Below are 226,098 nucleotides of genomic sequence, written 5' to 3'. Positions count from 1 at the left end.
CAAGGACATCGAGGCCCGCGTGAAGCAGATCCGCGCGCAGATCGAGGAAGCCACCTCGGACTACGACAAGGAGAAGCTGCAGGAGCGCGTCGCCAAGCTGGCCGGCGGTGTGGCCGTGATCAAGGTCGGTGCGCAGACCGAGATCGAGATGAAGGAGAAGAAGGCCCGCGTCGAAGACGCCCTGCACGCCACGCGTGCGGCGGTGGAAGAGGGCGTGGTGCCCGGCGGTGGCGTGGCGCTGATCCGCGCTCTGGAGAGCATGACCAAGCTCACCGGCGCCAACCATGACCAGGACGTGGGCATCAACACCCTGCGTCGCGCCATGGAAGAGCCGCTGCGTCAGATCGTGGCCAATGCCGGCGACGAGCCCTCCGTGATCATCAACAAGGTCAAGGAAGGCAAGGGCAACAACGGCTACAACGCCGCCACCGGCGAGTTCGGTGACATGATCGAGATGGGTATCCTGGATCCGACCAAGGTGACCCGCACCGCGCTGCAGAACGCCGCGTCCGTGGCCGGTCTCATGATCACCACCGAGGCGATGGTGGCCGAGCTGCCGCAGGACGACAAGTCCGCGCCGGCGATGCCCGACATGGGCGGCATGGGGGGCATGGGCGGCATGATGTAAGCCGCGCACCCCGGTGCACCGAAAAGCCCCGCCTCGGCGGGGCTTTTCTTTTTCCGCCTGCATGACCCGCCCGTGCTTGGCGCCGCCCGCGCGGCGCCGTAAGCTCTCTCCCATGTCCGATCCGACCCTTCCTGAAGACCTGCCGGCCACGCTGCAGGCCCGCGTGCGCCGGGTACAAGAACAGCTGTCTGAGCGGGGTGCCGCCTGGCCACAGGACCCTGCGCTGGCCGCCGCGCTGGTGCGCGCACTGGCCGTCAGCGACTTTGTCGCCCAAGGCCTCGCGCGCGAGCCGGCACTGGTGGCGCGCTGGGAGGCGCAGGGAGTGCTGCGCGAGGCGGTCACGCCGGAAGCGGTGCAGGCCGCCTTGGCCGAGGCCTTGCAAGGCGTGCCGGACGAGGCGAGGGGCGAGGCCGAGCTGGGCGAGGCGCTGCGCCGGGCGCGGCGGCGGGTGTGGATGCAGCTCGCGTTACGCGATATCGCCGGCGTGGCGCCGCTCGAGGAGGTCGTGGCCGCGCTGTCGGCCTTCGCCGATGCCGCCATCGGCGCGGCGCTGGCGCGTCTGTACCGCTGGCAGTGCGCCGAGCTCGGTACGCCGTGCGACGCCGGCGGTCGGCCGCAGCACATGGTGGTGCTCGGCATGGGAAAGCTGGGCGGCGGCGAGCTGAACTTCTCCTCCGACGTCGACCTTATCTTTGCCTATCCGGAGGAGGGTGAGACGCGGGGCGGGCCGGGGCGCGCGCGCGCCAACGAGGAGTTCTTCACCCGCCTGGGGCGGCGCCTGATCGGCCTGCTGAGTCAGCCGACCCCGGAGGGGTTCGTGTTTCGCGTCGACGTGCGGCTGCGCCCGTTTGGCGACAGCGGCCCGCTCGCCCTCTCGTTCGACGCCCTGGAGCAGTACTACCAGGTCCACGGCCGGGAGTGGGAGCGCTACGCGATGCTGAAGGCGCGCCCGCTCACCGGCGACCCCGAGGACGTGCGCCAGCTCATGGCGTTGCTGCGCCCCTTCGTCTATCGCCGCTACCTCGATTTCGGCTCCTTCGAATCCCTGCGTGAGATGAAGCAGCTCATCAACCAGGAGGTGCGGCGCAAGGGCATGGACGAGAACGTGAAACTCGGGGCGGGCGGCATCCGTGAGGTGGAGTTCATCGCCCAGGCGTTTCAGTTGATCCGCGGCGGCCGCGAGCCGGAGCTGCAGGAGCGCAGCCTACTGGTGATCCTGGAGCGTTTGGCCGCCCTTAACTACCTGCCGCACTATGTGGCCGAGGCTTTGCGCGCGTCTTATCGCTTCTTGCGCCGCACTGAACACCGTGTGCAACAGTTCGCCGATCAGCAGACGCACGCGCTGCCGCAGGACCCCGAGGGGCGGGCGCGGCTCGCCTACGGCATGGGCTACGCGAGCTGGGAGGCCTTCGCGGCCGAGTTGGCCAGTCATCGGGGCCGCGTGCACGAACAGTTCGCCCAGGTGTTCGAAGCGCCGCAGACACGGCACGCCGAAGCCGACGAACTCGATCTGGCCGGCGTGTGGCTCGATACGCTCGAGCCGGCGGCGGCCGAGAGCGCCCTGCAGGCGGCAGGGTTCGCCGATCCCGCTGCGGCGCGCGCGCGGCTCACCGGACTGCGCGAGGGACACACCGGCCGCAGTCTGAGCGGGCGCGGCCGCACGCGCCTGGAGCGCCTCATGCCCTTGCTGATCGGCGCGGTCGGCCAGGCAGAGGAGCCCGACCGGACGCTCGGCCGGGTGGTGCACCTGATCGAGGTAATCGCGCAGCGCACCGCCTACCTCGCCCTGTTGGTCGAGAATCCGATGGCGCTGTCGCAGCTGGTACGCCTGTGCAGCGCGAGTTCCTGGGTCACGTCGTTGCTCGCCCAGCACCCGCTGCTGCTGGACGAGCTGCTCGATCCGCGTGCCCTGTACGCGCCGCCCGACAAGGCGGCCATGGCCGCCGAGCTGCGCGCGCGCCTGGCGCGGCTGGACCCCGAGGACCTGGAGCAGCGCATGGACGCGCTGCGCCACTTCAAGCAGGCGCAGACCCTGCGCGTGGCGGCGGCCGACGTCGCCGCCGCCATGCCTTTGATGGTGGTCAGCGATCACCTCACCTGGCTGGCCGAAGTGGTGCTGGACGAGGTGCTGGAGCTTGCCTGGGGGCACTTGGTGGCCCGCCACGGGCGCCCGGTGTGCAGCGCCGACGGCACGGTCTGCGACAAAGGCTTCGCCATCGTGGCCTACGGCAAGCTCGGCGGCATCGAGCTCGGCTACGGTTCCGACCTCGATGTCGTGTTCGTGCACGGGGGCGACGACGACGCACGCCTGACCGAGGGCGACCGGCCCATCCCCAACGCCCAGTTCTTCGCGCGTCTGGGCCAGCGCATCATCCATCTACTCACCGCCCACACCGCCGCCGGCGTGTTGTACGAAGTCGACCTGCGCTTGCGCCCGAGCGGAGCCTCGGGGCTGCTGGTGACGGGGCTTGACGCCCTAGCGGAGTACCAGCGCAGCGAGGCCTGGACCTGGGAGCATCAGGCGTTGGTGCGGGCGCGGGTGGTTGCGGGCGATCCCTTGATCGCGGACGGCTTCGGGAAGGTGCGCGCCGAGGTGCTGAGCCGCGCGCGTGACGCCGCGGCCTTGCGCGAGGACGTGCGCGCCATGCGTGCCCGCATGCGCGAAGCGTTGGCCGCGCCGGCGGCGGCGGGCTTCGACCTCAAGCAAGGCGCCGGAGGTATCGCGGATATCGAATTTATGGTCCAATACGGCGTTCTGTCATGGGCGCATAAGCATCCCGCCCTGCTGCGCTATACGGACAATATCCGCTTGCTGGCCGGCTTCGCCGAGGCGGGGTTGTTGCCGCCCGAACAGGCCCAGTTGCTCAGCGACGCTTACCGGACCTTCCGCGCGCGCCTGCACCGCCTGACGCTGCAGGGGCTGCCTCCCGTCGTGCCGGCCGATGAGTATGCCGCCGAGCGCGAGGCCGTGAGCCGGGTGTGGCAGACGCTGATGGAGCCCTGAGCGGGGCGCGTCGCCCTGACATGACAGCATCTTACCTCGATATTCCAGTGTCGCCCGGTGATCGCCAATTGATCCCCGGCGGCGATGCTGAAGGAGATTTCGCAGTGATGACGATGGACGACCGCGACGGCGTCATCTGGTATGACGGCCAGCTGGTTCCTTGGCGCGAAGCCAAGACCCACGTGCTGACGCACACCTTGCACTACGGCATGGGCGTGTTCGAGGGCGTGCGCGCCTACAAGACCCCGCGCGGCGCGGCGATCTTTCGGCTCAAGGAGCACACCGACCGGCTATTCCGTTCGGCCAAGATCCTGCGTATGGCGATGCCCTGGGATAAGGACACGCTGAACGCGGCGCAGTGCGAGGTGGTGCGCGAGAACGGCCTGGAGTCGGCCTACATCCGCCCCATGTGCTTCTACGGCTCGGAGGGCATGGGACTGCGCGCCGATAATCTCAAGGTGCACGTGATCGTCGCCGCCTGGTCGTGGGGCTCGTATCTGGGGGCGGAGGGGATCGAGAAGGGCATCCGCATTCGCACCTCCTCATACACGCGCCACCACGTCAATATCACCATGACCAAGGCCAAGGCCAACGGCAATTACATGAACTCCATGCTGGCGCTGCAGGAAGCGCTGGCCTGCGGCGCGGACGAAGCGCTGCTGCTCGATACCGAGGGCTTCGTGGCCGAAGGCAGCGGCGAGAACTTCTTCATGGTGCGCGACGGGGTGATCTACACGCCCGAGCTGACCTCCGCCCTGGACGGCATCACGCGCGATACGGTGATCCAGCTCGCGGCTGAGATCGGCGTGCCGGTGCGCGAGAAGCGCATCACCCGCGACGAGGTCTATATCGCCGACGAGGCCTTCTTCACCGGCACCGCCGCCGAAGTGACGCCGATCCGCGAGCTCGACGGGCGGGTGATCGGCGAGGGCGGGCGCGGCCCCATCACCGAGCGCCTGCAGACCTTGTACTTCGATCAGGTACATGGCCGCCGTCGCGAGCATCCCGAATGGCTCACCCTGGTGAGCGAAGGCTGAGCAGGTATTACCGACTGGAGGAAGCAGCCCGTGCCGAAGCTGTCCGAGAAGCCGCAGACCATCGAACCCAACGCCGCCAACCGCTACGAGGTGACGCGCGCCGACGTCCCGCTGCACTGCCCCATGGACGGCATGAGCCTGTGGAACTCCCACCCGCGCGTCTACCTCCCCATCGAAGAGACCGGTATGGCCAAGTGTCCGTACTGCGGGGCGGAGTATGTGTTGGTGGATCGGTAACATGGCATGGCAGTGGCCTCCCACGGTGTGCGATGCGCATTGCACGGCGGAGGCTCACCATCGGGATTTTGCTGCGCAAGCTATCGACCCATCCCTCACGTCTCGGTGCTAGCAGGACTTGTCGCGGTCAACGATCCGTTCGCCAGCGCGCGCCAGCGTCCAATCAAGCCACGCTCATCCGCATGCTGATACATACTCCAAGATGCCCCCTCGTCACGAGTGCGGTGACTGTCGGCGAACGCCCTTGGAGAGCGCGCGGGCGCCAGGACTCCAAGTTGTGTTAGGCGAACGGAGCGGAGTCGGGAGTGCCGCTGTCGTCCACTGGTTCGCCATCGCCGGACTCATTCTGCTGGCGCTGGGTTTGGGGAGCTCCAAGGCCGCCCAGAGCGCCGGTATGGTTCTGCTTGGAGGAGCATTCTTGTGGCAGCTTCCGCGCGCATGGCCGATCCTGCGTCGCGATCCACTCGCCCAGGTTCTCACACTATGGCTTTCCTACTTCGCGATCCGGGCGGCGGTCGCGGCATGGGAGTTCCCGGATCTTTTGGCCGAGCAGCTCGACGAGGTGCGCCGCATGGCGCGGATCCTGTTGGTGCTGGCGGTGGCGTGGTGGGTCAGCGGGCGCGTGGAGACGATGCTGCGTCTGCTCGCGGTGGCGCTCGTCGGGCTCCTGCTGGCGCTCGTCGCCTATGTGGAATGGAACAGCCTCGTCTCCTTGTTGGCGGGGCGCGCCCGCTTGTTGCTCGGCCAGAACGCCCAGCATATCGGCCTGTTCTTTGCCACTGCCATCGTTGGCTGGGTCGTTCTCGCGCCGCGCCTCTTGAGAGTCTCCGAGGCGCGGCTCGGCCGATGGGCGAGCATCGCATTCTGGCTCGCGACCTTCTTTCTGTTGGTTTCTGCCTTGTTGGCGACGCAGGTCCGGGCGGCGTGGCTCGCGATCCTATTCTGGGTCGCGTTCTACGTGTCCTACCAGATTTGGGTACGCCGACGGGGAATGGAGCGCCTGTCGGGTCTCCACGTGTTGGTGGTGGCCTTGGCGGTCGCCAGCGCGGTCGGGCTAGTGGCCTACCATTACGAGGGGGTTAGCGAGCGTTTCGCGCAGGAGAAGAGCGCGATAACGCAGCTGATCGCTGCCGGCCCTCAGGACGCGCCCCTTACCTCGTTTGGGATCCGTGTGCGGCTGTGGCATGTAGGTCTCGAGAAGTGGTCGGAGCGCAAATGGTTCGGCTGGGGTCCAGGTACGCCTCCCGAGCTGATCGCCGACAGTGGGCAGCCGAGACCGGTGTCGCAAATGGCCCAGTTTCACAACACGCCAATTGAGATGCTGGTGCGCGGCGGTTTAGTGGGACTGTTGTTGACGCTCGCCGTGCTCCTGGTTCTCGTGCGTCAGGTCCACGCGGCGTGGCGCTCAGGGAAACTGCCGGGTGATCTGGCGTTCTTCTTCGCCTCTGTCCTGTTGCTGTTCATCGTCGTCAATTTCGCCGAGGCCTATGTCGATCGACAGATCGGATGGATCTACTTCGCGTTCTTTGCCGGCTTGGCGTACAGCTTCCATCTGGCGCCGGCGACGCAGCCGGCCGACGTGACGGAGACGAACGGCCACTCCTCAATGCAACGGCAAACCCCGGGGCAGGTCTATGGAGACTAGCGCCGCCCGTTCGGCAATGCGAGTGTTGTTTGTGTTCACCCAGATCGATCGGGGTGAGTGCCATACCGTGCTTGGCTTGAAAGCCCGGGGTCTCGACTTCGAGGTCATCTGCGACCCACAAGCCGCGCGCCGGTCCATTTTGCGGGACGCCGGTATCGTGGTGCACGAACTGCCCCTGCAACACCGCTTCGACCGCACGGCAATCAACGCTCTGCGGCGCAGGCTGGAGAGCGGGGCATTCGATATTGTGCACGTGTTCACCAAGATCGCGCTCTCCAACACTTTGCGCGCAAGCAAGGGCATGCCGGTACGCATCGTGGCCTATCGCGGCATCGTCGGTAATCTCAGCTTCCTGGATCCGCTTTCCTGGGCGTCGTTTCTCAATCCTCGAGTGGATCGGATTATCTGCGTATGCGAGGCTATTCGGCGCTATTTCCTGAATATGCGCTTCCTGTGGCTGCGTGTTCCGCCGGAGAAGGTGGTTACGATCTACAAGGGCCACCGTCTGGAGTGGTACCAGCAGGAGGCTCAGCCCGATCTGGCAACGATCGGCATACCCAATGGCGCGCCCGTTATCGGATGCGTTGCCCGTATGCGTCCGCGCAAGGGCATCGATGTGCTGGTGCGTGCGTTCGACCGCCTTCCCGAGCAACTGGGCGCGCACCTCGTGCTGCTCGGCCGCGGACAGGACAAGACGATCGATCGTGCCATCGCCGCCAGTCCGCGCCGCGACCGAATTCATGTTCTTGGGTTTCGGCCCGAGGCGGCCGCGTTGGTGGGCGGGTTTGACGTTTTCGTTCTGCCTTCCCTGCGCCGCGAGGGTTTGCCGCGCGCGGTCATCGAGGCGATGGCGCAGGGGATCGCGCCGATCGTGACCGACTCGGGCGGCAGCCCGGAGCTGGTTCAAGATCGCGTGAGCGGTCGCGTGGTGCCGGCGGGTGACGAAGGGGCGCTGACCGAAGCCTTGGAAGAACTATTGCTCGACCGCGATAAGCGGCTGAAGTATGGCCGGGCGGCGCAGCGGCGCATTCGCGATGACTTCAATGTCGAGCGGACGGTGCACGAGACGATGCGCGTTTACCAAGAACTCATGGCGCAGGGCTGAGCGATGCCGCTCATCGATGCGTACTTTGATTGCATCGCGCTCCGTCATCACGGCAGAACGCCGCATATCCAGGAGTCTGCTGTCCGATGAACGAACGCCGCAGTACGCTGTCCGTGATCGTCATCTCCTTCAATGAGGAGGACCGCATCGACGCGTGCCTATCCTCGGTGGCGCCGGTCGCCGACGAGATCATCGTCGTCGACAGCGGAAGCGACGACCGCACGGTGGAGATCGCACGGCGCTACACCGACAAGGTCTACGTGACCGATTGGCCAGGTTATGGGCCCCAAAAGCAGCGTGCGCTGGACTATGCAACGGGCGACTGGGTGCTGTCCATCGACTGCGACGAGGCGCTTGATGCGAAGATGCAGGCCTCCATTCGCAAACTCCTTACGAATGATGCCGAGGAGGTGGCGTATCGCCTCCCTTGGGGCGTGACGATTTATGGCAAGCGCCTCGACTATGGTCGCAGTGCCCGAGCGCCGCTGCGCTTATTCCGCCGCGCGGCCGGGCGTTTCTCGCCCGACCAAGTCCACGAAAAGCTCATCGTGGCTCCCGGTAAGCTCGGGACCCTCGGCGGGCGCCTGCTTCACTACACGCATCGGGATTTCGGCCATGCATTGGACAAGGCGGCCAAGTACGCGTGGCTCGGCGCGCAGAAGAAGCACGCCGCAGGCAAACGAGGCGGCGGTCTGTTCCTGGCATCGCTGCGCGCGGCGTGGGTCTTCGTGCATATCTATGTGTTTCGGGGTGGGTTTCTGGATGGTCGGGTCGGCTACTTGATGGCGGTCATCTACAGCCAGGTAGAGTTCAATAAGTATGCCGGCTTGTGGGCCATCCGCCGCATGGAGCGCCTGGAACGTGCGAGCAGTAGGCGGAGAGGCGCATGAGCCGACGTTACCTCTTCTTTGTCCACCAGCCGTACTCGCTCGCCATCCTGCGCCCCTTGCAGGCAGCGATCCGCGCGCGCGGTGGCGAGTCGGCATGGTTTTTCCACGGCGCGGGTGCGGACCACCTCTTGCCCGACGAGCGCTACCTTGACAGCATCGAAGCAATCAAAGCCTTTCGGCCGGATGCGGTATTTGTGCCCGGCAACTGGGTTCCGGACTTCATTCCAGGATTGAAGGTGCAAGTGTTCCACGGCTTGGAGACCAAGAACCCGAAAGACCACTTTCGCATCCGCGGCCTGTTCGATCTCTACTGCACCCACGGCCCGTTCACCACCGAGCGCTTCCAAGCGCTGGCAGAGCGCCATAAGCACTTCTTCGTGGCTGAGACCGGTTGGCCCAAGATCGACCCGCTTTTTGCACCTGAAGACGCTGCGCAACCCTCGTACCGCCGCAGCAATCGTCCACGGATTCTGTATGCGTCGACGTTTACGCGTTCTTTGACCTCCGCGCCTTGGCTTGCGGATCAGATAGCGGCGCTTGCAGAAAGCGGGGATCTAGACTGGTTGGTTACGCTCCATCCGAAGATGGATCCGGAAGTAGTCGCGCGATACAAAGCGCTCGAGGGTCCTCATCTTCGGTACGTGGAAACGGATGACGTGCTGCCGCTTTTGAAGGTCGCCGACGTGATGGTTTCCGATACCTCGTCCATCGTGTTCGAGTTCTTGATGCTCGACAAGCCGGTGGTCACGCTCCGCAACATGAAGCCAGGGCCGCACTTGATCGATATACAAACACCCAGCGAATTGCCTACTGCGCTCGCGCGCGCGCTCCAGCCGGAAGAGGCGCGGCTGCGGGCTATCCGTGCCTTTTGCAACTATGTGCATCCTTACCGGGACGGACGCTCAAGCGAACGGATACTTGATGCCGTCGATCGCTCTCTCTCGACGCAGGCGAGCCTGCGGCATAAGCCACCCAATGTATGGCGCCGACTCCAGATGCGGGCGCGCTTCCGTTACTACAGGCTTCGCTAAGCGATACATCGCACCATGCACATCGTACACGTAGTGAACAAGAGGGTTCCGCCTACTGGTGCCGACGGCGGTGCTCCCCAATACGTAGCTTGGCTCGCGGAGGAGCAGGTACGGCAGGGGCACACCGTCTCGATCATAAGTCCAAGCGGCCACTCCGACGCCGGCTATCGTTATATCCCCAGTAGAAACCTGCTCAGCGGAGATAACCTTGTGCGGTTACTTCCTTCCGGATTGGATATCGTGCACCTTCATTTCTCCAATGAATCGCTTGATGCCGCCCTTCAGCGGTCTTGGGCGCCGTATGTCACACATGTCCATGGGAATCATTTAGGAAGCGAACGTCCGCTGCGTAACAGGATCTATGTATCCAAGAGCCATGCAGCTAACCACGGATCCGTCCACTTCGTATACAACGGCGTGCCTCTCGGCCAGTATAGCTACAACTCCACGAAGGATGATTCATTATTGTTTCTGAGCAAGGTACGTAGGCGTAATAAAGGGATAGATGCGGCAGTTCGTGTCGCGCGACATACGAGCTATCCGCTAGTGATCGCGGGGGGGCGACGGCTGGCGACACCCGCGACTTGGTTACCTGGGTATCCTGGCGTCCGTGCCGTGGGGGTTGTCTACGGCGCCCTCAAGATCAGGTTGCTGCAGAGCGCGAAGGCGCTGCTCTTCCCGATTCATTGGGATGAACCCTTCGGTCTCGTACTAATCGAGGCAATGGCGTGCGGGACACCCGTCATTGCGTTCAAGCGCGGCGCTGTAGAGGAGATCGTTGTTCATGGCCGCACCGGCTTTGTCTGCTCCGACGAGTTGGAGATGAGGGAAGCAGTAGAGGCACTTCCGACCATCAACCCGCATTACTGTCGCGAACATGTGGAGGCAAACTTCTCCATTGAGCGTACCTACGAAGGATGCATGGCTTATTATCGACGTGCGCAGGCTGGAGAAGTCTGGTGACATGGGCATGCATGGGGGAAAGCCTGAGATGGCGGAAAAGTTTATGGGTTCGCGGGGCTTCGGCGAACTGCTCAATGATGTAACGATCCAGGCACTGGATATCGGAGCCCGCGATGGATTCACGAGCGACTTGCTTCCTCTTGCGCGCGCCATTGAGGCACACGGGTTTGAGCCGGATGCTGAAGAATGCGCGCGCCTGAACAGAGTAAGGTCCAAGAAAGTTGCCCCTTGGAAAAGCCTCACCTTCCACCCTATTGCCCTAGGAAAGGAAGCGCAGGGCAGGATCCTGCACCTCTATAAGCAGCGCGGATGTTCGTCGCTGCTCGAGGCCGATCGGGACCTCGCGGCACGGTTCAGCCGCAGTGGCTACTATGAGGACGACGGCGAAGCGACACTGGACACGGTTGCATTGGACACGGCGGCGCAACGTCTCGGTTTCCAGGAGGCGTCTTACATCAAGATTGACGTCCAAGGCGCCGAGTTGGAAGTGTTCGAGACCGGTACCGATTTGTTGGATCGGAGCGTCCTCGCCGTGCGGGCGGAGGTGGAGTTTTTCGAGATCTACCACAACCAGCCGCTGTTTCACGACGTCAGCCTGTTCCTTCATTCGTACGGCTTCTATGCCATGGGGTTCATAGAATTGCATGCATGGCGCCGCACCACCAAGCGCAAGTATCCTGCAGTGACTCGCGGGTCGGTTCCTTACTCTAGAGGGCAGCTTTCACACGGTGATGTCCTATTCATGAAGGATCCTCGTGTGCTCGCCGATGCGGGAGAAGCGCGTGTGCCGCTGTTGCTTAAGGCGGCGCTACTGGCCATAGCCTATGGGTATGTCGATCACGCGCTTGCGCTGCTGTCGGAGCCTGATGCCGAACGCTATCTGAGGGAGCGCTATGGCGTAGATTCGAAGTCCGAGTTCGCGAGAATGTCCCGTGCCGTTGCGCGGAACGAACGTGGGCAGCAGTATCGTATAGCGGCGAAGGCAATTGGTCACGCCGTGCAAAACCTCCTTCGCATGTGATGATGCGCGAATCGCGCCACGATTGAATCCGGGGAATGTAGCCAATGACTATACATGTACCAGACTTTTCAACGGTGCGTGCCCTGGTAGTCGGCGATCTGATGCTCGACCGCTACTGGTACGGCGCTACTTCCCGAATTTCGCCAGAAGCGCCGGTTCCGGTCGTCCATATCAGTGAGGCAGAGGAGCGTGCCGGCGGTGCAGGCAATGTCGCGTTGAATATCGCGGCGTTAGGCGCGCAAGTTGCTCTTGCAGGACTGGTTGGCGACGACGACGCGGGACGCGCCCTTTGCAGAGCGTTGGAAGGGACCCAGGTCAAGATGGCCATCGCTGAGGTGCCTGGGTTGGCCACTATCACAAAGCTGCGCGTGCTAAGTCGCCACCAGCAGCTGATCCGACTCGACTTCGAGGACGGATTCCATCGGCGCAGCAGCGAACTCCTCGCCGGGATTGTCGAGGCCCAGCTTTCAGCGGTCGATGTGCTCGTGCTGTCAGACTACGCCAAAGGTACGCTCTGCGACGCGCAGGCATTCATTCGATTGGGCCGTGAGGCCGGCGTGCCCGTGCTGGTGGACCCTAAGGGGCTCGATTTCAGCCGTTACCGCGGGGCGACAATGCTTACCCCGAATCAGCATGAGTTCGAGCTGGTCGCAGGCCGCTGCGAGTACGAGAGCGACCTCGTCGGTCGTGGGATGGGCATGATTGAGGCGCTGGAGCTTGAGGCGTTACTCATTACCCGGGGCGAGCGGGGTATGACTCTGCTGCGCCGGAACGACGACCCGCTTCATTTTCCTGCCGAAGCCCGGGACGTGTATGACGTCACCGGGGCGGGGGACACCGTTATCGCAGTGTTGGCAGCCACGTTGGCTGCTGTAGGGGCACTGCCGGCCGCGAGCGCGCTGGCAAACCGGGCCGCGGGTATCGTCGTCGGCAAGTTGGGGGCGGCAACGGTTAGCCGCGAGGAACTCAAGGGCGATCACGACCCGCAGCTTCCCCAGGGCGTCATCGACGAGGACCGACTGGTGGAGCAAGTTCAAGCAGCGCGTGCTCGAGGGGAGCGGATAGTCATGACCAATGGATGCTTCGATATTCTGCATCCGGGGCACGTTCAGTACCTTGAGCAGGCCCGGCGGCTGGGTGACCGTCTGGTCGTGGCGGTCAACGATGATGCGTCGGTCCGACGCCTCAAGGGCGAGGGCCGCCCGATAAACAGCGGCGATGATCGGATGACGGTGCTTGCCGGCCTGCGCAGCGTGGATTGGGTCGTGCCTTTCTCGGAGGACACCCCCGAAAGGTTGATTTGCCGCATCAAGCCGCAGGTGCTTGTAAAGGGCGGCGACTACCGTCCTGATGAAGTGGCTGGAGGCGAATGCGTCTCCGCTGCCGGTGGCGACGTACGCATTCTCCGTTACCTTGAAGGCTGCTCTACCACCAGTATCATCGGCGCGATTCGCGATTTGCGGGGTGGCGGCGGGCGATAGGTTTCGCCTTTCATGCTCACATCATTGGTGACCGACCCCTTTGCTGGCGGTTCTTACGGAGGCCAGGAAGCCGCGCTCGATTCCATGGACCCCATGAAGATCCACCAAGTGCGGAAGTTGACGAAGCTAGGGCACGCCCCGTCCCATTAGAGAGATGCCACGGCACGGAATGCAGCGACGAGGTTTGAAGAGTAGCGCGCGAAATCCGAGCGTTCTGCAGCATGCTTCGACGCCGCGTCACTCATTTTGGCGAATAGTGTCGGGGAATCGATCAGCTTCATGACATAGTCTGCGAATGCCTCTGGGGCAGGTAGCCGTGGCTGCATCAGCCGGTCCTTTTCCGGATCATAAGTAAGCCTCTCGCCCAGCCAGCGCCCATCGCGGTATTCGGGGAACTCCGATGGACTGAGCGTCGCAGGAACGGTATAACCCGTTCGCCCCTCAAGGAGAGTCTCCGGCAGACCATCGATCCGACTCGTCAGCACTGGACATCCCCAAGCTTGGGCCTCCAGGCTTACCAAGCCGTATGCGTCGCCCAGTGAAGGGTAGAGAAAGATGTCGGACTCGGAGAAGAAACGGCCCATATCCCCTACGAGCCCAAGGAAACGCACCGCGTCGGAAATCCCTAGCTTCTTCGAGAGGTCGCGTAGCTGTTGCTCTTGAGGTCCCGTCCCAGCGATGCGCAGCTCGCACTGGACTCCACGTTTCCGGAGCTCGCTCAGGGTGCGAAGCGCCAAGCTAATACCCTTGAGCGACACGAGTCTTCCCGCAGTTCCGAGGACGAGGGGCCGATTCGGGTCGAGCGTCTTCCATGTCGGCTGGAAAGGCGCACTGGCGGGTAGCAGTGCGTTGAGCTGCACACGGATGGGTTGCCGAACGTTCCAGCGTAGTTCCAATACCCGTCGAGCTGCATGCGATACTGCAACGACCCCGTGCGCGAGGCCAAGTGCGCGCGCGGCCTGCTCTTCTTTGCGCAAACTCCAGGCAGCTCCGTGCTCAAAGTACACAACTCGCGCACCCAAAGAGCGTGCATGCCGCGCCGTATCTACGTCGCGCGCATGATTCCAGAGGACGACAACGTCGGGCCGAGCGCGCGCAAGTAGGCGGTTGAGTTGGAACTGCCGCAGGGACTTGGGGTGGGGAGGTATCTTTAATGGACCGAGTCGTTTGAAGTAGCGCAAGCGATTCACTGCGCCTCCCAACTCAGCGCCAAGCTGCGCGTGGGGATGATCGCCGATCACTCCATAGTGGCCATGCGTGCCCTCCTCGACCACTGCCTGTAAGAAACCCGCAAAGCTCCGCTGCACTCCGCCGAGGGTGTGCAGGTTGAGAACATGGCAAAAACGCGGCTTGCGCTGCATGTCAAGAGATGCTCCGTTCATCGGCTCATGTTAATGGGGGCGTTGCTGCTCGACATTACGCGCATTAGTGTGTCGGTGACGTCGGCGACTCGCACCGAGTTCACCGCCGCGGGGTCGCGCACGCGACGCCCCCATGCGATGTCTTCCACCCGCTTGCCGAACTCCGCCTGCACCGCTTCCGGGTACTTGTTTACCACCCACTCGCGGCTGAGGTAGGGGCCGGTGCGGTCGGGATTCGAGGTCACGTACAGGCCGATGACCGGCGTGCCGACGGCGGTGGCCATGTGCGCGGGGCCGGAGTCGGGCGAGACGAGTGCGGTCGCCCGTTCGAGCACGGCCAGCAGTTCCTTGAGGCTGGTCTGGCCGATCAGGTCGATGGGCGGCTGTTTGGCAAGGCGGCCGATGGCGGCGGCGTAGTCGCGCTCGAGGTCGGTGGGGCCGCCGGTCAGCACCACGCGCATGCCGAGCTTTTCCGCAGCATAGTCGGCCACCGCGGCATAGCCCTCGGCGCTCCAGTTGCGGAAGTTGCGTGCGCGCACACTGGAGCAGGGACTGATGATCAGGGTGGGCTGCGTGCCGGGCAGGTGTTGCTCGGCAAAGGCGCGCGCCGCGGGCGGAATCGGGAGGTCCCAGCGCAGTTCGCGCTCCGGCAGACCGAGTGCCTCCAGAAAGCCGAAGAACCCGTCCACCACGTGCTGGCGGGGCTGCCCAGCGATGCGCGCGTTGGTCACCCACGTGTGGCCGTCCTTGGCGCGTGCGCGATCGAAGCCCAGCCGCATCCGCGCCGGAATCATGAGGCCTGCGAGGTTGGCGCGCAGCGCCACCTGCATGTGCAGCAGCACATCGAAGCGCCGGTCGCGCAGGCGCCGACGCAGGGCGCGATAGGCGCGCCAGCCGGCGCGTTTGTCGAAGGTGATAAACTCCACGCCCGGGATGTCGCCGACCAGGCCCGCCTCCAGCTTGCCGACCACCCAGGTCAGGCGCGTCTCGGGCCAGAACTTTTGCAGCGTACGCACCACGGGCACGGCATTGCATACGTCGCCCAGCGCCGAGAGGCGTAGCAGACACAACGAGGTCGGCGGTGTGGTGAGTGGTAAGGAAGGACGCATGAAGCCCCGCTACCTCCAAGTCGAAAACGCGCACATCCTATACGACGCCGCGCGTCTTGAACACGCGGCGCCGTCGCTGTTCGAGCCCCACGCCTGGCAGGCCCAGGGCGGCGCCACCTCGGAGGCGCGCGGCCGGGGCAGCGTGAGCTTCGTGCGTGACGTCGAGCGCGTGTATGTGTTGCGTCACTACCGCCGCGGCGGGCTGTTCGGGCCGCTGCTCGGCGACCACTACTTGTGGACCGGGCTCGCGCGCACGCGCGCCTGGCGCGAATTCCAACTATTGGCCGAGATGTATCGGGCGGGCCTGCCGGTGCCGCGGCCCGTCGCGGCACAGGTGGTTCGCGCGGGGCTGCGTTACCGGGCGGACCTGTTGACCGAGGCGATCGCCGAGGCGCGCCCGCTGGCCGACCTCTGGCGCCTGGATGCCGTGCCCGACGAGGCCTGGCCCCGCATCGGCGCCTGTCTGCGCCGCTTCCACCGGTCGGGTATCTACCACGCCGATCTCAACGCGCATAACGTCCTGCTCGCCGGCGACCAGGTCTACGTGCTGGACTTCGACCGCGGGCGCCGGCGGCCACCCGGCGCGTGGCAGGCGCGTAATCTGCAACGCCTCCAGCGCTCGCTGCGCAAGCTTGCGCCCTCCGACGTCGAGGGGCGGCTCAGTCGGCCGTGGCAGGCCCTGCTGGCGGGTTATCGGGCGGACAGCGCGCCATGATCGCCTCGGCGTAGTCCTGCGCCACCTGCACCTGGCGGGCGCACCAAGCCGCCCCGCGCGCTCCGCGCGCCTCCCATACGTCCGGCGCGGCGTGGAGCGAGCGCAGGGCGGTCGCCAACGCCGCGTCGTCGGCGACCTCGAGCGCGGCATCGCTGGCGAGTAAGGCCCGTGCCTCGTCGGCGAAGTTGTCCATGTGGGGGCCGAACAACACGGGCCGCCCATACAACGCGGGTTCCAGTACGTTGTGTCCGCCGCGCGGGATCAGCGAACCGCCGACGAACACCGCGTGCGCATGCGCGAGGAACGGCGCGAGTTGGCCCACCACGTCGATCACGTACACCCGCGTATCCGCCTGCACCCGGTCGCCGCGGCTGTGCACTACAGGGCGTACCCCGAGCGCCTCGAGCCGGCGCAGGAGTTCCGGCACGCGCGGCGGGTGGCGCGGCGCGAGCACGAGCAACCAGTCGGCGTGCCAGGGCTGCGCGAGCCAAGCGCGCGTGAGGCGTAGTTCCTCGTCGTCGTGGGTGGACGCCGCGAGCAGGAACGGGCGCGGCAGCGGTGGCGCGGGCGGCGCCTGCGCCTCGGCGGCGAACTTGATGTTGCCGACGACCGTTACGCGCTCGGCGGGCGCGCCGAGCGAGCGGTAGGCCGCCGCGTCCTCCGCCGAGCGGGCCAGTACCGCGCTGACATGACCCAACGCCTCGGCGTACAGGCCGCGCAGCCACGGCCCGGCGCGCAGGGTGCGTGATGAGAGGCGGGCGTTGACGATCACGAGAGGGATCTCGCGGCGCGCGCACGCCCGATAGAGTTGGGGCCACAACTCGGTTTCCATGATGACGGCGCAGCGCGGGCGCGCGCGGCGCAGAAATCGCCGCACCGCGCCCCCTGTGTCAAGCGGAAGGTAGGCATGGGCGACCTGCGGCAGGGTACGCGCCACGGCGGCGCCGGTGGGCGTGGTGGTGGTGAGTGTCAGCCGCGCGTGGGGTGCCGCGCGCCGCAGGCCGCGCAGCAGCGGCGCGGCTGCCTTGACCTCGCCGACCGAGGCGGCATGGATCCAGTAGTCGGTCGGCAGGCGCGCGCCCCAGCCAAAACGCTGCGTGAGGTAGCGCAGCTCGCGCGCCCGCAGCGCGCTCCATGCCGTGTGACCCACCAGCAAGGGGAGCAGCAGCCACGTGAGCAGGCGGTAGCGGCGCACGTCACTTGCCGTACAGCGACGGCTGCCCCTCGGGGCGGGAGCGGAACCGTTTATGCACCCACAGGTACTGCGAGGGCCTGCGCTGGACCTGTCGCTCGATGGCGCGGTTGATCGCAGTGGCGTCGCGCACTGCGTCCATGCTGGGGAAGCCGTCGATGGGCGCCTCGATGCGCAGTCGGTAACGCCCCTGCGCCAACCGCTCCGAATAAAAGGGCAGCACCGGGGCGCCGGCCAGTTTTGCCAGTCGCGCGGGGGCATCGATGGTGGCGGTGGGCACGCCCATGAACGGCGCGAATACGGCCGAGCGCAGGCCGAAGTCCTGGTCGGGGGCCATCCACAGCGTTTTGCCCTGTTTCAGATGCCGCAGCATGCCGCGAAAATCCCGCCGCTCGAACAGGTCGTGGTAGTAGCGACGGCGGTAGTGCGCCATCAGGTGAGCCATGCACGGGTTGCGTGGTGGCTTGTACACCGGCGCGATGTCGGGGGCGTGGCGCATCATCAGGCGCCCGCTGAGCTCCAGCGTGGTGTAGTGCCCGCCGAGCAGTATCACGCCGCGCCCGCCCGCCCGGGCGGCGTCCAGGTGTTCCAGTCCGTCCACTTCATAGAGTTCGGCGAGGTGCGCGTCGCTGGCCCACCAGGCTAGGGCGCCTTCGAAGAGCGCACGCCCCGTGTCGCGAAAGGTCTCTCTAACCAGCGTGCGGCGTTCGGCGCGCGGGAGGGCGGGAAAGGCCGCCGCGATGTTCGCATCGGCGATGCGCCGGCGCGGGGGCAGCAACCAGCGGGTGAGGTCACCGAGGCGAGCGCCCAGGGCCATTTGCCAGCGGATGGGCAAACGGGTGCCGGCGCGCAGCAGGCCGAGCGTGGCCCGCAGCGGCCAGTGGCGGGGCGAGCCGCACGCGGCGGCAAGGTCCGTGGTGGCCTGCCCCATGGGCTTCAGCGTAGCCAGCGATCGAGTTGCTCGAGGTCCTCGGGCGCGAGCTGCCCGGCGGCGAGCTTCAGGCGCAGCCCGTCGAGTACGAACTGGTAGCGGGCTTGGGCGAGGTCGCGGCGCGCGCGAAACAGCTCCTGCTGCGCGTTAAGCACCTCGACCGCGGTGCGGGTGCCGACCTCGAAGCCGGCCTGCGTTGCTTCGAGGGCGGTCTCGTTGGAGACGACCGCCTGCTCGAGCGCATGCACTTGGCTGATGCCGGCCACCACATTGAGGTAGGCAGCGCGCGACTCACGCTCCAGTGCGCGCCGCTCTTGTTCTAGTTGTTCCTGTGCCGTCGCGAGCTGGTGGTGTGCCTGACGCACGGCGGCGGAGATCGCCCCGCCTTGGTAGAGCGGGACGTTCAGTTGAATGCCGACCAGCGTGGAACGCCGGTCGGTCGGGCTGGCGCCCGGTATCGTCAGCGCGCGATCGCTGTAGCTCTGTGTGCCGACCAAGTCCACGCGGGGCCGGTGCCCCGCGCCGCGCCGGTCGATCTCGGCCCGCGCGCTCGCGACTGCCTGTTCGAGCGCCGTGACGCGCGGATTGCGCGTACGTGCGGCGTCCACCCACTGGTCGGCCGCCTCGGCGGGGCGCTGCAGGGGCAGATCGGCCGCCAGCGGGGCGACCGGGTCCGGCTGCTCGCCGATGATCTCGCGCAGGGCCTCACGCGCCAGGGCAAGCTGATTCTCGGCGGCGATGACCTGCGCCTGTGCCAGATCGAATCGCGCGCGTGCTTCATGGACGTCGGTGATCGCCACCAAGCCCACCTCGAACCGCTCCTGCGCCTGCTCTAGCTGACGTTCGATGGCGCGCTGTTCGGCTTGGGCGAACTCGAGGGTGTCGCGCGCGGCCAGGATGCCGAAGTAGGCCTCGCTGACGCGCAGCATCAGGCTCTGATGGACGAGCTCCAGCTCCGCCTCGGAGCGTGCCACGCCCGCTTCGGCTTGATCGATGGCGGGCCGTACCGCCGCGTCGTAGAGCGGCTGCGCCAGGCGCAACTGGTAGCTGTAGCTGGTGAAGTCGGTGCTCTGGCCGCCGATGCTCTGCCAGGTTTGCCCGGCATCGGCGCCGAGATTGGCGTTGGGCAGGCGCCCGGCGCGCGCTTGCGGTAACCCCTCCTGAGCCGCATCGCGCGCAGCCGCGGCGGCGCGCACCTGCGGGTCCGCCTGCAGCGCCTTGTGATAGACGTCGAGCAGTGAGTCGCGGGCGTGCGCGGCGGGCAAAGTCAGTAGGCACAGCAGAGCAACGATCAGACGTGACATAGCAGCTCGCAATGGCGGTCAGTAGCGCGGCATGGCGGGATCGACCTCGCGTGCCCATGCGTCCACGCCGCCGGCCAGGTTGATGATGCGTTCAAAGCCGATATGTTCAAGATAGAACGCCACTTGCTGGCTGCGCACCCCGTGATGGCAGATCACCACGATCTCCTGCTTGGGGTCGAGCTGCTCGACCTGCGCGGGCAGGCGACCCATGGGCAGAAGCTGAGAGCCGGCGATGTGGGCGTGGTGGAACTCCCAGGGTTCGCGCACGTCGAGCAACAACGGGGCCGTCTCCGCCTCCTCGAGATACGCCTGCAGCTCCACCGGTGTCAGGTGGCGCATGGACGTCCTCAGAGGGTGAAACGGGGCGGTTGCGGCGCGTTGATCAGCGGCGTCAACTCCGTCTCGAACAAGGATTCATGCACCCACTCGTCTTCGGCAACCCGCGTGATGAGGCGCGCCTCCATCACCGGGGCGTCGCCGACGACGGCGAACAGCCGGCCGCCCAGCGCGAGATCGGACAGGAAGTCCTCCGGCGGCAGGGGCAGCGAGCCCGTGATGGCGATGACGTCGTACGGGGCATGGCGCGGCCAACCGCGCGCCGCGTCACCGACGTCCAACGACACATTGGTCGCGCCCTGTGCGCTCAACTTCTCCTGCGCCGCGGTCTTGAACTCGGGAATGATGTCGACGCTGTAGACGTGGCGCGCCAAGCGCGAGAGCAAATAGGTGACGAAGCCGCTACCGGTACCGACCTCCAGAACCGTCTCGTGCGGCTGCGGGTTCAGCGCCTGGAGCATGCGGGCTTCGAGCTTGGGCGGCATCATGACCTGATCGCGGCCCAGCGGGATGTTCATGTCGGCGAACGCCAGCTTGCGGTAGCGCTCGGGCACGAACGCCTCGCGCGGCGCTCCGGCGAGCAGGTCGAGCACACGCTGATCCAGCACCTCCCAGGTACGGATCTGCTGCTCGATCATGTTGAAGCGTGCCTGTTCGAGATTGGCTTCGATCATTGCGCGTTCTTCCGGCAAGCGTGGGAGAGCCGTCAAGGGTAAGGCGTTTGACCGGAGGTGGCAAGATGCTGCTGGGACCCCGCCTTGATAACGTGGCGCCTATCCTATAACTTTACCGATCCGCAGCTAGGGGTGCCCCGCGTCATGCGCCGGGCTGAGAGAGACCCTTCGAACCTGACCCGGCTCGTACCGGCGTAGGGAAGCGCATCTCCCCCTCTGTCTGCGCGCCATTGCGAATTCCGCCCCGTCGCCGACTGCGCGGCGCGGCCCCGACAGAGGACCAGGTCGATGAGCGCGATCCCCGAGGACGTCAACAAGAAGGTCAAGCTGGGCCGCGCGGCGGTGCAGCCCTTTCCGGCCTCGCGCAAGATCTACGTGGAGGGTTCCCGGCCGGACATCCGCGTGCCCATGCGCGAGGTGAGCCTGAGCGACACCCCGGCCGGCTTCGGCAGCGAGAAGAATCCTGCCGTCACGCTGTACGACACCTCGGGACCGTACAGCGATCCCGCGGTGGAGATCGACCTGCGCAAGGGCCTGCCGGCGGTGCGCGCGGCGTGGATCGAGGAGCGCGGCGACACCGAACTGCTCGACGCGCCGAGTTCCGAGTACGGCCGTGCGCGTGCCGCCGATCCCAAGCTTGCCGAGTTGCGCTTCGAGCACATCCGTACGCCTCGGCGCGCCAAACCCGGCGCCAACGTCACCCAGATGCACTACGCGCGGCGCGGCATCGTCACGCCCGAGATGGAGTACATCGCCATCCGCGAGAACCTGCGCCTGGAACTCGCGCGTGAGCAGGGGCTGCTGAACCAGCACCCCGGCCAGAATTTCGGCGCCAGCATCCCGGCCGTCATCACGCCCGAGTTCGTGCGCGATGAGGTGGCGCGCGGGCGCGCCATCATTCCCGCCAACATCAATCATCCGGAAATCGAGCCCATGATCATCGGGCGTAACTTCCTGGTGAAGATCAACGGCAACCTCGGTAATTCCGCGGTGAGCTCCTCCATCGAGGAGGAAGTGGACAAGATGACCTGGGGTATCCGCTGGGGCGCGGACACCATCATGGACCTGTCCACCGGCAAGAACATCCACGAGACGCGTGAGTGGATCATCCGCAACAGCCCGGTGCCGATCGGCACCGTGCCGATCTATCAGGCGCTCGAGAAGGTCAACGGCAAGGCCGAGGAGCTGACCTGGGAGATGTTTCGCGACACGCTCATCGAGCAGGCCGAGCAGGGCGTGGACTACTTCACGATTCACGCCGGTGTGCGCTTGGCCTACGTGCCGCTCACCGCCAAGCGCCTCACCGGCATCGTCTCGCGCGGCGGTTCCATCATGGCCAAGTGGTGCCTTGCGCATCACCAGGAGAATTTCCTCTACACGCACTTCGAGGAAATCTGCGAGATCATGAAGGCCTACGACGTGTCCTTCTCGCTGGGCGACGGACTGCGCCCCGGCTGCATCGCCGACGCCAACGACGCGGCACAGTTCGGCGAACTCGAGACCCTCGGCGAGCTGACCAAGATCGCCTGGAAGCATGACGTGCAGACCATGATCGAGGGCCCGGGTCACGTGCCCATGCACCTCATCAAGGAGAACATGGACAAGCAGCTCGCCGAGTGCGACGAGGCGCCGTTCTACACCCTCGGCCCGCTGACCACCGACATCGCGCCCGGCTACGACCACATCACCTCCGCGATCGGTGCGGCCATGATCGGTTGGTTCGGTACGGCAATGCTCTGTTACGTCACGCCCAAGGAACACCTCGGCCTGCCCAACAAGGACGACGTGAAGGAGGGCATCATCGCCTACAAGATCGCCGCCCATGCGGCGGACCTCGCCAAGGGTCACCCCGGCGCGCAGATCCGCGACAACGCGCTGTCCAAGGCGCGTTTCGAGTTCCGCTGGGAGGACCAGTTCAACTTGGGGCTTGATCCCGACCGCGCGCGCGAGTACCACGACGAGACCCTGCCCAAGGACTCGGCCAAGGTGGCGCACTTCTGCTCCATGTGCGGCCCGCATTTCTGTTCCATGAAGATCACGCAGGACGTGCGTGACTACGCCGCCAACAAGGGGCTCGCGGACGTGAAGATCGCGGTCGAGACCGGCATGAAGGAGAAGGCCGCGGAGTTCCGCGCGCAGGGCGCCGAGGTCTATAAGAAGGTCTGAGCGTCGCCGCCGGGGCGCGGGAAGGTCTGATTACGCCCCGCCCGGTTTTCTGTCAGAGCTTCCCTAGAAAGCACTGGCGTCCGCCGGCCCGCTCGCCTAGAATAGCGGGCTTCACCGGGCACGGCTCAACGAGGTTTCGGTGAAGCGCTACAGCGGAGCGGTAGTTCAGTTGGTTAGAATACCGGCCTGTCACGCCGGGGGTCGCGGGTTCGAGTCCCGTCCGCTCCGCCATTTTCCTCTCGTGTTTTCTCACCCATGAGCACCGCCTACTGGTGGCTACTGGCCTGCGCCGGTGCGGTGGCGTGGTGGGTGAGCGCCATGCGCCTGCACGAGCGCGCCGGTTATTTCGGTGCCCGCGCCTGCGACCGCCATCGCGTCCAACTCCTCGATCAAACCGTGCACCTGCGTAAGCTGGGGCTGGCGCGCGACGACGCGGGGCGGATGCGCGTGCGGCGCTACTACGCCTTCGAGTTCACCACCACCGGTGCTGACCGGCGCGGTGGCGTCATCGTGATGCTCGGTCCTCGGCTCGAGTACGTGCATCTCGAGTTGCCGGAGGGCGCGGTGCTGGGCGTGGAGGAGGAGGGGTAGGAGAGTGTCCGCGCCTAAGCAAGCCCCGATCGCCCCGCGGCACAGGGATGTGCCGCCGTGATCGACGGCGCAAGCCGTTGATCACGAAGCGGAGCGAAAACCACGCTTTTCGCTCCGCGTGGTCTGAGCCATCCAGGATGGATGGATTCAGACCTCTAACAGCCGCCGCCGTGAGCAACGGCGCCAGCCGTTGATCACGAATCAGAGCGGAAACTACGTTTTTCGCTTTGCGTGGTCTGAGCCATCCAGGATGGATGGATTCAGACTTCTAATAGCCCTCGCGGCGCCAATGCCCCGACTTGCCGCCCGCCTTCTCGACCAGGCGCACGTCGGTGATGGTCATGCCGCGGTCGACCGCCTTGCACATGTCGTAAATGGTGAGCAGCGTCACCTGCACCGCAGTGAGCGCTTCCATTTCCACGCCGGTCTGGCCCGCCGTCTCCACGCGCACGCGGCAGTCGATCGCCGGTGTATCACCCCGCGGCGTGAGGTCGATCTCCACGTGGGTGAGGGCGAGGGGATGGCACAGCGGAATGAGGTCGGCGGTCTTCTTGCTGGCCATGATCCCCGCCACCCGCGCGATACCGAGCACATCCCCTTTCTTGTGACCGCCCTCGGTGATGAGGCGCAGCGTCTCGGGCTGCATGTGGATGCTGCCCTCGGCGATCGCGATGCGGTGGGTGACGTCCTTGGCCCCGACGTCGACCATATGGGCCTCGCCGGACTGGTTGAAATGCGTCAGCTCGCTCATGGGGGCTCGTTGGTTGCAGGGGCGAACCATGATAGGCTGAAGCGTTACTGCCTGCAAACCAGTCTACCCTACGGAGTGTGCAAAATGGCCATTACGGTCAAGTACTTTGCGAGCATGCGGGAGCGCATCGGGCGCGCGGAAGACGCGCTCGACACGGATGGCTTGCATACCGTCGGCGAGGTGTGGGCGCGGGTGGCGCCGACCGAGGCGCTGCCGGGCAACGTGCTTATGGCGGTCAACCAGGAATACGCGGATCCGAGCCATCCGGTGCGTGACGGTGACGAGGTCGCGTTTTTTCCGCCAGTGACCGGAGGCTGACCAATGCCCGTCGCCATCCACGAAACACCGTTCGATCCCTGGCAGGCCGTGGCCGCGCACCAAGCCGCCGCGATACCCACCGGCAAGTACGGCGCAACGGCGGTGTTCGTCGGCACGATGCGCGACTTCAACGAAGGCGATGCGGTGCAGGCCATGCGGCTCGAGCACTATCCCGGCATGACCGAGAAGCATCTGGAGGCGATGTGCGCCGCCGCGCGCGAGCGCTGGCCTCTACTCGACACCCTCATCCTGCACCGGGTGGGCGAGATTCGTCCGCAGGACCCCATCGTGCTGGTGGCTGTCTGGTCGGCCCATCGCGCCGCGGCGTTCGAGGCCTCGCGCTTTCTCATGGAGGAGCTCAAGTCGCGGGCTCCCTTCTGGAAGAAGGAGTCCACCGGGGGCGGCGAGCGTTGGGTGGAGAAGAACACCCCCGGTTATTAAGGGCGTACGCGGACCCTCGACCCCTGGAGTATCCCCGCTCGGCCGCAGGTTGACCTGCCAGATTCCGCTATCTACTGTTGTGGGCACATCTCGGCGCAGGATGCGCGCCCACACGACGAGGAGCGGGAGACATGGCCAGCATCAAGCCCAGCCAGCTCAATGATTTCAAGGACCGTTTGACGCAGCGGCACGGCGAGCTGGTTGAGGCGATTCATGAGGAGCTGCAGCGCTCGGAAGACAAGGAACGCTTCCTGGAGCTTGCCGGCGGTGTGCACGATCCCGGCGAGGAGTCGGTGGCGGACCTGCTGGTCGACCTCAACCTGACCATTACCGAAGGTCATGTGCGGGACCTGGCCGAAATCGAGGATGCGCTGCGCCGCATCGACCAGGGTAGTTACGGCATCTGCATCGACTGCGGGATCGATATAGGCGTCGACCGCCTCGATGCCTATCCGAGCGCCGCGCGCTGCATCGACTGCCAGGCTAAGCGCGAGCGTTTGTACGCCCATGAGCAGAAGCCGACGCTGTGAGAAGGCCTGAATACATCCCTCCTGGATGTCTCAGGCCACGCAGATCGAAAAGCGTGGTTTTCGATCGGCTGCGTAATCCACGGCTTGGGATCCGCGGTCACGGCGTCGTCTCCCTGTGTCGGGAGAAGCACTGTGATCAGAGGCTCGCCTAGCTCAAGGCCTCCGCCGCGGCGCGTTCGGACTGCGGCACCGCACATACCTCGAAGCGCATCTGCGCAAGATCCCCCATGACGTAGGTCGGTGGTGCGCCGACCCCGCCTACGGTGCCGGGGTTCACCAGCCACGTCTGACCGCCTTTCACGGTCGCGACCCGCTCTACATTGGCGCGGTGGTCGTGACCGCAGCACACCAGATCCCAGTCGCCGGTGGTGGCCAGGGCTTGGGCGTAGTGCGGGTAGTGCACCAGGAATATGCGCCGCCCCGCCAGCGTGATGCCGGCATCTTGGCCGTGGTAATGGATCAGGCTCTCCGGGTCGTGCGCAAGGCGCGCCATGTGATACTGGTCGCCGACGTTGTTGCCGTGAATGACGTGCACCGGCAGGCCTTGGCGACGCAGGTCGCGCAGCGTGGTGGGTGCGACGACGTCACCGCAATGCAGCACCGCCTCCGCGCCGCGCTCGCGCGCGTCGGCGACGGCGGCCTCCAGCAGGTGACGGCGGTCGTGGCTGTCCGAAACGATACAAACGCGCATCAGAAGTGCGGTTTCTCCGGCGCGTCGTTATAGCGCTGGATGCTGTCCAAGATCTCCTGGCGAGCCGCCTCGGCGTCGGTCCAGCCTTCGATCTTGACCCACTTGTTCGGCTCCAGGTCCTTGTAGTGGGCGAAGAAGTGCTCGATCTGCTGCACCAGCACCGCCGACAGATCCTTGGGCGATTGGGCGTGGCTGTACAGCTTGCACAGCTTTTCGTTGGGCACCGCGATCACTTTCGCGTCGAAGCCGGCCTCATCGGTCATCTTGAGCATGCCGATCGGACGCACGCGAATGACGGAGCCGCTGATCAGTGGATGGGGCGTGACCACCAGCACATCGACCGGATCGCCATCGTCGGACAGGGTGTTGGGCACGTAACCGTAGTTGCACGGGTAGTACATGGCGGTGTTCAAGAAGCGGTCCACGAACATGGCGCCGGTTTCCTTGTCTACCTCGTACTTCACCGGGTCGCTGTGGGCCGGGATCTCGATGATCACATTGACTTCATCGGGAACCGCGCTGCCCGGGGTGACTCTGTCCAGATTCATGGATGAGGTGCCTCGTACTTCGGAAGGGTTTGAAAAAGGGTGCATAGTATAGCGGCTCCTCCGGGGTAGCGACAGGCGCCCGATGGGGGTTGCACCTTAGAGTATAGGAGTCGCGCGCAGGCGGGGCCGGGCGGCGGCGGACCGCCGCCCGGTGCCCAAGTGTCCGCAGTGAACCCGCGGCTATGGTCCAGGTCCTGTGCCGGACGCGCGGCCTCGGCGCCGCGCTCGCGGGTCATCTCCGCGTGGATGAGCTTGACGCGTTACGGCTTGTAGCCGCTGCCGAGGGCTGCCTGAACGGTCAGCAGTTCGCCCGCCCCGTCAGGGTCATCGTAGTTTGAACTCACCGGCGAGCTTCTTGGGGACCGCCACGTTCTTGAGCGTCACGTACTGCGGCAGGCCGTCCTTGTAGGGCGGGTAGTCCTCGCCTTTGATCAGAGGGGCGAGGTAGGTGCGGCACTTGTCCGTGATATGGAAGCCGTCGCGGGTTATGTAGTCGCGCGGCATGAACTTCTCCACGTTGGCGACCTTGCTGAGCGGCGCCGTGCCGATGGTCCAGCGGTAAGGCTTGTCGGACTTGCGCACGATGGTCGGCATCACCGAGTTCTGACCCTTCAGCGCCAGCTCCACGGCCGCTTTGCCGACCGCGTAGGCCTGATCCACGTCCGTCTTGGAGGCAATATGGCGCGCGGCGCGCTGCAGGTAGTCGGCCACGGCCCAGTGATATTTGTATCCCAACTGGTCCTTGATGAGCTGCGCCACCACCGGGGCCACGCCGCCGAGCTGGGCGTGACCGAAGGCGTCGCGGGTACCTGCCTCGGCGAGGAACTTGCCCTCTTTGTTGCGCACGCCCTCGGACACCACGATGGCGCAGTAGCCGTGGCGCTTCACGGTCTCATCCACCCGCTTCAGGAACTTGCCCTCGTCGAATTCGATCTCGGGGAACAGGATGAGGTGCGGCGCGTCGCCCTCCGCTTGGGCGGCCAGGCCGCCGGCCGCGGCGATCCAGCCGGCGTGTCGGCCCATGACCTCCATCACGAAGATCTTGGTGGAGGTCTTGGCCATGGAGGCGACGTCGAAACCCGCCTCGCGAATGGACACGGCGACATACTTGGCCACCGAGCCAAAGCCCGGGCAGTTGTCGGTGATGGGCAGGTCATTGTCCACGGTCTTGGGGACGTGCACCGCCTGGATCGGGTAGCCCATGGCATCGCCGATCTGCGAGACCTTGAGGCAGGTGTCGGCCGAGTCGCCGCCGCCGTTGTAGAAGAAATAGCCGATGTTGTGTGCCTTGAAGACCTCGATCAGGCGCTCGTACTCCGCCCGATTCTCCTCCAGGCCCTTGAGCTTGTACCGCGCCGAGCCGAACGCCCCAGACGGTGTGTAGCGCAGCCCGGCGATGGACTTGGCGGTCTCTTTGCTGGTGTCGATCAAGTCCTCGGTAAGGGCGCCGATAATGCCGTTACGGCCCGCGTACACCTTGCCGATGCGGTCCTTGTGCTGCCGCGCCGTCTCGATCACGCCGCAGGCACTCGCATTGATCACCGCGGTTACGCCACCGGATTGGGCGTAGAACGCGTTTTTTTTGCTCATTCGTGGTGCTCCTTGTGGTGGCGTCGCTGTTATCATGCGCCCCTTGTGCGCGGGGCGTTGTAAATCAGAATTGGTGTTCAGTTCCGCTCGGGCGTGGTGGTCAATCCGTCGCTCTCCAAACCCTCACGGCGCCGTCGGCCACGTCATCGAATTTCATCGATGCCGGTGCTGTACGCGCTGTAATAACACGGGACGCGCGCCGATAAGCGGTTGGACAGGTGGTGAGGGTCGAATTGCAGGGGCCCGGCCGCAGTTCGGTGTCGGCGAATTCCGCCGCCACCGGTTGATCGACGCGTTCTTTCGCGGCGTTCTTGATCACCCAAGGTTCGGCATCGTCGAAGTCCGCAAACTCGGTCATCGTGTGCACTCCCGGGCGGCACTGCCCGCAACGTTATAGTTCATTGACTTGGGCCTTCGGCTGAGAGTAGCTTAACGTAACTTTGCGCGGGGGGCCTACCGGAACGCGGGCGTGACCAAGCAAATAATTTTTTGTTGACGATAAAAGTAACGAATAAATCTTAACGACGGAGCACGGGTCACATGAGAATCGTACTGCTGGGGGCACCGGGTTCGGGCAAGGGTACACAGGCGAAGATGCTGGTGCAGCGATTCGGCGTGCCGCAGATCTCGACGGGCGACCTGTTGCGCGAAGCGGTCGCGAAACAGACCCCGCTCGGACAGCAGGCCAAGGCGGCCATGGAGGCCGGCCAATTGGTCTCGGACGACATCGTGCTCGGCATCATCGAGGAACGGCTCGCCCAGTCGGACGCCCGCAACGGATTCATTTTGGACGGGTTTCCGCGCAATATCCCGCAGGCCCAGGCACTGGACACCATGCTGGAGAAGGTCGGCAAGCCGCTGCAGGCGGCGCTGCTCATCGAGGTGGACGTCGATGCGCTGATGCAGCGTCTGACCGGGCGGCGCACCTGCGAATCCTGCGGTCAGGTGTACAACATTTATACGTCGCCGCCGAAGCTGGATGACCGCTGCGACAAGTGCGGCGGCATGCTGCTGCATCGGGCGGACGACAACGAGTCCACCATTCGCAACCGCCTGCGCGTGTACGACGCACAAACGCGCCCACTGGTCGATTACTTCAAGCAGCAATCCAAGCTGCGACGGGTGGAGGGCGAGGGCGACATCGAACAGATCTTCGCGCGGATTCGAGGCGTGCTCGACGCACTGGAATCGGGCGCGCCGCGCGAGGCGGCGGCCGCGCCACCCGCCGCACCGGCCCCGCGCCGTGCACAGCCCAAGGTGACGCCGCGTCCGGCCGCGCCGCCTGCCACGGCTGAAGCTGCTCCGGCCAAGGCAGCGGCCAAGGAGGCCGCGCCAGCCAAGAAGGCCGCCACCAAGCAGGCGGCGCCGAAGAAAGCCGCGCCGGCCAAGAAGGCGGCGGTGAAGCAGGCCGCGCCGGCCAAGAAGGCCGCCACCAAGAAGGCGGCGCCGAAGAAGGCCGCGCCGGCCAAGAAGGCCGCCACCAAGAAAGCGGCGGTGAAGAAGGCCGCGCCGGCCAAGAAGGCGGCCACCAAGAAGGCGGCGGTGAAGAAGGCCGCGCCAGCCAAGAAGGCGGCCACCAAGAAGGCGGCCACCAAGAAGGCGGCCACCAAGAAGGCGGCGGCGAAGAAGGCCGCGCCAGCCAAGAAGGCGGCCACCAAGAAGGCCGCGGTGAAGAAGGCCGCGCCGGCCAAGAAGGCCGCCACCAAGAAGGCCGCGGTGAAGAAGGCCGCCCCGACCAAGAAGGCCGCCACCAAGAAGGCGGCGGTGAAGAAGGCCGCCCCGACCAAGAAGGCGGCCACCAAGAAGGCGGCGGTGAAGAAGGCCGCGCCGGCCAAGAAGGCGGCCACCAAGAAGGCGGCGGCGAAGAAGGCCGCCCCGACCAAGAAGGCCGCCACCAAGAAGGCGGCGGTGAAGAAGGCCGCCCCGACCAAGAAGGCCGCCACCAAGAAGGCCGCGACGAAGAAGGCCGCCCCGACCAAGAAGGCCGCCACCAAGAAGGCGCCGGCCAAGAAGGCCGCTGCGAAGAAGTCGCCGGCTAAGAAGTCGCCGGCAAAGAAGGCCGCACCGACCAAGAAGGCCGCCGCCAAGAAGGCGGCCCCGAAGAAAAAAGTGGGCCCGAAGAAAAAGCGCTAGGCGCACCTATGCGGGGCCGCGAGGCGCGGCCCCGCACCGGTTCACGGTTCCCGTCGGCGGCGTCGGCCACGCAAGAGGCCGCGGGCCTGCGTGGCGCGATCGAGCCACAGGTCCATCCGGCCCCAGAACCACTGGAGCAGGCGCTCGTAGTGCGAGCGCCCGCGCCAGTTCTCGTCGCGGTACTCCACCGAAACCCTGAAACTTTCCGTAAACCAGCTTCGTATCTCGGCAGCGAACGCCGCGCTGCGGACTTCCTGATTCGCCTCCAGATTCCAGCGCGTGTTCCAGCGGTCCATGTTGCTGGAGCCGATGGAACACCAGTCATCGCATAAGGCGATCTTGGCGTGCAGACAAGCGGGCTGATACTCGTAGATGCGCACACCGGCCCGCAGTAAGCCGCTGTAGAAGCGCTGACCGGCATAGCGCACGGGCGGGTGGTCGGTGTTGGGGCCGGGAAGCAGCAGGCGTACGTCCACGCCGTTGCGCGCCGCGCGGCGCCACGCGCGACGCATTTTCCAAGACGGTAGGAAGTACGCTGTGGCGATCCAAATGCGCTCCTTCGCGGTGCGGGTCTGGTTGAGTAGCGCGCGCACCAAGTCGCGGTTGTGCCGCCGGTGGCTGAAGGTCACCCGTCCCCGCGCGCCATCCGCGTGGGGCGCGGCGGCCGATGCCGTCAGGCGCAGCGGCCATTGCGCATAACGCGCCCAGGTGAGGCCGAACAGGTGCCGCCAATCGGCGGCGACGGGGCCTTCCGTGCGCACCATCACCTCGTGCCACGGCGCCGCGCCATCGGTGGGCGCGAAGGCATCGGTGAGTCCAGCGCCGCCGGTATAGGCCACCGCGCCGTCGACCAGCAACAGCTTGCGGTGATTGCGTAGCAGGTTGCGCCGAAAGTGGGCGAACTTGAGTGGGTTGTAATAGGCGAGGCGAATGCCCGCTGCCTCGATGCGCAAGCGGTCCGCGCGGGACATTCCCATGCTGCCAAAGGCGTCCAGCAGCATGAAGACCTGCACGCCGCGTTCCGATGCACTGATCAGGGTGTCGAGGAAGCGCTGCAAGACGGCGCCGGACTCGACAAGGTACATCTCGAGCAAGACGTAACGGCTTGCCTGCGCGATATCGCCCAGCATGCGGGGATAGAACGCACCGCCGCCGTTGAGCAGCTCGAAGTGGTTGCCGCCTCGCCACGCAAAGCGAAGGCGCCGCAGTTCGGTGCGTGCGCGGCGGCGTTGCGCGCCGCGCGGGCGCGGCTCAGGCATCGAGGAGTTGGAGGCGCCCGGCTTGAACGCGCAGGGTCAACTCGCCCTTCAGCACGCCTTGCAGGGCGGTACCGCACACCGCCTGGCGCCAGCCGTGTAGGACGGCGACATCGTCATCGCCCTGCACCAAGCGTTCGAGTTCGCGTCGCGAGGTCAGCGCCGCCGCACTGATGCCCTCGCGCGCGGCCACGGTGCGCACCGTGGCCATCAGGGCATCCACCAGGGCCTCTTCGTGCACCGCCAAGCGCACGCGCGCCGACGCCGCCGGCCAGTCATCGCGCGGCAGGCGGGCGGCCTCGGCGAGCACCGCGAGTACCGCGGGCGCGTCGTTCAGCAGCGCACCCTCGACGCCGCGGATGCGCGCGAGCGCCGCGGCATCGTGCGGCGCGCGGCGCGCGATGTCGATCAGCACGGGATCGGCCGCCACCCAGCGCCGCGGGCGATCGAGCGTCATGGCCTTGCGCTCGCGCCACACGGTGAGCGCGTTCAGCAGTGCCAACTGGCGCCCGCGCAGGGCCTGGGCCCCGGATACCTTCTGCCAAGCCGTTTCCTCGCTCCAGGCGTACAGCGCCGGGTCGCTGAGGGCCGCGAACTCCTCGTCCAGCCAATTCCTACGGCCGCGTCGCACCAGTTCCCTCTCCAGGCGCTCATACAACGGCCCCAGGTAGCGCACGTCGTCCGCCGCGTATTGCAATTGCTCCTCGGCGAGCGGCCGCTGGCTCCAGTCGGTGCGCGTGTGCGCCTTGTCGAGGCGCACGTTCAGCACCGCCTCGACAAGGCCGGCGTAGCCGATCTGATCGCCATAGCCCAGTACGGTGGCCGCCAGCTGTGTATCGAAGATGTTGGGCGGCGGGGCGCTGCGGGTCTGGCTCAGAATCTCCAGGTCCTGGCGCGCGGCGTGCATGACCTTCACGATGTCGGCGCGATACAGCACCTCCAGCAGCGGAGCGATGTCCACCGCCAGCGGGTCCACGCACGCGCCCACATCCCCCGTGCTAACCTGGATCAGACATAGCTGCGCGTAATAAGTCTTCTCGCGCAGAAACTCGGTATCCACCCCGATCCACGGCTGCGCGGCCAAGCGGTCGCACAGCGCCCGTAAAGCATCGGGAGTGTCTACGTAGAGGAAGGTGTCCGTCGGGGCGTCTTGCAGGCTCATGCGCTCAGCATATCAGCATGCACGCGAAGCGCGCAGGCGGGCGCTTGCGGCGCCGGTCCGCGTCATCGGAGGTCGTGGCAGCCCGTGAACGTGCTGGTGAGCGTCTACTGGCAGATCTGCACCCTACGCCTGGGCCCGGATGTGCTGCCGCGCTCGGGCTTGCTGGTGCTGCTGGCGCTGGGCGCGCACTGGGCGGTGGGCACGCTGCTGGAGGCCGCCATGTTGCCGCCGCGACAGGCAGTGCTTGCGGCCGTCGTTGCCACGCTTATCATGGTGGGCCTCACCCATGCGCTGTTGCTCGCGCGCGGCAAGGCGGCGCGCACCGGTCAGACCGTGGCCGCGCTGGGGGGATGCGACGCCCTGATCGGGATCCTCGCTTGGCCGCTGATGTTGTGGATGGCGGAGAGCGATCCCACCCCGCTGCCGGCGGCGCTCGCCTGGCTCGGGTTCATGGTCTGGGGTATCGCGATACACAGCCACATTTTGCGGCATGCCCTGGGGGTTTCTCCGTTGGTCGGGGTGGCCGTGGCGCTGGGCTACCGGGTCGTGGCGCTAACGGTGTTCGGCACCTTTTTCTATGCGGAGACGTAGCATGCACATCCACATCCTCGGCATATGCGGCACCTTCATGGGGGGCGCCGCCCTGCTGGCGCGCGCCCTCGGGCACCGGGTCACTGGGTCCGACGCCAACGTCTATCCGCCCATGAGCACGCTGCTGGCCGAGCAGGGCATCGACGTCTCGTCGGGATACGAGCCGGCGCACCTGGAGCCCGCGCCTGATCTGGTGGTCATCGGCAACGCCCTGTCGCGCGGCAATCCGGCGGTCGAACACGTGCTGGATCGCGGCTTACGCTATACGTCGGGGCCGGCATTCCTGGCCGACCACGTGCTCGCCGAGCGCTGGGTGCTGGCGGTGGCCGGCACGCACGGCAAGACCACCACCAGTAGTATGCTGGCCTGGATACTGGAAGATGCCGGCCTCGCGCCGGGCTTCCTGATCGGCGGCGTGCCGCGCAACTTCGGGGTCTCGGCGCGGCTTGGCGACACGCCGTTCTTCGTGGTGGAGGCCGATGAGTACGACACCGCGTTTTTCGACAAGCGCTCCAAGTTCGTGCACTACCGCCCGCGTACCGCGGTGCTGAACAACCTCGAGTTCGATCACGCCGATATCTTTCCCGACCTCGCCGCCATCCAACGCCAGTTCCACCACTTGGTGCGCACGGTGCCGGGCAGCGGGCTCATTATCGCCCCGCACGACGACCCGGCCCTCGACCAGGTGTTGGCCGAAGGCTGCTGGACGCCGGTCGAGCGCAGCGGCGACCCGGGCGGCTGGCATGCCCGTCTCACCCAGCCCGACGGCAGCGCGTTCGAGGTGTGGCAGGGCGAACAGCCGCACGGCACGGTGCGCTGGGGGCTGCTCGGCGCGCACAACGTGCAGAACGCGCTGCACGCCCTGCTGGCCGCCCGCCACGCGGGCGTCGCGATCGAGCAGGGCTGCGCCGCCCTCGGGCGCTTCGAGAGCGTCAAGCGGCGTCTGGAGTTGCGCGGCGAGATCGGCGGCGTGGCCGTGTACGACGACTTCGCGCATCACCCCACCGCCATCGCAACGACCCTGCAGGGCCTGCGTCGCCGGGCACCCGCGCGTCGCCTGGTGGCCCTGCTGGAGCCGCGCTCCAACACCATGCGCATGGGCGTGCACAAGGACAGCCTGGCGGACTCGCTGCGCGAGGCCGACGCGGTGTTCCTGTACGCCCCGCCTGATCTGGGTTGGTCGTTGGAGGGCGTCGCGCAGGCCCTCGGCGAGGCCGCCCAGGTGCACGACAGCGTCGACGCCCTGGTGGCGGCGGTGGTGGACGGGGCGGGGCCCGACGACCACATCGTCGTCATGAGCAACGGCGCCTTTGGCGGGGTGCACGAGCGCCTGCTCGCGGCGCTGAAGGCGCGGGTGGCCGGGGCGGTGACGTCCGCATGACCGTGCCGTCGGCCAGCGCCGAGGCGCCGGTGGCAGTGGCCGCGACCGGCGCCTCGGGTGCCCCTTACGCCTTGCGTCTGCTCGAATGCCTGGTGCAGGCGGGGCGGCGAGTCTATTTCATGGCCTCGGCGCCGGCCCAGATCGTGTTCGCGACCGAGACCGATCTCACGCTGCCCGGGCGGCCGCAGGCTATGCAGGCCGTGCTCGCCGAGCGTCTGGGGGCGGCCGAGGGCCAACTGGAGGTCTTCGGCCGTGACCAGTGGACCGCGCCGGTGGCCAGCGGCTCCAACCCGCCCGCCGCGCTCGTGGTCTGTCCGTGCTCGACCGGCACCCTGTCGGCCATCGCCTGCGGCGCGAGCAACAACCTCATCGAGCGCGCGGCGGACGTGATGCTCAAGGAGCGCCGGCCGCTGATCCTGGTGCCGCGCGAGACGCCGCTGTCGGCCATCCACCTGGAGAACATGGCGAAGCTGGCGCATATGGGCGCGATCATACTGCCGGCCGCGCCCGGTTTTTATCACCGACCGGAAGCGGTGAGCGACTTGGTGGACTTCGTGGTGGCGCGCATACTGGACCACCTCGGAGTGACGCACGACCTGGTAGGACGCTGGGGGTATGCCGCACATGAGTGAAACGACCATTCCGCTGTTCCCGCTGCACGCGGTCTTGTTCCCGGAAGGGGCACTGCCGCTGCGCATCTTCGAGTCGCGTTATCTCGACATGATCAGCGAGTGCCTGCGCACCGAGTGCGGCTTCGGCGTGTGTCTGATCCGCGAGGGCTCGGAGGTGGGGCCGGCGGCCAAGGCCTATGAGGTGGGTACCCTCAGCCGGATCTCTTATTGGCACAAGCGTAAGGACGGACTGCTCGGCGTCACCGCGGTGGGGGAGCAGCGCTTTCGCATCCTGGATCAGGAAGTGCGCACCAATCAGGTGACCGTGGCGCGCGTGGCGCTGATCGAGAACGAGCCGGCCGCCGCCCTGCCGGAGAAGCATCAGCCGCTGGCCGATTTCCTGCGCGAGATCATGGCCCAACTTGGACCACCCCACACCACCCGTCCACAGCGGCTCGACGATGCCGGCTGGGTGGGCGGCCGCCTCTGCGAACTCCTGCCCCTGCCGCTTTCCCAGAAGCAGTATCTGCTGCAACTCAGCGACCCGCTGGAGCGCCTCGACCGGCTGGCGGAGATGCTGCGTGAACTCGCCATCCGCCGCTGAGGCCGAAGCCGACGAACTGGCGGCCTCGTTCTGGGACTACTCGCTCGACGTTTACGCCCGCCCCGGTGTCGCCGACAGCTGCCTGCGTCTGCAGGACGAGGCGGGCCTGGATGTGAACCTCCTGCTGCTGTGCGGCTGGCTGGCGATGCGCGGACGTGGGTCGCTGGATGCCGCGGCGGCGCGGCACTTGGAGAGTGCTGCCGCGCCCTGGCGACACGCGGTGCTCGCGCCGCTGCGCGCCGCGCGGCGGCGCCTCAAGCCCGCCGCCGCGCACGATGCGCGTGTCGCCGCCCTGCGCCGGCGCCTCGCGGAGCTGGAGCTGCGCGCCGAGCGCGTGGCGCAGGCGTTGCTGGTGCGTGCGCTGCCGGCCGTGCGCTTGGTGCCGCCGCGCGGGCGGCGGGCCGACGCTGCGGCGAGCCTGGCGGCCTATGCGGGCGCCGCGCTTGCCGCGGACGAGCGCGAATCGCTGCTGAACGCGCTGACCGCGGGCGGCGACTAGCCGCCGGGCGGAGGTGCGCCGCGCCTCAGGCGTCGGCGAGCGTGCGCAGCACGCGCCCGGCCGCCTCGATGGTCTCGTCGATCACCGACTCGGTGTGGGCGCTGGACACGAAGCCCGCCTCGAAGGCCGAGGGCGCGAGGTACACCCCTTCCTCCAGCATGCCGTGGAAGAAGGCCTTGAACCGCTCCACGTCGCAGGCGGTGGCTTCCTTGAACGAGCGCACGGCCTCGGCCTCGGTGAAGAACAGCCCGAACATGCCGCCCACCGCCACGCCGCTCATTGGTATGCCCGCCGCGCGGGCCTGCGCGAGCACGCCGTCCACCAGGCGCGCCGCGAGCAGGCTGAGGCGGTCGTAGAAACCGGCCTGCTGAATCGCGCGCAGGGTGGCGAGCCCGGCGGCCATGGCCACCGGGTTCCCCGACAGCGTGCCCGCCTGATAGACCGGCCCGAGTGGGGCGATGTGCTCCATGATCTCGCGGCGTCCGCCAAAGGCCGCCACCGCGAGGCCGCCGCCCAGCACCTTGCCGAGCGTGGTGAGGTCGGGGCGCACGCCGTACCGCGCCTGCGCGCCGCCGAGCGCCACCCGGAAGCCGGTCATTACTTCATCGAAGATGAGTACGGCGCCGTGCTCGTCGCACACCGCGCGCAGGCCTTCCAGGAAACCCTCCGCCGGCGGAATGCAGTTCATATTGCCCGCCACCGGTTCGACGATGATGGCGGCGATCTTGTCGCCCATCTCGGCGAACACGCGGCGCACCTGCTCGAGGTCGTTGTAGTCCAGGGTCAGGGTGTGGCGCGCGAGGTCGGCCGGCACCCCGGGCGAGGTGGGGATGCCGAGCGTGAGCGCGCCCGAGCCCGCCTTGACCAGCAGTGAGTCGGCGTGACCGTGATAGCAGCCCTCGAACTTTACGATGGCGTCGCGCCCGGTGTAGCCGCGCGCCAGTCGAATGGCCGTCATGGTGGCTTCGGTGCCGGAGCTGACCATGCGCACCAGTTCCATGGAGGGAACCAGCGCGGTCACGGTCTCGGCCACCTCGGTCTCGATCGCGGTGGGCGCCCCGAAGCCGAGGCCCTTGGCGGCCGCCTCCTGCACCGCGCGCACCACCTCGGGGTGGGCGTGGCCGAGGATCAGCGGCCCCCAGGAGCCCACGTAATCGGCGTAGCGGCGCCCGTCTTCGTCCCACAGGTAGGGGCCTTCGCCGCGCGCGAAGAACAGCGGGTCGCCGCCCACGCCGCGAAAGGCGCGCACCGGCGAATTCACGCCGCCGGGGATGACGCGCTGGGCGCGCTCGAACAGCTCCTGGGACCGGCTCATGATGGGCTCCTTGCTGGGTTGTGTGGTTAGGGGTCCGCCGCCCGGGCCTCGGGCGGCCGGCTACGGAGGTGGCGGCGCCGGAAACAGCGCGGCGAGGGCGCGCGCGGCGGCTTCCACGTCGGGTCGGCCGAACACCCCGTCGATCACCGCCAGCATGTCGGCCCCGGCCTCCACCAGGCGCCGCCCATTCTCGGCGGTGATGCCCCCGATCGCAACCAGCGGCACCCCCTGCGGTTTCCCCGGCGGTACCCTCAGCACCGCACGCGCCTCGCGCAGCAGCGCCGGGTCCGCCTGCACGGCATCGGGCTTGGTGCGCGACGGGAAGAAGCGGCCGAAGGCCACGTAATCGGCGCCGGCGGCCTGGGCCGCCTGGGCGAGGTCCAGACGGTTGTAGCAGGACACGCCGATGAGGCCGTGGGGCAGGCGGGCACGGGCGCGCGCGATGGCCGCATCCTCGCGCCCGATGTGCACCCCATCGGCGCCCACGGCGGCGGCCAGGTCCGCATCGTCGTTGACGATGAACAGCGCGGCGGCGCGGCGGCAGAGCGCGGCCAGTTGCGCGGCCTGGCGCTGCCGCTGGGCGGGCGGCAGGTGTTTGGCGCGGTACTGGACGGCGCGGGCGCCGCCCGCCAGGGCGGCGGATACCAGCGCGCTCAGCCGCTCGTCGTCCGCCAGTTCGGGCGTGACGACATACAGCCCCTGCAGCGCGATCAAGGTTCGCCGTCCCCCGCTTCCTCGTCGCCGCGTGCCCAGAACAGGCGGTTGGGCAGCAGTTGGCCCTGCCCGGCCGCGTAGGCATGCTCCAGCGTGCGGTAGGTATACTCCTGCGCCTCGTGCACCGCCGCGAGCGGCTCCAGCCCCTGCGCGAGCAGCCCGGCAATGGCCGAGGCGAGGGTGCAGCCCGAGCCGTGATAACTGTGCGGCAGGCGGTCCCACTGGAAGGACTCGAGGCGCCTGTGGTTGCCGTAGAAGGTATTTACCACCGGGTCGCCGCGCTCATGTGTGCCGGTGATGAGCACGAACTCGCAGCCGGTCGCCTGCAGTTCCTGCGCGCAGGCGTCCAGGGTGTCCGCCTCGGGCGCGAGGCGGCGGGCCTCCAGGCTGTTGGGGGTGAGGATGGTGGTGAGCGGCAGCAGCAGGGCGGTGATTGCGTCCATCAGCACGTCGTCGGCCAGCGGGCGGCCGCCGCCGGCCGCGAGCACCGGGTCGAACACCACCGGGATCTCGGGGTGGTCCAGCAGCAGCGTGTGGATGGCGCTGGCGTTTTCGGCGCTGCCGATGAGGCCGATCTTGAAACAGGCGATCGGCACGTCGAGCAGGACCGCGCGGGCCTGCTCGACCACCAGCGCGGCGTCCACAGGCCGTACCTCCACCACGTTGCGGGTGTCTTGGACGGTCAGGGCGGTGATCACCGGGGCCGCGTGGCAGCCCATGCTGATGATGGTCTCGATGTCGGCCTGGATGCCGGCGCCGCCGGTCGGGTCGTTGCCGGCGAAGCTCATTACCGCCGGCACGCGGGCGTGGTGTTGGGTCATGGCTCGCACTCGTTGTCTGCCACAATTTTACACCGCTTTCGGCGCGCGCGCGGGGCTTCACAGGCGGGGCGGGCGCTGCCAGAATTTCGCCCTCAACGGAGGAGGTGACATGAAAACCTGGATGTGCGTGGTGTGCGGTTGGGTGTACGAGGAGGAGGCGGGCGCGCCCGAAGAGGGCCTTGCGCCCGGTACGCGCTGGGAAGACGTGCCCGACACCTGGGTGTGTCCCGACTGCGGCGCCGCCAAGTCCGACTTCGAGATGATCGAGCTCTGAACGGCGCTTGTGATCGTCCGCACTGAACCGGCACCTGACGTTTGTCCCGCCAAATTGGTATAATGCTCGGCTGACCCTTCCTCCGCGGTAGCTCCTCGTGATCCAGAACCTTCGCAATATCGCCATCATCGCCCACGTCGACCACGGCAAGACCACGCTCGTCGACAAGCTCCTCCAGCAGTCCGGCACCTTCGGCGAGCGCTTCACGCCCGTCGAGCGCGTGATGGACTCCAACGACCTGGAGAAGGAGCGCGGCATCACCATCCTGGCCAAGAACACGGGCCTGCGCTGGCGCGAGTGGCGCATCAACATCGTGGACACCCCCGGCCACGCCGATTTCGGCGGCGAGGTCGAGCGTGTGATGAACATGGTCGACTCGGTCCTGCTGCTGGTGGACGCGGTGGACGGGCCCATGCCGCAGACCCGCTTCGTGACCCAGAAGGCGCTGGAACGGGGGCTGCGTCCGATCGTGGTGATCAACAAGATCGACCGCCCCGGCGCACGTCCCGCTTGGGTACTGGATCAGACCTTCGACCTGTTCGACCGCCTCGGCGCGACCGAAGAGCAGCTCGACTTCCCGGTGGTGTACGCCTCCGGTCTGCAAGGTTATGCAGGTCTCGATTCCGAGGTGCGCGAGGGCGACATGACGCCGCTGTTCGAGGCCATCGTGAAGTACGCGCCCGAGCCGCCGGTTGACCTCGATGGGCCGTTCCAGCTGCAGGTTTCCTCGCTGGACTACAACAGCTACGTCGGCGTGATGGGCATCGGGCGCATCCAGCGCGGGCGCATCAAGGCCAACAGCCCGGTGGTGCTGGTCGATCGCGACGGGCGCCGGCGCAACGCGCGCCTTCTGCAGGTGATGGGCTTTCACGGCCTGGAGCGCGTCGAACTGCCGGAGGCGCAGGCGGGGGACATCGTCACCTTCACCGGCATCGACGACCTGCACATCTCCGATACCCTGTGCGATCCCACCCACGTCGAGGCCCTGCCGCCGCTGGCGGTGGACGAGCCCACCGTCACGATGACCTTCCAGGTCAACAACTCGCCCTTCGCCGGGCGCGACGGCAAGTTCGTCACCTCGCGTCAGATCCGTGACCGCCTGGAGCGCGAGCTGCTGCATAACGTCGCGCTGCGCGTGGCCGAAACCGACGACCCGGACAAGTTTCGCGTCTCCGGGCGCGGCGAGCTGCACCTCGGCGTGTTGATCGAGAATATGCGCCGCGAGGGCTACGAGCTCGGCGTGTCGCGTCCAGAGGTCATCACTCGCGAGGTCGACGGCCAGCTCGAGGAGCCCTTCGAGCAGGTGGTGATCGACATCGAGGACGCCCACCAGGGCAACGTGATGGAATTGCTCGGCGCGCGCGGCGGCGAGCTCACCAACATGGTGCCCGATGGTCAGGGCCGCGTGCGCCTCGACTACATCGCTCCCGCCCGCGGCCTGATCGGGTTGCGTACCGAGTTTCTGAGCGCCACGCAGGGCGGCGGCCTGATCTACACCGTGTTCGACCACTATGGCCCCTACAAGCGCGGCGATTACGGCCAGCGCAACAACGGCGTGCTGATCGCCAACGGCGCCGGCAAGGCGCTGGGCTATGCGCTGTTCAACCTGCAGGAGCGCGGGCGCATGTTCATCGCCCCCGGCGACGAAGTCTACGAGGGCATGGTCATCGGCCTGCACGTGCGCGACAACGACCTGGTGGTCAACCCGTTGAAGGCCAAGCAACTCACCAACATTCGCGCGGCCGGCAGCGATGAGAACATCCTGCTCACGCCGCCGATCCGCATGACCCTGGAGCAGGCGCTGGAGTTCATCGACGACGACGAGTTGGTCGAGGTCACCCCCAAGGCGATCCGGCTGCGCAAGAAACTGTTGCTCGAGCACGAGCGCAAACGCGCCTCGCGCGCGGCGGCCGGCTAAGCCGGACCGCGCCGAACTAGGGAGGATTCGTGCGCCAACTGTATCCGGAGATCGTGCCGTACGTGCAGCACACGCTGGCGGTGGAGCCGCCGCACGAGCTGCACGTGGAGGAGAGCGGGAATCCGCATGGCATTCCGGTACTGTTCGTGCACGGCGGGCCCGGCGCGGGCTGCGAACCCTACCACCGGCGCTTTTTCGATCCCGAGCGCTACCGCATCGTGCTGTTCGATCAGCGCGGCTGCGGACGCTCCACGCCGCACGCCGAACTCGCCGGTAACACCAGCCAGGCGTTGGTGGCCGACATGGAACGCATCCGTACGCACCTGGGCATCGATCGCTGGGTGCTGTTCGGCGGTTCCTGGGGCTCCACGCTCAGTCTCCTGTATGCGCAGACGCACCCTGAGCGGGTGCGCGCCCTGGTGCTGCGCGGCATATTTTTGTGTCGCCCGCGCGAAATAGACTGGTTCTATCAGGATGGGGCGAGTCGCATTTTTCCCGACGCCTGGGAGGATTTTATCGCCCCTATCCCCGAAGGCGAGCGCGAGGCCTTGGTGCCGGCCTACCATCGGCGGTTGACCTCAGACAACGAGCTGGCGCGCATGCAGGCCGCCAAGGCCTGGTCGCACTGGGAGGGCGCCACCTCCACGCTGCGCGGCAGCCGCGCGGTGCAGGATCACTTCGACAAGCCTTACACCGCGCTCAGTCTGGCGCGCATCGAGTGCCACTACTTTTTGAACGACAGCTTCCTCGCGCCCGATCAGCTGCTGCGCGATGCCCTGCGCCTGGCGGACATCCCCGGTGTGATCGTGCAGGGGCGCTACGACGTCGTGTGTCCGATGGAGAGCGCCTGGGCGCTGCACAAGGCCTGGCCGCGCGCCGAGCTGGTGGTGGTGCCCGATGCGGGTCACTCGGCCAGCGAACCGGGCATCGTCGACGTCCTCGTGCGCGCCACCGACCGGTTCGCGGCCGAGGCGTGATTGCTCTGTTGCAGCGCGTCCGTGAGGCCGCCGTCGAGGTGGCGGGCGAGCGCGTGGCGGCTATCGAGCGCGGGCTGCTGGCGCTGGTCGGCGTGCAGCGCGGCGACGGCGAGCGTCAAGCCGAGCGCCTGCTCGAGCGGGTGCTCGGTTACCGCGTGTTTCCCGATGACGAGGGTCGCATGAACCTGTCGGTGCGGGATGTCGAGGGCGCCGTGTTATGGGTGCCGCAGTTCACGCTGGCGGCCGACACGGCCAAGGGTACGCGCCCGAGCTTTACCCCCGCGGCAGCGCCCGCCGAGGGCCGGCGCCTGTTCGATTACCTGCTGACGCGTGCCGCGGCGGCGCCGGTGCGCTGCGCGCAGGGGCGTTTCGGGGCGGATATGGCGGTCAGCCTGGTGAACGACGGGCCGGTCACGTTTTGGTTGGAAGTGCCTCCGGAGGCGCAATGAAGAAGGTGCTGGTCGCAGGACTCGGCGTGGTGGCGCTGCTGTTGCTGGTGTTGGTCTGGCGCGTGCCGGTCGACCTGGAGCAGCCCGCGGGCGAGCAGTTGCTGCCCTGGCAGATCGTGGTCCATCCCGACGGCACCAACGAGGTGTTCGGCGTGCGCCTTGGGCACGCCACCGTGGCCGAGGCCGAGGCGATCCTCGGCAAGCGGGCGCGTCTAGCGCTGTTTCAGGACGAGGACACGCTGGCGCTGGAGGTCTATTACGGCGAGGTGACGCTGAGCGGGCTGAGCGGCCAGGTGATGGGACACATCGACCTGCCACAGGATGAACTGCAGGCGCTGCACGAGCGCGCCGGCCAGTGGCGGCCCACCGGCGGCGGCGGGCGGCGTATGCCCTTGTCGGAAGCGGACGACAACGCCCAGCGCGCCCGCGCGGTGCTGGCCAGCCTCGCCTATGTGTCTTATGCCAAGCTGGAGCCGGCGCTGTTGCTGCGGCGCTTCGGCGAGCCCGAGGAGCGGGTCCGACTCGACGCCGAGCGCGAGCACTGGCTGTATCCCGACAAGGGGCTCGATATCCTCACCCAGGCGCGCGGGCGCGAGGTCCTGCAGTACGTGCCGCCGCGCGACTTCGATCGCTTGCGCACGCCCTTGAGTGTCACGCAGGAGTAGTGCCGCCGCGGGTCTCCCGGCGGCGCGGTTTCTCGCCGTGCCGCAGTTAAGGTAAACTGCCCGTCGGCTCCCACTGGCGGGAGCGTGGACAGGATCAATGAGCAAGCGCAGCGCCAGCATCACCCGCGACACCCTGGAGACCAGCGTCGAGATCGCGCTCGACCTGGACGGCACCGGCCGCGCGGACCTCGCCACCGGCGTGCCCTTCCTCGACCACATGTTGGATCAAGTGGCGCGTCACGGGATGATGGACCTGCGGGTGCAGGCCCGCGGCGATCTGCACATCGACGCCCACCACACCGTGGAGGACGTCGGCATCACCTTCGGGCAGGCGATGGCGCAAGCGCTCGACGACAAGAAGGGCATTCGTCGTTACGGGCACGCCTACGTGCCCCTGGACGAGGCCCTGTCGCGCGTGGTGATCGACTTCTCGGGCCGCCCCGGCCTCGAGTTCCATGTCGACTTCCCGCGCGCGCGCATTGGGGACTTCGATGTGGATCTGGTGCACGAGTTCTTCCAGGGCTTTGTCAATCACGCCCTGGTGACCCTGCACGTCGACGCCTTGCGCGGGCGCAACGCACACCACATCGCCGAGACCGTGTTCAAGGCCTTCGGGCGCGCCCTGCGGGCCGCCAGCGAGCGCGATCCGCGCATGGAAGGTCAGATGCCTTCGACCAAGGGAAGCCTGTAAGAGCGGCTATCGTGTTCTTGTCCGAGTCATCCACAAGCGAGGGCTAGCGTGTCCACCGTCGCCGTCATCGACTACGGCATGGGCAATTTGCATTCGGTCGCCAAGGCGCTGGAACACGCCGGGGTCGACGGTGTGCAGGTTGCCGTCACCGACGATCCCCGGATCATTCGTAGCGCCGAGCGCGTGGTGCTGCCCGGCGTCGGCGCGATGCGCGACTGCATGGCGGAGCTGCAGGCACGCGGCCTCACCGATGTGGTGCGCGAGGTGGCCGCCGATCGGCCGTTCCTCGGCGTATGCGTGGGCATGCAGGCCCTGATGCAGCGCAGCGCCGAGAACAACGGCGTCGAGTGTCTCGGCGTCCTCCCGGGCGCCGTGGAGTACTTCGGCGATGCCCTGGTGGACCCGGTCAGCGGCGAGCGCCTCAAGGTGCCGCACATGGGGTGGAACGAGGTTCAGCAGACCATGGCGCACCCGCTGTGGAAGGGCATCCCGCCCGGCGCGCGGTTCTACTTCGTGCACAGTTATTTCGTGCAGCCGGCCGGCCCGGAGTTGGTCGCCGGCTCCGCTCACCATGGTTTTCCCTTTGCCGCCGCGCTCGCGCGCGGCAACCTCTTTGCGGTGCAGTTTCATCCGGAGAAGAGCCAGCATGTCGGCCTGCGTCTGTATGCCAACTTCCTGTCGTGGAATGGGCGTTTGTAGGCGGATCGGCCGCTCAGCCAAGGGGAGACCCTGAGGAGTCGTTATGTTGATCATTCCAGCCATCGACCTGAAGGACGGCAAGTGCGTGCGCCTGCGCCAGGGCCGCATGGACGACGCCACCGTGTTCTCCGACGATCCCGTCGCCGTGGCGGGGCGTTGGGTAGAGGCGGGGGCGCGGCGCATCCACATCGTTGACCTGGACGGGGCCTTCGCCGGCCGGCCGGTCAATGCCGACGTGGTGAACCGCATCGCCGAGGCCTATCCCGACGTGCCGCTCCAGGTGGGCGGGGGGATCCGCGATTCGGAGACCGTACAGACCTATCTCGATGCCGGTGTGAGCTACGTCATCATCGGCACCAAGGCGATCAACGTGCCGCACTTCGTGGCGGACCTGTGCCTGGAGTTCCCGGGCCACATCATCGTCGGCCTGGACGCCAAGGACGGCAAGGTGGCCATCGACGGCTGGTCCAAGCTTTCGCGTCATGACGTGGTGGATATGGCGCAGCACTTCGAGCGCGACGGCGTGGAGGCCATCGTCTACACCGACATCGGCCGCGACGGCATGATGACCGGGGTCAACGTGGAATCTACGGTGGCGCTGGCGCGCGAGATCACCATCCCGGTCATCGCCTCCGGCGGCGTCACCAATCTGGACGACATCCGCGCCCTGTGCGAGGTCGCCGACGAGGGCATCATCGGCGCCATCACCGGCCGTGCCGTCTACGAGGGCACGCTGGACTTCGCCGAGGCGCAGCGCCTGTCGGACGAGTGGGACAACAGCGCCGACACGGGGGCCTACGGCTCGTGAGCCTTGCCAAGCGCATTATCCCGTGCCTGGACGTCGATCACGGGCGGGTGGTCAAGGGCGTCAAGTTCGTCGACATCCGCGATGCGGGCGACCCGGTGGAGATCGCGCGCCGCTATGACGCCGAAGGGGCCGACGAGATCACCTTCCTCGACATCACCGCCAGTTCCGACGACCGCGAGACCATGGTTCACGTGGTGGAGGCGGTGGCGGACGAGGTGTTCATCCCGCTCACGGTGGGCGGCGGTATTCGCGAGTTGGCCGATATCCGCCGCATGCTGAACGCCGGCGCCGACAAGGTCGGCATCAACACCGCCGCGGTGAACCGCCCCGAGTTCGTGCGTGAGGCCGCCGAGCGCTTCGGCTCGCAGTGCATCGTGGTGGCCCTCGATGCCAAGCGCGCCAGCGCACCCGGCGAGCCGGCACGCTGGGAGATCTTCACCCACGGCGGGCGGCGGGGCACCGGCCTGGACGCCGTCGAGTGGGCGCGACGCATGGTCGACTACGGTGCCGGCGAGTTACTGCTCACCAGCATGGACCGCGACGGCACGCGCGAGGGCTTCGACCTCGAGCTCACGCGCGCCGTGTCCGACGCGGTGCGCGTGCCGGTCATCGCCTCCGGCGGCGTGGGCAACCTCGATCACCTGGTCGAGGGTGTGCTGGAGGGGCACGCTGACGCGGTGTTGGCCGCCAGCATCTTCCATTTCGGCGAACACACCATCGGCGAGGCCAAGCGCCGCATGGCCGAGCGCGGCATCCCGGTGCGGCTGTAGGTTTTGCAGCCGAATCCGCCAACCCTTACTCTGTCGCGATGAACACTCTCCCCGAGCAGTGGCTGGACGAGGTGCGCTGGGATGCGGCGGGTCTGGTGCCGGCCGTCGCCCAAGACGCCGCTAGCGGCCGCATCCTCATGCTGGCCTGGATGAACCGCGAGGCGTTGGCATTGACCGCGCGCGAGGGGCGCGCGGTGTATTACTCGCGCTCGCGCCAGCGCCTGTGGCACAAGGGCGAGGAGTCGGGTCACGTGCAGCGGGTGCGCGAGATCCGCCTCGACTGCGACGCCGACGTGATCGTCTTGCAGGTCGAGCAGGTCGGTGGCATCGCCTGTCATACCGGACGCACGAGCTGCTTTTACCGCCGCCTGCACGAGGGACGATGGGAGACCGTCGAGCCCGTGCTGAAGGACCCCGCCCAGATCTACGGAGGGACGTGATGGACGACGTACTGGCGCGTTTGGCCGAGGTGCTGGAGGCGCGTAAACAGGCCGATCCGCAAGCCTCTTACGTCTCGGGGCTGTACGCCAAGGGCCTGGACGCCATACTTAAGAAAGTCGGGGAAGAGGCCACCGAGACGGTGATGGCCGCCAAGGACGGGGACGTCGACAAAATCGTCTGTGAAACCGCGGACTTGTGGTTTCACACCCTGGTCTTGCTGGCCCATCAGGGTGTGGGGCCGCAGGATGTTCTGAACGAGTTGCAGCGTCGGTTCGGCCTCTCCGGCATCGATGAAAAGGCGGCGCGGGGGAGAAAATGACGGATTGCCTTTTTTGTGGCATCGTAGCGGGCAAGATCCCTGCCGATACGGTGTTCGAAGACGAGCAGATCGTCGTGTTTCGCGACATCCAGCCCAAGGCGCAGGTGCATCTGCTGGTGGTTCCGCGTCAGCATATTGTGAGCCTCGCTGAACTGGACCGCAGTCACGATGGTCTTATGTCACATATGCTGCGTATGCTACCGGTGGTCGCGCGTGAACAGGGCCTGACGCAAGGCTTTCGCACCATCATCAATACCGGCAAGGGGGGCGGTCAGATGATCGACCACTTGCATATCCATCTGCTCGGCGGGGATAGCCTGCCGGGCTTCGAGTGAGGTAGTGACATGGGAATCAGTGTTTGGCAGCTTCTGATCATTCTGGCCATCGTGCTGGTGCTGTTCGGCGCCAAGCGCCTGCGCAACCTCGGCGGTGACCTGGGCACGGCGGTCAAGGGGTTCCGCGAGTCGATCCGCGAGGGCGAGGAGAACAAGGCAGAGCGCAACGAACACATCGATGAGCGCCCCGGCCACGTGATCGAGGGCGAAGTCACCTCGAAGGAAAAGAACAAGGCCTGACTTTCGCCCCTCTCCGATCCACGCGGCCTCCGCCCGGAGGCCGCGTGCGCTTGAAGGCTTATGTTCGACGTCAGCTTTGTTGAGCTGCTGGTTATCGGCATCATCGCCCTCCTGGTCGTGGGACCCGAGCGCCTGCCCGGGCTCGCCCGGACCGTGGGCCTGTGGGTGGGCAAGGCGCGCGCCATGGTGATGGACGTGAAGGCCGACATCGACAAGGAGTTGCGCGAGGACGAACTGCGCCGCAAGCTCGGCCTCGACTCGCTGGGTAAGGACGCCAAGGCGCTGGAAGACCTCAAGAAGATCTTGGAAAGCTCCGTGGACAAGGACGAGCGCTCGGATTACCTGGTGAAGGCGATCGACGCCCAGCAGGATGCCGAGGCCCAGCGCGAGGCCGATGCGCGTCGCGAGGCGGAGCGCCGCGGTGTCTCGAGCGCCTCCTCGCGGTCGGGCGAGAGCCAGGAATCCTTCGACGATGGAACGCAGGGGCCGCCGCGCCCCACGGACGCCGACACACCACGCAACGATGCGGACGCCGCGCCGGGGGACGGATCGACCGATGAGCGCTCCAAGTAACTCCGGCCCCAGCCCGGAGGAGGTTCAGGAGGAGCAGGGTTTCGTCTCCCACCTGATGGAACTGCGCGACCGCCTGCTACGCTCCGTGCTGGTGGTGTTGCTGCTGTTCCTGGCGCTGTTCCCCTTCGCCAATCAGCTCTATGTCATGCTGGCCGAGCCGCTGCTGCGGCACTTGCCGCACGGCTCCAGCATGATCGCCACCGAGGTGGCCTCGCCGTTCCTGACCCCCTTCAAGCTGGCACTGGTGGTGGCGCTGTTTATCGCCGTGCCGTACCTCTTGTACCAACTGTGGGCCTTCGTCGCCCCCGGGCTTTACCAGCGCGAGCGGCGTCTCGTGCTGCCGCTCGCCGTGTCGAGTGCCATCCTGTTCTACGCGGGCATGGCGTTCGCCTACTTCGCGGTGTTCCCGCTGGTGTTCGGCTTCCTGACGGCCGCCGCCCCGGAGGGTGTGGCGGTGATGACCGACATCAGCCGTTACCTCGACTTCGTGCTGAAGATGTTCTTTGCCTTCGGCATCGCCTTCGAGGTGCCGATCGCGGTGATCCTGCTGGTGCGCATGGGGGCGACCACCCCCGAGCAACTGCGCGCGAAGCGACCCTACGTCATCGTCGGGGCGTTCGTGGTCGGCATGATGCTCACGCCGCCGGACGTCATCTCGCAGACCTTGTTGGCCCTACCGATGTGGATCCTGTTCGAGCTCGGCGTCATTTTGTCGAGTCGCTTCGCGCCGGTGGTGGAGGACGAGCCCGGCGAGCCGGCTTACCAGCCCCTCTCCGAGGAGGACATGGACGCCGAACTCGACCGCATCGAAGCGGAGGAGCGCGCGCAGCGGCGCCCGCAGCAGACCAAGCCGGAGGAGTAGTCGCTGGAGCGCCCTACGCCATAAGCTCCCGGTACCCGCCTGTTGGCTCCCGGTTCAGTTCCTCCCCATAATCAGAGAGCACGTGCGACCCGCGATGCACCGATGGAGAGAGAGCTTATGCGCTACCGGACATGGATGCTAAGTATCGTCGCGGTGTTGGCGAGTGGCGGTGCGGCGGGCGATGAGCTGCGCAACCAGTTGGCCGACCATCCCTCCGCCTACCTCGAGTTGCACGCGGACGATCCGGTGCAGTGGCAGGAATGGGGCCAGGCGGCGGTGGAGCGGGCCCGCAGCGAGGACAAGCTGCTGTTCGTCTCGAGCGGCTACTTTGCCTGTCACTGGTGCCATGTGATGCAGCGCGAGAGCTTCAAGGACGACGCCATCGCGGCCTTCATCAACCGCCATTACATCCCCGTGAAGATCGACCGCGAGATCGAAGCGGCCCTGGACGGTCTGTTGATCGACTTCGTGCGGCGCACGCGCGGCTATGCCGGCTGGCCGCTCAACGTGTTCATCACGCCCGAGGGGCATCCGCTGGTCGGCTTGGTCTATATGCCGCCCGAGGATTTCGCCAAGCTGCTCGAGGGCCTCGCCGGCGCGTGGCACGAGGATCGGGCATCGCTGCGGGAAGAGGCTCGTGTTGCGGCCGAGTCGCTCGCCGCTCCGCAGCCGCCAGGCGATGCCGAGATTCCCGTCGGGCTCGGGCGCAGCCTGCAGGCCCGCCTCGCCGAGCACGCTCGGCAACTCGGCGACGATATGGAGGGGGGGCTGGGCGATCAGAGCAAGTTCCCAAACTCACCCCAGCTCAAGGGGCTGCTCGACCTGTATGCCGCCTCGGGCGATGCACAACTCGAGGATTTCCTGCGCCTGACGCTGGATCAGATGGCCGAGCAGGGGCTGCGCGACCACCTGGGCGGCGGCTTCTTTCGCTACACCGAGGATCCCAGCTGGCAGGTTCCGCACTTCGAGAAGATGCTCTACGACAACGCCATGCTGGCGAGCGTCTACCTGCGTGCCGCGCGCGAGCTCGAGGAGCCGCGCTACGAGGCGGTGGCGCGCGAGACCCTGGATTTCATGCTGCGCGACCTGCGCGTCGCGAACGGCGGCTTCGCGTCGGCACTCTCTGCGCTGGATGATCAGGACGTGGAGGGCGGCTACTACCTCTGGGATCGTCGTGAGCTCGAGGACCTGCTGCCGCCCGAAGAGTTCGCGGTGGTGGCGCTGGTGTGGGGATTGGACCGCCCCCCGCAGTTCGAGCACGGACACCACCTGACGCGGGCCTTATCGGACGAGGCGGCGGCCGCGCGGCTCGAGCTCGACCAAGACGAGTTGCGGCGCCATCTTGCCAGCGCCCGCGAGCGCATGCTGGAGCGACGCGCCCAGCGCGTACTGCCGCGCGATGACAAGGTCATCACGGCCTGGAATGCGCTGGCGCTATCGGCACTGGCGCGGGCTGCCGAACTACCCGATGGGAAAGTATATCGGGAGGCCGGCGAGCGGGTGCGTGCGGTTTTGGTCGAACGCCTGTGGGACGACGAGCAGGGGCGCTTATGGCGCGCGGCGCGCGGCGAGCGGACGCTCGGCGAAGGTGCGCTGGAGGATTACGCGCTGGCCGCCGCGGCGTTCTACGACTGGGCGCAGGTGAGTGGGCGGGCCGCCGATTACGCTCTGGCCGAGCGGGTGGTGCGGGAAGCTTGGCGGCGCTTCTACGACGGCGGCTGGCATCTCGCCGAACACACCCTGCTGCGCTACGGGGTGGCACAGACGCTGTTGTCGGACGAACACCTGCCGTCGCCTTCCGCCGCCGTGTTGGGCACCACGCTGCGCCTGGCCGAGCGGCTCGACGACACGGCGTTGCGCACGCAGGCGCTGGCCGCGCTGAACGTCGGACACCGGGCATTGGAGGACGAGCCGCTGTGGTTCGTGGGGCATATTCGCCTGCTGGCCGCCCTGGAGCCGCCGGCCTCGGCGCGCGCTGCGGAGCCCGTGTCCGCCGCGACCGACAGCATGCGCTAGGCTTTGCACAGTCGGCTGCGTCCCCTCGACGCAGCCTTGCAAGCCAAGGAGGGCGCAGTGTCAGACGATCACGTGTACAAGCTGGTGGAGCTGACCGGCTCGTCGACCACCGGCAGCGACGATGCGATCCGCACCGCCATTGCGCGCGCGAATGAAACCTTGCACAACCTGGACTGGTTCGAGGTCACGGAGACGCGCGGCCACATCCAGGACGGCAAGATCGCGCACTGGCAGGTGACCTTGAAGGTGGGGTTCAGGGTGGATTCGACCCGCGCGTAAAGCCGCATCGACGCCGGCTCTCCCTCGGCCAGACCGATGCGCCAGCCGTCCCCCCAGGGAGTCGGCGGCGCGAATTCTCCTGCATCGACATCCCCCGAAGCTGCTCGGGCGAGGCGCTGCTTTTGAAGGAGACGCAGCCCGGGCGGTGTCGACGACCTCCGCGTGAGAGCGGCGGGTCACTCGGATCCAGTAACTGAGCCGGTTCCCGCAGCAACATCCCCACGCGGTGCGGATCGCCGTGGGTGGGGTGCAGCAGCACGCTGGCTACTCTTGCGGACCCGGCGGAGAACCGGCGGAGAAGTGGCGATGCGCACCCGCTCGGCCGGGGGCGCGCGAGCGCAGACAAGGTGACACTTCGGCGGGAACCTGCGGAGGCCGCGTCAGGCGCTTTCCGGTCTGGTAGACGGCTCACCCAGCACGCGCCGCAGGTGCAAGAACGTCAAGGCCGTTATAGCCCCCGCCATGTCCGCGGCAAAGTCCCACGCGCTGGCATGGCGAAAATCCAAGGTGGCCTGATGCAATTCATCCACCAGGGCCACCAGCGCCACGGCGGCGAGGATGCGCATCGGCCGGCGCCCGCGCCCGGCCAGCCAAAGCACCGCGGTAAGTGCCCCGTAGGCGATGAAATGCGCGAGATAGCTCCACCCGCCGGGAAACAGGCCGCCGGCGGCCTCATGACGCCCGCCGATCAGCAACAACCCGACGAACAGCCCCGCCGCGGCGACGTAGTAGCGCGGGGGTAATGCAAAAAGCGACAGTAGGAACGGCCGGCGGCCGTTCCTCGATCGAGGCGGGGCCACTAATGGCGGCTCGAACCGGTGCGCGACATCAACCGGTCGAGCCGTTCGCCGAAGGCATCGAAAATGCGCAACACGCCGTTACGCACCTCCAGGTCCGCCCAGCCCTCGGCCTCTTCCAGGCGCAGGTCGCGTACGTGGGTGGCGATGGACTCTCGTTCGGCGCGCAGCTGCTCGAGGTCACGCTGGCAAATGTCCTTCTCGCGGCCCTCCAGGCGGTCGACCGCGGCCTCCAGGCGCTTGATGCGCGCCTCCCACTCGGTAAGCCGCGCCTCCCAACGATGCAGGTCCTGTTCACGTGTCATGCGCTGCTCCATTCATTGGTCTTGTACAAAATATAGACAGCCCGCTCGTAACGCGGTTCCTCCCTACGGAGTGGGCGCACGTGCCGCGCCGCTCTCCGCGGTTGCCATGCATCCTCCATCGCGGGTTGTCGCGCTGCGCCCCAAAAGCGGCCGCGCCTCGCTTGCACCATCATACCGTGCCGACCCTCACAAGGTAGCGCCTAAGCGCCGACACGTGGCGGCGCGTCGCGGTCTCGGGGCCGGCAGGCATCCGGGTTCGCCCCGATCCCCCCGCGCGCGCTGAGAGCAGGTGGGGCGACTATCAACCGCTTGCAAGCGGCGCCGAGCGCTGCGGCTGCCAGACTGTCCATGGTCCGCTTGAAGCGCTGCCGAGGTCGGCCGTATGATGGCACGCCCGCGGTAGCCAGTCGGTGCAGACGCCCGCGGCGGCGGCCGGTGCGGCCCAGGACGACGTTAACAATCAGCCAGGGAAGAAAAGCTGGAATGGACTATCGCGCCATGGACAGGGACGCGCTGCTTAGCTGCCTCGCTGCGGTGCGAGAGGCGCTGGCGGCTTATCCCGATGCCGCCGGGGATGAGCTATCGGACGGCTCGTCCGATGGGTACGGCAGGGACACCGGCGGCGCGCTGCGCGCGCTGGAACAGGCGCATGGCCGCTGCGCGCATCTCTTCGATTTCGCTCCCGTTGCCTACTTCAGCCTGGATGCCGACGGCGTCATCCGCGACCCCAATCGGGCCGCGGTTGAGCTGCTGGGCGGGGCGGCGGGCAAGGTGGTGGGGCGGCGACTCGCCGAGTGGCTCCCGCAGGATCAGGTCGAACAGCTCGAGCCCCACCTGAGCCAGCGTCCGGGCGCCGGGGTCGGCGTGGTCAGCGAACTCACGTTGCGCGGCCCGCAGGGTACGCCGCGCGTGGTACGGCTGGAAACCCGCGCCAGCCGGGTCGACGGCGCCACGCTGGTGCTCTGCACGCTCATCGACATTACCGAGCAGCGGCGCGCGCAGGCCGAAGTCGCCCGGCTCAACGATGACGCCCGGCATCGGGTCGAGGCCTTGGAGGCGCTCTTCGCACTGGTGCCGGTCGGGATCGCGGTGATGGAGGATCCCGAGGGCACCCGGGTACGCGCCAACGCAACCGCGATGCAGTTGCTGGGTGTCGACGCGCACGGTCGCGGTGGCTATGCCGCCACCCAGGACGGCGAGGCGCTGAGCTCGCCGCTCGCGCCGCTGCGCGAAGTGGCCACCAGCGGCCGCATTATGGAGCACGTCGAAATCGACATCGCCGCGCCCGAGGGTCCGCGCACCGTCCTGACCGATGCGCGGCCGCTATTCGATGCGCAGGGAGCGCCCGCCGGGGCGGTGGCGACCTATTCGGACATTACCGAGCGTCATGCCGCGGAGCATGCCTTGCGTGAGAGCGAGCGCTCCCTGCGCGAGCGCTCGGAGCAGTTGCACGAGGCCGATCGGCGCAAGAACGAGTTTCTCGCCGTCCTCGGACATGAACTGCGCAATCCCCTCGCGCCGCTGCGCAACTCGGTGCAGATGTGCCTGTTGCGCAGCCCTGACGACCCGAAGCTGGCCCGCCCGCTGGCGATCATGGATCGCCAGATTACGCACTTGACGCGCCTGGTCGACGACTTGCTCGACGTATCCCGCATCAGCAGTGGCCAGATTACGCTCATCAAGGAGCCGGTGCGCCTCGCCCATGTGATGCAGCGCGCGGAGGAGTTGGCCCTGCCGTTGATGAGCGAGCGTGGACACCAGCTGGAGGTGGTGTCGCCGCCTGAGGATTGCACGATTGATGGCGACGCCACCCGGCTGGTGCAGGCCCTGGGCAACCTGCTCAACAACGCGGCGCGTTATACCCCACAAGGCGGGCACGTGCGCATGGAGGGCGATGTGCACGAGGGGATGGCACGGGTACGCGTCAGCGACGACGGCGCCGGCCTGGACGCGCGCGCCGCCGAGACGATCTTCGATCCCTTCGTGCAGCTCGAAGGGGACCTGGGCAGTACGGGCGGCGGGCTCGGCGTCGGCCTCACGTTGGTACGCAGTATCGTGCAACTGCATGCAGGGCAGGTGGACGTGTATAGCGAGGGCCCCGGCAAGGGTAGCGTGTTCAGTATCCACCTGCCGCTCGCCCCCGCACGTGAGCCCTCTGAGTCACCCGCGCCGGTGACGCCGGGCGCCATTCCACCGCAGCGGGTGTTGGTGGTGGACGATCAAGCGGTGGTTGCCGAATCCTTCGCCGAGTTGCTGCGCTCCTTGGGGCACGAAGTGGAGGTCGCACACGGGGGCGAGGCTGCGCTGCGGGTGGCCGCGGCGTTCCGTCCCAAGGTGGCGTTCGTCGACATCGGCATGCCGGGCATGCACGGCTGCGAACTGGCGCGGCGCCTACGCGCGGCTTACGGTGACGCCATGGCGCTGGTCGCCCTGAGCGGCTACGGCGGGGAGCTGGTGAAGGATCTGCCGGGTCACGAAGCCTTTGATCGTCACCTGCTCAAGCCAGCGCCGCTCGATGAAGTCCTGCGGGTGCTCGAGCAGGTCGCTGCCGAGGCTAAGCGCGCGCCCGACGTGTGAGGCCTCCTCAGCCGTCCTCGGGCGGCTTCCCCGCGCCCGGGGAGCGGCGGTGATGCGGCGGCTTGGTGTGGTGTGCGCGCCGCCCGTAGAGCTTGCTGAACGGGGTGGCCGTCATGCCATGCGCCACGATCGATCCGACCACCACGAAGCTGACGATGTGCCACACCTGTTCGAGCCCGGTGTGGTGCAGCACGACCATGGCGTACATCAGGGCCGAAATGCCGATCGGTCCGAACCAGCCCATGAAGACGACCTCCCGCACGTGCCAGCGGCCGCCGAGCAAGGGGCGCAGCAGCAGGATGGTCGGCAGCCTCCGCAGCAGCAGCACGGCGAGGGTGGCGGCCACCAGCGGCCAACCCAGTGCCGCCCACGCATCCCACGGTAGCATCAGGCCCATGAAGGCGAAGATGGGCAAGGTGAAGAACTGGCTGACCGATTCCTGCACACTCTCCTCGGCGGCGCGCTCCTGCCCACTGGCCAGCGCCGAGAACACCGCGCCGGCCGCGAATACCGCGATGATGCCATCCATTTGCAGCAGCCGCGCCACCCCCAGGGTGAGCAGCGCGAGTGCGAGAGTGTAGGCCAGGAACGAGGTGCGCTCGATCAGTTCGAGGCGTTCGGCCCAGTGCAGCAGGCGCGCCGCCGCCCATCCGAACAGCCCGCCCAGCAGCGCGCCCAGCACCACCTCGAGCAGGAGCGTGCGCCCGAACCAGGTGCCCCATGCGCCATCGCCGTGCAGTACCAGCAGCACCGCCAACATCACGAACAGCTGACCGAGCCCGTCGTTAAAGCCCGACTCGGCCGATAGCGCGTGGCGCATGCGCGCCGGCAGATATTGCTCGGCCACGCGTCCGGTGACGATAGATGTCGCCACGATGGGGTCGGTGGGGGTGATGGCGGCCGCGACCAGGAGCGCGACCAGCCACGGCGTGTCGAGCAGCACGTAAATCAGCAGGGCGCACACCAGCCACATCAGCGGCATGAGCAGGCCGAGCAGCACGCCTTGCGTGCGCCGATGAGCCACCACATAACCCGGCGGGAGGCGCAGGGCCACGCCCATCAGACCGATCGCCAGCGTGAACCGCGCCACCTCTTCAAGTAGCACGGTCGTCTCGCCCCAGGCGCGCGGGTCCAGCACGTCGAGCCACGCCGGTCCAAGCGCGATCCCTGCCGCCAGGGCGAGCATCGGCTCCGAAATCCAGGTGCGGCGTTTGATGTAGCTGGAGAACAGCCCGAGCACCAGAATGATGCCGCCGACCATGGCCGTGGTGAGATAGAGTTGGTTCACCTTGTGTCCTCTCGGCGCGGCGGGGTGGGGGCGGTTGCAACAGGCGTTAGAATCAACTTAGGCGCGCGCGGTGTGCCGGTACAGGCGAGGAGAGCCAGTGACATACGGTCAGGGACCAGGGCGGGGACGTGGACGCTCGATCCGCACCCAGCTGCTGGTGCTCGTGCTGGCGGTGCTGGTGCCGCTGGTCGTGCTGCAGGCGTTCACGCTGTGGATGCAGGCTCGCGACGAGCTGCGCGAGGCGAGCCAGAGCGCGCTCGCTTTGGCGGACGTGACCGCCTCCTACAGCCAACTCGTGGTCGCCCAGACCCATGCCCTGTTGGCGCGCCTGGCCGAGCGTCCCGGCGTGCAACGTGCCGCGCCGGATCAGTGCGATCCGTTACTCAGTGACCTGGCGGAGCTGAATCCGCGCTATGCGAACGTGGTTGTGGCCGATGCCGCGGGTCGCATCGTGTGTTCCGGGATGCCTTCCGACGAGCCCTTGCCCGACGTGGCGGACATGCCGTGGTTCGGCGACGCGCTGGCCGCCACGGGGCCCGTGGTGGGGCCGCCGCATTGGGGGCAGATCACGGGCGTGTGGGTGTCCGTCCAGGCGCTTGCCCTGAGAGACGCGCAGGGTCGTCCCTATGCGGTCGTGGGCGTGCCGTTGAGCCTAGCGGCGCTGCGCCCCGTGCTCGGCGCGGAGCTTCCGCCCGACCACAGCGTTTCCCTGGTGACGGCGCAGGGCGTGGTGATTGCCCGCCAGCCCGATGGCGAGCGCTGGGTCGGGCACGACATGGGCGAGAGCGCGTTGATGCAAACGGTGCGGCGTCAGCAGCGCGGCTATACGCGGCAACTCAGCCGGCACGGGATCGAGAAGGTTTACGGCTTCGCGCCGGTGCCGCAGACCGACTGGCACGCGGTGGCGGCGATCCCATCGCAGGAGGTACTCGGGCCGGTATGGCGTAGCGCGCGCCACCAAGCGCTGATCGCCTTTGGCGTCGTGGCCCTCGCGGTGGGGCTCGCGCTGCTCGGCACGCGCCGTCTGGTGCGCCCGGTGCGGGCGATCGGTCGCGCCGCGCGGCAGGTGGGCGCCGGCAATCTGGACACACATGTCCCAGTTGAAGGGCCGCGCGAGATCGCCGAAGTGGCCGCCCGGTTCAACGACATGATCGCCCGTCGCGCGCAGGCCGAACGCGAACAGGCGCGCCTCACGCGCATGCTCCAGGCGGTACGGGAGGTGCAGCAGAGTTACATCGGCGATGCCCCGCCGCACGCCGTGTATCATCGGCTGTTGAACGCCGTCCTGGAAATGTCGGGCAGTCCGATCGGCTTCGTCGGGGAGGTGCTGCACAGCCCGCAGGGGCGTCCCTACCTGCAGATCCACGCCATCAGCGATCTGCCGGCGCGCGGTGAATGGCGCCCCCGCGGGGGCCGCGACACGCCCCCCTTGCGCTTCGAGGACCTCGACACCTTGCTGGGGCGGGCCATCACCACCGGCGCCCCGGTACTTGTTAACGACGTCGACGCCGACGCCCTGGGTCATGGGCTGCCGCCGGGTCATGCACCGATCCGCACCTTCCTGGGTCTGCCGTTACGGCGCCACGGTCGGCTGCTCGGCATGGTCGGGCTGGCCAACCGACCCGGCGGCTACGAGCAGGCGCAGATTGGGGAACTGACACCTCTGTTGACCACCTGCGCCTACATCGTGGAGGCCTACGCGAGCGAACAGCGCCGCAGGGCCGTCGAGGCGAGGCTCGCCTACCTCTCACAATACGACGGCCTGACCGGTCTGCCCAACCGGCTCCTGCTGCGTGACCGGCTCTCCCTCGCCCTGGCGCGCGCGGCGCGCGAGCAGCGCCTGGCTGCGGTCCTGGTGCTGGACCTCGACCACTTCAAGCGCATCAACGATGCGCTCGGGCGCGCGACGGGGGACGCCTACCTGCGCACGGTCGCCGGTCGGCTGCGCGCCGCAGACCCCGGCGCGGAAACCGTGGCGCGCCTCGAGGGCGACGACTTCGCCGTGGTCCTGGAGAACGTGGAGGACGTGGAGGCGGTGGCCGACGCCGTGCAACGCTATCAGCGCGCGCTCGCCGATCCGGTACATCTGGACGGACGGGACCTCGCCATTACCACCAGCATCGGTGTCAGTGTCTATCCGGAGGATGGGCAGGAGCCCGAGGCGCTGCTCGAGCGCGCCGAGACCGCCATGAAGCAGGCCAAGCGCGACGGACGCAATGCCTATCGTTTCTACACCGCCGCGATGCAGGCCCAGGCGTCCGAGCGCCTGGCCTACGAGGCACGGTTGCACAGCGCGCTGGAGCGCGGCGAGTTCCGCCTCCACTACCAACCGCAGGTCGACATGGCCAGCGGCCAGGTGGTGGGCGTGGAGGCGCTGTTGCGATGGGCCGCCAACGGAAGTCTGCTGCCGCCCGACGCTTTCGTGCCCCTGGCCGAGGACAGCGGGTTGATCGTCCCCATCGGCGCCTGGGTGTTGCGCTCCGCGTGCGCCCAGGTCGCCCTCTGGCGCCGACGCGGGCTGCCGCGGCTGACCCTGTCGGTGAACGTCTCACCGTTCCAGTTTCGGCACGCGGACGTGCCACAGCTCGTGCAGGACGCGCTGCACGACAGCGGGTTGGCGGCCCATGATCTGGAGATCGAGATTACCGAAAGCCTGTTGCTCGAAAAGCCCGAGGCGGCGGTCGCGGCGCTCGAGGCGCTGCGGGCCGACGGCGTGCAGCTCGCGATCGACGACTTCGGCACCGGCTACTCCAGCCTGTCGTATCTAAAGCGCTTGCCGGTCCACAAGGTGAAGATCGACCGGGCCTTCATCCACGACCTCACCAGCGATCCGGATGATGAGGCCATCGTCACCGCCATCATCGCCATGGCGCGCAACCTGAACCTCACGGTTATTGCCGAAGGCGTGGAGACGCCCGAACAGCTGGCGTTGCTCAAGCGGCTTCAGTGCGACCAGTACCAGGGCTACCTGTTCAGTGAGCCGGTGTCTCCCGAGGTATTCGAGGAGCACATGCGGCGGCGGGCGGGGAGGGGCGCCTAGCCGCGAAGGCCTGTGCGCCGGGCCGCCTCCGTTGCGGACCGACCGTGGCGGGGGCTGCGCTGCTCGCGAGAATCCGAAAACGAGAGGGGAGTGCTGCGCCCGGATGGCGCGGCTGGAACCCCGCGCCAGGGACGGCAGCTTGCGAGTAGGATGATGCGAAGGCGTGAGTGGTGGGCCTGCTAGGGCGAGCGGGGAATTCTAAAAGCCACGTAATGTGGCTTTTAGCCCGCGAGCGCCGCGCCCGGATGGCGCGGCTGGAACCCCGCGCCAGGGACGGCAGCTTACGAGCAGGATGATGCGAAGGCGTGAGTGGTGGGCCTGCTAGGGCGAGCGGGGAATTCTAGAAGCCACTTAACGTGGCTTTTAGCCCGCGAGCGCCCGCCACGGATGGCGGGCTGGAACCCCGCGCCAGGGACGGCTTCTCGCGCAAAGGATGATGCGAGGGAGTGAGTGGTGGGCCTGCTAGGATTCGAACCTAGGACCAAGGGATTATGAGTCCCCTGCTCTAACCGCTGAGCTACAGGCCCAAATAGAGTTTGCCGCGAGTAACCATCCTTGGTGCGTGATTCCAGCCGCGCCATCCGTGGCGCGGCGTTCGCCGGCAAAGAGCCACGTTAAGTGGCTCTTTGAAACCCCCGGCTCACCCCAGCTCTAACCGCTGAGCTACAGGCCCAAATAGAGTTTGCCGCGAGTAACCATCCTTGGTGCGTGATTCCAGCCGCGCCATCCGTGGCGCGGCGTTCGCCGGCAAAGAGCCACGTTAAGTGGCTCTTTGAAACCCCCGGCTCACCCCAGCTCTAACCGCTGAGCTACAGGCCCAATTGAAGCTGATGCAAGCAACCGTCCGTGGTGCGTGGTTCCAGCCGCGCCATCCGTGGCGCGGCGTTCGCCGGCAAAGAGCCAAATTAGGTGGCTCTTTGAAACCCCCGGCTCACCCCTGCTCTAACCGCTGAGCTACAGGCCCAATTGAAGCTGATGCAAGCAACCGTCCGTGGTGCGTGGTTCCAGCCGCGCCATCCGTGGCGCGGCGTTCGCCGGCAAAGAGCCACATTAGGTGGCTCTTTGAAACCCCCGGCTCACCCCTGCTCTAACCGCTGAGCTACAGGCCCAATTGAAGCTGATGCAAGCAACCGTCCGTGGTGCGTGGTTCCAGCCGCGCCATCCGTGGCGCGGCGTTCGCCGGCAAAGAGCCAAATTAGGTGGCTCTTTGAAACCCCCGGCTCACCCCTGCTCTAACCGCTGAGCTACAGGCCCAATTGAAGCTGATGCAAGCAACCGTCCGTGGTGCGTGGTTCCAGCCGCGCCATCCGTGGCGCGGCGTTCGCCGGCAAAGAGCCACGTTAGTGGCTCTTTGAAACCCCCGGCTCACCCCAGCTCTAACCGCTGGGCTACAGGCCCAATTGAAGCTGATGCAAGCAACCGTCCGTGGTGCGTGGTTCCAGCCGCGCCATCCGTGGCGCGGCGTTCGCCGGCAAAGAGCCACATTAGGTGGCTCTTTGAAATCCCCGGCTCACCCACTGAGCTACAGGCCCGCAAACGAAACGGGCGGGCCATCGGCCCGCCCGCATCTTACCACTGAACGCCCGAGGCTTACTCCATGTCGAGGAAGCTGCGCAGCTGGTCCGAGCGCGAGGGGTGGCGCAGCTTGCGTAGCGCCTTGGCCTCGATCTGGCGGATGCGCTCGCGGGTGACGTCGAACTGTTTGCCGACCTCTTCCAGCGTGTGGTCGGTGTTCATGTCGATGCCGAAGCGCATGCGCAGGACCTTGGCCTCACGCGCGGTGAGCGTCTCGAGGATGGACTGCGTGGCCTCCTTGAGGCCCGAGGCGGTCGCGAAGTCGGCCGGGGAGAGCACGTTGGTGTCTTCGATGAAGTCGCCCAAGTGCGAATCTTCGTCGTCGCCGATCGGCGTCTCCATGGAGATCGGCTCCTTGGAGATCTTGAGCACCTTGCGCACCTTGTCCTCGGGCATCTCCATGCGCTCGGCCAGTTCCTCGGGGGTGGGCTCCCGACCCATCTCCTGCAGCATCTGGCGCGAGACGCGGTTCAGCTTGTTGATGGTCTCGATCATGTGCACCGGGATGCGGATGGTGCGCGCCTGATCCGCGATGGAGCGGGTGATGGCCTGACGGATCCACCACGTGGCGTAGGTCGAGAACTTGTAGCCGCGGCGGTATTCGAACTTGTCCACCGCCTTCATCAGGCCGATGTTGCCCTCCTGGATCAGGTCCAGGAACTGCAGGCCGCGGTTGGTGTACTTCTTGGCGATCGAGATCACCAGACGCAGGTTGGCCTCGACCATTTCCTTCTTGGCGCGCCGTGCCTTGGCCTCGCCGATCGACATCTGCCGGTTGATGTCCTTGATTTCGTTGATGCTCATGCCGCCCTCGCGCTCCAAGGCGATCAAGCGGTTCTGCGCGCGCCGGATCTCGTCGGCGTAGGCCGAAAGCGACTCGGAGTAGGGCTTGCCGCCGAGGTACTGGTCCAGCCACGCGAGGTTGGTCTCGTTGTCCGGGAAGGAGGTGATGAACTCCTTGCGCGGCATGCCGCCCTTGGCGACGCACAGCTCCATGATCTGGCGTTCCTGCGCGCGAATGCGGTCCACGCGCTCGCGCAGGGCCTGGACCAAGCGGTCCACCAACTTGGGCGTCAGGCTGATCTCCATGAACGCCTCGGTCATCTCCTGCTGCACGCGCTGCGCCTGAGCATGACCCTTGCCGTGCTTGCTGATTGCCTTGACCGCTCGCTGCTGCAGCTCGCGCAGTTGGGTGAAGCGCCGGCGCGCCTCTTCCGGATCAGGCCCGGTGTCGGCCGGCTCCTCGTCGTCGCCGTCGACCTCGTCGTCGCTGTCGTCATCGACCTCGGCGTCGTCGCCCTCGTCGGCGCCGGCGGCGCGCGATTCCACCTCGGGCTCCACGGCGGGCGCCGGCTCCTCGTCGGGGGTGATGAAACCGCTGATGACCTCGGTCAGCCGCGCCTCGCCGGCCTCGACTTTGTCGAACTCGCTGAGCACCTCGGCGACCGTCTCGGTGTGGGTCGCCAGCGCGCGCAGCATCTGGTTCATGCCGTCCTCGATGCGCTTGGCGATCAGGATCTCGCCCTCGCGCGTGAGCAGCTCGACCGCGCCCATCTCGCGCATGTACATGCGCACCGGGTCGGTCGTGCGGCCGAACTCGGCGTCCACGCTGGCCAGCGCCGCAGCGGCTTCCTCGGCGGCTTCGTCGTCGGTCGTCACCACGTCGGACATCAGCAGGGTGTCGGCGTCGGGTGCCGACTCATGGACCATGATGCCCATGTCGTTGATCATGCTGATGATGTCTTCGATCTGTTCGGGATCGACGATGTCATCGGGAAGATGGTCGTTGACCTCAGCGTAGGTCAGGTAGCCTTGCTCCTTGCCCCGCGCGATCAACGCCTTAATCTGAGACTGCTGTTCGTCTTTGCTCATCATGATAAGCTTCCCGTACCTCGCGATCGGTGCGGACGGCCTCCCCGTCCGTAGGCTAAGCTGCCCGGAATACAAACGAGCCAGTATAGTTGACGGCTGCCTCGCCTGCCAGTTCCCCGCGCAGGCCTTCGAATTTCAAGAATCGGCCGTGGGAAGCGGGCGATGCGCCGCGCGCGCCGCCAGCAGGCGGGGCAGCTCGGCCTTCTCCTCGGGGGAGAGCAGCCCGGCGCGCGCCGCGGCAAGCATGCGCTCGGTGCGCTGATCGAGCCACTGCCCTTCCAGCAACTGCAGCACCCCATCGAATTCGGCAGCCACCGCCTCGTCATCGTCCAGCAGCGGACGCCACTGGGCGAGGCGCGCCAGGTGCACCCCTTCGGGCGTCTCCCGCCAGCGTTCGAGCAGGGCGGCAGTGGATATGTGGGGGTGGGCCTGGATCACCTCAAGCAAGCGTAGCAGCAGCGGTGCCCCTCGGGTCTCCAATTCTCCCAGGCGCGTCGGGTCACGCACGCGCATCGCCAAGCTCGGCCGATGCAGCAGCAGGGCGATCGCATGGCGCAGCGGGGTGAGCGCCGTGGCGCCGGCGTCTCGCCTGGGCTTACGCGGGGGCCGCGTGGCGACGCTGCGCTCGCCCATCAGGTCCTGCAGCTGCGCGCGCTCCAGCCCGCTCAGCTCGCCCAGGCGCTTCAGCATGAGCTGGCGCAGCGCGCCCCGCGGCAGTTGTTTCAGCAAGGGCTCCGCCAGCTTCACCAGCCGGGCGCGCCCATCCATGCTGTTCATATCGGTCTGTTGCGCCAGGGCTTGAAAGAAAAAGGTGGAAAATGGGACCGCGTCCGCAATGGCCTGCTCGAAGGCCTCCTGTCCGGTCCGGCGCACGTAGCTGTCCGGGTCTTCGCCGTCGGGTAGGAACAGGAAGCGCACCTGGCGTCCGTCCTCCAGCGCCGGTAGCGCCTGCTCGAGCGCCCGCCACGCCGCCTCGCGTCCCGCGCGATCGCCGTCGAAGCAGAACACCACCTCCGGCGATACGCGGAACAGGCGCTCCAAGTGGCCCGCGGTGGTGGCGGTGCCCAGCGTGGCGACCGCGTTCCGGATGCCGTTCTGCGCCAGCGCGATCACGTCCATGTAACCTTCCACCACCAGCAGACGCGGGATGTGGCGCAAGGCCTTGCGGGCTTCGTACAGGCCGTACAGTTCGCGCCCCTTGTGGAACACCGCCGTCTCCGGCGAGTTCAGGTACTTGGGCTCCTCGTCGCCGAGCACCCGGCCGCCGAAGCCGACCACCCGCCCGCGGCGGTCGCGGATCGGGAACATGATGCGGTCGCGAAAGCGGTCGTAGGCCCGGTCGGCATCCTTCTCGATCATCAGGCCGGCGGCCAGTAACTGGCGCGACGCCATGCCCGCGAGCTCGGTGCTGCGGGCCAGGTTGTCCCAGCCCGGGGGGGCATAGCCGAGACCGAAGGTCTGGGCGATCTCCCCGCTCAGGCCGCGCCGCTTGAGGTAGTCCACCGCGCGCCGGCGCTGCGGGTGCTCGCGCAGCTGGCGCTGGAACGCACTCGCGGCGCGCTCCAGCACGTCGTACAAGGCGGCGCCTTCCCCCTCGGCGTGGGCGGGAGCCCCGCCCGGGCGCGCGCCCTCGCGTGGTACGGTGAGGTTGATGCTGCGTGCCAGCTCCTCCACGGCCTCCGGAAAACTCATGTGCTCGTACTCCATGAGAAAGCCGATGGCGGTGCCGTGCGCGCCGCAGCCGAAGCAGTGGTAGAACTGCTTGCTGGGGCTCACGGTGAAGGAGGGGGTCTTCTCGTTGTGGAACGGACAGCAGGCGGCGAACTCGCGCCCCTGTTTCTTCAGTGCCACCCGCGCGTCGATGACCTCGACGATGTCGATGCGGGTGAGCAGTTCGTCGACGAACTGGGAAGGGATCAGGCCGCTCATGCGGGGAGTGTACGCCTCGACGCCATACGGCCACCACAGGGACGGCCTCCATCGGGGCGGCCTTGCCATCGAGGGCCCTTGCAGGGGCAACCCCAGCGGGGCTTCAAAGGCCGACGCGCCTTGGAGTTGAGGCGCCTTAGCCCGCCAGTTGCCCCTTGATGCGCTCGCTGACGGCCTTCATGTCGGCCCGGCCCTGCACCTTGGGTCGCAGTATCCCCATCACCTTGCCCATGTCCCGCACCGACTCGGCGCCGGATTCGGTGACGGCCTGCGCGATCAGTTGATCGAGCTCGTCGTCGGAGAGGGGGGCGGGGAGGTAGCCGTTGAGTACGTCGAGTTCGGCCGCCTCTTTGGCGGCCAGATCGTCGCGCCCGGCCTGCTCATACTGCGCGATGGACTCCCGGCGTTGCTTGACCATCTTGTCGAGCACCGCGAGGATCTCCGCCTCGTCGAGCGTCTTGCGCTCATCCACCTCACGCTGCTTGATGGCCGAGAGGATGAGGCGGATGGTGCCCAGGCGCTCCTTGTCCTTCGCGCGCATCGCGGCCTTCATGTCTTCCTCGATGCGCTGCTTGAGACCCTGGTCTGCCATGGAACGCCCGGCTTCGATTTAGTACAGGCGGTGGCGACGCGCGTGTTCGCGCGAGAGCTTCTTCTGCTGACGCTTCACAGCGGCCGCCAGCTTACGCTTGCGTACGGCAGTGGGCTTTTCGTAATACTCGCGGCGGCGCACCTCGGACAGCACGCCGGCCTTCTCGCACGCGCGCTTGAAGCGGCGCATGGCGACCTCGAACGGCTCGTTCTCTTTCAGACGCACAGAAGGCAATGCAATCACCTCGCTAGGGTTGTTGGCGGTTGTTGACGCAAGACCGGCCCACCGGCCAGTCGGGAACAGCACATTCTATACGCCTGCGGCGCAGAATGAAACGCCCTGCGTGCAGGTGGCGCTTGCCGCCCCGCGCCCCGCGTCGGACAATACGCCGATGCGTATTCTCGGCCTGGAAACCTCGTGCGACGAGACCGGCGTGGCGGTGTACGACGCCACGCGCGGCTTGCTCGCGCACGCCCTCTACAGCCAAGTGGACCTGCACGCCGAGTACGGCGGGGTGGTGCCGGAACTGGCCTCGCGCGATCACGTGCGCAAGACCCTGCCGCTGGTGCGCCGCGTGCTCGCGGAGGCGGACACCGCGCCCGAAGCGATCGCCGGCGTGGCTTACACCGCGGGCCCGGGCTTGGCGGGCGCACTGCTGGTCGGCGCCGCTATCGGCCGCAGCCTGGCGTGGGCCTGGGGCGTCCCCGCCGTCGGGGTGCACCACATGGAGGGCCATCTGCTGGCGCCCATGCTGGAGGCCGATCCGCCGGCGTTCCCGTTCGTCGCGCTGCTGGTCTCGGGCGGGCACACTCAGCTGGTGGAGGTGCAGCGCGTCGGGGCCTACCGTGTGCTCGGCGAGTCGCTGGACGACGCCGCCGGCGAGGCCTTCGACAAGACCGCCAAGCTGCTGGGTCTCGGCTATCCGGGCGGTCCCGCGTTGGCGGCGCTGGGGGAGCAGGGCGATCCGAACCGCTTCCGGTTCCCGCGCCCGATGACCGACCGGCCGGGACTCGATTTCAGCTTCAGCGGCCTCAAGACCTACGCCCTCAACACCCTGCAGGCGCATCCCGAGCCGGCCGCGCGGGCCGACATCGCGCGCGCCTTCGAGGAGGCGGTGGTCGACACGCTGGTGATCAAGTGCCGGCGTGCGATGCGCGCGACGGGCCTGCCGCGCCTGGTGATGGCCGGCGGGGTGAGTGCCAACCGGCGACTGCGCGAGCGGCTGGAGACGGCGCTCGCCGCCGAGGGCGTGCGGGTCTACTACGCGCGCCACGAGTTCTGCACCGACAACGGCGCCATGATCGCCTATGCGGGCCTGCAGCGTCTGCGCGCGGGCGAGGCGCAGGGCGCCGGCTTCACCGTGCGCCCGCGCTGGCCGATGGCCGAGCTGGCGCCGGTGTAGGTTGCTCAGCGCTCGCGGCGCTTGAGCGGCGATTCGGTCCCCGCGAGCAGATTGCGGATGTTGGACCGGTGGCGCCAGATCAGCAGGGCGGCCATGACGCCGACGCCGAGGGTGTATTCGGTCAGCCCGGTGAGGATCCAGGCATAGGCGGGCGCGAGCGCCGCGGCGACCAGCGCGGCCAACGAAGAGTAGCGAAACACGACCGCGACCAACAGCCAGGTGAGTACCAGCGCCACGCCGAGCGGCCAATACAGGCCGAGCGCGACACCCAGCGCGGTGGCCACGCCCTTGCCGCCGCGGAAGCCGAAGTACACCGGATACAGGTGGCCCAGGAAGGCGGCCAGCGCCACCAGGATCAGCGTCAGCGGTGTCATGCCCAGGGCCTGGGCGACAAGGATCGGAATGAGCCCCTTGATGGCGTCGCCCAGCAGGGTGAACGCCCCGGCACGTTTGCCCGCGGTGCGCAAGATATTGGTCGCGCCGGGGTTGCCGGAGCCCTGAGAGCGGGGGTCGGGCAGGCCCATCAGGCGACACAGGACGATGGCCGTGGACACCGAACCGAGCAGGTAGGCGAACAGGATCAGGGCGATATCGAGCAGGGGCATGGTTTGCAGTACGGTGGTCGCGCCGGGCGCGCCATTATACGGGCTGGCGGGGCCGGCGGAAGCATCTTGTTGAGGAGCGTATGGACATCATTTACCTGCACGGGCTGAAGATCGAGACGGTGATCGGGATTTTCGAATGGGAGCGGCGCGTGAAGCAGACCGTCACACTGGACCTCGACATGGCGACCGACATCGGCCGCGCCGCCGCCTCGGACCACATTGACGACACGCTGGACTACAAGGCGGTGGCGAAGCGCCTCATCGAGTACGTGGGCAACAGCGAGTTTCAGTTGGTGGAGACCCTGACCGAACGGGTGGCCCAATTGTTGCTGGAGGAGTTTCGGATGCCTTGGGTGCGGGTGCGTCTCAACAAACAGGGCGCGGTGCGCGGCGCGCAGGACGTCGGCGTGGTGATCGAGCGCGCCCGCGACGCTGCCCCGTGAACGCGCCTGTCCGCGTCTATGTCAGCGTGGGATCCAACGTGGAGCCGGCGCGTTACGTGCGGGCCGGCATCCGCAGCCTGCGCGAACGCTTCGGCGTCCTGCAGATCTCCTCGGTGTACGAGAGCGAGGCGGTGGGCTTCGCCGGCGACAACTTCTACAACCTGGTGGTCGGCTTCGACACAACCGAATCCGTGACCGCGGTGGCGCGCACGCTGCAGGCCATCGAAGACGCGCATGGGCGCGACCGCACGGGGCCGCGGTTTTCGCCCCGCACGCTGGACCTCGACCTGCTGCTTTACGGCGAGGGCGAGTTGCGCGCGGGCGGCCTTGTGCTGCCGCGCCCGGAGATCACCGAACATGCCTTCGTGTTGCGCCCGCTGGCCGAGCTCGCCGGCGGGTGCCTTCACCCCGGCCTCGGGCGCAGCTACGCGGACCTGTGGGCGGCGTTCGACGCCGACGCGCAGCCGCTGTGGCCGATCGAACTCGGCCTCGACGACTAGCAGGGCTGGCCGCCGTGTTCTATGTGACGTAGCCGCGCCCGGACATGCGCCGGGCGCGGCGCGTCAGACCATGCGCAGGATAGCCTTTCGGCTAGCGATTGACGGTGCGGCCGCCGTCCACGGTGATGACCTGCCCCGTGACATACGGGGCATCCGCCACCAGGAAATGCACCGCGCGGGCGATGTCGTCCACGCTACCCTGCCGCTTGAGCAGGGTGCGCGAGATGATGCGCTGCTTGGTGACCTCGTCTAGGTCGTGCTCGGGCCACAGGATGGCGCCCGGTGCCACGGCGTTCACGCGCACCGGTGGCCCCAGCTCGCTGGCCAGCGCACGGGTGAGCATTACCAGGCCGGCCTTGGCGGTGCTGTATACCGGGTAGTCCTTCAGCGGACGGTCGGCGTGGATGTCCACGATGTTGACGATGCAGCCCTGGCTGCTCGCGAGGTGGGGCGCGGCGGCTTGGCTGAGGAAGAACGGTGCCTTGAGGTTGGTGCCGATCAGCTCGTCCCACTGGCTCTCGTCCACCGATCCCATCGGCGTCGCGTAGAAACTCGAGGCGTTGTTGACCAACACGTCCAAGCGGCCCCAGGCGGCTACGGCCTCCTGCACCACCGCCGCGAGCTTGGCGGCGTTCAGCAGATCGGCCTGCACCAGCACCACCGATGCCGGCCGCGCCGCGCAAAGCTCGCCCTGCAGGGCGAGCGCCGCCGCGCGCGAGCTGTGATAGTGCAGCACGATACGCATGCCGCGCGCATGCAGGTGGCGCGCCACCGCGGCGCCAATGCGGTGCGCCGCGCCGGTAATCAGCGCGACCTTGTCCTGTAGCGGTTTGTCGTCCGTCCCCAAGCCGGGTTACTCCGCGCAGTCGCTGTGTGGCACACTGTACCGCAATTCACCGCCCTACCGAACTTCATGCGTCTTCCCTCGCAGCTCGGCCCGCAGCCGTTGGACCTGCCCGCGCCCGATCCCGCCGCGTCGGCGCACAGCGCGCGCCTGCGCGATGCCCTGCATACCGAGATCGTTGCGGCCGGTGCTCCCGGCATTCCCTTCGCCCGCTTCATGGAGCAGGCGCTATACGCGCCGGGCCTCGGCTATTACAGCGCCGGCACCCGCAAGTTCGGCCGCGAGGGCGACTTCATCACCGCCCCGGAGCTCTCCCCACTGTTCGGACGCTGCCTGGCGCGACAGCTGATACCGCTGCTGGCGCAACTGCCGGGCGGGGAGGTGCTGGAGGTCGGCGCCGGTAGCGGGGTGTTGGCCGCCGACCTGCTGGGCGAGCTTCACACGCTGGGGGCGCTGCCCGCCCGCTACCTGATCCTGGAGCGCAGCGCCGAACTGCGCGCGCGCCAGCAGGCGCGGCTCGCCGAGGCACCGATCGCGCTGCGGGAACGCGTGCAGTGGCTGGACGACCTCCCGCCGCCGGGCTGGCAGGGCGTGGTGGTGGCGAACGAGCTGTTGGACGCCCTCCCGGTGCACCGCTTCGTGCGGGGCACCGACGGTGAGACGGCGGAGTTGTACGTGGACTGGGCCGACGGGCGCTTCGTGTGGCGCGCGGGGCCGTGGAGCGATCCGCGCCTGGCGGAGCAGCTGGCGGCGGTGGAGGCGGAGGCGGGCGCGCTGCCCGCCGGCTACGTGAGCGAACTCGCGCCCGCGGTGGGGGATTGGCTGCGCGCACTCGCCGAACGCCTCGGCCGCGGTGCGGTGCTGCTGTTCGATTACGGTTATTCGCGCCGCGAGTACTATCTGCCCGAACGCAGCGGCGGCACGCTGACCTGCCACTACCGCCACCGCGTCCATGGCGACCCGTTGATCCTGCCCGGCTTGCAGGACATTACCGCCTATGTCGATTTCACGGCCGCCGCGGAGGCCGCCCACGCGGCCGGCCTGGCGGTGGCGGGCTACACCACGCAGGCGCACTTTCTGCTCGGCGCGGGCCTGCTCGAACTGGCGCAGCTGGACGCGCTCGATGCGGTGGAACGCACCCACCGCGCACAGCAGATCAAGACCCTCACCCTGCCGGGGGAGATGGGCGAGCGCTTCAAGGTGCTCGCGCTTGCGCGCGACCTCGATCTCGCTCTGCCGAGCCTGCGTCTGGCCGACATGCGCGCGCGCCTGTAGCGCGACTGCGACATATATCCCGCCTCACCAAACCGCCCCTGGTCAGCCGGTGCCGCCACTCGTTAAGGTAAGCGGGTCGCGTCCGCGACTCAGCACTCTTGTTGGAGAAATCAGACGCCATGGGGCAAATGACGATTTATCTGGAGCGCGATCTGGAGACGCGCGCCAAAGCGGCGGCCAAGGCGCGGGGCCTGTCCGTGAGCCATTGGGTGGCGCAGTTGATCGAGCAGCACAGCAGCGCGCCGCGTCGCGAAGCGTCCGACGTTCCGGCCTCCGAGGCCGAGCCGCAACGCCGCTCCGCCTGAGCAGAGACCCGAGCCGGTGCCTATACTCCCAGGGGCGGCATGATTCTGCGGGTCGAAATTCGTCGGCCCTCATCAGAACAATCAGCACAGTACGCCGGAAGCCCGTGCCGCCGTCCTCACGCGACCGGCGGCCTGCTCAACGGACGTGCACATGGACCTCGATCTCAACAAGAATAAACGGCCCTTGCGTTACATGGCGCTGTGGCTGGCCCTCGGCTGGCTGTTCGTGCTGTTGGTCATCTACCTCTCGCTTACCCCCAGCCCGCCGCCCTCGCCGGGCGTACCGCAAGGTGACAAGCTCGGCCATTTTCTGGTGTATGCCGGGCTGACGGGCTGGTTCCTGCAGATATACGCCGCGCGCGAGGCGCATCTATGGATCGCCGGCGGGTTCATCGCCTTGGGCATCCTGCTGGAAGTGTTGCAGGGCCTCGGCGGCGTGCGCTACTTCGAGTGGTGGGACATGGTCGCCAACACGAGCGGCGTGCTGGTGGCACTGGCCCTGGCCGATACCCGCTTCGGCACGCTGCTGCTGCGCCTGGAGCAGCGCTGGCTGGTCCCCGCGGCTCGCTGATCCTTCGCTAAGCGCGCGGCGTTTGCAGCGCCGCCAAGGCGTTCAGGCGCGCTGTGCGGATGGCCTCGCCCAGCGCCGCCCCCTGCACCTCGGCCGCTCGGACCGCCTCGTTGCCCGCGGCCACGGCGGCGGCGAGCGCCGCGCGCAGGATGCCCGGTTGGGCAAATGCGCGTTCCTCATAGCCGGGGCGCCCGCGCGCGTCGGCCTCGCAGGCCAGCAGAAACTGCTCGAAGCGTTCGGGGCGGCGAAAGGCGTCGAGGGATTCGAACAGCTTGAGCAGGGTCGTGGGCCGCAGTTCGCCGGCGCGGTGGTAGTGCAGGTGATAGCGCGTCACCAATACCGCCAGGTCGCGGTAGTCGTTGGGGACCTTGAGGCGCTGGCAGAGGTCGCGCACCAATGGTACGCCGCGCGCCTCGTGTTCGACGTGGCGCGGCCATTCCTCGCGCGGGGTGGTGCCCTTGCCGAGATCGTGTACCAGCGCCGCGAAGCGCACCCGCGTGTCGTCCGACAGGCGCGCGGCCTGGGTGAGCACCATCATCACGTGCACGCCCGTGTCGATCTCCGGGTGGTGCTCGGGCGGCTGGGGCACGCCGAACAGCCGGTCCACTTCGGGGAACAGGCGGGCGAGGGCGCCGCATTCGCGCAGCACCTCGAAGAAGCGGGCCGGCGTGGCCTCGCCGAGCGCCCCCACGACCTCGGCCCAGACGCGCTCGGGTATCAGCGCGTCGACCTCGCCCGCGTTCACCATTTGGCGCATCAATGCCAGGGTCTCGTCCGCGAGGTGGAAACCGCGGTGGGCATAGCGGGCGGCGAAGCGCGCCACGCGCAGGATACGCACCGGATCTTCGGCGAAGGCGGGCGAGACGTGGCGTAGCACGCGCGCCTCGAGGTCGCGGGCGCCGCCGAAGGGGTCGATCAGCCGGCCCTCGAGATCCTCGGCCATGGCGTTGATGGTGAGGTCGCGCCGGCGCAGGTCGTCCTCCAACGTCACGTCGGGCGCGGCGTGCACCGTGAAGCCGTGATACCCGGGCGCGGTCTTGATCTCGGTGCGCGCGAGGGCGTATTCCTCGCGCGTCTCGGGGTGCAGGAACACGGGGAAATCCTTGCCGACCTGCTGGTAACCCTGCGCGCGCAGTGCCTCCGCGGTGGCACCGACCACCACCCAGTCGCGGTCCTTCACCGGAAGGCCGAGGCGCTTGTCGCGCACGGCGCCGCCGACCAGATAGATCTGCATCAGGCTGTCCTCCTCGCGCCGGGGGGCGCGCGAGACCGGGGCGGGTACTTACTCGCGCGTGCGGCGCATGTGTGTCAGGCGGTCCCGGGTGCGCCGGTGGGCGAGATACAAGGGCACCCGCGCCTCGATGGTGGTCGGGTGCGCGATCCCGAACACGGCCGGGAACGGGCCGTCGCACACGTTATCGCGTTGCATGGAGTGATAATTATCCATGCTGAACGGCTTGCCGGGGAGGCGTTGGGCGATGCGCGCCTGCAGCCGCGAGGCGCCGTCGCCGAGCGCCAGCACGTAGCGGTGCCGACCCGCCAGCTGCGCCGTGTACTCGACCAACTCGCGCAGAGTATAGGCGCGCGGCCCGCACAGCTCGTAGGTCTGCCCCGGCGTCTCCTTGTGATACACCGCCACCCGGTAAGCGTGGGCCACGTCGCCGACGTAGACCGGCGCAAAACGCGCGTTCGGGCAAGCCAGCGGGAACACGAAGGGGGTGAGCTTGAGCAGCCCGGCGAAGCGGTTGAAGAAACTGTCGCCCTCGCCGAAGATCACCGACGGACGGAAGATGGTGGGCTGCAGGTCGGTGGCCGCGCGCACCAGTTCTTCCGCTTCGCCCTTGGTGCGCTGATACTCGCTGGGACCGCGCGGATCGGCCCCCAGGGCCGACATGTGCAGCAGCCGCTTCACGCCGGCGGCCCGGCAGGCCTCGATGACCTTGCGCGTCAGTTCCACATGCGTGTGACGAAACTGACCCGGGCGCCGTTCGTTGAGGATGCCGACCAGGTTGATGACCACGTCCTGTCCGGCGAACGCGCTGCGCAGGGTGTCGGGATCGTGGACGTTGGCGTCGAGCACGTCGACCGTGGGCAGCACCAGCAGCTCGCGATGGCGCTCACGGTTGCGGGTAAGGACCTTGACGCGGTAGCCGTCATCGAACAGCTGCCCGACCAGGTGACGTCCGACGAAACCCGTCCCCCCCAGGATACACACAGTGCGTGGCTTCATAATTGGTATCGTTATCGGCTGCAATTCAGGGCCTTGGCGTGAGCATTCGGCGTGTTGATTGTGGCCACCGTGCCGGGGGCGGTCAAGCCGCGAGGTGGACGGGCCGGTCCGTGTTCTCCACAGTTACCATAGTCTCTGAGCTATCCAGTCACGCTAGGCGCTAAGGAGGCCCCGGTGGGCAACGTCATCAGTTCAATCAATCCGGCGAACGGCGAAATCCTCGCCGAGTTCGCGCTGTGGACGGACGACAGGCTCGAACGCGCCCTCTCGCAGGCGCAGCGGGCGGGCGGTCTATGGGCGGCACGCCCGATTGAGGAGCGCACCGAGGTCGTGCGCGCGGCCGCGGAGGTCTTGCGCGCCCAGCGGGACGAACTCGCGCGGCTTATCAGCCTGGAGATGGGCAAGCCGATACGGGAGGCGCGGGGTGAAATCGACAAGTGCGCGATGGCCTGCGAGTACTTCGCCGAAGACGGTCCCGCATTCGTGCGCGATGAGCCGATGGTGAGCGATGCACGGCGCAGCGTGGTGGCCTACCAGCCGCTCGGTTGCGTGTTGGCGGTCATGCCGTGGAATTTTCCCTTCTGGCAGGTGTTCCGCTTCGCTGCGCCCGCGCTCGTGGCGGGCAACACGGGCCTGCTCAAGCACGCCTCCAACGTGCCCCAATGCGCGCAGGCCATCGAGCGCGTGTGGCAGGAGGCGGGCGCGCCGGAGGGTGTGTTCACGACGCTGTGGATCGAGGCGGGTCGGGTGGGTCGAGTGATCAGCGACGGGCGCGTGCAGGCAGTGACGCTGACCGGCAGCGAGGCGGCCGGGCGCCGCGTCGCCGCGCAGGCGGGCGAGGCGCTCAAAAAGACCGTGCTGGAGTTGGGCGGTTCGGACGCGTTCGTGGTGTTGGAGGACAGCGACCTGGAGGCGACCGTCGCCGCCGCCGTGGCCTCGCGGTATCAGAACGCCGGGCAGAGCTGTATTGCGGCGAAGCGCTTCATCGTGGTCGAGCCGATCGGGGAGGCGTTCGTGGCGGCTTTTCGCGACGCGGTGGCGGCGCTGCGCGTGGGCGATCCGCTGGACGATGACACGGCGCTGGGTCCGTTGGCCCGTTGGGACCTGCGCGATGATCTGCACGCTCAGGTCGAGGCCAGCGTGGGCGCCGGCGCGCGCTGCATGTTGGGCGGTCAACGGCTCGAGGGCCCCGGCGCGTACTACGCGCCGACGGTGCTCGACGGGGTCGGGCCCAGCATGCCGGCCTACGAGGAAGAGTTGTTCGGGCCGGTAGCGTCGGTCATCCGCGTGGCGGACGAGGAGGAGGCGCTGCGCGTGGCCAACGATACGCGCTTCGGCTTGGGCGCCAGCGTGTGGACGGGCGACCCGGCGCGCGGCGAGCGGCTGGCGCGACGGCTTCAATGCGGCGGAGCCTTCGTCAACGGCATCGTGAAGAGCGACCCGCGTCTGCCATTCGGCGGCGTCAAGGCCTCGGGCTACGGCCGCGAACTCTCGGCGCACGGTATGCGCGAGTTTGTGAACATCAAGACGTTGTGGATCAAGTGAACGCGTCGGGGTGCCTCGTGCGGCCGACGTCACGCCTCCATGGCGTTGACGAAATCCTCGCGATCGAGGCTGTGCGCACGCGCAAAGCCGCCGATGTAGCGTGCCCGTTCGGGTACCAGGCGCAGCAACTCGAAGTCGCCGAACTCGAACAGGCGCTGCGCGGTGGGTAGACGCTCCAGGTAGCGCCCACGGCTCTGTTCGTAGTCGGCGCTCCCTTTCTCGAGCAGCGCGCAGTGGCCGTGCAGGCTCAGGCGGGGGAGGGCTTGCGGGTCGCTGCGCCCGTCATCCGGAGCGCTCACGACGAGCGAAGCATGCGGGTTGCGCAGGAGATTGCGGGTGTGGTCGGCGAGGCGGCTGAGGTGCAGCAGCAGGCCATGATTCGCCTCATCGTAGGCGTAGGCCACCATGGAGGCCTGCGGGGCGCCCTGCGCCACGGTGGCGAGCGCCCCCCAGCGCTGCTCGCGCAGCAACTGGGCCATTTGGCGCTGCTCTTGGACGCTGAGCATGGAAACAGTCCGACGCCGTCTAGCCGCCGGTCACGCTCATGTGGCGCATGATCACGGGCTGCGCCTGCAGGTTGAAGTCGTGGCCCTTGGGTTTGATGGCCATGGCGTCCACGATCGCCTGTTTGAGGCGCTCGCGGTCGCCGGGATGGGCGCGCAGGACCGCGCGCAGATCGACCGAGTGCTCTTGGCCCAGGCATAGCAGGAGCCGCCCCTCGGTTGTGACGCGCACGCGGTTGCAGGTATCGCAGAAGTTGTGGCTGTGGGGCGAGATGAAGCCGACGCGGCTGCGCGTTCCCTCGACCTCGAAATAACGCGCCGGGCCGCCTGTGTTCGCGTCGCTCTCGCGCAGGGCGAAGCGCGTCTCGATGGTCGCGCGCACCTCGTCGCTCGACATGTAGACCTCGGCGCGGTCGTGGTCGCCGATCACGCCGAGCGGCATTTCCTCAATGAAGCTGATGTCGATGCCGCGGTCGACCGCGAACTGCACCAGGTCGACGATCTCGTCATGGTTGCGGTTGCGCATCGCCACGGTGTTGAGCTTGATGCGCTCGAAGCCCGCCGTGCGCGCCGCGTCGATGCCGCGCAGCACCTTGTCGAGCTCGCCGACTCGGGTGATGCGCTTGAAGCGCGCGCGGTCCAGGCTGTCCAGGCTGATGTTGATGCGCCGAACGCCGGCGGCGCGCAGCGGACCGGCCAGGCGCTCGAGCTGTGAGCCGTTGGTGGTGACCGTCAGTTCCTCGAGACCGGGCAGGGCGCCCATTTCCTCGAACAGCCACAGCACGTTCTTGCGCACCAGTGGCTCGCCGCCGGTCAGGCGGATCTTGGTCACGCCAAGCTCGGTGAAGGCGCGCCCGATTTCGGCCAGCTCCTCCAGCGTGAGCACCTGAGCGCGCGGCAGGAAGGTCATGTCCTCCGCCATACAGTAGACACAGCGAAAGTCGCAGCGGTCGGTCACGGAGATGCGCACGTAGGTTACGTGGCGCCCGAAGCGGTCGATGAGCTTAGTCGCGTCGTTCTGCATGCCCTGCACCCCGCGAGAGAAAGAGAACGGTGCGGCGCCGGACGCCGCACCGTTGCCGCGCCTAGCGCGGCGTGTTCGGCCCGTAAGCCTCGGCAAGGTACTGCGTGATGAGCTCCTGCTGCTCCTCCGTGATCCAGGAGGCGCCATAGTCGTTGACCATGTCGCGGACCACCCAGCGCCAGTCGTTCAGGTTCAAACGCTGCGTGCGTGGGATGTCCAGTCCGTGGCAGACGCTGCAATGCATCTCGAACAGTTGCTTGCCCTGCGGTTCGTCGGCCACGGCAGAGCCGACGCTCAAGGTGCCGGCGAGGAGAGTGGCGCTCGCCGCCATAACTCGAAGTTTCATAATTTTATCGTACTCTTTCGGTTTAGCCACGCGCCATAAGAAAAGGGGTGGCGGCGGAGCCCGCCGCCACCCCCTTCAGGCCCTTAGGCGGGTTGCACTTCCACCGGCACGCGGTGCACCAGGTTGCCCTCGTAGCCGCGCGGGTTCCAGGGCTGCACGATCGGCTGCATGTTGCCACGGTGGTCGTGGGCACGAGCCCAGATCTCGTAGTAACCACGGTTCGGCAGGCGCACGTCCTGCTCGAACTGCACCCAGGCGTACTTGTTGGCCGGGCGGCTGACCTTGGCCGCGCGCCAGGTCAAGCCGAAGTCGGTGGAGATCTCGACCTTCGTGACCCGGTCCTCACCGGCCCAGGCATGGCCGCGCACCTTCACGCTCTGGCCGGCGCGCACCGTATTATCCGGCGCGGGGCTGGTGATCATGGACTTGATGGGCCAGGGGCCGCCGACCACCATGTCTTCCTCGGGCGGACGCTCGCCCGGACGCACGGGATACTTGGGCATGCGGTAGGAGAAGCCGGTCATGCCGCGGCCGTCGTGTTCGCGGTCACGGATCCAGATGCGGTTGAGCCACTTGTGGGAGGCCGAGCCGTACCAGCCCGGGACCACGAGGCGCACCGGCCAACCGTGGACGGCGGGGATGTCCTCACCGTTCATCTGGAAGGCGACGATGGTGTGCTCTTCCATGGCCTTGTCCATGGGGATCCCGCGCGAGAAGCGCGGACGATCACCCAGGATGGGCTCGTAGCCGTAGTGGCCGGTGTACACGGCACTGTTCTTCAGTCCGGCCTGACGCAGGATGTCGCGCAGAGGCACGCCCGTCCATTCGGAGGCGCCGATGGCGCCGTGTTTCCACTGATTACCGCGCACCGGAGGATCGAAGAAGGCGCGGCCGTTGCCGCCGCACTCGATCGGCGCCACGACCTTCTTGGTCTTCATGCGCTTGAGGTCGTCCAGGGACAGCTTGAGTTCGTTGTGGACCTCGCCGTCGATGGTCAGCGACCAGCCCTGAAGGTTCTTGGCAAAGGCCTCTTCGGGCACCAGGTCGTTGTTCCGGACGAAGTGCTTGGCGTACGGGGTGACGGCATCGCCCATTTCGTGGGCGTCGAACTCCGCATTGATCGGCCGCTGGGCGTAAAGATTGATGCCCGGCTTGTCGGCCACTACGCGCTTGGCTTGCTCGTCGGTGACTTCTTCGCCCCCGCTCGCCATGGCGACGGGCAGCATGCCGCGCCCAAACAGACCCTGCATGGCCGCCTCGGTGCCGGCGCCGAAGCCGCCCAGCACGGCCAGGGCGGCACCGCCCTTGCCCAACTGGCTAAAGAACTTGCGGCGGGACGTCACTTCGTCGAATCGCTCCAGATCCTGCGGGCTTGCGCCGCGGTCCTCGAGCAGACCGCGCAGGCGGTCCGGGGTCAAGGTCTTGTCTTTCTTCATTTTGAAGGCTCCTCAAGGGACTTTTTTTGCGGTCCTGGGGCCTGGGAAGAGAAAAAGAAGCGGACGGAACGCAGCTATCCGGGTTCCGTTTTTACCCCTCACGTCTTCGCTCGAACGCTGCCCTAGGCCAATCAATTGGACCGCGTCCAACCTTATGTACGCGTTAGCACGGTGTCAACAAAATTCCCTGCCCGGCAGTCGATGGTCGACAGACTGGCGCGGCGGCGCAAAAACATCACTCCATTGCCGTCGAAGAGTCGTCGCCAAGCGGGGGTGGTTTAACGCGGAGCGCTGTGATGGACATCACATTTCTGCGCGTGGCGGAAAAGCGTCGCTTTTTGCACCCTTTCTGGGAGAAGCGCCGCGAAAGGGGGGGAAGAAAAGGCGCCCCGCATGCGGGGCGCCGGGCTTTCAGATGGTCTGATAATAGAGATTCTGCGGGTGGTTGGCTTGCGCGAAGAAGAACCAACGCTCGCATACCAGGCCCAGATACTGCACGGCGAACGCCAGCGCGAGCACCCCAAAGGCCTCGGCCGTCATGCCGATCCAAACGAGCAGCATCGGCACCGGGAAGGTCAGCAGCAGGAAGGTCCACAGCACGGTCTTCACGACGGCGTCGCTCTTGCCGTGGAAGAATTCCCGGGTGTTGAACGAGCCGCCCATGGCACCCTGCGCCTTCTGCTGGATGTGCGTGTGACGCACGCCGATGGCGGTCTGCAGCGAGGACTTGTGCTTCAGCCGCTTGTTGCGGATCAGGGCGGCCACGCGGGTCACCAGGCCCAGCGCCGTGAACGCGATGGCCGAGATCCCGAACGGATGCACCAGTTCGGGCGACACCGCGGCGGCGAAGGCCGTGGCGAGCGTGAAGCCCGAAGCGATGCCGAGCACCGTGAAGTTGACCACCGTGAGCGGGCTGGCCCACTCCTGCAGGAACTTGATGCAGGCGTAGATCATGCCGGTGGAAATGAACAGCGCCAGCGCGGTGAGGGCCCCCAGGGCGCCGACCAGCAGGCTGAGCGTGAAGGACACGCCGCCCGCAGTCGTCCACAGCACCGCGTCCCAACCCAGCAGGTGCATTGCCCCATGTATAAAGGAAAAGCCCATCAGCGCGGGGAGTACGATCACCTCGCGCGACAGCCAGGAGGTGCGCCAGCGGGTGGCCGAGCGCCAGGCGCGCTCAGGGCGCCCGAGGTGGAAGAACGAGGCGAACAGGCCGAGGCCCAGCAGCACGAGGACCACCACGTTGCCCATGGCGTAGAACTGGACGCTGTCCTGCGGCGCGATCAGGCCCACGGTGGCAAACCACTGCGTGACGAACAGGGCCAGGAACAGACCCTGGGCGGCGCCGATCAGGGTGGTGAGGAAAATGACGGAAAATGCCGGATGCATGATGACTCCAATGGCTCAAGGTAACGCCCCGGCGGCACGCCGCCGGGACACCCATTTGTTGTTTACCAGCTCGTGACGTCGTCCAGCGAGGGCGAGTCTTTGTCGGGCATGGGCTTCTTGCGCTCCTTCTTGAGCGGGTTGTCGGCCCGCACCAGCTCGTCTTCATGGATGCGCACGTGGGCCTTCTGCCGCGGCAGGTAGTGGTTGGCCGGCTTGGTGCCCCACTCGGGCATCAAGGCGTAGCCGCCACGCTCGCGGATGGCTACCGAGACCTCCGAGTCGGGGTCATGCACGTCGCCGTACAGGCGCGCGCTGGTCGGGCAGGCCATCACACAGGCCGGCTTGCGTTCACGTTCGGGCAGGGCCTCGTCATAGATGCGGTCCACGCACAGGGTGCACTTCTTCATCACCTTCTGGTGCTCGTCCAGCTCGCGGGCGCCATAGGGGCAGGCCCAGGAGCAGTACTTACAGCCGATGCACTTGTCGTAGTCGACCAGCACGATGCCGTCGAGCTCGCGCTTGTGGCTGGCGCCGGTGGGGCACACCGGCACGCAGGGCGCGTCCTCGCAGTGCAGGCAGGACTTGGGGAAGTGCACGGTCTCGGTGTTCGGGAACTGGCCGATCTCGAAGGTCTGCACGCGGTTGAAGAAGGTGCCGGTCGGGTCCTTCCCATAGGGGCGGTCGTCCGACATGGGACCGGCGGCGCCGGAGGTGTTCCACTCCTTGCAGCTGGTCACGCAGGCGTGGCAACCCACGCAGACGTTCAGGTCGATGACGAGTGCAAGCTGAGTCATTATTTGGCTCCCTTGTTACGGCCGGCCATAAAGCTCTGCCAGCGGGCGCGCAGCCCCGTGCCGGGCAGCGGCTTCATGGGTTCGAACTGCGGCCACGAGACCTTCTCCTCCTCGGCGCCGGCGGGATAGACGCGCACCCGCACGTCGTACCAGCCCGCCTGACCCGTCACCGGATCGGAGTTGGAGATGTGCTCGCCCGCCTCGTTGGCCGGCAGCTCCTCGGAGATCACGTGGTTGAGCAGAAAGCCCTTCTCCGCCTCGTTCGCGTTGGGCTCCAGGTTCCAAGCGCCAGAGGCCTTGCCGATGGCGTTCCAGGTCCACACGGTGCCGGGCTCCACCGCCTCGGTGAAGCGGCACATGCAGCGCACCTTGCCGTGCATGGACTCCACCCATACCCAGTCGCCGTCCTGGAAGCCCTGCTGCTCGCCGAGCTTGGGATTGATGTACAGGTAGTTGTGCGCGTGGATCTGGCGCAGCCAGGCGTTCTGCGAGTCCCACGAGTGGTACATGGCCATCGGGCGCTGGGTCACCGCGTTCAGCGGGTACTTGTGCTTGTCCGACAGCTGCGCCTCCAGCGGCTCGAAGTAGAACGGCAGCGGATCGAAGTAGTCCAGGATGCGCTGACGCAGGTGCGCCGGCGGCTGCTTGCCGGGGCGCTTGCCCTGCGCGGCCAGGCGGAACTTCTGCAGCACCTCGGAGTAGATGTGAATGTTGATCGGCTCGGCGTAGCGCGTGAGGCGATGGCGCTGAGCCCACTCCAGGTAGCCCTTGTTCCAGTTACGCATGTACTGGAAGCTCTTGGGCAGGTGGTACTGGAACACGCAGTTGTTCTGCTCGTACATCTTCCACTGGTCGGGGTTGGGCTCGCCCTTCATGAACTTCTCGCCGCCCTTGCCGCGCCAGCCGGCCAGGAAGCCGATGCCGGAGCCCGGCTCGGTCTCGTAGTTGACGATGAAGTCGGGATAGTCGCGGAACTTGCGCGAGCCGTCCTCCTTGGTGAAGGCGGGCAGCTTGAGGCGCGAGCCGAGCTCAACGATCACCTCCTGGAAGGGCTTGCACTGGCCCGTCGGCGGCACCACCGGGATACGCACCGAGTCCACCGGCCCGTCGAACTCGGAGATCGGGCGGTCGAGCATCGACATCGTGTCGTGGCGCTCGAGGTAGGTGGTATCGGGCAGCACCAGGTCCGCGTAGGCGACCATCTCGGACTGGAAGGCGTCCGCGACGATCAGGAACGGAATCTTGTACTCGCCGTTCTCGTCCTTGTCGTTCAACATCTTGCGAACTTCGGCCGTGTTCATGGTCGAGTTCCATGCCATGTTGGCCATGAAGATCAACAAGGTGTCGATCGAGTAGGGGTCGCCGCGCCAGGCGTTGGTGATGGCGTTGTGCATCATGCCGTGCACCGACAGCGGGTACTCCCAGGAGAAGGCCTTGTCGATGCGGATCGGCTCGCCCTTGTCGTCCACGAACAGATCGTCCGGGTCGGCCGGCCAGCCGAGCGGCATGCCGCCCAGCGGGGTGTTGGGCTTGACGCCCTCAGGGCCGCGCGGGGTCTTGGCGCAGGGCGGGATCGGGCGCGGGAAGGGCGCCTTGTGGCGGAAGCCGCCCGGGCGGTCGATGGTGCCCAGTACCGACATCAGGATCGACAGTGCGCGGATCGAGTGGAAGCCGTTGGAGTGCGCCGCCAGGCCGCGCATGGCGTGGAACGCCACCGGGTTGCCGGTCACACTCTCGTGCTCGTTGCCCCACACGTCGGTCCAGGCGATCGGCAGTTCGATCTTCTCATCGCGCGCCACGATGCCCATCTCGTGCGCCAGGCGGCGGATGGTCTCGGCCGGGATGCCGGTGATGTTCGCCGCCCACTCCGGGGTGTACTCGGCGACGCGGTCGGCCAGCAGCTGGAAGGCGGGCTTGACCGGCTTGCCGTCCACGGTGAACTCACCGAGCAGGTAGGGGTCCGCGCCCTTGGTGCCGCGCAGCACCGGCTGGTTGGTGTTGCGGTCCCACCACAGCTTGTTCTGCGGATCGAAGCAGCCGTCCTCGACCTGCGCGTCCTCGCGGCGCACCAGCATGCCGTAGTCGTCGCTGTCCTCGTCCAGGTTCACCAGCTCCGCGGCGTTGGAGTACTGCACCAGGAAGTCGCGGTCGTACAGGCCCTGCTTGATCAGCTCGTGCGTGATGGCGAGCAGCAGCGCGCCGTCGGTGCCGGGCTTGATTGGTACCCATTCGTCGGCGATGGCGGAATAGCCGGTGCGCACGGGGTTGATGGAGATGAACCGCCCGCCCTGGCGCTTGAACTTGGAGATGGCGATTTTGAGCGGGTTGGAGTGGTGATCCTCGGCGGTGCCGATCATCACGAACAGCTTGGCGCGGTCGAGGTCCGGCCCGCCGAACTCCCAGAAGGAGCCGCCGATGGTGTAGATCATGCCCGCCGCCATGTTCACGGAACAGAAGCCACCGTGCGCGGCGTAGTTCGGGGTGCCGTACTGCTTGGCGAACAGGCCGGTGAGGGCTTGCATCTGATCACGGCCCGTGAACAGGGCGAACTTCTTCGGGTCGGTGGCGCGCAGCTTGCGCAGCCGCTCCTCCATCATCTGGAACGCCTCGTCCCAGCTGATCTCCACGAAGTCGGCATCGCCGCGGTCGGCGCCCGGACGGCGCAGCAGCGGCTTGGTGAGCCGCGCGGGCGAATACTGCTTCATGATACCCGAGGCGCCCTTGGCGCAGATCACGCCCTGGTTCAGCGGGTGTTCCGGGTTACCCTGGATGTAGCGCACCTCGCCATCGCGCAGGGTCACGCGGATGCCGCAGCGGCAGGCGCACATGTAGCAGGTGGTGTTCTTTTGCTCGATGCGCCCGGACTCGGACGGGGCTTTCGCGACGCTTTTCTCAAACATGGATAGTCCTGATTTGAACGCGATTCAGATGGGGCACTCTAGTGAGGCTGGCACGGTCCCTGCAAATCGAACATTCTGCGGTGGCCATAAAACATCATAATATTCTAATTTTTTAAGATGCGCCAGCCACTTACACGACAAGCATATGAACCGACTGGGAAAAACTCCGAATAAACCGGGCTTATAGAAGCGCAAGATAAAACTGTTTGGCTTCAAAAACCGATGGGTCTATACATAGACGAATCAACCGCGACCGACGGATAAGGCGCGGAACCACAATAAAAAATCCTTTCACTCAACCGGGCAAGAAGCCCGGCTACCGCGAGGAGTATCATGTCCAAGCCCACATCCAAGCTGGTCAAGCCGCACGGCGGTGGGGGCCTCAACCCGCTGCTGCTCGAAGGCGACGCGCTGCGCGAGGAGCAGGCGCGGGCCGCCGGCCTGCCCAAGGTCACCATCAGCTCCCGCGAGGCGGGCGATCTTTCCATGATGGGCATCGGCGGTTTCACGCCGCTCGATGGCTTCATGACCCACGCCGACTGGCAGGGCGTCTGTGACGGCTACAAGATGGCAAGCGGGTTATTTTGGCCGATCCCGATCACGCTTTCAACCGACCAGGCCACCGCCGATGGGCTGAAGGAAGGCCAGGACGTTGCCCTGGTGGACGGCGAGAGCGGCACCGTGATGGCCACCATGACCATCACCGAGAAGTACACGATCGACAAGGCGCACGAGTGCATGATGGTCTACAAGACCACCGACCTCGAGCACCCCGGCGTGAAGATGGTCATGGAGCAGGGCGAGGTCAACCTCGCCGGCCCCGTGAAGGTGCTGTCGGTCGGCAATTTCAAAGAAGAGTACGGCGCGCTGTTCATGACGCCCGCCGAGACGCGCGCGCTGTTCGAGTCCAAGGGCTGGAGCCAGGTGGCGGCGTTCCAGACGCGCAACCCGATGCACCGCTCGCACGAGTACCTCGCCAAGGTCGCGATCGAGATCTGCGACGGCGTGCTGATCCACTCGCTGCTCGGCAAGCTCAAGCCCGGCGACATCCCGGCCCCGGTGCGCGCCAAGGCGATCAACACCCTGATCGACAACTACTTCGTCAAGAACACGGTGGCGCAGGCAGGCTACCCCCTCGACATGCGTTACGCCGGTCCGCGTGAGGCGCTGCTGCATGCCCTGTTCCGCCAGAATTACGGGTGTTCGCACCTCATCGTGGGACGCGACCACGCCGGCGTGGGCGACTACTACGGCCCGTTCGACGCGCACCACATCTTCGACGAGATCCCTGCGGGGTCGCTGGAGACCAAACCGCTCAAGATCGACTGGACCTTCTGGTGCTACAAGTGCGGCGGCATGGCCTCCATGAAGACCTGTCCGCACGAGGCGAACGACCGCCTGCTGCTTTCCGGCACCAAGCTGCGCAAGCTGCTCTCCGAAGGCGGCAACGTACCCGCCGAGTTCAGTCGTCCCGAGGTGCTGGCCGTCTTGCGCGAGTACTACGCGGGTCTGCGCGACGACGAGAAGGTCGAGGTCAAGCTGGCGGGGCACTCGGCAAAGTAGCGCCCCGCATCCGCTCCAGCCGGCGACCGGTGGCCTGCAGGGTACCGGTCGCCGGAGTCGTCCGCACCTCGCAGCGGGCCGCCAATCCCCGGCCCTCGTCTGCATACTGGGCGCGGCCGCGATTCACCCCGAGCGCGTCGAGCCAAGGCTTGCTCGGACTTTGGTGGTCGCCGACGGCCAGTGGGTAGTTGAGCGCGGCTGCCCGACGGCAGGGTGATCGATACGCGGGTCTCGCCCCGCCAGGCAACGATTTCCTTAATGCCGCCGATGCGCCCGCCCAGGTCGCCATCGGTGTACACTGGTGCTCCGCACGGCCATCCGCAACCTATCCTGCCCCCATGCTGGACACCGTCGAACGTCTGTTCGCAAGCCTGCGCTTTGATGCCGAGTTCTGCGCCCTGCGCGTGGTGCGCGAGCACCAGGAGCGCATCGTGGTGCGCCGCGGTGTGGTTCAGCCGCTGCGCCGCATCGACGACTTTGGCGCGATGCTCACGGTGATCCACGCCGGCGGCGTCGGCTACGCCGCGACCACCGATCTGACACGTGCCGGACTGGAGGCGGCCTTTGCCCGCGCGCGCGCCTGGGCCGAGGTCAACGCGCGCTGGCGCCTGGTCGATCCGCAGCGCATCGCGCGGGCGGCGCACCGCGGCGAGTACGCCTCCGCCGTCGTTCGGCCGTGGGAGGCTGAGCCCCTCGCTGCCAAGATCGAGCGCGTGCGCGCGGCCGATGCCGCTCTGGGCGCAGACTCGCGCGTGGTCGACCGGGAGGCCTCCGTGGGGCGCCTGCGCGTCGAGAGCCTGCAGTTGAACACCGCGGGCGGACGCATTGCGCAGCGCTTCGAAGCCGTGCAGCCGCATTTGCGCGCCACGGCCCACCGCAAGGGGGAGACGCAGACGCGCACCCTCGGCACCGGCAGTTACTTCCGCCAGGGCGGCCTGGAACTGCTGGATGCGCTGGAGCCGGACGAAGATTTCGAGGCCGCGTCGCTGCGGGTGCGCGAGGAGGCGCTGGAGTTGCTTGGCGCGCCGGACTGCCCCGCGGGCATCATGGACCTGGTGCTCGCGCCCGATCAGATGGTGCTGCAGATCCACGAGTCCATCGGCCACCCCCTCGAGCTCGATCGCATACTGGGTGACGAGCGCAACTACGCGGGCACCAGTTTCGTCACACCCGAGATGTTCGGCTCGTATCAGTACGGCTCGCCCCTGTTGAACGTGACCTTCGACCCCGGCGTGGCGGGGGAGCTCGCCAGCTACGCCTACGACGACGAAGGGGCTCCGGCCGAGCGCACTTACCTGATTCGGGAGGGGGTCCTGCTGCGCCCGCTCGGCGGTTCCTTGTCGCAGGCGCGCGCGGGGATGGCCGGTGTGGCCGCGGCGCGGGCCAGCGGCTGGAACCGGCCGCCCATCGACCGCATGGCAAACCTCAACCTGGAGCCCGGGGATGCCAGCCTGGGGTCTTTGATCGCGCAGGTGGAGCAGGGGGTCTACATGCAGACCAACTGCTCGTGGTCCATCGACGATTCGCGCAACAAGTTCCAGTTCGGCTGCGAGCGCGCACGACGCATCGTCAATGGCGAGTTGCGCGAGGTGGTCAAGAACCCGAATTACCGCGGCATCTCCAGCGCCTTCTGGCGCAATCTCGCCGGGGTAGGCAACGCCGACAGCTTCCGCGTGCTCGGGGTCGGCAATTGCGGCAAGGGCGAACCGAACCAGATGGTCCGCGTGGGCCACGCCACGCCGCCCTGCCTGTTCCGCGCCGTAGACGTGTTCGGCGGAGGCTGAATGCAAGACCATTTCTTCGCACTTGCGGACTTCCTCACCGGCCTGTTGCAAGGCGACGAGCGCTACACCCTGTCCTACGGTGGCGAGTCGTCGGACTTCGTGCGCTTTAATCGCGGGCGGGTCCGCCAGTGCGGCCACGTCGAGCAGGGGCAGCTGCAGCTGGACCTCATCTCCGGGCAGCGGCACGCAGGTGCTCAGCTGACGCTGGCGGCGGACGGCGCAGTCGACCGCGAGCGCTTGGCGGAGTTGGTGCGCGAGCTGCGCGAGGTCCGTGCCGTGCTGCCCGAGGACCCGCACCTGTTCGTGAGCGAGCAGGCCGCGACGCGTCTCACCCCGGCCCAGGCCGACTTGCCGCCGGCCGAGTCAATGGTTGACGCCGTCCTCGAACGCGCGCGGGGGGATGATCTGGTCGGTGTGCTCGCGGCCGGCCCGGTGCGCGCCGGGTTCGCCAACTCCTTCGGGCAGCGGGCTTGGCATACCCGCACCAGCTTCAACCTGGACTGGACGCTCTACGCCGGTGGCGACAAGGCAGCGAAGGAGCGTTATGCGGGCGCGCACTGGGCGCCGGATGAACTCACCGAGCGGATGGACGAGGCGCGCCGCGCGCTGAGCGTGGTCCGCCAGGCGCCGCTGACGCTCGCCCCCGGTCGCTACCGCGCCTACCTCGCACCGCAGGCCTTGGAGGAGATCGTCGGCATGCTCGGTTGGGGCGGTTTCGGTCTGCGGGCGCAGCGCACCAAGACCACCCCGCTGCTGCGCCTCACGGAAGGTGAAACCGAATTGCATCCGGCCGTCACGCTGGTGGAGAACACCGAAGCGGGTCTCGCGCCGCCGTTTCAGGCGCAAGGCTTTGCGCGCCCGCCGCGCGTGGTGTTGATCGAGCACGGCAAGCCGCAGGACGCGCTCGTCTCGCCGCGCTCGGCGCGCGAGTTCGACGTCGCGCCGAACGGCGCCGACGAGAGCGAAATGCCTTTGTCGCTCGAGATGGCAGGCGGCAGCCTGCCGCGCGCCGACGTGCTGCGCGCGCTCGACACCGGGCTCTATATCTCCAACCTCTGGTACCTCAATTGGTCCGACCGCAACGCCGCCCGGCTGACGGGAATGACGCGCTTCGCAACCTATTGGGTCGAGCGGGGGCGCATTCAGGCGCCGGTCAACGTCATGCGGTTCGACGACAGCGTTTACCGTCTGCTTGGCGAAGGCCTGATGGCGCTCACGCAAGAGCGTGAATGGCTGCTCGACCCGCAGACCTACGGCAGCCGTTCGCTACGCAGCATGCGCCTGCCGGGTGCGCTGGTGGACGGCATGCAGTTGACTTTGTAACGGGGCGGATCGGATGGACGAGCAGTTTTGGCTTGAACGTTGGGAGAGCGGTCAGATCGGCTTTCATCTCGACCGCCCCAATCCCCACCTGCAGCGCTTTGCCGAGCACCTGGAACTGCCGCGCGGCAGCGCCGTATTCGTCCCCTTGTGCGGCAAGACGCTCGACATGGTGTGGTTGGCGCAGCAGGGCCTGGCGGTCATTGGGGTGGAGTGGAGCGAAGCGGCGCTGCATGCGTTTTTCGCGACCCAGAAACTCGAGCCGCGGCGCGTGCGCGAGGCCGATCTGGAGGCCTGGCGCGCCGGTCCCTATACGCTGTATCGCGGTGACTACTTCCGGCTCGAACCCGATCAGCTGGCCGCCTGTCACGCCTTTTATGATCGCGCCGCGCTGATCGCGCTGCCACAGGGGCGGCGTGTTGCCTATGTGGCACACCTGCACAGCCTCATGCCGCCGCGCCACCGCGGCCTGCTGATCAGCGTGGAGTATGCGCAGACGCAGATGCAGGGTCCGCCGTTTTCGGTTCCCGAGGCCGAGGCGCGGGCCCTGTACACGCCGCACTGGGACGTCGAGTGCCTGCATGCCGAGGATGCGCTGGCAGGCAACCCGCGCTTTGCCGAACGCGGGCTGGACAGTTTCTGGGAGAAGGTGTTTCTGCTCCGCGCGCGGGAGGGGAAAGGAAACCGGTGACGGCCGCGCCCGGCGGGCCGCCCAATTGATGGACGCCTTCCGCGCCCTGGTAGAGCGGCAGCTGTACCAGGACGTGGAGCGGCAGATTCGCCTCGGCGTATGGGCGCCGCCCGGAATCAGATGGACGCAGTGCCAGCAGGGGGTGTCGCGCGCCCTCGACGCCCAGCGTTCAGCGTCCTGCGCCGCACCGGCGACGCGGTGCTGGTTTCACGCGGATGCCGGTTCGGCAGCGAGCGGAAAATCCAGCGGCGGGGCCAGGTCGACGCACATGCCTGGGTCGGGTGTGAGGGTGGGCGCCCCGCGGGTGCGCAGGGCGGCGGCCAGCGCGTCCATGGCGCCGGGCTCGCCGTGCACCAACGCCACGGGCGGGCGGCCCTGGAACTGCTCGTACCAGCGCAGCAGGCCGGCACGATCGGCATGCGCCGACAGGCCGCCGACGGTATGCACGGTCGCACCCACGCGGATGGTCTCGCCCCAGAGGCGCACGTGACTGGCCCCGTCGACCAGTGCGCGCCCCAGGGTGCCGGCCGCCTGGAAGCCGACGATGACCAGGTGGGTGTCGCGGCGCCACAGGTTGTGCTTGAAGTGCTGCAGGATGCGCCCGCCCGTGCACATGCCGCTGCCGGCGATGATGAGCGCCCCGGAGCGAATGCGGTTGATGGTCATGGAGTCTTCCGCGCGCGGCGTGAGGCGCAGGTTCGGCAGGCTGAAGGGGTTGTCGCCGCGGGCGAGCCGCGCGGCGGTGGCGGCGTCGAACAGGTCGCTGTGCTGCTGGTAGATCTCGGTTGCCTGGATCGCCATGGGGCTGTCGAGGAACACCTGCCAGTTCTCCAGTCCCCAGGCGCGATAATGCTGCGAGAGCACGTACAAGAGTTCCTGCGTGCGCCCCACCGCGAAGGCGGGGATGAGGATGTTGCCCGCCCGCTCACGGGCGATGGCCATGATCTCGCCGAGTTCCTGCCAGGTCGCGTCCCAGGAGCGGTGCGCGCGGTCGCCGTACGTGCTTTCCATGATCACCAGGTCGGCGTCGGGAATCGGCGTGGGATTGCGCAGCAGCGGCGAACCGGCGTGACCCAGATCGCCGCTGAACACCAGTTTGCGCTGCACGCCCTCGGCGTCGATCCACAGTTCGGCGATCGCCGAGCCGAGGATGTGCCCCGCGTCGCGCAGGCGCAGGGTGAAACCCTCGGCGATGGGCGTGCGGGTGTCGTAGTCGAGCGCGCGGAAGGCCTTCAGCGCCGCTTCGGCTTCCTGGATGCCATACAGCGCTTCGACAGGCGGCAGGCCCTTGCGCTCGCGCTTGCGGTTGGTCCAGTCCGCGTCCTTCTCCTGCAGGTAGGCGGCGTCGCGAAGCATCACGCGGCACAGGTCGCGTGTGGCGCGCTGGGTGTAGATGCGCCCGCGAAACCCCGATTTGACCAGCAGGGGCAGGCGCCCGGAGTGGTCGATGTGCGCGTGCGTGAGCACCACTGCGTCCAACCGCGCAGGGTCGAAAGGGAAGGGCTCGGCATTGCGCTGCTCCTCGCGCCGCGAGGCCTGGATCAGACCGCAGTCGACCAGCACGCGCCGGCCTCCGGCCTCGACCAGGAAGGCCGAGCCCGTCACCTCACGGGCCGCGCCAAGGAACCGGATGACGGGCATGTTGTCTCCTATGGTCGAGCGCCCGGCGGTCGTCCTTGGCACGGGGGCGCGCTTGATATCGGGTTTTTGAAGCCCAACAATACTCGTTTGGGTGCATGCCCAGCCACAACGGATGACGCTATGAGTGACATCGCGGTACCGCTACCCGCCCGTTACGAGGACACCTATGCGCGCGCCCTGGAGCGGGCCCGGGCCGGGGCCGAGTTGGACGAGGGCGAGCGTGAGCTGTTGCGCGAGCGCATCAAGCGCCTGTTGCGCGAGAAGGATGCCGTACTGGTCGCACACTACTACACCGACCCCGAGCTGCAGCGCCTGGCCGACGAGACCGGCGGCCACGTCTCGGATTCGCTCGACATGGCGCAGTTCGGCCACGATCACCCGGCCGGCACGCTGGTGGTGGCGGGGGTACGCTTCATGGGCGAGACAGCCAAGATCCTCAATCCCGAGAAGCGGGTGCTGATGCCGGAGCTGGAGGCGACCTGCTCGCTCGACCTGGGCTGCCCGGCCGAGGCGTTCAACGCCTTCTGCGATGCCCACCCCGACCGCACGGTGGTGGTTTACGCCAACACCAGCGCCGAGGTGAAGGCCCGGGCGGACTGGGTGGTGACCTCCAGCATCGCACTCAAGGTGGTGAAATACCTGCACGAGCGCGGGGAGAAAATCCTCTGGGCACCGGACAAGCACCTCGGGGCCTACGTGCAGCGGGAGACCGGCGCCGACATGCTCCTGTGGCAGGGCGCCTGCGTGGTGCACGAAGAGTTTCGCGCCGGCGAATTGCAGCGCCTGAAGGAAGAGCATCCCGAGGCCAAGGTCCTGGTCCATCCCGAGTCGCCCGAGGCGGTGGTGGCGATGGCCGACGTGGTCGGTTCGACCACGCAGCTCATCAAGGCCGTGCGGGAACTTGACGCGCCCACCTTCATCGTCGCCACCGACAACGGCATCTTCTACAAGATGCACCAGGTCGCCCCGGAGAAGACCCTCCTCGAAGCCCCCACCGGCGGCCACTCGGCCACGTGCCGCAGTTGCGCGCACTGCCCCTGGATGGCCTTGAACAATCTGTACAACCTGCTGCAGGTGCTCGAGCGGGGCGATAACGAGATCTTCGTCGACGAGGATGTGCGCCGGCGTGCGGTGCGCTCGGTGCAGCGCATGCTCGATTTTGCGCAGGGTCGTCACCTGCCGAGCGCGGGCGACGCCTGATGCGTTGCTGTAGAAACTTATAAGCGTTATAATTGCTCCCGAAAGGTTCGTTTCGGGAGGTGCGACAATGCCACGCTACCAACTCGTCCATGCCGATCCGGAACGGGCGGCGGTGTTGAGCAAGGCGGTGCTCGGCGCGGCGCGCGCCCTCGGACTCGCGCAGGCGCAGCTTGCGCGCGTTCTGGGCCTCAGTCCGGCATCGATCTCCCGCATGCAGTCCGGCGCCTACCGCTTGAATCCCGACGCCAAGGAGTGGGAACTGGCCGCGTTGCTGGTGCGCCTGTACCGCGGGCTGGACGCCATCGTGGCCGGCGACGAAGTCGCGCTGCGGGCCTGGATGAAAAATCCCAACCGTGACCTGGACGCGGTGCCCGCCGAGCTGGTGACCGCCATTCCCGGGCTGGTACGAGCGGTGGACTATGTGGACGCCCACCGCGCTCGCGTCTGAGACCCGGCCGCTGGGCGGCGACGCTTGGCGGGCGGTCGAGCACCAGTACAGCGCCTCCACGCGCAAGATCGTGGATACCCAGGCCGAGCAGGACGTGCTCGAGTCGATCCTGGAAGAGAGCAAGCCGCGCTACCCGGCCGCCGCCGCGCCGCTGCATTACCTGCTGAAAAGTCCGTTTCGCTACTATCCCCCGAGGCCGCATGGCTCGCGGTTTCGCCGTGCCGGCGACGCCGGCGGCGTGTTCTACGGGGCCGAACGGCTGCGCACCGCCCTGGCGGAACTCGCCTACTACCGGCTGCGCTTCTTCGCCGCTTCGCCGGCCACCCCGCTGCCGCGCAACGAGGAACGGCTGACCGCCTTCCGCGCGGCGTTTCGCACCGCGCGTGCCCTGGACCTGACCCAGCCGCCGCTGGAGCGCGACCGTGCGCTATGGACCGACCCACAGGACTACGGCGCGACGCAGGCGCTGGCCGAGGCGGCGCGCGCCGCCGAGGTGGAGGTGATCCGCTATGAATCGGTACGTGATGCCGAGCGGGGCGCCAACCTGGCCCTGTTGCAGCCCGGGGTGTTCACCAGCGGCCGGCCGCTGGAACAGCAGACCTGGTATCTCTACCTCTCGCCGCTCGAGGTCAACTGCACGCGTGCCAATGGCGCCGGCGAGGAGCGCTGGACCTTCCCTCGCGCCCAGTTCGGCCTCTGAGTCGGGCGAGGCCGGCACTGTTCGCCGGCGACGCGTCACGTGGCAATCCTCAGGCTTCGTCCAAGCGCCAGTGGGTCTCGATCCAGGGGGCGGCACGCCAGAAGCGCAGCGGCTTGCCGCTCTGACCCCGGGCGGCCTCCGGCGGGTTGGGACGGCCGTGGAATACGATAATCTTGGCCTCCGCGGGCGGTCGCGGCGCGCGTACCCAGGCGAGCGGTCCCTGCGGTACGCAGTGGCGTTTGAAGCTGCGGCACCACTCGTCCGGCCAGTAGCGGAGTCGGCCGCGCTCGTGCAGGGCCTGGGAGAGAAAGGCTTGCTCATTGCGAAAGCGCCGCCGCACGCCGGCCGCGTCGTGCTCGAACGCGGCCAATACGTCGGCGTGCGCCCCCACCTCGAAGCGGAACACCGAGGAGTTGCCGGTGATGCGTCCGCGATGCTGCCAGTCGCGAATGATGTGGAACTCCCCGGGGGCCAACTCGAACAGCGCGTCCATGCTGTCGAGCAGCACGACGTCGAGATCGAGAAACAGGGCCGTACCCTCGAGGTCGGCCAGACGCTTGGCGAACACGCCGAGCTTACGCCAGCCGCGTTCGGGGCCGCCGGGCAGGCGCACCGGGGGCAGCGGCCGGTGCTCGATGCCGGGGTCGAGTCCCTCGGCATCGTCGGTGAAGCACACGAAGCGGTGCGGCAGCCGCAGGTGGCGGCGCACCATGGCGTGTAAGATGTTGACGTAGCGGGCGGGGTACTTGTCCCCCCACTTCATGCAGATGACGTTGTACACGGGGGCGCGCCTGTCTCGGGACGGACGGGTCTTATACCAAAAAAAAACCCGCACCGGGCGGTGCGGGTTGAAGGTAGTCCTTCAGGATTTCTCGAGAAGTACCATATTAGAGGGGCGTGACGCCCCTCGGTTCCTCAGGCCGCCCGGTGCTTCGCTTCGCGCGCCTGCTTGGCGGTCTCCGGGTCGTAGGCCGCGCCCGACCACAGCATCTCGTAGGCGATCTCCTCGTTGCCGTTCTCGCACAGCTCCAGCACCTGACGGAACAACGGCTGGAAACTGTCACTGCGGTGCGAGGCCTCGTGCTCCTCGAAGCTGCGCCAGAAGGTGACGATGAGCGCCTCCTTGCCCTTCAGCGGACTCTCGACCGCCTGACCCACCGTGGAGCCCTCATTCGAGACCGCGCCGCTGTTCAGCGCCACGAAGCCGCCCACGAAGCCGGTGTCGGAGTGGTAGGTCTTCACGTTCTCGCACAGCACCGCGACGCGTTCCTGCAGGTCGTCCACGGTGTACTCGGGCTTCAGGATCACACGGTTGACGGTAACCACGCCGTCCATCGGGAAGTTCGGAATCAGTCCACTCATGTCGCACCTCCATGCATCGGTGGATTTAGCGAATTAGTGGTTACTAATATACATTCCTGAGCGATTTAGTCAAGTATTGCTGATGCGGGCATAAGGACGGCGCGGGGCGGCGGCGCCCCGCGAAGCCTCAGCGGATCAACAAGAACAGGGCGCCGCCCCCGCGGCGGATATTGAGTAGCAGCTGGGGCGCGTCGGCCGCCAAATCCCGCAGCGCCTGCACGTCGCGCACCGGCTGGCGGTTTACCGAGACGATGATGTCGCCCTCGCGCAGGCCGTTGCGGTGCGCGGGGCTGCCGGCCTCGAGGGCCGCCACCCGCACGCCGCCGTTCACCGCCGCGCCGCGGTGTTCCTCGGCGCTGAGATTGGCGAAGGTCGCGCCCCGCAACCGGGCGTGCAGGCGCGCCCCGTCGGCCTGCGCGGTCTGGCGCTCCGCGATCACGGTCTTGAGCGTGCGCGGCTGGCCGTTGCGCAGAATGCGCAGCTCGATCTCCTGGCCGACGCGCAACAGGCCCACCACGTTGCGCAAGTGGGTGGCGTCGCGGATTGCCTGACCGTTGACCTGTAGCACCACGTCGCCCGGCTGCAAGCCCGCCTGCGCGGCGGGGGAGTCGGGCATGACGTTCGCGATCACCGCGCCCTGACGCTGTTGCAGGTCGAAGGCCTGCGCCAACTCGGGGGTCAGATCCTGCGCCTGCACCCCGAGGCGCCCGCGCCGCACCTCGCCGTGCTCGACCAGCTGCTCCATGATGTCGCGCGCCATGTTGATGGGGATCGCAAAGCCGATGCCGATGTTGCCGCCGGCGGGCGCGAGAATGGCGGTGTTGATGCCGATCACCTCCCCGCGCAGGTTGACCAGCGCGCCGCCCGAGTTGCCGGGGTTGATGGACGCGTCGGTCTGGATGAAGTCCTCGAACTGGTCCGCCCCCAGTCCGCTGCGGCTGAGGGCGCTGACGATGCCGGAGGTGACGGTCTGGCCGAGCCCGAACGGGTTACCGATCGCGATCACGAAGTCACCCACGCGCAGCGCGTCCGAGTCGCCCATCGGCAGCTGCGTGAGTTCGCGCGGTTCGACCTTGAGCACCGCGACATCGGACTCGGGGTCGGTGCCGACGATCTGCGCCGAGAGGTTGCGCCCGTCGCGCAGGTTGATGTTGATCTCGTCGGCGCGCTGTACCACGTGCGCGTTGGTCAGCACGTAGCCGTTCTCCGCGTCCACGATCACGCCCGAGCCCAGGCTGGTGACGGTACGCTCGCGCGGTTGGCGCGGCGGATCGCCGAAGAAGTGGCGAAAGAAGGGGTCGTTGAACAACGGGCTCTGTTGCACCTGCACCCGCCCCCGGGTGGAGATGTTCACCACCGCGGGGGTGATCTCCTCCAGCAGCGGGGCCAGCGTCGGCAGCGGCTGCCCCTGGCTGTCGGCCGCGGGCAGGGCGGCGTGGACTGCCGAGCTCGCCGCGAATACCGCGGCGACGAACCAGACGCGCAAGATTGTTGTCATTTGCCGTTTCCTGTGGTGATGGTGATGTTTCGCCGTCGCGCCAACGGGTTCTTGGCGAGCGTGACCTCGAGCACGCCGCGCTGATAGCGCGCGCGGGCCCCTTCCTCGAGTACCGCGGCGGGTAGGGGCACGACGCGCTCGAAGCTGCCGTACGCGCACTCCATCAGATAGTAGCGTCCACTCTGTTGTTCCCGTCGCGCCCGTTTCTCGCCCCGCACGACGAGCCGGTCGCCCTGCACCGAGATGTCGAAGTCATCCTTATCCATGCCGGGGATTTCCATGCGCACCCGCACCCGGTCGTCCTCGTCGCGCACCTCGGCGGTCAGCAGTCCCCAGCGCGCCGCGTCCGCGACGGCCTGCTCGGCGCGGGTCTGCACCTCGCCGCGTTGCGCGCGCGGCTGAAACCGCGTGAGGGCGGTGCCGGCGCGTTCCCGCAAATGGTTCCAGCCATCGGCCACGCTCTGCCAGGCGTGGCCGAGTTCACGTCGCAATGTGTTGAGCCTCTCCATGGGTCACCTCCTACCGTGTTCTGAGGTTCGAGCGGCATCCGTCGGCGCAGCGCCCGCCTCAGGACGCCATGTGGCGGCGTGGATCGAACGGCATGGTGCGCGCCATCTCTTCATAGAAGCGGCGCTGTTCGGCGGTGTCGGCTTGGGGGATGGCGATCTGCAGGGTCACGTACTGGTCCCCGGGTGGTTTGCCCGGCAGGCCGCGTCCGCGCAGGCGCAGCTTCTGTCCCGACTGCGCGCCGGCCGGGACGTTCATGTCCACGGTTCCGCCCAGTGTCGGTACCGGCACCTTCGCGCCGAGCGCCGCTTCCCACGGCGTCACCGGCAGGGTGAGGTGGATGTCCCGACCCTCCGCCCGGAACAAAGGGTGGGGCTCGAACGCGATCTCCAGGTAGAGGTCGCCCGCCGGGGCGTCGCCCACCCCGGGATGCCCCTGGCCGGCGAGACGGATGCGCCCGCCCTCGCTCACCCCCGCGGGAATCTTCACGCGCAGTTGGCGGGTGTTGGTCTTGACGCGCCCCAGGCCGTCGACCGCCGGGGCCTGCAGGCTGACGGTGCGCTCCGCGCCGCGGTAGGCGTCCGCCAGGCTCACGCGGATCTTGGCGTGGTGATCCTCGCCGCGCATGGCGAAGCCGCCGCGCCGCGCCCCGCCCGGGCGCGCCCCGAACGGACTGCCCGCGCCGAACAGGGTGTCGAAGAAATCGCTGAACTCGCCGCCGGGGCCGCCGCCGAAACCGCCGCGGAACTCGAAGCCGGCGTCCCAATCGGGCGGCGGGCGAAAATCTTCGCCCGCCCGCCAGTTCGCGCCGAGGCGATCGTAGGCGGCGCGCTTCTCGGGATCGCGCAGCACCTCGTAGGCCTCGCCGAGTTCCTTGAAGCGCGCCTCGGCATTCGCTTCCTTGCTCACGTCGGGGTGGTATTTGCGCGCGAGCTTGCGGTAGGCGCGCTTGATATCCTCCTGCGTCGCCTCGCGCGGCACGCCGAGCACTTGGTAGTAGTCCTTAAATTCCATACGCTGCGCTCCGCATCGTCTTGCTCCGCCGGTGGAGTGAACGCCTGGCGTTTTCCCGACCCCACCGCGAGGGCGGGGTCGGGAAAACGGGCGCGGCTCGTCGCCGCGCCCCGCCCCTTAGGACTGTACCTGGATCTTGCGCGGCTGAACCTTCTCCTGCTTGGGGATGGTGATCTCCAGCACGCCCTGATCGCACTTGGCAGTGATCTTCTCCGCGTCGGCGCTATCCGGCAGGCTGAAGCGGCGGTAGAAGTTGCCGCGTACCCGCTCGACGCGCTTGTAGCCGGCACGTTCCTCCTCTGTCTCGTGGCGGCGCTCGCCGCGCAGGGTCAGCACGCCGTTCTCCATGCTGATGTCGATGTCCTTGGGGTCGACGCCCGGTACATCGGCGTGTAGCACGAAGGCGTCACCCGTGTCGCGGATGTCCACCGCCGGGGTCCAGTCGGCCGTGCTGAGGTGGGTACTCTCGCCGTTGCTCACCCGCTGATCGAACAGGCTGTCGATCTCGCGGTGCAGGCGGTTCAACAGCGTCCAGGGTTCATAGCGCACCATGTCCATAACGTCCTCCTCTCGTGTTGCGTCGCAGCGCGATGGGCTGCGGTTCCAACGCTGATATGGAGGCGCCCGGGGCGCTTATCAAGAGGTCGGCGGCTAGGGGGCGGGGGCGGCTGATGGCACTATATATAGTGGCTCGGGGCGCGCTTTCGATGTGCATCTTCTAGGTCACTGATTGCGCGTGTAAAATACATAACGCGTTGTTTTTCAACTAAAAGAAAGGTATTGACGGGCGGGTATCGCGGCCATAAGCTAGTCCAGTCTTCACCCCAAGATCTAGTGTCTCCATCGCCGGCAGGTCGATGTCGTCTTCGACGCTGCCGCGGCGTCCGCCAGGGGGCATGGAGGCCGAATACTAAAATAAACAGGGAGTCTGCCACCGATGAAGAACACCCGCTTGCGCGCCATTGCCACCACCACGCCGGAAATCCCGTACCAGCCCGCGTCTATCGATATCTGGGACAAGAAATATCGGCTCAAGGCAAAGGACGGGACCGTGCTCGACCAGGACATGGACGGCACCTGGCAGCGCGTGGCGCGCGCGCTCGCCGACGTGGAGGAGACCCCCGCGCTGCGCGCCGAGTGGTATGACAAGTTCCTGTGGGCGCTGCGTCGCGGTGCCATTCCGGCCGGGCGCATCACCTCCAACGCCGGTGCCTGGGAGCACAAGCCGGCCACCTCCACCATCAACTGCACCGTGTCGGGGACCGTTCTCGACTCCATGGACGATATCTTGGAGAAGGTGCACGAGGCGGGACTGACGCTGAAGGCCGGCTGCGGTATCGGCTACGAGTTCTCCACGCTGCGCCCGCGCGGCGCCTACGTCTCGGGGGCGGGCGCCTACACCTCGGGGCCGCTGTCCTTCATGGATATCTACGACCGCATGTGCTTCACGGTGTCCTCCGCCGGCGGGCGCCGCGGCGCGCAGATGGCCACCTTCGACGTCGGTCATCCGGACGCGGCCGACTTCATCCGCGCCAAGCGCGAAGCGGGACGGCTGCGTCAGTTCAATCTCTCGCTGTTGGTGACGCGCGAATTCATGGAGGCGGTGAAGAACGACGACGTCTGGGTGCAGGCCTTCCCGGTGACCGCCAAGGAGGCCGAGCAGGATCAGATCGATCTCGCCGACCCGGAGACGATCGTCTGGCGTGAGTGGCCCACCACGCGGGGCTACATCGTCAACGACGCCGGACTGGTGGCCTGCAAGATCTACAAGACCATCCGCGCGCGCCGGCTGTGGGACGTCATCATGTCCTCCACCTACGACTATGCCGAACCGGGTTTCATCCTCATCGACAAGGTCAATGAGATGAACAACAACTGGTTTTGCGAGAACATCCGCGCCACCAACCCCTGCGGCGAGCAGCCGTTGCCGCCCTACGGCTCCTGCCTGCTCGGCTCGGTAAACCTCACCAAGTTCGTGCGCGACCCGTTCACCGACAAGGCGCGCTTTGATTGGGAGGAGTACCGCCAAACCGTCGCGATCTTTGCGCGCATGCTGGATAACGTGGTGGAGATCAATGGCCTGCCGCTCGACGGGCAGCGCAACGAGATCTTCCGCAAGCGCCGCCACGGCATGGGCTATCTCGGGCTCGGCTCGACCCTGACCATGCTGCGCATGCGCTATGGCGACACCGATTCGGTCGCGTTCACGGAGGAGGTGACGCGCGAGATGGCCGTGACGGGTTGGCGCACGGCGCTCGACCTCGCCAAGGAGAAGGGACCCGCGCCGATCATGAACGAGGCCTTCGAGGTCACCCCCGCCATGCTGCGCAAGCGCCCGGAGATGGCGCGCGACGGCTATAAGGTGGGCGACATCGTGCTCGGCAAGGTGCTGCATGCGCGTTACAGCCGCTACATGCAGCGTGTGGCGGAGGTGGATCCGGAGCTGGTGGAGGCGCTGGCCGAGCACGGCGCGCGCTACAGCCACCACAGCTCCATCGCGCCCACGGGAACTATTTCCCTGTCGCTCGCCAACAACGCCAGCAACGGTATCGAGCCGAGCTTCGCACACCATTACGCGCGCAACGTGATCCGCGAGGGCAAGAAGTCCAAGGAGAAGGTGGACGTGTTCTCCTTCGAACTGCTCGCCTACCGCGAGTTGGTGAACCCCAAGGCGATGCCGCATGCCGAGGAGGACGAGGCGCGGCTGCCCGAGTACTTCATTACCGCGGACGACATCTCGCCCAAGCAGCACGTGGATATCCAGGCCGCGGCGCAGAAGTGGGTGGACTCGTCCATCTCCAAGACCGCCAACGTGCCGACCGATTATCCGTACGAGGACTTCAAGGATATCTACCTCTATGCCTACGAACAGGGGCTGAAGGGTTGCACTACGTTCCGCTTCAATCCCGAGGCCTTCCAGGGCGTGCTGGTCAAGGAGCAGGACCTGGCCGCCACCACCTACCGCTTCGAACTGGAGAACGGCGAGGTGATCGAGGTGAAGGGCAACGAGGAGATCGAATACGACGGCGAGGTGCATACCGCCGCGAATCTCTATGACGCCCTGAAAGAAGGCTACTACGGCAAATTCTGAGCGCGTCACCGCACGAGGACCCCGAACAATGACAACCAAGATCGAGAAGAAGATCGTCGGCTACGGCGTGGTGAAGGAAGAGGCGGAGAGCTCGCCCGCTGCTCAGGCGGCTGCCCAGTCGGCGGCGGACGGCAAGGCCGAGGTCGCTACACCCGCCCAGGTCATACAGATGCACGAGAAGGTCGAGCGCCCCGAGATGTTGCTCGGCTCGACCTACAAGATCAAGACGCCGCTCACCGAGCACGCGCTGTACCTGACCATCAACGACATCGTGCTCAACGAGGGTACGCCCTACGAGATGCGTCGCCCCTTCGAGATCTTCATCAACTCGAAGAACATGGACCACTTCCAGTGGATCGTGGCCCTCACGCGCATCATCTCGGCGGTGTTCCGCAAGGGCGGGGATGTGACCTTTCTGGTGGAGGAGTTGCGCTCGGTGTTCGACCCGAAGGGCGGCTACTTCAAGAAGGGCGGCAAGTACATGCCGTCGCTGGTGGCCGAGATCGGCGATGCCATCGAGAGCCACATGCGCATGATCGGCTTGATCAAGGACGAGGGCCTGGACGAGCACCAGCAGAAGCTCATCGCCGAGAAGCGCGCCCAGTACGAAAACGCCCTGAAGACCGGCCCCGGTTGCGACGACGGCAACGACTTTCCGCCCGGTGCGCAGCTCTGTGCCAAGTGTCAGACCAAGGCCATGATCACCATGGACAACTGCCTCACCTGCCTCAACTGCGGCGAGTCGAAGTGCGGCTGAGCGCCCGTATCCGTTAGCTGCCGCGTACTGCCATACCGCGGTCCGGTCCCCCGCGACGGGGGACCGGACCCTTCGCCCCCTTATTCCACACCTGGTTCGCCGCCCTCGGGCGCGCCTTCGCCCGGCGCCTGCTGCTCAAGGTACTGCTCGGCCTCGGGGTCCTGCTGCGTCTCCGCCAGGAAAGCGGCGAACTCGGCCTGAGAGATACGCCCGTCGCCGTCCTTGTCGATGTCGTTGAACTGCTCGGACAGCATAGGCTCGCCCTCGGCATCCTCGCGCTCGATGTAGCCGTCGCCGGTGCGGTCGAACGCTTCGAATTGCTCCATCGTCAGCCCGACCCCTTCCCCTTGTTCGCCCTCGCCCTCGGCGATGCCGGTCTGCGCCAAGGCGCTGAGCGAAAAACCGCCGGCAATCAGTAACACCATCAGTGGCTGTTTCATGGGTTCCCCTCCTTGGTAGGCACTGCGCCTCGCACTCAAGACTTTAGGTCAGCCGGCGCCGCGTGGCCACGCGCCTCTAGCCCCGGGCGCGTTCCTACATCCTTGAAGATTGGGAGGTTCTTCATCCGCCGTGAGCGGCGGCTTTGGTCTAATGGCGCCGCCGTCGAAGGTGCCGGAAGGAGACGCCATGGCCAACCGTAACAGCCGTACCCAGCACACGCTTGCGATCTACGCCCGGGCCCTGCGCGAGGCGCGGCCCTATTGGCCGCTGCTCGCGCTGGTGCTGCTGGTGGGTCTGATCGGCATTCCCTTGGCGCTGCTCGCGCCGTTACCGTTGAAGCTGATGGTGGACAACGTCCTCGGCGCCGAACCCTTGCCCGCCTGGTTGGACTGGCTGCCGGCGGCCTGGCATAGCTCGCCCGATGCGATGTTCTTCGTCGTGGTCGGCATTGCCTTGGCGGTGGGCCTCGGCGCCGTCGCGCACCAGATCGGCGACTGGCTGCTGCGCGAGTACGTCGGTGAGCGCATGACGCTGGACTTTCGCGCCAAGCTGCTCGGCCGCGGCCTACGCGCCTCGCTGTTGAAGCAGGAGGCGGGGGGCGCGCACGACACGGCCTATCGCATCAACATGGACGCGCCGGGCATTCAGTGGACCGCGTTGTACGGGCCGCTGCCGGTGGTCGTGTCCCTGGCAACGCTGGCCGGCTTTCTCTACGTCACCTTTCTCATCGCCCCGGCCCTGGCGGTGATCGCGCTGGCGACCTCGGTTCCGCTGCTGATCCTCATTCATCTCAGTCAGACGCGAATCCGCGACCGTTGGCGGGACGTGAAGGAGCACGAGACCGCGGCGCAGAGCATTGTGCAGGAGACCATGTCGGCGCTGCGCGTGGTGACCTTGTTCAACCGCGACCGGCACGAGCGCAGCCGCTACATGCGCCGCGCCGGACAGGGCGTGCGCGCCCGGCTCGGGGTGATCCGTCACGAGAGCCTGTACGGGCTGGCGATGGGCGTGACCACGGCGGTGGGTACCGTGGCGGTGCTCTACCTCGGTGTGCGCTACGTGGAGGGCGGCAGCATGTCGCTCGGCGACCTGGTGCTCATCATGGGTTACATCGCCCAGTTGTACGCCCCGATCCGCACCCTCGGCAGCCACGTCACGGCCCAGCAGCGGGCCCTTGCGAGCGCCGAGCGGGCCTTTGCGGTGCTCGACGAACCCGCCGGGGTACCCGAGTCGCCGGGCGCCCCGGCGCGCGGCCGGGCGCAGGGCCGCGTGACCTTCGAGGAGGTGAGCTTCGCCTACGAGGCGGACGCGCCGGTGCTGACCGGCGTCAGCTTGGACGTTGCGCCGGGGCGTTTCGTCGGGGTCGTGGGGCGCTCCGGCGCGGGCAAGACCACGCTCATCAACCTGCTGCTGCGTCTGATGGACCCGCACCACGGCCGCATCCTGCTCGACGGGGTGGACCTGCGCGACTGGCGCCTGGACGACCTGCGCCGTCAGTTCGCGGTGGTGGCCCAGGATTGCACGCTGCTGGCCGCCTCGATCGCGGACAACATCGCCTATGCGCGGCGTGGCGCCACCCGCGCGGAAGTGGAGGAGGCCGCGCGTCAGGCGGGCGCCGATGCGTTCATTCGCGCCCTGCCGCAGGGCTACGACACGCAGGTCGGCGAGCGGGGCGCGCGCCTCTCGGGCGGCGAACGTCAGCGCATCGCCTTGGCGCGCGCCTTCCTGAAGGATGCCCCGCTGCTGATTCTCGACGAGCCGACCAGCGCCATCGATGGCACCACCGAACAGGCCATCGTCGAGAGCATCCGCCGCTTGGCCCGCGGGCGTACGGTGTTCACCATCGCGCATCGCCTCAGCACGCTGGCCGAGGCCGATACCCTGTTGCGTGTAGGCGGTGGGCGCGTCGTCGAGGAGCGGGCTGCGGGCGAGCAGACGCCGCACGCGCCCGTGCGCATGGCCGGCTGAGCCAGTGGGATCAGTCGCTTGCACTGCCGCCGGGCGCGACTAGGCTTCTAGCAGGGCTCGCGCATAGCGGCCCGCTTCGCCGGCGGGGCCTAGCCCGCGGGCGTGCTCCCGCTCCCGACCCTTCGTCGATGGGCGCCGCGTGATCGGCGGCCTTTGGGGCGTGGCGCATGCCTGTAGCGTTGCCCGCGTCGTACGCCACCCACGGCTGGGTGCGGGCGTAGCGGTACGAGGCCCGCCGGCCTCGCCACGCACAACAATCACAAGGAGCGCGCCATGGACGGCCGAGACAATACCGAGAGCAGGGCAGCGATCGGCGGGCACCCGCTGCATCCGATGTTGGTCCCGTTCCCCATCGCCTTTCTCAGCACCGCGTTGCTGACCGACATCGCCTTCTGGCTGACCCAGGATTTCTTCTGGGCCCGCGCCTCGCTGTGGCTGGTGGGCGCCGGCTTCGTCGCCGGCTCGGCCGCGGCCACGGCGGGAATCCTCGATTTCATGGCGCTGGCGGGGGCGCGCAACTCGCGGGCGGGCCACATCCACGCGGCGGGGAACACCTTGGTATTGATGCTGGCCTTCGTGAGTTGGCTGGTGCGTCTGCAGGATGTCGGGGGGGCGGTATTGCCCTGGGGGCTGAGCCTGTCGGTGCTCACGGTGCTGATCCTGATGGTGACCGGCTGGATGGGGGGCGAGATGGTTTACCGGCGCGGCGTCGGGGTCGCCGGTGGCGGCCGGCCACCCCCGGGTTGAGTTCCCGCGAGGCGGGCGGGGGGCTGTACAATGCGGCCATGCCTGCGACCCTTCGCCGTCCCGCCGTCCCGCCGTCCCGCCGTCCCGCCGTCCCGCCGTCACCCTCCTGATGCCGGTGCGGAATGCCGCCGCGACCCTCGCCGAGGCACTGCGCCCGCGCGCGTGATGTGACACGTCGCTCTTTTGTCCCTCGCGCTCCCGCGGTACACTGAGGGCGTGTTGCGTAATCGCCACGGGACCGTGTCATGAAAACAACAACCCTGTTGGTCGTCCTCGCGCTGTTTCTGATCACACCTGTCCATGCCTGGGAGCTCCGCCCCACCGCCGGGTTCGGTTACGACGCCGGGGGCGACGAGCGCCTGTTGTTCCAAAACGGCGACGGCAACGGCCTGACGCTGCGGGCCGGCTCGGGCCTGCACCTGTCGGCCGGCATCGCGCTCGATCTCGATGCCGCCAAGCGCTTCGAGTCGCAGCTGACGGGCGGCTACCGACTTCGAAACGTGCATGGCGACGGTTACCTCGAACGCTTCCCCATCGATAGCCTGTTCTTCTTCCGGCACTCCGATCACCGCCTCGGCGGGGGGTTCACCTACCACTTCAATCCACGCCTTGCGACCGGCGGTCTCCTGGCCGAGGGCGACACCCGTTTCGACGATGCGCTGGGTTACGTCTTGCAGTACGACTACCGCATCACCGACAACGGCAGCGTGGGGATGCGCTATCTCCGTCTCGACTACCACACCCGCGGTACCGGCGAGACGCTGGAGGCCGGCAGCTTCGGCTTCTACCTGAACAGCCGTTTCTGATCGCCGCCCGCGCCAGCGCGCGCGGCTATACTTTCCAGACGACGCGCCCCGAGAGAGCGCGTCGGACGTTTTCAGGAAGACGGCTGGTACGGGAGTCAAGACGCGATGGATCGCAGGGACGTAGCCGAGCGCCTGGTGGCCCTGGCACAACTCGACATCGATGCCGTTCATGCCTACGGGCAGGCCCTGGAGCACGTCGGCGACCCCGATATCCACGCCCGGCTCAGCGAGTTTCGGGCGGACCATGAGCGTCACATCGAATCGCTGACCGACCTCATCCGTGGGCTCGGCGAGCGCCCGCCCTCCCTCAGCCGCGATTTCAAAGGGTTCTTCATCGAGGGTTTCACCGCCTTGCGCAGCCTCAGCGGCACCGAGGGCGCGCTAGAGGCGATGAAGACCAACGAGTCACTCACCAACCACCGCTACAACGATGCGCTCGCGATCCCCTTGCCGGCCGAAGTGCGCGCCGTGGTGCAGCGCAACCTCGCCGACGAGGAGCGCCATCTGGCGTATATCGAGCAGGCCTTGCGCGAGCGCGCCTGGGAGCGCGCCGCCCCGCGCGTGGGTTGAGCGGAACTTCAGGAGGAAGACATGGAACGTCACGAGGTGACGCAGCAGCTTACGACGCTCGTACAAATGGACATCGAAGCGGTGAAAAGTTACGAGCAGGCGCTCGAAGGCGTGGATGACGAGGGCGTGCGCGCCGAACTCGACTCGATACGCGCCGAGCACGCGCGCAATGCCGACCGCCTGTCGGCGGTGGTGCGGGATTTGGGCGAGACGCCGCCGGAGACGGTGCGCGATTTCCAGGGGGACATCTACGGCGGCATACCCTCGGAGTTCGGCATCGAAGGGCCCACCGTTCATGCCCTGGAGGCGATGAAGACCAACGAGGAGCTGTTGCATCGGCGTTACGCGGAGGTGCTGAGCATGGATTTGCCGCAGGATGTACGCCCCGCGGTGGAGCGTAACTTTCACGATCAGGAGCGGCACCTGAGCTGGATCGACGACCAACTCCAGCGCCGCGGCGGCGATGCCGCGGGCCAAACCAGCTAGCCGGGATTTCTCGCAGGGATCGTGGAAGCAGGCAAAGGCTTCGCGTTGGATCGCGGCCACCTGCGATAGGACACCGGCGCAAACACACTGCCACGCTCGGTCTTCCGTGCGTCCACCTTCACTTGTGCGTCAGCCGGTGTCCGCCCCGGTGAGATGGGCGGGCTGGTAGGGATCAGCCGCGGTCGGCGACCTCGCGATGCTCGGGCATACCGATCGGCTGTTCCACCGGGGTCTCCCAGCCGCGGGCCTTGGCCAGATATTGCAGGCTGTTGACGAAGCCGATGTGGGTCAGCCCCTGCGGGAAATTGCCCAGGAACTCGCCGCTGGCGGGATCGTACTCCTCAGGAAACAGCCCGACGTGATTGGCGCGCGCGGCCATCGACTCGAAGATCTCCGCCGCCTCGTCGATGCGGCCCGACAGTGACAGGGCGTCGACGAGCCAAAAGGTGCATAGCGCGAACGCGCCTTCCTCCCCCGGCAGGCTGTCCTCGGCGCGGTAGCGGTAGACCAGACCGTTCTGCATCAACTCGCGCATGGTGGCGTCGATGGTGCCCTGCACACGCGGGTCGTCGAACGGCAGCAGTTCGTGCACCGGCAGCAGCAGGTTGGAGGCGTCCAGTTCCCGGCGTCCGTATGCCTGCACCAGGGAGTTGAGCTTCGGGTCGTAACCTTGCTCGAGGATCTGCTCCTTAATGTAGCTGCGCCCCTTATGCCAGCGATCCACATTGCCGTCCAGGCCGAACCGTTCGGCCAGCTGAACCGCGCGGTCCAGCGCCACCCACAGGAGTCCCTTGGAGTACACGTAGTGGCGCGCTTCGCCCCGGATCTCCCAAATCCCGTGGTCCTTGCGGTCCAGCGAGGCGAGGGCGCGGTCCGCCATCTTGGGCAGGAATCGCCGCAGCACGGGCGGGATCTCTTCGCCGAAACGCGCCAGCTCGTAGGCCGAGTCCAGGATCTCGCCGTAGGTATCGAGCTGCAGTTGGTCGTAGGCGCCGTTGCCGATGTTCACCGGGCGTGAGCCGCGGTAGCCTTCCAGGTGGTCCAGCGCGAATTCGTGCAGCGCCGCCTCGCCATGCAGACCGTACATGATCTGCACCCGCCCGTCGCGCTCGCCGCTCATCGACACGTCCTCGATCCAGTGCAGGAAATCGGACGCCTCGGTGGGATGTCCGCCGGCCATCAGCGCCTGCGCCACCAGCGAGGAGTCGCGGATCCAGGCGTAGCGGTAGTCCCAGTTGCGCACCCCGCCGATCTCCTCCGGCAGCGAAGTGGTCGGTGCCGCGGCTATGGCGCCGGTGCCGGCTTGGGTGAGCAGCTTGAGGGTCAGCTCCGAGCGGATCATGAGGTGGCGCCACGGGCCCGCCCAGGCCCGGTCACCGGCGCGTTCCTTGTGCACCCAGCGCCGCCACACGTCGACGGTTTCGGCCAGCGCGGCGAGCGGGTCGTAGAGTGCCGACGGGCGTCCGTCCTGGCTCCAGCCGCAGTCGAGGATCACGCGGCGGCCTGCTTCGAGATGCAGTCTGGCCCGCAGCGTGGGGCCGTGCTCGCCTTCCTCGACCTCGGCGCCCTCCGGCAGGCCGCGCAGCACCAGATGCTCGCCGCCGCCGCTCGCGTGCCAGCCCTCGGGCACCCGCGACATGCGTGTCAGCGCCCGCGCATAGTCGAAGCGCGGCGACCACTCCAGCTCCATCTCGACCGGCCCGTTCTCGGCCTGCACGATGCGGCACAAGGCGGGCCGCGCCTCCGACTCGGCCTCGCGCCCGTTGATGTCGCCGCGCAGCGGCATGAAATCGGTAACGACGAGGGTGCCCTGGCCCTGGTTGAAGCGCGTCACCAGCACGTTGGTCCCCTCGATGAACTCCTGCGCCCCCAGCGGGCCGCCCGGGGAGCTCACCCGAAAGCGACCGGCCTTGGCGTCGTCCAGGATGGCGCCGAATACGCTGGAACTGGAGAGGTAAGGGAAGCAGCACCAATCGATGGAGCCGTTGCGCCCCACCAGGGCGGAGGTGCGCAGGTTGCCGACGATGCCGTAGTCCCGAATTGCCAGATAGGGCATGGGCTCAGGCTTCCTGGATGAGACGGGCGAGGGCGATGCACACGCGGGGCCGGCGCGCGGCGGCCCTCAGCCGTGCCCGACAAGGTTCATCGGCCGGTCGGCGCCGCCGTGACGCCGACATGCAGCGCTTGCTGCCCCCCGCTACTCCCATCGTGTCCTCCTGCGCGCTCGGCGCGTCGCCATGCATCGTTGATACAATCCTAGACGGGCGGCGCAGCAGGTGCGCCCTGGTCGGTATTCCATGATAGACGGGCGGAGGTGTCGTGGCGCGAGTATCCATCCTGTTGTTGGCCCTGGTGTTGTGGACGGGGCCGGCACCTGCGGAGCCGCCGGCGGCGGCCATCGCCAGTGCGCATCCGCTGGCCACCGAGGCCGGTCAGGCGATCCTTGCCGAGGGTGGCAACGCCTTCGACGCGGCGGTGGCCGTGACCGCGGCGCTGGCGGTGGTGGAGCCCTTCGGTTCGGGCATCGGCGGCGGCGGGTTCTGGCTCCTGCACCGCGAGGAGGACGGGCACCAGACCATGCTGGACGGCCGTGAGCGCGCGCCCTTGGCGGCCCACCGCGACATGTATCTGGACGAGCGCGGCGAGCCGGTGCCGGGCCTCTCGGTGGACGGCCCCCTGTCCGCGGGGATACCGGGGACACCGGCGGCAATGGCCCACCTTGCGGAGCGCTACGGGCGCCTGCCGCTGGCGCGCAGCCTCGCGCCGGCCATCCGCTTGGCGCGCGAGGGGTTCGAAGTCAGCGAGCAGTACCGGCGTATGGCGGGCTTCCGGGTCGAGGCGCTGCGCGCCTCGCCCGCGGCGGCCGCGGTGTTCCTGCACGCGGGCGAGGTGCCGCCGCTCGGCCATCGCGTGCGCCAGCCCGATCTGGCCGCCACCTTGGAGCGCATCGCCGAGGCCGGCGCGGCCGGTTTCTACGAAGGGCCTCTTGCCAAGGCCTTGGTGGAGGGGACGCGCGCCGCGGGGGGCATCTGGACATTGGAGGATCTGGCGGCATACCGCGCGGTGGAGCGCGAGCCCGTGCGCGGCCGCTACGGTGACGTGCGTATCACGGCTGCCGCGCCGCCTTCGTCGGGCGGGGTGGCGCTACTCACCATTCTGAATATCCTGGCCGAGGTGGATCTGGCGGAGCTGTCGGAGGTCGAGCGCCTGCACTGGACGGTGGAAGCGATGCGCCGGGCCTACCGCGACCGGGCCGAGTACCTCGGCGACCCCGACTTCGTCGACGTGCCGGTGGCGCGGCTCACGCACCCGCACTACGCCGCCGGCCTGCGCGCCGGCATCCGTCCGGACCGCGCCACGCCCAGCGCCGCCCTGCCGGGGGTGGGCGAGGGCCGCCCGCGCGGGCGCGACACCACGCACTTCTCCATCCTCGACGGCGAAGGCAATCGGGTGGCCGCCACGCTCAGCATCAATTACCCCTTCGGTTCGGGCTTCATGCCGGCCGGCACCGGGGTGCTGCTCAACGACGAGATGGACGATTTCGCCGCCGCGCCCGGCGTGCCGAACGTCTACGGTCTGGTCGGCGCCGAGGCCAACGCGGTGGAGCCGGGCAAGCGGCCCCTGTCGAGCATGACGCCCGTGTTTCTGGACGACGGCGAGCGGGTGGCCATACTCGGCACCCCGGGCGGCAGCCGCATCATCACCATGGTGTTGTTGGCGACCCTGGACTTCGCCCAGGGGGTAGCCGATCCGCAGGCCTGGGTGAGCCGCCCGCGCTACCACCACCAATACCTGCCCGACGCGATCGAGCACGAACCCGACGCGCTGGTGGAGGAAGGGGCCGGCTTGCAGGCCCTTGGGCATACGCTGTCGCAGGTGCGCCCCTACGGCAATATGCAGGCGGTGCTATGGGACCGGGTGCGGGAGGAGGTCAGCGCGGCCAGCGATCCGCGGGGCGAGGGCGGCGCGGTCACGATGCCGGTGCGCGCTTACGCGGGGCACAGCGCGCCTCAGGCCGGCACGGGGCCGTAGAAGGCATAGCGGTTCTTGCCCGCCCGCTTGGCGGCGTACATGGCGCGGTCGGCGTAGCTCAGCAGCGTCGCGAGATCGGTCGCATCGGCCGGGTATAGGCTGATACCGATACTGACCCCCATCTGCCAGGGCCCCTCGTCGAGTTGCACGGGCTCGGCCAGTAGGGCCAGGATCTTGTCGGCCAGACGGGCGGCCTCCCTCGGCGTCTTGAGTTCTCGAAACAGAATGGTGAATTCGTCGCCCCCAAGGCGCGCCACCGTGTCCTCGGCGCGGCCCGCACCCGCCAGGCGGCGGGCGACCTCGCGCAGCGCCACATCGCCCTGCTCGTGCCCCAGCGTGTCGTTGAGCGTTTTGAAGCCGTCCAGGTCCAGATAAAACAGTGCCAGACGCTCGCCGGTGCGTGCGGCGTGTGCGAGTGCCTGCTCCACCCGGTCCGAGAACAGCGCACGGTTTGCTAAGCCGGTGAGCGCGTCGTGGTGGGCGAGTTTCGCAAGTTGCTGCTCGGCGCGCTGGCGCTCGTGCACCTCTTGTTCGAGTTGCGCCACCATGCGCATATAGCGCTCGCTCTGGCGGCTCAGGGCATGCACGTAGATTCCGAGCAGCAGCGTGAACATCAACCCGCCGGTGAGTAGCACCCAGGGCAGGCGCCCATCGGCGCCGGGCACGAATGCGGCCGTCGCGGTGGCCGTCACCCGCCACTCTTGATTACCGATGGTCACGATTTCCTCGATAGGCGGGAGGGCATAGGCGGGTCGGCGCACCGGCAGGGGCAGACGCGCCTGCGCATCGTGCCAAAAGAGGGGTGGGCCCGGCGCGGCGACATCGCGCACCTCCAGGTCCACGCCGCGCGGCGTGAGCGCGGCCAGCGCGACTTCAACCAGCGTGCCGATCTCGTGCCCGCCGAACAGGAAGCCGAGCAGCGTGCGATCCTCATTGGGCGCATCGGCGATGGCGTACACGGCCTGGATCCATATCAACAGGTGGCCGCCGCGCCCGTCCGGGGCGTGCCCGACCGCCGGTCCCTCATGCATCAGTGCCTCCAACAGCAGCGGCGCCAGCACCGGCGAGTCCCTCAGGTCGCTGCCCGTGGCAATCAGGGCCGCGCGTCGGCGCTCGCTGAACGTCAACACAAAGCTCCGATCCAGGGCGGCGGCCGCCTCGGAGGCGGTGGGCGCGGTGGGGACATGCAGGTCGCCGTCCTGCGCCGGCGCCCAACCCACTTGCCGCAGGGAGGGAAAGCGCGCCATGAATGGGCGCACGAAGGCCCGATACTCCTGGGCTTCGACTTGACCGTGGGACAGCAGGCCACTCAGCGAAAGCAGCACGTCGAAGTTGTGTTCCAGGCGGCGCTGCAGGACCGAGAATTGGTCCGCAGCGACCTGTGCAAACTCCGAATTGGCGCGCTCGTGTTCCAGTTGACGTGCCAGTTCAAAGGCCAGCAGCGACAGCAGGCAGCCGACCGCCAGCGCGGCGAGCAGGGGCAACCAGCGCGTCCACCGGGGGGCGGGCGTGCCGGGGCCGCGGCGCTCGGCGGCCGCAGAGGATCGCGTCGGCGTGGACGTGGGTATGCTCCCGAGTCGGTCGTCGAACGTGTGCGGGCCACGCGCATTGTTGTTGGGCGCTGAGTGGGCGCTGCCGGAGCCCCCGCCTCTGCTGAGGCACGGGCGGTCAGCAGAACGGGGCGAGCCGATAGCGTGAGCCGAGAAACGGGGACAGCGCCGGCGCGTCCCGACTCCTGGTAATGACAGCATAGTTCGCGCGGGCGGGGGCGCGTCGGGGCGGCCGGCGGCGATTGACGCGCCGCCGCCGCATAGGGGGATCAGCCTTGCTTAAGGCGTAGGGCCTCGTCGTTGAAGGCGGCGTCGATCGCCTGCACCAACTGCTCGAGCTTGCGAAAGCCCTCCACCGGCGCGTCGTCGGCCATGTATTTGAGGCGCATCGGGCCGAGCGAGGCGATCACCGAGGCGCGCTCCAACGGACAATCCACCTCGGGGCGCTCGCAGCGCGCAGCGATGGCCCGCACGATCTCGCCGACGATGGGATCGCCGTGCGTGCCGTCCTGGGCCTTCGCCAGCGTCTCGGCAGGATCCCCCTCCAGCACCGGAAACTGTAAATGCCCGTTCATCTGCTGCAACAACTCACCTAGCGTCATGACTACTCCCGTCGGTTGACTCTGGAACAGGCGCCGCGCGCTCAGCCGCCCCGGCTCGCCAGCCCGGCGCCCAGGTCGGCGCCACAGGCCCGTTCCACTCGCTTGAAATAATACATCAGCTCGATGGGCAGGCTGACCCCGTCCAGCAATTGCAGCGGGTGCAGATCGGCGGTGAGGACCAGATCGGCAATCGAGAGCGTGCCGAGGTAGTAGCCGTTGCGCGCCAGGTGACGCGCAAGCTCGGGCAAGCGGCTGAGGCGCGCGAGCTGCTCGTAGCCCGCATAGCGATCATTGGCCAGCGCCTCCACCCCCATGCCGAAGCGCCGTTCCACCTCCGCCTTGTAGGCGGCGAGGGTGGTCTCGTGGCCGGCGACGTCGTGATAGGCGGGCGCCAGCGGCGCGTAGAGCCGCGCCAGGATCGGCTCGGCCCGTTCGCGCCAAGTGCGCAGGGCCTGCCAGGCGTCGGCATCGACGATCTCCGCGCGCAGCGCGGGTGCCTGCGGAAACAGCTCATCGACGCGCCACAGGATGTCCCAGGCGTCGCCGAGCCGCGTGCCCTCGTCCAGTTCCAGCAGCGGCACCGCCCGTGCCACGCCGAGTTCGAAGAAGGTGTCGTCATCGTCGTAGCTCAGCGGCCGATCGTCGAAGGACACCCCCTTGCAGTGCAAGGCGAGCCACACCCGGCGCGCCTCGTGCGAAGACCAGAAGTGGTACAGGGTGGTCACTCCGCGTGCTCCAAGGAGAGAATGAACCGCCATTGCTCTGGAGTGACCGGCATCACCGAGAGGCGGTTGCCCCGCCGCACCAGCGGCATGTCCGCCAATTCGGGGCGCGCCTTGAGTTCCTCCAGGCTGATGACGCGCGCGAGTTTGCGCTTGAGGCGCACGTCGACCATGTACCAGCGAGGCTTCTCCGGGTCGCTGGCGGGATCGTAGTACTTGCACTCGGGGTCAAAGGCCGTGTGGTCGGGGTAGCCCTCGCGGGCCACCTCGGCGATACCGACGATGCCCGGGACCTTGCAGTTGGAGTGATAGAAAAAGATCTGGTCGCCAACCTTCATCTGGTCGCGCAGCATGTTGCGGGCTTGGTAATTACGCACACCGTCCCAGGGTTCGGTCTGATCGGGGCGCTCCGCCAGGTGATCGATGCCGAACACGTCCGGTTCGCTCTTCATCAGCCAGTAGTTCATCGTCCATCCTTCATCGACGCGTGACCCTCGTCACACATTTCGTGGCGCACCATTATCCGACCCCGCCTCGGGCTTGCAAGCTACAAAAAAAACCCGTTGAATCAGGGGTCCGGGCCCGAATGGCAGTCAGCGGGAGGCGCGGACCGCCATTCAACGTCGGGCGGCGAGAGCCGACCCGTCGCGTCTTCGTCCGGAGCATTCCAAGGAGGAGGGTAGGTAGCACGGTCGGCAGCGGCCGAGCGGACGCGCTGTTGGAGGCGGCGCGGCCCGCCGCCCGGTAGTAGCGCCGCGTCACGGTCGTCGCATCGAGCCAAGGTTCGGTTCGGCCTGCCGACGAACGATTTATCGGGGGAGACAATGAGAAAAAAACGCAGACCCGATCTCATGCTGATCTTGGTCGTCGCGATCGGCTGCGGGGTGCTGGTGACCGGCTTCCTGCAGGACCATCTGGCCGGATCGCCGGCGGTGGCCGCGGCCGGTCCGTTGGAAGGCTGAGCGCCGCGCGCGCAAGGCGCGGCGTCAGAACAGCCGCGCGCCCTGCTCTGTCACGACCGCCGCCAGGGGGACGTCCCACGGCTGGCGTGGCAGGGCGGGTACCTCCTGAAACTCATACGCAAGTCCCGCCAGCAGCGGTCGCCGCCAGTGGTGCCGTTGCAGCAGATAGGCCAGCGTCCGATCGTAGAACCCGCCCCCCATACCCAAGCGCCCACCCTGTCGGTCGAAGCCCACCAGCGGCGCGAGCACCAAATCCAGCCCCCACGGCGGCACCGCGCTTGCCAGCCGCGCCGGCGGCTCCTCGATCCCGAAGCGGTTCGCCACCAGCCGGTCGCCGGGTCGATAGGGCGTAAACCATAGCCGGTTGGCGCCCAGCGGGCGCAGCACGGGCAGATAGACCCGCTTACCCATGGCCCACGCCCGCGCCATCAGCGGAGCGGGATCCATCTCACCCTCGTGCGCCAGATAAAACGCGATCCGTCGGCTGCGCAGAAACAGCGAATGTTGGGCGAAGCGGCGGGCCGCCGCTTCGCCCGCGAGGCGCCGCTCGCGCGCGGACAGGGCGCGGCGTCGCGCACGCAAGGCCCGCCGCAGTTGGGCACGCCCTTCGTCTTGCGTGAGCTGGTCGGTGAGGTCGGTGGGATGCATGGCCGTCGCTGTCGCTTATCTCTGTTCCAGCACAGCGTGCCGCAAAAAGTCGGCTAGCGGAACCGCGTCGCGCAGTGGCGGTCAGGCAGGCGGGCGGCAAGGGGGGTCAGAATAAGAAGAGGACACCCCCGCAGTGCCGTGGCGACCATCGTCCTTGAACCAGCGGTTCAAGTGGGAGCCGTAGCCGGCGCGTTAGGCTTTCCGCTGCGCGGCGGACCTGCACACGGCGCCGGTTTTCGGATCCCGGGGTATGGAATTAGGCTCAAGAAAATACCCGGTCCGCTCACGAACACCACAGTAGGTGTCCATGGGCAAACTGTAGCGGATTTGACCGGAAGAAGACCACCGAAATTTGCCCGGTAACGCGAATTGAGGGGACGAAATGAAGCCATTCTGGATGCGCCAGGTCACGCAGAGCGACCAGTGTGTTTTCGCTTTGCTTCGTGATCAACGGCTTGGGGCCGTTGTTCGCGGCGACACATCTGTGTGCCGCGGGAAGCTCCGGATGGATGCCGAAAACCAGGATTCTCCGACAGGCCGCTCAGCCGTCGGTGCGGGCCGCGCGCTGCAGGGCCGCGTCGATGCGTTCGCCGAGGGCGTTCAGGCGCGCGTCGAGCACCGGATCCGCCGTGGCGCCCTTGTCGCCGCGCTCCACCAGCAACTCGTGCGCGATGTTCAGTGCCGCCATCACCGCGATGCGGTCCAGGCCCATCGGTTTGCCACCGGCCCGGATCTCGCGCATCTTCTGATCGAGGTACAGCGATGCGCGGCGCAGCCCGTCCTGCTCCGCTTCGGGGCAGCCGACCAAGTATTCCTTGTCGAGCAGGCGTACCGAGACCGCCCGCGTGGTGTCGTCCTTCATCCTTCCTGCTCCATGGCGCGCAGACGGGTAATCATCGCTTCCACGCGGCTGCGCGCAAGCTCTGCCTTCTCGATGAGCTGGGCACGCTCGGCCACCAAGGCCTGTTCACGCTCGCGCAAGAACTGATTCTCCATGGCGAGCCGATCGAGTTGGCTCAGCAGTGCATCGACCTGCGCCTCGAGGCGGGCAAGGCTCGGCGTTTTGGGTTGTGGGCTGAATTCGGGCATGGCATCGGTCGGCGGGCATGGACGCTGACCCCATACTAGAACCGGCTGCGCGGCGCGGTCAATGCGCAGCGCCACGCGGCCTCGGTTTTCGCTCAGGAGGTTGAGGGCGTAAGCTCAAGCGTTCGCCGAGGTTCGCCCCCGCCTTGCAGGCCACCCGAGGCCGTGGGCCTGCGATAAACGGGGCGCAGCCTTTATACTAGTCGCCTACTTGGAGGTAATCGTGTCGGCAGGACCCGCTACCATGCAGCCCCAACCCACCGTCATCGAAGGCACCACGCACCACGGTAAGCCGTGCCGCGTCGTGGACAACACCGGCGAGATCGATGCGCAGGAGCTGCGCGTGGTGCTGGAGGCGCTGATCGCCGAGCGCCGCTTCGGCCTCGGCGGCTTGTCCGCGGCGGGCGGCAACACCATCACGATCGGTGAGCCGGTGCTGTCGCATGCGCAGTTCGGCGACAAGCTGTACCGGTTGCTGTTATTTCCCTACGAATTGCGGATCGAGAGTTTCTGATGAGCGAACCCGATTTCGATCACGTCGCCGGCGCCCTCGAACGCCTGGGCGGCGAGGTCCCGGCCGCCGAGGTGCATGGCACCTTGTGTGGCATGATCTGCGCGCGCGGCGCGGTCGAACCCGAGGCCTGGTTGGCAGACGTGGCGGGCGCCGCGCAGGCGGGCGACCTGCTCGGGCAGGACGATCGACGCACGTTGCTGGCCCTGCACCGCGCCACGTCCGGCCAGCTCGCCGACCCGGAGCTCGGCTTTGCGCCGCTGCTCCCGCCCGACGAGGCGCGCCTCGCCGCGCGCACCGAGGCCCTCGGCGACTGGTGCCAGGGCTTTTTGTTCGGACTGACGCGCGACGGGGCGCGCGATCTGAAGCGTCTGCCCGAGCAGTCCATGGAGGTGGTGAAGGATCTAGTCAACATCGCGCGTGTGACGGAGTATGAACAGCACGAGCGCGAGGAAGACGAGGCCGCCTTCGTCGAGATCGTCGAGTACGTGCGCATGGGGGTGCTCTTGATCAACGAGGAGTTGAACCCGACCCCGACGGACGCGAAGCAGCCGCGGCTGCACTAACCGCGGCGCGGCCCACTTGTCGGAATTACGGAGAGCCATGCTGGCCAAAGAACACGCGCGGCGCCGCAAGCGCCTGATGCAGATGATGGGCGAAGGGGCGGTCGCGATCCTGCCCGCCGCGCCGCAGCGCCCGCGCAACCGCGACGTGCATTTCCCCTATCGCCAGGACAGCGACTTCCACTATCTGACCGGGTTTCCCGAGCCGGAGGCGGTGGCGGTGCTTGCGCCGGGGCGCGAGCACGGCGAGTACCTCCTGTTCTGCCGCGAACGCGATCCCGAGCGCGAGATCTGGGACGGGCGGCGCGCGGGGCAGGAAGGTGCGGTGGCCGACTACGGCGCGGACGATTCCTTCCCTATCGACGATATCGACGACATCCTGCCCGGCATCCTCGAGCGGAGCGAGCGGGTGTACTATACGATGGGCGTGCACCACGACTTCGACCAGCTGTTGATCGGGTGGATCAACCGCTTGCGCAGTCAGGGCCGCGCCGGGGTGCACGCGCCCGACACGCTGGTCGCGCTCGATCACTTGCTGCACGACATGCGCCTGTACAAGAGCGCCGCCGAGATCAAGCTGATGCGCCATGCGGCGGAGGTCTCGGCGCGAGCGCACGCGCGCGCCATGCAGCAGTGCCGGCCGGGCCTGTACGAGTATCAGGTCGAGGCCGAACTGCTGCACGAATTCGGCATGGGCGGCTGCCGGGTGGCGGCCTATCCGTCCATCGTCGGGGGCGGCGCGAACGCCTGCATTCTGCATTACATCGACAATGCCGAGGAGCTGCGTGACGGCGAGCTGCTGCTGATCGACGCGGGCGCGGAGTACGAGTGCTACGCCAGCGACATCACCCGCACCTTTCCGGTCAACGGGCGCTTCAGCGCCGAGCAGCGCGCGGTCTACGAGGTCGTGCTGGCGGCACAACTGGCCGCGATCGAGGCGGTGCGGCCCGGTAATCACTGGAACACCCCGCACGAGGCGGCGGTGCGGGTGCTCACCGAAGGGCTGGTGGATCTGGGCCTGCTGCACGGCGCGCCGGAGCACTTGATCGAGGAGCAGGCCTACCGGCGCTTCTATATGCACCGCACCGGCCACTGGCTGGGCATGGACGTGCACGATGTCGGCGACTACAAGGTCGACGGCGAGTGGCGCGTGCTGGAGCCCGGCATGGTGATGACCGTCGAGCCCGGTCTGTACATCAGCGCCGGCAGCGAGGGCGTGGACGAGCGGTGGTGGAACATCGGCGTGCGCATCGAGGATGACGTGCTGGTTACCCGCACGGGGCACGACATCCTGTCCAAGGATGCCCCCAAACAGCCCGACGAGATCGAGGCCTTGATGGCCGGCTCCTGACGTGGCACAACCCACACCCTATGACGTGGCGGTGATCGGCGGCGGCCTGGTGGGCGCCGCGCTCGGCTGCGCGCTGGGCGGCGCGGGAGTGCGCACGGCGGTGGTCGAGGCGGTACCGCTGGGCGTGGCCGGTCAGCCGAGCTACGACGACCGTGCGAGCGCGGTGGCCGAGGGCTCGCGGCGTATCCTCGAGGGCGTCGGCGTCTGGCGCGAGGTGCAGGCGGTCGGCGCTTACCCCATTCGCCGCATTCACGTCTCCGACCGCGGCGGCTTCGGTAAGACGCGCCTGGAGGCGGCCGACAGCGGCCTCGACGCCTACGGCTACGTGGTCGAGAACCGGGTGCTGGGCGGCGCCTTCAAGGCCGGTTTGGAGCGCGGCGGCGCGCAGGTGGATCTGCTGGCACCGGCGCGGGTTGAGGGGCTGGTGCAGGACGCGGCGGGCGCCGTGCTGCGCCTCGATCAGGGGCGCGAGTTGCGCGCGCGCTTGGTGGTGCTGGCCGACGGCGGCCGGTCCGGCCTGCGCGAACGGCTCGGGGTGCCGCTGGCGATCACCGAGTACGGCCAGACCGCGGTCATCGCCAACGTGAGCCCGGCGCGCCCGCATCAGGACACCGCCTACGAACGCTTCACCGACAGCGGCCCGCTGGCCCTGCTGCCGCTGGGGCCGCGCCGCTGCTCGCTGGTGTGGACGGTGCGCAGCGCCGATGCCCCCGCGCTGCTCGCGCTCGACGAGGCCGGTTTCGCCGCCGCGCTGCAGGCGCGTTTCGGCGAGCGCCTCGGGCGCTTCGAGCGGGTCGGCGCGCGGGCGCATTACCCGCTGCAGCGGGTGGTGGCGGGCGAACCCGGCCGCGGCCGCGTGGTCATCATCGGCAATGCCGCGCACAGTCTGCATCCGGTGGCCGGGCAGGGGTTGAACCTCGGGCTGCGCGATGCGGCGGTACTGGCGGAGTTGGTGGTGGATGCGCAGCGTGCCGGGCGGGACGTCGGCGGCGAGGCGCTGCTGGAGGAGTTCGCACGCTGGCGCCGACTGGATCAGTGGGCCGTGAGCGGCTTCACCGACGCGCTGGTGCGCGTGTTTTCCACCCCGTTTCCGCCGCTGGCCCACGCGCGCGGGCTGGGGCTGCTGGCACTGGACCTGTTGCCGCCGCTCAAGCGCACCCTCAGCCGTCAGGCCATGGGGCTGAGCGGGCGCTTGCCGCGTCTCGCGCGAGGGCTGCCGCTATGATCAACAGTGCGACACAGGGCCTGTACGAATACGACGTCATCATCGTGGGCGGCAGTCTGGTGGGCGCCGCGGTGGCCTGTGCCCTCGGCGGGAGTACCGACCTGCGCATCGCGGTGGTGGAGCCGCAGCCGCCCGTGACGCCCGCCGCTACAGCCGCCGGCAAGGACGGCTTCGACCTGCGCGTCAGTGCCATCACCCCCGCCTCGCAACGCATTCTGCGCGGGGTGGGCGCCTGGCCGGCCATCGAGGCGGCGCGCCTCGCGCCGTTCCACCACATGCACGTGTGGGATGCGGGCGGTAACGGCGAGATCCACTTCGACTGCGCCGACCTCGGCGAGCCCCTGCTCGGCTACATCATCGAGAACCGCGTGGTGCAGCACGCGCTGCATGCGCGCATGCAGGCGCTGCCCAATATCGACCTCTACAGCCCCGCACGGCTCACCAAGCTCGCTTGGGACGCCGCCCACATGCAGATCACCCTCGAGGATGGGCGCCACCTGAGCGCGCAGCTGGTGGTGGGTGCCGACGGCGCCAACTCCACCGTGCGCGACAAGGCCGGTATCAGCGTGCGCGGCTGGGAGTACAACCAGCGCGCGGTGGTGACGACCGTGCGCACCGAACGGCCGCACCAGGATACCGCTTGGCAGCGCTTCCTGCCCGAGGGCCCGCTGGCCTTCCTGCCGCTGCCCTCGGGCTACAGTTCCATCGTGTGGAGTACCACACCGGCGCGCGCGGCCGAGCTGCTGGCGCTGGAGGAGGAGCCGTTCGCCGCCGCACTGGCCGAGGCCTTCGAGCATCGCCTCGGGCGCGTCCTGGAAGTCGGTCCCCGCGCCAGCTTCCCGCTGCGCACCCTGCACGCCAACGCCTACGTGCGCCCGCGCCTCGCGCTGGTGGGTGATGCCGCGCACGCCATTCATCCGCTGGCGGGGCAGGGCGTCAACCTCGGCTTCGCGGACGCCGCCTGCCTCGCCGAGGTGCTGATCGAGGCGATCCAGAAACGCCAAAGCCTCGGCTCCATCGCCGTGCTGCGTCGCTACGAGCGCTGGCGCAAGGGCGAGAACCTCGCCATGCTCGCCGCCATGGACGGCTTCAAGCGGGTGTTCGGCAGCGAGCTACCGGCGGTGCGCTGGGTGCGTTCGCTGGGGCTGAACCTCACCCACGCGGTGCTGCCGGTGAAGAACCTGCTCATGCGCCACGCCATGGGCTTGGCGGGCGAACCCTCCCGTCTGGCGCGCGGCGAGCCGCTAGCTTAGTACCGTCGCGCTTGAGAGCAACTGGCGTTGCAAAGCTAAACGCTAACCATTCTTATTTACATCCTTGCTGTGCTGCATTACCCTTATTGCCCTCGACTACCCGACTAAGGGCTGACGTATGCGCAAGTTATTGGTGATCGCCTTGGGCCTGCTGCTGGCGGCGGGCGCGTTCGCCGCCGCGGCACAGGAAGTGAACGTCTATTCCGCCCGCCAGGAGGTGCTGATCAAGCCCCTCATGGATCGGTTTACCGCAGAGACCGGCATCCGGGTGAACCTGGTGGCCGGGCGGGCCGATGCCCTGGTCCAGCGCCTGCAGAGCGAGGGCCGCAACACGCGCGCCGACGTGCTGCTCACGGTGGATGCCGGCAACCTCAACCGCGCCATGGAGCTCGAGTTGTTCCAGCCGGTGCAGTCCGAGCTTCTTGCGCAGGCCGTGCCGGCTCATTTGCGCGATGCGGACGGCCGCTGGTTCGCGCTCTCGATGCGCGCCCGCCCCATCGTGTACGCCCGCGATCGGGTGGATCCGAACGAGATCACGGGCTACGCCGACCTCGCCGACGAGCGCTGGCGCCGCCGGGTGTGCGTGCGCTCCTCGGACAATGTGTACAACCAGTCGCTGGTCGCGGCGATGATCGCCACGCAGGGGGCGGAGGCGGCCGAGCAGTGGGTACGCGGTCTGGTGCGTAACTTCGCCCGCCCGCCACGCGGCGGCGACCGCGATCAGATCAAGGCGGTGGCGGCGGGCCAGTGCGACCTCACGCTGGTCAACACCTACTACCTCGCCGCCATGCGCGCCGATGCGGCGGCGGACGAGCGCGCAGCGGCGCAGCGCGTGGGCATCATCTGGCCGGACCAGGACGGGCAGGGCGTGCACATCAACGTGAGCGGTGCGGGCGTCACGCGCCACGCGCCGAACCGCGACAACGCGCAGCGCCTGCTGGAGTTTCTGGTGAGCGAGGAGGCCCAGCGCTGGTACGCCGAGACCAATCATGAATACCCGGTGCGCCCCGGCGTGCCGGTGAGCGCGGCGCTGCGCGAGTTCGGTGACTTCAAGGCCGAAGAGGTGCCGCTGGCCACCTTGGGACGCTACAACGCGGAGGCGGTGCGCCTGATGGACCGCGCAGGTTGGCGCTGATGCGCCCGCTGAGCAGGCGTTAGCGGGTGCGGGATCCGGAGCTGGTCCTGGACGACGCACGAGGAGGCGCGCCCGCCGATCGGTGGGCGCGCCTCAAGGCGTGGCTGCGCCCGCACCCGGGCAAGCTCGGGGCGTACGGCATCGGCGTCCTACTGACGGCGCTGCTGCTGGCCGCGCCGATTCTGTACATCTTCAGCTACGTGTTCCAGCCGGCCGGCGAGGTGTGGCAGCACCTCGCCGACACGGTGCTGCAGGAGTATGTGCTCAATTCGCTGTGGCTGATGCTCGGCGTGGGCGCCGGCACCCTGGTGCTGGGGGTCGGCACGGCCTGGCTCACCACCCTCTGCGAGTTCCCCGGGCGGCGGGTGTTCCAGTGGGCGCTGCTGCTGCCGATGGCGGTGCCGGCCTACATCATCGCCTACACCTACACCGGCCTGCTGGACTTCGCCGGGCCGGTGCAGACTTACCTGCGCGAGTGGTTCGACTGGGGCTTCGGCGATTACTGGTTTCCCGAGATCCGATCCCTGCCCGGCGCGATCGTGATGCTCTCGCTGGTGCTCTACCCCTACGTCTATCTCCTCGCGCGCGCGGCCTTCCTGGAGCAGTCGGTGTGTGTGCTGGAAGTCAGCCGTACCCTCGGCTGCGGACCGTGGCGCGGCTTCTTCACCGTGGCCCTGCCGCTCGCGCGCCCCGCCATCATCGCCGGACTCACCCTGGCGCTGATGGAGGCGCTGGCCGACTTCGGCACGGTGCAGTACTTCGGCGTGAATACCTTCACCACCGGTATCTTCCGCACCTGGTTCGGCTTGGGCGACAGCGGCGCGGCGGCGCAACTCGCGGCGCTCTTGATGACCTTCGTGCTGGTGCTGATCGTGCTCGAGCGTTGGTCGCGTCGTCAGGCCCGCTACCACCACACCACGCAGCGCTATCGCGAGCTGCCGCGCTACCCGCTGCGCGGTTGGACCGCCGCCGGGGCGCTCGCGGCCTGCGTGTTGCCGCTCGCGTTCGGGTTCTTGATTCCCGGCGGACAGCTCGCGGTGTGGGGTTTCGCCACCTACGGCGAGACGCTGGATGCTCAATTCTTCGTGCTGGTGCGCAACAGCGTGCTGCTCGCCGCGGGGGCCGCGCTGATCGCACTCGCGCTGGCGCTGTTCCTGGCCTACGGCAAACGCTTGCACGGCGCCCGTTCGGTGGCCGCCGCGGTGCGCATCGCCGGCATGGGCTACGCGGTGCCGGGCATGGTGATCGCGGTAGGGGTGATGCTGCCCTTCGCCTGGATCGACAACACGGTCGACGCCTGGATGCGCGCGCAATTCGGCATCTCCACCGGGCTGCTATTGTCCGGCACCCTGGTGGCCCTGCTGTTCGCGTACACGGTGCGCTTTCTGGCGGTGGCGCTGCATACGGTGGACGCGGCGCTCGGCAAGATACGCCCATCGATGGACGACGCCGCGCGCTCGCTCGGCTGGCGTCCGACCCAGGTGCTGGGGCGTATCCACCTGCCGATCATGCGGGGCAGCCTGCTCACCGCGCTGCTGCTGGTGTTCGTGGATGTGCTCAAGGAACTGCCCGCGACGCTGGTGCTGCGCCCCTTCAACTTCAACACCCTGGCGGTGCGCGCCTTCGAGCTGGCCTCCGATGAGATGCTCGCCCAGTCGGCCACCGCCGCGCTGGCCATCGTGCTCGCCGGGCTGCTACCGGTTATCCTGTTGAGCCGTTCCATCAACCGCTCGAGGCCGGGGTTTGCCAATGTTGCTTGAGGTGCGCGGGGTGTCCATCGGCTACGCCGGCAAGGTCGTGGTGCACGACGTCTCGCTGGGGCTCAAGCCCGGCGCGCTCGGCTGCCTGCTCGGCCCGAGCGGCTGCGGCAAAACCACGCTGCTGCGCGCCATCGCGGGCTTCGAGCCGGTGATGGCGGGCGAGATCGTGCTGCACGGGCGCAGCGTGAGCCGCCCCGGCTCGACCCTGCCCCCGGAGCGCCGGCGCGTCGGCATGGTGTTCCAGGACCTCGCGCTGTTTCCGCACCTTACGGTGAGCGACAACATCGCCTTTGGGCTGCGGGGCGAGCGCGCGGCCGCGCGGCGCGCGCGGGTCGAGGAGCTCCTGACCCTGGTCGGCCTCGCCGGTTACGGCGGCCAATACCCGCACCAGCTCTCCGGCGGTCAGCAGCAGCGCGTGGCGCTGGCGCGCGCCATGGCGCCGCGCCCCGACCTGCTGCTGCTCGACGAGCCGTTCTCCAGCATGGACGTGGAGCTGCGCGAGAAGCTCGCGCGCGAGGTGCGCGAGATCCTCAAGCAGGACGGGCTCACCGCGCTGCTGGTCACGCACGATCAGTTCGAGGCGTTCGCCATCGCGGACGAGATCGGGGTGATGCACCAGGGTCGCCTGGTGCAGTGGGACAGCGCCTACAACCTCTACCACGAACCGGCCGACCGTTTCGTGGCCGATTTCATCGGGCAGGGGGTGATGCTGCGCGGCACGGTGCTGAACGACCGGCAAGTGGAGATCGAACTCGGCATCGTGGACGGCGTGGTGCCGCGCGGCTGTGAGAAGGGCTGCCCGGTGGACGTGCTGGTGCGCCCCGATGACATCCAGCACGATGACGACAGCCCGCTGATGGCCGAGGTCAGTGCCAAGGCCTTCCGCGGCGCGGAGTTCCTGTACACCCTTACCCTCGCCAGCGGCGCGCGCGTCCTGTGCTTCGCGCCCAGTCATCACAACCACGCCATCGGCGAACGCATCGGCATCCGCGTGATGATCGACCACGTGGTGATGTTTCCGGTGCAGCAGCCGCGGCGCGAACGTGCCGCCGCCCATCGAGCGCCCCCAACCCCTGTTCCGCGGGCCGATGCTGACGCTTGATCGAGGTCTTGGTCGTGCCCGTGCACGCCGCCCGCGAGGGCTCCCGCCATCTTGGTTTCGGGGTCGGCGACGGGTATAGTAGGCGGCTCAGCTCGACCCCGTGGGAGAGTGCGGCCGCGCGCAGCGCCGGCCGCCGCCGAAGGCGCAACCCGCCCGGAATCGCTCAGGCACCCGGACCTCGGGGGACGGAACGCACGTTCCAAAGCTGACTCTGGAGAGCGGTCGCCCGTCCCGGGTGATCCACCGAAGGGGCTCAAGCTCTCAGGTGCAAGGACAGAGGGGCGGCGCCGGTATCCGGCGTCGCCCTTTTTCTTTGGTGTCGCCGGCCTCCGCCCGCGGCCCTTGTGCAGGATGCTATGGCCTATACGCCCGCGAAGTTCATCCCGGTGTTCGACCACTCGGCGCAACCGAACGTGGCGCGCATGCCGGCCTGGATCCGCCAGTCGCTCGGCGACCACGCGCACTACGGCGTGACCGAGCGCGCGGTGCGCGACGGCGCGCTGCATACGGTGTGCGAGGAGGCGCGCTGCCCCAACCGCGGTGAATGCTGGAGCCGCGGCACCGCCACCTTCATGCTGCTGGGCGATACCTGCACCCGCGCCTGCGGTTTCTGCGCGGTGCGCACTGGCCGCCCCGCGGCCGCCGATCAGGCCGAACCCGAGCGGGTGGCCGAGGCGGTGGCGCGCATGGGGCTCGACTACGTGGTGCTCACCTCGGTCAACCGCGACGACCTGCCCGACGGCGGCGCCGGCATCTTCGCCGCCACGCTGCGCGCGCTGCAGACCCGCCGCCCGGACATTGGTCTGGAAGTGCTCACCCCCGATTTTCGCGCCTGCCAGGACGCGGCCGTGGCTGCGCTGGACGCCGCCGTCGCGCCCGGCGCGCCGCGCGTGCGCCTGGTGTGGGGGCACAACGTCGAGACCGTGCCCTCCCTCTACCGCACCGTGCGCAAGGGCTCCGACTACCGCCGCTCGCTCGCGCTGCTCGAGCGCGCCGCGCGTCTGCCCGGCGTGGAGGCGAAGTCGGCCCTCATGCTGGGGCTCGGCGAGCGCGAGGACGAGGTGCACGCGGTGCTGGCCGACCTGCGCGCGGCCGGGGTGGCGCGCCTCGCGCTGGGCCAGTATCTGCGCCCTACACGTTTTCACCTGCCGGTGCGCGAGTACATCGCGCCCGACCAATTCGCACGTTACGCCGAGCACGCGCGCGACCTCGGCTTTCGCTGGGTGAAGGCGGGCCCGCTGGTGCGCTCCTCCTACCACGCCGAAAGCGCCTGAGCTGCGACACAGCCGCGACACAAAGGAAAGCCCATGGGAAACCGCACGCCGCTGTATGACACCCACGTCGAGGCCGGTGCCAAGATGATCGATTTCGGTGGTTGGGACATGCCCATCCACTACGGCTCGCAGATCGAGGAGCACCATGCGGTGCGCCGCGACGCGGGCATGTTCGACGTCTCGCACATGACCATCGTCGACCTCACGGGCGCGCAGGCACGCCCGTTCCTTGCGCACCTGCTCGCCAACGACGTGGCCAAGCTGCAGGAGAGCGGGCGCGCCCTGTACAGCTGCATGCTGAATGAGCAGGGCGGCGTGATCGACGATCTGATCGTGTACTACCTGCGCGAGGACTGGTTCCGCCTGGTGGTCAACGCGGCCACGCGCGACAAGGACCTCGCCTGGATCACGCGCCACGCGCAGCCGTTCGGCGTGGACGTGCAGGAGCGACGCGAACTCGCGCTGCTCGCGGTGCAGGGGCCCGAGGCGCGCGCCAAGGCCCATCGGGTGATCGGCGCGGCGCCGGCCGACTTGAAGCCGTTCTGGGCCCTGCCGATGGACGACAGCTTCGTGGCGCGTACCGGTTACACCGGCGAGGACGGTTACGAGATCATGTTGCCCGCCGAGCGGGCGGTGAGCGTCTGGCAGGCGCTGGCGGCCGAGGGCGTGCGCCCCATCGGCCTCGGCGCACGCGACACGCTGCGCCTGGAGGCGGGCATGAACCTCTACGGGGCCGACATGGACGAGACCACCACGCCCTATCAAGCCAATCTGGGCTGGACCGTCGCGCTGGGCGACGCGTCGGCGGGCGAGGCGCGCGACTTCATCGGCCGAGCGGCGTTGCTGGCCCAGCGCGAGCGGGGCATCCCGCACCGCATGATCGCCCTGGTGTTGCAGGACAAGGGCGTGCTGCGCAACCACCAGAAGGTGCTGGTGGACGGCCGCGAAGTGGGTGAGATCACCAGCGGTAGCTTTTCGCCCACCCTGGGGCGCGCCATCGCCCTGGCGCGCGTGGCGCGCGAGGCCGACGGCCCGTTCACGGTGGACGTGCGCGGTCGCGCGCTGAGCGCCAAGCTCGTGAAGCCGCCCTTCGTGCGCCACGGCAAGATTTGCATCGAACTGTAATCCGCACTCATCCCGAGGAGTCTCCCATGAGCAACGTGCCGCAAGAGCTGCGCTACACCAAATCCCACGAGTGGGTGCGTCCGATGGACGACGGAACCGTCGTGATCGGCATCACCGATCATGCCCAGGACCTGCTGGGCGATATGGTGTTCGTCGAGACGCCCGCGGTCGGCCGCGAAGTCACCGCCGGCGAAGACTGCGCCGTGGTCGAGTCGGTCAAGGCCGCCTCCGACGTGTACAGCCCGCTGGCGGGTGAGGTCGTGGAGAGCAACGAGTCGCTGTCCGACGCCCCCGAGCGCGTGAACCAGGACCCCTACGGCGAGGGCTGGCTGTTTCGCCTGCGTCCGAGCGACGCCGACGCGCTGGCGCAGCTGATGGACGCCGACGCCTACACCGCCCTGGTCGCCGCCGAGTCCCACTGACGCGCCGCCCCCCGCGCACCCTCAAGGACCATCCATGCCGTTCATACCGCATACCGAGGACGAAGTACGCCGCATGCTGGCGACCATCGGGGTCGATAGCATCGAGCAGTTGTTCGAGGAGATCCCGGCCGAGTTGCGTGCCGGGCCGCTCACGCAGGTGCCGCCGGGCCTGTCGGAGATGGAGTTGACGCGCCTGATGCGCGAGCGCGCGCGCCAGGACGGTCAGCCGCTGAGCTTTCTCGGCGCGGGCGCCTACGAGCACCACATCCCGGCTGCGGTGTGGGAGATCACCACGCGCGGGGAGTTCTACAGCGCCTATACCCCCTACCAGGCCGAGGCCAGCCAGGGCACGCTGCAGCTCCTGTACGAATTCCAGACCATGATGACCGGCCTGACCGGCATGGACGTCTCCAACGCCTCGCTGTACGACGGCGCCTCGGCGCTCGCTGAGGCGGTACTGATGTCGGTGCGCGCCAACCGGCGCAATACCAGCCGCCGCATCCTGGTGCCGAGCACGGTGCACCCGACTTACCGCAAGGTGGTGCACACCATCGTGCGCAACCAGGGCTTCACCCTGGAGACCGTGGCCTACGACCGCAAGGGCGGCTACATCGACCCCGACACGCTGCCCGCCGAGCCGGGCGAGTTCGCGGCGCTGGTCATCCCGCAGCCGAATTTCTTCGGGGTGCTGGAAGAGGTCGACGCGCTCACCGATTGGGCCCACCGCCACAACGCCTTGGTGATCGGTCTGGTCAACCCCACCGCGCTCGCGCTGTTGAAGCCGCCGGGCGAGTGGGGCGCCAACGGCGCCGACATCGTGTGCGGCGAGGGCCAGCCGCTCGGCGTGCCCTTGTCCTCGGGCGGGCCGTACTTCGGTTTCATGTGCTGTCGCAAGGAGCACGTGCGCCAGATGCCGGGGCGCATCGTGGGCAAGACCGTGGACCTCGACGGCAAGACCGGCTATGCGCTCACCCTGCAGGCGCGCGAGCAGCACATCCGCCGCTCCAAGGCGACGTCCAACATCTGCACCAACCAGGGTCTGCTGGTGACCGCCGCCACCATCTACCTCAGTCTGCTCGGTCCGGCGGGCCTGGAGAGCGTGGCGCGCAGCGCCCATGCCAACACGCGCGCGCTGATCGAGCGGCTCACCGCGCTGGAGGGCGTGGAGACGGTGTTCGAGCGCCCGGTGTTCCACGAGGCGGTGCTGCGCCTGCCGCGCCCCGTCGCCGAGGTGCTGGGCGCGCTGGAGGCGCAGGACGTGGTGGGCGGATATCCCCTCGGGCAGGACTATCCCGAGCTCGAGAACTGCCTGCTGGTGTGCGCCACCGAGGTGCGCGGCCAGGAGGACATCGAGGCCTACGGTCAGCACCTGGAGCGCATTTTCGCGCACCTGGCGGCCCCGACGAGCTAACGCCCGAGAGCAGGTCCGACGCTTGCGCGGGGGTACCAGCCCCTGTGCGGCATCGGGACAAGCACATGACGCAACAAGGAGAACCCATGGCGACCATTACCCTCAAGGGCAACCCCATCCACACCAACGGGGAACTGCCGGCGGTCGGCGCCCAGGCGCCCGACTTCCGCCTCACCGACAAGGATCTCAAGGACGTGTCGTTGGCCGATTTCAGGGGCCGAAAGAAGCTGCTCAACATCGTGCCGAGTCTGGATACCCCGGTCTGCGCCACCTCCACGCGCAAGTTCCACGAACTGGCGAAGGGCGGCGAGGCCGATGCGCTGATGTTGATGATCTCGGCCGACCTGCCTTTCGCCCAGACGCGTTTCTGCGCGGGTGCGGACCTCGATCACGTGGTCACGCTGTCGATGATGCGCGACCGCCGCTTCGCCGAGGACTACGGCGTACTGATCACCGACGGGCCGCTCGCCGGGGTGACGGCGCGCGCGGTGGTGGTGCTGGACGAGCAGGACAAGGTGCTGCACGCCGAGTTGGTGTCCGAGATCGCGCAGGAACCCGATTACGCGCGCGCGATGAAGGCCTTGGGGTAAGCTGTCGACACGAGAGGCGGGGCGCGGGCGCCGTCCGTTCGACTGCAGGAGGTCAGATCATGCGATTGAATGTTTACCAAGGTGCGGCGGTGCTGGTGCTCCTGGCGTTGAGTCTGGCGGTGCAGGCCAAGCCGGCCACCGTCGACGATTACGAGATGAGCGCGCAGGAGATCGCGCCGAATGTGTACGCCGTGCTCACGCCCTCGCGCGACTTCCCCAGCGCCGAGAACCTCGGTTGGAACGCCAACATGGCCTTCGTCGTGACCGAGGAGGGCGTGCTGGTGTTCGACACCGGCTCGTCGGAGGTCATCGGCGAGGCCATCCTGCGCACTATCCGTACCGTGACCGAGGCGCCGATCCGCTGGATCGTCAATTCCCACAGTCATGGCGATCACTGGCTGGGCAACGCCGCCGTCGCGGAGGACGGCACCGAGATCCTCGCCTCGGCCAGGACGCGCGAGTTGATCGAGAACGACGGCCTGGAGTGGGTGCGCCGCTTCAACGACATGACCGAAGGCGCCACCGGCGACTCGCGCGTGCTGCCGCCCAACGTCACGGTGAGCGACAACAGCGCGCGGGACTTCGGCGGCGTGCGCGGCGAGTTCTACCTCTCCCCGCACGGCCATTCGCCCGGCGATCTGGTGTTGTGGCTGCCCGAGCAGCGTGTGCTGCTGGCCGGCGACGTGGTCTACCAGGGCCGCATCGCGGGCACCTTCGATGCGGACTTCCAAGGCTGGATCGCGTTGCTCGAGGTGCTCGAGGCGCTCGGCGCCGAGGTGGTGGTGCCGGGCCACGGCGACGTGACCGAGGGCGAGGCCGTCGCCCGCCAGCGCGCGTATTTCGAGCGCCTGTGGGCAGTCGTGGAAGAGGGCTTCGACGAGGGCCTGCCGGACTTCGAAATCGCACCGCGGGTGCGCGAGCAGATGGCCGAATTCGAGACCTACTACCCGGATCTGCAGGAAGGCATCGGCGCGAGCGTCTCGCACGCCTACCTGCAGGTCGAGGCCGCCGCGTTCTGAGACCCCTACGCCCCCGCCCGCGCGGCGGGGGCCCTTCAAGAGTTATGACTTCGTCGAGGAGACGTATGCTGATCTTCGAGCAAAGCCAGGCCGGCCGCACCAACGCCGCCCAGGTACCGCTGGACGCCCCGGCGGCGGACGATATTCCCGCCCATCTGCGGCGTAGCGCGCCGCCGCGTCTGCCCGAGGTGTCGGAGTTGCAGACGGTGCGCCATTACACGCGCCTGTCGCAGAAGAACTTCTCCATCGACACGCACTTCTACCCGCTCGGCTCGTGCACCATGAAGTACAACCCGCGCGGCTGCAATTCGCTGGCCATGTTGCCGGGGCTGGTCGGTCGCCACCCGGGCGGCCCGGACCGGCTCGGCCAGGGGTTCATGGCCTGCATGTATGAGCTGCAGGAGATCCTCAAGGACGTCACCGGCATGAAGGGCGTCTCACTCACGCCGATGGCGGGCGCGCAGGGCGAGTTCGCCGGCGTCGCCATGATCCGCGCCTATCACGAGGCGCGTGGCGACGAGGCGCGCACCGAGATCATCGTGCCGGATGCGGCGCACGGCACCAATCCGGCGACGGCGGTGATGTGCGGCTACAAGGTGCGCGAGATCCCCACCGACGCCCAGGGCGACGTGGACCTCGAAGCGCTGCGCGCCGCGGTGGGTCCGCAGACCGCGGGCATCATGCTCACCAACCCCTCCACCCTGGGCGTGTTCGAGCGTCGCATCATGGAGATCGCGCGCATCGTGCACGAGGCGGGCGGGCTGCTGTACTACGACGGCGCCAACCTGAACGCCATCCTCGGCAAGGTGAAGCCCGGCGACATGGGCTTCGACGTGATCCACATGAACCTGCACAAGACCTTCTCCACGCCCCACGGCGGCGGCGGGCCGGGCGCCGGTCCGGTGGGGGTGAGCGAGCGCCTGGTGCCCTATCTGCCCATCCCCATTGTGGACAAGACCGCGAGCGGCACCTACCGCTGGCTCACCGAGCAGGACCGCCCGCAGTCTATCGGTCGCCTGTCGACCTATATGGGCAACGCCGGGGTGTTGCTGCGCGCCTATGTGTATGCGCGCCTGCTCGGGCGCGAGGGCATGGCGCGGGTCGCCGACTACGCGACGCTGAACGCCAATTACCTGATGGCGCGCCTCAAGGCGGCCGGCTTCGACATGGCCTACCCGAAGCGGCGCGCGACGCACGAGTTCATCCTCACCCTCAAGCGCCAGGCCAAGGAGCACGACGCCACGGCGATGGACTTCGCCAAGCGGCTGCTGGATTACGGCTTCCATGCGCCGACCACTTATTTCCCGTTGCTGGTGCCCGAGTGCCTGCTCATCGAGCCGACCGAGACCGAAGCCATGGACGCCTTGGACGCCTTCGTGGACGCGATGGTGGCCATCCTGGGCGAGGCGCGGGAGAACGTGGAGACCTTGAAGGGCGCCCCCTACACGCTGCCCGTGCGGCGCCTGGACGACGTGCGCGCGGCGCGCGAGCTCGATCTGGCCTGGCAGCCCGTCCCGTGAGCGAACTGCCGTCGGAGTTGCGCAAGCCGCCGCATGAACTGCGCCGGCTGGCCAACGCCACGCGCTATTCCTGGCAAGGGTTGAGGGCGGCGTTTCGCCACGAGCGGGCCTTCCGTCTGGAAGTGGTGGCGGCCGCGGTGCTGTTGCCGCTCGCCGTTTGGCTGGGGGAGGGGCCGTTGGAGCGGGCGCTGCTGGTGGCGGTGGTGCTGCTGGTGATGGTGGCCGAATTGCTCAACTCGGCGGTGGAAGCGACCGTTAACCGCATAGGTACCGAGCACCATCCATTGGCGGGGCGCGCCAAAGATCTCGGCTCGGCGGCGGTGTTCGTGAGCGTCGTCCTCGCCGGGGCCGTCTGGCTGTTGATCCTGTTGTAGGCACGCGCTGCACGCCTGTGCGGCGCCCACGGGTGGCCTACACCCGTTCGGGCGCCGGCTCGCGCCATGCACCGAAGAAAAAACCTGAAGGAGAATCGATGACCGCGCTGATTTGCGGCTCCATGGCCTATGACACCATCATGGTGTTCCACGACCGCTTCAAGAATCACATCCTGCCGGAGCAGGTCCATATCCTGAACGTGTCCTTTCTGGTGCCCGACATGCGGCGCGAGTTCGGCGGCTGCGCGGGCAACATCGCCTATAACCTAAACCTGCTGGGCGGTGACGGCGTGCCCATGGGCACGGTCGGCGAGGACTTCACCCCCTACGCGGGCTGGCTCGATGAGTGCGGCATCTCGCGCGCGTATTTGAGGGTCATTCCCGAGTCCTACACCGGTCAGGCCTTCATCACCACCGACATGGACGACAACCAGATCACCGCCTTCCATCCGGGGGCGATGAACCACTCGCACGAGGTGCGCGTGAGCGACGCGCAGGACATCAGTATCGGCATCGTCTCGCCCGACGGGCGCCAGGGCATGCTCGACCACGCGCGCCAGTTCGCCGAGGCCGGCATCCCGTTCATTTTCGATCCCGGCCAGGGCATGCCGCTGTTCGACGGCGCCGCCCTGCTGGGCTTCATCGAGCAGGCGACCTGGGTGGCGCTGAACGATTACGAGGCGCAGCTGCTCGCCGAGCGCACCGGGGTGAGCCTGGAGAAGCTGGCGCAGCGGGTGGAGGCGATGGTCGTCACGCGGGGGGCCCACGGCTCCACCATCTACGCCGGCGGGCGGGAGTATGACATCCCCGTCGCGCCGCCCCAGGTGGTGCGCGATCCGACCGGCTGCGGCGACGCCTACCGCGCCGGCCTGCTGTACGGGTTGATGCGCGACATGGACTGGAAGACCACCGGCCGTGTCGCCGCGCTGATGGGCAGCATCAAGATCGAGCATCACGGCACCCAGAACCACAGCGTCACGCCCGAGGCCTTCGCCGAGCGGTTCGCGGAGACCTTCGGTTACCGCTTCTGAGGCGTCGCGGCGGCCGCCTCGCCAGGCAACAAAAAACCGCGCCCTTGGGGGCGCGGTTTCGTTTCTGGGCGGCGATCGACTAGCGGTTGTAGTCGCCGGCGCGCTCGGGTTGGTAAAGCACTTCCTCGATGCGTACCTGCACCGTCTTGCGCCCCGGCAGCGGCCAGGCGATCTGCTGGCCCACGGACAGACCGAGCATCGCGCTGCCGAGCGGGGCGAGCACCGAGATTTTGTCCGGCTGCCCGTCGATGTCGCGCGGGTAGCACAGCACCTTCTCGAATGTCTCGTCGGTCCCCTCCACGGCAAAGCGCACGCGCGAGTTCATGGTAACCACCGTCGGCGGCATTTCTTCCGGCTCGACGATGTTCGCGCGCGCGAGCTCCGCGCGCAATGCGTTGATCTCGGGGCTGGCCGGCTTGGGCAGCTTGTCGAGCAGCGCTTCCAGCCGGTCCAGGTCGAACGCGGACACGGTGATGGGGGGAAGTTGGGACACGGCCTTCTCCGTTGCAAAGAACGCCTGCAAGGCGTTGTAGGTTAAGTTCGAAGTCTACGCCAAACGCGGGGGCGGGTTAAGCGGGCGGGGGATCGACTTTGACACGCCCACGCGGAGAGCTAGAACAGGGGGACGAGCGTTGCCATGGAGGGCAAGCGATGAAGGTTCAACTGAAACCCTTGGCTGAGCAGACCGTGGTCATCACCGGGGCGACCAGCGGCATCGGTTTGGTGACGGCGCGCCAAGCCGCGCGCAAGGGGACGCGCCTGCTGCTCGCGGCGCGCGGCGAGGAGGCGTTGGAGGATCTGACCAACGAGATCCGCCAGGGCGGTGGCGAGGCGGCGTACGTGGTGGCGGACGTGGCAGCGGAGGCGGAAGTGCGCCGTATCGCCGACGAGGCATTGGCGCGCTACGGCGGCTTCGACACCTGGGTGAACAACGCGGCGGTGTCCATCTACGGCAAGATCGAGGAGGTCTCGCTGGCCGATCACCAGCGGCTGTTCGAAACCAACTACTGGGGCGTGGTGCACGGCTCCCGTATCGCCTGCGAGCACCTGCGCCGCCATGGCGGCAAGCTCATCAACGTGGGCAGTGCGCTGTCCGAGCGCGCGATCCCCATGCAGGGCATCTACAGCGCCTCCAAGGCCGCGGTGATGGGTTTCACGGACGCCCTGCGCATGGAGCTCGAAGCGGACGGCGCGCCGGTGTCGGTCACCTTGATCAAGCCCGGCGCCATCGACACCCCTTATCGCGCGCATGCGGCGAACTACATGGGCGTGGAGGGCAAAAACCCGCCGCCGGTGTACGCCCCGGAGACCGTCGCCACGGCCATCCTGCACGCCGCCGAGCACGAGGTGCGCGAGGTGGTGGTCGGTGCGGGCGGTAAGCTGATCACGACCCTGGGGAACGTGGCGCCGCGGCTGTCCGACAAGGTCATGGGCAAGGTAATGCCCTTTCTGCAGCGCACCAACAAGCCGGTGGACGGGGTGCAGCAGGGCGCCCTGTACGAGGCGGGCGGTGCGCTGCAGGAGCGCGGGGGCACGCCGATGACCCTCGAGCACAGCCTGTACAGCGCAGCCGTGCGCCACAAGGGGCTGACGCTGATGGCCGCGGCCGGGGCCGCGGCGGTGCTGTACGGGGTGTTGCGGCCGCACGGCCGCGCCCATTGAGGCGGGCGTGGCTGCGCGCGGCGGCCCGGATCGGCTCGCTTAGGCGGCCGGCGCGGGTGTCGGGGCCGGGCGCGGGGCGGCGCCGGTCACCATCGGCAGGTCCTCGGCCAGCCAGTTCTCGCAGCCGCCGGCCAGGTTGTAGACCTCGGCGTAGCCCATGTCCATCAGGGTCGCGGCCGCCAGCGCGCTGCGCCCGCCGGTCGAGCAGTACACCACGACGGGGCGCTCGTAGGCGGTGCTCAGCACCGGGTCGGGGCGCTTGTAGTCGGGATCGGCGGCGGGTTCGAGCAACCCGCGCGGGATGCAGTGCGCGCCCTCGATGTGTCCCTCCTCGAATTCGTAGGTCTCGCGTACGTCGAGTATGAGCAGGTCCGGTCGCTGCGCACGCATTTCCTCCAGCGCCTCCGGCGAGACTTCCTGAATACGGCTGCGGGCGGCGGCGACGAAGTCGCGCAGTTTCTTGGGCATGATCCCTCCACGGATGACGATGACATCGGCCGGCGCTCGCCGCCGGCCAAGTGCGCGATTCTACCCCATTCATCAGGCCCGGTTTGAGCGGGGCCTTGCGCTCCGCTCGGCCTCCCGAACTGGGCGCCCCGTCCTTGCCGCCATCCGAACGGGTGATTAAGGTGCCGCCCTTTTGCGGCACTTTTCAGGTCCGGGGGGCGGTATGCGCAGCGGATGGTTGGCCTTGGTGCTCGCCGGTTTGAGCGGCACGGCGCAGGCGATCGTGAACGTGGAGAGTCTGCGGGCGGTGGACCCGCCCGAGGGGCTGAGCGGCAAGCTGTCGCTAAGCGCCGGCGGCGAGAGCGGTACGGTGCACACCTCCAGCATCAACGCCGGCGCCGGCGTGGTATGGCGCCGACAGGCGGTCACCAACTTCCTCACCTTCAACTACGCCTACGGCGAGTCGCTGGGGGTGAAGGTGACCGACCGCAGCTTCGTGCACGCGCGGCACGTGCGTCATGTGCGTGAACGTACGGATTGGGAGTTGTTCGCGCAGCGCCAGCACAACCGCTTCCTGCGCCTGTCTTCGCGCGAACTGGTCGGCAGCGGGGCCCGGCTCACGCTGTACGACGAACCCTCGCAGGACAGCCGCGCCTTTTTGGGGGTCGGCGCCATGTATGTGCAGGAGCGTTTGGAGGAGCGCATCGGCACCACCGACGGCGGCACCAGCGGACTGTGGCGCGGCAACGTGTACTTGGCGCTCAACTGGCGCACCGACGACCGCGTGCGGCTCTCCAGCACCACCTACTGGCAGCCGGCCCTGACCGATGCCGGCGATTTCCGGCTGCTGGAGGAGGCGGCGTTGCGCGTGCGGGTGCACGGCAACCTCGATCTCGTCACCTCGCTCAACATCCGCCACAACAGCCACCCGCCGCAGGGCGTCGAACGCACCGAGATCACCTACCGCACCGGGTTCGAGTACGACTTCTAGCGGGACCGGGGCGGCTATACTGCTGGCAAGGGCGCTGGCTCCAGGGGGCCGAACATGTTATTTTCGCGGGTTCGAATTTCGCAGGAGGCGACGGGCCGAGGCCTATGACCCGCAAGCTCTACATCAAGACCCACGGCTGCCAGATGAACGAGTACGACTCGGCCAAAATGGCCGAGGTGCTGCACGAAGGCGCCGGTCTCGAACTCACCGATCGGCCGGAAGAGGCCGACGTGCTGTTGCTCAATACCTGTTCCATCCGCGAGAAGGCGCAGGAAAAGGTGTTTTCCCAGCTCGGCATGTGGCGGGAGCTCAAGGAGGCGCGCCCCGAGGTGGTGATCGGCGTGGGCGGCTGTGTGGCCAGCCAGGAGGGCGAGGCGCTGCGCGCGCGGGCGCCCTATGTGGACTTGGTGTTCGGCCCCCAGACCCTGCATCGGCTGCCGCAGATGTTGCGCGAGCGCGAGGCGCGCCGCGCGCCGGTGGTGGATGTCTCCTTCCCCGAGATCGAGAAGTTCGACCACCTGCCCGCGCCGCGCGCCGAGGGCGCCACCGCGTTCGTGTCCATCATGGAGGGCTGCAGCAAGTACTGCACCTTCTGCGTGGTGCCCTACACGCGCGGCGAAGAGGTCAGCCGCCCGTTCGACGACGTGATCGCCGAGGTGGCGCAACTCGCCGCGCAGGGCGTGCGCGAGGTCACCCTGCTCGGGCAAAACGTGAACGCCTACCGCGGCGTGATGCACGACGGCGATATCGCCGACCTTGCACTGCTGATCGGTTACGTGGCCGCGATCGACGGCATCGAGCGCGTGCGCTACACCACCTCCCACCCGGTGGAGTTCTCCGACAGCCTGATCGCCGCCTACGGCGAGGTGCCCGAGCTGGTGAGCCACCTGCACCTGCCGGTGCAGAGCGGCTCCGACCGCATCCTGGCGCTCATGAAGCGCGGCCACACGGCGCTGGAGTACAAGGCCAAGGTGCGCCGCCTGCGCGCGCTGCGCCCGGACATCAGCCTCTCGTCGGACTTCATCGTCGGCTTCCCCGGCGAGACCGACGCCGACTTCGAGGCGACCATGAATCTCATCGCCGAGGTCGGCTTCGACACCTCGTTCAGCTTTATCTACAGCCCGCGCCCCGGCACCCCCGCGGCACAGCTGCCGGACGACATCCCGCTGGCGGTGAAGAAGGAGCGCCTGGCGCTGTTGCAGCAGCGCATCAATCAGCAGGCGGCGGCCATCAGCCGGCGCATGGTGGGCAGCGTGCAGCGCATCCTGATCGAGGGCCCCTCGCGCAAGGACCCGCGCCAGATGGCGGGGCGCACCGAGAACAACCGCGTGGTCAACATCGACGGCGGCCCCGAGCTCATCGGGCGCTTCGTGGACGTGCGCATCACCGAGGCGCTGCCCAACTCGCTGCGCGGCGAACGCATCGAGCGCGTGGTCGACTGTGCCTGACGCCAAGCCCCCCCGCTCCAAGGAACGCGTGGCGGCGCGCAAGCCCGCCGAGAGCCATGATTTGGTGCTCGAGCCGATGGACAACGCGCGGCTGGCCAACCTGAGCGGCCAGTTCGACGAGCACCTGCACCAGATCGAGCGTCACCTCGGCGTGGAGATCAATAACCGCGGCAACGTGTTCCGCATCATCGGCGACCCCGCCCCGGTGCGCGCCACCTCGGCGCTGCTGACCCGCTTGTATGCCGAGACCGCGCAGGAGAGCCTCACGCCCAGCCGGCTGCACCTGTTCCTGCAGGAGGCGGATAGCGCGGCGGCGCACGTTTCGCGGACGGACGACGAGGTGCCGGACGATGTCGCCATCAGTACGCGCCGCGGCGAGATCCGCGGGCGCGGCGCCAATCAGCGCCGCTACCTCAAGAACGTGCTCACGCACGACATCAACTTCGGTATCGGCCCCGCCGGCACGGGCAAGACCTACCTCGCGGTGGCCTGCGCGGTAGAGGCCTTGGAGCGCGACCAGGTGCAGCGCCTGGTGCTCACCCGCCCGGCGGTGGAGGCGGGCGAGCGCCTCGGTTTCCTGCCCGGGGATCTCGCGCAAAAGGTCGACCCCTACCTGCGCCCACTGTACGACGCGTTGTTCGAGATGCTCGGCTTCGAACGCGTAGCCAAACTGATCGAACGCAACGTAATCGAGATCGCGCCGCTCGCCTATATGCGCGGGCGCAGCCTGAACGAATCCTTCATCATCCTGGACGAGGCGCAGAACACCACCGTCGAACAGATGAAGATGTTTTTGACGCGCATGGGTTTCGGTTCCACCGCCGTGATCACCGGCGACGTCACCCAGATCGACCTGCCGGCCGGCAAGCAGTCGGGGCTGCGCCACGTGATCGACGTGCTGCGCGACGTGCCCGGCATCAGCTTCACCTTCTTTCAGGCCAAGGACGTGGTGCGCCACACCCTGGTGCAGCGCATCGTGACCGCCTACGACGCCTACGAGGCGCGCATGCGCGAAGGCGGCAGCGAGGCGTGAGGCTGGAGTTGGACCTGCAGGTCGCGCCCGAGGTGGCCGGCCACGCGTTGCCCTCGGCCGCTGCGCTGCGCCGCTATGCGCGCGCCGCCATGGCGGGCCATCGCAGCCGCGGCGCCCTGACCATCCGTATCGTCGGCGAGCCGGAGAGCCAGGCGCTCAACGCCCGTTACCGCCAGCGCAACCATCCGACCAACGTGTTGTCTTTTCCTTACGAGAATCCTCCGGGAATGACGCTATCTTTACTGGGGGATCTGGTGATTTGCGCGCCGGTCGTGGAACGCGAGGCGCGGGAGCAGGGCAAGCCGGTGGAGGCGCATTGGGCGCACCTGATCGCACACGGCATGCTGCACCTGCTCGGTTACGAGCATCAGGACGACGCCCAGGCTCAGATAATGGAAGCGCTTGAAATCGCGATCCTGGACACCTTAGGCTATCCAAACCCGTATCTCCTTGCGGAGCCTCATGAACGAAGATCGACCTAGTAGTACCCCTGCCGCAGACGGCAGGCCCTACCGTAGCTGGCTCGAGAAGCTGAGCCATGCCCTGACGGGCGAACCGCGGGACCGCGAGCAACTGCTCGACTCCCTGCGGGAAGCCGAACAACGGAATCTGCTCGACGCCGATTCGCTCGCCATGATCGAGGGCGTGCTGCAGGTCTCCGAGATGCAGGTGCGCGACATCATGGTGCCACGCTCGCAGATGGTGGTGGTCGAGCGCGATGCCATGCCCGAGGATTACCTCCCCCTAATCATCGAATCCGCCCACTCGCGCTTCCCGGTGATCGGGGAGAACCGCGACGAGGTGGTCGGCATCCTGCTCGCCAAGGACCTGTTGGCCTACTTCGGGCGGGAGCCGCGCGGTAGCTTCAACATCCAGGACGTGCTGCGTCCGCCGGTGTTCATCCCCGAGAGCAAGCGCCTGAACGTATTGCTCAAGGAGTTCCGCGCGCGGCGCAACCACATGGCCATCGTGGTGGACGAGTACGGCGGCGTGGCGGGGCTGGTTACCATCGAGGACGTGCTTGAGCAGATCGTGGGCGAGATCGAGGACGAACACGATGTCGACGACGAGGCCTACATCATGGAGCACGGCGACAACCGCTACACCGTGAAGGCCCTGACACCCATCGAAGACTTCAACGAGCGCTTCGGCAGCGACTTCTCCGAAGACGAGTTCGATACCATCGGCGGGCTGGTGCTCAACCGCTTCGGGCGTATGCCCAAGCGCGGCGAGACGGTCGATCTCGGCGCCTTTCATTTCCGCGTGCTGCGCGCCGACAACCGGCGCATCCACCTGCTGGACATGAGCCTGCGCGCGGCTCCGGCGGCGACCGCCGATGCGGCGGGGGCGCGGCACGGTGCCGGCCACTGAGGCGGCCGCGCGCTGAGGCGCGCGCCGAGATTATTCAGTGCGTCTGATCGAGGGGCTGGTCCGCTATCCGCGCGCGGGCGATCTGGCGGCGCTGCTCGCCGGGGCCGCGTTGCCGCTGGCCTTCGCCCCCTTCCACCTCTGGCCGCTGGCGGTGCTCGCGCCGCTCGTGCTGTTCGCCCTCTGGTTGCCCCCGCTCACGCCGCGCCGCGCGGCGTGGCGCGGCTACCTGTTCGGCCTCGGCATGTTCGGCGTGGGCGTCTCCTGGGTGTTCGTCGCCATCCACGTGTTCGGCGAGACCGGGCTGGGCGGATCGCTGTTCCTGACCGGCGCCTTCGTGGCGTTCCTGGCGCTGTTCCCCGCCACGCTCGGCTACGTGAACGCGCGCTTGCGGGCGCAGGTGGCGGGGCAGGGGGGGCTGCGCGCCGCGGCGGTCACGCTGCTCCTGTTGTTCCCAGCCACCTGGACCTTGTGGGAGTGGGTGCGCGGCTGGTTCTTTACCGGCTTCACTTGGCTGCACCTGGGCTACAGCCAGATCGACGGGCCGCTGGGCGGTGTGGCGGCGCTCACCGGCGTATACGGCCTGTCCTGGCTGTTGGCCCTTACCGCGGGGCTGCTGGTGTATGCGTGGCTGGCGGCGCGCTACCGCGTGCGGGCGGCGGGTGCGGCCGCGGCCGCCGTGCTGCTTTGGGTCGCCGGCGCGGCGCTGGCACAGATTACCTGGACCGAGCCCGACGGCGAGCCGCTGCGGGTGGTGGTGGTGCAAGGCAACATCCCGCAGGAGATTCGCTGGGACGACGATCAGTTCGAGCGCACCAAGGCCTTGTACTGGGACCTCACGCGCCCCCACCTCGGCACGGCGGACCTGGTCGTTTGGCCGGAGAACGCCATTCCCGGCTTCTACCACTGGCTGGCCGACGGCTACTTCGCCGAGCTCGAGCGCGAGTTGCGCGCGAGCGGTACCGACCTCATGCTCGGCCTGCCGTACCGTGACCGCGCCACCGGCGCCTACTACAACAGCGTGCTCACCCTGGGCCCCGACGAGCGCCAGTTCTACCACAAACACCATCTGGTGCCGTTCGGTGAGTTCGTGCCGTTGGAGCAGCAGCTGCGCGGGCTGTTCGGCTTCTTCGACCTGCACATGTCCAGCTTCTCGCGCGGCGAAGCAAATCAGGCCCCCGTGTCGGGTGCGGGGTGCCGCATCGGGGTCTCGGTGTGCTACGAGGACACCTTCGGGGAGTACATCGCGCGCAGCGTGCCGCAGGCCAACCTGCTGGTGAACGTGACCAACAACGCCTGGTTCGGCGACTCCATCGCCCCCCACCAGCACCTGCAGATCACCCGCCTGCGCGCGCGCGAGACCGAGCGCCCGCTGGTGCGCGCCACCACCAACGGCATCTCCGCGGTGATCGACGCGCAGGGTCACTTGGTCGCGCGCGGGCCGCAGTTCGAGCAAGTGGTGCTGACGGGGGAGGTGCAGCCGCGCCGCGGGGCGACGCCGTATGCCCGCACCGGCAACTACCCCGTGATCATCGCCCTGTTGTTGAGCGTGCTGGCCGCGACCTTGTATGCCCGCCGCCGGCTGGCGCGGGCGGGTGTGACCGAAGCCGCCTAGGCGGCGTCAACTCCCGTGGGGCGTCTCCGCGCCGTAGCGGCGCCAGAACAATGCCGAGTAGGGCGCAATAAGCGCAGCGCATTGCGCCGGGGCGTTGGAAACGTCACCGCTGCATCACTCTTTGCCGGCGCATTGTCTCGAAGGGACTTGGAGGCCCGCGCGGTATCCCGCGCCAGCGGCGCAATGCTGTATGCCCCCGCCGGATGTGTGTGACCGAAGCCGCCTAGGCGGCGTCAACTCTCGTCGGGCGTCTCCGCGCCGTAGCGGCGCCAGAACACCGTGCCGTGACAATGCGCGCAGGGCGGGATATGGCCGGTGCGGGTCAGCGTGAGTTCGTGTCCGCAGCGGTCGCAAACGAACACGCCCGGCGCGGTCACCTCGCCGGAGTAGCGCTCGCCGAGCTTGCGCGGGGTGCGCGTGAATTGCTCCAGTTCCACCCGCGACTGGTCCACCACCTTGGAGAACATCTCCTTGATCCAGTCCTCCGCATAGGCCCACTCGAAGCTGAGCCAGTCGTCGATGGCCTTGCCGGTGCTCGACAAGTAGTTGCCCGCGTCCAGCAGGTCGCGGTGCATGTAGGCCGCGATGCGCTCGGCCTCCTCGCGGGTGAGTTCGCCGACTTCCTGTGCCCGCTCCTTGGCGATCTCGATCGCGTGCTGCAGGCGCGAAGGCTCGCCGGGCCGCGCGAGCAGCCCGCGCACCCGCTCCAGCATGCGGTTGTAGCCGTGGGCGAGGCGCTCGTCGTGGCCCTCGGGCCCTTGTTCATCCTTTTTGGTCACCGTTCCTCCTCCGCGTTCAGTGCGGTCTCTATCACTCAAGTCTGCGCTATTCCCGCGCCGGCGCAAAGGGTGCGCGCCATGCGTTAAGATGGCCCCGCCACGGAGTAGGCGTCCTCTAACGACGGGATGACGTCTCGACAACAACAAAAGGGCAATTACAACGTGAACTACAAGAAACTGGTCGTGGGTTGTGCGGGTGCCGGCCTGCTGGTTGCCAGCGCGGGCGCGGCGGCGACGGAGCGGGCTTATTCCGTGTTCGTGGGCCTGCAGACCCAGAGCTACAGCACGGAATGGAACGGCTACAGCGGTGAGACCGACCGGTTCCGCGGCAGGGGTTTCGGCGCCACCGGCGCGTTCAACGATAACTGGGGCGCGCGCTTCCTCTATTACTCCACCAGCCACACAGACTTTGACCTGGATAATAAGGGCTTTGAGGTCATGGGGCTGTGGGGGGGCAACCTGCGCCGCGAGGGCTTCAAGGGCTACGTGGGTGCCGGATATTTCAGCGAATCCTGGGAAGCGGGCGGCGGCAGCGTGGATTTCTCGGGCTGGTTGCTGCATGTGGGGGCGGGCTACAACTGGGACCGCTGGACGATGGATTTGTCGATGTCTCTGCGCGACGGTAGCGATTACGAAAGCCTGATGGCGGATGTCTATGGCTTCGGCGGATGGACCGTCACGCCGATCTCGCTCGGCCTCAACGTCGGCTACCGCTTCTAGCGGGCACTCTCCGGGGGCATGGATGCCCCGCCTCCTGCACCGCCAATCCGACCCTCACGGGCGGCGCGGTGCGCCTCCCTGGCTTCCCCCGATCGGCGCCCGACAGCCGCGATTGTGGCCGCTTCCGGCCGTGCGGTATCCTTGATCCTTTTCCGCTAGGCAAACAGGCACCCATGGCAATGGACGAGCAATACCACCCCGAACGCATCGAGGCCGACGTGCAGGCCTATTGGGAAGCGCACCAGAGCTTCCGGGCGGTGGAGGACCCGCAACGCGAGAAGTTCTATTGCCTGTCCATGTTTCCCTACCCCAGCGGGCGCCTGCACATGGGGCACGTGCGCAACTACACCATCGGCGACGTGATCAGCCGCTACCAGCGCATGCAGGGCAAGAACGTGCTGCAGCCCATGGGCTGGGACGCCTTCGGCCTGCCGGCCGAAAACGCCGCCCTCAAGCACGGCGTGCCGCCGGCCAAGTGGACCTACGAGAACATCGAGTACATGCGCGTCCAGTTGAAGCGCCTGGGCTTCGGCTACGACTGGGGGCGCGAGCTCGCCACCTGCGCGCCGTCCTATTACCGCTGGGAGCAGTGGCTGTTCACCCGCCTGTTCGAGAAGGGGCTGGTGTACAAGAAGACCGCGCCGGTGAACTGGTGCCCCAACGACCAGACCGTGCTCGCCAACGAGCAGGTGGTGGACGGCGGCTGCTGGCGCTGCGGCACGGAGGTGGAGCGGCGCGAGATCCCGCAGTGGTTCATGCGCATCACCGCCTACGCCGACGAACTCTTGAGCGAGCTGGACCGCATGGAGGGCTGGCCCGAGCAGGTGCGCACCATGCAGCGCAACTGGATCGGGCGCTCCGAGGGCGTGGAGCTGCAGTTCGCCGTGGCGGGCGCCGCCGAGCCGCTCAAGGTCTTCACCACGCGCCCGGACACCCTGATGGGGGTGACCTACGTGGCGGTAGCGCCCGAGCACCCGCTCGCGCTCGGCGCGGCCGCAGATAACCCGGCGCTGGCCGAGTTCATCGAGCGATGCCGCCACGCCGGCACCGCCGAGGCGACGCTGGAAACCGCGGAGAAGGTGGGTATCGATACCGGCCTCACGGCGCGCCATCCCATCAGCGGCGCGGAGGTGCCGGTGTATGCCGCCAACTTCGTGCTGATGGGCTACGGCGAAGGCGCGGTGATGGCCGTGCCGGCCCACGACCAGCGCGACTACGAATTCGCGCACAAGTACGGCCTGCCCATCAAGCCGGTCATCGCGCCCGCCGAGGGCGGTGCGCCGGACGTCTCCGCCGCGGCCTACACCGACAAGGGCGTGCTGGTCGACTCCGGCGAGTTCAGCGGGCTCAGCTCGGAACAGGCCTTCGAGGCCATCGCCGCGCACCTCGAGGCGCAGGGCCTCGGCGCCAAGCGCGTGCACTACCGCCTGCGCGATTGGGGCGTGTCGCGCCAGCGCTACTGGGGCGCGCCCATTCCGATCATCAACTGCCCGTCCTGCGGCGCGGTGCCGGTGCCGGACGAGGACCTGCCGGTGGTGCTGCCCGAGGAGGTGACCTTCGAGGGCGTGGGCTCGCCGATCAAGAAGATGCCCGCGTTCTACCAGACCGCGTGCCCGCGCTGCGGCGGCGCGGCCGAGCGCGAGACGGACACCTTCGACACCTTCATGGAATCGTCCTGGTATTACGCGCGCTACTGCAGCGCGAACAACGCCGAGGCCATGCTGGACGAGCGCGCCGACTATTGGCTGCCGGTCGATCACTACATCGGCGGCATCGAGCACGCCATCCTGCACCTCTTGTACGCGCGCTTCTACAACAAGCTGCTGCGCGACGCCGGCCTGATCCGCCACGACGAGCCGTTCACGAATCTGCTCACGCAGGGCATGGTGCTCAAGGACGGCGGCAAGATGTCCAAGTCCAAGGGCAACACGGTGGACCCGCAGGAACTCATCGACAGCTACGGCGCCGATACGGCGCGCCTGTTCATGATGTTCGCCGCCCCGCCGGAGCAGTCCCTGGAGTGGTCCGACGCCGGCGTGGAGGGGGCCTTCCGGTTCTTGAAGCGCCTGTGGAAGCGGGTCGCCGATCACGCGGCGGCCGGGCCTGTGCCCGCGCCGGCCGCGCAGAGCGAGGGCGAGGCGGGGCGCGCGCTGCGGCGCCAGATCCACGAGACCCTGGCCAAGGTCAGCGACGACATGGGCCGCCGCCACACCTTCAACACCGCCATCGCCGCGGTGATGGAGCTCATCAACGCGCTGTACAAGGTGGAGGGGAACGACCCGGCCGAGCGCGCGCTGGTGCAGGAGGGCCTGGAGGCGGCCGTCCTGATGCTCGCCCCCATCGTGCCGCACGTCTGCCACGCGCTGTGGAACGCGCTGGGGCACGAGGGCGCGGTGGTGGATGCCCCCTGGCCGCGGGTGGACGAAAGCGCACTCCAGCGCGACGCGCTTACCTGGGTGGTGCAGGTCAACGGCAAGCGGCGCGGCGAGGTGGAGGTGGCCGTGGCGGCCGAGCGCGCCGCGGTGGAGGCCGCGGCCCTGGCCGAGCCGAATGTCGCCCGCTATCTGGAAGGCAAGTCCGTCAAGCGGGTCATCGTGGTGCCCAACAAGCTCGTCAACATCGTGGTGGCCTGAGGCATGCGCCGCGTGGGGCAGGCGACGACGCTGTGGCACCTGCTGGTGCTGGTCCTGCTGGTGGCGTGGCTGAGCGGCTGCGGCTTTCGCCTGCGCGGCGCGGTGAGTCTGCCCGCGGGCATGGAGGCCACGCGGGTGGAGGCGCAGGGCGTCTCCAACGAGCTGGCGAATCACACCCGCCGCGCGCTGGAGGCCGCCGGGGCGCGGATTACCACCGAAGCACGCGCCGCCACCGCGCGCCTGCGCTTGTTGGACGAGCGCCGCGACCGGCGCGTGTTGTCGGTGGATAGCGCCGGCCAAGTGCGTGAGTACGAGTTGGTCTATGCGCTGCGCTTCGAGGTGCGCGACCGGGCGGGCAAGATTCTGGTCGGCGAGCAGACGGTGGAGCTGGTGCGCGCGGTGACCTTCGATCCCGGCGAGGCGGCGCTCGGCCGCCTCGGCGAGCAGGAGGTGGTGCAGCGCGAGATGCTGGAGATGGCGGTGAATCAGATGCTGCAGCGCATCGCCGCCGCGGGGCGCAGCGGGGGTGCCTCGGCCGAGCCTGGGGCGACCGACGATGAATCCGGGGACAGCTCCGGGGACAGCTCTGGGGGCGCCGATGCGCCTGCGCCCTGAGCAGCTCGACGCGGCGCTGCGCAAGCCGCTCGCGCCGGTGTACGTGGTCACCGGCGACGAACCCCTGCAGCACGGCGAGGCCTGCGATGCCCTGCGTCGCGCGGCGCGGGCGCAGGGCTACACCGAGCGCGAGGTGCTCACCGTCGAGACCGGCTTCGACTGGAGCCGCCTCGGTGCTGCCGCGGGCAACCTGAGCCTGTTCGGCGAGCAGCGGCTGATCGAGTTGCGGGTGCCGACCGGCAAGCCCGGCGACGCGGGCGGCAAGGCCCTCAGCGCCTATGCCGCCGATCCGCCCGCCGACGCACTGTTGATGGTGCAGTTGCCCAAGCTCGACAAGCGGGCGCAGAGCACCGCCTGGTTCCGTGCCCTGGAGGGGGCCGGGGTGGTGGTGGCGGTGTGGCCGGTGGAAGCGTCCCGGCTGCCCGCGTGGCTCACGCAGCGCCTGCGCGCGCGCGGCTTGCAGCCTACGCCCGAGGCGGCGGCGCTGATCGCCGAGCGCGTGGAAGGCAATCTCCTGGCCGCCGCGCAGGAGGTCGAGAAGCTGGCGTTGTTGCTCGGCGAGGGCCCGGTGGATCTGGAGGCGGTGACGGGCGCGGTGGCGGACAGCGCGCGCTACGACGTGTTCGGCTTGGTGGACGCCGCCCTGGCCGGCGACGCGGCGCAGGTCGCGCGCAGCCTCGGCGGCCTGCGCGGGGAAGGTGTGGAGCCCCCGGTGGTGGTGTGGGCCCTGGCGCGCGAACTGCGCGCGTTGCACGCCCTGGCGCGCCGGGTGGCCGCCGGCGAGGCAGCGGGGCAGGCGATGGCGCAGGCACGCGTGTGGGACAAGCGCAAGGCGCCGACCGGCGCCGCGCTGCGGCGGTTGTCGGTGGGCCGGATCGAGAACCTGCTGCGCCTCGCGGCGCGCTGCGACCGGGTGGCCAAGGGTGCGGAATCCGGCGCGCCGTGGGATGAGTTGTTAGAATTGAGTCTTGGGATGGCGGGCGTGCGCTTCGTGCCGCGGCCGCTGTCGGCGTGAGCGGGAGGTAGGCTATGAACACCGCGGTGCAAGCGACGGCTGCCGCCGAACAGGACGTCCAGGCATACATGCAAGCCGTGGGGCAGCGCGCGCGCGCCGCGGCGCGGGAACTCGCGCGCGCGCCCACGCGCGTCAAGAACCAGGCCCTGGCGGCCATGGCCGCCAGGCTGCGCGCCGAGCAGGACGCGCTGCTGCAGGCCAACGCGCGCGATCTCGAGGCGGGCCGCGCGGCGGGCCTGGACGCGGCCCTGCTCGACCGCCTGGAGCTGAACCCGGCGCGCATCGAGGCGATGGCCGAGGGGCTGGAGCAGATCGCCGCCCTGGCCGATCCGGTCGGGGAGATCACCGGGCTCAACTACCGCCCGTCCGGCATCCAGGTCGGGCGTATGCGCGTGCCGCTCGGGGTGGTGGGCATCATCTACGAATCGCGCCCCAATGTGACCGCGGACGCCGCGGCGCTGTGCCTGAAGTCGGGCAACGCGGCCATCCTGCGCGGCGGCTCCGAAGCGTTCCACTCCAATGGGGCCATCGCCGCCTGCATCAAGGCGGGGCTGGCCGAGGCAGGTCTGCCGGAGGATGCGGTACAGGTGCTGGAGACCACCGATCGCGCCGCGGTGGGCGAGCTGATTCGCATGAAGCAGTACGTGGACGTGATCGTGCCGCGCGGCGGCAAGGGCCTGATCGAGCGCATCAGCGAGGAGGCGCGCGTGCCGGTCATCAAGCACCTGCACGGGGTGTGTCACGTCTACATCGACGCCGCGGCCGACCTCGACAAGGCGGTGCGGGTGGCCTTCAACGCCAAGACCCAGCGCTACGGCACCTGCAACACCATGGAGACGCTGCTGGTGCACGCGCGCATGGCCGAGGCGGTGTTGCCGCGCCTAGCCGAACTCTACCGGGCCGAGGGCGTCGAGCTGCGTGGCTGCCCCGCCACCTGCGCGCTGGTCCCGGACGCGGTGCCCGCCACCGACGAGGATTGGGACACCGAGTACCTCGCCCCCGTCCTCTCGATCCGCGTGGTGGACGACTTCGCGCAGGCGCTGGAGCACATCCATGCGCATAGCTCCGGGCATACCGAGTCCATCCTCACGGAGGACTACGGACGGGCGCGCCGTTTCCTGGCCGAGGTGGACTCCAGCTCCGTGATGGTGAACGCCTCCACGCGGTTCGCGGACGGCTTCGAGTACGGGCTGGGTGCCGAGATCGGGATCAGCACCGACAAGATCCACGCGCGCGGGCCGGTGGGCCTGGAAGGGCTGACCTCGCAGAAATTCATCGTGCTCGGGGACGGGCACGTCCGCGAGTGACGAGCACCCCTTGATCGGCCTGCTCGGCGGCACCTTCGACCCCGTCCATTATGGGCATCTGCGTCCAGCGCTCGAGGCGGTCGAGACCTTGGCGCTGGACGAGTTGCGCCTGATTCCCGCGGCCCGGCCGCCGCACCGCGCCGCGCCCGCGGCCCCGGCTACCGAACGCGTCGCCATGGTGAGTCTCGCCGTCGCCGGGGAGTCGCGGTTTCGCGTCGACGCGCGCGAACTCTCCCGCACCGGCCCCTCCTACACCGTGGATACGCTGGAGTCCCTGCGCGCGGAAGTGGGGACGACGCCGCTGGTGTTGCTGCTCGGCATGGATGCCTTTCTCGGGCTGCACACCTGGCATCGCTGGGAACGGCTCGCGGCGCTCGCCCACCTGGCGGTGATGACCCGCCCCGGGGCGGCGCCCGCAGAGGACATGGCCGCCCCGTTGCGGCCCTTGTGGGCGGCGCGCGTGCGCGACGCCGCGGCCCTGCGGGCGCGACCCGCCGGGCACCTGATCACCCTGCAGGTCACCGCGCTCGGTATCTCCGCCTCGCAGTTGCGCGCGCAGGCGGCGGCCGGGCGCAGCCTGCGTTTTCTCACGCCGGATGCGGTGTGCGAGCACATCGCGCACCACGGACTTTACCGACCCGCGCCGCCGGCCGCGGGTACGAGCGAGGCTTGATGGAACCAGAAACCCTAAGAGACATCGTCGTCGAGGCCCTAGAGGATCTCAAGGCGCAGGACATCCACGTGCTGGACGTGCGTGGCAAGTCGAGCATCACCGACATCATGGTGATCGCCACCGGCCGCTCCGACCGTCAGGTCAAGTCGCTGGCCCAGAACGTGGTGACCAAGGCCAAGCAGCATCACGTCATGCCCGTCGGCGTGGAAGGCGAGCGCGAGGGCGAGTGGGTGCTGGTGGACCTCGGCGACGTGGTGGTGCACGTGATGCTGCGCGAGGTGCGCGACTTCTACAACCTCGAGAAGCTGTGGAGCGTGCCGCGCTCCGAGCACGGCTAGCGTAGCGGCGCGGCGGGGGCGGCGGTGCGCATACACCTGATCGCGGTCGGCCAGCGCATGCCCGCCTGGGTGGAGGCCGGCTACCAGGAGTATGCGCGCCGCCTGCCGCCCGAGTGCGCCCTGCAGTTGGTGGAGATCCCCGCCGGGCGGCGTACCAAGGCGGCCGACCTCGCGCGGCTGATGCGCGAGGAAGGGGCTCGACAGCTCGCGGCGGTGCCCGCAGGCGCGCAGCTCATCGCATTGGACGCCCAGGGGCGCCAGTGGAGCACGGAACAGCTGGCCGCACAGCTCGAGGGCTGGCTCGCCGACGGGCGTGATCTGGCGCTGCTGGTGGGCGGCCCCGAGGGCTTGGCCGATGCATGTCGCGAACGCGCCGACGGGCTGTGGTCGCTGTCCAAACTCACCCTGCCGCACCCGCTGGTGCGCGTGGTGGTCGCCGAGCAGCTCTACCGCGCCTGGAGCATGCTGCGCAACCACCCGTACCATCGTTGATGACGGCCTGATTTCCTCTGCGCCTTGCCAGCGCGCAACGGGCGCCTCATGGATCCGGCTCGCGCGTCGTTCCCCTCGAGTGAACTTGCAAATGAGAAGCTATGGAACCTTTTGACGTCTACCTCGCCTCTAACTCTCCGCGCAGACGCGAATTGCTGGTCCAGATCGGCGTGCGCTTCCATGTGCTTGCGGTGGAGGTGGACGAGCGCGCGCGGGCCGGCGAGCGGCCCGAGGCGCTGGTTGCGCGGCTGGCGCTCGCCAAGGCGCGCGCGGGTATGGCACTGCTGCCGGCGGGCGAGCGCCGCCCGGTGCTGGGGGCCGACACGCTGGTGGCCGTGGACGGCGAGGTGCTCGGCAAGCCACGCGACGAGGCGCAGGGCCTGGATATGCTGGCGCGGCTGTCGGGGCGCACCCACCGTGTCCTGTCGGCGGTGGCGTTGGCGGGCCATGCCGGGGAGGGGGTTCGGGTGTCCGAGAACGCCGTGACGTTCCGGCCGCTGACCCCGGAAGAACGTGTAGCATACTGGCAAAGCGGTGAGCCGGCCGACAAGGCCGGGGCGTACGCCATCCAGGGGAAGGCGGCGCTGTTCGTCACGCGCCTCGAAGGCAGCTATTCGGGGGTGATGGGCCTGCCGCTGTTCGAAACCGGTGAGCTGCTGAGGGGCGCGGGTCTGCGCTTGTTCGGCGGCCAGGAATAACAGTCAGCGTGAGTGAAGAGTTACTGATCAATGTGACCCCGCAGGAGACGCGCGTCGCCTTCGTGGAGAACGGCGTGCTGCAGGAGGTGCAGATCGAGCGCACCCGCCGCCGCGGGCTGGTGGGAAACATCTACAAGGGCCGCGTGGTGCGCGTGCTGCCAGGCATGCAGGCGGCATTCGTCGAGGTGGGCCTGCAGCGCACCGCGTTCCTGCACGCCTCCGACGTGGCCGTGCCGGGGCAGGAGCGCAACGGCAACGGCAATGCCAACGGGGGTAACGCCGACATCGGCCGGCTGCTGCGGGAGGGGCAGGAGCTGTTGGTACAGGTGGTGAAGGACCCGCTCGGCACCAAGGGCGCGCGGCTCACCATGAACCTCTCCATCCCGTCTCGTTATCTGGTGTTCATGGCTGGGTCTGAGCACATCGGTGTGTCGCAGAAGATCGAGGGCGAGGAGGAGCGGGCGCGTCTGAAGGCCATCCTGCGCGCCGCCGTGCCCGAGTTCGGCGGCGGCGGCTACATCGCGCGCACGGTGGCGGAGGGCGCCAGCGAGGAGGCACTGCACGCTGACATGCGCTTCCTGCAGAAGCTGTGGACAGCGATGCAGGAGCGCGGGCGCACGGAGCCGCCCGGCACGCTCATCCACGAGGACCTGCCGCTCGTCATGCGTACCATGCGCGACTTGGTCGGCGCGGCAGTGGAAAAGGTGCGCATCGACTCGCGCGAGACGTACCAGAAGGTGCACAAGTTCGCCACCAAGTTCATTCCCGAGCTGGTGCCGCGCATCGAGTACTACCCCGGCGAGCGCCCGATCTTCGACCTCTACAACGTCGAGGACGAGATTCAGAAGGCGCTGGCGCACCGGGTGGAACTGAAATCCGGCGGCTATCTCATCATCGACCAGACCGAGGCGATGACCACGATCGACGTCAACACCGGCGCGTTCGTGGGCCATCGCAACCTCGACGAGACCATCTTCAAGACCAACCTCGAGGCGGCGCAGGCCATCGTGCGTCAGCTGCGGCTGCGCAACCTCGGCGGCATCATCATCATCGACTTCATCGACATGACCGATCTGGAGCACCGGCGTCAGGTGCTGCGCACCCTGGAGAAGGGCTTGGAGCGGGACGTGCACGGCAAGCCGAACATCTGCGAAGTGTCGGCCCTCGGTCTGGTGGAGATGACCCGCAAGCGCACCCGCGAGAGCCTCGGGCACGTGCTGTGCGCGCCTTGCCCGACCTGCGGCGGGCGCGGCCAGCTCAAGACGGCCGAGACGGTGTGCTACGAGATCTTCCGCGAGATCCTGCGCGAGGCGCGCCAGTTCGATGCGCAGCAGCTTCTGGTGTTGGCCTCGAGCGAGGTGGTCGATCTGTTGCTCGACGAAGAATCCACCAGTGTCGCCGAACTGGAGGCCTTCATCGGCAAGCCGATCAAGTTCCAGGTCGAGGCGCTGTACACCCGCGAGCAGTACGACGTGGTCTTGATGTAGGGCCTTCGTCACGATGCACCCTGCTCCGCCATCCCTCGCCCGCGTCTGGCTGCGCCGCGCGCTCCGCACGCTGCTCGGCACGGCCGCGCTGCTGCTGATCCTGGTGGCGATCGCCTTCGCGCTCACGCGCCAGTTCGTCGACGACGCCCACCCCATGATCGAACGCTGGGTGACCGAGGAACTCGGCCAGCCGGTGCGCGTGGGCGAGATCGAATTCGCCCTGGTGCGCGGCAATCCCGCCCTCACCCTGCACGATGCCGCCCTGCTGGACGCGCAGGGCGGCACGGTCGTCGCCTTCGACCGCCTGCACGTCCCGATCAGCCTGCTGGCCAGCGCACGTGCGCGCAGCGTGCAGTCCGACGGTTTGATCCTCGAAGGTTTGGATCTGCGCCTCTCGCGCGCGGACCTCGCGCGGCTGTCGGCCCGCTGGGGCGAGGGCGAGGAGCCGCGGGCGCGCAACGGTGCGGTCTACGCTTGGCTGCTGGCCCAGGAGCGGCTCGAACTACGGGGCGCGCGACTGTACTGGGAGGGGGCACCGGCCTTGGAGCGGGTGAATCTGCGCCTCGAGCGCGCGCGGGGAGAGCACCGGCTGACGGGCCGCGCGCAGCTGAGCGGCGGCGGCCGCCTCGCCCTGGATCTGGCCGTGGAGGCCGCGCATGCGCCGCGGGAGCCGGCCCGCTGGCGCGTGGACGGCGGCGTCGCGGCCGAGGCCGTCGCGCTGGAGGCGCTCGCGCGCCTGACGGGGGCGCCTAAGAGCCTGAAGGGGCGGGGCAGTCTGGAGCTGCGGCTGACCGGCGGCGACGGGCGCCTGGCGGCCGACGGCGCACTCGACTTGCGGTACGTCGCGCTCGAGCAGCGGATGTTGTGGCCGTTCCTGCGGGGCGAGGCGCGCGCGGAGTTCACCCGCCGGGGGTGGGCGCTGGACACGGCGTTGCGCGGCCCGCGCCAACAGGAGCGGCAGGCGCCGCTGACGCTGCGCGCCGCCGGTGCGGACGGTGGCATGGAGCTAATGGTGGCGAGCCTCGCGCCCAATGAGGTCGACGCGCTGCGTAAGGCGTTCACCCCCAAGCAGGGCCTGCTGGCCGACTACCTCGCCGAGGCGGCGCCGCGCGCCGAGCTGCGCGATCTGGCGGCGACGCGCAGCGCCGGCGGCGCCTGGACCTACACGGGCAGCTTCAGCGAGTTCCGGCAGTCGGCCTGGCGCGTGGCGCCCGCGGTGGAGGGCGTCGCAGGCCGCTTCGTAGCCGGTCCCGAGGGCGCCCGTGTGTGGCTGGCCGCGCCCGCGGCGAAGTTCGATTTTCCGCGCCTGTTCCGTGCCCCGCTGCGCGCGCGCATCGAGGGGCCGCTGCGCGTCCATGAGGACGCCGCCGGTTGGCGCATCGATGTGGAGGAGGTCGCGGTGGAGAACGCCGACCTCGCCACCACCGTGCGTGGCAACGTGCGTCCCGCGCAACAGGGGCGTCCCGCCGCGCTGGACATCGCGGTGGCCGTGGCGCGCGCCGACCCGCGCCAGGTCACCCCCTACGTGCCGGCGCGCATCATGCCCGAGGCCGCGGTCAAGTGGCTGGACGAGGCCTTCATCGGCGGTGCGGTAACGGGAGGCGAAGTCCTCTACCGCGGCCCGGTGACCGGATTTCCCCCGCCGGGGGGCACCTTCGAGGCCCGATTCGGAGTCCGTGACCTCGGCCTGCACTTCGCCCCCGGCTGGCCCGCATTGGAGGGCGGCGAGGCGGAGGTGGCGATCGTTGGGCGGGGGCTGGAGGTGCGCGCGCGGGAAGGGCGCCTGTTGAATGCCGAGCTCGGCGAGGCCACCGCCCGTATTGCCGACCTGCGCCGCCCGGTGCTGGAACTTCAGGCCGCGGCGACGGGGCCGGTCGACGATCTGCTGCGTATCGCGCGCGACACGCCGCTGCGGCAGGTGACGCCCGCCGCGCTCGACGACCTGGCGGTGGCGGGGCCGACGGACCTCGCCTTCAACCTGACGCTGCCGATCGGCGCGGCCCGTGAGCAGGCGGCCTTGCATTGGTCAGGGACGGCGACGCTGCGCGATGCCCAACTGACCCGCGGCCCCTTCACCCTGACCCACCTGAACGGGACGCTCGATTTCGCCGACGGCGCCTTTCGCGGCGAGGACCTGCACGGCCGCTGGGGCAGCGCCACGCTGCACGGCGCGGTACGTCCGGGCGAGGCGGGCGGCCATCGCGTGAGCGGCGTGGCGCGCGTGCCGGGCGAGGAGGCGGCCCGTTGGTTGCGTCTGCCGGGGGAGGTCTTTGCCGGCGAGTCGGACTGGCAGGTCGCGTTGGACTTGGGCGGCGGCGCGGCGGACGGCTGGTCGTTTCGGGCGGAGTCGGATCTGGCGGGCCTGGCGGTGGAGCTGCCGGAGCCGTTCGCCAAGGCGCCGGAGGCATCCCGCACGACGCGCATCGACCTGACCGGCGCGGAGGATGACGGACAGGCGTTGGTGGTGCGCTACGGCGAGCACGCAGTGCGTGCCCATCTGCGCGACGGGGCCGTAACCGCCGCCGCCATCGGCTTCGGCGGTCAGGCGCCGGCGCGCCCCGAAGCCGGCAGCGTCCACGTCGGTGGGCGCCTGGAGCGACTGGATATCGCGGGCTGGCCCGCCCTCGAGCGAGGTTCCGGGGCCGAGGGCGACACCGAGTCCGGCTTGGCACGCCTGCGCTGGGAGATCGCTCTGGCGCGCCTTGGGTTGGTCAATTCCGCGGCTTCGCCCGCGACGGAGGCTTCGCCGGTCGGCCAGCCTGCGACGTCGCCCCACGGCTTCGACCCCGGCGTGTTGCCGGCCGCCCGCGTGCAGGTGCGGGAGTTCAGCTATCAGGCCTTACCGCTGGGCGCGTTGAACGCCGAAGTGGCGCGGCGCCCTCGGGGCGTGGACATCAGCGGGTTCACGCTGCGCGGCGGTCTGCTGACGGCGGATGCGCGCGCCGAATGGCAGCGTGGATCCGGTGGCGACCGCTTCAGTGTGAGCGGCGCGATGGAGGCGCGCGACGTGGTGCAGGTCTCGCGTGCCTTGGGCCTGTGGCAAGGGCTGGATGCACGGCGGTCGCGCGTGGAGGGCTCGATGTTCTGGCTCGGCGCACCGTGGCGGCCCCAGCCGCAGACTGTGAACGGGGCGTTGCGTCTGGAACTGTACGAGGGCGCGCTGCACGAGGTCGAGCCGGGGGCGGGCCGCTTGGTGGGCCTGCTCGGCATCAGTGTCCTGCCGCGCCGCCTGCGGCTGGACTTTCGCGACGTGTTCTACGAAGGCTTTCGCTTCGATGAGGCACGCGGCAGCCTGCGGTTCGCGGGCGGACGGGCGGTGACCGAGGATTTTCGCATGCAAGGCCCCGCGGCCCGCATCGCCGTAACCGGCAACGCGGATCTGGTGGGGCGCGCCTATGACCATCGCGTGACGGTGGTGCCGCACATCGGCCAAGCGGCGCCGATCGCGGGGACCTTGGCCTGGGGGCCGCAGGTCGGCGCGGTGCTCCTGATCGCGCAGCAGCTGTTTCGCAGCAGCGTGGACGAGGCGGTCACCGCCCGCTACAGCGTGACAGGGCCGTGGGATGCCCCCACCGTGGCGCGCCTCGCCGCACCGGCCCGGACGCCGGATTACGTCGACGAGTGAGCGCGGGCGGATCGGTCCCTGTGGTATTCTCCCGGCCCATGAAGTACGCCCTGTGCGCCCTCCTGTGCGCCTTCCTGAGTCTGCCCGCCGTGGCCTCGCCCTGGTCCATCAGCGCCGAGGCGTGGGCCATGCCGCGCCACGGCGAGCGGGTGCTGCAATTGCCGGCGGTCGCCGCCGCCCTCGAGGCCGCGGCGGCGCAGCCCGACGCGCGCCTGACGGTGCGTTACCCGGGCGGCGAAGCGGGGACGCTGTGGGCGCAGGAGCTGCGCGGTTGGCTGATCGCGCTGGGGCTGGACTCGGATCGTGTGGAACTCGTGCCCGGCGCCCCGCGCCGGGACGTTGTGGAACTGGAACTGCGGCCGGCTGCCGGCGCGGGGGGACAATGAAGCACAAAGTGGCGGCCATTCAAATGGCGTCCGGGCCGAACGTGTCGGCCAATCTGGCGGAGGCCGAGCGCCTGGTGGCGGAGGCCTCCGAGGCCGGTGCCGGCCTGGTCGTATTGCCCGAGAACTTCGCGTTCTTCGGTATGGCCGACGAGGACAAGCTGGCCGTTGCCGAGCGCGACGGCAGCGGCCCGATGCAGGACTTTCTGGCCGAGCAGGCGGCGCGCCACGGCGTGTGGCTGGTCGGTGGCACGATTCCGCTCGCGGCCAGCACCGAGGGCCGGGTGCGCGCGGCCTGCCTGCTGTACGACGACCAGGGTCGGCGCGCGGCGCGCTATGACAAGATCCACCTGTTCGATGTGGAACTGGAGGGCGACGAGCGTTACACCGAGTCGCGCACCATCGAGCCGGGCGCCGAGGTCGTGGTGGTCGATACCCCGTTCGGGCGCCTGGGTCTGTCAGTGTGTTACGACCTGCGTTTCCCGGAGCTGTTCCGGCGCATGACGGCCGCCAAGATGGACCTCGTGGTGCTGCCCTCGGCCTTCACCGCCGTCACCGGCCGCGCCCATTGGGAGACCTTGGTGCGCGCCCGCGCCATCGAGAATCAGTGCTACTTCATCGCCGCGGACCAGGGCGGCTACCACGTCAACGGCCGCGAGACGCACGGCGACAGCATGGTGGTCGATCCCTGGGGGGTGGTGGTCGCCCGCCTCGCGCGCGGGTCGGGCGTGGTGGTGGCCGAGTTCGATCGCGAGCGGCTCGCGTCGATCCGGCGGACCTTCCCGGCGCTGACCCACCGTCGACTGCGCTGAGCGGTTGAGCGAGCCCGCTCCTATTGGCACTCGCCGATAGAGCCGGGCCGGCAGCGGCGCCGGTCGGCCCAGGTGGTGTTGTCCAGGCGCGCGCCGTCCAGGATGACATCGTCGACGTTGGCGCCCGGTAGCTGGGCACGGGTGAGGTCGGCACCGCTGAGGTTTGCGCCGACCAGACGTGCGTTGTCCAGCCGCGCGCGCGTGAGATCGGTGCCCGACAGATCCGCCTGTTCGAGCTCGGCACGCATCAGGTTCGCCTCCTGCAGAATGGCGCCGCTCAGCCGTGCGCCGTTCAGCACCGCCTGGCGCAGGTCGGCGCCGGTGAGGTCGGCCTCGCGCAGGTCGGCGTTGATGGCCCGGGTCTGGTAGAAGTTGGCCTGACGTAGGCGGGTACCGGCGAGGCTCCCCCCCGTCAAGGTGGTGCGTTCGAAGCGGGCGCCCATCAGGTCCGCCCCGGTAAACACCGTGTCGCTCAGGTTGGCCCCCAGAAAGCGCACCTGCGCGAGCTGGGCGTCGTCCAGCCGCGCCCCCGCGAGGTTGGCAAAGGACAGATCCGCCCCCGTAAGGTTCGCGCCGCGCAGGTCCGCCCCGCTGAAGTCGGCCCGCCCCAGCACCGCGCTGCGCAGGTCCGCCCCTGCCAGTTGCGCCTCGCGCTTGTCGCAGGCGGTCCAATTCACCGCCGGCCCCGGCGGGTCGTCGCATCCGGCCGTCGCCGCACCTGCCCAGAGAATGCCCGCCATAGCCAAGCACTTGGCAGTGGTTTGTGTGTGCGTGGGGGCGCCCAGCCGAGGGCTTGCATTAAGAAAAAAGGGCATAAATCCTCGTCCTCGCGGATACCGCCGTATGGTAACAGGACCGCGCGGGGCGGGCAGCCTGGAATGAGTAGGGCGGGGAACTGCGAAGATGCGCGCCGGGTCGCATTATGAGGGCCGTTTGCGCGCCGCATAGGCCTTTAGCTTTGCCTCTTCAGGCAAAGGTGATAAATTTTGGCGCTATTGCCGCTCATTAGTTCTGCAAGCGGCCCACTCGGGCGGCCGGGTTCGCGGGCCGCGCGACGCGCGATAGCTTAGCTCGCAAATAAGTAGCATAGACCACTGAGGAGTCTTCCAATGTCGATGAATCGTCGCCAGTTCATCCAGCTGATGGGCATCGCGGGCGCCGCGGGCCTGCTGCCCGGATGTAACAGCGGGAGCGCGTCTAAGAACGCGCCTAGCGACCTGTACGAGCTGCCCAAGTTCGGTAATGTCACCATCCTGCATACCACCGACACCCACGCGCAGCTCCTGCCCGTCTATTTTCGCGAGCCGAGCGTCAACCTTGGCCTCGGCGAGATGCACGGCCGGCCGCCGCATATCGTCGGACAGCGCCTGCTCGAGTACTACGGCATTCAGCCGAACTCCATCGAGGCCCATGCCTTCACCTACCTGAACTTCGCCGAGGCCGCGGAGAAATATGGCAAGGTGGGCGGGTTCGCGCACCTCTCCACGCTGGTCAAGCGCATCCGCGCCGAGCGCGGCGACGGCAACACGCTGTTCCTGGACGGCGGCGACACCTGGCAGGGCTCCGGCACCGCCTTCTGGACACGCGGCAAGGACATGGTGGAGGCCACCAACCTGCTGGGCGTCGACGTGATGACCGGTCACTGGGAGTTCACCTACCGTGACCACGAGGTGCTGGACAACATCAAGGACTTCAACGGCGAGTTCGTGGCGCAGAACGTGCGTGTGCGCGACGAGGCCATGTTCGACGGGGCCGAGGCCTACGACGAGATGACCGGCCACGCCTTCAAGCCCTACACCATCAAAGAAGTGGGCGGTGCCCGCATCGCGGTGATCGGCCAGGCCTTCCCCTACACCCCCATCGCCAACCCGCAGCGCTTCATCCCCGACTGGACCTTCGGTATCCGCGACGCGGACATGCAGGCCATGGTCGACCAGGTGCGCGAGAACGAGAAGCCCGACGCGGTCATCGTGATCTCGCACAACGGCATGGACGTGGACCTCAAGATGGCCTCCGTGGTCACCGGCATCGATGCCATCATGGGCGGTCACACCCACGACGGCATGCCGGCGCCGAGCGTCGTCGAGAACCGCGGCGGCAAGACCCTGGTGACCAACGCCGGTTCCAATGGCAAGTTCCTCGGGGTACTGGACCTGGACGTGAAGGACGGTAAGGTGCGCGACTTCCAGTACCGTCTGGTGCCGATCTTCTCCAACCTGATCGAACCCGACCGCGAGATGAGCGCGTACATCGAGAAGGTGCGGGCGCCCTACCTCGAAAAGCTCACCGAGGAACTGGCGGTGGCCGACACGCTGCTGTACCGCCGCGGCAACTTCAACGGCACCTTCGACCAGATCATCTGCGACGCCCAGCGCATCGTGGGTGACGCGCAGATCGCCCTGTCACCGGGCTTCCGCTGGGGCACCACGGTGCTGCCGGGGCAGGCCATCACCATGGAGCACGTGCTGGATCAGACCTGCACCACCTACTCCGAGACCTACGTGCAGGAGATGACCGGCGAGATGATCAAGCTGATCCTCGAGGATGTGGGCGACAACCTGTTCCACCCCGACCCCTACCTGCAGCAGGGCGGCGACATGGTGCGCGTGGGCGGCATGGACTTCGTGTTCGATCCCACCGCCTCCATCGGCAACCGCGTCAGCGAGATGCGCCTGGACGACGGCACCCCTGTCGAGGCGAACAAGAACTACAAGGTGGCCGGCTGGGCGACCGTGGGTTCGCAATCGCCCGGTCCGCAGGTGTGGGACGTGGTGGCCGAGTACCTGCGCGATCAGAAGGTCGCCACCATCAAGAAGATGAATGTGCCCAAGCTGAAGAACGTGCAGGGCAACCCGGGTCTGGCGGACTACGAGGGCGAAGTGCTTTCGTAAGTTCGACCGACGGGAAGAAAAAAGGGGGCCGGTTCGCCGGCCCTTTTTTTTGTCTCGAGGCAGAGTTGCACGTGCTCATCCGTAGGCGCGTTTAATGCAGCGCCATGTCCCGGCTGCCGCGCAGCCGACAGGATGCTGAATTGCGGTCCGGGCCCAAAGCGCCACGGCTTAGCGGCCAGGACTCAGATCCCGCGTAGCAGACGCTCGGCGCGGGTGGGCGGATAGAGGTAGGCCTGCGTCCCGATGTAGGGGTCGGGGTGGCGCCGGAAGTGGTGGCGCAACAGGGCCAGCGGCGCCGCGCGCGGTACCTCGCCGCGCCGGTAGGCGTCGATCAGCTCGGCCAGCTCCGCGCGGTCCTCGGCGTCGAGGTCCCGCTTGAGGTAGCCGGCCAAGTGTTGCAGCACGTTGGCGTGGCGCTTGATGGTGGCCGGCTTCTGCAGCGTGGGCATGAGAAGCTGGATGTAGGCCTGGGCCAGGGCCGCCAGATCGCCGCCGTGGCCGCGCGGGCCGGCCGCCACCAGGCGCCCGAGCTGGGCAGGCGCACGCGGGTCGTGCGCCATCAGGCTGAGCTTGTGGTGCGCGTGGAACCGCACCAGAGCGGCCGCGCTGAGCCCCTCGGCCATGAGTTCGCACCAGCGGGCGTAGGTGAACACGCGCTCGAGGAAGTTGTCACGCAAGTCGGGATCGCCGAGCCGACCCTCCTCCTCGACTGGCAGCAGGGGCTGGGCGTGCATGAAGGTGCGGGCATACAGCCCACGCCCCGTGCGGCCCGGACCGCCGCCCTCGGGGTAGACCTTCACGCGGAACACCCCGCAGCTCGGCGACTTGCTCTTGAAGATGTAGCCCGCCAGGTCGGGCAGGCGGGCCGCGGTCTCCGCGCCGTAGGCGGTGAGCGGACCGCTCACATCGAGGTTCGGATCGCGCACGCCGACGGCACGCGGCGCGTCGGGATCGCCCACCAGGCGTATGGGGGGACGTGGTACACCGAGGCCGATCGCGACCTCGGGGCATACGCCCACGAAGTCGAAAAACTGCCCCAGGGTACCGGTCAGGTAGGCGTCGTGCTTGTGATTGGCATCGAAGCGCACCGCCTCGCCCAGCAGGCAGCTGCTGATGCCGAGCCGCAGGCGCGGTGATTCGCGCACCTAGCGCTCGGCACCCAGCGCCAGCGCCCGCGCGCGTGCCGCCTCTCGGGCGGGGCGCTGCGCCTCGGCGGGTGGGGCCGCCCATCCTTGGGCGTGGTGCTGTACCAGGTCAGCCAGCGCCGCGATATGCGCCGCGCTGTCGTTCAGCGCGGGGATGTAGTGGTAGCTCTGCCCGCCGGCGTGCAGAAACACCTCCCGATTCTGCTCCTCGATCTCCTCCAGGGTCTCCAGGCAGTCGGCCGAAAAGCCCGGACAGACCACGTCGACGCGCCCGACCCCGCGCTCGGCCAGCGCCTTCAGCGTGTGGTCGGTGTAGGGCTTGAGCCATTCCTCGCGGCCGAAGCGCGACTGGAAGGTCAGCGTCCATGCCTGTGGGTCCAGGGCGAGCGCCTCGGCCAGCAGGCGGCCGGTCTTGTGGCACTCGCAGTGGTAGGGGTCGCCTGCCAGCAGGTAGCGCCGCGGGATGCCGTGGAACGACATCAGCAAGTGGTCCGGGCGCCCGTGCTGTGCCCAGTAGGCGCGCACGCTGTCGGCCAGCGCCGCGATGTAGCCCGGGTCGTCGTGATAGTGGTTGATGAAGCGCAGCTCCGGCAGCCAGCGCCAGCCGCGCAGCACCTCGCTCACCGCATCGAACACCGAGGCGGTGGTGGTGGCCGAATACTGTGGGTACAGCGGGAACACCAGCACCCGGCGGGCGCCGGCCGCGCGCAGCGCCTCCAGTCCGGCGCGCACGCTCGGGTTGCCGTAGCGCATGGCGAGCGCGACCCGCGTCCCGCCCGGCAGGCGCCGCTCCAGTTCCAGTTGCAGTGCCTCGCTCTGGCGCTGCGAGATGGCCAGCAGCGGCGAGCCCTCCGGTGTCCAGACGCTTTGGTAGGCCTTGGCCGCGCGTGGCGGGCGGATGCGCAGAATCACCCCATGCAGCGCCAACCACCACAGCCAGCGGGGGGCCTCCACTACGCGCGGATCGCTCAAGAACTCGCGCAGATACCGGCGCAAGGCGGTGGGCGTGGGGGCGTCCGGCGTACCCAGGTTGACCAGCAGCACGCCGAGCGTGCTGGGGCTGTCGTGCGCGTACTGCGCTTCTCCCTGGTAGCGAGGCATGGGTTATCCTGTGGCCGGATTCAAGGCTGGAGGCTCGTATGGTAACAGAAGGGACATCCGGGCCCGCCGAGCGCGGCGTGTTCCTGGACCTCGGCAGCGTGGATGCCGGCGACCTCGATCTCGCCGCGCTGCGCGCCGCGCTGCCGCAGTGGGATCTGCACGCGGCCACCGCGCCCGACGCGCTGGCCGCGCGTTTGGCCGCGGCCGAGGTGGTGGTGACCAATAAGACGGTACTCGACGGCGCGGCCTTGGCGGCGGCACCGCGCCTGCGCCTGGTGTGCGTGGCGGCGACCGGCACCAACAACGTGGACCTCGACGCCGCGCGTGCGCGCGGCATCGCGGTCAGCAACGTGCGCGCCTATGCCACGCCCTCGGTGGTCCAGCATGTGTTTGCCCTGATGTTCGCCCTCGCCACGCGGCTGATCGACTACCGCGCGGCGGTGCGCGCCGGGGCCTGGGCGCGCGCGGCGCACTTCGCGCTGTTGGACTACCCGGTGCAGGAACTGGCCGGGCGGACGCTCGGCATCGTCGGTTACGGCGAGCTCGGCCGCGCGGTGGCGCACGCGGCCGAGGCCTTCGGCATGCGGGTGCGGGTGGCGCAGTCGCTCGAGGGGGCCGCCCAGGCGGGGCGGGTGCCGCTGGACGAACTGCTCGCCGACGTCGACGTACTCAGCCTGCACTGCCCGCTCACGCCGCGCACGCGCGGCCTGATCGGCGCGGCGCAACTCGCGCGCATGCGCCCGCACGCGCTGCTCATCAACACCGCGCGCGGCGGCATCGTGGACGAGGCGGCACTGGCCGATGCGCTGCGCGCGGGACGGCTGGGCGGTGCGGGGGTGGACACCCTCAGCAGTGAGCCGCCGCGCGCGGGCAATCCGCTGCTCGCGGCCGACATCCCTAACCTGATCGTGACCCCGCATACCGCGTGGGCCAGTCGCGCCTCGCGTCAGCGCCTGCTGGACGACGTCGCCCGCAACATCGTCGCGTGGCGGCGCGGCCAAGCGCGCAACCGCGTAGCCTGACGCCGCTGCCGCGGCCGCCCACACCCATTCGAGGAACCCCATGAGCTGGCTGTTTCTGTTCGTGTCCATCGTGCTGGAGGTCACCGGCACCACGTTTCTGAAGCTCTCCTACGGGCTCACCAAGCTGTTGCCCTCGGTGCTGATGTTCGTGTTTTACGCCTTGAGCTTCGTCGCCCTTGCGCTGGCGCTCAAGCGCATCGACCTCAGTATCGCCTACGCCATCTGGGCCGGACTGGGCACGGCGCTGATCGCCAGCATCGGCATCATCGCCTTCCAGGAGCCGCTCACGCCGTTGAAAGCGGCCTCTATCGCGATGATCATTGCAGGAGTGGTGGGGCTGAATCTCTCCGGAGGAGGGCATTGAGTATGGACGACGCGCGCATCGAGGCGCTGCTGCGCGAGAGTCCCGTGCTTGCGGGGCTTACGACCCAGAATGGCTGGGTGGACGCCGACACGCTGCGCTTCGAGGTCCTGGCGCGCGAGGGGGACGGCGCGCTGGTGGCGGTGTACTTCGACGAGTTGGTCATGGAGGGGGCGGGCTGCCTGGCCGCCCGCGTGCCATGCTACGGGCGGGTGCGCCTGGCCGGTCAGACCGTCGAGCTCGTCTGACCCGGTTCATGCGAGGCCTCGCGTCTGCTTGTTGACCCGAATTGTTATGTTATAACATCAAGCTTCTTGTCCAACGGAAACCCGTGATGCGCCCACGCCGCCCCATTGCCGGAACACGTCTCACGCGCTGGGCGCGTGTGCCGCGCGCGTGGCTGTGGCTGGCCTTGGCGACGCTGCTTGCGGGGCAGAGCGCCGCCCTCATAGGTCACGACCTCGAGCACGCGCATGCCGTCGACGCCGAATGCGTGGCCTACCACGTGGTGGTTCAGCCCCCGCTGGCCGCCGCGCCGCCGCGCCTGGATGTCGGCGCGCGCGCGGTGCATCTTCTTCCCACCCGGCGCAGCGCGGATTCGGCCGCCCCCCGCCTGTTGCTGCGCCCGCCGTTACGGGCTCCACCCACCAACTCGCTCGCCTGATCGATTGAATCGGCGCCGCGCCTCCGCGCGGCGCGCTCGACTGGTTTTCTCAGGAGTTTCGCGTGATGGTGCGTATTTCCTCCCTGGCGGGCGGCGCGTTGGCGGCCGCCCTGTACACCGTTTCTTCCACTGCTGCCGAGCAGCAGCCGGCGCTGCCCGCGCTCGGCAGCGCGGACCGCATCACCAGCGGTACCGATTTCAACCCGGCCATTTCCGTGATCCTCGACGGCGTCTACTACTACGACAACCGCGGCGGTGATGGCGTGGAGGGCATGGCCGGTTTCGACGCGCACGACGATGGCGACGAGCACGCCCATGGCGAGTTCGGGCGCGGTTTCAATCTGCGCGAGACGGAACTCACGCTCAGCGGCAGCGTGGATGCCTACTTCGATGCCCTCGCCACCTTCGCCTTGACCTCCAGTAGCGCCGAGGTCGAAGAGGCCTACCTGCGCACCCGCCGCCTCCCGGCCGGCTTGCAGCTCAAAGCCGGCCGCTTCTTGAGCGGCATCGGCTACATCAACGAGCAGCACCCGCACAGCTGGCAGTTCGTGGACCGCCCGCTGCCCTACGAGATGCTGTTCGGGGATCACGGCCTGCAGGAGAATGGCGTGCAGCTCACGTGGCTGCCGCAGACGCCGATGTACACGCGCCTGGGGGTGGAACTGCTGCAGGGCCAGGGGGAGGGTCTGCGCGGCGAGGCAGGTGAAAATGATAGCGGACCAAGTCTCGTGACAGCGTTCGCCAAGATCGCACCGGATCTCGGTTTTGATCATGCACTGCAAGTCGGTGTGTTCGGTGGCTATCAGGACATCGACGCGCACACGGAGCACACGTCCGGCCGCATGGAGGACTGGGATGGCCGCGCTTGGTTTGCGGGCACGGACTGGGTCTACAAGTACGACGCCGGCCGCCCGCACGGCCGGGGCGACTGGTTGGTGCAGGCGGAATATATGCTGCGCGAGCGGCGCTACGACTACCTCAACGTGGCCAACGGCGGCGCCGTATTGAACGACGAGCGGCGCAGCGATCGCCAGGACGGCCTCTACGCGCAAGCGGTCTACGGCTTCGCGCCGCGCTGGCAGGCCGGCCTGCGCTATGAAGGCCTGGGCTTCACCAACCGCATCGGCGGCGTATCGGAGGAGGCCAGCCATCGCGCCACCGCCATGGTGACCTTCCTGCCCACCGAGTTCTCACGCCTGCGCCTGCAGTTCGCCCGCGCCCGCCTGGCGGACGACGACCACGGCGTCGGCGGCCACGCGACCACCTACGCCAACCAGGTGTACCTGCAGTACCAGGTGAGCCTGGGGGCGCACGGCGCGCATAGGTTCTAGTTTGAAACGCGGATGAATCCATCCTGGATTCCCCGCTTGGCGGAAGGCGGAAAGCGCGGTTTCCGCCTTCCTGACGCGTAGCGGCGGCACATCCGTGTGCCGCGGGCGCCTCGGCGGGGCCGAGTCGCCCTGAAACGCGGATGAATCCATCCTGGATTCCCCGCTTGGCGGAAGGCGGAAAGCGCGGTTTCCGCCTTCCTGACGCGTAGCGGCGGCACATCCGTGTGCCGCGGGCGCCGCGGCGGGGCCGAACAGTGTGGTTATCGCCTCCCTCGGCGGCACAGCCTTGTGCCGCCGAGGGAGGCACCGGAAGGAGAGCACGAATGGTGTCGCGATGGATGATAGGGCTCGCGGCCTTGGCCGCGAGCGGGCTCGCCCAGGCCCTGGAGGTGGTGGCCACCACGCCGCACATGGGCATGCTGGCGCGCGTGGTGGGCGGGGAGGCGGTGAATGTCACCGTGCTGGCCCCGCCCGATCGGGACGTGCATTACCTGCAGGCGCGGCCCAGCATGATGCGCGCGCTGCGCTCGGCCGACCTGGTGATCGCGGTCGGCGCCGACCTGGAGGTGGGCTGGCTGCCGGCCGCGCTGGAGGGGGCCGCCAATCCCGGCGTCCTGCCGGGGCGGCCCGGCTATTTCGAGGCCGCCGCGCAGGTCGAGCTGCTGCAGGAGGACGTGCCGGCCGATCGGGCGCACGGCGATGTGCACCCGGCCGGTAATCCGCACCTGTACCTGGACCCGGTGCGCATGGCCGAGGTGGCCGAGGCCCTCGCCGGTCGCTTGGCGCGCCTCGGCGGCGGCGAGGCGGCGGCGTTCACAGAACGCGCGCACGCCTTCACAACCGAGGTCGAGCAGCGCCTGCCGGCGTGGCAGGAAAAGGTGGCGGGCGCGTCGGGCGCCATTCTGTTCCACAAGGACGCGGACTACCTGCTCCGGCGCCTGGATGTGCCCGCGCTGGGCTACGTGGAGCCGCTGCCCGGTATTCCGCCCACCGCGGCGCATCTACGCGAGCTGGTGCGCCAGCACCAGGGCGAACAGGGCGTGGTGATCCGCAGCAACCACCAGCCGGCGCGCGGCCCCGAATTCGTCGCGCGCCAGCTCGACTGGCCGCTGCACGCGCTGCCGCACGAGCCGCCGCTGGATGCCGACATGCAGGCCTACTTCGCCCTCATCGAACGCTGGGTCGATGCGCTCGCCGAGGCCCGATGAGCGCATTGCTCGAATGCCGTGACGTCGTGGTCGGTTACCACCGACCCGTGCTCGGGCCGGTGTCGCTTTCCGTGCAGCCCGGCGAGGTGGTCGGGCTGCACGGCCCCAACGGCATCGGCAAATCCACCTTGCTGGGCGCGATCACCGGCACCGCCCGACTCTTTCAGGGCGAGATCCGGCGCGCCCCGGGGCTGACCGTGGCGCACCACCGCCAGCGCCCGGTGCGCCCGGCCGAGTTGCCGCTCACCGGGCGCGAATTGGCGCGGGTGATGCAAACGCCGCTCGACGGTGTGCCGCCGCGCCTGGTGCCGGTCTTGGATCGACGCCTCGACCGCCTGAGCGGCGGCGAGTTTCAACTGCTGCAGGCCTGGTTGGTGCTGCAGGGCCCCGCGCAGCTGGTGCTGCTCGATGAGCCCGGCAACAACCTCGACCCCGCCGCGGCGCAAATCCTGGTCGGCTTGCTCGCCGGTGGACGTGCAGGCGGGCGCAGCGTGCTGGTGGTCAGTCATGAGGCGGACCTGCTGGCACAGAGCTGCGACCGCGTGGTCGAGGTGAGCTGATGGAGTTGGTCCTCGACCCCCTCTTTCTCACGCCCTTCCTGGTCGGGCTGGTGCTCGTGCCGCTGGTCGCGCTGCTCGGCGCGTACCTGCGCCTGCGCGAGGAGTGGCTGGCCAGTCTGAGCTACGCCCAGGTGGCCGCGGCGGGCGGCATGCTGAGCGCGCTGCTGGCGGTGCCGGTACTGGGCGGGGCGGTGGCGGCGGCGGCCGTGGCGGGGGCCGGCAAGACCCTGCTCGCGCGTCCGTCCAACGATTTCTACGCCCTGCTCATTCTGCTCGGCTGGAGCACCATGCTGCTCCTCGCGGTCAATCACCCGATGGGTGAGACGCTGGGCCACGCCCTGGTGGACGGGCAGTTGTACTTCGTCGGCCACGGCCACCTGATCAGCGTGTTGGTGCTGCTCGTGGCGACTGCGGCGCTGATGCCCTGGCTGGGGCCGCGCCTGCTGCGCGCGCGCCTGTTTCCCGATCACGACAGCGCCAACCGTGCGCCGCAGTGGCGCTACAAGCTGACTTTCGAACTGCTGGTGGTCGCGGTGATCGCCACCGCGGTCACTGCGGTCGGCGTGATCGCTGCCTTCGCCTTGGTCTTCCTGCCGGCCTGGGCGGCGTTTCGCCGCGGCGCCAACTGGCGCGCGACGCTTGGGTGGAGCGTGGCCCTCGCCACCGCCGCCTACCTCGTCGCCTTTGCAGGCGCGCTGGTGTTCGATCAGCCGTTCGGCCCGGTGCTGGTGGCCGTGCTGGGGCTGCTGTGCGTGGCGGCGCGCGTGGTCCGCTGAGCGCAGCCGGCGTTCGCCGTGTTGGGGCCTGCCCGCGCGCTGGTATAGTTGGAATAACATCCCGCGACCAGGAATTCCCATGTCGGTCCCCCTCTCGGTCCAGGCGCAGATCGTCGCGCTGCGGCGTCACTTGAATACCGCGGTGGTCGGTCAGCATCGGCTGCTCGACCGCCTGGTGATCAGTCTGCTCACCGGCGGGCACGTGCTGGTGGAGGGTCTGCCGGGGCTGGCCAAGACCACCGCGGTCAAGGCCCTGGCCGAGGGCGTGCATGCGCGCTTTCGGCGCATTCAGTTCACCCCGGACCTGCTGCCCGGCGACCTGACCGGCAGCGAGGTCTACCTCGCCGACCGCCACGAGTTCGTGTTCCGCGAGGGCCCGCTGTTCAACGAGATCGTGCTGGCCGACGAGATCAATCGCGCCCCCGCCAAGGTGCAGTCGGCGCTGCTCGAGGCCATGCAGGAGCACCAGATCACCGTGGCCGGCGTCACGCGGGCGCTGCCGCCGCTGTTCATGGTGATGGCCACCCAGAACCCGCTCGAGCAGGCCGGTACCTATCCGCTGCCCGAGGCCCAGCTCGACCGCTTTCTGCTGCACGTGGTGCTCGACTATCCCACCCCCGACGAGGAGCTGCGCATCCTGCAACTCGACCGCGCCCGGGTGCGCGGCGAGGTGCCCGCGGCCGATCACAGCCCGGTGACGGTCGAGACGGTGCTCGCCGCGCGGGAGGAGGTGAGCGCCATCCACATCGCCCCCGAACTCGAGCAGTTCATCGTGCAGCTGGTGGGCGCTACGCGCAGCGATCGCGGCGGCCCGGAGGGTGAGGGACACATCGCGGTGGGCGCCTCGCCGCGTGCCTCTCTGGCCATCGCCCGGGCGGCCACGGCGCAGGCCTACCTCGAGGGCCGCGACTACGTGGCGCCGGACGACATCCTGGCGGTGGCGCCGGACTGCCTGCGTCACCGCGTGTTGTTGAGCGTGCAGGCGCACGTGGCCGGGGTGGAACGCGACGCCGTACTGCAGCGCCTCATCGAGGCGGTGCCCGTCCCCTGAACGCCATGGCGCGACTGGCCGGGACGTGGGCGAGAACGTGGCACCGCCTGGTGCGGGCCGCCGCGGTGGACCGTTCTGACCGCCCCCTGCTGAGTGCCGACGAGCTCGCCGCGCTGGTGCGCCTGGCCGAGGAGCGCGCCCCCGAAGCCCGCGCCGGTGCATTGGCGGGCGGTGAGCGGCCCACGCATTGGCATGGCCAGGGCCTCGACTTCCAAGAACTGCGCCGCTACGAGCAGGGCGACGACGTGCGCGCCATCGACTGGCGCACCACCGCCCGCACCGGCACGGCGCACGTGCGCGTGTACCGGCAGGAGCGGCGCCGCAGCCTGTACCTGATCGTCGATCTCGGCGCCAGCATGCGCTTCGGCACCCGCGTGCGCCTGAAGGCCGCGCAGGCGGCGCGCCTGGCGGTGTTGCTGGCGCTGCAATGTACCCGGGAGGGCGGCGCGGTGGGGGCGGCGATCCTCGGCGAGAAGGTGCGCCTGTGGCCCGTGCGCACCGGGCGGCGTCACGCCCTTGCCCTGGCCGAACTGCTGGCCGCGCCCTGTCCGCCGCTGCCGATTACCCATGGCGCCGCCGATTTCGATTACCTGCTGGCCGCGCTGGGGCGGCAATTGCCGGCGGGGGCCGAACTGGTGCTGCTCAGCGACTTCCGCTGGCTCGGGGAGCGTGACGCCCGGGCGCTGCACCGCTTCGCCGCCGGCGGCCGTCGGGTGCGGGCCGTGCGCATCACCGACGCAGTGGAGCATCGTCTGCCCGCGGTGGGCCGCGCCCCGTTCTGCGCGCTGAGCAGCGATGTCCCGGTGTGGTTGGACACGACGCAAGCCCCGGTGCGCGCCGCCTTCGAGGCGCAGGCGCAGGCCGCGGACGCGGCCTGTGCGCGGCGCCTTGCCGCGGCCGGTGCCGCCTATTTGTCCGTGACGGCGGACCTGGCCGCCGAGGCGCTGTTGCCGCGCCTGGCCGAATCGGGTGCACCGAGGCGTTATGGATCGGCTGGCTGACATCTTCGGCCCGCCGGCGCCGCCGGGGTCCCTGGGCGGGGAGGCGCCCGGCGGGGTGCCCCTGTGGGCCCTGGTGCTGGCGGCGCTGGCACTGGCGGCCTTGCTGACCTGGATGTGGCGGCAGCGCCTCAAGGTGCACTGGTGGTGGCTGGAGCGGCGCCTGTGCCGCGGCGGGCTGGCGCCGCGCGAGGCCGCGCGCGGCGCCCTGCGTGCCCTGCGCGTGGCTTACGGGCGCGGCGGCCGGCCCCGGCGCGCAACGGCCAGGGCGTGGACCGCCTGCCTGGAGGGCCTCAATGCAGCGTGCTACGGGCGCGACGCGCCGCCGGCCGAGGCCGTGCACCGCTTGCTCGCCCGCGTGCGGCCGTGGCTATGAACGCCCTCACGTTCGCCGCCCCCGGCTGGCTCTGGCTACTGCCGCTGGCCTTGTTGCCCCTGCTGAGCGTGCTGCGCGAGCGTCCCGTGGAGGCCGGTGCCACCTGGCTGCGGCATCCCGATGCCGCCGGTCTCGCCTCCGCGGCCCGGGCGCCCGGCAGCAGGCCGTTGGCGGCGTTGCGGGTTCTCGCCCTCGCGCTGCTGCTGGTGGCGCTGGCGCAACCGCGCACCCCCGGCGCGTTCCTGCCCGAACCGGCCACCGGCCACGATCTGGTGCTGGTGGTGGATACCTCCGGGAGCATGCTGGTGCGCGACTATGAGGTGCAGGGCCGAGGGGTCTCGCGCCTGGAGGTATTGCAAGGGGTGGTGACGCGCTTTGTGCGCGCACGCGAGCACGACCGCTTCGCGCTGATCACCTTCGCCGATGAGGCCGGCACCCTGGTGCCGCTGACCGAGGACCGCGAACTGGTGGTGCGCATGCTGGCGCGGCTGCGCACCGGGGTGGTCGGCGACGACACGGCGATCGGCGACGGGCTGGCCCTGGCCCTGAAGCAGTTCGCCGCGCGCGCGCTGGCTCCAAATCCCTCCGATGCGTCGGCGCGCATCCCGCTTATCCTGTTGTTCTCCGATGGTGAGAACAACGCCGGGCTGGTGCGCCCGGCCGAGGCGCTGGCCTTGGCACGGGCGGCGGGTGTGGCGCTGTACACGGTGGAGATCACCGGCGCGGCGCAACTCGAACCGCCGGAGGACGAGCCGAGCTTGGCCGAACTGGCGGCGGCGAGCGGCGGGCGGTACTTTCACGCCGCCAGCACGCGCGACCTGGAGGCGGTGGTGGCGGCCATTGGCGCACAGGCCGAGGCGCGGCCGAGCGACAGCGGTGAGCGGGTGTGGCGTGGGTGGTATCCGGTGCCGCTGCTCGGCGCCATGCTCGCGCTCACGCTCGCCTCGCTACTCGCGGCGCGGCGTCCCGCATGAGCACGCTGCAGGCCTTGGGTCAGCTCGATTGGCGCGCGCCGCTGTGGTTGTTGTTGGCCTTGCAGCCGTGGACGGTATGGGCGTTGGTGCGCTGGCGTCGCCGGGCGCTGCACCGGTATGCCGAGCCGCATCTACGCCCCTGGGCGTTGCAGCGTCCGGGTGGGGCGGGCGCCGCACGCTTCGCCCTGAACGCGTTGGCCTGGCTGCTGCTGGCCGCGGCGCTGGCCGGCCCGCGCGTGCCGGCGCCGGCCGAGCGGGCCGGCGAGGGACCGCGCAGCGACGTCGCGCTCATGGTGGTGCTCGACGTCTCGCCCTCCATGTACGCCGAAGACGTGGCCCCCCGGCGCCTGCAGCGCGCCCGATTGGAGGTGGAGAACCTGCTCGAGCGCCTGCGCGGCGAGCGCGTGGGCTTGGTCGCGGTGGCGGGCGAGGCGCTGTTGCTCGCCCCGCCCACCGCCGATCACGGCGCGCTGCGTCATTACCTGGCGCGGGCCCCGCAGGTGCTTGCGGATGTGCCCGGAACGAACTTGGCGGCGGCGCTGCGCCTCGCGCGCGAGGCACTCGCCCACGCGGGCGGGGTGGGTGCCGTGGTGCTCATTACCGACGGCGATGCCGATGCGCTGAGCGGCGGGCGCGGCGAGGCGGCGCTGGCCGAGGCGGCGGGCCTCGGCGCCGCCGACGTGCCGCTGTTCGTGCTGGGGGTCGGTACCGCCGACGGGGCGCCGGTACCGACCGCCGAGGGTTACTTGCTTTACGGCGGCGAGACGGTCATCTCGCGCATGGACGAGGCGCGTCTGCGCGCCCTGGCCCAGACCGCCGGCGGGCGCTACGCGACGGCGGGGCGCTTCGGCCAGGACTGGCGCGCCCTGTACGACGGGGGCGCGGCGCGCCTGCCCTCGGCGGCGCAGGCGGCAAGCGGGGCGCACCATTGGCGCGAACTGTTTCCCTGGTTGCTGGTGCCCGCCCTGGTGATGCTGGCCTTGTCGTGGTTGCGCTGGTCCTGGCCGGTGCGTGCCGCGGCGCCCGCCGCGGCACTCGCACTTGCGCTGGCGCTGGCGTTGCAGCCGGCTCCGGTCTGGGCGGACGATGCCGCAGAGCGCCAAGCGCATGCGCTGTATGAGAGCGGCAACTATCCACTCGCGCTGATGCATTACGCCCGCCTCGGCGGCTATGCGGCCCGCATGGGGGAGGGCGCCAGTGCCTACCGCCTGCGTGACTACGAACACGCGGCCGCTGCCTTCGCACGCGCCTGGTTGGAGGCGCCGGACGAGACGCGGCGGGCCGAGGCCCTCTTCAACCTCGGCAATGCCCAGTTTCGCGCCGGCGCCTTCCACAGGGCGGAGGAGGCCTACCGGGATGCGCTGCGCTATCCCTCGCCCCACCGCGAGCGCATCGCCGCTAACCTAGAACTCGCGCGCGCACAGGCGCAGGCGCTGGACCCGGCGGAGGAGGGCGTGGCCGGGCGGCGCTCGCGATTCGCCACCGAGGACGTGGCACGCATGGATCCCGATGAGGATCCCGAGTTTCCCGAGGACGAGGCGCCGCGCGAGGCCGCCACCGCCGAGGACGAGCGTGAGGCACTCGGCGAAGCGGTGGCACGCGGCGAGTTGCTGCCCGAGGCGGACGGCGCGCGGGGTGGTGCCCAGCGTCGCCTGGCGGTGGACCGCGAGTATGCCGCGGCGCTGAAGAAACTCGATCTGGTGGAGGATCGCGATGTACGCCTGTTGCGCAGCTTGCGGGCGCGCGAGGCCCCGCCGCAGGCCGCTGACGGAGGACGGCCGTGGTAGCGCGGGCGCTTTGGCTGGCGGTGTTGGTCATGCTGAGCGGGCCGATGGCCGGCACGGCCGCCGCCGAGCCGCACTTTCTGGTGCAGCCGCACACGACCGAACTCGAGTTGGGCGAACCGCTGCGGGTGCGGCTGCGCGCCGAAGGCAGTGCGCATGACCTCTATCAAATGGACCTCGGCGCCTGGGAGGCGGACTTTCGCGTGGAGTGGCTGGAGAGCGCCCGCTACCGGCGCGAGCGCAATGGCCAGCCCTGGCTGATCCAGCGCGCGCAGTTACGCCTGTATCCGCGGCGCGTCGGACGCCTGTCGCTGCCCGCCCTGCGCATGGGGAGGCTCAGCAGCGAGCCGGTGACGATCACGGTGTCGCCCCCCGACACGGTGGCCCTGAGCATTCGGCGCGGCGCGGACAACGCGCACCCCTATGTGCGCGAGCCGGTGCTGGTGTGGCTGGATGTCGAAGCCCCGCATGGCGACTTCCAAACCCGCGTGAGCGCGCTGACGGTCCCGGAGGCACACGTGGCGGCGCTCGGCAGTGAGCGCTTGCGCGGCGCCGACGGCCGTTACCGCGAACGCCATCAATGGCTGGTGACGCCGCTGGAGGCGGGCGAGTTGTCCCTGGCATTGCCGTGGGTCGAGGCGCGCAGCTTTCGCCGTTACGGCGCCGCGCTGCAACTGCCCACCGAGCCGCTGCGCCTGGCGGTGCGGCCGGCGCCGAGCTACTTGCCGGTGCAGGTGCCGCTGGCGCCGGTGACGGTTCACCAACGGGTATCCGAGGGCCCGTGGTGGCGGGGCGAACCTTATCTGTGGTCGCTGGAGTTGCGGGGGCGCGACCTCAGCCAGGATCATGTGCAGCGCCTGCTCGCCGCCGCGCTCGGCACGAGCGCGGACATCCGCTACTTCTCGCCGCGCATCGATGCGCGCACGCCGCTGGGGGGGCGGGTGGACGAGACCGTGCTGCACGTGGAGGTGCCGTTCGTGGCGCCGCGGGCGGGGGCGCTGTCCCTGCCGGGGTTGCGCATGCCGTACTTCGATCCCGCCACAGGGCGCCTGACGGCGGCCGAGTTGCCCCCGCTGGCGCTCACCGTGGGCGACCCGCGCCGGCAGGCGGCGTCGCGGGTGGTGCTGGGCGTGGGGCTGGTGCTCGTGCTGGCGCTGTTGGCGGCGGGACTCGCCCGGTGGATGGCTGGCCGGCGGGTGCGCCGGCGCCTGCTGCGTGCCGTGGCGGTGGCGCCCAGTGCCGGGGCGCTGCGCGCCGCGCTGCTGGCGGCCGCGCCGGCACCGACCCTGCGGGCGTGGTTGGCGGCGCAACGGGCGGGGCCCGCGTTGCAGGCCGCCGTGCTGCGGGTGGAGCGGGCCTGTTACGGGGCCGATGAGCCGGGGCCGGCGGCGGGCGGGGCCGTGGGCGCGGCCTTGGCCGAAGCCCTGCGCCGTCACCGGCTGCGCCGGCCGTGGCCGACAGGCTTGGCGCGCTTATTCAGGCGCGTTGCCATCGTGCCGGGCTTCCCGCGAAGCCGGGGTGCGTGGCCATGAGCCATGGTTGCCAGCCATAGGCTCGGCGCGGGAAGCCTGCAGGATTCGATCCGACGTTCTAGTGCGTCTCGCCCGCTTCCAGGCACTCGGCCAGCTCGGCGCCCAAGCGGCGCATGAGTACGAAGTAGGCGTCGGGGCCGGGGGCGATATCGGCCCCCAGCGGATCGAGCACGCCGTGGCGTATGCCGGTGTCCTCGATCAGGGTGCCGACGATCGCGGCGTCGAACTGGGGTTCGCTGAACACGCAGCGCGCCTGCTGCGCGCCGAGGGCAGCGCGCAGCGCGCGCAGGCGGCGTGCGCCGGGTGCGCGCTCGGGCGAGAGACTGATCGCCCCCAAGGCGTCGAGCCCATAGCGCGCCTCCAGATACTGATAGGCGTCGTGGAACACGTAGTACGGGGCGTCGCGCAGCGGCGCGAGCTGTGCGTTGAGTTCGGCATCCAGCGCCTCCAGACGCCTCTCCAGCGTTGCGAGATTACGCGCGTACAGCGCGGCGTTTGGCGGGTCGAGCCGCGCCAGCGCCGCCGCGATAGCGCGCGCCATGTGGCGGGCGTTGTGCGGGTCGAGCCACAGGTGGCCGTCGATGGCAGCGGCGCTGCCGTGCGCGTGATCGTGTGCCTGCCAGTCGGGATTGGCGCGCAGCGGGCGGGTGACCACGCCGTCGGCGTCACGCAATGTGAGTATCTCGGCGCGCACGCCCAAGGTCCGCAGCGGGCGCACCAATAGGCTCTCCATCTCCGGTCCGATCCACACCACCAGCTCGGCATCCGCCAGGGCGCGCGCCTCGGACGGCCGCAGAGAATGGGCATGGGGCGAAGCGTTGGCCGGAATCACCAGGCGCGGCTCGCCCACGTCCGCCATCAACGCCGCGCTCAGGCTGTGCACCGGCAGGATGCTGGCTGCCACGCGCGGTCCCTCGGCCACGGCGGCGACCGGCGCCAGCAGCAGCCAGATCAAGAGCAGCAGGGCGGGGCGCGACATGGCTTCCTCGTGGCGGTGGTCGGACAAGAACGTTATATTATAACGTTCCGCCCGCCGGCGCCGATCTTGTTAGGCGGGCGATACTCCACCCACATCCGACGGGGGCAGCGCCTTGTCCACCCATGACCATAAGCGATGCGTGCGCGACGCGCTGCAGGCAGCGGCGCGGCTGTGCACGGAGCGCGGGGTGCGCCTCACACCGCTGCGCCGGCGGGTGTTGGAACTCGTGTGGAGCAGCCACCGGCCGGTGGGGGCCTACGCCCTGTTGGAGATGTACCGCGCGGAGGACCGCGCCGCCGCGCCGCCCACGGTGTATCGGGCACTGGGGTTTCTATTGGACCAGGGCCTCATCCACCGCATCGCCTCGTTGAACGCCTATGTCGGCTGTACCGCCCCGGGCGCGCCCCACGGCGGCCAGTTCCTGATCTGCAGCCGCTGCGGGGAGGCGCTCGAGCTCGACAGCACCCGCATTCAGGATGCGGTGGCGCGCAGCGCGGCCGGGGCGGGATTTGCGGTCGATCACCAAACCATTGAAGTGACGGGGCTGTGCGCGCGCTGCAAGGAGGCGACCGCATGAGCGCGAACGCGACGTCGGTCCCGTTGGTGGCCCTGCAGGGCGTGGGCTTGCGCCTCGGCGGCCGGACGGTGCTGGAGGACGTGGACCTGGAGGTGCGGTCAGGCGAGATCGTCACGCTGATCGGCCCCAACGGCGCGGGCAAGTCGACCCTGGTGCGGATCGCGCTCGGCCTGCTGCCTCCCGGCAGCGGCCGCGTCTCGCGCCGCGCCGGCCTGCGTATCGGTTATGTGCCGCAGCGCCTGGCGGTGGATCCGGTGTTGCCGCTCACCGCCGAGCGCTTTCTCACCTTGGGCGCGCGCGCACCGCGCCGGCGTCTGGAGGCGGTGTTGGCCGAGGTGGGCGCGGCGCATGTGCTGGGTCAGCCGCTGTACGGGCTGTCCGGTGGCGAGTTGCAGCGGGTGCTGCTGGCGCGCGCGCTGTTGCGCAAGCCCGAGTTGCTGGTGCTGGACGAGCCGGTGCAGGGCGTGGACGTGGCCGGCCAGCACGAGCTGTTCGCGCTCATCGGGCGGCTGCGCGACCGCGAGGGCTGTGGCGTGTTGCTGGTCTCACACGATCTGCATCTGGTGATGGCCGGCAGCGACCGCGTGGTGTGCCTGAACAGTCACGTGTGCTGCACCGGCCGCCCCGACGTGGTGTCGCGCGATCCCGCTTATCTGCGCCTGCTGGGCGAGGCGCGCGCGCCGGACCTCGCGTTTTACGCACACGATCACGACCATGTGCACGACCGGCCCGCCCCGGAGGACCGCCGTGATGGATGATTTTCTATGGCGCGCCCTGTTCGCGGGCCTGGGGGTGGTGGCGCTGGCCGCCCCGCTCGGTACCTTCGTGGTGTGGCGGCGCATGGCCTATTTCGGCGACACGCTCTCGCACGCCGCACTGCTGGGCGTGGTGCTGGGCGTGGTGTTGGGGCTCGATCTGCAGATCGGCATCGTGCTGGTCACCCTGGTGCTCGCGGTGCTGCTGCTGGTGCTGGGCCGCCAGAAGCGCCTCGCCTCCGACACCCTGCTCGGCATCCTTGCGCACAGCACCCTGTCGCTCGGCCTGGTGGCGATCGCCTTTCTGCCGCACGTGCGGGTGGACCTGCTGGCTTACCTGTTCGGGGACATCCTGGCGGTGAGCGAGGCCGATCTGGTGTGGATCTGGGTGGGGGCGGCCGGCGCGCTCGCGCTGCTGGGGGTGATCTGGCGCCCGCTGCTCGCGCTCACGGTGCACGAGGACCTGGCGCGGGTGGAGGGCGTGCCGGTGTGGCCGGTGCAACTCGCCTTCCTCGCCCTGATCGCGCTCACCATCGCGCTGGCCATGAAGATCGTCGGCGTGTTGCTCATCACCTCGCTGCTGATCATTCCCGCCGCCACCGCGCGGCGCTTTGCGCGCACGCCCGAGCAGATGGCGGCGCTCGCCGTGGTGGCCGGCGCGCTGGCCGTGGCCGGTGGGTTGGGCCTGTCCTTGCGCTGGGACACCCCGGCCGGCCCGTCGGTGGTGGCCGCCGCCGCCGCCCTGTTCCTGCTCAGCCACATGCTGCCTCAGCGCCAATAGGGCACGCCGCACTGTGCGCCGGCTCCGCGTATGAGCCGGCCGATGCTGCTAGGATGGGGGCCCGTTGCCCGGCGCTGCGGACGGTCGGCCCCAGGGCTGCGACACCGTGGTGCGCGCCCGATCGAACCGTGGCAACCGGTGGTGGCCGCGCGCCAGGATGTCGTCGCAGCGAGCAGCAAGGCCAAGGAGAGTCCGGGGCCGATCTCGTCAGAATAAGAAACCGGAGCGTAGCCGATGGCACCATCCACTCGCCCGCGTGCGTTGATTCACGCCCTCGCCGGGCTTCTGGCCCTCAGCCTTCCCTTGGCGGCATTGGCCGACGAGGCTCCGCGCGTTTTGCGCAGCACCTTCACCACCTCCATCACGGACCGCGAGCCGGCCGACCAGATCGATACCGTCACCGGGGATCTGCGGCGTGTGTATTACTTCTTGGAGGTCGCCGGTCTATCCGGCCGAGAGTTGACCGTGCAATGGGAGCACGAAGGGGAACCGGTCGCCGAGGTGCAGCTGCCGGTGGACGCGAGCCCCTGGCGCACCTGGTCCAGCAAGCGCCTGTCGCCCGAGGTCAAGGGGTTGTGGCGGGTGGTGGTCAGCGTGGACGATCAAGTGCTGAGCGCCGAGGAGCTGGTGCAGAGTGAGCAGTTGCCACGCTGGCCGCAGTGAGGCGTGAAAAGCCCGCCGTCGGGGCGTGACATTCCCATCGCCGGTGATAAGTTTACCGCTTGAGGCCAAGGAGGCCTTGTAGCCGCGGAGCAGGGAGGGTGGCATGACCGAGTACGAGCCCATGGTGGGGCAGTGGTACCGCAACCTGGAGGACGGCCGCGTGTTCGAGGTGGTGGCCGCCGACGAGGAGACGGTGGAGGTCCAGCACGAGGATGGCGACGTCGGGGAGTACGACCTGGACGCCTGGTACGACCTGGCGCTGGAGCGGGTCGAAGAGCCGGCCGACTTCCGCGGTCCGTTCGACGACGTGAGCGACGAGAACAACGTCGCCGTCCGCCGCAGTGACGAGCTGGATTCCTTTTTCGACAAACCGCGCGGCCGCCGCTGAGCGACAGCGGCGAATCGGGCGGGTTCAAGACGCAACGGGGGCGGCGACAGGCCGCTCCCGTTGTGCTTTTGAGGCGCGCGCGCCGGGCAGCTAAGCCAGGCGCTTGTACTTGATGCGGTGGGGCTCGTTGGCCTCGCCGCCCAGGCGCCGCTTGCGGTCGGCTTCGTAGTCGGCGTAGTTGCCCTCGAACCACTCCACGTGCGAATCGCCCTCGAAGGCGAGAATGTGGGTCGCGATGCGGTCCAGGAACCAGCGGTCGTGCGAGATCACCACCGCGCAGCCGGGGAAGTCGAGCAGCGCCTCTTCCAGGGCACGCAGGGTCTCCACGTCCAGGTCGTTGGTCGGCTCGTCGAGCAGCAGCACGTTGCCGCCGCTGCGCAAGAGCTTTGCCAGGTGCACGCGGTTGCGTTCGCCGCCCGAGAGTTCGCCCACGCGCTTCTGCTGATCCGTGCCTTTGAAGTTGAAGCGTCCGACATAGGCGCGCGAGGGCACCTCGTACTTGCCTACGGTGATGATGTCCTGCCCGTCGGAGATCTCCTCCCACACGCTCTTGTCGGCGTCCAGGCTGTCGCGGCTCTGGTCCACGTGCGCGATCTGCGCCGTCTCGCCGATGCGCAGCGTGCCGGCATCGGGCTGCTCCAGCCCCGCCATCATGCGGAACAGCGTGGTCTTGCCCGCGCCGTTCGGGCCGATGATGCCCACGATGCCGCCCGGCGGCAGGTTGAACGACAGATCGTCGATCAGCAGGCGGTCGCCGAAGCCCTTGCGCAGGTGCTCGGCCTCCACCACCACGTCGCCCAGGCGCGGGCCGGGCGGGATGTACAGCTCTTTGGTCTCGTTGCGCTTCTGGAATTCCTGCGAGGCAAGCTCCTCGAAGCGCGCCAAGCGCGCCTTGCTCTTGGCGTGGCGGCCCTTCGGATTGCTGCGCACCCATTCGAGCTCGGCCTGCATGGCCTTCTGGCGCGCGGACTCCTGCTTCTCCTCGATCTCCAGGCGCTTCTGCTTCTGCTCCAGCCAAGTGGAGTAGTTGCCCTCCCAGGGGATGCCGTGCCCGCGGTCGAGTTCCAGGATCCAGCCCGCCACGTTGTCGAGGAAGTAGCGGTCGTGCGTCACCGCCACCACGGTGCCGGGGTATTCGTGCAGGAAGCGCTCCAGCCAGGCCACCGACTCGGCGTCCAGGTGGTTGGTGGGCTCGTCCAGTAGCAGCATGTCGGGACTCGAGAGCAGCAGCTTGCACAGCGCCACGCGGCGCCGCTCACCGCCTGAAAGCTTGCTGACATCCGCCTCCCAGGGCGGCAGGCGCAGGGCCTCGGCCGCCACTTCCAGTTTGCGCTCCAGTTCCCAGGCCCCGGCGGCATCGATCTTGTCCTGCAACTCGGCCTGTTCGGCCATCAGCTTGTCGAAGTCGGCATCGGGCTCGGCGAAGGCGTCGCTCACCGCATTGAAGCGGTCCAACAGGGACTTGATCTCCGCCACCCCTTCTTCGACGTTGCCGCGCACGTCCTTGCGCTCGTCGAGCTCCGGCTCCTGCGGCAGGTAGCCGATGCGGATGCCGGGCTGCGGACGGGCCTCGCCCTCGATGTCGGTGTCTACGCCCGCCATGATGCGCAGCAGGGTGGACTTGCCCGAGCCGTTCAGGCCGAGCACGCCGATCTTGGCGCCGGGGAAGAAGGACAGCGAGATGTTGCTGAGAATTTCGCGCTTGGGCGGTACCACCTTGCCCACGCGGTTCATGGTGTAGACGTACTGAGCCATGCCTATCCTTGAGAATCAATTCCGTGGAGGAGACCGGCCCGCGGCCGGCCCGAGAGAAATGTGTCGCTCATTATCGGCGCTGGCTCGCCCAACATCAACGCACGCCCCCGGGCGGTGCCCCAGTGTGTGGGTGGCGTTATGCGCGCTCGGCTTGGCGGCGGGCCTGCTGGCGCCGGCGCCTGTAACGGCCGCGGAGCCTTTTGATGCCCCGCGCGCCGCGCCCAAGGAGCCGCGCGCCGCGCCCAAGGAGCCGCGCGTGGCGCTGCGGGTGTTGCGCGCGCCGCGCGACGGAGGCGACCAGACGGCGGTGGCGGTGGTGGATCTCGGCGGGCGCTTCGTGCTTGGGGGCGGGCCGTGGGGCACGTTGGTGGAACTCTCCCCCGGCATCGCCGCGCAGTTCGATCTGCAGGCCCCCTCCATGGAGCTGGTGAATGCCGATTATCGGGTTGGGCTGGGCATCACGCGCGTGCGCGGGGCTTGGTCGGGTCGCCTCGAGCTGTACCATCAGAGCTCGCACCTAGGGGACGAGTTCCTGCTGCGTAAGGATCCCGTACGCGAGAATGTAAACTTCGAGGCGGTGGAGGCGCTGCTGGCATATCGGATGGGCGCTTGGCATTTGTACGGCGGCGCGGACGCCCGGGTGCGCGGCGCGCCCGACGCACTGCCCCGGCGCCAATGGTTGGCCGGTCTGGAATGGCGCCCCCAGGTTGGTGTGGCCACGCGGCCGTATGTTGCCTGGTATGGCTCGCGGGAGCACGGCGGCGGCCAGCGCGGCGATAGTTTTGCGCTGGGCTTCGAGTTCGCTGCGCAGGGTGTCCGCCGGCACGCCATCCGTGCCGCGCTGGTCCGCTACCAGGGACACTCGCCCTTCGGCCAGTTCTTCACCCAACGCATCCAGTACACCGGCGTCCTGCTGGAACTGGTGCTCTAGGCGCGAGGGGCCGGAACCGATAGCAAAGCCACAACCACGCGGCTCGACCTCGCTCGGCTGAAGAAAGTCGCGATGAGTGTGTCGGGAGTCTCCGAAGGGAGCCATGTCATGGAGCAGGTGCGCGTATATAGCGGCGCGGCGCTTGGCCGCTACGGCTTTCCCGGCGGGCATCCGTTCGGTCCGGGCCGGCTGGCCGCCTTCGAAGCGGCCTTCGAGCGCGCCGGGCTGCGTGAGCGCGTGCGCGTGTGCGCGCCGGTGCAGGCCGACGAGGCGGCGATCCTGCGCTTTCACACCCGCCCGTACCTGGCCCGCGTGCGCGCCCTGTCGCGGCTCGGCCACGGCTTCCTTGACCAGGGCGACACGCCCGCCTGGCCCGGCATGTACGAGGCGGCGGCTACCGTGGTGGGCACGACGCTCGCCGCGCTGCACGCCATCATGGCCGGGCGCTGCCGCCGCGCCTTCGTGCCGATCGCGGGTCTGCATCACGCACGCCCCGATGCGGCCGCGGGCTTCTGTGTGTTCAACGACTGCGGTGTCGCCATCGAGGTCCTGCGGGCCGAATATGGGATCCAGCGCGCGGCGTATGTGGATATCGACGTCCATCATGGGGACGGTGTGTTCTACACCTACGAGCAGGATGCCGACCTGTGGATCGCCGACGTGCATGAGGACGGCCGGTTTCTCTACCCGGGTACCGGCGCGCCCGCTGAGCGGGGGCGGGGACCGGCGGCCGGGCGCAAGCTGAATATCGCCCTCCCGCCTGGCGCCGACGATGCCGCCTTCGAGGCAGCATGGCCGGCGGTCGAGGCGCTGCTGCACGAGGCGCGGCCCGAGTTCATCATCTGGCAGTGCGGCGCTGATGGCCTGGCGGGCGATCCGCTCGCGCAGTTGCGCTACACCGCCGCCACGCACGCGCTGGCGGCGAGGCGTTTAGGCGCGCTGGCCGACAGGTACAGCCAAGGTCGGCTGCTGGCCCTGGGGGGAGGCGGCTACAACCTGGAGAATATCGGGCGCGCCTGGACCCGCGTGGTGGCAGAATTCGCCGGGGCCGCCGACACCACCTGATGCGCGCCGCAGCGCCGCGGCCGCGCGCGCAAGCTAGAAGAACATCATGACCAAGACTTCGAATCGAGAACGCCTGGAAGCCCTGCTGCGCCTGCCCGAGGCGCAGATCAATCTGGCCGAGGCTGCCCTGCTGCTGGCGGAGGATTTCGTCGACGACCTCGACGTGCCGTACTACCTCGCGCGCCTGCGTGCGCTCACCGACGGGGCGCGCGCGCTGTGCGCGCCCGAGGCGACCATGGGTGACCGCATCGAGGCGCTCAATCACTACCTGTTCGACGAGCAGGGTTTTCGCGGCAACGACGAGAATTACTACGATCCGCGCAACAGCCTGCTGAGCGAGGTGCTGGAGCGCAAGCGCGGCCAGCCCATCACGCTGTCCATCCTCTACATGGAGGTGGGTGCGCACCTCGGATTGGACCTGCAGGGCGTGTCGTTTCCGGGCCACTTCCTCGTCAAGCTGCCGCTGCACGGCGGCAGCATCGTGCTCGATCCGTATACCGGCGGAGTGTCGCTCACCGAGGATGAACTGCACGCGCTGCTCGGCCAGCTGTACGGCTCGCGCATGCCCGCCACGCCGCTCGCCCGTCTGCTGAGCGCGGCGGCCAAGCGCGACATCCTGGTGCGCGTGCTGCGCAACCTCAAGAGCGGCTTCGTGCGCCAGGAGGACTGGGAGCAGGCGCTGCGCGTCAGCCAACGCATTCTGTGGCTGGCGCCGCACCTGGCCGAGGAGTGGCTGCAGCGCGGGCGCCTGTACGAGCGCCTGGAATGCACCACGGCGGCGGTGGCCGACTACCGCCGCTACCTTGAGTTGGCTCCCGGCGCGCCCCCGGCCGAGGCGCTGCGCGAGCGCCTGATCGAACTGCAGGGGAGCCTCGGTAGCCTGCACTAGCAGGCTTCGAGGTCAGCAGGCTTACGCGTTCGGCGCGCACGCGCGCTGCCCTTTACGCCCCACGTGGCGGATAATGTGACGCGTGCTCGAACTGCTGATCTCCACTTTCGTCGTGCTGTTCGTGGTGCTCGATCCGATCGGCACCGCGGCCATCTTCGTCGCCCTGACGCCCTACGGCGATGATGCGTGGCGCCGGCGCATGGCGCTGCGCGCCGTCGCCCTGTCGACGGGCATCCTGCTCGCCTTCTTCTTCGTGGGCACGCTGCTGCTCGACGTCGTGGGCATCACCATGCCCGCGTTTCGCATCGCCGGCGGCATACTGCTCGGGCTGATCGCCATCGACATGATGTTCGCGCGCCAATCGGGGCTGCGCTCCACCACCGTGCGCGAGCGCCTGGAGGCGGGGCACAAGGAGGACATCTCGGTGTTCCCGCTCGCCTTCCCGCTGATCGCGGGGCCGGGGGCGATGACGACCGTGCTGCTCATGCAGGGCACGCAGCGCGAACCGCTGCTGATGGTCGCCATGTTGGGGGTGCTGCTGCTGGTGCTCGGCATGACGCTGGTGTCGCTGCTCGCGGCGCGTCACATCGCCCGCGTGCTGGGCGAGACGGGCACCAACGTGGTCAGCCGCCTGCTGGGCCTGATCCTGGTGGCGATGGCCGTGCAGTTCGTGATCGACGGGGTGAAGCTCAGCTTCGGTCTGGATTGATGGCCGTTAAAAAAGGCGGCGGTCAAGAAACGGGGCCGCCGCCTGCGCCACAGAGGTGGTAAAAAGCCCGCGGCCGCTGCCGGCCGCGGGCCGGCGGGTTAGAAGTGTACCCCCACGCCCACCGACATCATGTCGGCGCGCGTGCCGAGCACATTGTCGAAGCGCTCGTACTCGGCGCGCAGCAGCACGCCGACCGGCGTCGGCAGGGTGAACTGCACACCCGCGCCGTACATCACGTCGGTGCCGTCGACGTCGCCGGGATCGAAGTCCTCGCCGCGTACACGCGAGTCCCAGTGGTAGAAACCGGCCTTGCCGAACAGGGTCACCGGACCCACGGGCGCGCCCGCGAGCAGCGCGACCTGAACGCCGTCCACGCGCGCATTGGCATCGGGTCGGCCGCGGGCATCGAAGCGCCCGAGCCGGGTGTAGCCGACCTCCACCGCGAGCGAGTTGGCGATGCTGACACCGACCGCGCCCTTGTAGCTGGTCTCGCTGCCGAAGTCGGACTCACCGCCCTCGTCGATGTCGGTGCTGCCGAGGCTACCGATCACGTAGCCGCCGGTGCCGAACGCGTGCGCGCCCGGCGCGGCAATCGCCAGCGCCAGCGCGGCCGCAGCCAAGGTACTCAGCTTGGTATTCACTCGCTTGTTCGCCATATACCCTCCGTTCGTCCTTGAATCGTTGGGCGGCCCAAGTGGGCCGCGGCTACTTCAGAGGATAGTCCACGCGGCTGGAGCCGGCCTGCGTGGCGACCGATGGCGCCGCGGCTGTCAGGAGCGGCTGGAGGTTGCGGCGGGCGCGAGCAGCGGTTCGAGGTGGGGCCACACGTTGTTCAGCACTTGCGGTTGTGCCGCCGGGGTAGGGTGCACGCCGTCGTGTTGCATCATGTCGATGCGTCCCGCCACTCCCTCCAGGATGAAGGGCACCAGCGGAACCCCGACCTGCTCGGCCAAGTCTACGTAGACGTTATGGAACCGCTGGGTGTAGGTCATGCCATAATTGGGCGGCAAGCGAACCCCGACCAGCAGGACGTCGGCGCCCGCGCTGCGGCTGTCGGCGATCATTCGCGCCAGATTGTCGCGCATCGCCTCCACCGGAAGTCCGCGCAGACCGTCGTTGCCCCCGAGTTGCAGCACCACCAGCCGCGGGCGGTGTTCGGCCAGCGCTTGCGGCAGGCGCGCCAGGCCGCCCTGGGTGGTCTCGCCGCTCACGCTGAGGTTGATGACCCGGTGCGGGTAGCCTTCGGCGCGCAGGCGGGCCTGCAGCAGCTGCGGCCAGGCACGCGCGGTGTCCATGCCGTACGCGGCGCTCAGGCTGTCGCCCAGCACCAGGATGACCGGCGGCTCGTCCGCCCCGACCGGCGGTGCCACCAACCAGCCCAACCACAACACGACGATAAGCAGACGACGCATGGTTCACACGACTCCCTTGGTGCGCGCCGAGGCGCTGGCGAAAGCGGTCGCCAGCCCCGGCGGGCGACTGACCATACTCGATGATATCAGCCTAGCCGTCGCGCCCGGCGAGGCGGTGGCCATCGTCGGCACCTCCGGCTCGGGCAAGTCCACGCTGCTGGGTTTGCTGGCGGGGCTCGATGCGCCGACGCACGGCCGGGTGTGGCTGGGCGGCATCGCCCTCGATGAATTGGACGAGGACGGGCGCGCCGAGTTGCGCGCGCGCCTGGTGGGCTTTGTGTTCCAGTCCTTTCATCTGCTGCCTACCCTCACCGCGCTGGAGAACGTGATGCTGCCGCTCGAGTTGCGCGGCGAGGAGGCGCGCGCCACCGCGCGCGAACTGCTCGCGCGCGTGGGGCTGGAAGCGCGCGCGAGCCATTACCCGGCACAGCTCTCCGGCGGTGAGCAGCAGCGCGTGGCACTGGCGCGGGCCTTCGTGGTGCGCCCCAAGGTGCTGTTCGCCGACGAGCCGACCGGCAACCTCGACGAGCGCACCGGCGCGCGGGTGATCGAACTCATGTTCGCGCTGCGCGAGGAGGCCGGCTGCACGCTGATCCTGGTGACCCACGACGCGGCGCTGGCCGCGCGCTGCGATCGGCGCGTGAGTCTGGAGGCGGGCCGCATCGCCGGCCAGTCGTGACGGCGGCGCTGCGTTTTTCACTGCGCTCGCTGCGGCGCGACTGGCGCGCCGGCGAGCTGCGCGTGCTGGCCCTGGCGCTGGCGGTGGCGGTGGCCGCGGTGACCGCGGTGGGCCTGTTTACCGACCGCGTGGAGCGCGCCCTGCTCGCGCAGGCGGGGGAGTTTCTGGCCGCCGATCTGGTGGTAGGCTCGCCGCGCCCCATCCCGGCGGCGCTCATCGCGCAGGCCGAGGCGCAGGGTCTTGCCCACGCCCAGGCGGTGGAATTTCGCAGCGTGGTGGTCGGCGCGCAGGGTATCCAACTCGCTGAGGCCAAAGCGGTGGACGGCGGCTACCCGCTGCGCGGCACGCTGCGTCTGGCCGCGGCGCCGTTCGGCCCCGAACGGGCGGCCGAGGGCGCGCCCGCGCCCGGTCATGCGTGGGCCGACGCGCGCCTGATGCAGGCGCTCGGCCTGGCGGTGGGCGATCGGGTGGAACTCGGCGAGCAGGCGCTCACCATCGAGGCCGTGCTGGCGCACGAGCCGGACCGTGCCGGGGAGCTCTTCAGCATCGCCCCGCGCCTGATGTTCAATCGCGCGGACCTCGACGCCACCGGACTCATCCAGACCGGCAGCCTGGTGCAGTACCGCCTGCTGCTGGCCGGCCCAGCGGACGCGGTGGCGGCCTATCGCGATTGGGTCGAGCCGCGCCTGCACGAGGCCGACCGCCTGCAGGGCGTGCGCGAGGCGCGCCCGGAACTGGAGGCGGCCATGGGCCGCGCCGAGCAGTTCCTGGGCTTGGCGGCCTTGGTGGCGGTGGTGTTGGCCGGTGCGGCGATCGCGCTCGCGGTGCGGCGCTACAGCGAGCGCAACCTCGACGCCAGTGCGGTGATGCGCTGCCTCGGTGCGCGGCAGGGCTTCATCGCGCGGGTTTTTTTGTTGCAGTTGCTGTGGCTCGGGCTGGCCGCCTGCGCCGTCGGGGTGCTGCTCGCCTTCGGCGCGCAGGCGCTGTTGGCGCACATCGCCGCCGGTCTGGTGGCGGCCGATCTGCCCGCGCCGGGCATCGTCCCCGCGCTGGTCGGGCTCGGCACCGGCCTGGTGACCCTGGCGGGCTTTGCCTTTCCGCCGGTGCTGGCGCTGCGCCGGGTGCCGCCGGCGCGGGTGCTGCGTCAGGACGTGGGCGGTCTGCCGCTCGGCGCCGGGCTGGTGTACGGCGCCGCCGCCGGCGCGCTGTTGGTGCTGATGGCCTGGCAGACGCGCGACCTGCAACTGACCCTCTACGTGGCGGCCGGCACGGTCGCCGCGCTGGTGCTGCTCGGGGCCGGCGCCGCCGCGCTGGTCGCCCTGGTGCGTCCGCTGGGGCAACGCCTGCCGGGCGTATGGCGCTTCGGGCTCGCCAACATCGGGCGCCGGCGCCAGGCGAGCGCGCTGCAGATCGCGGCGCTGGGCCTCGGCGCCATGGTGCTGCTGTTGCTCACCGTAGTGCGCGAGGACCTGCTCGCCGAGTGGCAGGCGCGGGTGCCCCCCGGTGCGCCCAACCACTTCCTGATCAACGTGCAGGCCGACCAGGTCGACCCCCTGCAGGATTTCCTGGCCGAGGAGGGCCTCCGCGCGCCGCACTTCTATCCCATGGTACGCGGGCGGCTGGTGGCGCAAAACGGCGCCCCGGTGCGCGAGGAGGATTTCGAGGAGCCGCGCGCGCGCCGCCTCGTGCAACGCGAGTTCAACCTCTCGTGGGCCGCCGAACTGCCGCCCGACAACCGCGTGCTGGCGGGCCGCTGGTGGATGCTGGAGGAGACCCACGACGACCGTGTCTCGGTGGAGGAGGGGCTGGCCGAGACGCTCAATATCAGCCTGGGCGACCGCTTGGAGTTTCAGATCGGCGCCGAGCGTGTCGCAGTGACGGTGGCGAGCCTGCGCAGCGTGGAGTGGGATTCGTTCCGCCCCAACTTCTTCGTGCTCGCCCCGCCGGGGCTGTTGGATGAGCATCCGGCGAGCTATATCACCAGCTTCTACCTGCCGCGCGAGCGCCAGGCGGTGCTGAATGCGCTCAGCCGGCAGTTCCCCAACGTCACTGTGCTGGACGTGGATGCCATCATGACCCACGTGCGCGGCATCATGGAGCGGGTCGCCCGCGCGGTGCAGTTCGTGTTCGCCTTCACGCTCGGCACCGGGCTCCTGGTGCTGCTCGCCGCGGTGCAGGCGACGCACGAAGAGCGGCGGCGCGAGGCGGCCCTGCTGCGCGCCCTGGGCGCGCGGCGCCCGCAGGTGTGGGCCGCCTACGCCACCGAGTTCGCCGCGCTCGGCCTGCTGGCCGGCGCCCTGGGCGGCCTGGCGGCGGCCGGCATCGGTTACGTCTTCGCGCAGCACTTGTTCGACCTGCCGTACCAGTTCACGCTGTGGCCGGCGCTGCTCGGCGGGGTGCTGGGCGCGGCCGGTGCGGCGGCGGCGGGCCTGTGGGCGGTGCGCGGCGTATTGGCGCACAGCCCGCTCACTGTGCTGCGCGCCGGCTAGACAGGATCGAGGACATGACCGAGACGAAACGCAAACGCCCCTTCTGGCTCAAACTCACCGTGGAGGTGCTGATCATCGTGCTGGTGATCGTGGCCATCCGTGCCTACATGCAGCGCGACACGGTCTCGGGCCGTGCACCGCCGGTGAGCGGTATCGCGTTGTCGGGCCAGCCGGTCACGCTCGCGCAATACGAGGGCGAACCGGTGCTGGTGTATTTCTGGGCGACCTGGTGCGGCGTCTGTAACCTCAAGCACGGTACCATCGAGCGGCTGGCACGCGATCACAACGTGCTGACCGTGGCGATGCAATCGGGCGATGCCGCCGAGGTGCGCGCCTTCATGGCGGAGCGGGGCATCGACTATCCGGTGGTGGTGGATCCCCAGGGGCGGATCGCCGCACGCTACGGGATCCGCGGCGTGCCGGCGAGCTTCGTGGTGGACGGCGCCGGCGATATTCGCTTCACCGAGATCGGCTACACGACCAGCTGGGGCCTGCGCGCGCGGCTGTGGTGGGCCGGGCTCGCAGGCTAGCCGCGCCTGTGCCCGATAAGCTATTGTTGAAGCTAACGAGGGCCGCGATGCGCATGCGCGTCGACTTCAAAAGCACACGCAGTTCTGATTGATCAGAGTTTCCTTCATCCCTTCAACGGAGAGCTTGTCATGTGGCGTTTTTTTTCTGCGGCGATGCTGATGTTCGCGCTGGCGGTCCCGGCGACTGCGGCCGAGCCGGTGGTCGACGACGAATTCATGGTGGTGTACCGCACCGATAGCAGCTTTGCCGATGTGCGCGAGTTCGTGGAAATGGGTATCACCGACCGCGGCATGGTGGTGAACAACGTCGCCTACATCAGCAATATGTTGGAGCGCACGCGCGGCGACGTGGGCGGCGCGGCGCTGTATACCGAGGGCGAGGCGCTGGAGTTCTGCAGTGCCACCCTCTCGCGCGACACCATGGCGGCGGACATCCACAACATCGTGTTCTGCCCGTATGTGATCGCGGTATACGTCAAGGCCGACGAGCCCGATGCCGTGTATGTCGGCTACAAGCGCATGCCGCGCGTCAAAGACGAAAAGTCGCGCGCCACCCTGATCGCCGTAGAAGAATTGCTGGACGAGATCGTGCAGGATGCGGTGCAGTTTTAAACCGTCTGATGATCGTTACCGGCCGGGCAGTCGCCCGGCCGGTGCTTCCGCTCTTTAGGGTAGGTCTGAGGGTCTGAAGTCCATCCATCCTGGATAACTGAGTCGATCAGAGCTTCCCTAGCCGTCCCCGAACAAGACCGCGTCGATGCCGTCGCACAGGCAGTGGATGCACAGCAGGTGCACCTCCTGCACGCGCGCGGTGGAGTCGGCGGGGACGCGAATCTCGGCGTCGCCGTCGCGTAGCGCCGTGGCGAGCGCGCCGCCGTTGCGGCCGCTGAGCGCGACCACCCGCATCCCGACTTCGTGCGCCGCGGCCACCGCGTGCAGCACGTTCTCCGAGTTTCCGCTGGTGCTGATGGCGAGCAGGACGTCGCCGCGCCGGCCCAGCGCGCGCACCTGCTTCGCGAACACCTCGCGGTAGTGGTAGTCGTTGGCGATGGAGGTGAGTGTGGAGGTGTCGGTGGTGAGCGCCATGGCGGCCAAACCGGGGCGCTCGCGCTCGAAGCGGTTCAACAGCTCCGAGGAGAAGTGTTGCGCGTCGCCGGCCGAGCCGCCGTTGCCGCAGGATAGTATCTTGCCGTCGGCGCGCAGGCACTCGGCCAGCAGGCGCGTGGCGGCCGCCAGCGGCGCGGCGAGCGCGGCAAGCGCGCGCTGTTTGGCGGCGATGCTGTCTTCGAACTGGCGGGTGATGCGGGCTTGGAGGTCCATGGTTCTGCCTTCGCGCGCGGCGCGTGTGGGTCAGGCCTGAAAGGCGTCGGGTATCCAGTCGATGGCGTCCGCCGGGCCGATGGACACCACGTCGAAGCGCGCGGGGCGCCGGTGCGCGCCGCTGCGCTGCAGATAGGCCTGCGCGGCGGCGATCAGGCGCGTCTGTTTGATGCGCCCCACGCTGTCCGCGCCGCTGCCATAGCGGGGATTGGCACGGTAGCGCACCTCGACGAACACCAGCGTGCCATTGTCGTCCATCACCAGGTCGATCTCGCCGCGCGCGCTGCGCGCGTTGCGCTCGACCAGCCGCAGTCCGCGCCGCTCCAGAAATTGCAGGGCGGTGGTCTCGGCCGCCAGGCCGCGCTCGCGCGCGCCGCCACTCATTCCATGGCCACCGGCGGCGCCTCGGCGCGCGCGGGCTCGACGTCGATCACGCGCACCAGGCCGCGCTGAAAGCGCGCCCAGCTTACTTGGCGCTGTACCCGCTGGTGTTCATCCACGCGCAGCGAGCCGGTATAGCCGGCATGGCGCTCGAAGGCATAGCTTTGCAAGGGTTTGACCAGCGGCACCAGGTCGAAGGCGTCGGCGCCCAGCGCATACAGGCGCTGTAGCGGGCCGTTGATTTGCGCGGGCGGGCGGCCGAGGCCGTCCTCACGCGCGCTGCCGCGCGCGCCGGCCAGCAGCCAGGGCATGTCGCTGAACACGATGCCGTCCATGTCCCGGTCCGCCTCGGGCTCGGGGTGGCCGCTGAACACGTGCGAGGTGGCGTACACCGGCAGGTCGGCGGCGTGGTGGAAGCGCAGCTGCGGGCGCATCAGGCGTCCGTTGCGGGGAGTGCCGGCCAGGAACACGAAATCGGCATCCTGACGCCGGCGCGGCGTGAACTGCAGGTTGGCGCCGACGAACTGCGTCAACTCGCGGTGGCGCTGGCGGCTGGCGTCCAGGTGCAGCGCGCGGCGCAGCGTTGCAGAGTAGTCACTCTGGTCGCCATCGTAGCCCTCGCCGTGGAGCAGCATCCCGCCGAGCTCCGCCCAGCGCTCCGCAAACGCGCGGTACAGGCGCTGGCCGAGTTCGGTCTGCGGATAGAAGGCCAGCGCGCGGCTGTGGCCGTCGAGCCAGGCGCGCTCGGCCACCTGGCGGGCCTCGTCCTCAGGCGGCAGGCCGAACTGGTACAGGTTCGGCTGGTTGGCCACGTCCGCGTCCAACACGTTGAGCGCGAGAGTGGGCACCGAGAGGCGGGTGGTCCGCACCAGGGTGGTCAATGCGTCGCGGTCCAGCGGTCCGACCACGAACTCCGCGCCTTCATCGACCGCGCGGCGATACAGAGCGGCAATGGTCGTGGGCCCCGCGCCCGTGTCGTAAAACTGCACCGCGGGGCGCTCCTCGGGCGGCAACCGATAGTACGCGGCCACGAAGCCCTCGCGCACCGCGTGCCCGACGGCGGCGAGGCGGCCGCTCATCGGAACCAGGAGTGCCACTCGTTCGGGATGGCGCACCAGCTCCTGATGGCGCTCCAGGATGGCCTGCAAAAAGGCGTCGTGCGCCGGGTGATCGGGATTGAGCGCCCGCCACTCCAGCAGGCGGTCCCGCACGCGGGTGCGATCGTGTTCGTAGGTCTTGGCGAGGTAGACCAGTTGCAGCCAACCGCTCAGCGGCGGCTCGAAACGCGGGCTGGCGGCCGCGGCGCGCAGTTCCTCTTCGGGCAGGCGCGCCAGGGCGCGCCAGATCTGCTCCTGATTGGCGCGGCGGGCGCGCTCGTCATCGAGCAGCGGCTCGCGCGCGATCCACGCGCGGGTCGCGGGCACTACCGCGCCCTCCAGCAGCGCGGCGCGGGCGCGCAGCTCGTAATAGCGGGCGCGCAGCGGCGCCTCCGCGTCGTCGGCCGGTTCGGGCTCCACCCAGCGCCGCGCCTCGGCGGCGTCGCGCAGCGCGAGCGCGGCCTGCGCCCCCGCGGCGCGCCAGCGCGTCTGCTGTGCCGGTTCCAAACCCGCGGTGTCCACATCTCGCAGCACACGCGCGGCGTTGGCCGCGTCGCTGGCCCGCAGTAGGGCCTCGCCCGCTTCCAGTTGATACAGCGCGGCGTGGTCGGGATGCTCCTCGGCGGCGCGTAGCCACGCGCGCGCGGCGGGCACGTGTTCGCCGCGCTCGGCGTGGGTGCGCGCCTCGGCGGCGAGCGGCGTGAGCAGCGGGTCCTCGCGCTCGCGTGGGGCTTTCTCGAGGGGCGCGCAGGCGGCGAGCGCCAACAGCAGTGCGCCGACGGTGATTAGGCGACGTATCATGGAAGCAATCGGACTCGGGCGGGTAGGTAACACCCGGGCAAGTATCTTGACGAGGTTCGGGCATGTCAATTGAAAAGGCCACGCTTTACGTGGTTGCCACGCCGCTCGGCAACCTGGGCGATATCAGCGCGCGGGCGCGCGAGGTGTTGGCCGGTGTGGACCTGATCGCGGCAGAGGACACGCGTCACAGCGCGCGTTTGCTGCAGCATCTGGGGGTGACCACGCGCTGCGTGCCGCTGCACGAGCACAACGAGCGTCAGGCCGTGCCGCGCCTGATCCGGCATCTGGGGGAGGGGCAGGCGCTGGCGCTGATCTCGGACGCCGGCACGCCCTTGGTGAGCGACCCCGGCTACGCGCTGGTACGCGCGGCGCGTGCAGCGGGCTTTACGGTAGTGCCCGTGCCGGGGCCGAGCGCGCTCATCGCGGCGCTGTCCGTCGCAGGACTGCCCACCGACCGCTTCGCCTTCGAGGGATTCTTGCCTCCCAAGGCAGGCGCGCGGGCGGCCTATCTGGCGGCGTTGCGTGAGGAGCCGCGCACCCTGGTGTTCTACGAGGCGCCGCATCGCGTGGTCGACACCTTGGCGGCGATGCGCGAGGCCTTTGGCGGCGCGCGCGAGGCGGTGGTGGCGCGCGAGTTGACCAAGCGCTACGAGACGGTACGCAGCGGCACCTTGGACGCCTTGATCGACTGGATTCAGGGCGACGCCAATCAGCAGAAGGGCGAGTTCGTGTTGCTGGTGGCCGGCGCGCCGGCGCCCCCGCGCCGCGAGCTGTCCGCCGAGGCGCGCCGCGTCCTGGAGGCGCTGGCCGCGGAGCTGCCGGTGGCGCAGGCGGTGGCCCTCGCGCAGCGCATCACCGACGCGCCGCGCAAGGCGCTCTACGATGCGGCGCTGGCGCTCAAGGCGCAGTGACGCGAAGAATTGCTGCGGGGATTGCGCCCACGTCCTTTATAATAGTCGCGGGAGTCGGCTGGGCGGTCGCTGCCGCCGCGAGGCGGTGGAGGAAAGTCCGGGCTCCGCAGGACAGGATGCCAGGTAACGCCTGGGAGGCGCGAGCCTACGGAAAGTGCCACAGAAAACATACCGCCGAACTGCGCCTTCGGGCGCGGTGGTAAGGGTGAAAAGGTGCGGTAAGAGCGCACCGCGCCGGTGGTAACATCGGTGGCAGGGTAAACCCCATCCGGAGCAAGACCAAATAGGGGAACAGCTCTTCGGAGCGCGTGTGGTCCGCACGGTTCCCGGGTAGGTCGCTTGAGGCGCGTGGTGACGCGCGTCCCAGAGGAATGACAGCCCTCGACAGAACCCGGCTTACAGGCCGACTCCCCCTTTTTTGATCCCGCCCGGGCTCCGGCACCCCGCCGGCCCAACATCTCACCTTCTTCTTCAGCTTAATCCCGCAACTTTTTGTTTTTATGTGTGCTCGTCGGGGCCGGAACGGCTCCGAGGCGAGCGCGGTAAGTTCTTGTCACGAAAGAAAGAATTTCTCTCGGCCGCGGGCCTATTCCCTTGACACTGTGCTTTGCGCCTCCCTATAGTGTCGCCAGGTGGGATGAAGTGGGAGAAGATGGGAAACTGTCCCACACCAAGGGGGGGTCGTGTTCCGCGGCGTCAATGCGCTCAATCTCGATGCGAAAGGCCGACTGGCGATGCCGAGCAAGTACCGGGATCGCTTGGGGGACGCGTGCGCCGGCCAGTTGGTGGCCACGGTCAGCGTCGACGGCGGCCACTGCCTGTTGCTCTACCCCCTGCCCGAATTCGAAGAGATCGAGCGCAAGCTGGTGAAGCTGCCGAGCCTCAACCCCCAGGCGCGGCGGCTGAAAGGCCTGTTGATCGGTCATGCGGCCGAGTGCGAGCTGGACGGCGCGGGGCGCATCCTCGTGCCGCCGGGCCTGCGCGAGTATGCCGGCCTCGACAAGCGCGTGGTGCTGGTGGGCCTGGTGAACAAGTTCGAACTCTGGGATGAGCAGCGCTGGAACGAGCAGCGCACGGCCTGGCTGAGCGAGGACTCGGAGCAGGCGCTGCCGGCCGAGCTGGAGACGCTCTCCATCTAACGGGATCTTGTGACATCGCTGTGGCGACGGCATGTGCCGCGGCGGAGAAGAAGTAGACGCGGGCAAGGACGGCCGCGCGGGGAAGGGACAGGACGCTCCTTCATCACCACCGTCGGAACGCAGGGATATGACGACAACACTGACGCACCGTCCGGTTTTGCTGGAAGAGGTGCTGGAGGCGCTCAGCGTGCATGCGCAGGGCATCTACATCGACGGCACCTATGGCCGCGGCGGTCACGCGCGCGAAGTGCTGCGGCGCCTCGGTCCCGACGGACGCCTGCTCGCGGTCGACAAGGATCCGGCGGCGGTGGCCGCGGCACGCGCCGAATGGGATGGCGATGCGCGGGTCGCGGTGGAGCAGGGCAGCTTCGCCGACATCGCGCGTTATGTCGCGGCGCGCGGCTGGCAGGGCAAGGTGACCGGCGTGTTGTTGGATCTCGGCGTCTCTTCGCCCCAGCTCGACGATGCCCAGCGCGGCTTCAGCTTCCGCGCCGAGGGCCCGCTCGACATGCGCATGAATCCGGACGTCGGCCAAAGCGCCGCCGCGTGGCTCAACACCGCCGAGCAGGCCGAGATCGCGCGCGTGCTGCGCGAGTATGGCGAGGAGCGCTATGCCGGCCGCATCGCGCGGGCCATCGTGCAGCGCCGCGCCGAGCAGCCGCTGGCCACCACGCGGGAGCTGGCCGCACTGGTGGCCGCCGCCGTGCCTACCCGCGAACGCAGCAAGGACCCCGCCACACGCACCTTCCAGGCCCTGCGCATCCAGGTGAACGGCGAACTCGCCGACCTCGAGACCTTCCTGCGCCACGTGCTGGAGGTGCTGGCGCCGGGCGGGCGCCTCGCCGTGATCAGCTTCCATTCGCTGGAGGACCGGCTGGTGAAGCGCTTCCTGCAGGACGAGGCGCGCGGCGACCATTTCCCGCCCGACCTGCCGGTGCCGGCCAGCGCCCTGCAGCCGCGGGTGCGCCTCCTTGGCCGCGCCCAGCGCGCGCGCGACGCCGAGGTGCGGGACAACCCCCGCGCCCGCAGCGCGGTGCTGCGCGTGGCGGAGAAGCTGTGATGCGCGCCTACCTCGTCCCCCTGATCCTGCTGCTCGCGGTGCTCGCCTCCGCGGTCGGCGTCGTGGTGTCCAAGCACGAGAGCCGCAAGCTGTTCGTGGAGTTGCAGGGACTGCAGGGTCAGCGCGACGCGATGCAGATCGAGTGGGGTCAGCTGCAGCTCGAGCAGAGCACCTGGGCAACGCACGGGCGCGTGGAGCGCCTGGCCGCCGGGGAGCTGGGTATGGCGCTGCCGCCGACCGACGACGTGGTCATCCTCGCCCATGACTAGCCGCCAGCCCACGCCCGCCCCCGCCTCGACGCTCCGCCTCGGCCTGGTCTATGTCCTGCTGCTGGCGGGGGCCGGCGTGTTGCTGTGGCGCATGGTCGATCTGCACGTGTTCAATCACGAGTTTCTGCGCGGGGAGGGCGAGGCGCGCCACCTGCGGGTGGTGTCGGTGCCGGCGCACCGCGGCATGATCACCGACCGTTACGGCGAACCGCTGGCCATCAGTACGCCGGTCGACGCCGTGTGGGCCAACCCGCAGGCGCTGCTCGCCGCGCGCGAGCGTCTGCCGGAGCTGGCGCAGGTCCTGGACCTCGACCCCCAGCGCTTGGCGCAGCAGGTGGAGGCCCGCCACGATCGCCAGTTCATGTACCTGCGTCGTCAGCTCCCCCCGGAGGTGGCGGCGCGCGCCACCGCGCTGGGGCTGCCGGGCGTGGCGCTGCAGCGCGAGTACCGCCGCTACTACCCGGGCGGGCCGGTCACCGCGCACGTGCTCGGCTTCACCAACATCGACGACGTGGGTCAGGAGGGCATCGAGCTCGCCTACGAGCAGTGGCTGCGCGGCACCGCCGGCAGTAAGCGCGTGATCCGCGACCGCCTCGGCCGCATCGTGGAGAACGTGGAGAGCATTCGCGAGCCGCGCCCGGGCAAGGACCTCGCGCTCACCCTGGACCGGCGGCTGCAGTACCTCGCCCACCGGGCGCTGGAGAGCGCAGTGCAGGAACATCAGGCGGTGGCGGGCTCCGTGGTGATCCTCGATGCGCGCACGGCCGAGGTGCTGGCCATGGTCAACCAGCCCAGCTACAACCCCAACAACCGGCGCGATCTCGGGTCCGAGCGGCTGCGCAACCGGGCGGTGACCGACGCCTTCGAGCCGGGCTCGACCGTGAAGCCATTCACGGTGGCCGCCGCCCTGGAGGCGGGCACCATCTCACCCGACAGTCGCATCAACACCGCCCCCGGCGTGCTCCGAGTGGGACGGGCGACCGTGCGCGACATCCGCAACTATGGCGTCATAGACGCCGCGGCATTGGTGCAGAAATCCAGCAACGTCGGCGCCAGCAAACTGGCTCTCGGCATGCCGCCCGACGCGTTGTGGGGGATGTACAGCCGGTTGGGGTTCGGTGAGCCCAGCGGCAGCGGCTTCCCCGGCGAGGCGGCGGGTCAGCTGGTGTTCCAAAGCCGCTGGAGTGACGTGGAGCGCGCCACGCTGTCGTTCGGTTACGGCCTCTCGGTGAACGCCCTGCAATTGGCGCAGGGTTACCTGGCCCTGGCCGGCGATGGCTCGTGGCTGCCTGCCACGTTCATTACGGGCAACGGACGCGAGCGGGAGATCCTGCGCCGTCAGGCCATGGCCCCCCATACCGCGCAGCTGGTGCGCGCGATGCTGGAGGGCGCGGTGCACGATCAAGGCGGCACCGCGACCTTGGCGCGCGTGCGCGGCTACCGCGTGGCGGGCAAGACCGGCACGGCCAAGAAGGCCCAGCCGGGCGGCTATGCGGAAGACCGCTACGTGTCATTGTTCGCCGGTTTCGCGCCGGTGAGCGATCCGCGGCTCGTAATGGTGGTGATGATCGATGAGCCGCGCGGCGACGAGTACTACGGGGGCCGGGTGGCGGCCCCCGTGTTCGGAACGGTGATGGCCGACGCCCTGCGCCTGCTGGACGTGCCGCCCGACGACCTGCCCTCGCTGGGCGGGCGTGTGATGGCTCAGACCGACCCCTCGGTCCGAGCCGCGCGGCTCCCACAGGAGAACAAGCGATGAGTGCATTGGCACGCCGTCACCCCGGGCGCCCGCTGGCGGAGCTGCTGGCGGGGCTGGCATCCGTGGATGCGGCCTGGAACCGCGACATCAAGGGCCTGGCGCTCGACCATCGGCAGCTGCGCCGGGACGAGCTGTTTGTCGCGCTCGCCGGCCGGCGGGTGCACGGCAAGGCCTTTATCTCGGCCGCCGTGGAGGCCGGTGCCGCCGCGGTGGTGTGGGAGCCGGAGGGCGACGCGCACGAACTGCCCACGCTGTGGCGCGGGGTGCCGTGCATTCCGGTCCCGGCGCTGTCGCAGCATGCCGGCACGATAGCGGCCCGCTTCCATCATGACCCGTCGGCCGCGCTGCAGGTGGTGGGCGTGACCGGCACCAACGGCAAGACCTCGACCGCCCATTTCATCGCGCAGGCGCTCGCCGGCGAACAGCCCTGCGGGGTGCTGGGCACGATCGGCAGCGGGCTGTACGGCGCGCTCGGCGCGGCGAGCCACACCACCCCCGACGCCCTGGCCGTGCAGGCCGCCCTGGCGGGGTTTCGCGACGCGGGGGCACCGGCCGCGGTGATGGAGGTCTCCTCGCACGGTTTGGACCAGGGGCGCGTGAACGCGGTGCACTTCCATACCGCGGTGTTCACCAACCTCTCGCGCGACCACCTCGATTACCACGGTGACATGGACCGCTACGCCGCGGCCAAGGCGCGCCTGTTCGCCACGCCGGGGCTGCGCGCGGCGGTGATCAATATGGACGATGCCCACGGCCGCGCCTATGCGGCGGGCCTCGCCCCCGACGTGCGCCTGATCGCCTACGGGACGCAGCCGACCCAGCTCGGGGCGGGCGGCGACTTCATCCTCGCCCACCGCGTCGAGCCGCGCCCCGCCGGCCTGCGCCTGCAGCTGGAGAGCAGCTGGGGCAGTGCCGAGCTCGAGGCGGCGGTGTTCGGCCGCTTCAACGCCGGCAATCTGCTGGCGGCGCTCGGCGCCCTGGTGTCGCTGGGGGTGCCCTTCCGCGAGGCGGTGGCGCGCTTGGCCGCAACGCATGGCGTGCCGGGGCGCACCGAGCGCTTCGAGGCCGCCGGCCGTCCCGCGGTGGTGGTGGACTACGCGCATACGCCGGATGCCCTCGAACAGGTGCTGCGCGCCCTGCGCGAGCATTGCGGCGGGCGGCTGTGGTGCGTGTTCGGCTGCGGCGGCGAGCGCGACCGGGGCAAGCGCGCCCCCATGGGCCGTGCTGCCGAGCGCCTGGCGGACCACGTCGTGATCACCGACGACAACCCGCGCGGCGAGGATCCGTATCAGATCATCGAAGACATCCTGACCGGCATCGACAAGCCGGACGCCGTCTACGTGCGGCGCGACCGCCCCAGCGCCATCGCGCACGCCGTCGGCTGCGCCAAACCCGCCGACCTGGTGCTCGTGGCCGGCAAGGGTCACGAGACCTATCAGCAGATCCGCGAGGCCTGCCTGCCGTACAGCGATCGCGAATGGGTCGCCCGCCTGCTGCAAGGCGAGGGGGCGCAGCTATGAGTCCCACGCACGCCATGTGGAACTTGGAGCGCGCCGCGCATGTGCTGGGGGCCGAGCTGCGCGGTCGGCCCGAGCAGGTGTTCAGCGACGTGAGTACCGACGGTCGCCGGCTCAGCGCGGGCGCGCTGTTCGTCGCGTTGCGCGGCCCGCGCTTCGATGCGCACGACTACCTGGAGCAGGCCGCCGCCGCCGGTGCCGTGGCGGCCGTGGTGGAGCGCGCGCAGGACACCGCGCTCGCCCAGTTGGTGGTGCCCGATACCCTCAAGGCCCTGCAAACGCTGGCGCAGGCCTGGCGCGAGCAATTCAGCCTGCCGCTGGTGGCGATCACCGGCAGCAACGGGAAAACGACGGTCAAGGAGATGACCGCGACCATCCTGGCGCGCCGCGGCGCGGTGCTGTACACCGAGGGCAACCTCAACAACGACATCGGCGTGCCGCTCACGCTGCTGCGCCTGCGGCGCACGCACCGCTACGCGGTGATCGAGCTCGGCGCCAACCACCCCGGCGAGATCGCGCGCCTGACGCGGCTGGCGCTGCCCGACGCCGCGCTGATCACCAACGCCGGCCCCGCGCATCTCGAAGGCTTCGGCAGCATCGAGGGTGTCGCGCAGGCCAAGGCCGAGATCTACGAAGGGCTGCCCGCGCGCGGCACCGCCATCGTCAACCACGACGACCGCTACAGCGGTCTCTGGCGGCGCCTGAACGCCGGGCGGCGCATGCTCACCTTCGGGCTGAACGAGGGCGCCGACGTCACGGCGAGCTGGCGCGCGGTGGATGAGGGCAGCCGCGTCAATCTGCGCACCCCCGCCGGCCACGTGGAGCTGACCCTGCCGCTCGCCGGCCGTCACAACGTGATGAACATGCTGGCGGCGACCTGCGCCGCCCTGGCGGTGGGCGCCACGTTGGACGACGTGCGTCACGGGCTGGAGGGCCTGCAGGGCGTGCGTGGGCGCCTGCAGCAGCGCCGCGGTCACCGCGGCGCACGGCTCATCGACGACACCTACAACGCCAATCCCGCCTCGCTGCAGGCGGCGCTGGAGGTCCTGGCGCAGCGGCCCGGGCGCCGGTTCCTGGCCCTCGGCGACATGGGCGAACTCGGCCCCGAGGCTGAGGCGCTGCACGTGCAGGCCGCGCAGGCCGCGCGCAACCAGGGCGTGGAGCGCCTGTACGCGGTGGGACGCCACACCGAAGCGGCGGCACGCGCGTTCGGCACCGGCGGGCGGCACTTCGCCAGCGTGGAAGCGCTCGCCGAGGCACTGCGCGCCGCGCTGGCGCCGGAGGTCACGGTGTTGGTGAAGGGTTCGCGCAGCATGGCCATGGAGCGTGTGGTCGAGGCGCTGTTGCCCGAGGGGGAGGCGCGCTGATGCTGTACGCACTCACCCAATACCTGGCCCAGTTCCACACCGGCTTCACGGTGTTCCAGTACCTCACGCTGCGCGCCATCCTGGGCATTCTCACCGCGCTGGTCATCTCGCTGGCCTTCGGCCCCTACATGATCCGCCGGCTGATCCGCCATCAGATCGGCCAGAACGTGCGTGACGACGGCCCCGCCAGCCACTTGGCCAAGGCGGGTACGCCCACCATGGGCGGCGCCATGATCCTGGTGGCGATCGCCGTTGGCACGCTGCTGTGGGCCGATCTCACCAGCCGCTACACCTGGGTGGTGCTGCTTACCACCCTGGCGTTCGGCGTGATCGGCTGGTACGACGACTACAAGAAGCTGGTGCTGGGCGACAGCCGCGGCTTGGCCGCGCGCTACAAGTACCTGTGGCAGTCGGTGCTCGGCTTCGGCGCGGCGATCATTCTTTATTACACCGCGCAGACGCCGGTCGAGACCCAGTTCATCGTGCCGTTCCTCAAGCACGCGGTGATCGACCTCGGCCCCGCCTTCGTCCTGCTTGCCTACCTCGTGATCGTCGGCTCCAGCAACGCTGTGAACCTCACCGACGGGCTGGACGGGCTGGCCATCATGCCGGCGGTGCTGGTGGCGGGCGCGCTCGGCATCTTCGCTTATGCCTCCGGGCATGCCCACTTCGCCAACTACCTCGGTATCCCGCACGTGCCGGGGGTGGGTGAGCTGGTGGTGTTCTGCGGCGCGCTGGTCGGCGCGGGGCTCGGTTTTCTGTGGTTCAACACCTACCCGGCGCAGGTATTCATGGGCGACATGGGCGCCCTCGCGCTCGGTGCGGCGCTGGGGCTGGTGGCGGTGGCGACGCGCCAGGAGTTGGTGCTGCTCATCATGGGCGGCGTGTTCGTGATGGAGACCGTGTCGGTCATCCTGCAGGTCGCCTCGTACAAGCTGACCGGGCGGCGCATTTTCCGCATGGCGCCGCTGCACCATCACTTCGAGTTGAAGGGCTGGCCCGAACCGCGGGTCATCGTACGTTTCTGGATCGTCACCGTGATTCTGGTGCTGATCGGCCTGGCGAGTCTGAAGATCCGGTAGCCCCATGAACGCAGCCATCGACCAACGCAAGCACGCACCCAAGACGCTCGTCGTCGGCCTCGGCAAGACGGGGCTGTCCTGTGCGCGCTTCCTGGCCGCGCGCGGCGTGCCGGTGGCGGTCACCGATTCGCGTGTCGCCCCGCCCGGTCTGGAGGCGCTGCGCGAGGAATTGCCCGACGTGGCCCTGTTCCTCGGCGGCTTCGAGCCGGCGGCCTTCGCGCATGCCGAGCAGCTGGTGGTGAGCCCCGGCGTCGCCCTCAGCGAGCCGCTGCTCGCCCAGGCCGTGCAGCGCGGCTTGCCGGTGCTGGGCGATATCGAACTGTTCGCCCAGTACGCGGACGCGCCGGTGGTGGCGGTGACCGGCTCCAACGGTAAGAGCACGGTCACCACGCTGGTGGGCGAGATGATGTGCGCCGCCGGGCGCGAGGTGCGCGTGGGCGGCAACCTCGGCACGCCGGCGCTGGACCTGCTGGGGGGCGCGGCGCCCGACTTCTACCTGCTCGAGCTGTCCAGCTTCCAGCTCGAGACCACCCGCACGCTGAATGCCGCGGCGGCCACCGTGCTCAACGTCTCGCCCGACCACATGGACCGCTACGCCGATGTCGAGGCGTACGCCGCCGCCAAGGCGCGGGTGTTGCAGGGTAGCGGGGTGTGCGTGCTGAACGCCGACGATCCGCGCGTGGCCGCCATGGCGCCGGCGGGCCGCAACTGCCGCTGGTTCTCGCTCGGCACGCCGCGCGGGGACCGGGGCTACGGCGTCATCGAGCACCAGGGCGAGGCTTGGCTCGCGCGGGGCCGCACCCCGCTGCTGCCCGCCGCCGCCGTGGCAATGGCGGGCCTGCACAACCGGGCCAATGCCCTCGCGGCGCTGGCCCTCGGTGAGGCGGTGGGCCTGCCGCCGGACGCCATGTGCGCGACCTTGCGCCGCTTCCAGGGCCTCGCGCATCGCAGCCAGCGCGTCGCCGAACACGCCGGGGTCACCTGGTACAACGACTCCAAGGGCACCAACGTGGGCGCCACCTTGGCGGCCTTGCAGGGCGTGCCCGGCGAGAAGGTGGTGTTGATCCTGGGCGGCGACGGCAAGGGCGCCGATTTCACGCCGCTGCGCGAGCCGGTGGCGGCGCGCGCGCGCCGTGGTGCTGATCGGACGCGACGCACCGCTGATCGAGGCCGCGCTGGCGGGCGTGGTGCCGACCGTGACCGCGGGCGATATGGCGGCGGCGGTGGCCGAGGCGGCGCGCCTGGCCGCGGCGGGTGACGCGGTGCTGCTCTCGCCCGCCTGCGCGAGCTTCGACATGTTCAAGGGTTACGAGCACCGCGGTGACGTGTTCACTGCCGCGGTGCGGAGGCTGCTGCCATGACGGCGCCGGTGCAAGGCGCCACGCCGCTGCCGCCGGGTACCGTGCGCCGGCCGCTGCTGCCGGTGGACCTGCGCCTGCCGCTGGCGACCGTCGCGCTGCTCGCGTTGGGGCTGGTAATGGTCGCCTCGGCCTCGGTCACCATCGCCGAACGTCAGGCCGCCGATCCTCTCTATTACTTCTGGCGCCAGGGTCTGTACGTGCTGCTCGGCTTGGCGCTGGCCTTCAGCGTGTTGCGGGTGCCGCTGCGCTCCTGGGCGGCGGCCTCGCCCTGGCTGGTCGTGGCGGCGTTCGGCCTTTTGGTGGTGGTGCTGATCCCGGGCGTGGGCCACGAGGTGAACGGCAGCGTGCGCTGGCTGCGCCTCGGCGTGTTCAACGTGCAGGTCTCCGAGCCGGTCAAGCTGTTCGCGGTGATCTACCTGGCCGGCTACCTGGTGCGCCATGGCGAGGCGGCGCGCACCACTTGGGGCGGGGTACTGAAGCCCTTGGCGCTGCTCGGGGTGCTCAGCCTGCTGTTGCTGATGCAGCCCGACTTCGGCGCCGCGGCGGTGATGCTGGTGACCGCGCTGGGGGTGCTGTTCCTGGCCGGCGCGCGCCTGCTGCACTTCGGCGCACTGCTGCTCGCCCTGGGCGCGGCGCTGGCCGCGCTGGCGATCACCTCCCCGTATCGCCTCGGCCGCCTGACCAGCTTCATGGACCCCTGGGCCGACCCCTTTAACAGCGGCTTCCAGCTCACCCAGGCGCTGATCGCCTTCGGGCGGGGGGAGTGGTTCGGGGTCGGACTCGGCAGCGGCATCCAGAAACTGTTTTATCTACCGGAGGCGCACACGGATTTCCTGTTCGCGGTGCTGGCCGAGGAACTGGGCCTGATCGGCGGCTTGGTGGTGGTGACGCTGTTCGCGCTGCTGATCTGGCGCGCGCTGGTCATCGCGCGCTTGGCCGAGCGCGCGCAGATGGCGTTCGGCGCTTACCTCGCCTACGGGCTGGCGTTGTGGATCGGGCTGCAGGCGTTCATCAACCTCGGCGTGAGCATGGGCGTGCTGCCCACCAAGGGCCTCACGCTGCCGCTGATGAGCTATGGCGGCTCCAGCATGGTGGTCACGCTGGTCGCCCTCGCGTTGTTGCTGCGCGTGGAGTACGAGGCGCGCCATGGCGAGGAGACCCGCGCATGAAGGTGCTCATCATGGCCGGCGGCACCGGCGGGCACGTGTTTCCCGCCTTGGCGGTGGCCGAGGCGTTGCGCGCGCGCGGCGACGAGGTGGAGTGGATGGGCACCGAAACCCGCATGGAGGGGACGCTGGTGCCCGCGGCCGGTTTTCCGCTGCACGCGATCAGCGTGCGCGGTCTGCGCGGCAACGGGCTGCTCGGCTGGGCGCTGGCCCCCTGGCGGATCTCCGTCGCGGTGGCGCAAGCCTTGAACATCATGCGGCGCGTGCGCCCGGCGGTGGTGCTCGGCATGGGCGGCTTCGCGGCCGGCCCGGGCGGGCTTGCGGCGCGGATGCTGCGCCGCCCGCTGGTGATTCATGAGCAAAACGCCGTGACCGGCATGACCAACGGCCTGTTGGCGCGTCACGCCGCGCGCGTGCTGGAAGGTTTCCCGGGCAGCTTCGCGGCGCGCGTGGGGGCGGTCCACACCGGCAATCCGGTCCGCGCGGATATCGCCGCGCTGCCCGCGCCGGCGCAGCGCTACGGGGCGCGCCGCGGACCGCTGCGCCTGCTGGTGTTGGGCGGCAGCCTCGGCGCGCGGGCCTTGAACGAGGCGGTAGCCGGCGCGCTCGCCGGCCTCGCGGCCGCAGAACGCCCGCTGGTGTGGCATCAGGCCGGTGCCGCCAACCTGGCCGACGCGCAGCGCGCCTACGCCGCGCACGCGCTGACCGTGGGCGAGCAGGCCGCCCCCACCGCGGGCCTCACCCTGGCGCCCTTCATCGACGACATGGCCGCCGCCTACGGCTGGGCCGACCTCGTGTTGTGCCGGGCGGGCGCGCTCACCGTCGCCGAACTGGCGGCGGCGGGGGTCGCGAGCGCGCTGGTGCCGTATCCCCACGCAGTGGACGACCACCAGACCCGCAATGCCGCCTATCTGGTGGCGCAGGGCGCCGGGGTGCTGATTCCACAGGACGCGCTGGACGGCGAGCGCGTGGCCGCGCTGCTGCGCGAGTACGCCGGCGAGGCAGGGCGCACCCGCCTGCTCGCGATGGCCGAGGCGGCGCGTGCGCGCGCCCTGCCGGATGCCACCGCGCGCGTCGTTCAACATTGCTTGGAGGTGGCGCATGCCTGAAGTCCACGGCGCCATGGTGCACGATGCGACCCCCGGCATGGGGCGCGTGCGCCGTATTCATCTGGTCGGTATCGGCGGCGCGGGGATGGGCGGCATCGCCGAGGTGCTGCTCAACCTCGGCTACGCCGTGTCCGGTTCCGATCTGGGCGAGAACGCCGTCACCCGCCGCCTGCAGTCGCTCGGCGCGCGGGTGGTGCGCGGTCACGACGCCGCGCACGTGGCCGAGGCCGACGCGGTGGTGATCTCGAGCGCGGTGGGGGCGGACAACCCCGAAGTGGTCGCCGCGCGCGAGCAGCGCATCCCCGTGGTGCCGCGCGCCGAGATGCTGGCCGAGCTGATGCGCTTTCGCCACGGCATCGCGGTAGCGGGCACCCACGGCAAGACCACCACCACCAGCCTGATCGCCAGCGTGCTGGCCGAAGGGGGCCTGGACCCGACCTTCGTGATCGGCGGACGCCTGATCAGCGCCGGCACCCATGCGCGCCTGGGCGCGAGCCGTTACCTGGTCGCCGAGGCGGACGAGAGCGACGCCTCATTCCTCTATCTGCAGCCCATGACCGCGGTGGTCACCAACATCGACGCCGACCACATGGCGACCTACGGCGGCGACTTCGGGCGCCTGCGCCAGACCTTTGTCGAGTTCCTGCACCACCTGCCGTTCTACGGCTTGGCGGTGCTGTGTACCGACAACGCCGTGGTGCGCGCCATGATCCCCGAGGTCTCGCGCCCGGTGCTGACCTACGGTTTCAACGGCGAGGCGGACTGGCTCGCCGAGGACGTGCGCCAGGAGGGCGCGCGCACCTACTTCCGCGCGCGGCGCAGCGACGGCTCGGCCGCGCTCGACATCGCGCTCAACCTGCCGGGGCGGCACAACGTGCTGAACGCGCTCGCCTCCATCGCCGTGGCGCACGAGCTTGGCGTGGCCGATGCCGATGTGCAGCGCGCGCTCGCCGGTTTCCAGGGCATTGGGCGCCGTTTTCAGGTGTACGGCGAACTGGACACGCCCGCGGGGCGCGTGCTGTACGTCGACGACTACGGTCACCACCCCACCGAAATCGCCGCGACCCTCGCGGCGGTGCGCGCCGGCTGGCCCGATCGGCGCCTGGTCTTGGCCTTCCAGCCGCACCGCTACACCCGCACCCGCGATCTGTTCGAGGACTTCACGGCGGTGCTGTCCACCCCCGACGTGCTGTTGCTGGTGGACGTCTACGCCGCGGGCGAGGCGCCCATTCCGGTCGCCGACGGGCGCACACTGGCGCGCGCCATCCGGGCGCGCGGCAAGGTGGATCCGGTGTTCGTGCCACGGGCGGGCGACCTGCCGCAGACCCTGCTCGGCGTGCTGCGCGAGGGCGACGTGCTGCTCACGCTCGGGGCGGGTGACATCGGCGCCATCGCCGCGCAGTTGCCCGGCAAGCTCACCGGAGGTGCGCCATGAACGCGCTGCCGCGAGTGGACGACCTGCGCGGGCGCCTGTTGCATGACGAGCCGCTCGCGCGCCACACCTCGTGGCGCGTCGGCGGTCCGGCCGACCGCTTCTACCTGCCGGCCGATATCGACGATCTGGCGCTGTTCCTGTCGGAACTGCCCGCGGGCGAGCCGGTGTTCTGGCTGGGCCTCGGCAGCAACCTGCTGGTGCGCGACGGCGGCCTGCGCGGCACGGTGGTGTGCACCAGCGGGGTGCTGAACGGGCTCGCGCGCCAGGCGGACGGCACGCTGCGCGCCGAGGCGGGCGTGCCCTGCGCCAAGGTGGCGCGCCTCGCGGCACGCGAGGGTCTCGGCGGTGCCGAGTTCCTCGGCGGCATCCCCGGCACCATGGGCGGTGCCCTGGCCATGAACGCCGGCGCCTTCGGCGGGGAGACCTGGTCGCTGGTGGCGGCGGTGGAGACGCTGGGGCCGCGCGGTGAGCGGCACCTTCGTACCCCGGCCCAATACCGCATCGGCTACCGCGACGTGCAGCCGCCGGTGGCGGGCGAGTGCTTCGTGGCGGCGCACCTGTGCCTGCCGCCCGCCGACGAGGATGCACGCGCGCGCACCAAGGCACTGCTCGCGCGGCGCAACGCCACGCAGCCGACCAGCCAGCCCAACGCCGGATCGGTGTTTCGCAATCCGCCCGGCGACCACGCGGCGCGGCTGATCGAGACCGCCGGGCTAAAGGGCCTGCGCGAGGGGGGCGCCTGGGTGTCGGAGAAACACGCGAACTTCATCGTGCACGCGGGCGAGGCCTGCGCGGCGGACATCGAGCGCCTGATCGAACGGGTGGCGGCGAAGGTGGCCGAGGTGCATGGCGTGACCCTGGTGCGCGAGGTGCGCATCGTGGGCGTGGCGGCCGAGGAGGGGCGATGAGCAGCGAACGTTCCGCGCAGGATTACGGACGCGTGGCGGTGCTGATGGGCGGCCGCTCGGCCGAGCGCGCCGTCTCGCTCAAGAGCGGCGCCGCGGTACTGGCGGCCCTGCAGGGGCAGGGTATCGATGCGGTGGGTATCGACGTCGGCCCGGGCGTGCTCGACGAACTCGCCCGCGGCGGCTTCGACCGCGCCTTTATCGCGCTGCACGGGCGCGGCGGCGAGGACGGCGTGATGCAGGGCGCGCTGGAGGTGCTGGGGCTGCCCTACACCGGCAGCGGCGTGCTCGGCTCGGCGCTCGGCATGGACAAGCTGCGCAGCAAGCAGGTGTTCATCGGCGCGGGGTTGCCCACGCCGCGCTACGTGCAGTTGCGCCCCGACAGCGACTTCGCGGCGGTGGAGCGCGAGCTGGGACTGCCGCTGATGGTCAAGCCCGCCCACGAGGGTTCGAGCGTCGGCATGAGCAAGGTGACCGAAGCCGGCGGGCTGGCCGCGGCGTACCGCGAGGCCGCGCGCTACGACCGGGTGGTGATGGCGGAGCAGTGGATCACCGGCGCCGAATACACCGTGGCGGTGCTGGGCACGCGCGCGTTGCCGATGATCCGCCTGGAGACGCCGCACGCCTTCTACGACTACGAGGCGAAGTACCAAGCAAACACCACGCGTTACCACTGCCCTTGCGGGCTGGATGCCGAGACCGAGCGCGCCTTCCAGGCGCTTGCGCTGGCGGCCTTCGAGGCCATCGGCGCCGGCGGCTGGGGACGCGTGGACCTGATGGTCTCCGAGGACGGCCGACCCTGGCTGATCGAGGCGAACACGGTCCCCGGCATGACCGATCACAGCCTGGTGCCGATGGCGGCGCGCGCGGCGGGCATGGATTTTCCGGCCCTGGTGCGCGCGGTGCTCGACACCAGTTTCGCGGCTCGCGCGGGGCAGGAGGGAGCGGATGGTTGAGCGCACCGCGCGCCTGCGTCGCTCGTTGCTGATCGCCTGGTTGGCGCTCGGCACCGCCGTGGCGGCGGCGGGCGCCTACTGGCTGCAGCAGAGCTCGGTGCTGCCCATCGAGCGCGTGCGGGTGGAGGGGGCGCTCGCCCACGTGACGGAGGTGGAGTTGCGCGAGGTGGTGGGGCGCCACAGCGGTGGATTCTTCCGGGTGGATGTCGATCAGGTGCAGCGCGATCTGCTCGCGTTGCCTTGGGTCCGGGAGGCGGCGGTGCGCCGCGTGTGGCCGGACACGCTGGCGGTGCATGTGGTCGAGCGCGAGGCGCTGGCGCGCTGGGCGGCGGGCGGACTGGTGAGCCGCGAAGGGCGGTTGTTCGAACCGGCCGAGGAGACCTGGCCCGAGGGTCTGCCGCTGTTCGAGGGACCGACGGGTTACCACCGGATGCTGGCGGCGCAGTTCGACGGGCTGTCGGCCGCGCTCGCGCCGCTCGACCTGCAGGTGGTACGCCTGTCGGCCGACGCACGCCGCGCCTGGTCGCTGCAACTCAGCAACGGCATCGAACTGGTGCTGGGGCGCGATGCGCATTACCCGCGCCTGATGCGCTTCGTGCGGGTGTATCCGCAGGTGCTCGCCACGCGCGAGAGCGACATTCGGCGCATCGATTTACGTTACACCAATGGCTTTGCCGTGCAGTGGAATGGCGCCGCGGCGTCCGGATGGGCGACCCGAGAGTCGCCCGAGGGAGGAGTGGTACGTGTCTAAAAAATCCGAGAAGAACCTGATCGTCGGGCTCGATATCGGCACCTCGAAAGTGGTGGCGATCGTGGGCGAGATGGCCCACGACGGTGTCGAGATCATCGGAATCGGGTCGCATCCCTCGCGCGGCATGAAGAAGGGTGTGGTGGTCAACATCGAGTCCACCGTCCAGTCCATCCAGCGCGCCGTGGAGGAGGCCGAACTGATGGCCGGCTGCCAGATCCACTCCGTATACGCCGGCATCGCCGGCAGCCATGTGCGCAGCCTCAATTCGCACGGCATCGTGGCGATCCGCGACAAGGAGGTGACCGGCAGCGACGTGGAGCGGGTAATCGACGCGGCGCGCGCGGTGGCCATCCCGGCCGACCAGAAGATCCTCCACATCCTGCCGCAGGAATTCGTGATCGACACCCAGGAAGGGATTCGGGAACCGGTCGGTATGTCGGGCGTGCGCCTCGAGGCCAAGGTGCACATCGTCACCGGCGCGGTGAGCGCGGCCCAGAACATCGTCAAGTGCGTGCGCCGCTGCGGCCTGGAGGTGGACGACATCGTGCTCGAGCAGCTCGCCTCCTCGCACGCCGTGCTGACCGACGACGAGAAGGAGCTCGGCGTGTGTCTGGTCGACATCGGCGGCGGTACCACCGACATCGCGGTGTACACCGAGGGCTCGATCCGCCACACCGCCGTCATCCCCATCGCCGGCGACCAGGTCACCAACGACATCGCGGTGGCCTTGCGCACGCCCACCCAATGTGCCGAGGAGATCAAGGTCAAGTACGCCTGCGCGCTCACCCAGCTCGCCAGCCCCGAGGAGACCATCGAGGTGCCGAGCGTCGGCGACCGGCCCGCGCGCCGGCTCAAGCGCCAGACCCTGGCCGAGGTGGTGGAGCCGCGCTACGAGGAGCTGTTCACGCTGATCCAGGCCGAGCTGCGCCGCTGCGGCTACGAGGACCTGTGCGCCGCCGGCGTCGTATTGACCGGCGGCAGCGCCAAGATGGAGGGCGTGCCGGAGCTCGCCGAGGAGATCTTCCACATGCCGGTGCGCCTCGGGCTGCCCCAGGACGTGGCGGGGCTGACCGACGTGGTGCGCAACCCGATCTACAGCACGGGCGTGGGGCTGTTGCTCATCGCCCACAACAGCCAGCGCCGACCGCGCGGCAGCGACATGCTGCGCGGCCAGGGGGTCTGGCACCGCATGAAGGGCTGGTTCCAGGGCAACTTCTGAAGGAGGCGCGATGGCTAACAAGAGGCAGTCGGCACCGGGTGCGTCCGGTGCACGGTGCGGGCGGTTCGGTCGCGGCTGAATTGATCCGCAAAATCAAGAGCTAATCACATAAAAGGCATCACGAGGAGGCACACAATGTTCGAACTAATGGACTCCTATAGCCAGACAGCCGTCATCAAGGTGATCGGCGTCGGCGGGGGCGGCGGCAACGCCGTGCAGTACATGGTGGAGCAGGACATCGAGGGGGTGGATTTCATCTGCGCCAACACCGATGCCCAGGCGCTGCGCAACTGCACCGCCCGCACCGTGTTGCAATTGGGCACGACCATCACCAAGGGTCTCGGGGCCGGTACCGATCCGGAACTCGGCCGGCAGGCCGCGCTGGAGGACCGCGAGTGCATCGCGGAGACCCTGCAGGGGGCGGACATGGTGTTCATCACGGCCGGCATGGGCGGCGGCACCGGCACCGGCGCCGCGCCGGTGGTGGCGCAGATCGCCAAGGAGATGGGCATCCTGACGGTTGCGGTGGTCACCAAGCCCTTCCCCTTCGAGGGTAAGAAGCGCATGGACACCGCCATGGCGGGCATGGCCGAGTTGAAGCAGCACGTCGACTCGTTGATCACCATTCCCAACGAGAAGCTGCTGACCGTGCTCGGCAAGGGCGCCACGCTGCTGGACGCCTTCAAGGAGGCCAACAACGTGCTGAACGGCGCGGTGCAGGGCATCGCCGAGTTGATCACCCGCCCGGGTCTGATCAACGTCGACTTCGCCGACGTGCGCACCGTGATGTCCGAGATGGGCATGGCCATGATGGGCACCGGCTGCGCGGTAGGCGAGGATCGTGCGCGGCAGGCCGCCGAGGCCGCCATCGCCAGTCCGCTGCTGGAGGACGTCAATCTCACCGGCGCACGCGGCATCCTGGTCAACGTCACCGCGGGCCTGGACATGTCGATCGGCGAGTTCGAAGAGGTGGGCAACACCGTCAAAGGCTTCGCTTCCGATAACGCCAACGTGGTGGTCGGCACGGTGATCGATCCCGAGATGAGCGGCGAGTTGCGTGTGACGGTGGTGGCCACCGGGCTGGGCGCCCCGGCGCAGAGCGTCGACAAGCCGAAGCTGGTGGTGAAGAACGCGAGCGGCGAGGTCGATTACAATAAGTTGGATCGTCCGGCGGTGATGCGTAAGCAGGCCAACGACCGCCACGCGTCGGCGGCAGAAGGCGGAATGGACTATCTGGACATTCCGGCGTTCCTGCGCCGTCAGGCAGACTGAGGGTCGGGCGCCATCGCAAGGCGCCCGCCGCTCGGGTAACGCAGGGACGTGGTATGCCGCGCGGGAGCGCTGGGCCGAAGTGTGGCCCAGCGCACGCGTGCCGCTGGGCGGTCGACTAGGCAGCGCCGCCTGCTGGTGATAACATCGCCGGTGAGCAGGCCGGCGGGCCGTGCATAGCGAGTGGACCAAAGAAAAGAATGATTTGCCAACGCACCCTCAAGAACGTTATCAGGGCCACCGGGGTCGGTTTGCACACCGGCGACAAGGTGTATCTGACGTTGCGCCCCGCACCGCCCAACACGGGCATCATCTTCCGTCGGGTGGATCTGCCCGAGCCCGTGGAGATCCCGGCCAAGCCAGAGAACGTCGGTGAGACCACCTTGTCGACCACCCTGGTGAAGGGTGACGTGCGCGTGTCCACCGTGGAGCACCTGCTCTCCGCCATGGCCGGTCTCGGCATCGACAACGCTTACGTCGACCTCAGCGCGGCCGAAGTCCCCATTATGGACGGCAGCGCGGGTCCGTTTGTGTTCCTGATTCAGTCCGCCGGCATCGAAGAGCAGCCGGTGGCCAAGAAGTTCCTGCGCATCAAGGCGCCCGTGGTCGTCGAGGACGGTGATCGCTGGGTGCGCTTCGAGCCCTTCGACGGGTTCAAGGTCTCCTTCAACATCGATTTCAAGCATCCGGCGTTCGAGGGTCGTCGCCAGACCGCCGAGATCGACTTCTCCGCCACCTCTTTCGTGCGCGAGATCGCGCGCGCCCGCACATTCGGCTTCATGAGCCAGATCGAGGTGTTGCGCGCCAACAACCTCGCCCTCGGCGGCAGCCTCGACAATGCGGTGGTGGTGGATGACTTCCGTATCCTTAACGAAGACGGCCTCCGCTACGAGGACGAGTTCGTCAAGCACAAGATTCTGGACGCCATCGGCGACTTGTACCTGCTGGGCTACAGCTTGATCGGCGCCTTCAGCGGTAGTAAGTCGGGTCACGCCCTGAACAACCGCCTGCTGCGCACACTGCTGGCGCAGGAGGATGCGTGGGAGTTGGTGACCTTCGAGGACGAGGCCACCGCGCCAGTCTCCTTCATCCGGCCCGTGCCGGCCTGAAGCCGCGCGGCCTCCGGGCCCTCAGCGCGAGCGGGGGGCGCGCCGCGCCAGGCGGCGCAAGGCGTCGCCCAGCGCAGGCGGCAGGCCGTTCGAGGCATCGAGCAGTATTTGTGCCGCGCGCTCCGACAGGGTCGCGCGCTGGGTCGGCGTCTCGGTAGCCGCGGGGCGCACTTTCACGCGGACCTGGGCGACGGTAGGCTCGCCCCCCGTGTGCAGCCGCGCGAGCACCGCCGGCGCACAGTAGCGCAGGCGTGCCGCCCAGGCCGGGGAGTCGGTGTACAGGATCAACGTGCCGTCGCGCACGCAGCCCACGCGGCAGTGCGCCGCCGCCGGACCGAGGGGGCCGGCGATAGCGGCCTGGATCGCCGCCAGGCGACGACTTTCCAGCAGTAACGCTCGGGCGCGGGGTTCAAGCTGACCCAGCCAGCGACCGACAGGCTTAGGGGAACGACCCAAGGACAAGCCTCCAGAATGCGATACGGCTCAATTAACCCGGCACGAGGCCGATGAGTCGTCTATAACACTAAAGGACGTTATTGATGGACGTCATTCTACTAAGAAAAAATCGCATGGATGCTGCGAATCGCCTCACACTGAACGGATTCACCGCTGCCGCGCTCGCGCTGGCGATCTTCGGCCTTATGCCGCTGTTGGCCCTGTATGCGGGGTACCACTGGGGTGCCAACCGGGCCGAGCTAAGCCCCGAGCAAGTCGCCGCCGCGCTGCATGCCGAACTGGCCGAGCAGCGCGCGCAAGTCGAAGAGGTTCGGCGCGTCGCGCAGGAGAACGTCAACGCCCTGGCCCGCCGGCTCGGACAGATGCAGGCCCACGTCATTCGCCTGGACGCGCTCGGGCATCATTTGACCCAGGCGGCGCAACTCGACGGCGGTGAGTTCGATTTCGAGAATCCGCCGGGCATCGGCGGCCCCGAAAGCACCATCGCCGAAGCAATCCCTCCGCATGATTTCATGAAGATGCTCGATGACCTGGCGCTGCAGATCGAAGACCGCAGTGTCCAACTCGGCGTGCTCGAGAACCTGATCATGAACCGCAACCTGATGGCCGAGGTGCTGCCGGCGGGGCGCCCGATCACCAGCGGGTGGATGTCCTCGAGCTACGGCACACGTACCGATCCCTTCTCCGGGCGGCGCGTCTACCACAACGGCGTGGACTTCGCCGGCAAGGAGGGCTCCGACGTGGTCGCGTTGGGCTCGGGCGTGGTGACCTTCGCCGGCCGCCGCGGCGGCTATGGCAAGCTGGTGGAGATCAATCACGGCAACGGCTACGTGACCCGCTATGCGCACCACAAGGAAATCCTGGTGGAGGTGGGTGAGACCGTGAAGCGCGGGCAGGTAATTGCCCTCTTGGGCTCGACCGGCCGCTCCACCGGGCCGCACGTCCACCTCGAGGTGCTGCGCGACGGCAAAGTGGTGAACCCCATCCAGTACGTGCGGGCCTCGCGCTAGAAGCCTGCCCGCCCTGCATCTGCGCCGCGGGTGGCGCGCGGCCGATGCAATCCAGGCTGTCGATCCTGGGCATAGTCACGAGACTACGCGCCTTAGGGATCGGAGATAAGAACGGGTGCGCCGCCGCCGTCGCGGCATGATGACCCGGACAGGCCAAGGCCCCTCTGCTTCATACCTCGCCATTCCCGCTTCTCGCTGTCCCAAGCCGCGCCGCCGGTGGCGGCGGTCCACTTGGGGCCCACATTGCGCTATCATCGTATCCCTTTAGGGGTTCGCCCCTTCACGGCGCAGCACGGCAGGCGGCGTACGCGCGCCCGCCGCATCCGCTCTAGCGCCCGGAATTCGGATGGAGAATGGTTACGAAACTCCTCAATCGCATGTTCGGCAGCCGCAACGAACGCACCGTCAAGCGGCTCAGTCGGGCGGTCGAGCAGATCAACGCCTTCGAGCCGCAGTTCGAGGCCTTGTCCGATGAGGCCCTGCGCGCGAAAACGGAGGAGTTTCGCGCCCGTCTCAAGGATGGGGCCAGCCTCGACAGTCTGCTGCCGGAGGCCTTCGCCGCCGTGCGCGAGGCGGGCAAACGCGTGCTCGGCATGCGCCACTACGACGTCCAGCTCATCGGCGGCATGGTGCTGCATCAAGGCAAGATCGCCGAGATGCGCACCGGTGAGGGTAAGACCCTGGTCGCGACCCTTTCGGCCTATCTGAACGCGCTGCCCGGCAAGGGCGTGCACGTCATCACGGTCAACGATTACCTGGCGCGCCGCGACGCCGAATGGATGGGCAAGCTGTACGGCTTCCTCGGCATGGAAACGGGGGTCGCGGTGGCCGGCATGATGCCGGAGGAAAAGCGCGCCGCGTATCACGCCGACATTACCTACGGCACCAACAACGAGTTCGGCTTCGACTACCTGCGCGACAACATGGCGTTCAGTCTGCAGGACAAGGTGCAGCGCCCGCTGCACTTCGCCATCGTCGACGAGGTGGACTCCATCCTGATCGACGAGGCGCGCACACCGCTGATCATCTCGGGCCCCGCCGACGACAGCGCCGAGATGTACACGCGCATCAATGCGCTGGTCCCACGCCTCACGCGCCAGGAGGAAGAGGACGGGCCCGGCGATTACAGCGTGGACGAGAAGGCGCGCCAGGTGTACCTCACCGAAGAGGGGCACGAGCACGTCGAAGAGCTGCTGGGCGAGGCGGGTCTGCTCGGTGAAGGCCAGAGCCTCTACGACGCGGCCAATATCCAGCTCATGCACCACATCAACGCCGCGCTGCGCGCCCACGCGCTGTTCCAGAAAGACGTGCACTACATCGTCAAGGAACGGCAGATCGTCATCGTGGACGAGTTCACCGGCCGCACCATGGCCGGGCGACGTTGGTCGGAGGGCCTGCACCAGGCCATCGAGGCCAAGGAAGGCCTGCCGATCCAGCACGAGAACCAGACGCTGGCGTCGATCACCTTCCAGAACTACTTCCGCCTGTACGAGAAGCTGTCCGGCATGACCGGCACGGCCGACACCGAGGCCTTCGAGTTTCAGCAGATCTACGGCCTCGAAGTGGTGGTCATTCCGACCAACAAGCCGATGTTGCGGCAGGACCTCGGTGACTTGGTGTACCTCACCCCCGAGGAGAAGTTCGCCGCGGTGATCGAGGACATCAAGGACTCTCACGGGCGGGGCCAGCCGGTACTGGTGGGCACCACCTCCATCGAGGTGTCCGAGTACCTTTCGCGCATGCTCAAGAAGGCGGGCATCAAGCACGAGGTGCTGAACGCCAAGCAACACGAGCGCGAGGCGGACATCGTTGCGCAGGCCGGGCGTCCGCAGGCGGTGACCATCGCCACCAACATGGCCGGCCGCGGCACCGACATCGTGCTCGGGGGCAGCCTGGATGCGGAACTCGCCAAGCTCGAGGACCCGGATCCGCAGACGGTCGAACGTATCCGCGCCGATTGGCGCGAGCGCCAGGCCAAGGTGCTGGAGGCGGGCGGCCTGCATATCATCGGCACGGAGCGTCACGAATCCCGGCGCGTCGACAACCAGTTGCGCGGCCGCGCCGGCCGCCAGGGCGACCCCGGCTCCAGCCGGTTCTACGTGTCCTTGAAAGACAACCTGATGCGTATCTTCGCCTCCGACCGCGTGACCGCGCTGATGCAGCGCCTGGGCATGCAGGAAGGCGAGGCCATCGAGCACCCGTGGGTGAGCAAGGCCATCGAGAACGCGCAGCGCAAGGTCGAGGGGCACAACTTCGACATCCGCAAGCAGTTGCTCGAGTACGACGACGTCGCCAACGATCAACGCAAGGTCATTTACGAGCAGCGCAACGAACTGCTGGCCGCCGAGGACATTGCGGAGACTATCCGCAACATCCGCTACGACGTGTTCCAGTCGCTGATCAGTACCTACATCCCGCCCGAGAGCATGGATGAGATGTGGGACGTGCCGGGACTGGTCGAGGCGCTGGAGCGCGAGTTCGGCCTCAAGCTCGACATCCAGGGCTGGCTGGACGCGGACGACGACCTGGCCGAAGAAGGGCTGCGCGCACGCATCCTGCAGGAGGCCGAGCGCGTCTATGCCGAGAAGGAGGCGCAGGTCGGCGAGAAGGTGATGCGTCACTTCGAGAAGGCGGTCATGCTGCAGGTGCTCGATCAGCAGTGGAAGGAGCACCTGGCGGCCATGGACCACCTCCGCCAGGGCATCCACCTGCGCGGCTATGCGCAAAAGAACCCCAAACAGGAGTTCAAGCGCGAGTCCTTCGAGCTGTTCACGCGCCTGCTCGAGCGCATCAAGCATGAAGTGGTGGCCATCGTCACCCGCGTGCAGGTGAAGGCGCCGGAGGACGTGGAGGCGGTCGAGGAGCAGCGCCGCCGCGCTGCGCCCGCGATGAGCTTCCAGCACGCGCCGGCGGCCGCCATGGCGGGCGACGCCAACGGCGGCGAGGGCGACCGCGCCGGCACCTTCGTGCGCGAGCAGCCCAAGGTCGGCCGCAACGAGCCGTGTCCTTGTGGCTCGGGCAAGAAATACAAGCAGTGCCACGGGCGCCTGGCCTAACGCGCGGCGCCGTTCAATACATCCTCCACCGAGGGGCACGAAGGTCACGTCGGGCGGTACGGCGCGTGGCCTCCGCGCCCCTCTTGGTTGCAGGCCGCTAAGAAGGAGAACAGGCATGGCGGTGGGTTTGGGGCCTTTGCCGGCGCTGGCGCCGGTGGCGGGCGTACGCTTAGGCACGGCCTCCGCGGGCATCAAGCAGGCCGGCTCCGGGCGGCGCGATCTGGTGGTGCTCGAGGTGGAGGAGGGCAGCGCCTGCGCCGCCGTGTTCACCCGTAACGCCTTCTGCGCGGCCCCGGTGGTGGTGGCGCGGGAGCACCTCGGCGCAGCCGCGCCGCGCTACCTGCTCGTCAACACCGGCAACGCCAATGCCGGCACCGGCGCGCCCGGACTCGCCGCCGCGCGCCGGTGCTGCGAGGCCCTGGCGGGCTTGGCCGAGGTGTCGGCCGAAGCGGTGCTGCCGTTCTCCACCGGCGTGATCGGCGAGCCGCTGCCGACCGATCGTTTGGTGGCGGCCCTGCCGCAGGCCCTCGGGGCACTGCGCCCCGACGGCTGGGTCGAAGCGGCGAGCGGCATCATGACCACCGACACGCTGCCCAAGGGCGCCTCGCGCACCCTGGACCTGGACGGGCGCACCGTGACCGTCACCGGCATCGCCAAGGGCGCCGGCATGATTCGCCCGGACATGGCGACCATGCTCGCCTTCATCGCCACCGATGCGCCCGTCGCCCCTGCGCTGCTGCAGGGCTGCCTCGCGCGCGCGGTGAACGCCTCGTTCAATCGCATCACCGTGGACGGCGACACCTCCACCAACGACGCCTGCGTGCTGCTTGCCACCGGACAGGCCGGCGGCGCGCCTATCGTCGCCCCCGACGATGCGCGCCTCGACCTCCTACAGCGCGCGATTACCGAGGTCTGTGTCGATCTTGCGCAGAGCATCGTGCGCGACGGCGAGGGCGCCACCAAGTTCATCAGCGTCGCCGTGGAGGGCGGACGCGACGAGGCGGAGTGCCTGGCAGTGGCCTACACCATCGCCCACTCGCCGCTGGTGAAGACCGCGTTCTTCGCCAGCGACCCGAACTGGGGGCGCATCCTGGCCTGCGTCGGCCGCGCCGGGGTCGCCGAGCTCGACCTCGATGCGGTCACCATCCACCTCGACGAGGTGTGCATCGTGCGCCAGGGCGGACGGGCGGCCGACTACCAGGAGCGCGACGGCGCGCGCGTGATGGCGCGCGAGGACATCACCGTGCGCGTGAATCTCGCCCGCGGCGCCGCCCGCGCCACCGTCTGGACCTGCGACTTCTCCTACGATTACGTCCGTATCAATGCCGAATACCGCACCTGACCTCCTGCACGTCGCCGCCGGCGCCGTTTTCAATGCCCGCGGCGAGGTATTGATCGCGCAGCGCCCGCCCGGCAAGCCCTATCCGGGCTATTGGGAGTTCCCGGGCGGCAAGGTCGAGGATGGCGAGTCCTTCGCCGACGCGCTGGCGCGCGAGCTGGAGGAGGAGGTCGGCATCCACGTGGAGCAGGCGCGCCCGCTGCTGCGCGTGCTGCACGCCTATAGCGACCGCACGGTGCTGCTGGACGCCTGGTGCGTGACACGTTTCTCGGGCGTGCCGCACGGACGCGAAGGACAGCCGGTGGCGTGGGTCTCGCCCGCCGAGTTGGAGCGCTACCGCTTCCCGGCGGCCAACGCTACCATCACCACCGCGGTGCGCCTGCCGTCGCTGTACCTGATCACCGGCACGGCCGAGGGCGACGGTCCGTTCCTGCGCCGCCTGGAGCGCCTGTTGCAGGCCGGGGTGCGGCTCATCCAGTATCGTCAGCCGGGGCTGGCGTCGCGCGACTGGGAGCGGCGCGCGCGCGCCGCCGTGACCCTGTGTCGCCGCTACGGCGCGGCGCTGATCGTCAACGGCACGCCCGAGCAGGCGCGCGAGCTCGGCGCGGCCGGCGTGCACCTCAACAGCGAGCGCCTGATGAGCCTGTCGTCACGGCCGCTGGGGGGCGAGCAGTGGGTGGGCGCCTCCTGCCACGATCTTGCGGAGCTGCAGCACGCGGAGGCCATCGGCGCGGACTTCGCGGTGCTTTCGCCCATCAAGCCGACGCCGAGCCACCCCGGTGCGCCCACCCTGGGTCTCGAGCGGCTGCGGGAGCTGAGCGATCGGGTGGCGATCCCGGTGTACGCGCTCGGCGGCATGTATCCCGCCGACGTCGCCGAGGCGCATCGCTACGGTGCGCAGGGCATCGCGGTGGTGACCGCGCTGTGGAGCGATCCGCGTCCGGCGGATGCGGTGCGCGCGGCGCTGGCCTTTGACCCGCCGCGTCCGGCGTTGTTGTCGGCGGGTTGAGGGTTGTGCGACGGGCTGGGGGGCGAGGGAGGCCGTGAGGCCGTAGGCGCAATGCGCTGCGGCTTATTGCGCCCTACGATACGGCCGCGCGTGACGGAGTGACCTCAGCCATCGTCGTCGTCGCGGCGCCCGCGCGCCTGCTCGACCAGCTCGGGCGGGGCGGGTTCGCCGGCGATGCGGTGTGACTCGTCGGCCCATTGGCCGAGATCGATCAGCTTGCAGCGTTCGCTGCAGAACGGCCGCCAGCGGTTCTCGGGCGCCCACGGCGCTTGGCGTCCGCAGGTCGGACAGGTAACGGTGCGGGTCATAAGGCGCAACAACTGAGCATGAAGGGAACGTCCTCGCCGGCCTGCACGGGTCGCTCGTGCTGGCGCGGCAGCATGAAGCGCACGGTGAAGCGGTGCTTGCCGCCGCTTATGTCAGGATAGTACGGACACTCGGCGGGGACCGCGACACGCACCAGTTGATAAGGCTCGTTGGCATCCAGGCTGCGCTGATACACCCCGCCTTCGGCGATCACCCTGCTCGGTACCGCGCTTTCCCGCACCAGCTTCAGGATCAGCCCGACCGCCTCGCGCAGCGTGCCGAGGTGTGCAAGCCATGCGGCGAGGTCCGCGCGCCGCTGTTCGGCAGGACGGTGCAGCCAGTAGTGGTAACCCGGTAGGTCGAACTCGCAGGTGCCGCCCGGCACGCCGCTGCGCTGGCGGATCAAGTTCAGGAGTTCGTGCCGGCGCAAGGGGTCGCCGAGGGGGGCCGTGTCGCCGACGAAGCGCGCGCTCAGCCGCTCCAGCGCCTCGAGGATCCCCTCCAGCAACTGCGTGTCCACCGCCGGGCTCGCCGCGAGGGCGGTGAGTGCGGCGCGTTGGCGGTCGAGCTCCTTGATGAACTCGGTCTTGAGGTCGCTGCGCCCGACGATCTCCAAGATGTCCATCATCGCGTCGATGACGGTACGGCTGTCTTCTTTGGCCTCGCCGGAGAGGCCGCGCGTGGCCTGCTTGAACAGAAACTCCAGGCGCATCAGCGTGCGCATGCGCTCGTTCAGGGGTTGTTCGTAGCGGACGAGGTCGGTCACAGGGTGTCTGTCACAGGGTTTCTGGGGCGGCGAAGAAGCCGCCTATTCTCCGGGCGGGCGCTCGGCTTGGCAATCGACCCGCTCGCGCGCCAAGCCCAGATAACGCGGGTGCAGCGCGTCCACCTGGGCCTGTAGGTCGGCCAGCGTACCGTCGTTGGTGATGAGGTCGTCGGCGGCGGCGAGGCGCTCGGGGCGGGCGACCTGCGCCGCGATGATGGCCTGAATATCCTGCGGCGGCAGACCGTCGCGCGCCTGCGCCCGCTGCAACTGCAGCTCCGGGCTCGCGTCCACCACCAGGATGCGGTCTACCAGGTCGGTCTGCCCGGTCTCGAGCAGCAGCGGGATCACCACCACGCAGTAGGGCGCGACCAGCTGGGCGAGCCGGGCGCGCATGGCGGCGCGGATGCGCGGGTGGGTGATGGCCTCGAGGCGGCGGCGCTGCTCGGGGTTGCCGAACACCAGACGCCGCAGGCGCGCCCGATCGAGTTGTCCGTCCGCCTGCAGCACCTCGGCGCCGAAGGCCTGCACGATCTCGTGCAGCGCGGGCTGGCCCGGTTGCACGACCTCGCGCGCGAGCTCGTCGGCGTCGAGCACCGGTACCCCGAATTGTGCGAACCGGGCGGCGACGGCGGACTTGCCGCTGCCGATGCCGCCCGTGAGCCCGATGACTAGCATGGGTCCGTCCTTGATGGCGCGCCGGTAGGCGCCGGCGCGCCACTACCATACGCGCGGGCGCGGTGCGGAACAATCCGGTTGCGGGACGGGTACGGCGAGCGTGGCTGGGGTGCGGAACGAGCGGCGGGAGCGGATGCTGCGGGCTCAGCCCATGATGCCGACCCATCGCAGGTAGGCGCGGTTGATCTCTTCGCCCCACAGCAGAGCCAGGAAGCCGGCGGTGGCGAGGTAGGGGCCGAAGGGAATCGGTACCTGGCGGTCGCGGCCCAGCGCCAGGATCAGCGCGATGCCGACCACCGCACCCACCGCCGAGGAGAGGATGATGACCGCCGGCAGGTACTGCCAGCCCAGCCAAGCGCCCAGTGCCCCCAGCAGCTTGAAGTCGCCGTGGCCCATGCCTTCCTTGCCGGTGACCGCCTTGAACAGGCGGTACACGGCCCACAGCGCCCCGTAGCCGGCCGCGGCGCCGAGGATGGCCGACACGGGGTCGGTGAACACGCCCCATACCGACAGCAGCAGACCCACCCACAGCAGCGGCAGGGTGAGATTGTCGGGCAGGAGTTGGTGATCGAAGTCGATGACCGTGAGGGCGATGAGCGTCCAGGTCAGACCCAGCGCCGCCAGGCCCTGCACGGTGGCGCCAAAGTGCCAGATCACCAGTGCCGAGAGCAGGGCAGTGGCCGCTTCCACGATCGGGTAGCGCGCCGAGATGCGCATGCCGCAGCCGGGGCAGCGGGCTCGCAGCAGCAGGTAACTGATGAGGGGGATGTTCTCCCAGGCGCGGATGGGGCGTGCGCAGGAGGGACAGCGCGAAGCCGGGCGGACCAAATCATAGGGTTCGTCGGCGTCCTTGTCGCGCGGCAGGGCCAGCACCTCGCGGCACTGCAGGCGCCACTCGCGCTCCAGCATGATGGGCAGGCGGTGGATCACCACGTTCAGGAAACTGCCCACCACCAGGCCCAATAGGGCGGCGGCCGCCACCGCGAGGGCGGCGTTCTGTTGCAGCAATTCGAGCATCGGTTAGACCACCGAGCCCATCTGGAAGATCGGCAGGTACATGGCGATCACCAGGCCGCCGACCAGCACGCCGAGCACCGCCATGATGATGGGCTCCAACAGGCTGGAGAGGCCGTCCACCGCGTCGTCCACTTCCTGCTCGTAGTAGTCCGCCACCTTGCCGAGCATGGCATCCAACGACCCTGCCTCTTCACCGATGGCCACCATCTGCACGACCATGTTGGGGAACAGGTCGGCGTCGCGCATCGAGGCCTGCAGCTGCGTGCCGCCGGCGACTTGCTCGCGCATGCGCATCACCGCATCGCCGTACACCGAGTTGCCCACCGCGCCGGCCACCGACTGCATGGCCTCCACCAGTGGGACGCCCGCGGCGAACATGGTGGAGAGGGTGCGCGCGAAGCGGGCGATCGCGGCCTTGCGCATGATAGGGCCGATAATCGTAATGCGCAGACTCAGGCGATCAATCGCCCGCTGTACGGCGACGGAGCGGCGCTTGATGTGTACGAACCCGTAGGCGGCAGCGATGACCCCTGCCAGGATTATCCACCAGTAGGCCTGCATAAACTTCGACATGTCGATGACCAACTGCGTAAGCGCCGGCAGGTCCGCGCCGAAGCCCGCGAACAAGTCCTGGAACTGCGGCACCACGAACACCAGCAGGATGGTGGTCACGATAAAGGCCGCGACCAATACCGCGGTGGGGTAGAACAGGGCTTTCTTGATCTTGCTCTTGATCGCCTCGGTCTTTTCCTTGTAGGTGGCGATCTTGTCGAGCAGGTTGTCGAGGATGCCGGCCTGCTCACCGGCGTTGACCAGGTTGCAGTACAGGTCATCGAACTGCCGTGGGTGCTTGCGCAAGGCCTCCGTCAGGGACGTACCGGCCTCCACGTCGGTCTTGATGGCATTGACCAGCGTCTGCACGCTGGGGTTCTCGTGACCGCGGCCGATGATCTCGAAGGCCTGCACCAGCGGCACGCCCGAGTCCATCATGGTCGCCAGCTGGCGGCTGAGGAGGGCAATGTCCTTCGGGGTGATTTTCTTCTTGTTCAGGCCGCCCAGCAGGGGCTTGGGCTTCTTGCGCACCTTGAGCGGGTTGATGCCCTGGCGGCGCAGTTCCGCTTTTACCAGCGCCACGCTGGGACCAACGAGTTCGCCGCGGGTGCGTTCGCCCTTCTTGTTGACGCCTTCCCAGGCGAACTGGTCTTGTTTGATTGCTTTAGGATTGGCCATGGTTGCCACAGCGGCCGATGGGCCGGTTATTGTTGTAAGACGTTCGTCGACCTAAGGCATCCGCCCGTATCGGGACGGCCAGCGCGCTGTCGCCCACCGATCGAGGCCCTGCTAAGCTACATCGGCCACGGTAGCACGACCTTTAGCGCATACCGGGGGCCGGCATCACTCGATTGTGACGCGGTTCGCTTCCTCCAGGCTGGTTACGCCTTGCATCACCTTCTTCAGCGCCGACTCGCGCAAGTCGGGAATGCCTTCTTTCTTCGCCTGCGCCGCGATGTCCATGGCGTTGCCGCCCGACATGATGATGCGGCCGATCTCCTCCGAGACGGGCATCACTTGGTAAATACCCACCCGCCCGCGGTAGCCGTTGTTGCACTGCTCGCAGCCGACGGGCCCGTATACTTGCAGCCCTTCGAGCTGATCCTCGCGGTAGCCTTCCTTGAGCAACGCCTCGCGCGGGATGTCCTGCGGGCGTTTGCAGTGGCTGCACAGGCGCCGCGCGAGGCGCTGGGCGATGATCAGCGACACCGAGGAGGCGATGTTGTAGGGCGCGACGCCCATGTTCACCAGACGCGTGAGGGTCTGCGGGGCGTCATTGGTGTGCAGGGTGGAGAGCACCATGTGGCCGGTCTGCGCCGCCTTGATGGCGATCTCCGCCGTCTCCAGGTCGCGGATCTCGCCCACCAGAATGATGTCCGGGTCCTGGCGCAGAAAGGACTTCAAGGCCGCGGCGAAGGTCAACCCCACCTTGGGGTTCACGTTCACCTGGTTCACGCCCGGCAGGTTGATTTCGGCGGGGTCCTCGGCGGTGGAAATGTTGCGGTCGCCGGTGTTGAGGATGTTGACGCCGGTGTACAGCGACACCGTCTTACCGCTGCCGGTCGGGCCGGTCACCAGGATCATGCCGTAGGGCTTCTCCAGCGCATCCATGTACAACTGCTTCTGCTCGGGCTCGTAGCCCAGCGCGTCGATGCCGAGCTGTGCGCTGGTGGGGTCGAGGATACGCATCACGATCTTTTCGCCCCACAGCGTCGGGCAGGTACTGACGCGGAAGTCGATCGCCCGTGTCTTAGAGAGGTTCAGCTTGAT

At 68.6% G+C, this 226,098-nt stretch carries 222 protein-coding genes, 2 tRNA genes, 2 other RNA genes, 1 pseudogene and 3 riboswitches (2 of these 230 cut by a window edge); of the genes and pseudogenes, 154 read left to right on the top strand and 73 right to left on the bottom strand.

Going from position 1 to position 226,098, the window contains the following annotated elements; all coding sequences use genetic code 11:
* From groL to hldE, 11 genes are all read left to right on the top strand, one after another.
* Positions 1–628, top strand: partial view of a chaperonin GroEL gene (gene groL, locus HUS23_05140; protein QKT03234.1) — the 3' end only. It extends 1,016 nt beyond the left edge of the window; only the last 628 of its 1,644 coding nucleotides appear in the window; its start codon lies off the left edge, out of view; its stop codon occupies positions 626–628.
* Between the two features lie 112 nt (positions 629–740).
* Positions 741–3,632, top strand: coding sequence for a bifunctional [glutamate--ammonia ligase]-adenylyl-L-tyrosine phosphorylase/[glutamate--ammonia-ligase] adenylyltransferase (glnE, locus tag HUS23_05135; protein QKT03233.1), 2,892 nt, complete (start codon positions 741–743; stop codon positions 3,630–3,632).
* 107 nt (positions 3,633–3,739) lie between these two features.
* Entirely contained in the window at positions 3,740–4,669 is a 930-nt protein-coding gene (locus tag HUS23_05130; GenBank protein ID QKT03232.1) for a branched-chain amino acid transaminase, read from the top strand.
* A 30-nt stretch (positions 4,670–4,699) separates the two neighbouring features.
* A complete protein-coding gene (locus HUS23_05125; GenBank protein QKT03231.1) occupies positions 4,700–4,906 on the top strand; it encodes a zinc-finger domain-containing protein in 207 nt (68 codons plus the stop codon).
* Between the two features lie 418 nt (positions 4,907–5,324).
* Positions 5,325–6,551 (top strand): O-antigen ligase family protein, encoded by a 1,227-nt coding sequence (locus HUS23_05120; protein QKT03230.1) that lies wholly within the window; start codon positions 5,325–5,327, stop codon positions 6,549–6,551.
* 31 nt (positions 6,552–6,582) lie between these two features.
* Positions 6,583–7,656, top strand: a complete 1,074-nt coding sequence (locus HUS23_05115; protein ID QKT03229.1) for a glycosyltransferase family 4 protein — start codon at positions 6,583–6,585, stop codon at positions 7,654–7,656.
* A gap of 86 nt (positions 7,657–7,742) precedes the next feature.
* Complete coding sequence (locus HUS23_05110; protein ID QKT03228.1) at positions 7,743–8,546, top strand: glycosyltransferase family 2 protein; 804 nt, start codon at positions 7,743–7,745, stop codon at positions 8,544–8,546.
* The gene (locus HUS23_05105; GenBank protein ID QKT03227.1) at positions 8,543–9,577 is read left to right on the top strand and encodes a CDP-glycerol glycerophosphotransferase family protein; all 1,035 of its coding nucleotides are present in this window, start codon (positions 8,543–8,545) and stop codon (positions 9,575–9,577) included. The genes HUS23_05110 and HUS23_05105 overlap by 4 nt, the downstream gene beginning before the upstream one ends.
* Positions 9,578–9,592: 15 nt before the next feature.
* Entirely contained in the window at positions 9,593–10,540 is a 948-nt protein-coding gene (locus HUS23_05100) for a glycosyltransferase (GenBank protein QKT03226.1), read from the top strand.
* A 28-nt stretch (positions 10,541–10,568) separates the two neighbouring features.
* Positions 10,569–11,561 carry an FkbM family methyltransferase gene (locus HUS23_05095; protein ID QKT03225.1) on the top strand — a complete coding sequence of 331 codons (993 nt, stop codon included), beginning with the start codon at positions 10,569–10,571 and terminating at the stop codon, positions 11,559–11,561.
* 44 nt (positions 11,562–11,605) lie between these two features.
* Positions 11,606–13,042, top strand: a complete 1,437-nt coding sequence (hldE, locus tag HUS23_05090; protein QKT03224.1) for a bifunctional D-glycero-beta-D-manno-heptose-7-phosphate kinase/D-glycero-beta-D-manno-heptose 1-phosphate adenylyltransferase HldE — start codon at positions 11,606–11,608, stop codon at positions 13,040–13,042.
* Between the two features lie 146 nt (positions 13,043–13,188).
* On the opposite strand, the gene HUS23_05085 is transcribed toward hldE, so the two are convergent.
* Positions 13,189–14,403: a glycosyltransferase family 4 protein gene (locus HUS23_05085; GenBank protein QKT03223.1), complete on the bottom strand. Its 1,215-nt coding sequence runs from the start codon at positions 14,401–14,403 to the stop codon at positions 13,189–13,191.
* A 17-nt stretch (positions 14,404–14,420) separates the two neighbouring features.
* Positions 14,421–15,512 (bottom strand): glycosyltransferase family 9 protein, encoded by a 1,092-nt coding sequence (locus HUS23_05080; GenBank protein QKT03222.1) that lies wholly within the window; start codon positions 15,510–15,512, stop codon positions 14,421–14,423.
* Here HUS23_05080 and HUS23_05075 point away from each other — a divergent pair.
* On the top strand, positions 15,511–16,227 hold the full coding sequence (locus HUS23_05075; protein QKT03221.1) for a 3-deoxy-D-manno-octulosonic acid kinase: 717 nt from the start codon (positions 15,511–15,513) through the stop codon (positions 16,225–16,227). The two genes, HUS23_05080 and HUS23_05075, sit on opposite strands and share 2 nt — an antisense overlap.
* Here HUS23_05075 and HUS23_05070 read toward each other — a convergent pair.
* From HUS23_05070 to HUS23_05050, 5 genes are read right to left on the bottom strand one after another with little or no spacing between them, the layout of a single operon-like run.
* A complete protein-coding gene (locus HUS23_05070) occupies positions 16,172–17,422 on the bottom strand; it encodes a 3-deoxy-D-manno-octulosonic acid transferase (GenBank protein ID QKT03220.1) in 1,251 nt (416 codons plus the stop codon). The two genes, HUS23_05075 and HUS23_05070, sit on opposite strands and share 56 nt — an antisense overlap.
* Position 17,423: 1 nt before the next feature.
* Positions 17,424–18,350, bottom strand: a complete 927-nt coding sequence (locus HUS23_05065) for a lipid A biosynthesis acyltransferase (GenBank protein QKT03219.1) — start codon at positions 18,348–18,350, stop codon at positions 17,424–17,426.
* A 5-nt stretch (positions 18,351–18,355) separates the two neighbouring features.
* On the bottom strand, positions 18,356–19,654 hold the full coding sequence (locus HUS23_05060) for a TolC family outer membrane protein (protein QKT03218.1): 1,299 nt from the start codon (positions 19,652–19,654) through the stop codon (positions 18,356–18,358).
* Between the two features lie 18 nt (positions 19,655–19,672).
* The gene (locus HUS23_05055; protein ID QKT03217.1) at positions 19,673–19,993 is read right to left on the bottom strand and encodes a sulfurtransferase; all 321 of its coding nucleotides are present in this window, start codon (positions 19,991–19,993) and stop codon (positions 19,673–19,675) included.
* 8 nt (positions 19,994–20,001) lie between these two features.
* Complete coding sequence (locus tag HUS23_05050) at positions 20,002–20,664, bottom strand: protein-L-isoaspartate O-methyltransferase (protein ID QKT03216.1); 663 nt, start codon at positions 20,662–20,664, stop codon at positions 20,002–20,004.
* Positions 20,665–20,782: 118 nt separating this feature from the next.
* A riboswitch (TPP riboswitch) is annotated at positions 20,783–20,882 on the top strand.
* Between the two features lie 70 nt (positions 20,883–20,952).
* Between HUS23_05050 and thiC the strand changes: the two genes are divergently transcribed.
* The 3 genes from thiC to HUS23_05035 all read left to right on the top strand — a co-directional run bounded on the left by thiC (position 20,953) and on the right by HUS23_05035 (position 23,421).
* Entirely contained in the window at positions 20,953–22,830 is a 1,878-nt protein-coding gene (thiC, locus tag HUS23_05045; protein QKT03215.1) for a phosphomethylpyrimidine synthase ThiC, read from the top strand.
* A gap of 154 nt (positions 22,831–22,984) precedes the next feature.
* Positions 22,985–23,061 (top strand) — tRNA-Asp (locus HUS23_05040).
* 24 nt (positions 23,062–23,085) lie between these two features.
* The gene (locus HUS23_05035) at positions 23,086–23,421 is read left to right on the top strand and encodes a DUF3301 domain-containing protein (protein ID QKT03214.1); all 336 of its coding nucleotides are present in this window, start codon (positions 23,086–23,088) and stop codon (positions 23,419–23,421) included.
* Positions 23,422–23,689: 268 nt separating this feature from the next.
* Here HUS23_05035 and moaC read toward each other — a convergent pair whose 3' ends face one another.
* Positions 23,690–24,172, bottom strand: a complete 483-nt coding sequence (moaC, locus tag HUS23_05030; GenBank protein ID QKT03213.1) for a cyclic pyranopterin monophosphate synthase MoaC — start codon at positions 24,170–24,172, stop codon at positions 23,690–23,692.
* An 84-nt stretch (positions 24,173–24,256) separates the two neighbouring features.
* On the opposite strand from moaC, the gene moaD reads away from it, so the two are divergent.
* From moaD to HUS23_05015, 3 genes are all read left to right on the top strand, one after another.
* The gene (gene moaD / locus HUS23_05025; GenBank protein ID QKT03212.1) at positions 24,257–24,490 is read left to right on the top strand and encodes a molybdopterin converting factor subunit 1; all 234 of its coding nucleotides are present in this window, start codon (positions 24,257–24,259) and stop codon (positions 24,488–24,490) included.
* A gap of 3 nt (positions 24,491–24,493) precedes the next feature.
* Positions 24,494–24,931 carry a molybdenum cofactor biosynthesis protein MoaE gene (locus HUS23_05020; protein ID QKT03211.1) on the top strand — a complete coding sequence of 146 codons (438 nt, stop codon included), beginning with the start codon at positions 24,494–24,496 and terminating at the stop codon, positions 24,929–24,931.
* A 131-nt stretch (positions 24,932–25,062) separates the two neighbouring features.
* Positions 25,063–25,461: a TraR/DksA C4-type zinc finger protein gene (locus HUS23_05015; GenBank protein QKT03210.1), complete on the top strand. Its 399-nt coding sequence runs from the start codon at positions 25,063–25,065 to the stop codon at positions 25,459–25,461.
* 148 nt (positions 25,462–25,609) lie between these two features.
* On the opposite strand, the gene HUS23_05010 is transcribed toward HUS23_05015, so the two are convergent.
* The 4 genes from HUS23_05010 to HUS23_04995 form a co-directional block, all read right to left on the bottom strand.
* A complete protein-coding gene (locus tag HUS23_05010) occupies positions 25,610–26,152 on the bottom strand; it encodes a metallophosphoesterase family protein (GenBank protein ID QKT03209.1) in 543 nt (180 codons plus the stop codon).
* Positions 26,152–26,700, bottom strand: a complete 549-nt coding sequence (ppa, locus tag HUS23_05005; GenBank protein QKT03208.1) for an inorganic diphosphatase — start codon at positions 26,698–26,700, stop codon at positions 26,152–26,154. Before ppa ends, HUS23_05010 begins: the two co-directional genes overlap by 1 nt.
* A gap of 324 nt (positions 26,701–27,024) precedes the next feature.
* A complete protein-coding gene (locus tag HUS23_05000) occupies positions 27,025–28,290 on the bottom strand; it encodes a 6-phosphofructokinase (protein QKT03207.1) in 1,266 nt (421 codons plus the stop codon).
* A gap of 100 nt (positions 28,291–28,390) precedes the next feature.
* Positions 28,391–28,648: a hypothetical protein gene (locus HUS23_04995; GenBank protein ID QKT03206.1), complete on the bottom strand. Its 258-nt coding sequence runs from the start codon at positions 28,646–28,648 to the stop codon at positions 28,391–28,393.
* A gap of 182 nt (positions 28,649–28,830) precedes the next feature.
* Here HUS23_04995 and HUS23_04990 point away from each other — a divergent pair, with 182 nt between their 5' ends.
* The gene (locus tag HUS23_04990) at positions 28,831–30,423 is read left to right on the top strand and encodes an adenylate kinase (protein QKT03205.1); all 1,593 of its coding nucleotides are present in this window, start codon (positions 28,831–28,833) and stop codon (positions 30,421–30,423) included.
* Between the two features lie 41 nt (positions 30,424–30,464).
* On the opposite strand, the gene HUS23_04985 is transcribed toward HUS23_04990, so the two are convergent.
* On the bottom strand, positions 30,465–31,682 hold the full coding sequence (locus tag HUS23_04985) for a phosphatidylserine/phosphatidylglycerophosphate/cardiolipin synthase family protein (protein QKT03204.1): 1,218 nt from the start codon (positions 31,680–31,682) through the stop codon (positions 30,465–30,467).
* Entirely contained in the window at positions 31,675–32,841 is a 1,167-nt protein-coding gene (gene rnd / locus HUS23_04980; GenBank protein QKT03203.1) for a ribonuclease D, read from the bottom strand. The genes HUS23_04985 and rnd overlap by 8 nt, the downstream gene beginning before the upstream one ends.
* A gap of 84 nt (positions 32,842–32,925) precedes the next feature.
* Between rnd and HUS23_04975 the strand changes: the two genes are divergently transcribed.
* From HUS23_04975 to HUS23_04955, 5 genes are read left to right on the top strand one after another with little or no spacing between them, the layout of a single operon-like run.
* Positions 32,926–33,432, top strand: a complete 507-nt coding sequence (locus HUS23_04975; protein QKT03202.1) for a hypothetical protein — start codon at positions 32,926–32,928, stop codon at positions 33,430–33,432.
* A 1-nt stretch (position 33,433) separates the two neighbouring features.
* Positions 33,434–34,813: a UDP-N-acetylmuramate:L-alanyl-gamma-D-glutamyl-meso-diaminopimelate ligase gene (mpl, locus tag HUS23_04970; protein ID QKT03201.1), complete on the top strand. Its 1,380-nt coding sequence runs from the start codon at positions 33,434–33,436 to the stop codon at positions 34,811–34,813.
* Positions 34,810–35,445: a UbiX family flavin prenyltransferase gene (locus HUS23_04965; protein ID QKT03200.1), complete on the top strand. Its 636-nt coding sequence runs from the start codon at positions 34,810–34,812 to the stop codon at positions 35,443–35,445. The genes mpl and HUS23_04965 overlap by 4 nt, the downstream gene beginning before the upstream one ends.
* Positions 35,438–36,028: an LON peptidase substrate-binding domain-containing protein gene (locus HUS23_04960; GenBank protein ID QKT03199.1), complete on the top strand. Its 591-nt coding sequence runs from the start codon at positions 35,438–35,440 to the stop codon at positions 36,026–36,028. Before HUS23_04965 ends, HUS23_04960 begins: the two co-directional genes overlap by 8 nt.
* Positions 36,006–36,527, top strand: a complete 522-nt coding sequence (locus HUS23_04955) for a TIGR02444 family protein (protein ID QKT03198.1) — start codon at positions 36,006–36,008, stop codon at positions 36,525–36,527. The genes HUS23_04960 and HUS23_04955 overlap by 23 nt, the downstream gene beginning before the upstream one ends.
* 25 nt (positions 36,528–36,552) lie before the next feature.
* Here HUS23_04955 and hemL read toward each other — a convergent pair whose 3' ends face one another.
* From hemL to HUS23_04940, 3 genes are read right to left on the bottom strand one after another with little or no spacing between them, the layout of a single operon-like run.
* Positions 36,553–37,842, bottom strand: coding sequence for a glutamate-1-semialdehyde 2,1-aminomutase (gene hemL, locus HUS23_04950; protein QKT03197.1), 1,290 nt, complete (start codon positions 37,840–37,842; stop codon positions 36,553–36,555).
* Between the two features lie 60 nt (positions 37,843–37,902).
* Complete coding sequence (locus HUS23_04945; protein ID QKT03196.1) at positions 37,903–38,556, bottom strand: thiamine phosphate synthase; 654 nt, start codon at positions 38,554–38,556, stop codon at positions 37,903–37,905.
* Entirely contained in the window at positions 38,553–39,377 is an 825-nt protein-coding gene (locus HUS23_04940) for a hydroxymethylpyrimidine/phosphomethylpyrimidine kinase (protein QKT03195.1), read from the bottom strand. The genes HUS23_04945 and HUS23_04940 overlap by 4 nt, the downstream gene beginning before the upstream one ends.
* 109 nt (positions 39,378–39,486) lie before the next feature.
* On the opposite strand from HUS23_04940, the gene HUS23_04935 reads away from it, so the two are divergent.
* From HUS23_04935 to HUS23_04855, 17 genes are all read left to right on the top strand, one after another.
* A complete protein-coding gene (locus tag HUS23_04935; protein QKT03194.1) occupies positions 39,487–39,651 on the top strand; it encodes a rubredoxin in 165 nt (54 codons plus the stop codon).
* Between the two features lie 97 nt (positions 39,652–39,748).
* On the top strand, positions 39,749–41,569 hold the full coding sequence (gene typA / locus HUS23_04930) for a translational GTPase TypA (protein QKT03193.1): 1,821 nt from the start codon (positions 39,749–39,751) through the stop codon (positions 41,567–41,569).
* A 29-nt stretch (positions 41,570–41,598) separates the two neighbouring features.
* Positions 41,599–42,546 (top strand): prolyl aminopeptidase, encoded by a 948-nt coding sequence (gene pip, locus HUS23_04925; protein QKT03192.1) that lies wholly within the window; start codon positions 41,599–41,601, stop codon positions 42,544–42,546.
* Complete coding sequence (locus HUS23_04920) at positions 42,543–42,995, top strand: D-tyrosyl-tRNA(Tyr) deacylase (protein ID QKT03191.1); 453 nt, start codon at positions 42,543–42,545, stop codon at positions 42,993–42,995. The genes pip and HUS23_04920 overlap by 4 nt, the downstream gene beginning before the upstream one ends.
* Positions 42,992–43,660 carry a hypothetical protein gene (locus HUS23_04915; protein ID QKT03190.1) on the top strand — a complete coding sequence of 223 codons (669 nt, stop codon included), beginning with the start codon at positions 42,992–42,994 and terminating at the stop codon, positions 43,658–43,660. Before HUS23_04920 ends, HUS23_04915 begins: the two co-directional genes overlap by 4 nt.
* A gap of 97 nt (positions 43,661–43,757) precedes the next feature.
* Complete coding sequence (hisB, locus tag HUS23_04910; GenBank protein QKT03189.1) at positions 43,758–44,351, top strand: imidazoleglycerol-phosphate dehydratase HisB; 594 nt, start codon at positions 43,758–43,760, stop codon at positions 44,349–44,351.
* Positions 44,352–44,399: 48 nt separating this feature from the next.
* The gene (gene hisH, locus HUS23_04905; GenBank protein QKT03188.1) at positions 44,400–45,050 is read left to right on the top strand and encodes an imidazole glycerol phosphate synthase subunit HisH; all 651 of its coding nucleotides are present in this window, start codon (positions 44,400–44,402) and stop codon (positions 45,048–45,050) included.
* A gap of 43 nt (positions 45,051–45,093) precedes the next feature.
* A complete protein-coding gene (gene hisA, locus HUS23_04900) occupies positions 45,094–45,858 on the top strand; it encodes a 1-(5-phosphoribosyl)-5-[(5-phosphoribosylamino)methylideneamino]imidazole-4-carboxamide isomerase (GenBank protein ID QKT03187.1) in 765 nt (254 codons plus the stop codon).
* Complete coding sequence (gene hisF / locus HUS23_04895; GenBank protein QKT03186.1) at positions 45,855–46,628, top strand: imidazole glycerol phosphate synthase subunit HisF; 774 nt, start codon at positions 45,855–45,857, stop codon at positions 46,626–46,628. The genes hisA and hisF overlap by 4 nt, the downstream gene beginning before the upstream one ends.
* Positions 46,629–46,666: 38 nt before the next feature.
* Positions 46,667–47,068, top strand: coding sequence for a phosphoribosyl-AMP cyclohydrolase (gene hisI, locus HUS23_04890; protein ID QKT03185.1), 402 nt, complete (start codon positions 46,667–46,669; stop codon positions 47,066–47,068).
* Positions 47,068–47,388: a phosphoribosyl-ATP diphosphatase gene (locus HUS23_04885; GenBank protein ID QKT03184.1), complete on the top strand. Its 321-nt coding sequence runs from the start codon at positions 47,068–47,070 to the stop codon at positions 47,386–47,388. Before hisI ends, HUS23_04885 begins: the two co-directional genes overlap by 1 nt.
* Complete coding sequence (locus HUS23_04880; protein QKT03183.1) at positions 47,385–47,723, top strand: histidine triad nucleotide-binding protein; 339 nt, start codon at positions 47,385–47,387, stop codon at positions 47,721–47,723. The genes HUS23_04885 and HUS23_04880 overlap by 4 nt, the downstream gene beginning before the upstream one ends.
* 9 nt (positions 47,724–47,732) lie before the next feature.
* A complete protein-coding gene (tatA, locus tag HUS23_04875) occupies positions 47,733–47,963 on the top strand; it encodes a twin-arginine translocase TatA/TatE family subunit (GenBank protein QKT03182.1) in 231 nt (76 codons plus the stop codon).
* Positions 47,964–48,023: 60 nt separating this feature from the next.
* Positions 48,024–48,536 carry a twin-arginine translocase subunit TatB gene (gene tatB / locus HUS23_04870; protein ID QKT03181.1) on the top strand — a complete coding sequence of 171 codons (513 nt, stop codon included), beginning with the start codon at positions 48,024–48,026 and terminating at the stop codon, positions 48,534–48,536.
* A complete protein-coding gene (tatC, locus tag HUS23_04865; GenBank protein QKT03180.1) occupies positions 48,520–49,398 on the top strand; it encodes a twin-arginine translocase subunit TatC in 879 nt (292 codons plus the stop codon). The genes tatB and tatC overlap by 17 nt, the downstream gene beginning before the upstream one ends.
* Before the next feature lie 117 nt (positions 49,399–49,515).
* A complete protein-coding gene (locus tag HUS23_04860) occupies positions 49,516–51,414 on the top strand; it encodes a thioredoxin domain-containing protein (GenBank protein ID QKT03179.1) in 1,899 nt (632 codons plus the stop codon).
* Between the two features lie 57 nt (positions 51,415–51,471).
* Positions 51,472–51,693: a dodecin domain-containing protein gene (locus HUS23_04855; GenBank protein QKT03178.1), complete on the top strand. Its 222-nt coding sequence runs from the start codon at positions 51,472–51,474 to the stop codon at positions 51,691–51,693.
* Positions 51,694–52,073: 380 nt separating this feature from the next.
* Here the strand turns inward: HUS23_04855 and vanZ are convergent, their stop codons facing one another.
* Together vanZ and HUS23_04845 are read right to left on the bottom strand one after the other, a co-directional pair.
* Positions 52,074–52,493 carry a VanZ family protein gene (vanZ, locus tag HUS23_04850; protein QKT03177.1) on the bottom strand — a complete coding sequence of 140 codons (420 nt, stop codon included), beginning with the start codon at positions 52,491–52,493 and terminating at the stop codon, positions 52,074–52,076.
* Positions 52,493–52,795, bottom strand: a complete 303-nt coding sequence (locus HUS23_04845; GenBank protein ID QKT03176.1) for a hypothetical protein — start codon at positions 52,793–52,795, stop codon at positions 52,493–52,495. The genes vanZ and HUS23_04845 overlap by 1 nt, the downstream gene beginning before the upstream one ends.
* 483 nt (positions 52,796–53,278) lie before the next feature.
* Between HUS23_04845 and HUS23_04840 the strand changes: the two genes are divergently transcribed.
* On the top strand, positions 53,279–55,372 hold the full coding sequence (locus HUS23_04840; GenBank protein ID QKT03175.1) for a PAS domain-containing protein: 2,094 nt from the start codon (positions 53,279–53,281) through the stop codon (positions 55,370–55,372).
* Positions 55,373–55,379: 7 nt separating this feature from the next.
* Here HUS23_04840 and HUS23_04835 read toward each other — a convergent pair whose 3' ends face one another.
* A complete protein-coding gene (locus HUS23_04835) occupies positions 55,380–56,633 on the bottom strand; it encodes a cation:proton antiporter (GenBank protein QKT04978.1) in 1,254 nt (417 codons plus the stop codon).
* 124 nt (positions 56,634–56,757) lie between these two features.
* On the opposite strand from HUS23_04835, the gene HUS23_04830 reads away from it, so the two are divergent.
* Complete coding sequence (locus tag HUS23_04830; GenBank protein ID QKT03174.1) at positions 56,758–59,700, top strand: EAL domain-containing protein; 2,943 nt, start codon at positions 56,758–56,760, stop codon at positions 59,698–59,700.
* 451 nt (positions 59,701–60,151) lie between these two features.
* Here the strand turns inward: HUS23_04830 and HUS23_04825 are convergent.
* The 5 genes from HUS23_04825 to rpsU all read right to left on the bottom strand — a co-directional run bounded on the left by HUS23_04825 (position 60,152) and on the right by rpsU (position 65,902).
* Positions 60,152–60,227, bottom strand: a tRNA-Ile gene (locus HUS23_04825).
* A gap of 1,063 nt (positions 60,228–61,290) precedes the next feature.
* A complete protein-coding gene (rpoD, locus tag HUS23_04820; GenBank protein QKT04977.1) occupies positions 61,291–63,147 on the bottom strand; it encodes an RNA polymerase sigma factor RpoD in 1,857 nt (618 codons plus the stop codon).
* A 135-nt stretch (positions 63,148–63,282) separates the two neighbouring features.
* Positions 63,283–65,076: a DNA primase gene (locus tag HUS23_04815; protein QKT03173.1), complete on the bottom strand. Its 1,794-nt coding sequence runs from the start codon at positions 65,074–65,076 to the stop codon at positions 63,283–63,285.
* Positions 65,077–65,212: 136 nt separating this feature from the next.
* Positions 65,213–65,668: a GatB/YqeY domain-containing protein gene (locus HUS23_04810; protein ID QKT03172.1), complete on the bottom strand. Its 456-nt coding sequence runs from the start codon at positions 65,666–65,668 to the stop codon at positions 65,213–65,215.
* An 18-nt stretch (positions 65,669–65,686) separates the two neighbouring features.
* Positions 65,687–65,902, bottom strand: a complete 216-nt coding sequence (gene rpsU / locus HUS23_04805; protein ID QKT03171.1) for a 30S ribosomal protein S21 — start codon at positions 65,900–65,902, stop codon at positions 65,687–65,689.
* 157 nt (positions 65,903–66,059) lie between these two features.
* Here rpsU and tsaD point away from each other — a divergent pair, with 157 nt between their 5' ends.
* Entirely contained in the window at positions 66,060–67,070 is a 1,011-nt protein-coding gene (gene tsaD / locus HUS23_04800; GenBank protein QKT03170.1) for a tRNA (adenosine(37)-N6)-threonylcarbamoyltransferase complex transferase subunit TsaD, read from the top strand.
* A 5-nt stretch (positions 67,071–67,075) separates the two neighbouring features.
* On the opposite strand, the gene plsY is transcribed toward tsaD, so the two are convergent.
* Positions 67,076–67,675: a glycerol-3-phosphate 1-O-acyltransferase PlsY gene (plsY, locus tag HUS23_04795; protein ID QKT03169.1), complete on the bottom strand. Its 600-nt coding sequence runs from the start codon at positions 67,673–67,675 to the stop codon at positions 67,076–67,078.
* 80 nt (positions 67,676–67,755) lie between these two features.
* Between plsY and folB the strand changes: the two genes are divergently transcribed.
* On the top strand, positions 67,756–68,118 hold the full coding sequence (gene folB / locus HUS23_04790) for a dihydroneopterin aldolase (GenBank protein QKT03168.1): 363 nt from the start codon (positions 67,756–67,758) through the stop codon (positions 68,116–68,118).
* Complete coding sequence (gene folK, locus HUS23_04785) at positions 68,115–68,618, top strand: 2-amino-4-hydroxy-6-hydroxymethyldihydropteridine diphosphokinase (protein ID QKT03167.1); 504 nt, start codon at positions 68,115–68,117, stop codon at positions 68,616–68,618. Before folB ends, folK begins: the two co-directional genes overlap by 4 nt.
* 91 nt (positions 68,619–68,709) lie before the next feature.
* Here folK and HUS23_04780 read toward each other — a convergent pair whose 3' ends face one another.
* Positions 68,710–69,465 (bottom strand): pteridine reductase, encoded by a 756-nt coding sequence (locus HUS23_04780; GenBank protein QKT03166.1) that lies wholly within the window; start codon positions 69,463–69,465, stop codon positions 68,710–68,712.
* 66 nt (positions 69,466–69,531) lie between these two features.
* Between HUS23_04780 and HUS23_04775 the strand changes: the two genes are divergently transcribed.
* The 3 genes from HUS23_04775 (at position 69,532) to HUS23_04765 (ending at position 71,613) form a co-directional block, all read left to right on the top strand.
* Positions 69,532–70,737 (top strand): SAM-dependent methyltransferase, encoded by a 1,206-nt coding sequence (locus HUS23_04775; GenBank protein ID QKT04976.1) that lies wholly within the window; start codon positions 69,532–69,534, stop codon positions 70,735–70,737.
* A 128-nt stretch (positions 70,738–70,865) separates the two neighbouring features.
* On the top strand, positions 70,866–71,042 hold the full coding sequence (locus tag HUS23_04770) for a hypothetical protein (protein ID QKT03165.1): 177 nt from the start codon (positions 70,866–70,868) through the stop codon (positions 71,040–71,042).
* A 151-nt stretch (positions 71,043–71,193) separates the two neighbouring features.
* Positions 71,194–71,613: a VanZ family protein gene (locus tag HUS23_04765; GenBank protein ID QKT03164.1), complete on the top strand. Its 420-nt coding sequence runs from the start codon at positions 71,194–71,196 to the stop codon at positions 71,611–71,613.
* Between the two features lie 7 nt (positions 71,614–71,620).
* Here HUS23_04765 and HUS23_04760 read toward each other — a convergent pair whose 3' ends face one another.
* Together HUS23_04760 and HUS23_04755 are read right to left on the bottom strand one after the other, a co-directional pair.
* On the bottom strand, positions 71,621–72,847 hold the full coding sequence (locus HUS23_04760; protein ID QKT03163.1) for a multifunctional CCA addition/repair protein: 1,227 nt from the start codon (positions 72,845–72,847) through the stop codon (positions 71,621–71,623).
* Between the two features lie 48 nt (positions 72,848–72,895).
* A complete protein-coding gene (locus tag HUS23_04755; GenBank protein ID QKT03162.1) occupies positions 72,896–73,843 on the bottom strand; it encodes a complex I NDUFA9 subunit family protein in 948 nt (315 codons plus the stop codon).
* Between the two features lie 186 nt (positions 73,844–74,029).
* Between HUS23_04755 and HUS23_04750 the strand changes: the two genes are divergently transcribed.
* Positions 74,030–75,388: an NAD-dependent succinate-semialdehyde dehydrogenase gene (locus HUS23_04750; protein ID QKT04975.1), complete on the top strand. Its 1,359-nt coding sequence runs from the start codon at positions 74,030–74,032 to the stop codon at positions 75,386–75,388.
* A gap of 29 nt (positions 75,389–75,417) precedes the next feature.
* On the opposite strand, the gene HUS23_04745 is transcribed toward HUS23_04750, so the two are convergent.
* From HUS23_04745 to HUS23_04715, 7 genes are all read right to left on the bottom strand, one after another.
* On the bottom strand, positions 75,418–75,894 hold the full coding sequence (locus HUS23_04745; GenBank protein QKT03161.1) for a pyridoxamine 5'-phosphate oxidase family protein: 477 nt from the start codon (positions 75,892–75,894) through the stop codon (positions 75,418–75,420).
* Between the two features lie 19 nt (positions 75,895–75,913).
* Positions 75,914–76,915 carry a GTP 3',8-cyclase MoaA gene (gene moaA, locus HUS23_04740; GenBank protein ID QKT03160.1) on the bottom strand — a complete coding sequence of 334 codons (1,002 nt, stop codon included), beginning with the start codon at positions 76,913–76,915 and terminating at the stop codon, positions 75,914–75,916.
* 61 nt (positions 76,916–76,976) lie between these two features.
* The gene (locus HUS23_04735) at positions 76,977–77,261 is read right to left on the bottom strand and encodes a hypothetical protein (protein ID QKT03159.1); all 285 of its coding nucleotides are present in this window, start codon (positions 77,259–77,261) and stop codon (positions 76,977–76,979) included.
* Between the two features lie 83 nt (positions 77,262–77,344).
* Positions 77,345–78,697: a sulfite oxidase gene (locus tag HUS23_04730; protein ID QKT03158.1), complete on the bottom strand. Its 1,353-nt coding sequence runs from the start codon at positions 78,695–78,697 to the stop codon at positions 77,345–77,347.
* A 411-nt stretch (positions 78,698–79,108) separates the two neighbouring features.
* The gene (locus tag HUS23_04725) at positions 79,109–80,086 is read right to left on the bottom strand and encodes a dimethyl sulfoxide reductase anchor subunit (protein QKT03157.1); all 978 of its coding nucleotides are present in this window, start codon (positions 80,084–80,086) and stop codon (positions 79,109–79,111) included.
* Between the two features lie 62 nt (positions 80,087–80,148).
* Positions 80,149–80,880 carry a 4Fe-4S dicluster domain-containing protein gene (locus HUS23_04720; protein ID QKT03156.1) on the bottom strand — a complete coding sequence of 244 codons (732 nt, stop codon included), beginning with the start codon at positions 80,878–80,880 and terminating at the stop codon, positions 80,149–80,151.
* Positions 80,880–83,780, bottom strand: a complete 2,901-nt coding sequence (locus HUS23_04715; GenBank protein ID QKT03155.1) for a molybdopterin-dependent oxidoreductase — start codon at positions 83,778–83,780, stop codon at positions 80,880–80,882. Before HUS23_04715 ends, HUS23_04720 begins: the two co-directional genes overlap by 1 nt.
* A gap of 333 nt (positions 83,781–84,113) precedes the next feature.
* Between HUS23_04715 and sat the strand changes: the two genes are divergently transcribed.
* From sat to HUS23_04695, 4 genes are all read left to right on the top strand, one after another.
* Positions 84,114–85,343 carry a sulfate adenylyltransferase gene (gene sat / locus HUS23_04710; protein ID QKT03154.1) on the top strand — a complete coding sequence of 410 codons (1,230 nt, stop codon included), beginning with the start codon at positions 84,114–84,116 and terminating at the stop codon, positions 85,341–85,343.
* Positions 85,344–85,681: 338 nt separating this feature from the next.
* Positions 85,682–87,127, top strand: coding sequence for a TldD/PmbA family protein (locus HUS23_04705; protein ID QKT03153.1), 1,446 nt, complete (start codon positions 85,682–85,684; stop codon positions 87,125–87,127).
* Positions 87,128–88,450, top strand: a complete 1,323-nt coding sequence (locus tag HUS23_04700) for a TldE/PmbA family protein (protein QKT03152.1) — start codon at positions 87,128–87,130, stop codon at positions 88,448–88,450.
* A gap of 13 nt (positions 88,451–88,463) precedes the next feature.
* Positions 88,464–89,138: a thiopurine S-methyltransferase gene (locus HUS23_04695; GenBank protein ID QKT03151.1), complete on the top strand. Its 675-nt coding sequence runs from the start codon at positions 88,464–88,466 to the stop codon at positions 89,136–89,138.
* A gap of 207 nt (positions 89,139–89,345) precedes the next feature.
* Here HUS23_04695 and HUS23_04690 read toward each other — a convergent pair whose 3' ends face one another.
* Positions 89,346–90,779: an MBL fold metallo-hydrolase gene (locus tag HUS23_04690; protein QKT03150.1), complete on the bottom strand. Its 1,434-nt coding sequence runs from the start codon at positions 90,777–90,779 to the stop codon at positions 89,346–89,348.
* Positions 90,780–90,899: 120 nt separating this feature from the next.
* Here HUS23_04690 and nadA point away from each other — a divergent pair, with 120 nt between their 5' ends.
* From nadA to HUS23_04675, 3 genes are all read left to right on the top strand, one after another.
* Positions 90,900–91,979, top strand: a complete 1,080-nt coding sequence (nadA, locus tag HUS23_04685; GenBank protein QKT03149.1) for a quinolinate synthase NadA — start codon at positions 90,900–90,902, stop codon at positions 91,977–91,979.
* Between the two features lie 67 nt (positions 91,980–92,046).
* Complete coding sequence (locus tag HUS23_04680; GenBank protein QKT03148.1) at positions 92,047–92,427, top strand: XRE family transcriptional regulator; 381 nt, start codon at positions 92,047–92,049, stop codon at positions 92,425–92,427.
* Positions 92,399–93,127, top strand: a complete 729-nt coding sequence (locus HUS23_04675) for an RES family NAD+ phosphorylase (GenBank protein ID QKT03147.1) — start codon at positions 92,399–92,401, stop codon at positions 93,125–93,127. Before HUS23_04680 ends, HUS23_04675 begins: the two co-directional genes overlap by 29 nt.
* Before the next feature lie 49 nt (positions 93,128–93,176).
* Here the strand turns inward: HUS23_04675 and HUS23_04670 are convergent, their stop codons facing one another.
* From HUS23_04670 to HUS23_04645, 6 genes are all read right to left on the bottom strand, one after another.
* Entirely contained in the window at positions 93,177–93,890 is a 714-nt protein-coding gene (locus tag HUS23_04670; GenBank protein ID QKT04974.1) for a glycosyltransferase, read from the bottom strand.
* 152 nt (positions 93,891–94,042) lie between these two features.
* The gene (locus HUS23_04665) at positions 94,043–94,489 is read right to left on the bottom strand and encodes a ligand-binding protein SH3 (GenBank protein QKT03146.1); all 447 of its coding nucleotides are present in this window, start codon (positions 94,487–94,489) and stop codon (positions 94,043–94,045) included.
* A gap of 127 nt (positions 94,490–94,616) precedes the next feature.
* A complete protein-coding gene (locus HUS23_04660) occupies positions 94,617–95,987 on the bottom strand; it encodes a DegQ family serine endoprotease (GenBank protein ID QKT03145.1) in 1,371 nt (456 codons plus the stop codon).
* Positions 95,984–96,496: an Hsp20/alpha crystallin family protein gene (locus HUS23_04655; protein ID QKT03144.1), complete on the bottom strand. Its 513-nt coding sequence runs from the start codon at positions 96,494–96,496 to the stop codon at positions 95,984–95,986. The genes HUS23_04660 and HUS23_04655 overlap by 4 nt, the downstream gene beginning before the upstream one ends.
* A 58-nt stretch (positions 96,497–96,554) precedes the next feature.
* A complete protein-coding gene (locus HUS23_04650) occupies positions 96,555–97,508 on the bottom strand; it encodes a DnaJ domain-containing protein (protein QKT03143.1) in 954 nt (317 codons plus the stop codon).
* 117 nt (positions 97,509–97,625) lie between these two features.
* A complete protein-coding gene (locus tag HUS23_04645; protein QKT03142.1) occupies positions 97,626–98,066 on the bottom strand; it encodes an Hsp20/alpha crystallin family protein in 441 nt (146 codons plus the stop codon).
* Between the two features lie 379 nt (positions 98,067–98,445).
* Here HUS23_04645 and HUS23_04640 point away from each other — a divergent pair, with 379 nt between their 5' ends.
* Positions 98,446–100,599 carry an adenosylcobalamin-dependent ribonucleoside-diphosphate reductase gene (locus HUS23_04640; GenBank protein ID QKT03141.1) on the top strand — a complete coding sequence of 718 codons (2,154 nt, stop codon included), beginning with the start codon at positions 98,446–98,448 and terminating at the stop codon, positions 100,597–100,599.
* 28 nt (positions 100,600–100,627) lie between these two features.
* Positions 100,628–101,356, top strand: a complete 729-nt coding sequence (locus tag HUS23_04635) for an NrdJb (protein ID QKT03140.1) — start codon at positions 100,628–100,630, stop codon at positions 101,354–101,356.
* Positions 101,357–101,436: 80 nt separating this feature from the next.
* On the opposite strand, the gene HUS23_04630 is transcribed toward HUS23_04635, so the two are convergent.
* A complete protein-coding gene (locus HUS23_04630) occupies positions 101,437–101,796 on the bottom strand; it encodes an EF-hand domain-containing protein (protein QKT03139.1) in 360 nt (119 codons plus the stop codon).
* Between the two features lie 187 nt (positions 101,797–101,983).
* Between HUS23_04630 and HUS23_04625 the strand changes: the two genes are divergently transcribed.
* The 5 genes from HUS23_04625 to HUS23_04605 all read left to right on the top strand — a co-directional run bounded on the left by HUS23_04625 (position 101,984) and on the right by HUS23_04605 (position 106,374).
* Positions 101,984–103,765: an ABC transporter ATP-binding protein gene (locus tag HUS23_04625; GenBank protein ID QKT03138.1), complete on the top strand. Its 1,782-nt coding sequence runs from the start codon at positions 101,984–101,986 to the stop codon at positions 103,763–103,765.
* Between the two features lie 333 nt (positions 103,766–104,098).
* The gene (locus tag HUS23_04620; protein ID QKT04973.1) at positions 104,099–104,512 is read left to right on the top strand and encodes a DUF2231 domain-containing protein; all 414 of its coding nucleotides are present in this window, start codon (positions 104,099–104,101) and stop codon (positions 104,510–104,512) included.
* 245 nt (positions 104,513–104,757) lie between these two features.
* On the top strand, positions 104,758–105,318 hold the full coding sequence (locus tag HUS23_04615; GenBank protein QKT03137.1) for a hypothetical protein: 561 nt from the start codon (positions 104,758–104,760) through the stop codon (positions 105,316–105,318).
* 105 nt (positions 105,319–105,423) lie between these two features.
* A complete protein-coding gene (locus tag HUS23_04610) occupies positions 105,424–105,888 on the top strand; it encodes a ferritin-like domain-containing protein (protein ID QKT03136.1) in 465 nt (154 codons plus the stop codon).
* A 21-nt stretch (positions 105,889–105,909) separates the two neighbouring features.
* Positions 105,910–106,374 (top strand): ferritin-like domain-containing protein, encoded by a 465-nt coding sequence (locus tag HUS23_04605; protein QKT03135.1) that lies wholly within the window; start codon positions 105,910–105,912, stop codon positions 106,372–106,374.
* A 172-nt stretch (positions 106,375–106,546) separates the two neighbouring features.
* Here the strand turns inward: HUS23_04605 and HUS23_04600 are convergent, their stop codons facing one another.
* Positions 106,547–108,430, bottom strand: coding sequence for a glycoside hydrolase family 15 protein (locus tag HUS23_04600; protein QKT03134.1), 1,884 nt, complete (start codon positions 108,428–108,430; stop codon positions 106,547–106,549).
* A 263-nt stretch (positions 108,431–108,693) separates the two neighbouring features.
* Here HUS23_04600 and ggt point away from each other — a divergent pair, with 263 nt between their 5' ends.
* Positions 108,694–110,406, top strand: coding sequence for a gamma-glutamyltransferase (gene ggt, locus HUS23_04595; GenBank protein QKT03133.1), 1,713 nt, complete (start codon positions 108,694–108,696; stop codon positions 110,404–110,406).
* On the opposite strand, the gene HUS23_04590 is transcribed toward ggt, so the two are convergent.
* The 4 genes from HUS23_04590 to HUS23_04575 form a co-directional block, all read right to left on the bottom strand.
* Positions 110,385–111,890 (bottom strand): sensor domain-containing diguanylate cyclase, encoded by a 1,506-nt coding sequence (locus HUS23_04590; protein QKT03132.1) that lies wholly within the window; start codon positions 111,888–111,890, stop codon positions 110,385–110,387. The genes ggt and HUS23_04590 overlap by 22 nt on opposite strands.
* Before the next feature lie 335 nt (positions 111,891–112,225).
* A complete protein-coding gene (locus HUS23_04585) occupies positions 112,226–112,558 on the bottom strand; it encodes a hypothetical protein (protein QKT03131.1) in 333 nt (110 codons plus the stop codon).
* A 41-nt stretch (positions 112,559–112,599) separates the two neighbouring features.
* Positions 112,600–113,283: a glutathione S-transferase family protein gene (locus HUS23_04580; GenBank protein QKT03130.1), complete on the bottom strand. Its 684-nt coding sequence runs from the start codon at positions 113,281–113,283 to the stop codon at positions 112,600–112,602.
* The gene (locus tag HUS23_04575; protein QKT03129.1) at positions 113,280–113,747 is read right to left on the bottom strand and encodes an EVE domain-containing protein; all 468 of its coding nucleotides are present in this window, start codon (positions 113,745–113,747) and stop codon (positions 113,280–113,282) included. The genes HUS23_04580 and HUS23_04575 overlap by 4 nt, the downstream gene beginning before the upstream one ends.
* Before the next feature lie 357 nt (positions 113,748–114,104).
* On the opposite strand from HUS23_04575, the gene HUS23_04570 reads away from it, so the two are divergent.
* Positions 114,105–114,242, top strand: coding sequence for a hypothetical protein (locus HUS23_04570; protein ID QKT03128.1), 138 nt, complete (start codon positions 114,105–114,107; stop codon positions 114,240–114,242).
* Between the two features lie 24 nt (positions 114,243–114,266).
* Here the strand turns inward: HUS23_04570 and HUS23_04565 are convergent, their stop codons facing one another.
* The 4 genes from HUS23_04565 to HUS23_04550 form a co-directional block, all read right to left on the bottom strand.
* Positions 114,267–114,890: a 5-formyltetrahydrofolate cyclo-ligase gene (locus tag HUS23_04565; protein QKT03127.1), complete on the bottom strand. Its 624-nt coding sequence runs from the start codon at positions 114,888–114,890 to the stop codon at positions 114,267–114,269.
* A gap of 122 nt (positions 114,891–115,012) precedes the next feature.
* Positions 115,013–115,194: non-coding RNA, 6S RNA (gene ssrS, locus HUS23_04560), on the bottom strand.
* Between the two features lie 237 nt (positions 115,195–115,431).
* Positions 115,432–115,752: a cell division protein ZapA gene (locus HUS23_04555; protein QKT03126.1), complete on the bottom strand. Its 321-nt coding sequence runs from the start codon at positions 115,750–115,752 to the stop codon at positions 115,432–115,434.
* Entirely contained in the window at positions 115,749–115,979 is a 231-nt protein-coding gene (locus tag HUS23_04550; protein QKT04972.1) for a TIGR02449 family protein, read from the bottom strand. Before HUS23_04550 ends, HUS23_04555 begins: the two co-directional genes overlap by 4 nt.
* Positions 115,980–116,220: 241 nt before the next feature.
* Here HUS23_04550 and HUS23_04545 point away from each other — a divergent pair, with 241 nt between their 5' ends.
* From HUS23_04545 to HUS23_04465, 17 genes are all read left to right on the top strand, one after another.
* Positions 116,221–116,490 (top strand): hypothetical protein, encoded by a 270-nt coding sequence (locus HUS23_04545; protein ID QKT03125.1) that lies wholly within the window; start codon positions 116,221–116,223, stop codon positions 116,488–116,490.
* Positions 116,490–117,053, top strand: coding sequence for a UPF0149 family protein (locus HUS23_04540; GenBank protein QKT03124.1), 564 nt, complete (start codon positions 116,490–116,492; stop codon positions 117,051–117,053). Before HUS23_04545 ends, HUS23_04540 begins: the two co-directional genes overlap by 1 nt.
* Before the next feature lie 37 nt (positions 117,054–117,090).
* Entirely contained in the window at positions 117,091–118,401 is a 1,311-nt protein-coding gene (gene pepP / locus HUS23_04535; protein ID QKT03123.1) for a Xaa-Pro aminopeptidase, read from the top strand.
* Between the two features lies 1 nt (position 118,402).
* A complete protein-coding gene (gene ubiH, locus HUS23_04530) occupies positions 118,403–119,626 on the top strand; it encodes a 2-octaprenyl-6-methoxyphenyl hydroxylase (protein ID QKT03122.1) in 1,224 nt (407 codons plus the stop codon).
* A complete protein-coding gene (locus HUS23_04525; protein QKT03121.1) occupies positions 119,623–120,879 on the top strand; it encodes a UbiH/UbiF/VisC/COQ6 family ubiquinone biosynthesis hydroxylase in 1,257 nt (418 codons plus the stop codon). The genes ubiH and HUS23_04525 overlap by 4 nt, the downstream gene beginning before the upstream one ends.
* Positions 120,880–120,997: 118 nt before the next feature.
* Positions 120,998–122,014 (top strand): Fe(3+) ABC transporter substrate-binding protein, encoded by a 1,017-nt coding sequence (locus tag HUS23_04520; GenBank protein QKT03120.1) that lies wholly within the window; start codon positions 120,998–121,000, stop codon positions 122,012–122,014.
* Between the two features lie 104 nt (positions 122,015–122,118).
* A complete protein-coding gene (locus tag HUS23_04515) occupies positions 122,119–123,774 on the top strand; it encodes an iron ABC transporter permease (protein QKT04970.1) in 1,656 nt (551 codons plus the stop codon).
* Positions 123,764–124,876 carry an ABC transporter ATP-binding protein gene (locus HUS23_04510; GenBank protein QKT04971.1) on the top strand — a complete coding sequence of 371 codons (1,113 nt, stop codon included), beginning with the start codon at positions 123,764–123,766 and terminating at the stop codon, positions 124,874–124,876. Before HUS23_04515 ends, HUS23_04510 begins: the two co-directional genes overlap by 11 nt.
* Positions 124,877–124,967: 91 nt before the next feature.
* A riboswitch (glycine riboswitch) is annotated at positions 124,968–125,065 on the top strand.
* Positions 125,066–125,077: 12 nt separating this feature from the next.
* Positions 125,078–125,163, top strand: a riboswitch (glycine riboswitch).
* Between the two features lie 69 nt (positions 125,164–125,232).
* Positions 125,233–126,150 (top strand): lipoyl synthase, encoded by a 918-nt coding sequence (gene lipA / locus HUS23_04505; GenBank protein QKT03119.1) that lies wholly within the window; start codon positions 125,233–125,235, stop codon positions 126,148–126,150.
* A 33-nt stretch (positions 126,151–126,183) separates the two neighbouring features.
* Positions 126,184–127,275 (top strand): glycine cleavage system aminomethyltransferase GcvT, encoded by a 1,092-nt coding sequence (gene gcvT, locus HUS23_04500; GenBank protein QKT03118.1) that lies wholly within the window; start codon positions 126,184–126,186, stop codon positions 127,273–127,275.
* Between the two features lie 26 nt (positions 127,276–127,301).
* Positions 127,302–127,697 carry a glycine cleavage system protein GcvH gene (gene gcvH, locus HUS23_04495; GenBank protein ID QKT03117.1) on the top strand — a complete coding sequence of 132 codons (396 nt, stop codon included), beginning with the start codon at positions 127,302–127,304 and terminating at the stop codon, positions 127,695–127,697.
* Between the two features lie 34 nt (positions 127,698–127,731).
* Positions 127,732–129,108 (top strand): aminomethyl-transferring glycine dehydrogenase subunit GcvPA, encoded by a 1,377-nt coding sequence (gcvPA, locus tag HUS23_04490; GenBank protein ID QKT03116.1) that lies wholly within the window; start codon positions 127,732–127,734, stop codon positions 129,106–129,108.
* A gap of 86 nt (positions 129,109–129,194) precedes the next feature.
* On the top strand, positions 129,195–129,698 hold the full coding sequence (tpx, locus tag HUS23_04485; protein ID QKT03115.1) for a thiol peroxidase: 504 nt from the start codon (positions 129,195–129,197) through the stop codon (positions 129,696–129,698).
* A 59-nt stretch (positions 129,699–129,757) separates the two neighbouring features.
* On the top strand, positions 129,758–130,717 hold the full coding sequence (locus tag HUS23_04480; GenBank protein ID QKT03114.1) for an MBL fold metallo-hydrolase: 960 nt from the start codon (positions 129,758–129,760) through the stop codon (positions 130,715–130,717).
* 65 nt (positions 130,718–130,782) lie between these two features.
* A complete protein-coding gene (gene gcvPB / locus HUS23_04475; GenBank protein QKT03113.1) occupies positions 130,783–132,237 on the top strand; it encodes an aminomethyl-transferring glycine dehydrogenase subunit GcvPB in 1,455 nt (484 codons plus the stop codon).
* Between the two features lie 17 nt (positions 132,238–132,254).
* Positions 132,255–132,611, top strand: a complete 357-nt coding sequence (locus tag HUS23_04470; protein ID QKT04969.1) for a diacylglycerol kinase — start codon at positions 132,255–132,257, stop codon at positions 132,609–132,611.
* Positions 132,612–132,709: 98 nt separating this feature from the next.
* Complete coding sequence (locus tag HUS23_04465; GenBank protein ID QKT03112.1) at positions 132,710–133,642, top strand: carbohydrate kinase family protein; 933 nt, start codon at positions 132,710–132,712, stop codon at positions 133,640–133,642.
* A gap of 79 nt (positions 133,643–133,721) precedes the next feature.
* Here HUS23_04465 and rnk read toward each other — a convergent pair whose 3' ends face one another.
* A complete protein-coding gene (gene rnk, locus HUS23_04460; protein QKT03111.1) occupies positions 133,722–134,135 on the bottom strand; it encodes a nucleoside diphosphate kinase regulator in 414 nt (137 codons plus the stop codon).
* A 158-nt stretch (positions 134,136–134,293) separates the two neighbouring features.
* Between rnk and HUS23_04455 the strand changes: the two genes are divergently transcribed.
* Positions 134,294–135,304 (top strand): SDR family NAD(P)-dependent oxidoreductase, encoded by a 1,011-nt coding sequence (locus HUS23_04455; GenBank protein QKT03110.1) that lies wholly within the window; start codon positions 134,294–134,296, stop codon positions 135,302–135,304.
* 39 nt (positions 135,305–135,343) lie between these two features.
* Here the strand turns inward: HUS23_04455 and HUS23_04450 are convergent, their stop codons facing one another.
* A complete protein-coding gene (locus HUS23_04450) occupies positions 135,344–135,772 on the bottom strand; it encodes a rhodanese-like domain-containing protein (protein QKT03109.1) in 429 nt (142 codons plus the stop codon).
* Positions 135,773–135,974: 202 nt separating this feature from the next.
* On the opposite strand from HUS23_04450, the gene HUS23_04445 reads away from it, so the two are divergent.
* The 6 genes from HUS23_04445 (at position 135,975) to lnt (ending at position 142,206) form a co-directional block, all read left to right on the top strand.
* Positions 135,975–136,742 (top strand): DUF481 domain-containing protein, encoded by a 768-nt coding sequence (locus HUS23_04445; GenBank protein ID QKT03108.1) that lies wholly within the window; start codon positions 135,975–135,977, stop codon positions 136,740–136,742.
* 104 nt (positions 136,743–136,846) lie between these two features.
* Positions 136,847–138,190 (top strand): tRNA (N6-isopentenyl adenosine(37)-C2)-methylthiotransferase MiaB, encoded by a 1,344-nt coding sequence (gene miaB / locus HUS23_04440; GenBank protein QKT03107.1) that lies wholly within the window; start codon positions 136,847–136,849, stop codon positions 138,188–138,190.
* A 76-nt stretch (positions 138,191–138,266) separates the two neighbouring features.
* The gene (locus tag HUS23_04435; GenBank protein QKT04968.1) at positions 138,267–139,223 is read left to right on the top strand and encodes a PhoH family protein; all 957 of its coding nucleotides are present in this window, start codon (positions 138,267–138,269) and stop codon (positions 139,221–139,223) included.
* Complete coding sequence (gene ybeY / locus HUS23_04430; GenBank protein QKT03106.1) at positions 139,220–139,705, top strand: rRNA maturation RNase YbeY; 486 nt, start codon at positions 139,220–139,222, stop codon at positions 139,703–139,705. Before HUS23_04435 ends, ybeY begins: the two co-directional genes overlap by 4 nt.
* The gene (locus HUS23_04425) at positions 139,686–140,594 is read left to right on the top strand and encodes a CBS domain-containing protein (GenBank protein QKT03105.1); all 909 of its coding nucleotides are present in this window, start codon (positions 139,686–139,688) and stop codon (positions 140,592–140,594) included. The genes ybeY and HUS23_04425 overlap by 20 nt, the downstream gene beginning before the upstream one ends.
* Positions 140,595–140,631: 37 nt before the next feature.
* Positions 140,632–142,206: an apolipoprotein N-acyltransferase gene (lnt, locus tag HUS23_04420; GenBank protein QKT03104.1), complete on the top strand. Its 1,575-nt coding sequence runs from the start codon at positions 140,632–140,634 to the stop codon at positions 142,204–142,206.
* A 233-nt stretch (positions 142,207–142,439) separates the two neighbouring features.
* Here lnt and HUS23_04415 read toward each other — a convergent pair whose 3' ends face one another.
* A complete protein-coding gene (locus HUS23_04415) occupies positions 142,440–142,985 on the bottom strand; it encodes a zinc ribbon-containing protein (GenBank protein ID QKT03103.1) in 546 nt (181 codons plus the stop codon).
* 162 nt (positions 142,986–143,147) lie between these two features.
* Here HUS23_04415 and HUS23_04410 point away from each other — a divergent pair, with 162 nt between their 5' ends.
* The 13 genes from HUS23_04410 (at position 143,148) to HUS23_04350 (ending at position 157,783) form a co-directional block, all read left to right on the top strand.
* Positions 143,148–143,705, top strand: coding sequence for a hypothetical protein (locus HUS23_04410; protein QKT03102.1), 558 nt, complete (start codon positions 143,148–143,150; stop codon positions 143,703–143,705).
* Positions 143,706–143,884: 179 nt separating this feature from the next.
* Positions 143,885–146,338, top strand: coding sequence for a leucine--tRNA ligase (locus tag HUS23_04405; protein ID QKT04967.1), 2,454 nt, complete (start codon positions 143,885–143,887; stop codon positions 146,336–146,338).
* A gap of 12 nt (positions 146,339–146,350) precedes the next feature.
* A complete protein-coding gene (locus HUS23_04400; protein ID QKT03101.1) occupies positions 146,351–146,953 on the top strand; it encodes a hypothetical protein in 603 nt (200 codons plus the stop codon).
* A complete protein-coding gene (locus tag HUS23_04395) occupies positions 146,937–147,968 on the top strand; it encodes a DNA polymerase III subunit delta (protein ID QKT03100.1) in 1,032 nt (343 codons plus the stop codon). Before HUS23_04400 ends, HUS23_04395 begins: the two co-directional genes overlap by 17 nt.
* A 14-nt stretch (positions 147,969–147,982) precedes the next feature.
* Positions 147,983–149,275: a glutamate-5-semialdehyde dehydrogenase gene (locus HUS23_04390; protein QKT03099.1), complete on the top strand. Its 1,293-nt coding sequence runs from the start codon at positions 147,983–147,985 to the stop codon at positions 149,273–149,275.
* A gap of 10 nt (positions 149,276–149,285) precedes the next feature.
* A complete protein-coding gene (gene nadD, locus HUS23_04385; protein QKT03098.1) occupies positions 149,286–149,948 on the top strand; it encodes a nicotinate-nucleotide adenylyltransferase in 663 nt (220 codons plus the stop codon).
* On the top strand, positions 149,948–150,286 hold the full coding sequence (gene rsfS / locus HUS23_04380) for a ribosome silencing factor (GenBank protein QKT03097.1): 339 nt from the start codon (positions 149,948–149,950) through the stop codon (positions 150,284–150,286). The genes nadD and rsfS overlap by 1 nt, the downstream gene beginning before the upstream one ends.
* Before the next feature lie 24 nt (positions 150,287–150,310).
* Positions 150,311–150,778, top strand: a complete 468-nt coding sequence (gene rlmH, locus HUS23_04375; protein ID QKT03096.1) for a 23S rRNA (pseudouridine(1915)-N(3))-methyltransferase RlmH — start codon at positions 150,311–150,313, stop codon at positions 150,776–150,778.
* A 101-nt stretch (positions 150,779–150,879) separates the two neighbouring features.
* Entirely contained in the window at positions 150,880–151,476 is a 597-nt protein-coding gene (gene maf, locus HUS23_04370) for a septum formation inhibitor Maf (protein ID QKT03095.1), read from the top strand.
* 8 nt (positions 151,477–151,484) lie between these two features.
* Positions 151,485–152,963 (top strand): ribonuclease G, encoded by a 1,479-nt coding sequence (rng, locus tag HUS23_04365; GenBank protein ID QKT03094.1) that lies wholly within the window; start codon positions 151,485–151,487, stop codon positions 152,961–152,963.
* 13 nt (positions 152,964–152,976) lie between these two features.
* Entirely contained in the window at positions 152,977–156,588 is a 3,612-nt protein-coding gene (locus HUS23_04360; protein ID QKT03093.1) for a hypothetical protein, read from the top strand.
* 38 nt (positions 156,589–156,626) lie between these two features.
* Entirely contained in the window at positions 156,627–156,974 is a 348-nt protein-coding gene (locus HUS23_04355) for a hypothetical protein (GenBank protein ID QKT03092.1), read from the top strand.
* The gene (locus HUS23_04350; GenBank protein ID QKT03091.1) at positions 156,971–157,783 is read left to right on the top strand and encodes a carbon-nitrogen hydrolase family protein; all 813 of its coding nucleotides are present in this window, start codon (positions 156,971–156,973) and stop codon (positions 157,781–157,783) included. The genes HUS23_04355 and HUS23_04350 overlap by 4 nt, the downstream gene beginning before the upstream one ends.
* A gap of 20 nt (positions 157,784–157,803) precedes the next feature.
* Here the strand turns inward: HUS23_04350 and HUS23_04345 are convergent, their stop codons facing one another.
* A complete protein-coding gene (locus HUS23_04345; GenBank protein QKT03090.1) occupies positions 157,804–158,523 on the bottom strand; it encodes a pentapeptide repeat-containing protein in 720 nt (239 codons plus the stop codon).
* A gap of 369 nt (positions 158,524–158,892) precedes the next feature.
* Between HUS23_04345 and soxB the strand changes: the two genes are divergently transcribed.
* Positions 158,893–160,674, top strand: a complete 1,782-nt coding sequence (soxB, locus tag HUS23_04340; protein QKT03089.1) for a thiosulfohydrolase SoxB — start codon at positions 158,893–158,895, stop codon at positions 160,672–160,674.
* Between the two features lie 182 nt (positions 160,675–160,856).
* On the opposite strand, the gene HUS23_04335 is transcribed toward soxB, so the two are convergent.
* On the bottom strand, positions 160,857–161,819 hold the full coding sequence (locus HUS23_04335; protein ID QKT03088.1) for a DUF523 and DUF1722 domain-containing protein: 963 nt from the start codon (positions 161,817–161,819) through the stop codon (positions 160,857–160,859).
* Positions 161,820–162,920 carry a ferrochelatase gene (locus HUS23_04330; GenBank protein ID QKT03087.1) on the bottom strand — a complete coding sequence of 367 codons (1,101 nt, stop codon included), beginning with the start codon at positions 162,918–162,920 and terminating at the stop codon, positions 161,820–161,822.
* Positions 162,921–162,958: 38 nt separating this feature from the next.
* On the opposite strand from HUS23_04330, the gene HUS23_04325 reads away from it, so the two are divergent.
* From HUS23_04325 to HUS23_04260, 14 genes are all read left to right on the top strand, one after another.
* Positions 162,959–163,942: a 2-hydroxyacid dehydrogenase gene (locus tag HUS23_04325; protein ID QKT03086.1), complete on the top strand. Its 984-nt coding sequence runs from the start codon at positions 162,959–162,961 to the stop codon at positions 163,940–163,942.
* Between the two features lie 40 nt (positions 163,943–163,982).
* Positions 163,983–164,306: a multidrug efflux SMR transporter gene (locus HUS23_04320; GenBank protein ID QKT03085.1), complete on the top strand. Its 324-nt coding sequence runs from the start codon at positions 163,983–163,985 to the stop codon at positions 164,304–164,306.
* A 2-nt stretch (positions 164,307–164,308) separates the two neighbouring features.
* Positions 164,309–164,551: a hypothetical protein gene (locus HUS23_04315; GenBank protein QKT03084.1), complete on the top strand. Its 243-nt coding sequence runs from the start codon at positions 164,309–164,311 to the stop codon at positions 164,549–164,551.
* 86 nt (positions 164,552–164,637) lie between these two features.
* On the top strand, positions 164,638–164,967 hold the full coding sequence (locus HUS23_04310; GenBank protein ID QKT03083.1) for a hypothetical protein: 330 nt from the start codon (positions 164,638–164,640) through the stop codon (positions 164,965–164,967).
* A 110-nt stretch (positions 164,968–165,077) separates the two neighbouring features.
* Positions 165,078–166,298, top strand: coding sequence for a zinc-regulated TonB-dependent outer membrane receptor (locus HUS23_04305; protein ID QKT04966.1), 1,221 nt, complete (start codon positions 165,078–165,080; stop codon positions 166,296–166,298).
* A 326-nt stretch (positions 166,299–166,624) separates the two neighbouring features.
* Entirely contained in the window at positions 166,625–167,506 is an 882-nt protein-coding gene (locus HUS23_04300) for a zinc ABC transporter substrate-binding protein (protein QKT04965.1), read from the top strand.
* A complete protein-coding gene (locus tag HUS23_04295) occupies positions 167,503–168,066 on the top strand; it encodes an ATP-binding cassette domain-containing protein (GenBank protein QKT03082.1) in 564 nt (187 codons plus the stop codon). The genes HUS23_04300 and HUS23_04295 overlap by 4 nt, the downstream gene beginning before the upstream one ends.
* A complete protein-coding gene (locus tag HUS23_04290) occupies positions 168,063–168,842 on the top strand; it encodes a metal ABC transporter permease (GenBank protein ID QKT04964.1) in 780 nt (259 codons plus the stop codon). The genes HUS23_04295 and HUS23_04290 overlap by 4 nt, the downstream gene beginning before the upstream one ends.
* Before the next feature lie 79 nt (positions 168,843–168,921).
* Positions 168,922–169,893: an AAA family ATPase gene (locus HUS23_04285; protein QKT03081.1), complete on the top strand. Its 972-nt coding sequence runs from the start codon at positions 168,922–168,924 to the stop codon at positions 169,891–169,893.
* A gap of 5 nt (positions 169,894–169,898) precedes the next feature.
* On the top strand, positions 169,899–170,894 hold the full coding sequence (locus tag HUS23_04280; GenBank protein QKT03080.1) for a DUF58 domain-containing protein: 996 nt from the start codon (positions 169,899–169,901) through the stop codon (positions 170,892–170,894).
* A complete protein-coding gene (locus tag HUS23_04275) occupies positions 170,878–171,267 on the top strand; it encodes a hypothetical protein (GenBank protein ID QKT03079.1) in 390 nt (129 codons plus the stop codon). The genes HUS23_04280 and HUS23_04275 overlap by 17 nt, the downstream gene beginning before the upstream one ends.
* A complete protein-coding gene (locus tag HUS23_04270; protein QKT03078.1) occupies positions 171,264–172,241 on the top strand; it encodes a VWA domain-containing protein in 978 nt (325 codons plus the stop codon). Before HUS23_04275 ends, HUS23_04270 begins: the two co-directional genes overlap by 4 nt.
* Complete coding sequence (locus tag HUS23_04265; protein QKT03077.1) at positions 172,238–174,028, top strand: VWA domain-containing protein; 1,791 nt, start codon at positions 172,238–172,240, stop codon at positions 174,026–174,028. Before HUS23_04270 ends, HUS23_04265 begins: the two co-directional genes overlap by 4 nt.
* Positions 174,022–175,557 carry a BatD family protein gene (locus HUS23_04260; GenBank protein QKT03076.1) on the top strand — a complete coding sequence of 512 codons (1,536 nt, stop codon included), beginning with the start codon at positions 174,022–174,024 and terminating at the stop codon, positions 175,555–175,557. Before HUS23_04265 ends, HUS23_04260 begins: the two co-directional genes overlap by 7 nt.
* A 58-nt stretch (positions 175,558–175,615) precedes the next feature.
* Here HUS23_04260 and HUS23_04255 read toward each other — a convergent pair whose 3' ends face one another.
* A complete protein-coding gene (locus HUS23_04255; GenBank protein ID QKT03075.1) occupies positions 175,616–176,536 on the bottom strand; it encodes a zinc ABC transporter substrate-binding protein in 921 nt (306 codons plus the stop codon).
* A 112-nt stretch (positions 176,537–176,648) separates the two neighbouring features.
* Here HUS23_04255 and HUS23_04250 point away from each other — a divergent pair, with 112 nt between their 5' ends.
* The 5 genes from HUS23_04250 (at position 176,649) to HUS23_04230 (ending at position 179,700) form a co-directional block, all read left to right on the top strand.
* On the top strand, positions 176,649–177,113 hold the full coding sequence (locus HUS23_04250) for a transcriptional repressor (protein QKT03074.1): 465 nt from the start codon (positions 176,649–176,651) through the stop codon (positions 177,111–177,113).
* On the top strand, positions 177,110–177,871 hold the full coding sequence (locus HUS23_04245; GenBank protein QKT03073.1) for a metal ABC transporter ATP-binding protein: 762 nt from the start codon (positions 177,110–177,112) through the stop codon (positions 177,869–177,871). Before HUS23_04250 ends, HUS23_04245 begins: the two co-directional genes overlap by 4 nt.
* The gene (gene znuB / locus HUS23_04240; GenBank protein QKT03072.1) at positions 177,864–178,649 is read left to right on the top strand and encodes a zinc ABC transporter permease subunit ZnuB; all 786 of its coding nucleotides are present in this window, start codon (positions 177,864–177,866) and stop codon (positions 178,647–178,649) included. Before HUS23_04245 ends, znuB begins: the two co-directional genes overlap by 8 nt.
* A 234-nt stretch (positions 178,650–178,883) precedes the next feature.
* Entirely contained in the window at positions 178,884–179,312 is a 429-nt protein-coding gene (locus tag HUS23_04235) for a DUF2914 domain-containing protein (GenBank protein ID QKT03071.1), read from the top strand.
* A gap of 103 nt (positions 179,313–179,415) precedes the next feature.
* Complete coding sequence (locus tag HUS23_04230) at positions 179,416–179,700, top strand: hypothetical protein (GenBank protein QKT03070.1); 285 nt, start codon at positions 179,416–179,418, stop codon at positions 179,698–179,700.
* 90 nt (positions 179,701–179,790) lie between these two features.
* On the opposite strand, the gene ettA is transcribed toward HUS23_04230, so the two are convergent.
* Positions 179,791–181,455: an energy-dependent translational throttle protein EttA gene (ettA, locus tag HUS23_04225; protein QKT03069.1), complete on the bottom strand. Its 1,665-nt coding sequence runs from the start codon at positions 181,453–181,455 to the stop codon at positions 179,791–179,793.
* Between the two features lie 124 nt (positions 181,456–181,579).
* Between ettA and HUS23_04220 the strand changes: the two genes are divergently transcribed.
* The 4 genes from HUS23_04220 (at position 181,580) to HUS23_04205 (ending at position 185,049) form a co-directional block, all read left to right on the top strand.
* Complete coding sequence (locus HUS23_04220) at positions 181,580–182,386, top strand: DUF1207 domain-containing protein (GenBank protein ID QKT03068.1); 807 nt, start codon at positions 181,580–181,582, stop codon at positions 182,384–182,386.
* A gap of 108 nt (positions 182,387–182,494) precedes the next feature.
* Positions 182,495–183,451, top strand: a complete 957-nt coding sequence (locus HUS23_04215; protein ID QKT03067.1) for an acetoin utilization protein AcuC — start codon at positions 182,495–182,497, stop codon at positions 183,449–183,451.
* A gap of 46 nt (positions 183,452–183,497) precedes the next feature.
* Positions 183,498–184,340, top strand: coding sequence for a tetratricopeptide repeat protein (locus HUS23_04210; protein QKT03066.1), 843 nt, complete (start codon positions 183,498–183,500; stop codon positions 184,338–184,340).
* Between the two features lie 82 nt (positions 184,341–184,422).
* The gene (locus tag HUS23_04205; GenBank protein ID QKT03065.1) at positions 184,423–185,049 is read left to right on the top strand and encodes an NAAT family transporter; all 627 of its coding nucleotides are present in this window, start codon (positions 184,423–184,425) and stop codon (positions 185,047–185,049) included.
* Between the two features lie 98 nt (positions 185,050–185,147).
* Here the strand turns inward: HUS23_04205 and HUS23_04200 are convergent, their stop codons facing one another.
* Both HUS23_04200 and HUS23_04195 read right to left on the bottom strand, forming a co-directional pair.
* A complete protein-coding gene (locus tag HUS23_04200) occupies positions 185,148–185,705 on the bottom strand; it encodes a porin family protein (GenBank protein ID QKT03064.1) in 558 nt (185 codons plus the stop codon).
* A 114-nt stretch (positions 185,706–185,819) separates the two neighbouring features.
* Positions 185,820–186,461, bottom strand: coding sequence for an arylesterase (locus HUS23_04195; protein QKT03063.1), 642 nt, complete (start codon positions 186,459–186,461; stop codon positions 185,820–185,822).
* Here HUS23_04195 and HUS23_04190 point away from each other — a divergent pair.
* From HUS23_04190 to HUS23_04175, 4 genes are all read left to right on the top strand, one after another.
* A complete protein-coding gene (locus HUS23_04190; GenBank protein QKT03062.1) occupies positions 186,343–187,140 on the top strand; it encodes an ATP-binding cassette domain-containing protein in 798 nt (265 codons plus the stop codon). The two genes, HUS23_04195 and HUS23_04190, sit on opposite strands and share 119 nt — an antisense overlap.
* A complete protein-coding gene (locus HUS23_04185; GenBank protein QKT03061.1) occupies positions 187,137–189,629 on the top strand; it encodes an FtsX-like permease family protein in 2,493 nt (830 codons plus the stop codon). Before HUS23_04190 ends, HUS23_04185 begins: the two co-directional genes overlap by 4 nt.
* 14 nt (positions 189,630–189,643) lie before the next feature.
* Positions 189,644–190,159, top strand: a complete 516-nt coding sequence (locus tag HUS23_04180) for a protein disulfide oxidoreductase (GenBank protein QKT03060.1) — start codon at positions 189,644–189,646, stop codon at positions 190,157–190,159.
* Positions 190,160–190,288: 129 nt separating this feature from the next.
* Positions 190,289–190,771 (top strand): DUF302 domain-containing protein, encoded by a 483-nt coding sequence (locus tag HUS23_04175; protein QKT03059.1) that lies wholly within the window; start codon positions 190,289–190,291, stop codon positions 190,769–190,771.
* A 117-nt stretch (positions 190,772–190,888) separates the two neighbouring features.
* Here HUS23_04175 and HUS23_04170 read toward each other — a convergent pair whose 3' ends face one another.
* Genes HUS23_04170 through HUS23_04160 form a run of 3 tightly spaced genes read right to left on the bottom strand, consistent with a single transcriptional unit; the run spans position 190,889 to position 193,758 of the window.
* Complete coding sequence (locus tag HUS23_04170) at positions 190,889–191,479, bottom strand: phosphoheptose isomerase (GenBank protein ID QKT03058.1); 591 nt, start codon at positions 191,477–191,479, stop codon at positions 190,889–190,891.
* Positions 191,480–191,509: 30 nt separating this feature from the next.
* A complete protein-coding gene (locus HUS23_04165) occupies positions 191,510–191,863 on the bottom strand; it encodes a YraN family protein (protein ID QKT03057.1) in 354 nt (117 codons plus the stop codon).
* Entirely contained in the window at positions 191,860–193,758 is a 1,899-nt protein-coding gene (locus HUS23_04160; GenBank protein QKT03056.1) for a penicillin-binding protein activator, read from the bottom strand. The genes HUS23_04165 and HUS23_04160 overlap by 4 nt, the downstream gene beginning before the upstream one ends.
* A gap of 62 nt (positions 193,759–193,820) precedes the next feature.
* On the opposite strand from HUS23_04160, the gene rsmI reads away from it, so the two are divergent.
* The 19 genes and pseudogenes from rsmI (at position 193,821) to HUS23_04065 (ending at position 214,142) form a co-directional block, all read left to right on the top strand.
* Positions 193,821–194,669, top strand: coding sequence for a 16S rRNA (cytidine(1402)-2'-O)-methyltransferase (gene rsmI / locus HUS23_04155; protein ID QKT03055.1), 849 nt, complete (start codon positions 193,821–193,823; stop codon positions 194,667–194,669).
* Positions 194,670–194,719: 50 nt separating this feature from the next.
* An RNA gene (rnpB, locus tag HUS23_04150) (RNase P RNA component class A) lies at positions 194,720–195,084 on the top strand.
* A 268-nt stretch (positions 195,085–195,352) separates the two neighbouring features.
* Positions 195,353–195,808 (top strand): division/cell wall cluster transcriptional repressor MraZ, encoded by a 456-nt coding sequence (gene mraZ, locus HUS23_04145; GenBank protein ID QKT03054.1) that lies wholly within the window; start codon positions 195,353–195,355, stop codon positions 195,806–195,808.
* A 127-nt stretch (positions 195,809–195,935) separates the two neighbouring features.
* On the top strand, positions 195,936–196,868 hold the full coding sequence (rsmH, locus tag HUS23_04140) for a 16S rRNA (cytosine(1402)-N(4))-methyltransferase RsmH (GenBank protein ID QKT03053.1): 933 nt from the start codon (positions 195,936–195,938) through the stop codon (positions 196,866–196,868).
* Positions 196,868–197,137: a cell division protein FtsL gene (gene ftsL / locus HUS23_04135; GenBank protein ID QKT03052.1), complete on the top strand. Its 270-nt coding sequence runs from the start codon at positions 196,868–196,870 to the stop codon at positions 197,135–197,137. Before rsmH ends, ftsL begins: the two co-directional genes overlap by 1 nt.
* Positions 197,130–198,896, top strand: a complete 1,767-nt coding sequence (locus HUS23_04130) for a penicillin-binding protein 2 (GenBank protein QKT03051.1) — start codon at positions 197,130–197,132, stop codon at positions 198,894–198,896. Before ftsL ends, HUS23_04130 begins: the two co-directional genes overlap by 8 nt.
* Entirely contained in the window at positions 198,893–200,416 is a 1,524-nt protein-coding gene (locus tag HUS23_04125) for a UDP-N-acetylmuramoyl-L-alanyl-D-glutamate--2,6-diaminopimelate ligase (GenBank protein ID QKT03050.1), read from the top strand. The genes HUS23_04130 and HUS23_04125 overlap by 4 nt, the downstream gene beginning before the upstream one ends.
* Positions 200,417–200,430: 14 nt before the next feature.
* Entirely contained in the window at positions 200,431–201,780 is a 1,350-nt protein-coding gene (locus HUS23_04120) for a UDP-N-acetylmuramoyl-tripeptide--D-alanyl-D-alanine ligase (protein QKT04963.1), read from the top strand.
* Positions 201,780–202,862 (top strand): phospho-N-acetylmuramoyl-pentapeptide-transferase, encoded by a 1,083-nt coding sequence (locus HUS23_04115; protein QKT03049.1) that lies wholly within the window; start codon positions 201,780–201,782, stop codon positions 202,860–202,862. Before HUS23_04120 ends, HUS23_04115 begins: the two co-directional genes overlap by 1 nt.
* A 4-nt stretch (positions 202,863–202,866) precedes the next feature.
* Positions 202,867–204,223 (top strand): annotated as a pseudogene (locus tag HUS23_04110) (UDP-N-acetylmuramoyl-L-alanine--D-glutamate ligase).
* Entirely contained in the window at positions 204,220–205,392 is a 1,173-nt protein-coding gene (gene ftsW / locus HUS23_04105) for a putative lipid II flippase FtsW (GenBank protein ID QKT03048.1), read from the top strand. The pseudogene HUS23_04110 and the gene ftsW overlap by 4 nt, the downstream one beginning before the upstream one ends.
* On the top strand, positions 205,389–206,498 hold the full coding sequence (murG, locus tag HUS23_04100) for an undecaprenyldiphospho-muramoylpentapeptide beta-N-acetylglucosaminyltransferase (protein QKT03047.1): 1,110 nt from the start codon (positions 205,389–205,391) through the stop codon (positions 206,496–206,498). The genes ftsW and murG overlap by 4 nt, the downstream gene beginning before the upstream one ends.
* Positions 206,491–207,933, top strand: a complete 1,443-nt coding sequence (gene murC / locus HUS23_04095) for a UDP-N-acetylmuramate--L-alanine ligase (protein QKT03046.1) — start codon at positions 206,491–206,493, stop codon at positions 207,931–207,933. Before murG ends, murC begins: the two co-directional genes overlap by 8 nt.
* Complete coding sequence (murB, locus tag HUS23_04090) at positions 207,930–208,841, top strand: UDP-N-acetylmuramate dehydrogenase (protein ID QKT03045.1); 912 nt, start codon at positions 207,930–207,932, stop codon at positions 208,839–208,841. Before murC ends, murB begins: the two co-directional genes overlap by 4 nt.
* Positions 208,838–209,794, top strand: a complete 957-nt coding sequence (locus tag HUS23_04085; protein QKT03044.1) for a D-alanine--D-alanine ligase — start codon at positions 208,838–208,840, stop codon at positions 209,792–209,794. The genes murB and HUS23_04085 overlap by 4 nt, the downstream gene beginning before the upstream one ends.
* Complete coding sequence (locus HUS23_04080; protein QKT03043.1) at positions 209,787–210,545, top strand: cell division protein FtsQ/DivIB; 759 nt, start codon at positions 209,787–209,789, stop codon at positions 210,543–210,545. The genes HUS23_04085 and HUS23_04080 overlap by 8 nt, the downstream gene beginning before the upstream one ends.
* On the top strand, positions 210,538–211,764 hold the full coding sequence (gene ftsA / locus HUS23_04075; GenBank protein ID QKT03042.1) for a cell division protein FtsA: 1,227 nt from the start codon (positions 210,538–210,540) through the stop codon (positions 211,762–211,764). Before HUS23_04080 ends, ftsA begins: the two co-directional genes overlap by 8 nt.
* Before the next feature lie 135 nt (positions 211,765–211,899).
* Entirely contained in the window at positions 211,900–213,036 is a 1,137-nt protein-coding gene (gene ftsZ / locus HUS23_04070; GenBank protein QKT03041.1) for a cell division protein FtsZ, read from the top strand.
* A gap of 197 nt (positions 213,037–213,233) precedes the next feature.
* Positions 213,234–214,142 carry a UDP-3-O-acyl-N-acetylglucosamine deacetylase gene (locus HUS23_04065; GenBank protein ID QKT03040.1) on the top strand — a complete coding sequence of 303 codons (909 nt, stop codon included), beginning with the start codon at positions 213,234–213,236 and terminating at the stop codon, positions 214,140–214,142.
* Between the two features lie 21 nt (positions 214,143–214,163).
* Here the strand turns inward: HUS23_04065 and HUS23_04060 are convergent, their stop codons facing one another.
* On the bottom strand, positions 214,164–214,598 hold the full coding sequence (locus HUS23_04060; GenBank protein ID QKT03039.1) for a DUF721 domain-containing protein: 435 nt from the start codon (positions 214,596–214,598) through the stop codon (positions 214,164–214,166).
* 83 nt (positions 214,599–214,681) lie between these two features.
* On the opposite strand from HUS23_04060, the gene HUS23_04055 reads away from it, so the two are divergent.
* The 4 genes from HUS23_04055 to HUS23_04040 all read left to right on the top strand — a co-directional run bounded on the left by HUS23_04055 (position 214,682) and on the right by HUS23_04040 (position 221,012).
* Positions 214,682–215,608, top strand: a complete 927-nt coding sequence (locus tag HUS23_04055; protein ID QKT03038.1) for a M23 family metallopeptidase — start codon at positions 214,682–214,684, stop codon at positions 215,606–215,608.
* A gap of 353 nt (positions 215,609–215,961) precedes the next feature.
* A complete protein-coding gene (secA, locus tag HUS23_04050; GenBank protein QKT03037.1) occupies positions 215,962–218,664 on the top strand; it encodes a preprotein translocase subunit SecA in 2,703 nt (900 codons plus the stop codon).
* 115 nt (positions 218,665–218,779) lie between these two features.
* Complete coding sequence (gene argJ / locus HUS23_04045) at positions 218,780–220,006, top strand: bifunctional glutamate N-acetyltransferase/amino-acid acetyltransferase ArgJ (protein QKT03036.1); 1,227 nt, start codon at positions 218,780–218,782, stop codon at positions 220,004–220,006.
* On the top strand, positions 219,987–221,012 hold the full coding sequence (locus HUS23_04040) for a Nudix family hydrolase (protein ID QKT03035.1): 1,026 nt from the start codon (positions 219,987–219,989) through the stop codon (positions 221,010–221,012). The genes argJ and HUS23_04040 overlap by 20 nt, the downstream gene beginning before the upstream one ends.
* A 104-nt stretch (positions 221,013–221,116) precedes the next feature.
* On the opposite strand, the gene HUS23_04035 is transcribed toward HUS23_04040, so the two are convergent.
* The 6 genes from HUS23_04035 to pilB all read right to left on the bottom strand — a co-directional run.
* On the bottom strand, positions 221,117–221,320 hold the full coding sequence (locus HUS23_04035) for a DNA gyrase inhibitor YacG (protein QKT03034.1): 204 nt from the start codon (positions 221,318–221,320) through the stop codon (positions 221,117–221,119).
* A complete protein-coding gene (gene zapD / locus HUS23_04030) occupies positions 221,317–222,042 on the bottom strand; it encodes a cell division protein ZapD (protein QKT04962.1) in 726 nt (241 codons plus the stop codon). Before zapD ends, HUS23_04035 begins: the two co-directional genes overlap by 4 nt.
* 84 nt (positions 222,043–222,126) lie before the next feature.
* Positions 222,127–222,759: a dephospho-CoA kinase gene (locus tag HUS23_04025; GenBank protein ID QKT03033.1), complete on the bottom strand. Its 633-nt coding sequence runs from the start codon at positions 222,757–222,759 to the stop codon at positions 222,127–222,129.
* 144 nt (positions 222,760–222,903) lie between these two features.
* Entirely contained in the window at positions 222,904–223,776 is an 873-nt protein-coding gene (locus HUS23_04020; protein QKT03032.1) for a prepilin peptidase, read from the bottom strand.
* Positions 223,777–223,779: 3 nt separating this feature from the next.
* Positions 223,780–225,006, bottom strand: a complete 1,227-nt coding sequence (locus HUS23_04015) for a type II secretion system F family protein (GenBank protein QKT03031.1) — start codon at positions 225,004–225,006, stop codon at positions 223,780–223,782.
* Positions 225,007–225,171: 165 nt separating this feature from the next.
* A protein-coding gene (pilB, locus tag HUS23_04010) for a type IV-A pilus assembly ATPase PilB (GenBank protein ID QKT03030.1) crosses the window boundary here: on the bottom strand, positions 225,172–226,098 show its 3' portion. It continues 786 nt past the right edge of the window; the window shows 927 of its 1,713 coding nt (coding positions 787–1,713); the start codon falls outside the window, past its right edge — the gene reads right to left on this strand; its stop codon occupies positions 225,172–225,174.

The sequence above is a fragment of the Ectothiorhodospiraceae bacterium 2226 genome, from assembly GCA_013348725.1.
Lineage (GTDB): Bacteria > Pseudomonadota > Gammaproteobacteria.
This window is presented reverse-complemented; position numbering and strand designations above follow the sequence as displayed.

Bases quoted from the DNA above. Each gene is read 5' to 3' on its own strand.
- tatB (QKT03181.1), top strand. From the start codon at position 48,024: ATGTTCGACGTCAGCTTTGTTGAGCTGCTGGTTATCGGCATCATCGCC.
- HUS23_04745 (QKT03161.1), bottom strand. From the start codon at position 75,894: ATGCTCAGCGTCCAAGAGCAGCGCCAAATGGCCCAGTTGCTGCGCGAG.
- HUS23_04625 (QKT03138.1), top strand. From the start codon at position 101,984: ATGGCCAACCGTAACAGCCGTACCCAGCACACGCTTGCGATCTACGCC.
- HUS23_04720 (QKT03156.1), bottom strand. From the start codon at position 80,880: ATGACTCAGCTTGCACTCGTCATCGACCTGAACGTCTGCGTGGGTTGC.
- hisA (QKT03187.1), top strand. From the start codon at position 45,094: ATGTTGATCATTCCAGCCATCGACCTGAAGGACGGCAAGTGCGTGCGC.
- HUS23_05010 (QKT03209.1), bottom strand. From the start codon at position 26,152: ATGCGCGTTTGTATCGTTTCGGACAGCCACGACCGCCGTCACCTGCTG.
- HUS23_04565 (QKT03127.1), bottom strand. From the start codon at position 114,890: ATGCATCCCACCGACCTCACCGACCAGCTCACGCAAGACGAAGGGCGT.
- HUS23_05015 (QKT03210.1), top strand. From the start codon at position 25,063: ATGGCCAGCATCAAGCCCAGCCAGCTCAATGATTTCAAGGACCGTTTG.
- HUS23_04035 (QKT03034.1), bottom strand. From the start codon at position 221,320: ATGACCCGCACCGTTACCTGTCCGACCTGCGGACGCCAAGCGCCGTGG.
- HUS23_04885 (QKT03184.1), top strand. From the start codon at position 47,068: ATGGACGACGTACTGGCGCGTTTGGCCGAGGTGCTGGAGGCGCGTAAA.
- HUS23_05075 (QKT03221.1), top strand. From the start codon at position 15,511: ATGAAGCCCCGCTACCTCCAAGTCGAAAACGCGCACATCCTATACGAC.
- HUS23_04235 (QKT03071.1), top strand. From the start codon at position 178,884: ATGGCACCATCCACTCGCCCGCGTGCGTTGATTCACGCCCTCGCCGGG.
- ppa (QKT03208.1), bottom strand. From the start codon at position 26,700: ATGAATCTGGACAGAGTCACCCCGGGCAGCGCGGTTCCCGATGAAGTC.
- hemL (QKT03197.1), bottom strand. From the start codon at position 37,842: ATGAGCCGGTCCCAGGAGCTGTTCGAGCGCGCCCAGCGCGTCATCCCC.
- plsY (QKT03169.1), bottom strand. From the start codon at position 67,675: ATGCCCCTGCTCGATATCGCCCTGATCCTGTTCGCCTACCTGCTCGGT.
- HUS23_04270 (QKT03078.1), top strand. From the start codon at position 171,264: ATGAACGCCCTCACGTTCGCCGCCCCCGGCTGGCTCTGGCTACTGCCG.
- ftsW (QKT03048.1), top strand. From the start codon at position 204,220: ATGACGGCGCCGGTGCAAGGCGCCACGCCGCTGCCGCCGGGTACCGTG.
- HUS23_04125 (QKT03050.1), top strand. From the start codon at position 198,893: ATGAGTGCATTGGCACGCCGTCACCCCGGGCGCCCGCTGGCGGAGCTG.
- nadA (QKT03149.1), top strand. From the start codon at position 90,900: ATGAGTGACATCGCGGTACCGCTACCCGCCCGTTACGAGGACACCTAT.
- HUS23_04390 (QKT03099.1), top strand. From the start codon at position 147,983: ATGAACACCGCGGTGCAAGCGACGGCTGCCGCCGAACAGGACGTCCAG.
- HUS23_04990 (QKT03205.1), top strand. From the start codon at position 28,831: ATGAGAATCGTACTGCTGGGGGCACCGGGTTCGGGCAAGGGTACACAG.
- HUS23_04465 (QKT03112.1), top strand. From the start codon at position 132,710: ATGACCGCGCTGATTTGCGGCTCCATGGCCTATGACACCATCATGGTG.
- HUS23_04325 (QKT03086.1), top strand. From the start codon at position 162,959: ATGGTAACAGAAGGGACATCCGGGCCCGCCGAGCGCGGCGTGTTCCTG.
- argJ (QKT03036.1), top strand. From the start codon at position 218,780: ATGGCGGTGGGTTTGGGGCCTTTGCCGGCGCTGGCGCCGGTGGCGGGC.
- HUS23_04450 (QKT03109.1), bottom strand. From the start codon at position 135,772: ATGCCCAAGAAACTGCGCGACTTCGTCGCCGCCGCCCGCAGCCGTATT.
- HUS23_05035 (QKT03214.1), top strand. From the start codon at position 23,086: ATGAGCACCGCCTACTGGTGGCTACTGGCCTGCGCCGGTGCGGTGGCG.
- moaD (QKT03212.1), top strand. From the start codon at position 24,257: ATGGCCATTACGGTCAAGTACTTTGCGAGCATGCGGGAGCGCATCGGG.
- moaA (QKT03160.1), bottom strand. From the start codon at position 76,915: ATGCAGAACGACGCGACTAAGCTCATCGACCGCTTCGGGCGCCACGTA.
- HUS23_04275 (QKT03079.1), top strand. From the start codon at position 170,878: ATGGATCGGCTGGCTGACATCTTCGGCCCGCCGGCGCCGCCGGGGTCC.
- HUS23_04525 (QKT03121.1), top strand. From the start codon at position 119,623: ATGATCAACAGTGCGACACAGGGCCTGTACGAATACGACGTCATCATC.
- HUS23_04330 (QKT03087.1), bottom strand. From the start codon at position 162,920: ATGCCTCGCTACCAGGGAGAAGCGCAGTACGCGCACGACAGCCCCAGC.
- HUS23_04600 (QKT03134.1), bottom strand. From the start codon at position 108,430: ATGCCCTATCTGGCAATTCGGGACTACGGCATCGTCGGCAACCTGCGC.
- HUS23_04015 (QKT03031.1), bottom strand. From the start codon at position 225,006: ATGGCCAATCCTAAAGCAATCAAACAAGACCAGTTCGCCTGGGAAGGC.
- rsfS (QKT03097.1), top strand. From the start codon at position 149,948: ATGGAACCAGAAACCCTAAGAGACATCGTCGTCGAGGCCCTAGAGGAT.
- HUS23_04040 (QKT03035.1), top strand. From the start codon at position 219,987: ATGCCGAATACCGCACCTGACCTCCTGCACGTCGCCGCCGGCGCCGTT.
- HUS23_04610 (QKT03136.1), top strand. From the start codon at position 105,424: ATGGATCGCAGGGACGTAGCCGAGCGCCTGGTGGCCCTGGCACAACTC.
- hisB (QKT03189.1), top strand. From the start codon at position 43,758: ATGAGCAAGCGCAGCGCCAGCATCACCCGCGACACCCTGGAGACCAGC.
- HUS23_04020 (QKT03032.1), bottom strand. From the start codon at position 223,776: ATGCTCGAATTGCTGCAACAGAACGCCGCCCTCGCGGTGGCGGCCGCC.
- HUS23_04355 (QKT03092.1), top strand. From the start codon at position 156,627: ATGAAGTACGCCCTGTGCGCCCTCCTGTGCGCCTTCCTGAGTCTGCCC.
- ettA (QKT03069.1), bottom strand. From the start codon at position 181,455: ATGGCTCAGTACGTCTACACCATGAACCGCGTGGGCAAGGTGGTACCG.
- HUS23_04675 (QKT03147.1), top strand. From the start codon at position 92,399: ATGTGGACGCCCACCGCGCTCGCGTCTGAGACCCGGCCGCTGGGCGGC.
- HUS23_04080 (QKT03043.1), top strand. From the start codon at position 209,787: ATGGTTGAGCGCACCGCGCGCCTGCGTCGCTCGTTGCTGATCGCCTGG.
- tsaD (QKT03170.1), top strand. From the start codon at position 66,060: ATGCGTATTCTCGGCCTGGAAACCTCGTGCGACGAGACCGGCGTGGCG.
- zapD (QKT04962.1), bottom strand. From the start codon at position 222,042: ATGCGCACGCTGATGCGCCTGGAGTTTCTGTTCAAGCAGGCCACGCGC.
- rsmH (QKT03053.1), top strand. From the start codon at position 195,936: ATGACGACAACACTGACGCACCGTCCGGTTTTGCTGGAAGAGGTGCTG.
- HUS23_04455 (QKT03110.1), top strand. From the start codon at position 134,294: ATGAAGGTTCAACTGAAACCCTTGGCTGAGCAGACCGTGGTCATCACC.
- HUS23_04435 (QKT04968.1), top strand. From the start codon at position 138,267: ATGGACAACGCGCGGCTGGCCAACCTGAGCGGCCAGTTCGACGAGCAC.
- HUS23_04215 (QKT03067.1), top strand. From the start codon at position 182,495: ATGGAGCAGGTGCGCGTATATAGCGGCGCGGCGCTTGGCCGCTACGGC.
- HUS23_04200 (QKT03064.1), bottom strand. From the start codon at position 185,705: ATGGCGAACAAGCGAGTGAATACCAAGCTGAGTACCTTGGCTGCGGCC.
- HUS23_04650 (QKT03143.1), bottom strand. From the start codon at position 97,508: ATGGAATTTAAGGACTACTACCAAGTGCTCGGCGTGCCGCGCGAGGCG.
- HUS23_04445 (QKT03108.1), top strand. From the start codon at position 135,975: ATGCGCAGCGGATGGTTGGCCTTGGTGCTCGCCGGTTTGAGCGGCACG.
- tpx (QKT03115.1), top strand. From the start codon at position 129,195: ATGGCGACCATTACCCTCAAGGGCAACCCCATCCACACCAACGGGGAA.
- HUS23_04995 (QKT03206.1), bottom strand. From the start codon at position 28,648: ATGACCGAGTTTGCGGACTTCGACGATGCCGAACCTTGGGTGATCAAG.
- HUS23_04810 (QKT03172.1), bottom strand. From the start codon at position 65,668: ATGGCAGACCAGGGTCTCAAGCAGCGCATCGAGGAAGACATGAAGGCC.
- HUS23_04165 (QKT03057.1), bottom strand. From the start codon at position 191,863: ATGAGTGGCGGCGCGCGCGAGCGCGGCCTGGCGGCCGAGACCACCGCC.
- HUS23_04570 (QKT03128.1), top strand. From the start codon at position 114,105: ATGAGAAAAAAACGCAGACCCGATCTCATGCTGATCTTGGTCGTCGCG.
- HUS23_04480 (QKT03114.1), top strand. From the start codon at position 129,758: ATGCGATTGAATGTTTACCAAGGTGCGGCGGTGCTGGTGCTCCTGGCG.
- HUS23_04230 (QKT03070.1), top strand. From the start codon at position 179,416: ATGACCGAGTACGAGCCCATGGTGGGGCAGTGGTACCGCAACCTGGAG.
- HUS23_04190 (QKT03062.1), top strand. From the start codon at position 186,343: ATGCCGTACGCGGCGCTCAGGCTGTCGCCCAGCACCAGGATGACCGGC.
- HUS23_04655 (QKT03144.1), bottom strand. From the start codon at position 96,496: ATGGAGAGGCTCAACACATTGCGACGTGAACTCGGCCACGCCTGGCAG.
- HUS23_04680 (QKT03148.1), top strand. From the start codon at position 92,047: ATGCCACGCTACCAACTCGTCCATGCCGATCCGGAACGGGCGGCGGTG.
- HUS23_04425 (QKT03105.1), top strand. From the start codon at position 139,686: ATGAACGAAGATCGACCTAGTAGTACCCCTGCCGCAGACGGCAGGCCC.
- miaB (QKT03107.1), top strand. From the start codon at position 136,847: ATGACCCGCAAGCTCTACATCAAGACCCACGGCTGCCAGATGAACGAG.
- pepP (QKT03123.1), top strand. From the start codon at position 117,091: ATGCTGGCCAAAGAACACGCGCGGCGCCGCAAGCGCCTGATGCAGATG.
- HUS23_04630 (QKT03139.1), bottom strand. From the start codon at position 101,796: ATGAAACAGCCACTGATGGTGTTACTGATTGCCGGCGGTTTTTCGCTC.
- HUS23_04605 (QKT03135.1), top strand. From the start codon at position 105,910: ATGGAACGTCACGAGGTGACGCAGCAGCTTACGACGCTCGTACAAATG.
- moaC (QKT03213.1), bottom strand. From the start codon at position 24,172: ATGAGCGAGCTGACGCATTTCAACCAGTCCGGCGAGGCCCATATGGTC.
- gcvPA (QKT03116.1), top strand. From the start codon at position 127,732: ATGCCGTTCATACCGCATACCGAGGACGAAGTACGCCGCATGCTGGCG.
- HUS23_04660 (QKT03145.1), bottom strand. From the start codon at position 95,987: ATGACAACAATCTTGCGCGTCTGGTTCGTCGCCGCGGTATTCGCGGCG.
- glnE (QKT03233.1), top strand. From the start codon at position 741: ATGTCCGATCCGACCCTTCCTGAAGACCTGCCGGCCACGCTGCAGGCC.
- HUS23_04085 (QKT03044.1), top strand. From the start codon at position 208,838: ATGAGCAGCGAACGTTCCGCGCAGGATTACGGACGCGTGGCGGTGCTG.
- HUS23_04065 (QKT03040.1), top strand. From the start codon at position 213,234: ATGATTTGCCAACGCACCCTCAAGAACGTTATCAGGGCCACCGGGGTC.
- murG (QKT03047.1), top strand. From the start codon at position 205,389: ATGAAGGTGCTCATCATGGCCGGCGGCACCGGCGGGCACGTGTTTCCC.
- HUS23_04510 (QKT04971.1), top strand. From the start codon at position 123,764: ATGTTGCTTGAGGTGCGCGGGGTGTCCATCGGCTACGCCGGCAAGGTC.
- HUS23_05065 (QKT03219.1), bottom strand. From the start codon at position 18,350: ATGGGGCAGGCCACCACGGACCTTGCCGCCGCGTGCGGCTCGCCCCGC.
- thiC (QKT03215.1), top strand. From the start codon at position 20,953: ATGAGCGCGATCCCCGAGGACGTCAACAAGAAGGTCAAGCTGGGCCGC.
- HUS23_04025 (QKT03033.1), bottom strand. From the start codon at position 222,759: ATGCTAGTCATCGGGCTCACGGGCGGCATCGGCAGCGGCAAGTCCGCC.
- ftsZ (QKT03041.1), top strand. From the start codon at position 211,900: ATGTTCGAACTAATGGACTCCTATAGCCAGACAGCCGTCATCAAGGTG.
- HUS23_04180 (QKT03060.1), top strand. From the start codon at position 189,644: ATGACCGAGACGAAACGCAAACGCCCCTTCTGGCTCAAACTCACCGTG.
- HUS23_04615 (QKT03137.1), top strand. From the start codon at position 104,758: ATGAAAACAACAACCCTGTTGGTCGTCCTCGCGCTGTTTCTGATCACA.
- HUS23_04915 (QKT03190.1), top strand. From the start codon at position 42,992: ATGAAGAAGGTGCTGGTCGCAGGACTCGGCGTGGTGGCGCTGCTGTTG.
- HUS23_04295 (QKT03082.1), top strand. From the start codon at position 167,503: ATGAGCGCATTGCTCGAATGCCGTGACGTCGTGGTCGGTTACCACCGA.
- hldE (QKT03224.1), top strand. From the start codon at position 11,606: ATGACTATACATGTACCAGACTTTTCAACGGTGCGTGCCCTGGTAGTC.
- HUS23_04545 (QKT03125.1), top strand. From the start codon at position 116,221: ATGCAGCCCCAACCCACCGTCATCGAAGGCACCACGCACCACGGTAAG.
- folB (QKT03168.1), top strand. From the start codon at position 67,756: ATGGACATCATTTACCTGCACGGGCTGAAGATCGAGACGGTGATCGGG.
- HUS23_04265 (QKT03077.1), top strand. From the start codon at position 172,238: ATGAGCACGCTGCAGGCCTTGGGTCAGCTCGATTGGCGCGCGCCGCTG.
- HUS23_04120 (QKT04963.1), top strand. From the start codon at position 200,431: ATGTGGAACTTGGAGCGCGCCGCGCATGTGCTGGGGGCCGAGCTGCGC.
- HUS23_04815 (QKT03173.1), bottom strand. From the start codon at position 65,076: ATGAGCGGCCTGATCCCTTCCCAGTTCGTCGACGAACTGCTCACCCGC.
- HUS23_05000 (QKT03207.1), bottom strand. From the start codon at position 28,290: ATGAGCAAAAAAAACGCGTTCTACGCCCAATCCGGTGGCGTAACCGCG.
- tatC (QKT03180.1), top strand. From the start codon at position 48,520: ATGAGCGCTCCAAGTAACTCCGGCCCCAGCCCGGAGGAGGTTCAGGAG.
- murB (QKT03045.1), top strand. From the start codon at position 207,930: ATGAACGCGCTGCCGCGAGTGGACGACCTGCGCGGGCGCCTGTTGCAT.
- HUS23_05080 (QKT03222.1), bottom strand. From the start codon at position 15,512: ATGCGTCCTTCCTTACCACTCACCACACCGCCGACCTCGTTGTGTCTG.
- maf (QKT03095.1), top strand. From the start codon at position 150,880: ATGGAACCTTTTGACGTCTACCTCGCCTCTAACTCTCCGCGCAGACGC.
- HUS23_04700 (QKT03152.1), top strand. From the start codon at position 87,128: ATGCAAGACCATTTCTTCGCACTTGCGGACTTCCTCACCGGCCTGTTG.
- HUS23_04965 (QKT03200.1), top strand. From the start codon at position 34,810: ATGACCGTGCCGTCGGCCAGCGCCGAGGCGCCGGTGGCAGTGGCCGCG.
- HUS23_04985 (QKT03204.1), bottom strand. From the start codon at position 31,682: ATGCCTGAGCCGCGCCCGCGCGGCGCGCAACGCCGCCGCGCACGCACC.
- HUS23_04350 (QKT03091.1), top strand. From the start codon at position 156,971: ATGAAGCACAAAGTGGCGGCCATTCAAATGGCGTCCGGGCCGAACGTG.
- HUS23_04170 (QKT03058.1), bottom strand. From the start codon at position 191,479: ATGGACCTCCAAGCCCGCATCACCCGCCAGTTCGAAGACAGCATCGCC.
- rnd (QKT03203.1), bottom strand. From the start codon at position 32,841: ATGAGCCTGCAAGACGCCCCGACGGACACCTTCCTCTACGTAGACACT.
- murC (QKT03046.1), top strand. From the start codon at position 206,491: ATGCCTGAAGTCCACGGCGCCATGGTGCACGATGCGACCCCCGGCATG.
- HUS23_05060 (QKT03218.1), bottom strand. From the start codon at position 19,654: ATGTCACGTCTGATCGTTGCTCTGCTGTGCCTACTGACTTTGCCCGCC.
- hisI (QKT03185.1), top strand. From the start codon at position 46,667: ATGAACACTCTCCCCGAGCAGTGGCTGGACGAGGTGCGCTGGGATGCG.
- HUS23_04725 (QKT03157.1), bottom strand. From the start codon at position 80,086: ATGCATCCGGCATTTTCCGTCATTTTCCTCACCACCCTGATCGGCGCC.
- HUS23_04160 (QKT03056.1), bottom strand. From the start codon at position 193,758: ATGATACGTCGCCTAATCACCGTCGGCGCACTGCTGTTGGCGCTCGCC.
- HUS23_05105 (QKT03227.1), top strand. From the start codon at position 8,543: ATGAGCCGACGTTACCTCTTCTTTGTCCACCAGCCGTACTCGCTCGCC.
- HUS23_05085 (QKT03223.1), bottom strand. From the start codon at position 14,403: ATGCAGCGCAAGCCGCGTTTTTGCCATGTTCTCAACCTGCACACCCTC.
- HUS23_04555 (QKT03126.1), bottom strand. From the start codon at position 115,752: ATGAAGGACGACACCACGCGGGCGGTCTCGGTACGCCTGCTCGACAAG.
- HUS23_05055 (QKT03217.1), bottom strand. From the start codon at position 19,993: ATGCGCCACCTGACACCGGTGGAGCTGCAGGCGTATCTCGAGGAGGCG.
- HUS23_04585 (QKT03131.1), bottom strand. From the start codon at position 112,558: ATGACGCTAGGTGAGTTGTTGCAGCAGATGAACGGGCATTTACAGTTT.
- HUS23_04255 (QKT03075.1), bottom strand. From the start codon at position 176,536: ATGTCGCGCCCCGCCCTGCTGCTCTTGATCTGGCTGCTGCTGGCGCCG.
- HUS23_04195 (QKT03063.1), bottom strand. From the start codon at position 186,461: ATGCGTCGTCTGCTTATCGTCGTGTTGTGGTTGGGCTGGTTGGTGGCA.
- secA (QKT03037.1), top strand. From the start codon at position 215,962: ATGGTTACGAAACTCCTCAATCGCATGTTCGGCAGCCGCAACGAACGC.
- HUS23_04715 (QKT03155.1), bottom strand. From the start codon at position 83,780: ATGTTTGAGAAAAGCGTCGCGAAAGCCCCGTCCGAGTCCGGGCGCATC.
- HUS23_05020 (QKT03211.1), top strand. From the start codon at position 24,494: ATGCCCGTCGCCATCCACGAAACACCGTTCGATCCCTGGCAGGCCGTG.
- HUS23_04245 (QKT03073.1), top strand. From the start codon at position 177,110: ATGAGCGCGAACGCGACGTCGGTCCCGTTGGTGGCCCTGCAGGGCGTG.
- HUS23_04845 (QKT03176.1), bottom strand. From the start codon at position 52,795: ATGACACGTGAACAGGACCTGCATCGTTGGGAGGCGCGGCTTACCGAG.
- HUS23_04640 (QKT03141.1), top strand. From the start codon at position 98,446: ATGAAGAACACCCGCTTGCGCGCCATTGCCACCACCACGCCGGAAATC.
- HUS23_04690 (QKT03150.1), bottom strand. From the start codon at position 90,779: ATGCCCGTCATCCGGTTCCTTGGCGCGGCCCGTGAGGTGACGGGCTCG.
- ftsL (QKT03052.1), top strand. From the start codon at position 196,868: ATGCGCGCCTACCTCGTCCCCCTGATCCTGCTGCTCGCGGTGCTCGCC.
- HUS23_04395 (QKT03100.1), top strand. From the start codon at position 146,937: ATGCGCCTGCGCCCTGAGCAGCTCGACGCGGCGCTGCGCAAGCCGCTC.
- HUS23_04285 (QKT03081.1), top strand. From the start codon at position 168,922: ATGTCGGTCCCCCTCTCGGTCCAGGCGCAGATCGTCGCGCTGCGGCGT.
- HUS23_04840 (QKT03175.1), top strand. From the start codon at position 53,279: ATGGACTATCGCGCCATGGACAGGGACGCGCTGCTTAGCTGCCTCGCT.
- rpoD (QKT04977.1), bottom strand. From the start codon at position 63,147: ATGAGCAAAGACGAACAGCAGTCTCAGATTAAGGCGTTGATCGCGCGG.
- HUS23_04315 (QKT03084.1), top strand. From the start codon at position 164,309: ATGGACGACGCGCGCATCGAGGCGCTGCTGCGCGAGAGTCCCGTGCTT.
- soxB (QKT03089.1), top strand. From the start codon at position 158,893: ATGTCGATGAATCGTCGCCAGTTCATCCAGCTGATGGGCATCGCGGGC.
- tatA (QKT03182.1), top strand. From the start codon at position 47,733: ATGGGAATCAGTGTTTGGCAGCTTCTGATCATTCTGGCCATCGTGCTG.
- HUS23_04670 (QKT04974.1), bottom strand. From the start codon at position 93,890: ATGAAGTGGGGGGACAAGTACCCCGCCCGCTACGTCAACATCTTACAC.
- HUS23_04310 (QKT03083.1), top strand. From the start codon at position 164,638: ATGCGCCCACGCCGCCCCATTGCCGGAACACGTCTCACGCGCTGGGCG.
- gcvH (QKT03117.1), top strand. From the start codon at position 127,302: ATGAGCAACGTGCCGCAAGAGCTGCGCTACACCAAATCCCACGAGTGG.
- HUS23_04620 (QKT04973.1), top strand. From the start codon at position 104,099: ATGTTGGTCCCGTTCCCCATCGCCTTTCTCAGCACCGCGTTGCTGACC.
- HUS23_04550 (QKT04972.1), bottom strand. From the start codon at position 115,979: ATGCCCGAATTCAGCCCACAACCCAAAACGCCGAGCCTTGCCCGCCTC.
- HUS23_04935 (QKT03194.1), top strand. From the start codon at position 39,487: ATGAAAACCTGGATGTGCGTGGTGTGCGGTTGGGTGTACGAGGAGGAG.
- znuB (QKT03072.1), top strand. From the start codon at position 177,864: ATGGATGATTTTCTATGGCGCGCCCTGTTCGCGGGCCTGGGGGTGGTG.
- lipA (QKT03119.1), top strand. From the start codon at position 125,233: ATGGCCTATACGCCCGCGAAGTTCATCCCGGTGTTCGACCACTCGGCG.
- HUS23_04880 (QKT03183.1), top strand. From the start codon at position 47,385: ATGACGGATTGCCTTTTTTGTGGCATCGTAGCGGGCAAGATCCCTGCC.
- HUS23_04735 (QKT03159.1), bottom strand. From the start codon at position 77,261: ATGAAACTTCGAGTTATGGCGGCGAGCGCCACTCTCCTCGCCGGCACC.
- HUS23_04540 (QKT03124.1), top strand. From the start codon at position 116,490: ATGAGCGAACCCGATTTCGATCACGTCGCCGGCGCCCTCGAACGCCTG.
- HUS23_04635 (QKT03140.1), top strand. From the start codon at position 100,628: ATGACAACCAAGATCGAGAAGAAGATCGTCGGCTACGGCGTGGTGAAG.
- HUS23_05100 (QKT03226.1), top strand. From the start codon at position 9,593: ATGCACATCGTACACGTAGTGAACAAGAGGGTTCCGCCTACTGGTGCC.
- gcvPB (QKT03113.1), top strand. From the start codon at position 130,783: ATGCTGATCTTCGAGCAAAGCCAGGCCGGCCGCACCAACGCCGCCCAG.
- HUS23_04405 (QKT04967.1), top strand. From the start codon at position 143,885: ATGGACGAGCAATACCACCCCGAACGCATCGAGGCCGACGTGCAGGCC.
- HUS23_05130 (QKT03232.1), top strand. From the start codon at position 3,740: ATGACGATGGACGACCGCGACGGCGTCATCTGGTATGACGGCCAGCTG.
- HUS23_04130 (QKT03051.1), top strand. From the start codon at position 197,130: ATGACTAGCCGCCAGCCCACGCCCGCCCCCGCCTCGACGCTCCGCCTC.
- HUS23_04645 (QKT03142.1), bottom strand. From the start codon at position 98,066: ATGGACATGGTGCGCTATGAACCCTGGACGCTGTTGAACCGCCTGCAC.
- HUS23_04175 (QKT03059.1), top strand. From the start codon at position 190,289: ATGTGGCGTTTTTTTTCTGCGGCGATGCTGATGTTCGCGCTGGCGGTC.
- HUS23_04940 (QKT03195.1), bottom strand. From the start codon at position 39,377: ATGACCCAACACCACGCCCGCGTGCCGGCGGTAATGAGCTTCGCCGGC.
- HUS23_04730 (QKT03158.1), bottom strand. From the start codon at position 78,697: ATGAAGAAAGACAAGACCTTGACCCCGGACCGCCTGCGCGGTCTGCTC.
- HUS23_04960 (QKT03199.1), top strand. From the start codon at position 35,438: ATGAGTGAAACGACCATTCCGCTGTTCCCGCTGCACGCGGTCTTGTTC.
- HUS23_04760 (QKT03163.1), bottom strand. From the start codon at position 72,847: ATGCAGATCTATCTGGTCGGCGGCGCCGTGCGCGACAAGCGCCTCGGC.
- HUS23_04775 (QKT04976.1), top strand. From the start codon at position 69,532: ATGCGTCTTCCCTCGCAGCTCGGCCCGCAGCCGTTGGACCTGCCCGCG.
- HUS23_04520 (QKT03120.1), top strand. From the start codon at position 120,998: ATGCGCAAGTTATTGGTGATCGCCTTGGGCCTGCTGCTGGCGGCGGGC.
- HUS23_04360 (QKT03093.1), top strand. From the start codon at position 152,977: ATGCACCCTGCTCCGCCATCCCTCGCCCGCGTCTGGCTGCGCCGCGCG.
- HUS23_04705 (QKT03153.1), top strand. From the start codon at position 85,682: ATGCTGGACACCGTCGAACGTCTGTTCGCAAGCCTGCGCTTTGATGCC.
- HUS23_04320 (QKT03085.1), top strand. From the start codon at position 163,983: ATGAGCTGGCTGTTTCTGTTCGTGTCCATCGTGCTGGAGGTCACCGGC.
- HUS23_04770 (QKT03165.1), top strand. From the start codon at position 70,866: ATGACGATTTATCTGGAGCGCGATCTGGAGACGCGCGCCAAAGCGGCG.
- rsmI (QKT03055.1), top strand. From the start codon at position 193,821: ATGTCAATTGAAAAGGCCACGCTTTACGTGGTTGCCACGCCGCTCGGC.
- mpl (QKT03201.1), top strand. From the start codon at position 33,434: ATGCACATCCACATCCTCGGCATATGCGGCACCTTCATGGGGGGCGCC.
- HUS23_04210 (QKT03066.1), top strand. From the start codon at position 183,498: ATGACCAAGACTTCGAATCGAGAACGCCTGGAAGCCCTGCTGCGCCTG.
- HUS23_04345 (QKT03090.1), bottom strand. From the start codon at position 158,523: ATGGCGGGCATTCTCTGGGCAGGTGCGGCGACGGCCGGATGCGACGAC.
- HUS23_04695 (QKT03151.1), top strand. From the start codon at position 88,464: ATGGACGAGCAGTTTTGGCTTGAACGTTGGGAGAGCGGTCAGATCGGC.
- HUS23_04280 (QKT03080.1), top strand. From the start codon at position 169,899: ATGGCGCGACTGGCCGGGACGTGGGCGAGAACGTGGCACCGCCTGGTG.
- HUS23_04665 (QKT03146.1), bottom strand. From the start codon at position 94,489: ATGAGTGGACTGATTCCGAACTTCCCGATGGACGGCGTGGTTACCGTC.
- HUS23_04575 (QKT03129.1), bottom strand. From the start codon at position 113,747: ATGAACTACTGGCTGATGAAGAGCGAACCGGACGTGTTCGGCATCGAT.
- HUS23_05095 (QKT03225.1), top strand. From the start codon at position 10,569: ATGGCGGAAAAGTTTATGGGTTCGCGGGGCTTCGGCGAACTGCTCAAT.
- HUS23_04765 (QKT03164.1), top strand. From the start codon at position 71,194: ATGGACCTCGATCTCAACAAGAATAAACGGCCCTTGCGTTACATGGCG.
- gcvT (QKT03118.1), top strand. From the start codon at position 126,184: ATGGGAAACCGCACGCCGCTGTATGACACCCACGTCGAGGCCGGTGCC.
- HUS23_05050 (QKT03216.1), bottom strand. From the start codon at position 20,664: ATGATCGAAGCCAATCTCGAACAGGCACGCTTCAACATGATCGAGCAG.
- HUS23_04860 (QKT03179.1), top strand. From the start codon at position 49,516: ATGCGCTACCGGACATGGATGCTAAGTATCGTCGCGGTGTTGGCGAGT.
- HUS23_04115 (QKT03049.1), top strand. From the start codon at position 201,780: ATGCTGTACGCACTCACCCAATACCTGGCCCAGTTCCACACCGGCTTC.
- sat (QKT03154.1), top strand. From the start codon at position 84,114: ATGTCCAAGCCCACATCCAAGCTGGTCAAGCCGCACGGCGGTGGGGGC.
- HUS23_04755 (QKT03162.1), bottom strand. From the start codon at position 73,843: ATGAAGCCACGCACTGTGTGTATCCTGGGGGGGACGGGTTTCGTCGGA.
- HUS23_04835 (QKT04978.1), bottom strand. From the start codon at position 56,633: ATGGTCGGCGGCATCATTCTGGTGCTCGGGCTGTTCTCCAGCTACATC.
- HUS23_04055 (QKT03038.1), top strand. From the start codon at position 214,682: ATGGACGTCATTCTACTAAGAAAAAATCGCATGGATGCTGCGAATCGC.
- HUS23_05110 (QKT03228.1), top strand. From the start codon at position 7,743: ATGAACGAACGCCGCAGTACGCTGTCCGTGATCGTCATCTCCTTCAAT.